Origin of the sequence: Actinophytocola gossypii (genome assembly GCF_025165815.1) — a bacterium.
Taxonomy (GTDB): domain Bacteria; phylum Actinomycetota; class Actinomycetes; order Mycobacteriales; family Pseudonocardiaceae; genus Actinophytocola; species Actinophytocola gossypii.
The window spans coordinates 55,178-257,071 of sequence record NZ_JAFFZE010000022.1 but is presented as its reverse complement, the minus strand read 5'-3'; the positions used below and the strand labels follow the sequence as shown (position 1 = coordinate 257,071).

At 71.3% G+C, this 201,894-nt stretch carries 182 protein-coding genes and 3 tRNA genes (1 of these 185 running past the window's edge); 96 read left to right on the top strand and 89 right to left on the bottom strand.

The features are described 5' to 3' along the window. Positions 1–128: 128 nt before the first annotated feature. A complete protein-coding gene (locus tag JT362_RS28170; protein ID WP_260194841.1) occupies positions 129–824 on the bottom strand; it encodes a histidine phosphatase family protein in 696 nt (231 codons plus the stop codon). Positions 825–890: 66 nt separating this feature from the next. Between JT362_RS28170 and JT362_RS28165 the strand changes: the two genes are divergently transcribed. The 6 genes from JT362_RS28165 (at position 891) to JT362_RS28140 (ending at position 7,420) form a co-directional block, all read left to right on the top strand. Then, positions 891–1,544, top strand: a complete 654-nt coding sequence (locus JT362_RS28165; RefSeq protein ID WP_260194840.1) for a PadR family transcriptional regulator — start codon at positions 891–893, stop codon at positions 1,542–1,544. Between the two features lie 139 nt (positions 1,545–1,683). Continuing rightward, the gene (locus JT362_RS28160; RefSeq protein WP_260194839.1) at positions 1,684–2,637 is read left to right on the top strand and encodes an ABC transporter ATP-binding protein; all 954 of its coding nucleotides are present in this window, start codon (positions 1,684–1,686) and stop codon (positions 2,635–2,637) included. Next, entirely contained in the window at positions 2,637–3,413 is a 777-nt protein-coding gene (locus JT362_RS28155; RefSeq protein WP_260194838.1) for an ABC transporter permease, read from the top strand. The genes JT362_RS28160 and JT362_RS28155 overlap by 1 nt, the downstream gene beginning before the upstream one ends. A gap of 53 nt (positions 3,414–3,466) precedes the next feature. After that, positions 3,467–4,651 (top strand): methyltransferase, FxLD system, encoded by a 1,185-nt coding sequence (gene fxlM, locus JT362_RS28150; protein ID WP_260194837.1) that lies wholly within the window; start codon positions 3,467–3,469, stop codon positions 4,649–4,651. Between the two features lie 43 nt (positions 4,652–4,694). Then, positions 4,695–5,999 carry an MFS transporter gene (locus tag JT362_RS28145; protein WP_260194836.1) on the top strand — a complete coding sequence of 435 codons (1,305 nt, stop codon included), beginning with the start codon at positions 4,695–4,697 and terminating at the stop codon, positions 5,997–5,999. Continuing rightward, complete coding sequence (locus tag JT362_RS28140; protein ID WP_260194835.1) at positions 5,996–7,420, top strand: pyridoxal phosphate-dependent decarboxylase family protein; 1,425 nt, start codon at positions 5,996–5,998, stop codon at positions 7,418–7,420. Before JT362_RS28145 ends, JT362_RS28140 begins: the two co-directional genes overlap by 4 nt. Here JT362_RS28140 and JT362_RS28135 read toward each other — a convergent pair. The 4 genes from JT362_RS28135 to JT362_RS28120 all read right to left on the bottom strand — a co-directional run bounded on the left by JT362_RS28135 (position 7,401) and on the right by JT362_RS28120 (position 10,947). Beyond that, on the bottom strand, positions 7,401–8,081 hold the full coding sequence (locus JT362_RS28135) for a response regulator (protein WP_260194834.1): 681 nt from the start codon (positions 8,079–8,081) through the stop codon (positions 7,401–7,403). The two genes, JT362_RS28140 and JT362_RS28135, sit on opposite strands and share 20 nt — an antisense overlap. Positions 8,082–8,083: 2 nt before the next feature. Next, complete coding sequence (locus JT362_RS28130; protein WP_260194833.1) at positions 8,084–9,226, bottom strand: sensor histidine kinase; 1,143 nt, start codon at positions 9,224–9,226, stop codon at positions 8,084–8,086. Positions 9,227–9,242: 16 nt separating this feature from the next. Next, a complete protein-coding gene (locus JT362_RS28125; RefSeq protein ID WP_260194832.1) occupies positions 9,243–10,091 on the bottom strand; it encodes a CPBP family intramembrane glutamic endopeptidase in 849 nt (282 codons plus the stop codon). Between the two features lie 121 nt (positions 10,092–10,212). Further along, positions 10,213–10,947 carry a DUF899 domain-containing protein gene (locus tag JT362_RS28120; RefSeq protein ID WP_260194831.1) on the bottom strand — a complete coding sequence of 245 codons (735 nt, stop codon included), beginning with the start codon at positions 10,945–10,947 and terminating at the stop codon, positions 10,213–10,215. Positions 10,948–11,030: 83 nt separating this feature from the next. Here JT362_RS28120 and JT362_RS28115 point away from each other — a divergent pair, with 83 nt between their 5' ends. Next, positions 11,031–11,510 (top strand): winged helix-turn-helix transcriptional regulator, encoded by a 480-nt coding sequence (locus JT362_RS28115; protein ID WP_260194830.1) that lies wholly within the window; start codon positions 11,031–11,033, stop codon positions 11,508–11,510. A gap of 43 nt (positions 11,511–11,553) precedes the next feature. On the opposite strand, the gene JT362_RS28110 is transcribed toward JT362_RS28115, so the two are convergent. After that, a complete protein-coding gene (locus JT362_RS28110; protein WP_260194829.1) occupies positions 11,554–12,504 on the bottom strand; it encodes a hypothetical protein in 951 nt (316 codons plus the stop codon). Between the two features lie 138 nt (positions 12,505–12,642). On the opposite strand from JT362_RS28110, the gene JT362_RS28105 reads away from it, so the two are divergent. From JT362_RS28105 to JT362_RS28075, 7 genes are all read left to right on the top strand, one after another. Then, complete coding sequence (locus JT362_RS28105; RefSeq protein ID WP_260194828.1) at positions 12,643–13,677, top strand: NAD(P)-dependent alcohol dehydrogenase; 1,035 nt, start codon at positions 12,643–12,645, stop codon at positions 13,675–13,677. Positions 13,678–13,682: 5 nt separating this feature from the next. Continuing rightward, positions 13,683–14,711: an amidohydrolase family protein gene (locus JT362_RS28100; RefSeq protein ID WP_260194827.1), complete on the top strand. Its 1,029-nt coding sequence runs from the start codon at positions 13,683–13,685 to the stop codon at positions 14,709–14,711. After that, positions 14,708–15,379, top strand: a complete 672-nt coding sequence (locus JT362_RS28095) for an iron-sulfur cluster assembly protein (RefSeq protein WP_260194826.1) — start codon at positions 14,708–14,710, stop codon at positions 15,377–15,379. The genes JT362_RS28100 and JT362_RS28095 overlap by 4 nt, the downstream gene beginning before the upstream one ends. 58 nt (positions 15,380–15,437) lie before the next feature. Continuing rightward, a complete protein-coding gene (locus JT362_RS28090; protein WP_260194825.1) occupies positions 15,438–16,238 on the top strand; it encodes an IclR family transcriptional regulator in 801 nt (266 codons plus the stop codon). 75 nt (positions 16,239–16,313) lie between these two features. Further along, positions 16,314–16,907, top strand: a complete 594-nt coding sequence (locus tag JT362_RS28085) for a winged helix-turn-helix domain-containing protein (RefSeq protein ID WP_260194824.1) — start codon at positions 16,314–16,316, stop codon at positions 16,905–16,907. Further along, positions 16,904–17,599: an SRPBCC family protein gene (locus JT362_RS28080; protein WP_260194823.1), complete on the top strand. Its 696-nt coding sequence runs from the start codon at positions 16,904–16,906 to the stop codon at positions 17,597–17,599. Before JT362_RS28085 ends, JT362_RS28080 begins: the two co-directional genes overlap by 4 nt. Positions 17,600–17,998: 399 nt before the next feature. Continuing rightward, positions 17,999–18,397 (top strand): hypothetical protein, encoded by a 399-nt coding sequence (locus tag JT362_RS28075; protein WP_260194822.1) that lies wholly within the window; start codon positions 17,999–18,001, stop codon positions 18,395–18,397. Between the two features lie 69 nt (positions 18,398–18,466). Here the strand turns inward: JT362_RS28075 and JT362_RS28070 are convergent, their stop codons facing one another. The 5 genes from JT362_RS28070 to JT362_RS28050 all read right to left on the bottom strand — a co-directional run bounded on the left by JT362_RS28070 (position 18,467) and on the right by JT362_RS28050 (position 25,640). Further along, complete coding sequence (locus JT362_RS28070) at positions 18,467–21,070, bottom strand: NPCBM/NEW2 domain-containing protein (RefSeq protein ID WP_260194821.1); 2,604 nt, start codon at positions 21,068–21,070, stop codon at positions 18,467–18,469. Between the two features lie 156 nt (positions 21,071–21,226). Then, positions 21,227–21,877 carry a TetR/AcrR family transcriptional regulator gene (locus JT362_RS28065; protein WP_260194820.1) on the bottom strand — a complete coding sequence of 217 codons (651 nt, stop codon included), beginning with the start codon at positions 21,875–21,877 and terminating at the stop codon, positions 21,227–21,229. 9 nt (positions 21,878–21,886) lie between these two features. Next, the gene (locus JT362_RS28060; protein WP_260194819.1) at positions 21,887–24,169 is read right to left on the bottom strand and encodes a xanthine dehydrogenase family protein molybdopterin-binding subunit; all 2,283 of its coding nucleotides are present in this window, start codon (positions 24,167–24,169) and stop codon (positions 21,887–21,889) included. Next, the gene (locus tag JT362_RS28055; RefSeq protein WP_260194818.1) at positions 24,166–25,158 is read right to left on the bottom strand and encodes an FAD binding domain-containing protein; all 993 of its coding nucleotides are present in this window, start codon (positions 25,156–25,158) and stop codon (positions 24,166–24,168) included. The genes JT362_RS28060 and JT362_RS28055 overlap by 4 nt, the downstream gene beginning before the upstream one ends. Further along, positions 25,155–25,640 carry a 2Fe-2S iron-sulfur cluster-binding protein gene (locus JT362_RS28050; RefSeq protein ID WP_260194817.1) on the bottom strand — a complete coding sequence of 162 codons (486 nt, stop codon included), beginning with the start codon at positions 25,638–25,640 and terminating at the stop codon, positions 25,155–25,157. The genes JT362_RS28055 and JT362_RS28050 overlap by 4 nt, the downstream gene beginning before the upstream one ends. 125 nt (positions 25,641–25,765) lie before the next feature. On the opposite strand from JT362_RS28050, the gene JT362_RS28045 reads away from it, so the two are divergent. Together JT362_RS28045 and JT362_RS28040 are read left to right on the top strand one after the other, a co-directional pair. Next, positions 25,766–26,269: a hypothetical protein gene (locus JT362_RS28045; protein WP_260194816.1), complete on the top strand. Its 504-nt coding sequence runs from the start codon at positions 25,766–25,768 to the stop codon at positions 26,267–26,269. Between the two features lie 277 nt (positions 26,270–26,546). Further along, positions 26,547–27,188: an LAVTG motif-containing sortase-dependent surface protein gene (locus tag JT362_RS28040; RefSeq protein ID WP_260194814.1), complete on the top strand. Its 642-nt coding sequence runs from the start codon at positions 26,547–26,549 to the stop codon at positions 27,186–27,188. A gap of 59 nt (positions 27,189–27,247) precedes the next feature. Here the strand turns inward: JT362_RS28040 and JT362_RS28035 are convergent, their stop codons facing one another. Continuing rightward, positions 27,248–27,868 carry a TetR/AcrR family transcriptional regulator gene (locus JT362_RS28035; RefSeq protein WP_260194813.1) on the bottom strand — a complete coding sequence of 207 codons (621 nt, stop codon included), beginning with the start codon at positions 27,866–27,868 and terminating at the stop codon, positions 27,248–27,250. A gap of 91 nt (positions 27,869–27,959) precedes the next feature. Here JT362_RS28035 and JT362_RS28030 point away from each other — a divergent pair, with 91 nt between their 5' ends. The 4 genes from JT362_RS28030 to JT362_RS28015 are packed head-to-tail and all read left to right on the top strand — an operon-like array spanning position 27,960 to position 30,701. Further along, positions 27,960–29,387 carry a serine hydrolase domain-containing protein gene (locus JT362_RS28030; protein WP_260194812.1) on the top strand — a complete coding sequence of 476 codons (1,428 nt, stop codon included), beginning with the start codon at positions 27,960–27,962 and terminating at the stop codon, positions 29,385–29,387. Between the two features lie 22 nt (positions 29,388–29,409). Beyond that, on the top strand, positions 29,410–29,934 hold the full coding sequence (locus JT362_RS28025; RefSeq protein ID WP_260194811.1) for a hypothetical protein: 525 nt from the start codon (positions 29,410–29,412) through the stop codon (positions 29,932–29,934). Between the two features lie 40 nt (positions 29,935–29,974). Continuing rightward, positions 29,975–30,364: a MerR family transcriptional regulator gene (locus tag JT362_RS28020; protein ID WP_260194810.1), complete on the top strand. Its 390-nt coding sequence runs from the start codon at positions 29,975–29,977 to the stop codon at positions 30,362–30,364. 10 nt (positions 30,365–30,374) lie between these two features. Further along, a complete protein-coding gene (locus JT362_RS28015) occupies positions 30,375–30,701 on the top strand; it encodes a thioredoxin family protein (RefSeq protein WP_260194809.1) in 327 nt (108 codons plus the stop codon). A 73-nt stretch (positions 30,702–30,774) separates the two neighbouring features. On the opposite strand, the gene JT362_RS35475 is transcribed toward JT362_RS28015, so the two are convergent. Next, complete coding sequence (locus JT362_RS35475) at positions 30,775–33,741, bottom strand: protein kinase domain-containing protein (RefSeq protein WP_311202760.1); 2,967 nt, start codon at positions 33,739–33,741, stop codon at positions 30,775–30,777. A gap of 28 nt (positions 33,742–33,769) precedes the next feature. Between JT362_RS35475 and JT362_RS28005 the strand changes: the two genes are divergently transcribed. Further along, entirely contained in the window at positions 33,770–34,720 is a 951-nt protein-coding gene (locus JT362_RS28005) for a pentapeptide repeat-containing protein (RefSeq protein ID WP_260194808.1), read from the top strand. Between the two features lie 250 nt (positions 34,721–34,970). On the opposite strand, the gene JT362_RS28000 is transcribed toward JT362_RS28005, so the two are convergent. The 3 genes from JT362_RS28000 to JT362_RS27990 all read right to left on the bottom strand — a co-directional run bounded on the left by JT362_RS28000 (position 34,971) and on the right by JT362_RS27990 (position 39,491). Continuing rightward, the gene (locus JT362_RS28000) at positions 34,971–35,435 is read right to left on the bottom strand and encodes a hypothetical protein (RefSeq protein ID WP_260194807.1); all 465 of its coding nucleotides are present in this window, start codon (positions 35,433–35,435) and stop codon (positions 34,971–34,973) included. Between the two features lie 35 nt (positions 35,436–35,470). Next, a complete protein-coding gene (locus JT362_RS27995; protein ID WP_260194806.1) occupies positions 35,471–36,316 on the bottom strand; it encodes a PhzF family protein in 846 nt (281 codons plus the stop codon). A gap of 259 nt (positions 36,317–36,575) precedes the next feature. Continuing rightward, positions 36,576–39,491, bottom strand: a complete 2,916-nt coding sequence (locus JT362_RS27990) for an AfsR/SARP family transcriptional regulator (RefSeq protein WP_260194805.1) — start codon at positions 39,489–39,491, stop codon at positions 36,576–36,578. A 222-nt stretch (positions 39,492–39,713) separates the two neighbouring features. Between JT362_RS27990 and JT362_RS27985 the strand changes: the two genes are divergently transcribed. The 3 genes from JT362_RS27985 to JT362_RS27975 are packed head-to-tail and all read left to right on the top strand — an operon-like array spanning position 39,714 to position 42,177. Continuing rightward, positions 39,714–40,916 (top strand): hypothetical protein, encoded by a 1,203-nt coding sequence (locus JT362_RS27985; protein WP_260194804.1) that lies wholly within the window; start codon positions 39,714–39,716, stop codon positions 40,914–40,916. Further along, positions 40,913–41,245: a hypothetical protein gene (locus JT362_RS27980; protein ID WP_260194803.1), complete on the top strand. Its 333-nt coding sequence runs from the start codon at positions 40,913–40,915 to the stop codon at positions 41,243–41,245. Before JT362_RS27985 ends, JT362_RS27980 begins: the two co-directional genes overlap by 4 nt. Beyond that, on the top strand, positions 41,245–42,177 hold the full coding sequence (locus JT362_RS27975) for a carbohydrate kinase family protein (RefSeq protein WP_260194802.1): 933 nt from the start codon (positions 41,245–41,247) through the stop codon (positions 42,175–42,177). The genes JT362_RS27980 and JT362_RS27975 overlap by 1 nt, the downstream gene beginning before the upstream one ends. Here JT362_RS27975 and JT362_RS27970 read toward each other — a convergent pair. Next, entirely contained in the window at positions 42,174–44,216 is a 2,043-nt protein-coding gene (locus JT362_RS27970; RefSeq protein WP_260194801.1) for a tetratricopeptide repeat protein, read from the bottom strand. The genes JT362_RS27975 and JT362_RS27970 overlap by 4 nt on opposite strands. Positions 44,217–44,396: 180 nt before the next feature. Between JT362_RS27970 and JT362_RS27965 the strand changes: the two genes are divergently transcribed. Genes JT362_RS27965 through JT362_RS27950 form a run of 4 tightly spaced genes read left to right on the top strand, consistent with a single transcriptional unit; the run spans position 44,397 to position 48,295 of the window. Continuing rightward, positions 44,397–45,476, top strand: a complete 1,080-nt coding sequence (locus JT362_RS27965) for an alpha/beta hydrolase (RefSeq protein ID WP_260194800.1) — start codon at positions 44,397–44,399, stop codon at positions 45,474–45,476. Positions 45,477–45,506: 30 nt separating this feature from the next. Continuing rightward, complete coding sequence (locus tag JT362_RS27960) at positions 45,507–46,631, top strand: Re/Si-specific NAD(P)(+) transhydrogenase subunit alpha (RefSeq protein ID WP_260194799.1); 1,125 nt, start codon at positions 45,507–45,509, stop codon at positions 46,629–46,631. After that, complete coding sequence (locus JT362_RS27955; RefSeq protein ID WP_260194797.1) at positions 46,632–46,928, top strand: NAD(P) transhydrogenase subunit alpha part 2; 297 nt, start codon at positions 46,632–46,634, stop codon at positions 46,926–46,928. Continuing rightward, positions 46,925–48,295, top strand: coding sequence for an NAD(P)(+) transhydrogenase (Re/Si-specific) subunit beta (locus tag JT362_RS27950; protein ID WP_260194795.1), 1,371 nt, complete (start codon positions 46,925–46,927; stop codon positions 48,293–48,295). The genes JT362_RS27955 and JT362_RS27950 overlap by 4 nt, the downstream gene beginning before the upstream one ends. Before the next feature lie 38 nt (positions 48,296–48,333). Here JT362_RS27950 and JT362_RS27945 read toward each other — a convergent pair whose 3' ends face one another. The 5 genes from JT362_RS27945 to JT362_RS27925 form a co-directional block, all read right to left on the bottom strand. Continuing rightward, a complete protein-coding gene (locus JT362_RS27945) occupies positions 48,334–49,356 on the bottom strand; it encodes an SPFH domain-containing protein (protein WP_260194793.1) in 1,023 nt (340 codons plus the stop codon). 15 nt (positions 49,357–49,371) lie between these two features. Then, positions 49,372–49,806 carry an NfeD family protein gene (locus JT362_RS27940; RefSeq protein WP_260194792.1) on the bottom strand — a complete coding sequence of 145 codons (435 nt, stop codon included), beginning with the start codon at positions 49,804–49,806 and terminating at the stop codon, positions 49,372–49,374. A gap of 111 nt (positions 49,807–49,917) precedes the next feature. Then, on the bottom strand, positions 49,918–50,415 hold the full coding sequence (locus JT362_RS27935; RefSeq protein WP_260194791.1) for an ATP-binding protein: 498 nt from the start codon (positions 50,413–50,415) through the stop codon (positions 49,918–49,920). A gap of 25 nt (positions 50,416–50,440) precedes the next feature. After that, positions 50,441–50,869 carry an STAS domain-containing protein gene (locus JT362_RS27930; RefSeq protein ID WP_260194790.1) on the bottom strand — a complete coding sequence of 143 codons (429 nt, stop codon included), beginning with the start codon at positions 50,867–50,869 and terminating at the stop codon, positions 50,441–50,443. Between the two features lie 21 nt (positions 50,870–50,890). Continuing rightward, entirely contained in the window at positions 50,891–51,760 is an 870-nt protein-coding gene (locus JT362_RS27925; protein ID WP_260194789.1) for an alpha/beta fold hydrolase, read from the bottom strand. Between the two features lie 67 nt (positions 51,761–51,827). On the opposite strand from JT362_RS27925, the gene JT362_RS27920 reads away from it, so the two are divergent. Beyond that, positions 51,828–54,986, top strand: coding sequence for an ATP-binding protein (locus tag JT362_RS27920; protein WP_260194788.1), 3,159 nt, complete (start codon positions 51,828–51,830; stop codon positions 54,984–54,986). A gap of 75 nt (positions 54,987–55,061) precedes the next feature. After that, positions 55,062–56,432: a glycosyl hydrolase family 18 protein gene (locus JT362_RS27915; RefSeq protein WP_260194786.1), complete on the top strand. Its 1,371-nt coding sequence runs from the start codon at positions 55,062–55,064 to the stop codon at positions 56,430–56,432. 53 nt (positions 56,433–56,485) lie between these two features. Here JT362_RS27915 and JT362_RS27910 read toward each other — a convergent pair whose 3' ends face one another. The 5 genes from JT362_RS27910 to JT362_RS27890 form a co-directional block, all read right to left on the bottom strand. Continuing rightward, entirely contained in the window at positions 56,486–57,295 is an 810-nt protein-coding gene (locus JT362_RS27910) for an SAM-dependent methyltransferase (RefSeq protein ID WP_260194785.1), read from the bottom strand. Positions 57,296–57,410: 115 nt separating this feature from the next. Continuing rightward, positions 57,411–58,697: a family 20 glycosylhydrolase gene (locus tag JT362_RS27905; RefSeq protein WP_260194783.1), complete on the bottom strand. Its 1,287-nt coding sequence runs from the start codon at positions 58,695–58,697 to the stop codon at positions 57,411–57,413. Between the two features lie 27 nt (positions 58,698–58,724). Beyond that, entirely contained in the window at positions 58,725–59,957 is a 1,233-nt protein-coding gene (locus JT362_RS27900) for an RNA polymerase sigma factor (protein WP_260194782.1), read from the bottom strand. A 1-nt stretch (position 59,958) separates the two neighbouring features. Beyond that, the gene (locus JT362_RS27895; RefSeq protein ID WP_260194781.1) at positions 59,959–60,309 is read right to left on the bottom strand and encodes a YciI family protein; all 351 of its coding nucleotides are present in this window, start codon (positions 60,307–60,309) and stop codon (positions 59,959–59,961) included. 83 nt (positions 60,310–60,392) lie between these two features. Continuing rightward, positions 60,393–62,723 (bottom strand): OmpL47-type beta-barrel domain-containing protein, encoded by a 2,331-nt coding sequence (locus JT362_RS27890; RefSeq protein ID WP_260194779.1) that lies wholly within the window; start codon positions 62,721–62,723, stop codon positions 60,393–60,395. A 116-nt stretch (positions 62,724–62,839) separates the two neighbouring features. On the opposite strand from JT362_RS27890, the gene JT362_RS27885 reads away from it, so the two are divergent. Beyond that, positions 62,840–64,117, top strand: coding sequence for a sulfatase family protein (locus JT362_RS27885; protein ID WP_260194776.1), 1,278 nt, complete (start codon positions 62,840–62,842; stop codon positions 64,115–64,117). 1 nt (position 64,118) lies between these two features. On the opposite strand, the gene JT362_RS27880 is transcribed toward JT362_RS27885, so the two are convergent. The 3 genes from JT362_RS27880 to JT362_RS27870 form a co-directional block, all read right to left on the bottom strand. Then, positions 64,119–65,465, bottom strand: coding sequence for a DEAD/DEAH box helicase (locus JT362_RS27880; RefSeq protein WP_260194775.1), 1,347 nt, complete (start codon positions 65,463–65,465; stop codon positions 64,119–64,121). A 245-nt stretch (positions 65,466–65,710) separates the two neighbouring features. Then, positions 65,711–67,231, bottom strand: a complete 1,521-nt coding sequence (locus JT362_RS27875; RefSeq protein ID WP_260194774.1) for a non-reducing end alpha-L-arabinofuranosidase family hydrolase — start codon at positions 67,229–67,231, stop codon at positions 65,711–65,713. Positions 67,232–67,589: 358 nt separating this feature from the next. After that, on the bottom strand, positions 67,590–69,500 hold the full coding sequence (locus JT362_RS27870; protein ID WP_260194773.1) for a flavin monoamine oxidase family protein: 1,911 nt from the start codon (positions 69,498–69,500) through the stop codon (positions 67,590–67,592). Positions 69,501–69,857: 357 nt separating this feature from the next. On the opposite strand from JT362_RS27870, the gene JT362_RS27865 reads away from it, so the two are divergent. Beyond that, entirely contained in the window at positions 69,858–71,363 is a 1,506-nt protein-coding gene (locus JT362_RS27865; protein WP_260194772.1) for an alkaline phosphatase D family protein, read from the top strand. A 10-nt stretch (positions 71,364–71,373) separates the two neighbouring features. Further along, positions 71,374–72,576, top strand: a complete 1,203-nt coding sequence (locus JT362_RS27860; protein ID WP_260194771.1) for a hypothetical protein — start codon at positions 71,374–71,376, stop codon at positions 72,574–72,576. A gap of 6 nt (positions 72,577–72,582) precedes the next feature. Here JT362_RS27860 and JT362_RS27855 read toward each other — a convergent pair whose 3' ends face one another. After that, the gene (locus JT362_RS27855; RefSeq protein ID WP_260194770.1) at positions 72,583–73,029 is read right to left on the bottom strand and encodes a hypothetical protein; all 447 of its coding nucleotides are present in this window, start codon (positions 73,027–73,029) and stop codon (positions 72,583–72,585) included. A 79-nt stretch (positions 73,030–73,108) separates the two neighbouring features. Here JT362_RS27855 and JT362_RS27850 point away from each other — a divergent pair, with 79 nt between their 5' ends. Continuing rightward, the gene (locus JT362_RS27850) at positions 73,109–73,723 is read left to right on the top strand and encodes a TetR/AcrR family transcriptional regulator (protein ID WP_260194769.1); all 615 of its coding nucleotides are present in this window, start codon (positions 73,109–73,111) and stop codon (positions 73,721–73,723) included. Between the two features lie 83 nt (positions 73,724–73,806). Here the strand turns inward: JT362_RS27850 and JT362_RS27845 are convergent, their stop codons facing one another. Continuing rightward, positions 73,807–74,322, bottom strand: coding sequence for a hypothetical protein (locus JT362_RS27845; RefSeq protein WP_260194768.1), 516 nt, complete (start codon positions 74,320–74,322; stop codon positions 73,807–73,809). Positions 74,323–74,417: 95 nt separating this feature from the next. Here JT362_RS27845 and JT362_RS27840 point away from each other — a divergent pair, with 95 nt between their 5' ends. After that, positions 74,418–74,834 carry a helix-turn-helix domain-containing protein gene (locus tag JT362_RS27840; protein ID WP_260194767.1) on the top strand — a complete coding sequence of 139 codons (417 nt, stop codon included), beginning with the start codon at positions 74,418–74,420 and terminating at the stop codon, positions 74,832–74,834. Next, positions 74,831–75,664, top strand: a complete 834-nt coding sequence (locus JT362_RS27835) for an alpha/beta fold hydrolase (RefSeq protein WP_260194766.1) — start codon at positions 74,831–74,833, stop codon at positions 75,662–75,664. The genes JT362_RS27840 and JT362_RS27835 overlap by 4 nt, the downstream gene beginning before the upstream one ends. Here the strand turns inward: JT362_RS27835 and JT362_RS27830 are convergent. Continuing rightward, entirely contained in the window at positions 75,661–76,197 is a 537-nt protein-coding gene (locus JT362_RS27830; RefSeq protein ID WP_260194765.1) for a hypothetical protein, read from the bottom strand. The genes JT362_RS27835 and JT362_RS27830 overlap by 4 nt on opposite strands. A 113-nt stretch (positions 76,198–76,310) precedes the next feature. Here JT362_RS27830 and JT362_RS27825 point away from each other — a divergent pair, with 113 nt between their 5' ends. Further along, positions 76,311–76,874 carry a TetR/AcrR family transcriptional regulator gene (locus tag JT362_RS27825; protein WP_260194764.1) on the top strand — a complete coding sequence of 188 codons (564 nt, stop codon included), beginning with the start codon at positions 76,311–76,313 and terminating at the stop codon, positions 76,872–76,874. On the opposite strand, the gene JT362_RS27820 is transcribed toward JT362_RS27825, so the two are convergent. Both JT362_RS27820 and JT362_RS27815 read right to left on the bottom strand, forming a co-directional pair. Beyond that, entirely contained in the window at positions 76,871–78,007 is a 1,137-nt protein-coding gene (locus tag JT362_RS27820; protein ID WP_260194763.1) for an FAD-dependent monooxygenase, read from the bottom strand. The genes JT362_RS27825 and JT362_RS27820 overlap by 4 nt on opposite strands. Further along, the gene (locus JT362_RS27815) at positions 78,004–79,398 is read right to left on the bottom strand and encodes an MFS transporter (RefSeq protein WP_260194762.1); all 1,395 of its coding nucleotides are present in this window, start codon (positions 79,396–79,398) and stop codon (positions 78,004–78,006) included. The genes JT362_RS27820 and JT362_RS27815 overlap by 4 nt, the downstream gene beginning before the upstream one ends. Positions 79,399–79,484: 86 nt before the next feature. On the opposite strand from JT362_RS27815, the gene JT362_RS27810 reads away from it, so the two are divergent. Continuing rightward, a complete protein-coding gene (locus JT362_RS27810; protein ID WP_260194760.1) occupies positions 79,485–80,138 on the top strand; it encodes a TetR/AcrR family transcriptional regulator in 654 nt (217 codons plus the stop codon). 403 nt (positions 80,139–80,541) lie between these two features. On the opposite strand, the gene JT362_RS27800 is transcribed toward JT362_RS27810, so the two are convergent. From JT362_RS27800 to JT362_RS27775, 6 genes are all read right to left on the bottom strand, one after another. Then, a complete protein-coding gene (locus tag JT362_RS27800; protein ID WP_260194759.1) occupies positions 80,542–80,724 on the bottom strand; it encodes a hypothetical protein in 183 nt (60 codons plus the stop codon). A 98-nt stretch (positions 80,725–80,822) separates the two neighbouring features. After that, positions 80,823–81,494: an excalibur calcium-binding domain-containing protein gene (locus JT362_RS35470; protein ID WP_311202759.1), complete on the bottom strand. Its 672-nt coding sequence runs from the start codon at positions 81,492–81,494 to the stop codon at positions 80,823–80,825. Positions 81,495–81,676: 182 nt separating this feature from the next. Further along, positions 81,677–83,110: a hypothetical protein gene (locus JT362_RS27790; protein WP_260194757.1), complete on the bottom strand. Its 1,434-nt coding sequence runs from the start codon at positions 83,108–83,110 to the stop codon at positions 81,677–81,679. Next, a complete protein-coding gene (locus tag JT362_RS27785) occupies positions 83,107–84,117 on the bottom strand; it encodes a hypothetical protein (protein WP_260194756.1) in 1,011 nt (336 codons plus the stop codon). The genes JT362_RS27790 and JT362_RS27785 overlap by 4 nt, the downstream gene beginning before the upstream one ends. Continuing rightward, positions 84,118–84,489, bottom strand: a complete 372-nt coding sequence (locus JT362_RS27780) for a hypothetical protein (RefSeq protein ID WP_260194755.1) — start codon at positions 84,487–84,489, stop codon at positions 84,118–84,120. Between the two features lie 206 nt (positions 84,490–84,695). Then, on the bottom strand, positions 84,696–85,304 hold the full coding sequence (locus JT362_RS27775; protein ID WP_260194754.1) for a TetR/AcrR family transcriptional regulator: 609 nt from the start codon (positions 85,302–85,304) through the stop codon (positions 84,696–84,698). A 94-nt stretch (positions 85,305–85,398) separates the two neighbouring features. Here JT362_RS27775 and JT362_RS27770 point away from each other — a divergent pair, with 94 nt between their 5' ends. The 3 genes from JT362_RS27770 to JT362_RS27760 all read left to right on the top strand — a co-directional run bounded on the left by JT362_RS27770 (position 85,399) and on the right by JT362_RS27760 (position 89,029). Beyond that, positions 85,399–86,136, top strand: coding sequence for an SDR family NAD(P)-dependent oxidoreductase (locus JT362_RS27770; protein WP_260194753.1), 738 nt, complete (start codon positions 85,399–85,401; stop codon positions 86,134–86,136). Positions 86,137–86,236: 100 nt separating this feature from the next. Next, positions 86,237–87,352: an ADP-ribosylglycohydrolase family protein gene (locus tag JT362_RS27765; protein WP_511261448.1), complete on the top strand. Its 1,116-nt coding sequence runs from the start codon at positions 86,237–86,239 to the stop codon at positions 87,350–87,352. Positions 87,353–87,454: 102 nt separating this feature from the next. Then, positions 87,455–89,029, top strand: a complete 1,575-nt coding sequence (locus tag JT362_RS27760; protein WP_260194751.1) for a phosphorothioated DNA-binding restriction endonuclease family protein — start codon at positions 87,455–87,457, stop codon at positions 89,027–89,029. Between the two features lie 24 nt (positions 89,030–89,053). Here the strand turns inward: JT362_RS27760 and JT362_RS27755 are convergent, their stop codons facing one another. The 5 genes from JT362_RS27755 to JT362_RS27735 form a co-directional block, all read right to left on the bottom strand. Beyond that, positions 89,054–90,064 (bottom strand): pirin family protein, encoded by a 1,011-nt coding sequence (locus JT362_RS27755; protein ID WP_375546572.1) that lies wholly within the window; start codon positions 90,062–90,064, stop codon positions 89,054–89,056. After that, positions 90,061–90,534, bottom strand: coding sequence for a carboxymuconolactone decarboxylase family protein (locus JT362_RS27750; protein ID WP_260194750.1), 474 nt, complete (start codon positions 90,532–90,534; stop codon positions 90,061–90,063). The genes JT362_RS27755 and JT362_RS27750 overlap by 4 nt, the downstream gene beginning before the upstream one ends. Before the next feature lie 2 nt (positions 90,535–90,536). Next, positions 90,537–90,995 (bottom strand): carboxymuconolactone decarboxylase family protein, encoded by a 459-nt coding sequence (locus tag JT362_RS27745; RefSeq protein WP_260194749.1) that lies wholly within the window; start codon positions 90,993–90,995, stop codon positions 90,537–90,539. 176 nt (positions 90,996–91,171) lie between these two features. Further along, positions 91,172–91,244, bottom strand: a tRNA-Arg gene (locus tag JT362_RS27740). Positions 91,245–91,355: 111 nt separating this feature from the next. Beyond that, positions 91,356–92,438, bottom strand: coding sequence for a LacI family DNA-binding transcriptional regulator (locus JT362_RS27735; protein WP_260194748.1), 1,083 nt, complete (start codon positions 92,436–92,438; stop codon positions 91,356–91,358). Positions 92,439–92,504: 66 nt separating this feature from the next. On the opposite strand from JT362_RS27735, the gene JT362_RS27730 reads away from it, so the two are divergent. After that, the gene (locus JT362_RS27730; protein WP_260194747.1) at positions 92,505–93,713 is read left to right on the top strand and encodes an MFS transporter; all 1,209 of its coding nucleotides are present in this window, start codon (positions 92,505–92,507) and stop codon (positions 93,711–93,713) included. A gap of 14 nt (positions 93,714–93,727) precedes the next feature. Continuing rightward, positions 93,728–95,788, top strand: a complete 2,061-nt coding sequence (locus tag JT362_RS27725; RefSeq protein ID WP_260194746.1) for a bifunctional copper resistance protein CopD/cytochrome c oxidase assembly protein — start codon at positions 93,728–93,730, stop codon at positions 95,786–95,788. On the opposite strand, the gene JT362_RS27720 is transcribed toward JT362_RS27725, so the two are convergent. Genes JT362_RS27720 through JT362_RS27710 form a run of 3 tightly spaced genes read right to left on the bottom strand, consistent with a single transcriptional unit; the run spans position 95,699 to position 98,163 of the window. Beyond that, on the bottom strand, positions 95,699–96,517 hold the full coding sequence (locus JT362_RS27720; protein ID WP_260194745.1) for an ABC transporter permease: 819 nt from the start codon (positions 96,515–96,517) through the stop codon (positions 95,699–95,701). The genes JT362_RS27725 and JT362_RS27720 overlap by 90 nt on opposite strands. A 9-nt stretch (positions 96,518–96,526) precedes the next feature. After that, a complete protein-coding gene (locus JT362_RS27715; RefSeq protein ID WP_260194744.1) occupies positions 96,527–97,513 on the bottom strand; it encodes an ATP-binding cassette domain-containing protein in 987 nt (328 codons plus the stop codon). Then, complete coding sequence (locus tag JT362_RS27710; protein WP_260194743.1) at positions 97,510–98,163, bottom strand: TetR/AcrR family transcriptional regulator; 654 nt, start codon at positions 98,161–98,163, stop codon at positions 97,510–97,512. The genes JT362_RS27715 and JT362_RS27710 overlap by 4 nt, the downstream gene beginning before the upstream one ends. A 239-nt stretch (positions 98,164–98,402) precedes the next feature. Here JT362_RS27710 and JT362_RS27705 point away from each other — a divergent pair, with 239 nt between their 5' ends. The 7 genes from JT362_RS27705 (at position 98,403) to JT362_RS27675 (ending at position 110,679) form a co-directional block, all read left to right on the top strand. Beyond that, positions 98,403–98,837 (top strand): single-stranded DNA-binding protein, encoded by a 435-nt coding sequence (locus JT362_RS27705; RefSeq protein WP_260194742.1) that lies wholly within the window; start codon positions 98,403–98,405, stop codon positions 98,835–98,837. Between the two features lie 133 nt (positions 98,838–98,970). Next, positions 98,971–100,647 (top strand): energy-dependent translational throttle protein EttA, encoded by a 1,677-nt coding sequence (gene ettA, locus JT362_RS27700; RefSeq protein WP_260194741.1) that lies wholly within the window; start codon positions 98,971–98,973, stop codon positions 100,645–100,647. Positions 100,648–100,659: 12 nt separating this feature from the next. Then, positions 100,660–104,211: a hypothetical protein gene (locus JT362_RS27695; RefSeq protein WP_260194740.1), complete on the top strand. Its 3,552-nt coding sequence runs from the start codon at positions 100,660–100,662 to the stop codon at positions 104,209–104,211. A gap of 95 nt (positions 104,212–104,306) precedes the next feature. Beyond that, on the top strand, positions 104,307–109,265 hold the full coding sequence (locus JT362_RS27690; protein ID WP_260194739.1) for an NAD-glutamate dehydrogenase: 4,959 nt from the start codon (positions 104,307–104,309) through the stop codon (positions 109,263–109,265). Then, positions 109,265–109,699 (top strand): acyl-CoA thioesterase, encoded by a 435-nt coding sequence (locus JT362_RS27685; protein WP_260194738.1) that lies wholly within the window; start codon positions 109,265–109,267, stop codon positions 109,697–109,699. Before JT362_RS27690 ends, JT362_RS27685 begins: the two co-directional genes overlap by 1 nt. Further along, positions 109,692–110,327 carry a DUF8010 domain-containing protein gene (locus JT362_RS27680; RefSeq protein ID WP_260194737.1) on the top strand — a complete coding sequence of 212 codons (636 nt, stop codon included), beginning with the start codon at positions 109,692–109,694 and terminating at the stop codon, positions 110,325–110,327. The genes JT362_RS27685 and JT362_RS27680 overlap by 8 nt, the downstream gene beginning before the upstream one ends. A 49-nt stretch (positions 110,328–110,376) precedes the next feature. Next, positions 110,377–110,679, top strand: a complete 303-nt coding sequence (locus JT362_RS27675) for a hypothetical protein (RefSeq protein ID WP_260194736.1) — start codon at positions 110,377–110,379, stop codon at positions 110,677–110,679. A 6-nt stretch (positions 110,680–110,685) separates the two neighbouring features. Here JT362_RS27675 and JT362_RS27670 read toward each other — a convergent pair whose 3' ends face one another. The 3 genes from JT362_RS27670 to JT362_RS27660 are packed head-to-tail and all read right to left on the bottom strand — an operon-like array spanning position 110,686 to position 113,701. Beyond that, positions 110,686–112,263, bottom strand: coding sequence for a glycoside hydrolase family 13 protein (locus tag JT362_RS27670; RefSeq protein WP_260194735.1), 1,578 nt, complete (start codon positions 112,261–112,263; stop codon positions 110,686–110,688). A 56-nt stretch (positions 112,264–112,319) separates the two neighbouring features. Further along, the gene (locus tag JT362_RS27665) at positions 112,320–112,718 is read right to left on the bottom strand and encodes a globin (RefSeq protein ID WP_260194734.1); all 399 of its coding nucleotides are present in this window, start codon (positions 112,716–112,718) and stop codon (positions 112,320–112,322) included. 14 nt (positions 112,719–112,732) lie between these two features. Beyond that, a complete protein-coding gene (locus tag JT362_RS27660; protein ID WP_260194853.1) occupies positions 112,733–113,701 on the bottom strand; it encodes a mechanosensitive ion channel family protein in 969 nt (322 codons plus the stop codon). A 227-nt stretch (positions 113,702–113,928) separates the two neighbouring features. Between JT362_RS27660 and JT362_RS27655 the strand changes: the two genes are divergently transcribed. The 3 genes from JT362_RS27655 (at position 113,929) to JT362_RS27645 (ending at position 115,667) form a co-directional block, all read left to right on the top strand. After that, entirely contained in the window at positions 113,929–114,489 is a 561-nt protein-coding gene (locus tag JT362_RS27655) for an HNH endonuclease (RefSeq protein WP_260194733.1), read from the top strand. Between the two features lie 448 nt (positions 114,490–114,937). Next, a complete protein-coding gene (ctaJ, locus tag JT362_RS27650) occupies positions 114,938–115,180 on the top strand; it encodes an aa3-type cytochrome oxidase subunit CtaJ (protein WP_260194732.1) in 243 nt (80 codons plus the stop codon). Then, positions 115,167–115,667, top strand: a complete 501-nt coding sequence (locus JT362_RS27645) for a DUF5130 family protein (protein WP_375546571.1) — start codon at positions 115,167–115,169, stop codon at positions 115,665–115,667. Before ctaJ ends, JT362_RS27645 begins: the two co-directional genes overlap by 14 nt. A 476-nt stretch (positions 115,668–116,143) precedes the next feature. Here JT362_RS27645 and pepN read toward each other — a convergent pair whose 3' ends face one another. After that, entirely contained in the window at positions 116,144–118,705 is a 2,562-nt protein-coding gene (gene pepN / locus JT362_RS27640; RefSeq protein ID WP_260194731.1) for an aminopeptidase N, read from the bottom strand. Positions 118,706–118,838: 133 nt separating this feature from the next. On the opposite strand from pepN, the gene JT362_RS27635 reads away from it, so the two are divergent. Together JT362_RS27635 and JT362_RS27630 are read left to right on the top strand one after the other, a co-directional pair. Continuing rightward, positions 118,839–119,453, top strand: a complete 615-nt coding sequence (locus JT362_RS27635) for a mycothiol-dependent nitroreductase Rv2466c family protein (RefSeq protein ID WP_260194730.1) — start codon at positions 118,839–118,841, stop codon at positions 119,451–119,453. Between the two features lie 64 nt (positions 119,454–119,517). Further along, positions 119,518–120,945, top strand: coding sequence for an aldehyde dehydrogenase family protein (locus JT362_RS27630; RefSeq protein ID WP_260194729.1), 1,428 nt, complete (start codon positions 119,518–119,520; stop codon positions 120,943–120,945). Between the two features lie 4 nt (positions 120,946–120,949). On the opposite strand, the gene JT362_RS27625 is transcribed toward JT362_RS27630, so the two are convergent. Together JT362_RS27625 and JT362_RS27620 are read right to left on the bottom strand one after the other, a co-directional pair. Continuing rightward, a complete protein-coding gene (locus JT362_RS27625) occupies positions 120,950–121,756 on the bottom strand; it encodes an Fpg/Nei family DNA glycosylase (protein ID WP_260194728.1) in 807 nt (268 codons plus the stop codon). Position 121,757: 1 nt separating this feature from the next. Then, entirely contained in the window at positions 121,758–122,228 is a 471-nt protein-coding gene (locus JT362_RS27620) for a ribose-5-phosphate isomerase (RefSeq protein WP_260194727.1), read from the bottom strand. Positions 122,229–122,263: 35 nt separating this feature from the next. On the opposite strand from JT362_RS27620, the gene JT362_RS27615 reads away from it, so the two are divergent. Both JT362_RS27615 and JT362_RS27610 read left to right on the top strand, forming a co-directional pair. Then, on the top strand, positions 122,264–123,034 hold the full coding sequence (locus tag JT362_RS27615) for a 2-phosphosulfolactate phosphatase (RefSeq protein ID WP_260194726.1): 771 nt from the start codon (positions 122,264–122,266) through the stop codon (positions 123,032–123,034). After that, positions 123,031–123,711 (top strand): MBL fold metallo-hydrolase, encoded by a 681-nt coding sequence (locus JT362_RS27610; protein WP_260194725.1) that lies wholly within the window; start codon positions 123,031–123,033, stop codon positions 123,709–123,711. The genes JT362_RS27615 and JT362_RS27610 overlap by 4 nt, the downstream gene beginning before the upstream one ends. A gap of 266 nt (positions 123,712–123,977) precedes the next feature. Here the strand turns inward: JT362_RS27610 and JT362_RS27605 are convergent, their stop codons facing one another. Next, entirely contained in the window at positions 123,978–124,763 is a 786-nt protein-coding gene (locus JT362_RS27605) for a hypothetical protein (RefSeq protein ID WP_260194723.1), read from the bottom strand. A gap of 109 nt (positions 124,764–124,872) precedes the next feature. Between JT362_RS27605 and JT362_RS27600 the strand changes: the two genes are divergently transcribed. Then, the gene (locus JT362_RS27600; protein ID WP_260194721.1) at positions 124,873–125,397 is read left to right on the top strand and encodes a GNAT family N-acetyltransferase; all 525 of its coding nucleotides are present in this window, start codon (positions 124,873–124,875) and stop codon (positions 125,395–125,397) included. On the opposite strand, the gene JT362_RS27595 is transcribed toward JT362_RS27600, so the two are convergent. Next, positions 125,394–125,786: an acyl-CoA thioesterase gene (locus tag JT362_RS27595; RefSeq protein WP_260194720.1), complete on the bottom strand. Its 393-nt coding sequence runs from the start codon at positions 125,784–125,786 to the stop codon at positions 125,394–125,396. The genes JT362_RS27600 and JT362_RS27595 overlap by 4 nt on opposite strands. Positions 125,787–125,797: 11 nt before the next feature. Beyond that, positions 125,798–126,151, bottom strand: a complete 354-nt coding sequence (locus JT362_RS27590; RefSeq protein WP_260194719.1) for a hypothetical protein — start codon at positions 126,149–126,151, stop codon at positions 125,798–125,800. Between JT362_RS27590 and JT362_RS27585 the strand changes: the two genes are divergently transcribed. Together JT362_RS27585 and JT362_RS27580 are read left to right on the top strand one after the other, a co-directional pair. Then, on the top strand, positions 126,144–126,647 hold the full coding sequence (locus JT362_RS27585; protein WP_260194718.1) for a VanZ family protein: 504 nt from the start codon (positions 126,144–126,146) through the stop codon (positions 126,645–126,647). The genes JT362_RS27590 and JT362_RS27585 overlap by 8 nt on opposite strands. A 711-nt stretch (positions 126,648–127,358) precedes the next feature. Next, complete coding sequence (locus tag JT362_RS27580; protein ID WP_260194717.1) at positions 127,359–127,961, top strand: hypothetical protein; 603 nt, start codon at positions 127,359–127,361, stop codon at positions 127,959–127,961. Positions 127,962–128,160: 199 nt separating this feature from the next. On the opposite strand, the gene JT362_RS27575 is transcribed toward JT362_RS27580, so the two are convergent. Further along, positions 128,161–128,234 (bottom strand) — tRNA-Gly (locus JT362_RS27575). Positions 128,235–128,318: 84 nt separating this feature from the next. On the opposite strand from JT362_RS27575, the gene JT362_RS27570 reads away from it, so the two are divergent. The 5 genes from JT362_RS27570 to clpX all read left to right on the top strand — a co-directional run bounded on the left by JT362_RS27570 (position 128,319) and on the right by clpX (position 132,827). Further along, a tRNA-Pro gene (locus JT362_RS27570) sits at positions 128,319–128,395 on the top strand. A 116-nt stretch (positions 128,396–128,511) separates the two neighbouring features. Further along, entirely contained in the window at positions 128,512–129,882 is a 1,371-nt protein-coding gene (gene tig / locus JT362_RS27565) for a trigger factor (RefSeq protein WP_260194716.1), read from the top strand. Positions 129,883–130,040: 158 nt separating this feature from the next. Then, complete coding sequence (locus JT362_RS27560; protein ID WP_260194851.1) at positions 130,041–130,631, top strand: ATP-dependent Clp protease proteolytic subunit; 591 nt, start codon at positions 130,041–130,043, stop codon at positions 130,629–130,631. A gap of 14 nt (positions 130,632–130,645) precedes the next feature. Beyond that, positions 130,646–131,278, top strand: a complete 633-nt coding sequence (locus tag JT362_RS27555) for an ATP-dependent Clp protease proteolytic subunit (protein ID WP_260194715.1) — start codon at positions 130,646–130,648, stop codon at positions 131,276–131,278. Positions 131,279–131,525: 247 nt separating this feature from the next. Further along, complete coding sequence (clpX, locus tag JT362_RS27550; RefSeq protein ID WP_260194714.1) at positions 131,526–132,827, top strand: ATP-dependent Clp protease ATP-binding subunit ClpX; 1,302 nt, start codon at positions 131,526–131,528, stop codon at positions 132,825–132,827. Between the two features lie 767 nt (positions 132,828–133,594). Here clpX and JT362_RS27545 read toward each other — a convergent pair. Continuing rightward, entirely contained in the window at positions 133,595–134,413 is an 819-nt protein-coding gene (locus JT362_RS27545; RefSeq protein WP_260194713.1) for an alpha/beta fold hydrolase, read from the bottom strand. Positions 134,414–134,443: 30 nt separating this feature from the next. Here JT362_RS27545 and JT362_RS27540 point away from each other — a divergent pair, with 30 nt between their 5' ends. After that, entirely contained in the window at positions 134,444–135,028 is a 585-nt protein-coding gene (locus JT362_RS27540) for an RBBP9/YdeN family alpha/beta hydrolase (RefSeq protein WP_260194712.1), read from the top strand. Here the strand turns inward: JT362_RS27540 and fdhD are convergent. Beyond that, positions 135,015–135,842 carry a formate dehydrogenase accessory sulfurtransferase FdhD gene (fdhD, locus tag JT362_RS27535; RefSeq protein WP_260194711.1) on the bottom strand — a complete coding sequence of 276 codons (828 nt, stop codon included), beginning with the start codon at positions 135,840–135,842 and terminating at the stop codon, positions 135,015–135,017. The genes JT362_RS27540 and fdhD overlap by 14 nt on opposite strands. Positions 135,843–135,914: 72 nt before the next feature. Here fdhD and JT362_RS27530 point away from each other — a divergent pair, with 72 nt between their 5' ends. The 3 genes from JT362_RS27530 (at position 135,915) to JT362_RS27520 (ending at position 138,284) form a co-directional block, all read left to right on the top strand. Next, positions 135,915–136,487: an ArsR/SmtB family transcription factor gene (locus JT362_RS27530; protein ID WP_260194710.1), complete on the top strand. Its 573-nt coding sequence runs from the start codon at positions 135,915–135,917 to the stop codon at positions 136,485–136,487. A 71-nt stretch (positions 136,488–136,558) separates the two neighbouring features. Then, complete coding sequence (locus tag JT362_RS27525) at positions 136,559–136,732, top strand: hypothetical protein (RefSeq protein WP_260194708.1); 174 nt, start codon at positions 136,559–136,561, stop codon at positions 136,730–136,732. A gap of 10 nt (positions 136,733–136,742) precedes the next feature. After that, positions 136,743–138,284, top strand: coding sequence for a phytoene desaturase family protein (locus tag JT362_RS27520; protein ID WP_260194707.1), 1,542 nt, complete (start codon positions 136,743–136,745; stop codon positions 138,282–138,284). Here JT362_RS27520 and JT362_RS27515 read toward each other — a convergent pair. After that, a complete protein-coding gene (locus tag JT362_RS27515; RefSeq protein WP_260194706.1) occupies positions 138,262–138,513 on the bottom strand; it encodes a mycoredoxin in 252 nt (83 codons plus the stop codon). The genes JT362_RS27520 and JT362_RS27515 overlap by 23 nt on opposite strands. 74 nt (positions 138,514–138,587) lie before the next feature. Beyond that, positions 138,588–139,565 (bottom strand): hypothetical protein, encoded by a 978-nt coding sequence (locus JT362_RS27510; RefSeq protein WP_260194705.1) that lies wholly within the window; start codon positions 139,563–139,565, stop codon positions 138,588–138,590. A 155-nt stretch (positions 139,566–139,720) separates the two neighbouring features. Between JT362_RS27510 and JT362_RS27505 the strand changes: the two genes are divergently transcribed. The 4 genes from JT362_RS27505 to JT362_RS27490 are packed head-to-tail and all read left to right on the top strand — an operon-like array spanning position 139,721 to position 144,467. Then, positions 139,721–142,351: a valine--tRNA ligase gene (locus tag JT362_RS27505; RefSeq protein WP_260194703.1), complete on the top strand. Its 2,631-nt coding sequence runs from the start codon at positions 139,721–139,723 to the stop codon at positions 142,349–142,351. Continuing rightward, positions 142,344–143,699 (top strand): bifunctional tetrahydrofolate synthase/dihydrofolate synthase, encoded by a 1,356-nt coding sequence (folC, locus tag JT362_RS27500; RefSeq protein WP_260194701.1) that lies wholly within the window; start codon positions 142,344–142,346, stop codon positions 143,697–143,699. The genes JT362_RS27505 and folC overlap by 8 nt, the downstream gene beginning before the upstream one ends. Then, a complete protein-coding gene (locus tag JT362_RS27495; RefSeq protein ID WP_260194700.1) occupies positions 143,696–144,076 on the top strand; it encodes a DUF4233 domain-containing protein in 381 nt (126 codons plus the stop codon). The genes folC and JT362_RS27495 overlap by 4 nt, the downstream gene beginning before the upstream one ends. 40 nt (positions 144,077–144,116) lie before the next feature. Beyond that, the gene (locus tag JT362_RS27490; protein WP_260194699.1) at positions 144,117–144,467 is read left to right on the top strand and encodes an RNA-guided endonuclease InsQ/TnpB family protein; all 351 of its coding nucleotides are present in this window, start codon (positions 144,117–144,119) and stop codon (positions 144,465–144,467) included. Positions 144,468–144,510: 43 nt separating this feature from the next. On the opposite strand, the gene JT362_RS27485 is transcribed toward JT362_RS27490, so the two are convergent. Further along, positions 144,511–144,861: a GntR family transcriptional regulator gene (locus JT362_RS27485; RefSeq protein ID WP_260194698.1), complete on the bottom strand. Its 351-nt coding sequence runs from the start codon at positions 144,859–144,861 to the stop codon at positions 144,511–144,513. A 57-nt stretch (positions 144,862–144,918) separates the two neighbouring features. On the opposite strand from JT362_RS27485, the gene ndk reads away from it, so the two are divergent. From ndk to JT362_RS27465, 4 genes are all read left to right on the top strand, one after another. Beyond that, on the top strand, positions 144,919–145,326 hold the full coding sequence (gene ndk / locus JT362_RS27480) for a nucleoside-diphosphate kinase (protein ID WP_260194697.1): 408 nt from the start codon (positions 144,919–144,921) through the stop codon (positions 145,324–145,326). 147 nt (positions 145,327–145,473) lie between these two features. Continuing rightward, the gene (locus JT362_RS27475; RefSeq protein ID WP_260194696.1) at positions 145,474–146,403 is read left to right on the top strand and encodes an ABC transporter ATP-binding protein; all 930 of its coding nucleotides are present in this window, start codon (positions 145,474–145,476) and stop codon (positions 146,401–146,403) included. After that, complete coding sequence (locus tag JT362_RS27470) at positions 146,403–147,221, top strand: ABC transporter permease (protein ID WP_260194695.1); 819 nt, start codon at positions 146,403–146,405, stop codon at positions 147,219–147,221. Before JT362_RS27475 ends, JT362_RS27470 begins: the two co-directional genes overlap by 1 nt. Positions 147,222–147,255: 34 nt before the next feature. Next, positions 147,256–148,098, top strand: a complete 843-nt coding sequence (locus JT362_RS27465) for an ABC transporter permease (RefSeq protein ID WP_260194694.1) — start codon at positions 147,256–147,258, stop codon at positions 148,096–148,098. Positions 148,099–148,100: 2 nt separating this feature from the next. Here the strand turns inward: JT362_RS27465 and JT362_RS27460 are convergent, their stop codons facing one another. Then, entirely contained in the window at positions 148,101–148,871 is a 771-nt protein-coding gene (locus JT362_RS27460; protein ID WP_260194693.1) for a winged helix-turn-helix transcriptional regulator, read from the bottom strand. A gap of 307 nt (positions 148,872–149,178) precedes the next feature. Here JT362_RS27460 and JT362_RS27455 point away from each other — a divergent pair, with 307 nt between their 5' ends. After that, positions 149,179–152,235, top strand: a complete 3,057-nt coding sequence (locus JT362_RS27455) for an AfsR/SARP family transcriptional regulator (RefSeq protein WP_260194692.1) — start codon at positions 149,179–149,181, stop codon at positions 152,233–152,235. Here JT362_RS27455 and JT362_RS27450 read toward each other — a convergent pair. Both JT362_RS27450 and JT362_RS27445 read right to left on the bottom strand, forming a co-directional pair. Further along, positions 152,232–153,569: an FAD-binding oxidoreductase gene (locus JT362_RS27450; RefSeq protein WP_260194691.1), complete on the bottom strand. Its 1,338-nt coding sequence runs from the start codon at positions 153,567–153,569 to the stop codon at positions 152,232–152,234. The two genes, JT362_RS27455 and JT362_RS27450, sit on opposite strands and share 4 nt — an antisense overlap. Positions 153,570–153,606: 37 nt before the next feature. Next, positions 153,607–155,139 (bottom strand): class I SAM-dependent methyltransferase, encoded by a 1,533-nt coding sequence (locus tag JT362_RS27445; protein ID WP_260194690.1) that lies wholly within the window; start codon positions 155,137–155,139, stop codon positions 153,607–153,609. 159 nt (positions 155,140–155,298) lie between these two features. Between JT362_RS27445 and JT362_RS27440 the strand changes: the two genes are divergently transcribed. The 5 genes from JT362_RS27440 to JT362_RS27420 are packed head-to-tail and all read left to right on the top strand — an operon-like array spanning position 155,299 to position 160,269. Continuing rightward, the gene (locus JT362_RS27440; protein ID WP_260194689.1) at positions 155,299–156,465 is read left to right on the top strand and encodes an epoxide hydrolase family protein; all 1,167 of its coding nucleotides are present in this window, start codon (positions 155,299–155,301) and stop codon (positions 156,463–156,465) included. Further along, on the top strand, positions 156,462–156,650 hold the full coding sequence (locus tag JT362_RS27435; RefSeq protein WP_260194688.1) for a hypothetical protein: 189 nt from the start codon (positions 156,462–156,464) through the stop codon (positions 156,648–156,650). The genes JT362_RS27440 and JT362_RS27435 overlap by 4 nt, the downstream gene beginning before the upstream one ends. Next, on the top strand, positions 156,647–158,080 hold the full coding sequence (locus JT362_RS27430) for an extracellular solute-binding protein (protein WP_260194686.1): 1,434 nt from the start codon (positions 156,647–156,649) through the stop codon (positions 158,078–158,080). The genes JT362_RS27435 and JT362_RS27430 overlap by 4 nt, the downstream gene beginning before the upstream one ends. Positions 158,081–158,114: 34 nt before the next feature. Next, positions 158,115–158,651: a dihydrofolate reductase family protein gene (locus JT362_RS27425; protein WP_260194685.1), complete on the top strand. Its 537-nt coding sequence runs from the start codon at positions 158,115–158,117 to the stop codon at positions 158,649–158,651. Positions 158,652–158,685: 34 nt separating this feature from the next. Next, the gene (locus tag JT362_RS27420; protein WP_260194684.1) at positions 158,686–160,269 is read left to right on the top strand and encodes an MFS transporter; all 1,584 of its coding nucleotides are present in this window, start codon (positions 158,686–158,688) and stop codon (positions 160,267–160,269) included. Positions 160,270–160,360: 91 nt separating this feature from the next. Here the strand turns inward: JT362_RS27420 and JT362_RS27415 are convergent, their stop codons facing one another. Genes JT362_RS27415 through JT362_RS27395 form a run of 5 tightly spaced genes read right to left on the bottom strand, consistent with a single transcriptional unit; the run spans position 160,361 to position 166,393 of the window. After that, positions 160,361–161,152, bottom strand: a complete 792-nt coding sequence (locus tag JT362_RS27415) for a helix-turn-helix transcriptional regulator (protein WP_260194683.1) — start codon at positions 161,150–161,152, stop codon at positions 160,361–160,363. A gap of 27 nt (positions 161,153–161,179) precedes the next feature. Beyond that, positions 161,180–162,256, bottom strand: a complete 1,077-nt coding sequence (locus JT362_RS27410; RefSeq protein WP_260194682.1) for an alpha-hydroxy acid oxidase — start codon at positions 162,254–162,256, stop codon at positions 161,180–161,182. Continuing rightward, positions 162,253–163,563 (bottom strand): aminotransferase-like domain-containing protein, encoded by a 1,311-nt coding sequence (locus JT362_RS27405; RefSeq protein ID WP_260194681.1) that lies wholly within the window; start codon positions 163,561–163,563, stop codon positions 162,253–162,255. Before JT362_RS27405 ends, JT362_RS27410 begins: the two co-directional genes overlap by 4 nt. Continuing rightward, a complete protein-coding gene (gene hppD / locus JT362_RS27400) occupies positions 163,560–164,603 on the bottom strand; it encodes a 4-hydroxyphenylpyruvate dioxygenase (protein ID WP_260194680.1) in 1,044 nt (347 codons plus the stop codon). The genes JT362_RS27405 and hppD overlap by 4 nt, the downstream gene beginning before the upstream one ends. 44 nt (positions 164,604–164,647) lie before the next feature. After that, on the bottom strand, positions 164,648–166,393 hold the full coding sequence (locus JT362_RS27395; protein ID WP_260194679.1) for a non-ribosomal peptide synthetase: 1,746 nt from the start codon (positions 166,391–166,393) through the stop codon (positions 164,648–164,650). 147 nt (positions 166,394–166,540) lie between these two features. Between JT362_RS27395 and JT362_RS27390 the strand changes: the two genes are divergently transcribed. Beyond that, a complete protein-coding gene (locus JT362_RS27390) occupies positions 166,541–167,854 on the top strand; it encodes a condensation domain-containing protein (RefSeq protein ID WP_260194678.1) in 1,314 nt (437 codons plus the stop codon). Between the two features lie 18 nt (positions 167,855–167,872). Here the strand turns inward: JT362_RS27390 and JT362_RS27385 are convergent, their stop codons facing one another. Beyond that, a complete protein-coding gene (locus JT362_RS27385; protein WP_260194677.1) occupies positions 167,873–169,450 on the bottom strand; it encodes a 4-hydroxyphenylacetate 3-hydroxylase family protein in 1,578 nt (525 codons plus the stop codon). 236 nt (positions 169,451–169,686) lie between these two features. Here JT362_RS27385 and JT362_RS27380 point away from each other — a divergent pair, with 236 nt between their 5' ends. The 3 genes from JT362_RS27380 to JT362_RS27370 are packed head-to-tail and all read left to right on the top strand — an operon-like array spanning position 169,687 to position 172,696. Further along, on the top strand, positions 169,687–170,868 hold the full coding sequence (locus JT362_RS27380) for an acyl-CoA dehydrogenase family protein (protein ID WP_260194676.1): 1,182 nt from the start codon (positions 169,687–169,689) through the stop codon (positions 170,866–170,868). Positions 170,869–170,897: 29 nt separating this feature from the next. Further along, positions 170,898–171,341: an SgcJ/EcaC family oxidoreductase gene (locus JT362_RS27375; RefSeq protein WP_260194675.1), complete on the top strand. Its 444-nt coding sequence runs from the start codon at positions 170,898–170,900 to the stop codon at positions 171,339–171,341. Next, a complete protein-coding gene (locus tag JT362_RS27370) occupies positions 171,338–172,696 on the top strand; it encodes an FAD-dependent oxidoreductase (protein WP_260194674.1) in 1,359 nt (452 codons plus the stop codon). Before JT362_RS27375 ends, JT362_RS27370 begins: the two co-directional genes overlap by 4 nt. 137 nt (positions 172,697–172,833) lie before the next feature. Here JT362_RS27370 and JT362_RS27365 read toward each other — a convergent pair whose 3' ends face one another. Both JT362_RS27365 and JT362_RS27360 read right to left on the bottom strand, forming a co-directional pair. Further along, on the bottom strand, positions 172,834–174,063 hold the full coding sequence (locus tag JT362_RS27365; RefSeq protein WP_260194673.1) for an acyl-CoA dehydrogenase family protein: 1,230 nt from the start codon (positions 174,061–174,063) through the stop codon (positions 172,834–172,836). Positions 174,064–174,104: 41 nt separating this feature from the next. Next, complete coding sequence (locus tag JT362_RS27360; RefSeq protein ID WP_260194672.1) at positions 174,105–175,445, bottom strand: condensation domain-containing protein; 1,341 nt, start codon at positions 175,443–175,445, stop codon at positions 174,105–174,107. Between the two features lie 299 nt (positions 175,446–175,744). On the opposite strand from JT362_RS27360, the gene JT362_RS27355 reads away from it, so the two are divergent. Next, a complete protein-coding gene (locus tag JT362_RS27355) occupies positions 175,745–176,188 on the top strand; it encodes an enediyne antibiotic chromoprotein (protein ID WP_260194671.1) in 444 nt (147 codons plus the stop codon). A 76-nt stretch (positions 176,189–176,264) separates the two neighbouring features. Here JT362_RS27355 and JT362_RS27350 read toward each other — a convergent pair whose 3' ends face one another. From JT362_RS27350 to JT362_RS27300, 11 genes are all read right to left on the bottom strand, one after another. Further along, entirely contained in the window at positions 176,265–176,636 is a 372-nt protein-coding gene (locus JT362_RS27350; protein ID WP_260194670.1) for a YciI family protein, read from the bottom strand. Positions 176,637–176,786: 150 nt separating this feature from the next. Continuing rightward, positions 176,787–177,233 carry a YdeI/OmpD-associated family protein gene (locus JT362_RS27345; protein WP_260194669.1) on the bottom strand — a complete coding sequence of 149 codons (447 nt, stop codon included), beginning with the start codon at positions 177,231–177,233 and terminating at the stop codon, positions 176,787–176,789. A gap of 97 nt (positions 177,234–177,330) precedes the next feature. Continuing rightward, positions 177,331–178,560: a cytochrome P450 gene (locus tag JT362_RS27340; protein WP_260194667.1), complete on the bottom strand. Its 1,230-nt coding sequence runs from the start codon at positions 178,558–178,560 to the stop codon at positions 177,331–177,333. 46 nt (positions 178,561–178,606) lie between these two features. Continuing rightward, positions 178,607–179,611 carry a methyltransferase gene (locus JT362_RS27335; RefSeq protein WP_260194666.1) on the bottom strand — a complete coding sequence of 335 codons (1,005 nt, stop codon included), beginning with the start codon at positions 179,609–179,611 and terminating at the stop codon, positions 178,607–178,609. A 28-nt stretch (positions 179,612–179,639) separates the two neighbouring features. Continuing rightward, positions 179,640–180,263: an anthranilate synthase component II gene (locus tag JT362_RS27330; protein WP_260194665.1), complete on the bottom strand. Its 624-nt coding sequence runs from the start codon at positions 180,261–180,263 to the stop codon at positions 179,640–179,642. Further along, positions 180,260–181,747 (bottom strand): anthranilate synthase component I family protein, encoded by a 1,488-nt coding sequence (locus JT362_RS27325; RefSeq protein ID WP_260194664.1) that lies wholly within the window; start codon positions 181,745–181,747, stop codon positions 180,260–180,262. Before JT362_RS27325 ends, JT362_RS27330 begins: the two co-directional genes overlap by 4 nt. Positions 181,748–181,780: 33 nt before the next feature. Next, positions 181,781–183,199: a phenylacetate--CoA ligase family protein gene (locus JT362_RS27320; RefSeq protein ID WP_260194663.1), complete on the bottom strand. Its 1,419-nt coding sequence runs from the start codon at positions 183,197–183,199 to the stop codon at positions 181,781–181,783. Then, on the bottom strand, positions 183,196–183,864 hold the full coding sequence (locus JT362_RS27315; protein WP_260194662.1) for a flavodoxin family protein: 669 nt from the start codon (positions 183,862–183,864) through the stop codon (positions 183,196–183,198). Before JT362_RS27315 ends, JT362_RS27320 begins: the two co-directional genes overlap by 4 nt. Before the next feature lie 25 nt (positions 183,865–183,889). Continuing rightward, positions 183,890–184,123, bottom strand: coding sequence for a DUF6052 family protein (locus tag JT362_RS27310; protein WP_260194661.1), 234 nt, complete (start codon positions 184,121–184,123; stop codon positions 183,890–183,892). Further along, positions 184,104–185,429, bottom strand: coding sequence for a phenylacetate--CoA ligase family protein (locus JT362_RS27305; RefSeq protein WP_260194660.1), 1,326 nt, complete (start codon positions 185,427–185,429; stop codon positions 184,104–184,106). Before JT362_RS27305 ends, JT362_RS27310 begins: the two co-directional genes overlap by 20 nt. A gap of 35 nt (positions 185,430–185,464) precedes the next feature. Next, complete coding sequence (locus tag JT362_RS27300; protein WP_260194659.1) at positions 185,465–186,757, bottom strand: acyltransferase family protein; 1,293 nt, start codon at positions 186,755–186,757, stop codon at positions 185,465–185,467. Positions 186,758–187,008: 251 nt separating this feature from the next. Here JT362_RS27300 and JT362_RS27295 point away from each other — a divergent pair, with 251 nt between their 5' ends. The 3 genes from JT362_RS27295 to JT362_RS27285 all read left to right on the top strand — a co-directional run bounded on the left by JT362_RS27295 (position 187,009) and on the right by JT362_RS27285 (position 190,786). Beyond that, positions 187,009–189,063 carry an MMPL family transporter gene (locus tag JT362_RS27295; RefSeq protein WP_260194658.1) on the top strand — a complete coding sequence of 685 codons (2,055 nt, stop codon included), beginning with the start codon at positions 187,009–187,011 and terminating at the stop codon, positions 189,061–189,063. 93 nt (positions 189,064–189,156) lie between these two features. After that, the gene (locus JT362_RS27290) at positions 189,157–189,837 is read left to right on the top strand and encodes a winged helix-turn-helix transcriptional regulator (RefSeq protein ID WP_260194657.1); all 681 of its coding nucleotides are present in this window, start codon (positions 189,157–189,159) and stop codon (positions 189,835–189,837) included. A 130-nt stretch (positions 189,838–189,967) separates the two neighbouring features. Then, entirely contained in the window at positions 189,968–190,786 is an 819-nt protein-coding gene (locus tag JT362_RS27285) for an alpha/beta fold hydrolase (RefSeq protein ID WP_260194656.1), read from the top strand. 76 nt (positions 190,787–190,862) lie between these two features. On the opposite strand, the gene JT362_RS27280 is transcribed toward JT362_RS27285, so the two are convergent. Next, positions 190,863–191,693 carry an SAM-dependent methyltransferase gene (locus JT362_RS27280; protein ID WP_260194654.1) on the bottom strand — a complete coding sequence of 277 codons (831 nt, stop codon included), beginning with the start codon at positions 191,691–191,693 and terminating at the stop codon, positions 190,863–190,865. Positions 191,694–191,695: 2 nt separating this feature from the next. After that, complete coding sequence (locus JT362_RS27275; RefSeq protein WP_260194653.1) at positions 191,696–192,940, bottom strand: cytochrome P450 family protein; 1,245 nt, start codon at positions 192,938–192,940, stop codon at positions 191,696–191,698. Between the two features lie 241 nt (positions 192,941–193,181). Between JT362_RS27275 and JT362_RS27270 the strand changes: the two genes are divergently transcribed. Together JT362_RS27270 and JT362_RS27265 are read left to right on the top strand one after the other, a co-directional pair. After that, a complete protein-coding gene (locus JT362_RS27270) occupies positions 193,182–193,370 on the top strand; it encodes a DUF6222 family protein (RefSeq protein WP_260194652.1) in 189 nt (62 codons plus the stop codon). Between the two features lie 82 nt (positions 193,371–193,452). Further along, a complete protein-coding gene (locus JT362_RS27265) occupies positions 193,453–195,369 on the top strand; it encodes a TIGR03960 family B12-binding radical SAM protein (RefSeq protein ID WP_260194651.1) in 1,917 nt (638 codons plus the stop codon). Here the strand turns inward: JT362_RS27265 and JT362_RS27260 are convergent. After that, entirely contained in the window at positions 195,349–196,905 is a 1,557-nt protein-coding gene (locus JT362_RS27260; RefSeq protein WP_311202758.1) for a S8 family peptidase, read from the bottom strand. The two genes, JT362_RS27265 and JT362_RS27260, sit on opposite strands and share 21 nt — an antisense overlap. A 217-nt stretch (positions 196,906–197,122) precedes the next feature. On the opposite strand from JT362_RS27260, the gene JT362_RS27255 reads away from it, so the two are divergent. The 3 genes from JT362_RS27255 to rplU all read left to right on the top strand — a co-directional run. Continuing rightward, on the top strand, positions 197,123–197,854 hold the full coding sequence (locus tag JT362_RS27255; protein ID WP_260194650.1) for a TIGR03936 family radical SAM-associated protein: 732 nt from the start codon (positions 197,123–197,125) through the stop codon (positions 197,852–197,854). 193 nt (positions 197,855–198,047) lie between these two features. After that, the gene (locus tag JT362_RS27250) at positions 198,048–201,602 is read left to right on the top strand and encodes an Rne/Rng family ribonuclease (protein ID WP_446014139.1); all 3,555 of its coding nucleotides are present in this window, start codon (positions 198,048–198,050) and stop codon (positions 201,600–201,602) included. Positions 201,603–201,775: 173 nt separating this feature from the next. Then, positions 201,776–201,894 carry the beginning of a 50S ribosomal protein L21 gene (gene rplU, locus JT362_RS27245; protein WP_260194649.1) on the top strand. Its footprint extends 193 nt past the window's final position, so only the first 119 of its 312 coding nucleotides appear in the window; the start codon lies at positions 201,776–201,778; the stop codon falls past the right edge of the window.

The following is a 201,894-nucleotide window of genomic DNA, read 5'->3' as shown; positions in this document are numbered from 1 at the left end:
TGGGACACGAAGGCCTCCGGTTCGTGAAGCGGTTCCTCGACAGCTCCACTTCACAACCAGAGGCCTTCACCTGTCTGCACGACAGGCCGTCACACCCTCAACCCGAACAACGTCCCTGAACATCACACCTAGATCAGCGGCTCCGGGCGGATGCTGAACGCCGGGTGCAGGTGCGCGGTGTCGTTGAACCGGCGGACGATCCAGCGTTCCGGGGTGACCACGAGCTGGGTGATCGAGGCGTTGTCGGCGTCGATGAACGCGAACGGCTCCGATCCGGTCGCCATCGCCACGATCTGGCCGATCACGCCGCCGTGGGTGAACGCGGCCACGTGCCCGTCCGGGTGCGCCGCCGCGATCCGGTCGATCGCCGCGCGGACCCGGGCCGCCAGGTCCTCGGTGGACTCCGCGCCGGGGATCGCGTCCCAGCGCTGGGTCTCCCACATCCGCAGCGCGTACTCGTGCCGCTGCGACACCCGGATCCGGAACAGGCCGCCCTCCCACTCGCCGAGCCGCACCTCCCGCAGGTCGGCCTCGACGCGCGGGGTCAGGTCGAGCCGCTTGGCCAGCGGGGCCGCCGTCTGGTGGGTGCGGCGCAGGCTGGTCACGTACAGCGCGTCGATCCGCTCGACGGCGAGCCGGTCCCCGACCAGTTCGGCCTCGCGCTCGCCCTCGGGTGCCAGCGGCGGGTCGCCGTGGCCGTCGACCAGCGGGAACGGGTGGCCATCGCGTGCCGGGGCGGACTCGCCGTGGCGGACCAGGAGGATCTCGGTCGCGCCGGGCGGAAGCGCGAAGCGGTGCTGGCGGTACTCGACAGGCTCACTCATGCCTCCATTTCAACAGTGCTCGATCCCGGGTACTCGAACTCGGATATTTGCGCTACGATCATCCGCATGCGGAAGCGCAAGGTCTCGAACCCGCTGGCCCTCGCGGTGCTCGCGCTGCTCACCGAGAAGCCGATGCACCCCTACGAGATGTCCAGCACGCTGCGGGAACGGGCCAAGGAGGAGAGCATCAAGCTCAACTACGGCTCGCTCTACTCGGTGGTCGAGTCGCTGCGGCGGCACGAGCTGATCGAGGTGCAGGAAACCGTCCGGGAGGGCCGCCGTCCGGAGCGCACGGTCTACGCCATCACCGACGCCGGCCGCGACGAGTTCGTCGACTGGGAGAGCGAGCTGCTCTCCGTGCCGGTCAAGGAGTACACCCGGTTCGAGGCGGCGTTGTCGCTGGTGCCGTCGCTGCCGCCGGACGAGGTGGTCCGGCTGTTGGAGACCCGGCGGGTCCGGTTGTCCACCGAGGTGGTCAGCCTGGCCGCGGTGATGGAGGAGATGACCAAGCAGGGCATGCCGTACCTCTTCGCGATCGAGGCCGACTACGTGAAGGTGCTGCGCGAGGCGGAGCTGCGGTTCGTCGAACAGACCATCGAGCGGATCGAGAACGGCACGCTGGAGGGCGTCGACGTCTGGCGGCACGCCCACGAGCAGGGCGACATGCCCGTCGAGGCCGACTGGGAGCGCGCCGTCGCGCACCTGAGAAGTGTGAAGTAGCGCGCTGGCCGGGTGCGGCAACACCCGGCCAGCGACCAGAAACCCGGGATCGATCCGTGCCGGCTCGCACCCAGGCTCGCAGTTCCACGATAGCGGGCCGCGCACGGACCGACCTGGGACGACCAGGGAGGTTCCATCCATGATCCGTGCCGACGCGCTCGTCAAGCGGTACGGCGAGGTCACCGCGCTCGCCGGGCTGAGCTTCACCGTGCCGGCGGGCACCGTGTTCGGCCTGCTCGGCCCGAACGGTGCCGGCAAGTCGACCACCATCAAGATCCTCACCACGCTGTCCGCCGCGGACGGCGGCACCGCCACCGTCGCCGGCCACGACGTGCGGCGCGAGCCCGACGCCGTCCGCCGCGCGATCGGCGTGGTGACCCAGGGCTCCGGCTGCGACCCGGTGGCCACCGGCCGGGAGAACCTGCTGCTGGCCGGCCGCGTCCACGGCCTGCGCGGGCGGGCGGTCCGGTCCAGGGTGGACGAGCTGCTGGCGCGGTTCGGCCTGACCGGGGCCGCGAACCGCCTGGTGCGCACCTACTCCGGCGGCATGCGGCGGAAGCTGGACGTCGCGATGGGGCTCGTGCACCGGCCGTCGGTGCTGTTCCTCGACGAGCCGACGACCGGCCTGGACCCGCAGGCCCGGGCGGACATGTGGGCGGAGATCGCCCGGCTGGCCGGCCAGGAGCGGCTGACGGTCCTGCTCACCACGCACTACCTGGAGGAGGCCGACCAGCTCGCCGGCGAGCTGCTGATCGTCGACCGCGGCCAGGCGGTCGCGAGCGGCACGCCGGAGCGGCTCAAGAGCGAGCTGCGCGGCGACGCCGTCGTGGTCGAGCTGGCCCCGGACGCCGACCTCGAACTGGCCGGCAAGGCGATCGGCGCGATCCCCGGCACCCGCGAGGTCACCCTGGCCGGCCGGACGATCCGCAGCCGCGTCGACCACGGCGCGAGCGCGGTGCCCTCGGTGCTCGCCGCACTGGAACGGGAGTCGGTGGCGGTGGCCGCGGTGACCGTGGCCCGGCCCGCGCTCGACGACGTCTACCTGCGGCACACCGGGCGCTCGTTCGCGGCCGCCGAGGAGGTGCCGGCCTGATGGCGACCCTCGTTCCGCACTCGGCGTTCCTCACCGGGCGGCTGCTGCGCTTCACCGCACGCCAGCCGGCGTTCGTGGCGATCAACCTGGTGCAGCCGATGATCTGGCTGCTGCTGTTCGGCCAGCTGTTCAAGCGGGTGGTGGAGATCCCCGGCTTCGCCACCGGGTCCTACCTGGAGTTCCTGACCCCTGGCGTGGTCGTGATGACGGTGCTGTTCTCCAGCGGGTGGGCCGGCATGGCGTTCATCGACGACATGGAACGCGGGGTGATGGACCGGATGCTGTCCTCGCCGGTCAACCGGATGGCGCTGATGGTGGCGTCGGTGGCGAACCAGGGCGTCACGGTCGTCGTGCAGGCCGCGATCGTGGTGGTCGTCGCGCTGCTGCTCGGGGCCTCGTTCGGCGGCGGGGTGCTCGGCGTGCTGGTGATGCTGCTGGCCTCGATCCTGCTGACCGCGGCGTTCGCGTCGCTGTCCAACGGGATGGCGCTGATCGTGCGCACCTCGGAGTCGCTGATCGGGTTCTCCACGATGCTGACCCTGCCGCTGTCGTTCCTGTCCTCGGCGATGATCGCCCGCGAGGTCGCGCCGGAGTGGATCCGGACGGTGTCGGCCTACAACCCGGTCGACTGGACCGTGGTCGCCAGCCGGGAGGCGCTGTCGGCGGACCCGGACTGGGGCGCGGTGCTGCTCCGGCTGGGCGGGCTCGCGGCCGTCGCACTGGCCGCGATCTGGCTCGCGACCAGGGCGTTCCGCGCCTACCAACGGTCCATGTAGACCGTCAGCCCCAGCCGTTACGATCTCGCCGAGCATCGGACTTGGAGGCGTCGTTGGGCGGGGAGCTGAACGGTCTGCGCGAGCAGCTGCTCAGGCACGTGCGGGAGCGCGGCGGGGCCACCGACGCGCTGGTGGCCGAGGCCCTGCGCACCGTGCCGAGGCACATCTTCCTGCCGGACCTGCGGCCGGACGCCGCCTACCGCGACGAGGCCATCGTCACCAAGCGGGACCAGCAGGGCCAGCCGACCAGCTCCTCGTCCCAGCCGACGATCATGGCGATCATGCTCGACCAGCTCGGTGCCGGGCGCGGGCACCGGGTGCTCGAGATCGGCGCCGGCACCGGGTTCAACGCCGCGCTGCTCGCCACGATCGTCGGCTCCCGTGGCCGGGTGACCAGCATCGACCTCGACGCCGACGTGGTCGACCGGGCGGAGGAGAACCTGTCGGCGGCGGGCTGCGCCGGTGTCACCGTGCTCAACGCCGACGGCGCCCTCGGTCACCCGGACAAGGCCCCGTACGACCGGATCATCGCGACCGTCGGGGTCTGGGACCTCGCGCCGGCCTGGCTGGAGCAACTCGCGCCGGACGGCCGGATCGTCGTCCCGCTCGACCTGCGCGGGGTGCAGCGTTCGGTGGCGTTCGAGCGCGCGGGCGACCACTGGACCAGCCGGTCCGCCCGCCCGTGCGGGTTCATGCGGATGCGCGGCGCGCTCACCGGCCCGGAACGGGTGTACGTGCTCGAACAGGAGACCGGGCTCGTGCTCACCCTGCCCGAGGCCCGCGAACTGGACACCGACGCGGTGCTCGACGCCCTGGATGACCAGGAGACCCGGGTGCGCACCGGCGTGGTGCCGGACGAGTTCGAGCTGCTCGACGGGCTCTCGCTGTGGCTCGCCGTGCGTGAGCCGCGCTGGTTCGCGCTGTCCGAGTCCGACCGGGGCACCCGGCTGTCCGACGCGCCCCTGCACGCGCCCGAGGGCCGGGCCACCACCGGCCTGCTCGACGACTTCGGGCTCGCCACCGTGCACGTGGACGGCGGCGAGCTGGTGGTCGTCGGCGCCGAGCAGCCCGCCGCCGACCTGGCCGCGCACATCACCGCCTGGCAGGACGCCGGCCGCCCCGGCTCCGCCGGCCTGCGCATCGACGCCCACCCGCCGGGCACCCCGGTCGACGGCGAGTACGTCCTCGACAAGCGCTGCGTGCGGTTGGTGCTCTCCTGGGAGGAGCGCATCGGGTAAGGTCACCACGCAAATGGTGAAACCCGCTCACGTTTCGGTTGGGGTGCGGCTCCCGGTCCGTACCCGGTTCGGCTACGCCCTCGGGTCGCTGTCGACCGGCGCGTTCGGGACGGTGCCGGGGCTGTTGCTGCTGCCGTACCTGACCGACACGCTCGGGGTGTCCGCGTCGGTCGCCGGGCTGCTCGTGCTGCTGCCCAAGGCGTGGGACGTGCTGTTCAACCCGGTCGCCGGGCGGATCAGCGACCGCACCACCGGGCGGCTCGGCCCGCGCCGGCCGTACCTGATCGCCGGCGGGATCGCGCTGGCCGTCACCTTCGCCGCCCTGTTCGCCGGGCCGGACACCGGCTCGGCGACCGTCGACGCGCTGTACGTCGCCGGGGTGTTCCTGCTGTGCGCCACCGCGTTCGCGTTCTTCCAGGTGCCGTACAACGCGCTGCCCGCCGAGCTCACCGACGACCCGGCCGAGCGCACCAGGCTCACCGCGTGGCGGATCGCGGTGCTGGCCGTCGCGATCCTGGTCTGCGGCGCCGGCGCGCCCGCGGTCCGGGACGCGGTCGGCGGCATCGACGGCTACCGGGTCATGGGCGTCGCGGTCGCCGTGCTGATCGTGGTCGGCGCGGTCGGGGTGTTCCTCGGCACCGCCCGGGTGCCGCGGGCGCGGACGCTGCCGTCGGTGTCGAGCTGGCGCGAGGTGCTGGCCGCGATCCGGGACTGCCGGGCGTTCCGCTGGCTGCTCGCCGCGTTCGTGGTGCAGGCGGCCGGCATCGGCGTGCTGCTCGCCGGCGTCGACTACCTGGCGCGGGTCGCGATCGGCGACCGGTCCGTGCAGCCGCTGCTGTTCGTCGCGTTCGTCGGGCCCGCGCTGCTGGTCATGCCCGCCTGGCAGCGGGTCGCCGCCCGGTACGGCAAACGGCTCGGGTACGTGCTGGCCACGCTCGTGTTCGCCGCCGGCACCCTCGGCCTGCTCGGCACCCGGGTGCTGCCGGTCGGCGCGGTGATCGCCTGCGCGGCCGTGGTCGGCGTCGGGTACGCGGGCATCCAGGTGTTCCCGCTGGCCATGCTGCCGGACGTGATCAGCACCGAGGAGCTGCGCACCGGGCAGGTCCGGGCGGGCCTGTTCGCCGGCGTGTGGACCGCGGGGGAGACGCTCGGGCTCGCGCTCGGGCCCGCGCTGTACGGGCTGGTGCTCGCGCTCGGCGGGTACGTGTCGTCGTCGGCGGGGGAGGACGTGACGCAGCCGGCCGGCGCGGTCACCGCCGTGGTCCTCGGCATCGGGCTGGTGCCCGCCCTGTTCGCGCTGGCCGGCCTGCCGCTGCTGCGGCGGACGATCCTGGAGGTACGGCCATGATCCCGGCCGACGAGGTACTCGACGAGCTGCGCGCCATGCGTGCCGGCGACCTGCCGACCCACGGCGGCCGCACGCTCGCGTACGTGTACGACAGCGGACTGTCCGGTGTGGACGAACTGGCGGCCGACGCGCACGCGCTGGCCAGCTCCGCCAACGGTCTGGACCCGACCGCGTTCCCCAGCCTGCTGCGGATGGAGAACGAGGTCGTGGCGACGGCGGCCGCCCTGCTCGGCGGCGGTCCGTCCACTGTGGGCACCGTGACCTCCGGTGGCACGGAGAGCTGCCTGCTGGCCGTGCAGGCCGCCCGCGACGCCCGCCCCGACCTCCCGCGTCCCAGAATGGTCCTGGCGGACACCGCGCACGCCGCGTTCCACAAGGCCGCGCACTACTTCGGCGTCGAGCCGGTCACGGTGCCCGTCGACCCGTCGACCTTCCGCGCCGACCCGGCCGCGATGACCGCCGCGATCGACGACTCGACGGTGCTGGTGGTGGTCAGCGCCCCGTCCTACGCGCACGGCGTCGTCGACCCGGTGCCGCCGATCGCCGCCGCGGCCGCCGAACGCGGCGTCCGGTGCCATGTGGACGCCTGCATCGGCGGCTGGATCCTGCCCCACTTCCGCCGCCTCGGGGTGTCCTTACCGGACTTCGACCTCGCGGTACCCGGCGTGACCAGCCTGTCGGTGGACCTGCACAAGTACGCGTACTGTCCGAAGGGGACGTCGGTCCTGCTGCACGCGTCGGCCGACGTGCGCCGCCCGCAGTTCTTCGCCAGCGCCGCCTGGCCCGGCTACACGATGCTCAACTCGACGCTCCAGTCGACGCGCTCCGGCGGCCCGCTCGCCGCGGCGTGGGCGGTCCTGCGCCACCTCGGCGACGACGGCTACGCGCGCCTCGCCGAGCGCACCCTGGCCGCCGTCCGCACCCTCCGCGCCGGCATCGAGGACATCCCCGGCCTGCGCGTCCTCGGCGACCCGGAGGCCACGCTCCTGGCGGTCACCGCCGCCGACGACGACTTGGACGTGTTCACCGTCGCCGACGAGATGACCGAGCGCGGCTGGTACCTGCAACCCCAGTTCGGCTTCGTCGCGTCCCCGCCGAACCTGCACCTGACCGTCACCGCCGCCAACCACGGCGGCGAACCGGAGCTCCTGGCCGACCTCACCGCCGCGGTCGCCGCCGCCCGCGCCGCCGGCCCGATCCGCCTGGCGCCCGAACTGGTCACCGCGATCACCGCCCTGGACCCGGACACGTTGACCCCGGACCAGTTCGCCGGCCTGCTCACCGCCGCCGGCCTGGACGGCGTGTCCACCCCGAGACGCATGGCCGAGGTGAACGCGATGCTCGCGGTGGCCCCGCCGCGCCTGCGGGAACGCCTGCTGGTCGAGTTCCTCGGCGCGCTGTTCACTCCTGCCCGACGCTGACCAGTCCTACCCGGTAGGCGAGGACAACCGCCTGCACGCGGTCACGCAGGTCGAGCTTGGTCAGGATCCGGGAGACGTAGGTCTTCACGGTTTCCGTGGTGATGTGCAGCTCCTCGGCGATCTCCGCGTTCGACAGGCCCTCGGCGATCTGCTCGAGCACTTCGAGTTCCCGGCGAGCGAGGGTCTGCCGGACGTGGTCCCGGGCCGGGTGGGTGGTGTCGGTGGGTCGCAGGCGCTCGGCGAAGTGGCCGATCAGGGTACGGGTGACGGCCGGGGCCACCAGCGATTCCCCGGCGGCGACGGTACGCACGCCCTTGACCAGTTCCGCCGGGGCCGAGTCCTTGAGCAGAAACCCGCTGGCCCCGGCCTTGAGCGCCTCGTAGACGTACTCGTCGACGTTGAAGGTGGTGACCACCAACACCTTCGCCGGGTTGTCCACGCCTGGCCCGGCCAGCCGGCGAGTGGCCTCGATACCGTCGACGATGGGCATGCGAATGTCCATCACCACGACGTCCGGGCGCAACCGCAGCGCCTCCTCGACGGCCTGCCTGCCGTCCGCGGCCTCGCCGACGACCTCCATGTCCGGTTGCGCCGAGAAGATCGTGGTGTACCCGGCGCGCACCAGTTCCTGGTCCTCGCACACCAGCACCCGGACAGTCATGCCTACCTCCGTGAGGGGATGAGCGCGTGCACCCGGAACCCGCCTTCGGGCCGGGCCGCGGCCACCAGTTCACCATCGAGCATCCGTACCCGCTCCCGCAGCCCACTCAGGCCGCGCCCACCCGACCCGACCGCGGGCGTGCCAGCGGTGGTCCCGTCCGTCGTCACCTCGATCTCGATCCGGTCGTCGTGATCGTCGATCTCGACCCGGGTCAGGTGTCCCGTCGCGTACTTCATCGCGTTGGTCAGCGCCTCCTGCACCACCCGGTACGCCGCCAGCTCGATGTCGACGGCGTGTTCACGCTGGTCGCCCCGCCTGTTCAGCTCGACCGGCTGACCGGACAACCGGGCCTGCTCGACGAGGTCACTGACCCGGCCGAGGGTCGGCGACCGGTCGGCCCTCGCCGAGTCACCCGTCGCCTCGAGCACGCCGAGCAGGTGCCGCAGTTCCGTCAACGCCCGGCGGCCCGTGTCGCTGATGGCGTGGAGCCCCTTCCCCACGTGTTCCGGGGACCCGTCGAGCAGGAACTGCGCCGCGTCCGCCTGGACGACCATCGCGGTCACGTGGTGGGTCACCACATCGTGCAGGTCCCGGGCGATCCGGGCCCGCTCGCCGGCGGTCGCCACCTCGACACTCAGCCGACGGTGCTCCGCCTCCTCGGCCCGCCACCGGCGCATCGCGGTCCCGGCCATCCACATCACCACCAGAGTCAGGTAGAAGACGACGAAGACTTGGAGCTGGCTGGGCGAACCCAGCAGGTGCAACGTGATCGCCAGCCCGGTGTAGCCCGCGGTCGCGGTCACCGCCGTGACCCGGCGGTACCGGACCTGGTGCGCACCGACCGCGAAGAGCGCCAGGTAGAACCCGATGCCGGCGACGGTGTCCGGGTAGCCGAACGACTGGTGCAGGGCGAAGGCGACGCCGGTGACCGCCAGCGCGCCGACCGGCGAGCGTCGCCTGATCGCCAGCGGCGCGGCCTGCGCGACGACCAGCACGAGCGCGAGCGCGTCGACCGGGCGTTTCGGCAGGTCGCCGAGCTGGGGGCCGATGGCCGACACGGTCGGTACGAACGCCAGGGCCGTGAGAACCAGCGCGAGCGCACTGTCCTTGATGGACGGGGACTGTCGCTGCCACCACGAGAGCATCGCGCGAGCGTACTGGTCAGGCCCGGGCTTGGACACGGCGCTGGATCCGTCCGGTGCGGGCGGCGCGGCGCAGCAGGAGGACGGTGGGCACGACGCAGACCAGCAGCGCGAACAGGCTCGCCTCGGGTCCGAAGGTGCCGCCGGTCAGCACGGTCGGACCGGACAACGTCGTCCGCAGCAGCCCGGCCGGCGCGTCGGCCGAGCCGGACAGCGCGACGCCGAAGATGCCGGCGTGGGTGAAGTTCCAGGCGAAGTGCAGGCCGATCGACAGCCACAGCGACCGGGTCGCGACGTAGGCGGCGGTCGTCAGCATCCCGCCCGTCAGCGCGATCGACAGCACGCCCCAGAGCGTCGCCTCGGCGTTGATCGAGTGCGTCAGACCGAAGATCAGCGACGACAGCACGAGCGCGGTCATCGTCCCGGTGCGTTCCTCCATGATCCGGAACAGCACACCGCGGAACAGCACCTCCTCGGTGACCGCGACGCTCGCCACCATCCCGGCGGTGCCGAGGCAGCCCCAGATCGAGCCCCACGACATGTCCTGCCAGCCGCCGAACATCCCGATCAGCAGGATCAGCAGGACGAACAGCCCGGACCCGAGCAACGCCCCCCGCCGCAGCTGGGACCACACCCGCACCCTGGCGAGTTCGGGAATGTCCGCCCGCCGCTCCACGACCCGCGACAACTTGCGGTAACCGGCCAGAACAGCGATGACGGAGCCGATCCCCAACGGCAGGGCGAGCAGCACGACGGGCGACACCAGCTGCATGATGGCCGCGTTCGCCAGCATCACGACGGTGAACGCGACCAGCAGCACGGGGAACCGATACCTGCGCAGCTGCCCGACTTCCTTCGACAGAACCATTGCCCTCGACCTCTCTGTGACGAATTCCTTGTGCGACACAGAGATTAGGAATCCAGGTCAGCCATGGAATCCCGCTGGGAACAACAATCCGGGTAGCTCTCAGGAGGGACAACGGGCCGGGCTAGCCGGTGAAGCCGGGGTCGGCGGAATGCGCACCCCGGCCCTTCGGCTCCTCCCACTCCTCGTGGCGGCCCAGCGCGGTGATGTCGAGCAGCCGGTACGCGTGCATCATCACCTCGACGCCGCGGCCGTAGGTGGCGTAGGTGTGGAAGACCTCGTCGCCGTCCCGGAGGAACGCGCTGACCCCCGGCTGCTCGCCGACGTAGTCCACCAGCCACTCCTCACCGGCCGCGACGAACTCGTCACCGCTGCGGAAGTTGTACGCGTTCGGCGTGACCGCCGGGTCCAGCGAGACGTGGAAGTCGTAGTTGAAGTCGCTGCCGTACGAGGAGTACCAGGGGAAGGTCCAGCCCCTGGCCGCCCGGTAGCCGGCCAGCTTCGGGTACGGCGCGCGGGACACGGCGGCGAACGCGGTGTCGCGGGCGGCCAGGTGGGCGCGGGCACCCTCGCTGAGGTCGTCGGCCATCGCGGTGCAGCTGCCGCAGCCCTCGTCCCAGGACGGGTCGAACATGAAGTGCTGCAGCACCAGCTGGCCGCGTCCGTCGAACAGGTCCAGCAGTCCGACCTCGCCGTCCGGCCCGGTGAACCGGTAGTCCCGCTCGACCCGCACCATCGGCAGCCGCCGACGGTCGGCGTTGAGCGCGTCGATGGCCCTGGTCAGCTCCTTCTCCCTGGTCAGCAGCTCCCGGCGGGCGTCGAGCCACTCGTCCCGGGTGCCGATCCGCGGTCGGTTCATGATTCTCTCCCTGACTTGTGTGATGCAAGTAACCGTAGAACAGGAGCTTGCATCACACAAGTAGAAGAGGGAACATCGTCGTCGTGCTGGGTCGGACGTACGAGAACGAGAACTGCTCGGCGGCGCGGGCGCTGGAACTGGTCGGCGAACGCTGGAGCCTGCTGATCATCCGCAACGCGGTCTTCGCCGGGATGACCCGGTTCTCCGACTTCGAGCGCAGGCTCGGCGTCGCGCCGAACATCCTGGCCAAGCGCCTGGACGGGTTCGTCGCCCACGGCCTGATGGAGCGGCGCGACGGCCGGGAGTACGTGCTCACCCGAAAGGGTCGCGAGCTGTCCACGGTGATCATCGCGCTGACCGAGTGGGGCGACCGGTGGGTCGCGCCGCAGGGCCCGCCGATCCTGTTCGAGCACGAGGACTGCGGCGGCCCGGTCCACGTGCACACCCGCTGCGACGACTGCGGCCACGAGCCGGCCGCGGCCGACGTGGTCGCCGTCGCCGGCCCGGGCGCGGACCCGCACCGCCGCCCACCCCGCGATCCGAGCCGCCCCCGCACGGCCTGAGCCGCGCCGCGCGACCCGAGCCGCCCCCGCACGGCCTGAGGCGCTACCTCCCCGCGAGCGCGAGGCGGACCGCGGCGGCGCCCGCGGCCTGCATCGGTAGGCCGTCGACCGACGCCGGCGTGAACGGGTGCTCGGTGACCGCGCCCTCGTCGTTGTGCGACACCCAGCCGCCCAGCAGGTCCTCGAACACGTCGTCGTCGAAGGTGACCGAGACCAGCAGGTCGGTGGCGAACGTCAACGGGTCGACGCCGAGCCCCAGGCACTCGGCGCGGATCCGCCCCGCGCGCAGCGCGTCGGTCATCGCCACCGCGAACGGCCACGTCCCGTAGTCCACGTCGGATCGTTCCGGCTCGCCGAGCAGCTCCTCGGCGTACTCGCGCACGACGCACCGCCACAGCGAGAAGTCCTGGTCGTCCCGGCCCGGCCCGGTCGCCTGGAACACGCCGACCGGCAGCACCTGGTACAGCCCACCCGCGTGCCCCACCCGCGCCGGGTCGCGCCAGTGCAGGAAGAACCGCCCACCACGGATCGTCACGACGCTGACCGCCAGGTTCGCCGGTCGCCTGGTCAGGTCGCACGGGTCGCCGACCGCGTCCCGCAGGGGAGTCGGGCCACCGGCGGCGTACTCGTGCGCGGCCGCCTCGCCGGTGTCGATGTGGTCGAAGTACGTTCCGGGACCGAACGCCAGCCGCGGCTCGCCGGTCAGCGACGCGGACAGCAGCCGGTACGTCGGCCGGTCCTCGAACACCGCGGGCGGGTCCAGCTCGGCCATCCGCGCGGCGTACCCGCGGCCGGGCAGCTCCGGCAGCGGCGGTGCCGGTCCGAGCGCGATCGCGACGTCGGCCAGCGGAACCGGCTCCTCGGGCACCCACTCCGGCCTGGTCAGCAGCGGAGTCCCGGCGAGCCTACGCACGTCCGGGTACCGCCCGGCGGCCTCGACCGAGAGCCGGAACCTGTTGTCGCGCAACCGCTTGCGGACATCGAGCCAGTCCATGGGCCGGATTCTGCCGTACCCGCCGTTTTCCGGCTCCGTGAAATAACGGCCCGATTTCCGCCTGGGTGGAATCCGGTGCGTTGACCCCTCGACGAGTCTCGGCCAACGATCGGGGAACCGACTCGAAGGAGAGTGGCGATGAAGGCCGTACGGCTGCACGAGTACGACAAGCGCCCGGTCGTGGAGCAGGTGCCCGAGCCCGAGGTCACCGGCCCGTGGGACGTGCTGGTCGAGGTCGGCGGCGCCGGGCTGTGCCGCACCGACCTGCACATCGTGGAGGGGCAGTGGGCGGAGAAGTCCGGCGTCACGCTGCCGTACACGATCGGCCACGAGAACGCGGGCTGGGTGCGCGCGGTCGGCGCCGCGGTGTCGAACGTCGCGCCCGGTGACCCGGTGATCCTGCACCCGCTGGCCACCTGCGGACTGTGCCGGGCCTGCCGCGCCGGCGACGACGTGCACTGCGCGAACTCCCGGTTCCCCGGCATCGACTCCGACGGCGGAATGGCCGAGCTCCTGCTCACCAACGCCCGGTCGGTGGTCAAGCTCGACCCGTCGCTGCGGCCGGCCGACGTCGCCGCGCTCGCCGACGCCGGGCTCACCGCCTACCACGCCGTGCGCAAGGCCGTGCCGTTGCTGTACCCGGGCACCCGGGTCGTGGTGATCGGCGCGGGCGGGCTCGGGCACATCGGCGTGCAGTGCCTGGCCGCGATGGTCCCGGCGGAGACGATCGTGGTCGACCGGTCGCCGGCCGCGCTTGAGCTGGCGAAAGGTCACGGCGCGGCACACACCGTGGTGGCGGACGGGAAGCACGTCGACGCGGTACTCGACCTGACGGGCGGCGATGGCGCGCACGTGGTGCTCGACTTCGTCGGCGAGAACGGCACCGAGGCCGAGGGCGTGGCGATGCTGCGTCGCGCCGGCTCGTACTTCGTCATCGGGTACGGCGGCAGCGTGCGGATCCCGACCATCGACATCATCTCCAGCGAGATCAACGTGATCGGCAACCTGGTCGGCTCCTACAACGACCTCGACGAGCTGATGACCCTCGCCGCGCGGGGGAAGGTCAGCCTGCACACCACCACCTACCCGCTGGACGCCGTCGACGAGGCCATGGACGACCTGGACAACGGTCGCCTGACCGGCCGCGGCATCCTCGTTCCGGAACGGAGCTGAGCACGGTGTACGAAAAGGACGGACAGCGCTACTTCGTCGTCGACAGCCACGTCCACTACTGGGACGGGCGGCCGTCCAACCAGGCCAACCGCTACGGCGAGGGCTTCATCAACTGCTTCTACGACTACCACCGCAACCTCTCCCCGGAGTCGGAGCTGTGGTCGTTGCAGGACTTCTGGCAGCAGAGCGAGGAACGCGTACTGCACGACCTGTTCGAGGTCGGCTACGTCGACAAGGCGATCTTCCAGCCGACCTACCTGACCGACTTCTTCGTCGACGGCTTCAACACCACCGAGCAGGACGGCGCGCTCGCGGAGAAGTACCCGGACCGGTTCATCGTCAACGGCTCGTTCGACCCGCGCGACGGCGAGGCCGGGCTGGACCGGCTGGAGGCGTTGGCGCAGCGGTGGAACCTGCGTGGCGTCAAGCTCTACACCGCCGAGTGGAAGGGCGACTCCAAGGGCTGGAAGCTGTCCGACCCGTGGTCCTACCGGTACCTGGAACGCTGCCAGGAGCTGGGAATCCGCAACATCCACGTCCACAAGGGACCGACGATCTACCCGCTGAACCGGGACGCGTTCGACGTGGCCGACGTGGACGACGTGGCGTCGGCTTTCCCGGGCCTGCGGTTCATCGTCGAGCACGTCGGACTGCCCAGGCTGGAGGACTTCTGCTGGATCGCCACCCAGGAGCCGAACGTCTACGGCGGGCTCGCGGTGGCGCTGCCGTTCATCCACTCCCGGCCGAGGTACTTCGCCCAGATCATCGGCGAGCTGCTGTACTGGCTCGACGAGAACCGGATCACGTTCGCCAGCGACTACGCGATCTGGACGCCGAGGTGGCTGGTCGAGCGGTTCGTCGACTTCCAGATCCCCGAGGACATGACCGAGTACCCGCCGCTCACCACCGAGGTCAAGAAGAAGATCCTCGGCCTGAACGCGGCCCGCCTCTACGACATCGAGGTGCCGCCGGAGCTGGACGCGGCCCCCGCGCCGGACGGCGCGGTCGGCTCCTCGCCGAAGGTCCCGGCATGAGCCTCCGGGAAGCGCTCGGCACCGTACTCGACCCCGAGTTGGACCAGCCCATCACCGAGCTGGGCTTCGTGTCGTCGGCGACGCTGGCCGACGGCCACGCCGAGGTCCGGCTGCGGTTGCCGACGTACTTCTGCGCGCCGAACTTCGCCTACCTCATGGTCGCCGACGCGCACGACGCGGTGCTGGCGCTGCCCTCGGTGTCCTCGGTCGACGTGCGGCTGGAGGACCACTTCGCCGCCGAGGAGATCAACGCGGGCGTGGCGGGCGGTGCGGGCTTCGCCGGTTCGTTCCCCGGCGAGGCGACCGAGGAGCTGGACGCGCTGCGGACGACGTTCCGCCGCAAGGCGTACCTGGCGAGCCTGGACCGGCTGGCGGCCAGGCTGGCCGCCGCCGGCGTCGACCCGGTCGGCCTCCCGTTGGGCGCGGTGCCGGAGTCACCCGAGCTGACCTCGCTGTTGCGCCGGCGGGCGGAGCTGGGCCTGACCCGCGCTCCGGCCTCGCCGTTGTTGCTGGACGACCACGGGGTCCCGATCGACGCCGCCGAGGCCCCGCTGCGCCTGCGGTTCGCCCGCGCGGTCCGGGTCAGCATCGACGGCAACGCCGGCCTCTGCCGGGGCCTGCTGCGCACCCGCTACCCGGAGGCGGTGATGTCGGACCTGTCGTCCTGACGTGCTCTGACGTAGGGTCGGCGGAGGGTCGGCAGAGCGGCGGGCCGTGGAGGTTGTCATGACCGATGCGACGCGGGAGAGCAGCGGGCTGATCGGCTCCGCGCAGCGGGCGCTGCGGGTGCTGGACATCGTCGGCTCGGCGGGCGACGGCATCAGCGCGAAGGCCGTGGCCAGGCGCGCGGGGTACAACCTGTCGACGACCTACCACCTGCTGAACACGCTGGTGTACGAGGGCTACCTGATCCGGCTCGGGCACGGTCGCGGCTTCGGGCTTGGGTACAAGGTCGGCAGCCTGTACCAGCGGCTGTGCGCCGAGCTGGACGTCGGCCAGGAGCTGCAGGACGAGCTGCACCACCTGCACCGGCGTGCGGAGGCGGCCGCGTACTACACGGTGTTCCGGGAGACCGACATCGTCGTCGCCGCGGTGGCGGACTCGGCCGAGTACCCGCGCGCGACCCCGCTCGACTTCGGCTTCCACGAGGCCGCGCACGCCACCGCGTTCGGCAAGGTGCTACTGGCGTCGATGCCCAGGCGGCAGCGCCGGGACTACCTGTCCGGGGCCGGGATGCCCAAGCTGACCGACCGCACCACCGTCCGGGCCGTCGACCTGGACACCGAGTTGGACCACGTCGACCGGGCCGGTATGGCGCTGGAGATCGAGGAGTTCCAGCCGGAGCTGGCGTGCCTGTCGGCGCCGGTGCTGGACACCCGCAACCGGGTGATGGGCGCGGTGGCGTTCTCCGTGCCCGCGGCGACCTTCCAGGCCCGCCGCTGGCACCTGGAACGGGCCGCCCGAGCCGGCGCCGCCCGCTTCTCGCATCTGCTGGCGACCCGTCCCTCCCTGGTCACCGGCGTCTGACCAAGCACTCCCGCTCGCTCGGTGCGCGCTGGCGCGTCTATTGACAAAAAATCCTGTCAATTAGATCCTGGTTCCGTGCCAACCGGGATCACCTACGTCGACGAGCCGGACCGGGTCCGGCTCGCGCTCTCACCGCTGCGCCGTCGGCTGCTCGCCCAGTTGCGCGAACCGGCGTCGGCCACGCAGGTCGCCGCCGCGCTGGAGCTGCCGAGGCAGCGCGTCAACTACCACCTGCGCGCGCTCGAGAACGCCGGCCTGGTCGAACTCGTCGAGGAACGCCCGCGCCGCGGCTGCGTCGAGCGGATCCTGCGCACCCGGCCCGGCGCGTTCGTCGTCGACCCGGCCGTGCTGGGCGCCGAACTCACCCGGATCCACGACCAGTACGCCGCCGAGCACCTGGTCGGGGTGGCGGCCGGCACCGTCCGGGACGTCGCCCGCATGCAGGCCAGGGCGGCCGAGGAGGGCAAGCGGCTGCTCACGTTCACCGTCGAGACCGAGGTCCGCTTCGCCGAGCCGGGCGACGTGCACTCGTTCACCGACGAACTGGCCGACGCGATCCGGCAGGTCGTCGCCCGGTACGACAGCCCGGACGGCCGGCCGTACCGAATGGTCGCCGCGGGCCACCCCGCGCCCGCGGGAACCGTGGAAACTCAGGAAGGCCGGTCATGAACGACACCCCGCGCATCGAGGTCACCGTCGCGGCCCCCGTCGACACCGTCTGGCGGGCGCTGCGCGACAAGGACACCATCCGCCACTGGCACGGGTGGGACTACGACGGCCTCGACGACGAGATCGACCTGATCTACTTCACCGAGGTCGACGAGGACCCGGCGGCCCGCACCCTCAGCGTTCAGGCCGGCGACGTGATCCGGCTCGAACCGGACGGCGACGGCACGCGCGTCACGCTGACCCGGGCGCCGCGCGGCGTGAACCCGGACTGGGACGCCTACTACGGCGAGATCACCGAGGGCTGGATCACCTTCCTGCACCAGCTGCGGTTCGCCGTGGAGCGCGGGCCGGGGGCGGCGCGGCGGACGGTGTTCCTCACCGGCGCCAACCCGTCCGGGCGGTCGCTCGCGCAGGACCTCGGACTGCCGCTGTCCGGTCCGGTCGCGACGGACCTGCTCGGCGAGCACGTGACCGGCGAACACTGGTACCGCTCGGCGAACCAGCTCGGCATCGCCGTCGACGCCTGGGGCGGTGGGCTGCTGGTGCTGTCCAGCCACGGCCCGGTCGACGGCAAGCCGAACGGGGTGGCGATGGCACTGCTATCCACCTACGGCCTCGACGACGCCCGGTTCGCCGAGTTGCGAGACCGGTGGACGGCGTGGTGGGACGAACACGTCGACTCCGGGGAGTAACGGCACCGAGTGTCCCCGAACGTGTGGTGCTCGCCGTGGTCTGCATCACTCCGCGACTCCGGAGCGTGACCAAAACCGTGGTGCCGAACAAACAACTTAATCACCCCAGGTGAGAGGGTACAAGTCACCCGATCGGGTTGTTTAAAGTGTAATCGCAGGTGAACACGCACCGGTCGTATGCATGTGCAGTTGCACGCTTCACCCATCGGCTGCTCAGAGTGAGACGGTCCGCTCATCGACGGATACGCACCGTTTATCGCTTGGACGGAAGGGTCACGTCCGGATAACAAGATCAATCGGTGATGATGAAGTGGCTCCCTGCTGGCACAGGGAGCCACCGACGTCCGATCCCAGCCGACCCGAGTCCACACGCGAACACGATCGAAAGGGCACAGAACGGTGACCACTCTACGGTCGCGCACCGCCTCGACACCAGAAGAGGCAAGATCCACCGACAGCCCGACGAGCGCGCCCGACCGGCGCACCGTGGAGCTGGCCGGCCTGGCGGTACTGACCACCGAGCCGGATCCGCCGGAACCCACGTCGCCGGTGGTCGTCCCCACGCCCCCGGTACGCACGTCGTTCGCGCCCACCCGTCGTGACGACTGGCTTCGCCTGGCCGAGCGCGTGGTCGGCGACTGGGCCGCGACGTTGCGCGCGGCGCTGGGCCTCGCGCTGCTGTTCGCGGCCGCCGTCCTGGTGATCGGGCTGGCGCTGGGCCCGCTCAGCGCCGCCGCGACCGCCGTGGTCGGCCTGGTGGTCTTCCTCATCGGACGCCGCCGGGGCGACTCGAACTGACCGAACGCCCTGAAGGTGGCCTTCGAGACGCTCGGCGTCCCAAGGCCACCTTCAGGGCTTTGTGGTGCCTCAGCAGGTCAGGCGGGCGTCCGCCCAGTCGGCGTGGTCGAAGTTCTTGCCGTCGCCGCCGTCGGTCACCTCGAGGGTGAGCATCCGCGCGCCGGACACGTCCACCGAGACCGGGATCCCCGGGCCGGGGCGAACCAGTCCGCTGTCGTACCGCACCGCACCGTCGGCGAGCACGCGGAACGCGACCGAGCCCGGCTCCGTCGTCTCGTCGTCCAGGCCCACCAGCGCGTCGAACCGCGAGCACTGCCCGCCCAGGTACACCTCGACCCTCGACGGCGCGTGCGTGCCGAGCCCCTTCTCGTACACCACACCGTCGATCGTCAGCGGGTTGCCGTCGCCGGCCGCGGACTCGTTCACCGACCGGTCACGCTCCACCGGTCCCCAGCCGTTGGTCTCCGCCACGAACGGCACGTCGCTCACCCACGGCTCGCCGGCCAGCGGCGGCGGGGGCACGAACGTCCGCACCGCCCGCTCGACATGCACCCGGTCGCTCCACCGCGGCGCGTCGAATTCGGCCACCACGGGCACGTCCACGTAACCGGACGGGCTGTCCTGTCCCACGTGGACGGTCCACCGGGCGGTCAGGTGCTCGCCGGCTGGCAACCGGTGGCGGGTGACGGTCCGACCGGAGACCGACCAGCCGGACGGCGCCACCGCCGACAGGCGCACGTCACGCACGTCCCGGTCGGTGTGGAACGTCGCGGTGACCTCGAACGACTCGCCCTTCGTCACGTCCACCTCACCGGCCGGCGACACGTCCAGAGTGGACGACGGGACGTGCTGGAGCGGTTCGTCGCACGTGGTCCGCCCCGGCCACGCCCGGCAGGCGATCGCGGCGAACCCGCCGTCGGCGGCGACCTCGACCGACAGGGTGTCGCGGGCCGTCAGCACCCGGCTCGACCGGACCACGTCGCCGCGCGGCCCCTCGCCGTCCCGGATCACCTCGACCAGCCAGCGGCCGCCGTCCAGGAAGCGCAGGGGAGCCGACACCGTGCGCGGCTCACCGGCCGAGATCGCGCCGAGGAACCAGCGGTCGTCGCCGCGCCGCGCGAACACCGCGCCGCGGGACGGGTGCCCGGCGACCAGTTCGGTCTCGTCCCAGGTGGTCGGCACCTGGTTGAGGAACCGCAGCGCCTCGGGGTGCCGCTCGTAGGCCTCCGGGCTGTCCGCGAAGTGCTGCCAGCCCGACTCGTACACCACCGGCAGCGCCACCTCGTGCGCGACCGACGCCCGCTGGATCCCGGTGTCCAGCGACACCGGTGTGTAGTCCATCGACCCGACCACGTTCCTGGTGAACGCCTGCACCGGGTTGTTCACCGGTAGCGGGTAGTTCTCCGCGCCGCGCACCGCCTCCATCGTCATGATGTGCGGCCACGTCCGCGCCAGCCCGTGCGGGATCGTCGAGCCGTGGAAGTTGACCATCAGCTCCAGCGACGCGGTCTTCGCGAGCACCGTGTCGTACCACCGGTAGCGCTCCTGGGTGTCCGACTCCATGAAGTCGAGCTTCACCCCGCGCACGCCCCAGCTCTTCACCAGCGGCAGCACGGTGTCCTGCTCCTCGGCGGTGTCCAGCCTGGTCCAGTGGAACCACAGCAGGATCTCCACGCCGCGCGCCCTGGCGTAGCGCACCAGCTCCGGCACCCACTCCGCGCTCCAGCCCTCGTCGACGAGCACCGCGTACCAGTTGTTCCGCGCGGCGAAGTCCACGAACTCCTTCTGCCGCTCGAAGTCGCTTGGGCTCGAGTGGTCCGACAGCCACGACCACGCCACCTTGCCCGGCCGGATCCACGACGTGTCCCGGATCTTCGACGGCGACGCCAGGTCGTCGACCAGGGTGGACTCGGTCACCGTGGCGAGGTCGCCGACGATCGCGGTGCGCCACGGGGTGCGGTCCGCGGTCACCGTCTCGTCGGCCAGCACGACGTGGTACTCGCCGGTGCCCTCGGTGTGCCGCAGCCTGCTCCCGGAGTACCGGCCGTCCACATCGGACTCGGTGAGCAGTGCGAAGTCCTCGCCGACCTCGAACAGCGACGGGTGGCCGAAGTCGCCGGCCTCGGCGCCGCCGGCGGTGGTGGCCACGCGGTTCTGCTCGTACCAGGCGTTGTAGGGGAGCAGCCAGGCCGGCGCGTCCTCGGGCAGCGTGTACGCCGACGCCTCGCCGGTGATCGTGGCCGCCTCGGGCAGCTCGTAGCGGTAGGCGACGCCGTCGGCCGCGACCCGCACGACCAGGTCCATCCTGGCGTCGTCCGCGCCGCGCAGTTCGAGGCGCAGCTCGGACATCGGGGTCGCGCGGTGGCGCTGCTTGCCGGTGGTTGTCTCGTACCGCTCGACCACGGTGCGCCGGTCGTCGTCGACCGCGCGCAGGCCGCTGCTCAGGTCGGCGCCGGTGGTGTGCAGGCCCAGGGCGCCGCTCAGCACGGTCCGGCCGTGCCGTTCGACGTCGAGGTGCAGGGCGCCGTCGGTAAGGCCGACCTCGGCGGAGATCCCGCGTTGCGACACCGTCCAGGTGTCCTGCCGCGGTGCCGCGGTGGCGGGAACGGTGGTGCCGGCGAGGGCCAGCGCGGCGACGGTCACGCCGGCGGCCAGACGGGACAGGGACGGCATTCGGTTACCTCCGCGCACGACGTCGGGCGGCTCACCCTGTGTGAATATGAAGGTTTCTGTGTTCTTCCTGTTCAGACAGATACTGGAGCTGTGTGGCAAAGGCAAGACTTTTGCCGAATATCGGCGAACTTTCGCCCGTTCGCACCAAAAGTAGGGCTAGGTGCGCGCCCGGATGCCCAGGATCAGGGTGGTCGCCAGCCGGACGATCGTCGGCTCGAACTCCAGGGTGGCGTGTTCGAGGCCCGGCTCGTGCTCGTACAGGTCCGCCAGCAGCGGGGGCGGGTGGGTCACCTGCCACAGGCTCGCCGCGACCATGCAGGTGGCCCCGACCAGATCCAGGGCGTCCTCCTCGGACAGCTCGGGCAGCACCCGCCGCGCCGCGGCCATGACCTCGACCGTCGCGGCGTGCGCGGCGCGCTTGTACGCGCGCACCGCGTCCATCGACACGTTCCGCTCCAGGTTCAGCGGGGCGTGGGTCAGCACGTCGCACAGCAGCGGCCGCTCGGCGAGCGTGCGGGCGAGCGCCGCCGACACCTCCGCCACCGAACCAGGCGCCAGCGGGGCCAGCGCGCCGGTCATCGCCGCCGCCCAGTCCTCCCAGTCGGCCTGCGCCACCCGGAGGAAGATCTCCTCACGGGTCTCGAAGTACCGCAGCAGCGCGGACTTGTGCATCCCGACCGCGCCCGCGATGTCCGACAGCGTCACCGCGCGCACCCCCTCGCGCGTGGCGAGCTCGCGCGCGGCGGTGAGGATGGCCTCGTACCGCTGTCGCTTGTGCTCCGGCCGGCGGGCGCGCTGAAACGTCACCCCCCTACGTTAGAGCAGCTTGTCGAGGGTGATCGGCAGGTCGTACACCCGTCGCCCGGTCGCGTGGAACACCGCGTTCGCGACCGCCCCGCCCACGCCCGTGATGCCGACCTCGCCCGCCCCGAGCACGCCCAGCGGCATCGTCGGATCCGGGTCGCCCACGAACGCCACGTCCAGCTCCGGCACGTCGGCGTGCACCGGGACGTGGTAGCCGGACAGGTTCGGGTTCATGATCCGCCCGGTCCTCGGGTCGACCAGCGTCTCCTCGCTCAGCGCGAGCCCGATCCCCATCACGATCCCGCCGCGCAGCTGGCTGGTCGCGGTCTTCGCGTTGACCACGGTGCCGATGTCGAACGCGCCCACCCAGCGGGTCACCCGCACCTCGCCGGTGTCGGGGTCGACCCGAACCTCGCAGAACTGCGCCCCGGTCGACGCCCGCACCCAGCGCATGCCGTCCCGGACCATCCGTGCCGCGAACCGCAGTTGCCCGGTCACCCGCCCGAGCCCGGTGTCCGAGCCCACCTTGGCGTCCACCCGCGACTGGCCGGCACGGGACAGGATCGCCGCGTACGTCTCGCCGCCGTCCGGGCCGAACAGGCCGCCGTCGCGGGCGACCAGGTCGGCCGGCCGCTGCCGGCCGACCACCGAACCCGAGCGCCGCGCCAGGCCGTGCACCGAGCGGCGCAGGTCCGCGCACGCGGCCCGCACGCTCGCCGCCAGGCTCGCGGTCTGCATCGACCCGCCCGCCGGCGGCCCGGTCGGCAGCGCGGTGTCGCCGTGCTCCACCCGCACCGCCTCGAACGGCACCCCCAGCTCGTGCGCGACGATCTGCGCCTGCGTGGTCGGCTGCCCCATGCCCGTCTCGTGGAACGCGCTGCGCAGCAGTACCGTGCCGTCCGCGAACAGCCGCACGGTCACGTTCGCCGGGAACATCTGCGCCGGGTGGTACGCCGAGGCCACGCCCCAGCCCACCAGCCACCGCCCGTCCCGCATCGAGCCCGGCTCCGGGCTCCGCTCGGCCCAGCCGAACCGCTCCGCCCCGAGCGCGTACGCCTCACGCAGCCGCCGGTGGGAGAACCTGGTGCCGCCCAACGGGTTCCGGTCCGGTTCGTTGCGCATCCGCAGCTCGATCGGGTCCATGCCGAGCCGGTGGGCCAGCTCGTCGACCGCCGACTCCAGCGCGTAGGTGCCGATCGACTCGCCCGGCGCGCGCATGGTCGTGGTGCTCAGCGCGTCCAGCTCCACCTGGCGTTGCCGCAGCAGCACGTGCTCGGCGTCGTAGAGGTGCCGGGACTGCGAGGTCACCTGCTCGGGCCAGCCGCCGATCCGGCCCAGCTGGGTGATACTGGTGTGCACCAGCGCGGTCAGCTTCCCGTCCACAGTGGAGCCGAGGGCGACCCGCTGGGTGGACGGGGTGCGGCCGCCGACCGTCCGGTACACCTCCTCGCGGCTCAGCGCCAGGCGGACCGGGCGTTCGGTGACCCGCGCCGCCAGCACCGCGAGCACCGTGCCCGGCCACAGGTAGCCCTTGCCGCCGAACCCGCCGCCGACGAACTCGGCGAGCACCCGCACGTCCGCCACCGGTACCCCGAACACGTGCGCCAGCCGGCGGCGCGTCCAGTCGATGGTCTGCGTGCATTCGTGGACGGTCAGCCGGTCGCCGTGCCAGACGGCCGTGGTGGCGTGCGGTTCGATCGCGTTGTGGTGGTGCATCGGCGTGGTGAAGGTCAGGTCGACCGACACCGGCGCCGTCGCGAGCGCGGCCTCCGCGTCACCCTTGGCACCGCCTGCGGGGCTGAACGGGTTGCGCTTCTGCGGCCGCGCGTCCGGCAACGCCGCCTGGAAGTCCACAGTGGCCGGCAGGGGCTCGTAGGACGGCCGGACCAGCGCGGCGGCCTCCTTCGCCGCGTCCGACGTGGTCGCGACGACGACCGCGACCGGCTGCCCGTTCCAGTGCACCTCGTCGGTGTTCAGGTACGTCACCGAGGTCGCGGTGGCCATCGTGCTGATGTCCGGCAGCCCGGGCGACGGCGACTTCCGCATCGTCGGCGCGTTCTCGTGGGTGAGCACCGTGAGCACGCCCGGGTGGGCGAGCGCGTCGGCGGTGTCGATGCCGACGAGCCTTGCCCTCGGCACGGTCGCGCACACCAGCGCGGCGTGCACCAGGCCGGGATGGTCGAACTCGGCCGCGTAGCGCGCCTGCCCGGTGGTCTTCGCGGTGCCGTCGATCCGGTCGACCGGGGCGCCGAGCACGGGGGCCTCGGTCACCGGAGCCGGTGGTGCCTGGGTCATGCCCGGCTCCCTTCGCGGGCGAGGTCGCGCAGGGTCGCCACGATCGTGCGGCGAGCCAGCTCGACCTTGAACTCGTTGCCGTCCAGCGTGACCGCCGGGGCCAGCTCGGCGTCGGCGGCGGCGCGGAACGACTCCTCGGTCGCCGGGGCGCCGGTCAGCACCCGCTCGGCCTCGACCGCGCGCCACGGCTTCGGCGCGACCCCGCCGAGCGCGAGCCGGACCGCCGCGACCGTGCCGTCGGTCACCTCCAGGGCCGCGGCCACCGACACCAGCGCGAACGCGAACGACGCGCGGTCGCGCACCTTGCGGTACCGGGACGGCGCGGCCGCCGGTGCCGGCAGCTCCACCGAGGTGATCAGCTCGTCCGGCGCCAGGGTGGTCTCCAGGTGCGGGGTGTCGCCGGGCAGCCGGTGCAGGTCGGCGAGCGGGATCCGGCGGGTGCCGCGCACGTCCTCGACCTCGACGACGGCGTCCAGCGCGGCGAGCGCGACGCACATGTCCGACGGGTGGGTGGCCACGCAGCTCGCGGACGTGCCGAGGATCGCGTGGCTCCGGTTGAACCCGCCGACCGCCGCGCAGCCGGTGCCGGGCTCGCGCTTGTGGCACGGCGTCGCGCGGTCGTAGAAGTACGGGCACCTGGTGCGCTGCAACAGGTTCCCGCCGACCGTGGCCATGTTGCGCAGCTGCGCGGACGCACCGGCGAGGAGCGCCTGGGTCAGCATCGGGTACCGGGTGCGGACCAGCGGGTGGGCGGCGAGGTCGCTGTTGCGCATCAGCGCGCCGATCCGCAGCCCGCCGCTTTTGGTCTCCTCGACGGAGGTCAGCGGCAGCCGGCTGATGTCCACGACCGTGTCCGGGCGCTCGACGTGCTGGCGCATCAGGTCGACCAGGTTCGTGCCACCGGCGAGGAACCGCGCACCCGGCGCGTCGGCGGCCGCGCGCACCGCGGTGGCGACGTCCGGGGCGGCGACGTAGGCGAAGTCCTTCATCCCGCCACCTCCGCGATCGCCGCGACGATCCCGTTGTAGGCGCCGCAGCGGCACAGGTTGCCGCTCATCCGCTCGCGGATCTCGGCCTCGGTGAGGGTGGGCCGGGACGTCACCCGCTCGGTGGCCGCGCTCGGCTCGCCCGCCGCGTGTTCGGCGAGCATGCCGACGGCCGAGCAGATCTGGCCCGGGGTGCAGTAACCGCACTGGAGCCCGTCGTTGCGGACGAACGCCCGCTGCACCGGGTGGTCGACGCCCTCGATCGTGGTCACCTCCCGGCCGTCGTACTGCACGGCGAGCCCGAGGCAGGACACCACGCGCCGGCCGTCGACGAGGACCGTGCACGCGCCGCACGCGCCCTGGTCGCATCCCTTCTTGGGGCCGGTGACGCCGAGGTGCTCGCGCAGCGCGTCGAGCAGGCTGACCCGTGGTTCCAGCTCCGCGGACGTTTCCGCGCCGTTGACCCGCATCCGAACAGTTGCCATGCCCCGAAGTTAACAGAACGGTGTTGAACTAACAAGAGACCGTCGTTGTGTTAACTCGGGGGTTGAGCGGAGGCCGCTTCGGGTACACGCGGAGACAGGAGTGCGGACCTTGGAGGTGCAGAGCGATGCTGATCCTCGGCTTGCTGCTGGTGGTGGCTAGTGGTGCCGCGGCAGTCATCCTGATCGCGTACAACACCGGCGGCACGGCGCAGACCGTGTCCGCGTTCGGGCGGGACATCGCCGACGTCACGGTCATGCAGGCGTTCGTCGCCGGACTCGTTCTCTCGCTGGTGTTCCTGCTCGGCCTGTGGATGATCCTGAGGGCCGGCCGGCGTGGCCGGGAGAACCGGGCCCGCTACCGGGAGGCGCGCCGCGAGGCGAAGACCGCGGCCGCGGAGCGGGACGAGCTCGCCGACCGGCTTCGGCGGGACGAGGAGAACCGCGTGACCGAGCCCGCCGCCGACCCGCCGGTCGGGCAGCCGACCCAGCCGGTCGCCACCCAGCCCGGCGCGCCCGCGCCGCCCGCGCCGCCCCCGCCGGGCACGACGGACAGCGGCCGGCACGCCGTGCCGCACGACCAGCGGGGTCCGATCACCAACATCCGTCCCGGCCAGTCGCCTTCCAGGTAGCGAACTGGCCCGCCCACGGCCGGTCACGACCAACGCGCTCACCCCCGGCGCACGGTCGTGACCGGCCGCTTTGTGTCGTTGGTGTCCACCCGGAGGAAACCGAGCGTTGAGCGAATTCACTCGAACGGTCGAGTCCGCCTTTTCGAATGGGTTCGCCGTGTAGGTACCCGGTGAAAAGTCCTCGCGGAGGGTGGCTAGTCTGTCACTCCATCGTGGGTTGTTGATCGTCGCCAGCGATCGACGACTTGGGGCTCACATCTTCCAGCCGGAGGCATAAATGGCACACACCTCGACCGCGCGCCGCCGGTTCGGCGCCGCACTGGGGGCGTTCGGCGTCACCGCCGTCACCGCCGCCGCCGCACTCGTCGGCATGGCCGGCACGGCCAGTGCGCACACGCCGGACTTCTCGGCGGAGTGCTCGGCCGAAGAGGGCGTCACCACGCTGCAGGTTGAGCTGAGGGCGTACAACGCCCGGGAGTCGAACACCGTCAAGGTCACCGACGGCGACACGGTGCTCGCGCAGGAGAAGTTCGGCGAGAACTTCTCCCAGGAGTGGAACGACCTCGACGCCACCGTCGACCACACCTTCGTGATCGAGGTCCAGGCGTGGGACGACCCGAACGGCGACAGGGGCTGGTCGTTCACCCGGGAGCTCGGCGTCGGCGCGTGCGTCGACCAGACCACTCCGCCGGAGGAGCCGCAGCCGTCCGAGCCGCCGGCGACCACCGAGCCCTCGGCTCCGGTCGAGGAGCCGACGTCCTCGGAGGCCGCCCCGCCGGTGGCCGAGACCACCGAGGTCGAGCCGGTCGCCCTGGCCGAGACCGGCGCGAGCGTCGCGCTCCCGATCGGTATCGGCGCCGTGCTGCTGGCCGGCGGTGTCGTGCTGATGGTCGTCGTCAAGCGCCGCAGCCGCGCCTGAGCACAACCGAATAGCTCAAGTACCGACCGAAAGGGCGGGCCCGTGACGGGTCCGCCCTTTCAGTCGTACTGGTGACACTCGCCGGGAAAGACCTCGGCGAGGTGGCGGTCTAGCACGCCGAGTACCACGTCCGCCGGCACCGCCTCGAGGTAGGCGTGCAGGCCGAGCCCCTCGACGACCGCCATCAGCCCCGCCGCACCCTCCTCGGAGTCCGCCCCCTCCGGTACCTCGCCGCACTCCTTGCCGTTCTCGACGACCTGCGCCACCCGCGCCCGGATCGCCGCCTCCGTGCGGTTGCGCACCGCCGCGAGGTCGGGCCGGTCCACCGCACGCGCCGCGAACGCGAACGACACCCGCCATTCCGCGCGCCGCGCGTCGTCCAGCGGCAGCCGCTCGCCGAGCCCCTGGCGGACCACCGCGCGGATCGTGCTCCGGTGCTCCGCGAGGTCCCGCGCCTGCCGTTCCACCCGCTCCATCGCGCGCTCGGTCACGCGCGTGTAGGCGAAGCGCAGCATGTCGTCCTTGCTGGCGAAGTAGTGCTGCACCAGCCCGACCGACACCTCCGCCTCGGCCGCGGTCCGCGCCACGGTCACGCCGTCCAGCCCGTGCGCGGCGACGAGCCGCTCCACCGCGTCCGCGACCTGGTTGCGGCGCTGTGCGTGGTACTCCTCGGTTGCCATCGCCACCCAGTATCCCCGTACGGTTGACAATATGTCCATATTAGAAGCAATATGGCCATATTGAGAGGGGTTGGTGGCGATGCTCGCACGCGTGTTGTCCGTTGTCCTGCTGGTGTTTCCGGCGCCGGTCGGCCAGCCGCCCGGCGATGTGACGGAGTTCCTGGCCGACCGGATGGCGGCCGTCGAGGCACCGGGCATGTCCTACGCGCTGGTGAACCGTGACCGGATCGTGTCCTCGGGGGCCTGGGGCACCGACGGCCACGGTCGACCGATGACCACCCACACGCCCGTCGGGTTCGGGTCGGTCGCCAAGCCGGTCACCGCGGTCGCGGTCATGCGGCTCGTCGACGCCGGCACCGTCGGCCTCGACGACCCGGTGTTCGAGCACCTGCCGTGGTTCCGGCTCGCCGACCGGGGACACGCCGAGCGGATCACCGTGCGGCACCTGCTCGAACAGACCAGCGGGCTGGCCCCGGCGGACGGGTACGCCCGCTCCGACATCGGCGACAACGAGCCCGGCGCCCTGCGCCGCTGGGTGGAGAGCCTCGCGGAGACCGGTCCGAACGCCGCACCGGGCGAGCGGCACCAGTACAACCCGGCGAACGCGCAGATCCTCGGCGCGATGGTCGAGGAGGTGTCCGGGCTGACGTTCGCGGAGTTCCTGCACCGCGAGGTGCTCGGCCCGCTGGACATGGCCGACGCCGTCGCCGACGCGGCCACCGCCGCTGCCAAGCTGCCGCCGGGGCACGAGTTCTACTTCGGCGGCGTGCGGGTCGGCGACGCGGAGTTCGACACGTCCGGCGTGCCCTACGGCTACCTCGCCGGCAGCGTCACCGACCTCGCGCACCTGGCGATGCTGCACACGAACGACGGCCGGTTCGGCGGTCGCGAGGTGCTGTCCGAGCGGGCGGTCCGGGACCTGCGCGGCCCCGGCCCTCGGGCCGGCAACGGGCACTACGGGCTCAGCTGGCGGGTCGACACCCTCCGCACGGTCGACACCACGATCGTCTGGCACGCCGGCGCGTCCCCCGGCTACCACACCGTGCTGGTCACCGCGCCGGACACCGGCTGGGCCGTCGCCGTGCAGCAGAACGTGTGGTCCCCGCTGGCCGACCCGCAGCTCAACGCGGCCGCACTCGGCGCGCTCACGATCGCGCTCGGCGGTACCCCCGACCCGCCGCCCGGCTCGTCGACGAGCACGCTGCTGCTGGCCGGGATGGGCGCGCTGGTCCTGGTGCTCGCCGCCGGCCTCGGCTGGACGGCCCGGCGGGCGTTCCGCCGGTGCTCGCGCCGCCCGTGGCTCGGTGCCGTCGGCTGGGGCGGACTCGGCGCGATCGCCGCGCTCGGCGTCGGAGTGTGGCTGCCCGGCGCGGTCGACCTGACGCTGCGGCACATCCTGCTGTTCCTGCCGGACGTCGGGCAGTTGGCGGTCGCGGCCGTCGTGCTCGGGTCGGCGCTCGTGCTCGCCCGGCTCGTGCTGCTGCCGTTCGAGCTACGCCGCCGGCCGGGAACCGGATGAGCTCAGGTCCCATCGAACCCACATGCGCCTACTGCTCGGACTCGTCGGCCTCCTGCTGGTCGCCGGCTGCTCCCAGGCCGGCGCCGGTACCCCGGTCCCGGCCGCCGCCGGGCGGATGCCGGCCGACTTCGCCGCGACCGTGGTGTACCGCAACGGGAGCGTGCCGCCGGAATACCACTACGAGTGGGTACTGCGGGTGGACGAGACGACCGCCGAGCTGAGCTGGCGCCCCGGCTACGAGCGCGACCAGGAGTCGTGGGTGGAGACCGTCCCGGTCACCGGCGAGCAGCGGGCCGAGTTCCACCGCGCGCTGCGGTCCGCCGGTGCGCTCGACCCCGTGCCGCCCGTCGACTCGGGCATCGCCGGTGGCCCCACCGGCTCGATCGAGCTGACCGCCGGCGGCAGCACCCGGGACCTCGGCACACTGGGCCTGACCCACGAGGCCCAGGACATCCTCGACCGGGTGCACGACGCCGCCGAGAACCTGCTCCCGGCCGAGGTGTGGACCACCATGACCGACCGCCAGCGGTCCTGGGGCGGCCGCTGAGCTTGCCTTGACGTCGGCGTCAATGTCTACGCTCGGCGGCATGCGAATCGGCGAGCTCGCCCGGCGCGCGGGCACCACCACCCGGGCGTTGCGGTTCTACGAGTCGCAGGGCCTGCTCCCCGCGGCGCGGTCGGCCAACGGCTACCGCGACTACGACGAGCACGACCTGCGCCTGGTGACCGAGATCCAGACACTGCGCACGGTCGGACTGTCCCTGGAGGACACCCGCCCGTTCGTCGAGTGCCTGCGCTCCGGACACGAGACCGGTGACTCCTGTGTGGACTCCATCGAGGTCTACCGCCGCAAGCTCGCCGAGGTCGACGCGTGCCTCGACCGGCTCGCCGCCGTTCGCGCCGAACTCGCCGGCAAGCTCGCCGACGCCGTCACCCGCCGCGACGGGTTCGTCGACCCGTGCGTCGTGAACCCCTGAGGAGCCGACCATGCCCACCGCCGTCACCGACGAGACCTTCGACCGCGACGTCGTCCGGCACGACATCCCCGTGCTGGTCGAGTTCTGGGGATCCTGGTGCCCGTCCTGCCGGATGCTCGCCCCGGTGCTCGCCGAGATCGAACAGGAGCGCGCCGGCGAACTCGCCGTCCGCACGATCAACGCCGACGAGAACCCGGCCACCGCCCGCGACCACCACGTGCTCGCCCTGCCCACGATGATCCTCTACCGAGGCGGCGAACCCATCCGCACGATCGTCGGCGCCAAGTCCCGCACCCGCCTGCTCGCCGACCTGGACGACGCGCTAACCCCGCGCTGACCGGGCCCCGACCGCGCCCCCGACCGCGCCCCGACCCCGCTCTGGCCGCGCTCTGGCCGCGCCCCGACCCGCCCTAACCCCGCGCGGACCGCATCTCCGCCACCACCCGCGCGGCGCGTTCCCGCCACTCCGGCACCGCGGCGCCGTCCACGTCGGCCATGATCGCCAGCAGCTCGGCCACCGCGTCCTCGGCGCCACCGTCGTCGCCGAGGACGGTCAGCAGCGACGCGGTGCCCACGTAGGCCCGTGCCCAGTCCTCGACGTACTGGCGCAGCCCGTTGTCGACCAGCGTGCCGAAGCTCTCCGCCGCCACCGCGAACCCGTGCCGCGCCGCCCCGTTGCGGCGCGCGTGCAGTGCCCACATGCCCAGGTGCACCCCGGCCCGCCCGCACAGCGCGTAGCCCTGCTCGGTCGGCAGCGTGCGGGTCAGCCAGCCAAGGCTGCCGAGGATCTCCTCGCCCTGCCGGGACGCCTCCCGCGTCCGCCCCGACCGGGACAACGCCGCCGCCGCCGACAACGCCACCCGCTGCTCGGCGAACCAGCCGTCCAGGTCCTCCGGGCGCAACGCGGCCACCGCGCGCAGCACCGCCAGCTGCGCGTCGAGTCCTCTGGCCACCACCGCGTCCGCGCCCAGCACCGCCCTGGCCTCGCTGATCGCGGCCACCGCGCCGTCCACATCGGACAGCCGGTGGCAGACGTAGCCGTAGGTGGCGCGCAGCCGCGCTGCCGGCACCACCAGGTCGTCCCGCCCGCCGGCGATCAGTCGCCCGTAGTGCGCCAAACCGGCCAACGCGGTCTCCCGCGCCGCCGGGAAGTCACCCAGCTCCAACAGCGCCCCGGCCAGCCGCCGCGTCGAGTCCGCCAGGTCAGCCTCCCCACGCACCCCCGTGGTGACCAGCATCGCCAGCTCCTCCGACGACTGCCGCAGCACCTGCACCGACTCGTCCAGGTGCCCGGCGTCGCCGAGCGCACCGCTCAGGCTCTCCAGCACCAGCACCCGGGTGAACCCCGAATCGTCCGCGTCGGCCAGCAGGTACAGCGCGTGCTGGTAGCGGCCGCACGCCCCAACCGGGTCACCGGCCCGGCGCAGCAGCACCCCGTGCTGGCGGTGTGCCATCGCCGCCAGCGTGCGCCACCGGCTCGACACCTCCGACTCCGGCACCAGCCGCAGCACCGCGTCGAACTGTTCCCGCGCCCCCGCGGTGTCACCGGCCTCCATCAGCGCGGTGCCGTACCGCTCCCGCGCGGTCGCCAGCTCCGCCAGCCGGTCACCCCGCTCGCCGAGGCTCCGCCACAGCTCGACCGCCCGGCCGGCCGCCTCCGCCCCGGCCCGCGCACCGGCCAGCTCTCGCGCCAACGTCGCCTCGTGGTCGAAGACCGTGGCCAGCTCGTCGGCGAGGTCGTCCCGCCCGTCCCGCACCACGGCCGCCGCCAGCATCACCCGCGCCGCCCGGTAGGCGTCCCAGGCCGGTCCCGGCCGGCCAAGGTCCGCGTGCGCCGCGGCGGCCAGCGACCACGCCAGCCCCAGGTCGCCGGCCAACTCGTGCCGGCCGTGCTCGCGCACCAACGGCGCGAACCGGGCGACCGCCGCGAGCGCGTGCGCCAGCACCGCCGCCGGCGGCCGGCGCGCCAGACCCGCGCGGTCCAGCGCGATCCGCCCGGCCAGCACGGGATCGTCCGGCTGGAGACCGGCCAGCAGCCGGTCGGCGAGGTCGGGCGCACCGGCCAGGTCCAACGCCTTGGCCTTGGCCATCACCGACCGCGCCGCGCCCGCCGCGTCACCGGCCCGTTCGTAGGCGGCCAGGGCCTTCGCGTAGAGGTTCGGGTCGCCGAGCGTGCCGGCCTGGGCCAGCAGGGCGGCGCCGAGTACCTCGGGGCGACCGGTCAGCTCCGCGGCCACCGCGACCGCCCGGCCCGGGTCGTCGTGCGGGGCCAGGTCGGTGCGGACGGCGGCCAGCAGGAGCCGGGAGTCCTCGTCGGTGCGGTCGGCGAGCAGGTCGGCGCAGGCCAGCAGGTGCGCCACCCCGGTGCCGGTGTCTCCGTGGCGCAGCGCCGCCCGCCCGGCGTCGGCGCGCAGCCTGGCCCGCGCCCAGACCGTGCCGGCCTGGTCGAGCACCCGCCGGGCGACCGCGAACGCGCGGACCTCCTCCTGCGGGCGTTCGCCCGGCCAGAACACCGTCGCCGTCCTCGGGTCGAGGCCCGCGGTCTCGTAGGCGAACGTCAGCCAGGCCCGCGGATCGCCGGGCTCGCTGTCGAGCACCGACGGGCGCTGCGGTGGCGGCTGGTCGGTGAGCGCGGCCGCGACGTCCCGCAGCGACGCCGGCCGGCGCGTCGGGTCGAACCGCAGGCACTCCCGCAGCACCTCGGCGACCTTCGACGGCATCTCCACCCGCCAGCGCCGCTGCGCCACCAGCTGTTCGAGCACCGCGTCGGCGAGCGCGGCCGACGGCCAGCTCCGCTCCCCGGCGAACATCTCCAGCACGATGACCGCCCAGCTCCACACGTCCGCACCCGGTCCGACCGGCTGGTCCCCGGCCTGCTCCGGCGCCGAGTACGCGCTCTCGGCCGCGGCCGGCGCGATGCCGAACCAGGTGAGGGTGGCCGCGTTCTCCCCGGTGAACAGCACCGCGTCCGGGGTAAGGCCGAGGTGCGGCACGCCCATCGCGTGCGCGGCGTCGAGCCCCCACGCGATCTCGGCCGCGACCCGCGGCACGGTCGCCGTGGGGTCGTCGCCGGCGTAGAGGCTCCCGTCGCCGATCCGGGCGGCGAGCGAGCCACCGGGTGCGTGGTCGGTGAGCACGAACAGCTCGTCGCCGGTGGCCCGGACGAACCGGCAGGCGGTGAGGTGCGGGTGCGCGGGCAGCGCGGCCCAGCGCCGGAGCTCGGTCAGCAGCCGCCGCTGCGCCACCAGGTCACCGGCGGGGATCCGGGTGACGCCGTACCGCTCGCCGTCGCGCACGAGCGTCACCCGGCCGAGGTCCCGCTCGACGGTGAACTCGCCCAGTACGGTCGCTCCCTGTCGCCACCCGATCGCACTCACCTCATGACCGCTACCCTCGGACGGAGGTATGAACAACAAGCGCGCGGACAGACACCAGGTGCTGTCCACCACCACGATCGCGGTCTGGGCGGGCGGCCTGCTCGCCCTCGCCGCGGTCGTCGTCACCGTGTTGTGGACCGTACTCGGCTCCGGGCAGACGCGGGACACCGTGCGGCTGGACGTGATCCGCACGGCCGCGAGCATCGTGGTCGGCACCGGCGGCGCGGCGGCGTTGCTGCTGGCGGCGCGGCGGCAGCGGGTCACCGAGATCGACGTGCGGCAGCGCGACCTGGACGCCACCGAGCGCCGGGTGACCGAGCTGTACGGCAGGGCGGCCGACCAGCTCGGCAGCGACAAGGCCCCGGTCCGGCTGGCCGGCCTGTACGGGCTGGAACGGCTGGCGCAGGAGAACCCTGCGCACCGGCAGACGATCGTCGACCTGTTCTGCGCGTACCTGCGGATGCCGGCCCGACCGCTGCCGCGCCGGGGTGACGAGGAGGCCGAGGTCCGCGGCGCGGCGCAGGACATCCTCGCCCGGCACCTGCGGCCGGGCGACCGGTTCTGGCCGGACACCGACCTCAACCTCACCGGCGCGACCCTGACCGGCCTGGTGCTGACCCACTGCGAACTGCGCTCGATCCGGTGCGCCGGCACCACGTTCATCGGCCCCACGACGTTCCGCGGCACGGCCGTCGCGGAGACCGCGGACTTCCGCGACGCCCGGTTCGTCGGTTTGGCCGACTTCCGCCGCGTCGACTTCGGCGCCGAGCCGAAACCGTTCCGTGGCAGCGTGTTCGAGGGCGAGGTCGACTTCGGCACGACGACGTCGGTGTCGCTGGCCGGAGCCCGCACCCGGACGGCCCGCGGCCTGAGACGGAAGTGGCCGGCCGGCTGGGTGGAACGCGAGGTAGCGGAACGGCAACGATCCTGGGCAACCCTGGAACCGGTGGGGGATCAACGGAATCATACGGGGGATTGAGGAGGTGACCAGCATGTTCGGAACCAGGATCTGTGCAAGCCCCGCCGCCCGCACCGTGTCGGATGCCCGGACCGGTACCGGCGGTCACCGCCCGGCTTGGTGGTCGCGGCGGTGCCGCTGACTTCCAGTTCGGCCGATCGGACCCGGTGTGGACGAGGGGAACCGGGACGGCGGTCGGGCGAGCGCCCGAACGGCTTGGTGGCGGAACGGAAACTCATCTCCCGAACCGCGAACCCGGTGACCGTTTTCCTTACGAGGCACCCCCACCGTGGGTGAGTGCCTCCTCGATGTCGCCGCCCAGCTCCGGGCGGAGGCTCTCCATGTACTCCCGTGACCGACCGGACAGCACCCACCGCTCGCCGACCAGGTAGACCCCGCCGTACAGCAGTCCCGAGTCCAGCCAGTCCCGCTGCCCCTCGACGCTGTCGAAGTCGAGGAACACGATCGTGTCACCATCCTTGACACACGCGGCGTGACGAAAGTCGTCCGCCCGCCCCTGCAGCCGAGCGGTGCACCCGACGGTGTCCGCGAGCTCCCGCCAGGTATGAAACTCCGACGGCATCGAGTTCGTGGTGCGCGGCGCGGCCGCCCCGTGCCCACCCTCCTCGTGCGACCCGTACCCCTCCGCGGCCCGCAGCTCCTCCTCGGTCAGCTCCGCGGCGCACCCCGCGAGCACCATCGACACCACGGCAAGGCACGAGGCGAGTAGTCGCATCACACCAGCAGGTACGGACCCGAGTCGTGCCAGGTTCACCGAGCGGCGAGAAACTCCCCGCGCGCCACGACGACCGCCGACCCCGCCACCTCGATCCGCTCCACCGCGGAGTCCGACCCGACGACCCGCGCGTACATCGTCGACGCCCGCCCGATCTCGACGCCCTGCCCGATCTCCACCCGAGTCCCGTACGGCACGAGCCCGCACCGAGCGAGATGCAACGCGAGCGGCCCCGCCGCCGAGCCCGTAGCCGGATCCTCGGCGACCCCGTAAGCGGGAGCGAACATCCGCAACCGCCAGGAGGCACCGTCCCCCGCGAAACAGTTCGCCCCGATGTCCTCCAGCTCGCCAAGCGCCCCCAGATCCGGCCGCAACGCCGAGAGCGCGTCGACATCCGGCATCCCCACGTAGACATGCCGAGGCCCGTTCCGATAGGCGATCACGGGCGTCGTGGACTTCCCGACCCCGAGCGCCGCCAGCAGCTGTTCGGCGTGCGGGTAAGGCTCCCAGGTCGGGATCGGCTGGCGCATCGTCGCCTCCCGAATGACGCCACCGTGCCCACGCTCGAACCGGACCGGCACCGGCCCCTTCCCGGTCTCCAGGACCATCTCGTCCGAGCCGGAGCCCGCCCCCAGCACGATCGCCGTCCCCAAGGTCGGATGCCCCGCGAACGGCAGCTCGGTCACCGGGGTGAAGATCCGGATCCGAGCATCCCCACCCCGCTCCGCCCGAAGGACGAACGTCGTCTCGGACAAGTTCATCTCCCGCGCGATGCGCTGCATCCGCTCACCGGGGATGTCGTCGGCGTCCAGGAACACCGCGACCGGATTGCCCCGAAGCGCCTCATCGGCGAACACATCGGCGATGACGTAGGAAATCACTCCGGCACACTACCGGCCCACGCGCACTCTCAGTTGGACGCTCCACACGATCGGGTGACCCCTGTGCCCAAACCTGTGGCCCTCGGGCATCATGATCCCCGATCATGTCGCTCGGCGGCAGAACTGGTCGCCAGGATCCCTTATTGGACACGAAAGCAGGTTTACGCGCCGCATGTGGACCGTCGTCTGTGCCAAGGCCGGCATGTACTTCGCGGAGTGGTTTGAGATGACCGGGATCGTCCCGTAGCCCCGGTCGCCACTACTCAGGCTTCATTAGGTGGTTGGATCGGGTGACACGCGATCGGGTCATGGCCGGTTCGGTCGAGCGTGGGGCAGGTACTGACGGGCTGTGCCACCGTAAGCGCTCCCTGGCGTTCGAAGCGCGCTCGTCGTCAATGCCGTCGAGCAACTCCGTGACCTGTGCCCACGTCGTCCGGGCCTGGTCCTCCTCACCGGCCGCAGCTTGGGCCTCGGTGAGCACGGACAGCGCCGTCGCCTGCCCCGAGACGTTGCCCATCTCGGCGTAGGTCCGTGCCGCTTCCGACGCGTGCGCTGTGGCCTCTGCACGCTCGCCGAGCCTCAGCCGGGCTTCGGCGAGCGTGCACAGCACCTCGGCGGCGCTGTCGCGGTCGCCGGTCCGGTCGTGGAGATCCAGCGCGTGTTGCCCGAAGGCGACGGCGTCCCGTGGCTGGTCCCGGTCGAGGTACAGCCGCGCCAAACGGTTCAACACCTCGCCCTGGCGCCGCTGGTCACCGAGCTTCTCGTGGATTCGCCAGGCTCGCTGGTAGTGCGAGTCCGCCTCGTCGAACTGGTCCAGCCGACGAAATGCCTCGCCGAGCCTGCTGTACACGTTCGCGATCGCCCACTCCTGGTCGGCCGCACTGAACAGGTGCAGCGCCCGGCGGTACCACGCGATGGCGTCGGCCGGGTCACCGAGCTCCAGATGCGTCGTGCCGATGTTGTGCAAGCTGACCGCCTCGCCATAGGTCTCACCCACGGCGTGAAATGCGTGGTATGCCTGCTTGAAGTAGCGGCCGGCCCGCACCGCGTCCTGCAGCTTCTGGTGGATGTAACCGACGTTGTTCAGGCAGCCGGCCTCCGCCACCCGCTGACCGACGATCGCCGCCGACTCGGCTCCCCGCTGGTGCACCCCGAGCATCTCGTGCAGGTCGCCCTGGGTGTTGACCAGGTTCAAGCAGGCCGCCAGGCGCCAGACGTGTTCGTGGTGCCCTTGTTCGCCGGCGCGCTGCACCAGTGACACCATGGTCTTCCGTTCGAGAGTGAACCACGCGCGGGCGTCGTCGCGGTCGACGAACTCGCGTGCGGTCACCGGCTCCACCCCGGTCAGTTCCGGGACGTCGTGCGGATCGGAGGTGAGGAACGGCCTCGCGTTCCTGGCGGAACACACGTACCAGGTCAGTAGCCGCAGCATGGAGGCTTCGCGGTCGGCTGCCGGCTCGTCCTCGTCCGCGCTGTCGGCCGCGAACTGGTGCAACAGGTCGTGAATCCGGAACCGTCCCGCACCCTCCTGCTCCACCAGGTGCGCGCTGACCAGCCCGTCCAACAGGTCGTCGACATCGGGTCGCCGCACCGCGCTCACCGCTCCGGCCGCCGCCACCGAGAAACGCGCGGGCAACAGACCGATCAACCTGAACAGCCTGGCCTGCGCGGCGGGGAGTGCTCGGTAGGACAGCGCGTAGGTGGACCGGAGAGTGGTGTCGTCGCCGTGTGAGCCGATGTCGAGCAGCCGTCGGGTCTGGCGCAGTTCGTCGGCCAGGTCGCCGATCGGCACCGCGGGCCGAGACGCCGCGTACTGCCCGGCGATACACACCGCCATCGGCAGCCGGTCGCACAGCGCGACGAACTCGGCCACTGCGGCCGGCTCGTCGGCTGTCCTCGGGCCGACGTGGGCCGCCAGCAGGCCGGCCGCCTCGTTCGTGCTGAGTTCCGGCACGGTGAACCGCTCGGCCCCGTCCCGAACGGCGTTCCCGGTCAGTCGCTGACGACTGGTGATCACGGTAGGGCAGTTCGCGACGGCGGCCAGGACGGGACGGACGTGCGAGCTGTTCCGCACGTTGTCGATGACGACGAGCACACGCCGGCCGACGAGCCGCTGACGCAGCAGCGCCGCTCGGTCCTCGGTGGTGGGTGGCACGTCGGCGGCCGGAACGTCGAGCATGTCGAGGAAGCCCGCGATCGCCGTCCCCGGCTCGACCGGGCCGGTGGTGGAGTAGCCGCCGAGGTCGGCGTGCAGGACCCCGTCCGGAAAGAGGTGCTGCCGGCTGTGGGCCCAGTGCTTGACGAGGGTGGTCTTGCCGACGCCGGGCTGACCGTCGAGTGCCACCAGCGTCGTGGGAGGCTCGGGCCCGGTCAGCAGCGCGTCGAGTTGCCCGATCAGGTGCTCGCGGCCGATGAAGTGCGGCGTCGCCCTGGGCGGTCTCGGAGCAGGCGCGGGGTGCGTCCTGGTCTCGCCTCGCCCGGTGACTTCCTGGTACGTCGCCATGAGATCCGCACCGGGGACAGTGCCGTGCTCGTCCTGTAATCGCTGGCAGTAGTCGCGGAAGAAGGGCCGCACCTCCTGCGCTCGATTCGCGGCCGCCAGCGCGCGCATCAAGAGCATTGCCGGCTGGTCCTCGAGCGGGTAGTCGTCCAGCAACGACGACAGAGCGCCGAGAACGAAGTCATGGTCGGCGAGCCGCAGCTTCGCCTCGAGCAGCGCGCACTGAGCTGGCAGCAGGTTCCGTATCCTGAGCGATTCCTGCTGCCGACGAGCCCAGGTCGTGCTGAGGTCGGCGATCAGCGGACCGCGCCACAGGCGCACCGCGGCATCGAACAGATCGGCCGCCGCGGCGTGATCTCCCCGACCGGCCGCTCGGTGTCCGTCGCGGACCGTGGCCTCGAAGCGGTGGAAGTCCACTGCGGATGGATCGATGCGCAGGCGGTACCCGCCGTGCTCTCTGCTCACCTCGGCGAGCCCGTGCAGCTCGAGCGTCCGGCACAACCGCGACTTGTAGGACTGAAGGGTCGCGATCCGATCCGTCGGTCCGTCGTCATCCCACAGCGCCTCGGCCAGGACGCTCAGCGCGACCGGCTCGTTGCACCGGTACGCCAGTATCCCGAGCAGGCTACGGATCTTCGTGGGACCGACCGTCGCGCGTGCTCCGTGCACGGTCATCTGCACGGACCCCAGAATTTGCAGCTGCACCCTACGCCCCCACACAGTTTCGGCGTATTTCCCCTAGCAGAGTCGGCCCGAAGAAACATCAAATTAAGTGATGTCACGCGCTGATATTCAACTGTTACTCCTTCGTGTGCCGAGTGAAAGTGATCTGAAAGTCGGTTGTCCGTGCGGTGCCGCAAGCTCCCTCCCGTCATGTCGTATGGGAGAGGGAGTGATATGACCGAACAGGAATGGAAGCCGGTGCCCATAGGGCTCGACGCGCCCGGGTACGTCTCCCGCGTCGGGAGCAAGAAGGTGCTCGTTGCCGTGCACTCACTGGTGGCCGGTCAGCGGTTGTTGGACGTGGTCGACCTGATCGAGTCCGACCCGAGAGTGCAACTGGTCTACAGCCAGGCGCCAGCCGTGTTCAGCGGCGGTGTCGGGGACTATCTGAAATCGTTGGGCGCGATGCGGATTCCCTGGGCGCAGGCAACTCGGGAGCGGTTCGATCTGGCGCTCGCGGCGGCACACGCCGACAATGATCGAATTCACGCGCCGCTAATGGTTTTCCCGCACGGCGCGTCCTTCGGAAAGCGGGCGGGCGGGAGCGCCGGCCCGGTTTACGGGCTTGACGCCGGACGACTCACCCGCGACGGCCGGGTGCTGCCGTCCTCGCTGGTGCTGTCCCACGACTCGCAGCTCGAACTGCTCGAACGGCAGTGCCCGCCGGCCCTCGACGTCGCGCTCGTCGCGGGCGACCCCTGCTTCGACCGGATGCTCGCCAGCACCCGCAAGCGTGCCGAGTACCGCGCGGCACTGGGCGTCGGGCCGGAACGGCGGCTCGTGCTGGTCACCTCCACCTGGGGCCCGCACTCGCTGTTCAGCCGGTTCGAGCGCTACCTGCCGACCCTGCTCCGCCAGCTCGACCCGGCGCGCTACCGGGTGGCGATGATGATGCACCCCGGCGTCTGGTTCGGGCACGGGCTGCGGCAGGTGCGGTCCTGGCTCGGCTCGGCGCGTACCGGCGGCATGCTGCTGGTCGAGCCGGACGAGGACTGGCGCGGTTTCGCGATCGCCGCCGACTACGTGATCGGCGACCAGGGCTCGACCACCGTCTACGCGGCCGCGCTCGGCAAGCCGGTGCTGTGCACGGACCTGCCGATCGAGTCGCTCAACCCGGACTCGCCGCAGACACTGCTCGGCACCGCGCCCCGGCTCGTCCGGTCCCAGCCGATCGAGCCGCAGTTGCTCGCCGCGGCGCAGTGGCGGGCGACGGTCGCGCGGGACGCGTTCGCGCGGCTGGTCACGTCGCGGCCGGGGCAGTCGCACCGGCTGCTGCGACAGGAGATGTACCGGCTGCTCGGCATCACCGCGCGCGGCCGGCACCGCGCCGTGGAGCCGGTGCCGGTCCCGGTCGCGGGGGAGAGGCGGTGGCGATGAGACAGCGGGACGTCGCCCGCGCGGCCGTGGTCGCGGTCGTGGACGTCGACGGCCGGGAGTGGGCGCAGGCGGCCGACATTCTGATCGCCCGGCACCGGACCGGCTGGTTCGCGCGGCGCTGGCTCTCGGTCGCGCGCCGGCGCTACCCGGGGTGCGTCGTCGTGGTGAGCAGGCAGCGCGCCGGCCGCTGGTGCCTGGTCGGCCTGCCGGACGGGGTCCGCGTCCGGCTCGTTCGCGGTCGCCCGTGGTCGGCGGAGGACGCCGTCCGCCTCGGCCGGAGCGTCTACGGCGCCTGGCTTGGTCCACAGTGGAACAGGAGGGACCGCTGATGACCGCCGTCGCGGTGGCCGGTGTGGTCAATGTCCGGTTGGCGCACGCGGTGGAGGCCTTCCCGGTGCCGTTCGCCTCCGGGCAGCACCGGCCGAACGGGCTCAGCGTGCGGTTGTCCGGCACGGGCTGGACCGGGGCGACCACGCTGCGCGCGCTGGGGGCCTCGGTCACGTTCGCCACCTACGTCGGCTCCGACCCGCTCGGGATCCTCGCCATGCACGGGCTCCGGGAGCGCGGCTGGTACGGGCCGGCCACGCAGGTGTGCGCCGAGCAGCCGAGGTCGCTGGTGCTCTACGACCGGGACGGCACCCGGGCCGGTACCACCGACCTGCGCTCCCTTCCGGCGCTGCGCTACCCGCCGGAGCTGTTCGGCGCGCTGCTGGACGAGGCCGGGTGCGAGGTGGCGCTGGTGAACAGCACCGCGTTCACCCGGTCCCTGGTGGAGGTCGCCGCCGGCCGCGGCGTGCCGATCGCGACCGACCTGCACCTCAACACCGACGTCGACAACCCGCACAAGCGCGACTGGTTCAGCGCGGCGACGATCCTCGCCTGCTCGCACGAGCGGCTGCCGGACGGCCCACTGGCGTGGGTCGACGGGCTGTGGCGCCGGTTCGCGACGCCGGTGGCCCTGGTCGGGTGCGGTAGCGGCGGGGCGGTGGTCGCGGTGCGTCACGACCGGTCGGTGTGGCAGGTCGACGCGGCCACGCCGCGGGGTGTCCGGTACACCAACGGCGCCGGCGACACGCTGCTGGCGGTGTTCGTGCACCGATACCACGAAATCGGCGACCCCGTGCTCGCCGCGCGGTACGCGGTGCTCGGCGCCGGCTGGAAGGTCGGCGGGCATCCGGACGAGGAGTTCGGCCTCTCCGCGGCCGGGCTCGCCGCGCTGGCGGACACGCACGGGTTGCCTGCCGTGCACCGGTTGCGTTAGTCCTCGCGCTCCGGGCCGGCGACCCGCCCGTGCAGGTCGTCGGCCTGGAGCCGGTGCTCCCGCGCGCGCTCGTGCTCACCTCGCGCGGTGTGCAGTTCGGCGAGCAGCGCGTGGGCGCGGCCGAGATGGTAGGCCGAGCCGAGCGAGGAGAGGACCGGGAGCGCGTCGGTGAGCAGCGCCAGGGCGGCCCCGTGGTCGCCCCGGCGCAGCTGCGCGTCGGCGAGCCCGACCACGGCCTGGACCGCGTTGTACTCGTCGGGCGGGTCCAGCGCCAGCAGCAGGGCCCTGGCCTGGTCGAGGTGGGACACCGCCTCGCCGGGCAGGTCCTGCTCAACGAGCGTCGCGCCCAACTCGATCAGCGCGAGGGCAAGGCTTCGCCGTAGGCCGAGGCCGCGGAGGATCTCCGCCACCTCCTCCAGCGCCGTCGCGGCCAGGTGGTGCTCCCCGCGCCGGCTGTGCAGCCGGGCCAGGCTCTTCATCGCGTGCGCGGTCTCGCGGCGGTCACCGGTCTCCCTGGCCCGCAGGAGGAGGGTGTCGATCTGCGTGCGGGCTCGCGGAAGCTCGTCGAGGTGGACCAGTACCCGGGCGAGGCGGCGGCGCATTCCCGCCTCCGCGCGGGTGTCGCCCATCGCCGCGGCGGCGTCCATGGCCAGCTCGTGAACCTCGGCGGCTACCCGGTAGTGGCGGTGCAGGTAGAACAGCGGCTGCATGGCCTGGCCGAGCGCATGGGTCAGGGCGTGCTGGTCGGTCTCGGCGGACAGGCGTACCGCGGCGGCGAGGTCGTGCCGGTGTCGTTCGAGCCAGTCGAGGGCGCCGGCGTACTGGTCCAGGCCGTCGGGCAGTTCGTACCGACTCGTCGTGTCCGGCAGCGTCATCGGTGGTCGGGCGGGCATCACCGTGCGCCCGGCCGCGTGGGCGGCGTGCAGGTACCACTCCAGCGAGCGTCGGGCGACCGCCAGCCGCTCGTCGAGATCGAGTCGTTCGTCGGCCTCCACCCTGGCGTGTGCGCGCACCAGGTCGTGACAGCGGTAGTGCCCGTCGTCGACCTCGTCGAGCAGGCTCGCGTCGACCAGCTCGTCGAGGGCCTGACGGGCCCGGTGCTGGCCCATCCGGCAGGCGGCGGCGGTCAGCTCGGTGCACACGAGCGACCCCGGCTGCACCCCGATCGCCAGGTAGGCGGCCATGGCGTCCGCCGGCAGCGCGCGGACGGACAGCTCGAAGGTGGCCCGGACGGACAGGTCTTCCTCCACGGACAGGTCCAATCGTCGGCGTTCGCTGCGCAGCTCGTCGACCAGCCGCGCGGTCGACCGGTGCGGCCGCAGCACCAGCTGGGCGGCCACCACGGACAACGCGAGCGGGAAGCCCGCGCAGAGCGAGACGAGCGTGCGGGTCGGCCGGTGCTCGGTCGCCACCCGCTCGGGGCCGACCTGCCGCTCCAGCAGCTCGATGGCGCCCGCCTCGTCGAGCGGGTCGACCGGCACCACGACCGCGCCCTCGGTGAGCAGCCCGGCGAGCGGCCGCCGGGTGGTGACCACGACCAGGCTGTCCGCCGAGGCCGGCAGCAGCACCTTGACCTGAGCCGCGGACACGGCGTCCTCGAGCAGCACGGCCACCGCCCGCCCGTCGGTCACCGACCGGTACAGCGCGGCCCGTTCGTCCAGGCTCGACGGCACCCGGTCCGGCGCGACCCCGAGCGCGCGGAGGAACCCGCCCAACACGTCCTCGACGGCGACCGGTCGCCCCGCCGAGGAGGCCAGACCCGCGTACAGCTCGCCGTCACTGAATCGCCGACGCACCCGTTCCAGCCAGTTCAGGGCGAGGGCGGACTTCCCGATCCCGCCGGGACCACGCAACACGGCGATCCCGGGCGTTCTTCCCCGCCCCGCGTTGACCACGGAGTCCAAACGCGACAGTTCGGGAAGCCGGTTGACGAAATGCACGGGCGGCGCGGGAAGCTGCCGGGGAACGAGTAATCGCTCGCCGCCCGGTCTGGGCCCGGTCTCGTCCACGCGTTCCCCCAATCCCACGGTTCCACGCACCGTGACGCCACCTCCCACGTTAGGTGATCCCTGCAGGTCGTGCCGGTGCCCCGTGGGCACAGGTCGGAAATGTGACGGTTTCGCGGCCTGCGTCGTCCGCGACAGCTACCGACCAAAGTCGAACCCGGCGCCGACCGCCGGCCGATGTCCCCTGTCCGGTGCCGGCGCCATGCTGAGCCCATGCCCATCCCGCTCGGATACCTGGTCACCGTCGGTGTCGTCGCCACGGCCACCTACTGCGCGCTGGTGGCGCCGACCCGGCCGCGGTTCCTCTGGCCGCTGACGTTCCGGCTCGGGCTGCTGGCCGGTGAGCTGCCGTTCCTGGTCGGGTACCTGCTCGCGGCCTCGACCGCGCTCGCGTTCGCCGAGGGCGACATCGCCGGCCCCGCCGGCTGGGCGGGTGCCGCCGTCGCGGTGGTGACGGTGCTCGGGCTCGCCGAGGTGGTTCGCCGGTCGCTCGCGTCCGGCACCCGTGGCCTGCCGTGGGCGCGCATCCTGTTCGCCCCGTTCGCCGTCCGCCGGCGTGGCGTGACCCGCGCGGCGAACCTCCGCTACGGCCCGCACGGTCGCCGCAACCTGCTCGACGTCTACCGCCCGGCGCGCCCGACCGGGCCGACGCTCGTCCACTTCCACGGTGGCGGCTACTTCAGCGGCCGGAAGAACCGCGAGGCCAGGGCGCTGCTGTACCACCTCGCCGCCCAGGGTTGGGTCTGCGTGAGCGCCAACTACCGCCTGCGGCCGGGGACCACGTTCCCCGGTCACCTGGTCGACGCGAAGCAGGCCATCGCCTGGGTCCGGGAGCAGGGGATCGCCAAGGGCCCGGTGGTCGTCGCCGGCAGCTCCGCCGGTGGCCACCTGGCGACCCTGTGCGCCCTGACCGCCGACGATCCGCGCTACCAGCCCGGCTTCGAACGGGCCGACACGTCCGTCGCCGCGGCCGTGTCCCTGTACGGGTACCACGGCCGCTACTACGGGGACGTCGAGGACTCCTCCCCGCTGGACCACCTCCGTCCCGACGCGCCGCCGATCCTCCTGGCGCACGGGGACCGGGACGCCCTCGTGCCGGTGGCCGACGCCCGCGACCTCGCCGCCCGGCTCCGGGCGACCTCGGCGAACCGCGTCGACTACCTGGAGCTTCCCGGCGCGCACCACTGCTTCGACCTGTTCCTCACCTACCACCTCGCCACCCTGATCCCCCGGATCGAGGAATTCCTGCGCGACACCGTCCCGGCGGCCGAGCCGCGAAATGTGAAAGCGTGACATTTCGCCGGCAGCGGTTATGGTGATTCGGTGAAGATCGCCGTGGTCGGCGAGACCCGACCGGGCGAGCGGCGGGTCGCGCTCGTACCCGGTCTGGTGTCCCGCCTCATCGAAGTTGGCCTTCAGGTCGCGGTCGAGCCGGGTGCCGGTGCGGCCGCGGGGATCACCGACGACGACTACCGCGACGCCGGCGCCGAGGTCGACGCCGGCGCGCTCGCCGGGGCCGGGGTGGCGCTGTCCGTCCAGCCGCTGGCCGCCCGGCAGGTGCGGGATCTCGCGCCGAACGCGGTGACCATCTCCTTCCTGCCCGTCGCGCAGGAGCTCGAGCTGGTCCGGGCGCTGCGCGACGCCGGGCACACCGCACTGGCGATGGAACTGGTGCCGCGCATCTCCCGCGCGCAGTCGATGGACGCCCTGTCCTCGCAGGCGTTCGTCGCCGGGTACCGGGCCGTGCTGGTCGCGGCCGAGCGGCTGCCCCGGTTCTTCCCGCTGTCCATGACCGCCTCCGGCACGATCCCGCCGGCCCGGGTGCTGGTGCTCGGCGCGGGTGTCGCGGGACTGCAGGCGATCGCGACCGCGCGGCGGCTCGGCGCGGTCGTGCGGGCCTACGACGTGCGGGCCGCGTCCGCCGAGGAGGTGCGCAGTCTGGGCGCGGAGTTCGTCGAGCTGGAGCTGCCGACGCTGGAGGGCGCCGGCGGCTACGCCAGGGAGATGACCGAGGAACGCTCCCGGATGCAGCGCGAGCTGCTCGCCCCGCACGTCGCCGACGCGGACGTGCTGATCACCACCGCCGCGGTGCCAGGGCGGGCGGCGCCGATGCTGGTCACCTCGGACATGGTGGCGGCGATGCGGCCGGGCTCGGTCGTGGTGGACCTCGCGGCGGAGTCGGGCGGCAACGTCGAGGGCGCCAAGCCGGGCGAGGAGGTCACGATCGGCGAGGTCTCGGTGTGGGGTGGGCAGAACGTGCCGAGCCAGCTCGCCGCGCAGGCCAGCCAGCTCTACGCCACCAACGTGGTGAACCTGTTGCTGCTCATGCACTCCGACGGCACGGTCACGCCGGACTTCGACGACGAGATCGTCGCCGGCGCCTGCGTCACGCACGCCGGTGAGGTCCGGCACGCCCCCACCCGCGAGCTGCTCGGAGAGGAGTCCTAAGTGGACGGAATCGCGCTGCTCACCATCTTCGTGCTGGCCGTGTTCGTCGGCTACGAGGTCATCTCCAAAGTGTCCACGACCCTGCACACGCCGCTGATGTCCGGTTCCAACGCGATCAGCGGCATCGTCCTGGTCGGCACGATCGCGGTCGCCGCGCACACCGAGTCGACCGCGCTGTTCGTACTGGAGCTGATCGCGATCATGCTCGCCACGATCAACCTGGTCGGCGGGTTCGTGGTGACCGACCGGATGCTGCAGATGTTCCGCTCCCGCAAGGAGAAGGAGCCCCGCGCGTGAACGAGGACTGGACCGCGCTGCTGTACCTGGTCGCCGCCGTCTGCTTCATCATCGCCCTCAAGGGCCTGTCCTCGCCGAAGCGGGCCAGGCTGGGCAACGTGATCGGCGCCGCCGGTGCGCTCGTCGCGGTGCTCGTGGTGTTCGCCGCCGAGCGGCCCGACCGGCTGGTGTGGATCCTGCTGGCCATCGCGGTCGGCGGCGGCATCGGACTCATCGCCGCGCGGCGGGTCGCGATGACCGCGATGCCGCAGATGGTGGCCCTGTTCAACGGGGTCGGCGGCGCGGCGGGCGCGCTGGTCGCGCTGCTGGAGCTGGCCGAGGGCACCGGCGGCGGACTCGCGCACCTCGGGGTGCTGGCGTTCACCGTCCTCATCGGATCGGTCACCTTCTCCGGCTCGGTGCTCACCTTCGCCAAACTGCAGGAGATCGTCACCGGCCGGCCGATGATCTTCCCGGGAATGCGCTGGGTGGCGATCGCGGTGGTCGCCGGGTCGCTCGGCACCGGGATCTGGGTGGCCGTCGGCTCGTCGGTGCTCGGCGCCGTCCTGCTGGCAGTGCTGACGCTCGGGCTCGGGCTGCTGCTCGTGCTCCCGGTCGGCGGCGCGGACGTGCCGATCGTGATCTCGCTGCTCAACGCGTTCAGCGGGATCACCGTCGCGGCCAGCGGCTACGTGCTGTCCAACACGCTGCTGATCGTCGCCGGCACGCTGGTCGGCGCGTCCGGCACGCTGCTGACCAAGATGATGGCCGACGCCATGGGCCGGTCGCTGGTGAACATCATGTTCGGCGCGTTCGCCGGTGGGTCGACGCTGGGCAGCACCACCGAGTCCGACCGCCCGGTGCGCTCGGCCGGCGCGGCGGACATCGCGATCCTGCTCGGCTACGCCCGCCGGGTGATCGTGGCGCCCGGCTACGGGCTCGCGGTCGCGCAGGCCCAACACACCCTGCGCGACCTCGCCGACGAGCTGGAGCGCCGAGGGATCGAGGTGTCCTACGCCATCCACCCGGTCGCCGGCCGGATGCCCGGGCACATGAACGTGCTGCTCGCCGAGGCCGACGTGCCCTACGACAAGCTCAAGGAGATGGCGCAGGTCAACCCCGAGTTCCGCACCGCGGACGTGGCGCTCGTGGTGGGCGCCAACGACGTGGTCAACCCGGCCGCCCACGCCTCGCCCGGCTCGCCGATCTACGGCATGCCGATCCTCGACGTCGAGCACGCCGGCCAGGTCGTGTTCCTCAAGCGCTCCATGCGCCCTGGCTTCGCCGGCATCGAGAACGAGCTGCTGTTCGACCCGAAGACGACCCTGCTGTTCGGCGACGCCAAGGACTCCCTCGGCAAGCTCGTCGCCGCGGTCAAAGGGCTCTGAACGACCCTCTTGGGACGTTCAGAGCCCCCAAGGGTCGTTCAGAGCTTTCCCGGACCGGGGCGTTGGGCCTCGGCGGCGTCGGCGACCGCCTCGGCGGCGGCTTCGGCGGCCTTCGCCGCGTCGTCGGCCGCCGGTGAGCTGGTCTCCACGACCGGCTCCGGCTCGCGGGTGGCCGGCGACTGGGGGAGCGCGTCGGTGAAGGCCTTCGAGACGCTGCCGAGGGCCGCGGTCAGCTCGCTCGGCACGACGAAGAACGTGTTGTTCGGCCCGTTCGCGAGCTGCGGGAGCGTCTGCAGGTACTGGTAGGCGAGCAGCTTGGGGTCCGGGTCGTTGCGGTGCACGGCCTGGAACACCGCGTCGATCGCCTTCGCCTCGCCCTCCGCCTTGAGGATCTGCGCGGACCGGTTGCCCTCGGCGCGCAGCACGGCCGACTGCTTGTCGCCCTCGGCGGTGAGGATCTGGGACTGGCGCTGGCCCTCCGCGGCCAGGATCGCGGCACGCTTGTCCCGCTCGGCGCGCATCTGCTTCTCCATCGCGTCCTTGATCGTCTTCGGCGGGTCGATCGCCTTGATCTCGACGCGGTTCACCCGGATGCCCCACTTGCCGGTCGCCTCGTCGAGCACGCCGCGCAGCTGGCTGTTGATCGTGTCGCGGGAGGTGAGCGTGCTCTCCAGGTCCATCGAGCCGACGACGTTGCGCAGCGTGGTCACGGTGAGCTGCTCGACCGCCTGCAGGTAGCTCGCGATCTCGTAGGCGGCCGCGCGCGGGTCGGTGACCTGGAAGTACAGCACCGTGTCGATCTCCACGACCAGGTTGTCCTCGGTGATCACCGGCTGCGGGCGGAACGAGACCACCTGTTCGCGCAGGTCGATCGGCGAGTAGACCCGGTCGATGTACGGGATGACGAAGTTCAGCCCCGGCTGGAGGGTGCGGTTGTACCGGCCGAGCCGCTCCACGTTGCGCGCCCGCGCCTGCGGCACGATCCGGATCGCGCGCACGATCGTGAAGACGACCAGCAGCGCGATCAGCAGGGTCGCGATCAGCAGTGGCGAGATGTCCATGTTCTCTCCCAGGTGTCATTCATGCGGAAAGACGTACGCCGTCGTCCCGCTGATGCGCATGACGTCCACCGCCGCACCGACGGGGATGGCCTCGGCGTCCTCGAACGCCGGTCGTGCCGTCCACTCCTCGCCGTCGATGCGCACCAACCCGTCGCGGTCGGTCACCTCGCGCAGTACGAAGGCCCGCTTGCCGACCAACGCGTCGACGCCGAACTGTTCCACCTGCGGGGTGCGCATGTGCCGCAGCGCGATCGGCCGGACCAGGACCACCCCGGCGGCGGCCGCGACGGTGAACGTGAGCAGTTGGATCGGCAGCGGCAGGCCGAGGGCGGCGAGCGCGGCGGGGATGAGCGCGGCGGCGCCGAGCACCCCGAGCGCGGCGGTCAGCGTGAAGACCTCCACCACGCCGGCGGCGACCGCGATCACGAGCCAGATGAGCCACACTTCCATCGCGGCACCCCCTGGTCAATCGTTCCGGCGCGGCCCGTTCTCTGCCGACCAGACTTCCCGGCGCCCCACGTCAAGGCTACCACGCGGTGTCGTTGAATCCATTGTGGACGATCAGGTCAGTGGTGGTGGGACCGACCGGCTGCGCAGGACGACGGTGGTGCCGTCGTCGGTCCGGTCGACGGTGACCTCCTCGACGCAGGCACGCATGATCGTGACCCCGTGCCCCCGGCTGGAGCCGGCACTGGAGTGGGCGTCGGCCGGGGCCCGCCAGCTGCCCCGGTCCCGCACGGTCAGCTCGACGTGCCGGGCGCCGTCGGACTCCGTCACCACCCGGCCGTGCACCTCGACCGGCTGGGCCGAGTCGTCCCTGGTCGGCGCGGTCAGCCCGTGACCGTGCTCGATGCTGTTGCTGACCGCCTCGTTCAGCGCGAGCACGAGGTCGTCGACGTGCGCGGGGGACCAGCGGTGCGCGGTGAGCCACCGTCGCAGCCGGTCGCGGGCGATCGATGGGGAGACCCAGTCGACGTCGAGCACGAGCTGCAGGGTCGCCTCGGCCGCCCGCGACCGGTCGTGTTCCAGCCGCCTGTCCTGGTCTGAGCTCGGAGGCACTGTCCTATTGTCCCAGTTCTGCCGGCTACCGCAGATCGCCCGCGGCGAGGGCGTCGGAGACGGTGTTGAACAACGCGAGAACCTGGTCCAGCCCGACGATCTCGATCGGCCGGATCACCGGCCTGGTGTGGTCCACCACGATCCGCAGCTGGTCCAGGTCGTGCTCGCGGGCCGCGACCAGCGCGCTCTCGTGCAGCGTGCGGAGCCCGGACGAGCCGAGGAACACCACTCGGCTCAGGTCGACGACGAGCAGCCGCCCGCCGAGCCGGTTGAACGCCGAGGCGAGGGCGGTCCCGAGCCGGGGCGCGGTCAGCCCGTCGACATCGCCCTCGACGGTGAGCACGACCGCGTCGTCCCGGTCGGTCGATCGGACGGAGAGGAGCTGCTCGCGGTCCGGTCTCGCCGCGAGGTACTCGCCGCCGTCCGGGGTCCGCTCGTCACTAGCGGGCTTCACGAGACCGCACAGTACCCCTCGTCACCGCGTGGTCATGCCACGAAGGGCGCGCACCACGTCCGCGGGCGCCTCCTCGGCCATGAAGTGCCCGCACGACACCGTCTCGTGCACCAGGTCGGGAGCCCACGCCCGCCACCGCGCCGCCGCGTCGTAGCCCAGCGCCGCACCCCAGTCCTGCTGGAGCACGGTGACCGGCATCCGCAGTGTCGAGCCCGCGTCCCGGTCGGCGGTGTCGTGCTCGACGTCGACGGTCGCCGACGCGCGATAGTCGGCGACGATCGAGGTGACCGCGTTCCGCGACGCCCGCAGGTACTCGGCGCGCACGTCGCCCGGGATCGCGTCCGGCCGCTGGCTCCAGAGGTCGAGGAAGTGCCCGAAGAACACGTCCGGAGCGGCGTCGATCATCCGCTCCGGCAGCCCGGGCGGCTGCGCCATCAGATAGAGGTGGAACCCCACCGCGGCGCTCGTGCCGTGCAGAACGTCCCACATGTCGAGGGTGGGCAGCACGTCGAGCGCGGCGAGGTGGGTGACGCGCTCGGGATGGTCGAGCCCGGCACGGACGGCGACGAGCGCGCCCCGGTCGTGTCCGGCGAGCGCGAACCGCTCGTGCCCGAGCGCGCGGGCCACCGCAACGACGTCCGCGGCCATCGTCCGCTTGGCGTAGGTGTCGCCCGTGTCAGCGGGCTTGTCACTGGCTCCGTAGCCGCGCAGGTCGGGGCAGATCACGGTGTGGTCGGCGGCGAGGTCGGCGGCGACGTGCCGCCACATCAGGTGGGTCTGCGGAAAGCCGTGCAGGAGCACGATCGGGTCACCCGCGCCGCCGACGGCCACGGACAGTGCGACGTCGTCCGCGACGGGAACCCGCTGGTAGTCGAATCCGGTGAGCTGCATGGCACCAGCGTGCGAGCCGCCGGTCAGCGCCCGGTCAGTACCGGGTCAGCGGGATAGGGTGCGCACGGTGTCCGTTCGGTTCGGGGTGCTCGGCCCGCTGATCGCCGAGAACGAGCACGGGCCGATCGACCTCCGCGGCCCGCGGCACCGCGCGGTGCTGGCGCGCCTGCTGGTCGCCCGCGGCCGGGTGGTGCCGGTGACCCGGCTGGTCGACGACCTGTGGGAGGTGCCGCCGGACGGCGCGGTCGGCGCGCTGCGGACGTTCGTGTCGACGTTGCGCCGGGCACTGGAGCCGCACCGCCCACCACGCGGGCCCGCGCGCGTCCTGGTGACGTCCGGCCCCGGCTACGCCCTGCACGTGCCGGACGTCTCCGACGTGGACGCCTGGCGGTTCGAGACGACGGTGGCCACCCGACCACCCGTGCTGGCGCGCCTAGAGGAGGCCCTGGACCTGTGGCGCGGCCCCGCGTACGGGGAGTTCGGCGACCGGCCGTGGGCCCGCGCGGAGGCCACCCGCCTGGACGAGCTGCGGCTGCTCGCCCTGGAACGCCGAGCCCAGGCGCTACTGGACGACGGCCGCCCGGCGGAGGCGGTACCCGACCTGGAGACACACGTCACGGCACACCCGTGGCGCGAGGACGCCTGGCGCCTGCTCGCGCTGGCCCTGTACCGAGCGGGACGCCAGGGCGACGCGCTCGGCGCGCTCCGCCGGGCCCGCGCGGTACTCGCCACCGACCTGGGCGTCGACCCCGGCCCAGCCCTCCGGCAGCTGGAGTCGGACGTGCTGGCGCAGGCCCCGCACCTGGCGGCGCCAGTGACCGCCGAACCCGAGCGTCCGGCGGAGCCCGCGCACCCGCCGGAACTCGCGCACCCATCGGAGCCCGCGCGTCCGGCCGACCCCGAGCGCTCGCCCGATTCCGCCGACCCGGCACGCTTCGCCCACCAGACGCGGCCGGACAAGCCCGCGCATTCGCCCACACCCCTCGTCGGCCGGGGCGTCGAACTCGCCCGGCTCGACGAGGCCGCGTCCGCCGTCCTCGCCGGAAAGAGGCTGGGGCTCGTGCTCGTCTCGGGGGACGCCGGTGCGGGCAAGACCGCGCTGGCCGAGGCCTTCGCCAAGCGGTCAGCCGCCCACGGCTGGACCGTGGCGTGGGGCGCCAACCCGGAGGACGAGGGCCTGCCCGCCGCCTGGCCGTGGACCCGGATCCTGACCGCCCTCGACGGCCCCGCCGCACCCACCGCCGGCAGCGACCCCGTCGCCGCCCGGTTCGGCTGGCACCGGGCCGTCGTCGCGCACCTCGGCGAGGTCGCGAACCGCGCGCCTCTCCTGCTCGTACTCGACGACCTGCACCACGCGGGTGAGGAGACCCTCGCGCTGCTCGCCTCCGTGGTCACCGAACCCGTCCGGGCCCCCGCCCTCCTGCTGGCGACCCACCGCACCACCGACCCGCCACCCGCCCTGGTCACGTTGCTCGGCCGCGCGGCCCGCGCCGAACCGGTCCGGATCCACCTCGGCGGGTTGCCCCCGAACGCCGTCTCCGACCTCGTCCAGGCCGTCACCGGCCGCCACGTCGACGACGCGACCGCCACCGCGATCCACCGGCGCAGCGGCGGCAACCCGTTCTTCGTCCGGGAACTCGCCCGCCTGGCGGACACCGACCTGGACGCCGTCCCGCCCGGCGTCCGCGACGTCGTCCGCCACCGGATCGCGGCACTGCCCGAACCGGTCCGGGACGCCGTCCGGCAGGCCGCCGTGATCGGCACCGGCGTCGACCTCGACGTGCTCACCGCCCTGCACGGGCCGGACGCCCTCGACGCGCTCGAAACCGCGACCCGCCAGGGCTTCCTGGTCGAGCAGGCCCCCGGCCGGTTCCGGTTCGCGCACGACCTGGTCCGTGACACCGTCTACCACGACCTGTCCCGCTCCCGCCGCGCCCGCTGGCACGCCGCCGTCGCCGAGACCATCGAAGCGCTGCGTCCCGGCGACGTCGACGCCCTGGCCCACCACCACCTCCTCGCCCACAGCCCACACGCCGCCCGGTACGCCCGCGCCGCCGCCGAGCGGGCCGAGCACCGGTACGCCCCGCACGAGGCCGCCCGGCTGTGGCGGGCCGCGCTGGACCACGCCGGACCCGACACCGCCGAACGGCTGGCGATCGTCATGGGCCTCGTCCGCGCGCTGGCCGTGACCGGCGCGCTCGACCAGGCCCGCCGGTACCGCGCCGAGGCCCTCGACCTGGCCGACACCCTGGACGACCCGTCCCGGACGGCCGCGGTGCTCGCCGCGTTCGACGTCCCCGCGATCTGGACCGCCAACGACGACCCCGCGCTGGCCGCCCGGGTCGTCGCGGTCACCGAACGCACCCTGGCCCAGCTCCCGCCCACCGCCGTAGCCGAACGCAGCCGCCTGCTCGCCACCCTCGCGCTGGAGTCGCGCAACACCGGCGGCGCCCGCGCCCGCGCCGCCGCCCGCGAGGCCGAGGCCCTGGCCAGGGAACTCGGCGACCCCGCCGTGCTCGCGTTCGCCCTGAACGCCAGGTTCATCCAGTCGTTCGAGCGCGCCGGCCTCGCACCGCGCCGGGCCGCGATCGGCACCGAGCTGGTCGACCTGGCCCGCCGGCACCACCTGGTGACCTTCGAGGTGTTGGGGCACCTGATCCTCGTCCAGGCACACGCCGCGCTGGCCGATCTTCCAACCGCCGACCACCACGCCCGGGCCGCGGACCGGCTGGGGGAGGACCACGACCTGCCCGTGGTGAGCGTGTTCACCCAGTGGTACCGGGCCATGCGCACGTCCCTGACCGGCGACCCGGCCGAGGCCGAGACCGCCTACCGCGCCGCCGCCGCGCGCCTGGCCGGCACCGGAATGTCCGGTGTGGACGACGGGATCCTCGAGCTTGCCCTGCTCTGCCACCGCCTCCGCCACGACCTGCCCGTCGGCGAACCCGCGAGCTTCGGCGGCTACGAACCGTGGTGCCGCCCGCTGGTGCGACCCGAGGACACCGGACCGATCCCGGACTCGCCCCGCGACCTGCTCTTCGAGGCCCGCACCTGCCTGCACGCGCTGGTCGCCATCCGGCGCGGCGACCGCGCGGCGATGGAACGCTGCCGGGCCGACCTGCTCCCCGCGGCCGGCGAACTGGCCGGAGCCGGCAGCGGGCTGGTCACCCTGCACCCGGTCGCGCACTACCTGGCTGAGCTGGACGCCGCCCTCGAACGAGACTGACCCTTGCGGTCAGATAGGTCTAGACCAAATAATCAGAGGATCTCCACCTTCGCCCCCTGCCCCGGAAGGTGATCCATGAAGAGAACACGCACGGTCCTCGGCAGACTCGCCGCCGCCGCGGTCGCGGTGGTCACCGTCGTCACCGGACTGACCGTGACCAGCACGTCCGCCGCCGCCACGGTGCTGCCCAACGGCTTCCGCAGCGTCGGCTACATGCCGTCCTGGTCCGGCGACGTCAACGCGATCCAGTACGACAAGCTCACCCACATCAACTACGCCTTCGCGCTGCCCAACCCGAACGGCACGCTGCAGGGCATCCCGAACCCCGGCAAGCTGTCGTCCCTGGTGAACCTCGGGCACGGCAACGGGGTCAAGGTCTCGCTGGCCATCGGCGGCTGGAACAACGGCGACGACTCGGCGTTCGAAGCGCTCGCGGCCAACGCCGGCAGCCGAGGCACGTTCGTGAACAGCGTTGTCGGCGTCGTCGAGCAGTACAACCTGGACGGTGTCGACATCGACTGGGAGTACCCGGATCCCGGTGCCTCAGCGGACAACTTCACCGCGCTGATGCGGCAGCTCAGCGACGCCATGCACAGCCGGGGCAAGCTGCTCACCGCGGCCGTGGTCTCCGGCGGCAACACCGCGAACGGCGTGCAGCCGGCGGTGTTCGGCATGGTCGACTTCCTCAACATCATGGCCTACGACGGCGGCAGCCCGCACGCCAACTACGACTGGGCGATCGCGTCGGCGAACTTCTGGAAGTCGCGCGGACTCCCGGCCGACAAGACCGTGCTCGGCGTGCCGTTCTACAGCCGCCCGAACTACTACACCTACGCGCAACTGGTCGCCATGGACCCGGCCAACGCCAACCGCGACTGCGTCAGCGTCGGCGGCGCCCAGCAGTGCTACAACGGCATCCCGACGATCAAGCGCAAGACCGAGTGGGCGATGGCCAACGCCGGCGGCATCATGAACTGGGAGCTGTCCCAGGACACCACCGGCAGCACGTCCCTGGTCAGCGCGATCTACGAGGTCGCGACCGGCGGCAGCACGCCGCCGACCGGCGACACCGGCCCGATCACCGGCATCGGCGGCAAGTGCGTCGACGTGGCGGCCGCGAACACCGCGGACGGCACGCCGATCCAGCTGTGGACGTGCAACGGCACCGACGCGCAGCGCTGGACGGTGGGTTCCGACGGCACCATCCGCGCGCTCGGCAAGTGCATGGACGTCACCAGCGCCGGCACGGCCAACGGTACGAAGATCCAGCTGTGGCACTGCAACGGCACCGGCGCGCAGGTCTGGCAGGCCCAGTCGAACGGCACCCTGCGCAATCCCGCGTCCGGCCGCTGCCTCGACGCCACCGGCCCCAGCTCGGCCGACGGCACCCGGCTGCAGATCTGGGACTGCGCCGTCAGCACCAACCAGGTGTGGCACCTGCCCTGAGTGAAGTGCCCTGAAGGTGACCGTCGAGACGCCCAGCGTCCCGAAGGTCACCTTCATGGCTTTCGGGCCACGCCGGCGTAGAGGGCGTCCAGGGCGGCGTCGTCGGGGAGCTGGCCGCCGCGTTCGGGGCGCCAGGCGGACGTGGTGGTCAGGCCAGGTTCGACGAGTTCGAAGTCGCCGAACAGCTCCAGCACCTCGGACCGGGACCGCAGGCGGATGTTGTTCTGCGTCCGGGTCATCTGCTGCCGCAGCTGCTCGCCCTTGATCGCCTCCAGGTCGTCGGTCAGGTGCGTGATCGCGAGCAGGCTGCCGGACGGCACGGCGTCCCGGTACGCGGCGAACATGCCCAGCGGGTCCTGGTCGTCGAGGATGTAGTGCCCGAGGGTGACCGCGAGCAGCCCGACCGGCTGGTCGAGGTCGAGCAGCTCGTTGATCAGCGGGTCCTGCAGCACCAGACCCGGCAGGGTGACGTCCGCGTGCAGCATGGCCGCGTTCTCGTTGCCCTCGAGGATCAGCTGGCTGTGCGCGACCGCCACGTACTCGTTGTCGACGTACAGCACGCGGGACGACGGGTCGACCGCCTGCGCGATCTCGTGCACGTTGCCGACGGTCGGGATGCCGGAGCCGAGGTCGAGGAACTGCCGGATCCCGTTGTTCAGCATGAACAACACGGCGCGCCGCAGGAACGACCGGTTCAGGATGGCGATCCGCTTGACCTCGGGCTGGAACTCCATGATCCGCTCGACGATCTCGCGGTCGACCTCGAAGTTGTGGTTGCCGCCGAGGAGGTAGTCGTACATCCTCGCCGCGCTCGGCTTCGTGAGGTCGACCGAGGTGGGAATCCAGTTCGTCTGCTGCGACACCGCGACACCATCTCCCTTGTGCACTTGTGCCGCGCAAGCCTAGTCAGCTGAACACCGGTCAAGAAACCCGAGAAATCTCGGCAGCGGCGCGGCGAGCCGGCGCGTGATCACGGGCTTACCAGGTCGCACGCGCGGTCACCCGCAACGGCTCGGCGATGCCCTCGGCGACCTGCTCCTCGGTCTCGGCGTCCGGGGTGTCGCACCACACGTGCAGCTTCGCCCCCAGCAGGGCGTCGTCCAGTTCGGGCGGCAGCACGTGCCCGCCGTCGAAGACCCCGGAGTGCCAGCCGTCCTGGCGGGGCCGCAGGTCGCCGAGGACGTAGTACAGCGCGGTGAAGCTGGAGTTGAACAGCTCGTGCCCGTCGGCGGCGAGCCGTGCCGGCGTCGGCCCCCGGTTGGACCAGTAGTCGATGGTCAGCGACTTGTCGAGCGGAACCGTGCCGTCGTCGGTCTTCACCTCGTCGTTCCAGATCACCGGCTGCCGGCCGCCCTGCCGGACCAGCTCCGCCGCCCAGTTGACGAACCCGTAGAACAGGTCCTTCGGCGTCGCGTCCGGCCCGTACCGCTCGCGGGCGGCCCGCGCCAGCTCCGGGTAGACGCCGTCGATCACGTACTCGTCCGCGCCCAGGTGCCACCACGGCCCGGGGAACAGCGGCAGGTACTCCGCGATCAGCCGCTCGGCCAGGTCCCAGGACTCGGCGTGCGCGAGGTTCGTGGCCGTGACGCCGTGCTTGTTGGTCAGCGCCAGGTGCGGCCGCCCGGCCAGCAACGCCCCCATGTGCCCCGGCATGTCGATCTCCGGCAGCACCGTCACCCGCCTGCGCCGCGCGAACTCGATCAGCTCGCGCACCTCCGCCTTCGAGTAGTGCACCGGGGACACCGCCTCCGGGCAGGTGTCGCTCTCCACCCGGAAGCCCTGGTCGTCGGACAGGTGCAGGTGCAGGTGGTTCAGGTTCAGGTCGGCCAGCTCCCGCACCCGGTCCCGCAGCCACCCGAGGCTGAAGTCCTTGCGCCCCACGTCGACCATCAGCCCCCGCACCGCCCGGCGCGGCCAGTCCCGCGCGGTGCCGGCCGCAAGCTCCCGCTCGCGCAGCATCGGCAGCACGGTCCGCGTCCCCCGGAACACCCCGGTCGCCGTGTCCGCCCGCACGGTGATCCACGAGCCGACGGTCAGCGTGTAGCCCTCGTCCCCGAGGTCCGTCGGCCCCAGCTCCAGCACCACGTCCCCGGGTTCCGGCTCCCCGGCGAGCACCTCGACCGGCCCGCCGACCACGGCCGCCAAGTCCTCGGCGAACAGCTCCGCGACCTCGTCGAGCGCCTCGGCTCCGACCAGCACCCTGGGCCGCTCGGGCCGCGTGTACCGCCCGGCCCCCGGCTCCCATTCCTTGACCTGCCGCACCATGATCCCCTTCCCCGAAAGCCCGGGATGCTACCGATCGAGCGCGTCGAGCCGTCGCCGGAGGTGGGCGCGTTCCGGCTCGGTACCGGCCAGCTCGATGGCCTCCCGGTAGGCCGACGCCGCCTCGCCGGACCGGCCGAGCCGCGCGAGCAGGTCCGCCCGGGCGGCCGGGTACGGGTGGTGGCCGCGCAGCCGGGGCTCGCCGGCCAGCTCGTCGAGCAGCGCGAGGCCGGCCGCCGGGCCGTCCCGCATCGCCACCGCGGCCGCCCGGTTCAGCGCCACGACCGGCGACGGCGCGAGCGCGAGCAGCACGTCGTAGAGCGCCACGACCTGCGGCCAGTCGGTGCTCGCGAGGTCCGCCGCCTCGGCGTGCAGCGCGGCGATCGCGGCCTGCACCCCGTAGGGCCCGGCCGGACCGCCGGTGAGCGCGGCGACCACCAGCTCCCGGCCCTCCTCGATCATCGTCCGGTCCCAGCGGCCGCGGTCCTGGTCCGCCAGCAGCACCAGGTCGCCGTCCGGCCCGGTCCGCGCGTTCCGGCGGGCGTGCGTGAGCAGCATCAGCGCGAGCAGGCCGGTGACCTCGCGTTCGGCCGGCAGCAGCCGGTGCAGGATCCTGGCCAGCCGGACGGCCTCCTCGGCGAGGTCGAGCCGCTGCAGGTCCGGGCCGGAGCTGGCCGCGTAGCCCTCGGTGAAGATCGAGTAGACGGCCTGGAGCACGCCGGGCAGCCGCTCCGGCAGCTCGTCCGGCTCGGGGGCGCGGAACGGGATGCGTGCCTCGCGGATCTTCTTCTTCACCCGCACGATCCGCTTGGCCATCGTCGCGGTCGGCACCAGGAACGCCCGCGCGATCTCCGCCGTGGTCAGTCCGCCCAGACAGCGCAGCATCAGCGCGGCGTGGTCCGCGGCCGGCAGGGCCGGGTGGGCGCAGGTGAAGAACAGCTGCAGCCGCTCGTCCGGCAGTTCGTCGCCGGTGACCGGCTCGGGGTTCGCCCGGTCCGCCTCCACCTGGAGGACGGCGAGCCGGGCCGCGTAGGTCCGGTCCCGCCGTAGCCGGTCGACCGCCCGGCGCCGGGCGGTCGTCATCAGCCAGGCACCCGGCCGCGGCGGGACTCCGTCGACCGGCCAGCGCGCCAGCGCCGCCTCGATCGCCTCGGAGGTGACCTCCTCGGCCAGGTCGAGGTCGCCGAACCGCCGGGCGAGGGCGGCGAGCAGCCGCCCCCGCTCCTCGCGGAACACGGCCGCCACCGACGCCCCCACGTCCACGTCAGGCCCCGAAGTCGGCGACCGGCCGCACCACGATCGACCCGCTGCCGCGCGCCCCCGGGCACCGCGCCGCCCAGTCCAGCGCGACGTCCAGGTCCGGCACGTCGATGACGTAGAACCCGCCGAGCACCTCCCGGGTCTCGGCGAACGGCCCGTCGGTCACCGTCCGCCGCCCGTCCGCGTCGACCCGCACCGTGGTCGCGGTGACCAGGTCGGCGAGTGATTCGCCGGAGACCAGGATGCCGGCGTCGCGCACCTGCTTGTCGTAGACCATCCAGTCCTCCGGCGTGCAGTCCGCGGCCCCACCCTGCTCGTCCACGGCGCCGGCGTTGATCAACAGCATGTACTTCATGTCGGTGTCCTTGTCGTTCGTCGTCCTCGTACAGCATGACTACGAACGGGACCGGCGAGGATGGACACCCACGAGAAGAAAATTCAGCGCCGCGGCCGGGCCAGCACCGGCCGGGCAACCTCGGTCCGGTTGCCGGCCCCGTCGACGGCGACGGCCCGGACGCGGTGCAGGCCCGGCCGGGACAGCGGCACCGGGCCGGTGTAGTCGGTCCACGGGCCCCGGTCGATCCGGTACCGCACCCGCCGCATGCCCGACCCGCCGGTGTCCGCCACCTCGACGGCCACCGACGGCAGCCGCCGGCCCGGGGTGTCGACCAGCTCGATCGACACCGTCGGCCGGGACCGGTCGTAGGCCGGCGGCCGCCAGTGGAACACCTGCTCGTCCCGGGCGAGGGCCAGCGTCCCGTCCGGGAGCACGGTGAACAGCCCGTAGCCGGTCAGGCCAAGGTCCTCGACCGCACCGGTGTCGGTCCAGACCCGCCACAGCCGGTTCGCGGACTTCGCGTAGAGCAGGGGCGCGTCCGGCGCCTCGCGCAGGATCGCCACCGAGTTCGGGAAGGTACGGCCACCGCCGAGCGTGTCGCCGAGCCGGATGGTCCGCAGCGCCGAGCCGTCGACCGGGTCGATCTCGGCGAGCGTGGTGTCGCCGAGAACCCACAGCCGGCCGCCCCGGTCGGCCACGACGGCGACGTACCCGGTGGCGCCGGGCACCGGCCGGGACCGCCACAGCACCCGGTCGGCGACCGGGTCGTAGGCGTACACGTCACCCTCGGTGAGCGGGGGCTCGGGCGCCCCGGACCCGCCCTGGATCCAGGTGCCGCCGTACACCACGTCCCCGATCACGGCGAGGTCGCAGGTGGTCAGCTCGCCGAGGCCGGCACTCCGGACGCTGCTCTCCCCGCTGCCGGTGTGGTGCACCACCAGCGCCCCGCCGAACAGCGGGCCACGCGGACCGGTCGCCGCGACGACGCGGTCGCCGACCCTGGCGATCGCGAAGACGCGGTCCTGCGGGTCCACGGCGTCGTGCAGGTCCCAGACCTTCGCCGGGTTCTCCGCCGCTCCCGGCGGGCCGGGGGAGTACTCCGGGCTGTTCCACGGCAGGTCCGGGTCGTACCGGTACCCGCGGGCGTCGGGGTAGGCGCCGATCCAGACCGACTCGCCGTCGTCGAGCAGGGACTCGGTCTGTGAGAAGCGGTGGAACTCGACGCTCGCGTCCGCGGGATCCACCCTGGCGAGGCCGGCGAGGAAGCCGCCGGCCAGGATCGTGCCGTCCCGCGCGGTGGTCAGCGAGAGCACGTCGGCCGGTTCACCGGGGACGGTCGAGCCCTCGGTGACCGAGTGCCGCCCGGTGCTCGGGTTGTACCGCCACACCTCGCCGCGCCAGAACCAGCCGGTGAGCGTCCGGCCCGGCCACTCCGGGTCGTCCAGCTCGACCCACCCGACGCCTCGGTAGTTCCACACCCGGCCCGGGTACACCAGCCCGGTGCCGGTCACCTGCCCGGTCGCCGGGTTCCAGGCGGTCAGCTCGTTGTCGTGCATGACGTAGACCTCGCCGTCCTGGCCGGGCGGCGGCAGCTGCAGGCCGGCGACGTTCGCCAGCTCGGCGGTCCAGGTCTCGGTGGCCGGGTCGAGGACGTACAGCGTCGAGTGCTTGATGTCCGCGCCGATGCGCGCGTAGAGCCGGTCGCCCGCGACGTTGACCTCCCAGACCGACAGCCCGGGGTCGCCCGGCTCGATGCCCGCCGGCAGCGGCAGCTCCCGAAGGTCCCCGGTGTCCGGGTCCAGCCGCACGAGGTGGACGCCGCGCTCGGTGCCGACGTACAGCGCGTCGCCGAACACCGCGATCGTCCTGGCGTACTTCGTGCCCGTGGCGACCGGGCCGTAGTCGCGCACGTCGCCGGTGCGCACGTCGTACGAGAAGACCCTCGTCCCCGGGTAGGTGCCGCCGTAGAGCCGGGCGTCCGGACCCGAGGCGAGCGCGAACAGGAACGTCTCGCCGGCCAGCGGCGCCCCGAGGTCCTCGACCGTGCCGGCCCACGGATCAACCCGGTACAGGTGGCTGTTGGAGTACGTGCCGACGTACACGAGCCCGTCCTGGCCGACCGCGGTCGCGTAGGAGCCACCGGCGCCCGGCAGCGGTTCGCTGAACAGCAGCTCGCCCGTGCGCGCGTTCACCGTGGACACCTTGGCCGGGGCGCCCGTGGTCACACCGCAGAGCAGCGGTACGCCGTCCGCTCCGGTCAGCACCTGGGCGCCGATCAGGTTGACGTCGGTGATCGGGACGGCGAGCGGTTCCGGCTCGCCAGTGGCGTCGCGGCGAGCCGGGAACGCGTGGGCGACCGGGGCGGCCAGACCGGCCACACCGGCGACCGGAGGCACCAGGGCCGCCGCGAGCAGGGTTCGCCGTCGCATCATCGGTGCCTCCTTTGATTGAATAACGGTCAGTACCGTAATAGGACAGTGACGACGATTACAAGGGTCACCATCCATTACGACCCGATCCGAAACCCGGCGAGCGAAAGGTGCCCGCGGTGCGACCCAACATCGTCCTGCTGCACGGCCACGACTTCGGGCGCTGGCTCCCCGCCTACGGCATGCCGTCGGTCCCGGCCCCCGCGCTGACCCGGTTCGCCCACGACTCGACCGTGTTCGACGCCGCGCACGCCACCGCGCCGCTGTGCACGCCGGCCCGCGGCTCGCTGTTCACCGGGTTGTCCCCGCACCGCCACGGCCTGCTGGGGCTCACCCACCACGGCTGGCGGTACCGGCCGGGCGTCACCACGCTGCCGGAGCTGCTGCGCCCGCTCGGCTACCGCACGGCCCTGGTCGGCCTGCAGCACGAGGACCACGACCCGACCGTCCTCGGCTTCGACGAGGTGCACGGGCTGGGGTTCCTGCCCAGGGCGCTGCCGGTCGCCGACGAGGCCGTGCGCTGGCTGCGCGGCAGGCCCGGCGAGCCGTTCCTGCTGACCGTCGGCATGTGGGAGGCACACCGCCCCTGGCCGGCCGAGGACTACCGGCACGCCGACCCGGAACGCGTCGACGTCCCCGGCTACCTGCCGGACAACGCGCACACCAGGGCCGACATCGCCGCGTTCCACGGCGCCCTCCGCCAACTCGACGAGGCGATGGGCCGCGTACTCGCCGCCGTCGACCGGTACACCGACCCGGCGAACACCATGGTGATCGTCACCACCGACCACGGCGCCGCGTTCCCCGGCGCCAAGGGAACCCTGTACGAGCCGGGCACCGGCGTCGCCCTGATGATCCGACCACCCCGCTCGTGGCGCGGCGCCCCCAGCCGGTACCCGGGCCTGGTCTCCCACCTCGACATCGCGCCGACCCTGCTGGCGGCCGCCGGGGCAGCGCCACCCGACGAACTGGAAGGGGAGTCCCTACTGCCCGCCCTGACCGGCGCGCCGCCCACCGACCGGCTCCTGGTCACCCAGAAGACCTTCCACGACGGCTACGACCCCATCCGCGCCGTCCGGGACGGCCGCCACGCCTACATCCGCAACATCGAACCCGGCCCCCGACTACGCCTGTCCCGCGACCTGGCCGAGAGCCAGACCCGGCTCGGCATGGGCGACGACCACCTCGCTCCCCGGCCGGCCGAGGAGCTCTACGACCTCGCCGCCGACCCGTGGGAGCGGGTGAACCTGGCCGAGGACCCCGGCCACGCGGAGGTGCGCGCCGCGCTGTCGGCCCACCTGGACGAGTGGATGCGAGCCACCGGCGACCCGCTCCGGCACGGCGTCGTGCCGGAGCCGGCCCCAGCGGTCCGCCAGGGCGCCCCCGGAGCCGAGTGACTCAGCGGCGCCGGCCGGCCCGGGTGCCCGCCGAGAACGCGGCCATCCCGGTGCGCTTGGCCGGCTCGGTGCCCTGGTTCGCCTGCTGGCCGCGGGTGCGCGACGACGTCGCCGATTTACCCGCCGATCGACCCGCCGGCTTGCGGCCGTTCTGCTTCTTGCGCGGGTTCGAGCTGGTGCTCGGCGCCGGCCGCGTGGGCGGGGCCACGAAGGTGCGCTCGCCCGGCGCCAGCGTGCTGAGCAGCGGGTGTCCGGGACGCAGGCGGGTGGTGGTGGCGGTGATGCCCGCCTTGCGGGTGAGGTCGCGGACGTCGGTGACCTGGGCGTCGGTCATCAGCGTCACCACGGTGCCGGATGCCCCGGCCCGGGCGGTGCGACCCGAGCGGTGCAGGTAGGCCTTGTGCTCCATCGGCGGGTCGGCGTGGATCACGAGCGCGACGTCGTCGACGTGGATGCCGCGGGCGGCGATGTCGGTGGCCACCAGGGTCGGCGCGGTGCCCTCGGCGAAGGCGGTCAGGTTGCGGGTGCGCGCCGACTGGCCGAGGTTGCCGTGCAGTTCGACGGCGGGCACCCCCTCCGCGACGAGTTGCCGGGTCAGCTTCGTGGCGCCCCGCTTGGTGCGGGTGAACACGAGCGTCCGGCCGGGCGCCGCGGTCAGGTCGACCAGTACCGGGAGCCGGGCCGCCGGCTGGACGTGCAGCACGTGGTGGGCCATCGCCGAGACCGGCGAGGACGGCGGGTCGACGCTGTGCGTGACCGGGTCGCGCAGGAACCGGCGGACCAGCACGTCGACCCCGGCGTCGAGGGTGGCCGAGAAGAGCAGCCGCTGACCGTCGCGCGGGGTCTGGTCGAGCAGCTTGGTGACCGCGGGCAGGAAGCCGAGGTCGGCCATGTGGTCGGCCTCGTCGAGCACGGTGATCTCGACGCCGTCGAGCCGTGCGTGCCCGGAGGCGATGTGGTCGGCGAGCCGGCCGGGGCAGGCGATGAGCACGTCGACACCCGCGCGCAGGCCGGAGACCTGCGGTCCGGGGCGCACCCCGCCGTAGACGGTCATCGTGCGCAGCGACAGGGCCTTGGCCAGCGGCGCCACCGTCGCCTCGATCTGGTCGGCCAGCTCACGGGTGGGCGCCAGGATCAACGCACGCGGCCGTCCCGGTCGCCGCTGCCGCTTGTCGGCGGCCAGCCGGGCGAGCACCGGCAGCGCGAACGCGTAGGTCTTGCCGGAGCCGGTCCGGCCGCGACCGAGCAGGTCGCGACCGGCCAGCGAGTCCGGCAGCGTCGCCGCCTGGATCGGGAACGGGCTGGTGATGCCCTGCGCGGTGAGCGCGGTCACCAACCCGGCGGGCACACCAAGCCCGGCGAAGGTGGGTGCGTGGTCGGATGTGGAAGGAACAGCGTTGAGAGGGCGGCGAGCCGCCATGTGGTACTCCGAAACGTAGGGGGGTCGTCCTGCCCGGCGCGAACCGATCCGGTCGCGGCGCGTGGAGGTCGACGAGAAACGCGGCCCGAGGCAGAACTGAGCGGGCCGCCGTCACCCCCACGGTACACCGACGCGCCGGGAGCGTCCGGTCCACCTGTTCCGGAGGCGGTGGATCAGCAGGTCGAGTTCGTCTGGGTGAGCAGGCCCATGCGCCACGGAAGCTGGGAGTACTCGCCGCCGGCCGAGGGGTCCATGCCCTGGTAGAGGAACCGCAACCGGCAGGGGTCGATCGTGAGGGTCTGGTCGTTGCCCGAGCGGATCAGCTCGCCGTGGCTGATGTCCCGGGTCCAGGCCCCGCTGGGGAAGGTGACGTTGTTGGACCTGGCGAACGGGTTGGACTCGGTCGCGGCCAGCGGGGTCCACTGGCCGTCGATCCGGTCCGAGGTGAACGACCGGTACCAGCGGCGGCCGTCGGACCCGATCGCCTCCTGGAGGAGCAGGTACTCGTCGGTGTTCCCGACCTTGTAGACGGCGCTGCCCTCGAACAGGTTGTTCGGCGTGTCCTGCAGCGCGATCCGGGTGTTGCCGAACCCGTTGGGGAAGTTGGCCGTGCTGGTCTGGCTGCGGTAGATGTGGCCGTTGTCGTCGCTGGAGAACAGGTAGCAGTTGGCCGGGTCGCAGATGATCCAGAAGTCCAGCCAGTGCCCGTTGCCGATGTTGTCCTCGACGATGTCCGGCATCGCGGACATGAAGTTGCGCGGCGTGGACCACGACCTCGGGTCGCTGGGGTCGCTGCTGACCGAGTAGGACGGCAGCCCGGTCTGGTAGACCAGGTACCACAGGTTCTGCGGCGCGAAGTAGAACAGGTGCGGGGCGGCCCGGTAGCCGGTTCCGACGCCCGACGAGGTGTCGAGGAAGGTGTGCTGTGCGTTCGCCGCCTGCGGCCAGTCCGGGAACGCGAAGTGCACCAGGTTCCAGCCACCGGACCGGCTGGCGGTGGTGGCGTAGACCTGCCACTGGTTGTTGTGGCGCACCACGGTGTAGTCCTTGATGGCGACGATGTCGTGGCTCGCGTCCGACCTCGGGCCCGCCAGCACGCCGCTGGAGCTCCACTGGAAGTTCGACGGCAGCGCCGAGTCCGGCGGCTGGGTGTCGCCGCCGACCCGGACGAGTCGCCACTGTTGGTTGGCACCGCCCCAGTCGGTGTACTGGACGACGTCGGCGCCGTCGGTGGTGGCGGCCCCCCGCACTTCGAGTGCCTTGCCGCTGTGCCGGTTGATCAGTCGGACGTGGCCGTTGTCCGAGTCGGCGAGCCGGAACTGTTGGTTCGCCCCGTTCAGGTCCGTCCACTGGACGATGTCGGCGCCGTCGGCGGTGGACCAGTTGTAGACGTCGAGGACCTTGTTCGAGTGCCGGGACCGGAGGCGATAGTAGCCGTCGCCGGAGTCGACGAACCGCCACTGTTGCTGGGCGCCGTCGTTGCGGGCCCACTGGGTGATCCGGGCGCCGTCGTTCGTGGCCAGGTTGTGGACGTCGAGTGCCTTGCCGCTGTTGCGGTTCACCAGCACGTACCAGGCCTCGGTGTCGACGGTGGCGGCCGAACTCGGCGTCGCACCGAGCACGACCATGACTCCGCTCAACAGTGCGGTGACGACGAAGCGCACGAACAGTGGGGAGCCGCCTAGCCCGGACATGGCCTTCTCCTGCCATATGTTAGCGCTAACATTCTCCGTTAAAGGTCCACAATCGACGAAATCATGGGACGTTTCCCGATCTCTACAACACGTGCGAACAATTGCAGAGGGCGTTCTACAGGCGACTGTGAGCGATAACACTCCGGTAGTCAAGATGTGACCCGGTTTTTCGGAGAACTTTCGCCCGCCACCGACGGTGCCGCGCGCTTCCCAGGTCCACGGGCGGTCGGTGACGGCTTCTCGGGGTACGCGTCCAGCCGGGCTCGACGCCGTGTGCCCGGGGTCGTCGGGGACGGCCACCACCGGCTCGTGGCCGCCCCCGCTCAGTCGGAACAGTGGGCTACATAGTCGAGACCGGTCAGTCGGCCGTGTTCACCTCCAGCGCGACCCGGACCGCGGACTCCAGCGCCCCCTCGATCCACGAGTGCTTGAGCGAGGTGTGCTCGCCGGCGAAGTGCACCGGGCCCTCCGCGGTCGTGATCGACGGGTGCAACTCGGTGAACTGCCTCGGCGTGAACACGGCCGCCTCGCCGAGCGCGTACCGGTTGCGCAGCCAGCTCTGGGTGTGTCCCCGGCCGGTGTAGAACGCCTCGATCCGCTTGCCGTACACCGACTGCATGCCGCGCAGGGCGTAGGCGTAGCGCTCGTCGTCGTACAGCGAGTCCCACCGGGAGGCGTCCGCCGCCCAGCTGTAGCTCGCCAGTACGACCCCGCCGTCGCTGCCCGGCACCGGATGCGACGGGAAGTACATGAAGCGGTTCGGGTTGTCGGTGACCGAGCCGCCGCCGACCGTCTCCGCCGCCGGCTTCTTGTCCAGCGCCAGGTAGTGCTGGTAGAGCCCCGGCTTGATCGCCTCCAACTCGCGCCGCCAGTCGTCCTCGTCGAACTCCCACCACCGCTTGGTGAACTCGAGCAGCACCTTGGTCGCGGAGTCGTAGTGCAGCTCGATCACCGCGCGCCGCTTGCCGTAGGAGAACAGCGGGGTGACCTCGACGTGCCGCAGCGCGGTGAACGGCACGGTCACGACCGCGACGTCCGCGGTGAAGATCTCGGTCTCGCCCGGCGTGCCGGACACCGCGTCGGTGCCGCCGGACTCGCTCACCGTCTCGACCCACACCCGGGGACCGTCCCGGCGTACGTGCGGTGACTCGCCGTCCCGTTCCGGCGTCCAGTAGTCGAGGCGGGTCATCCGCCGGTTCATCCGGAGGTCGTCGCCCAGCTCGTCGACCAGCGCGTACGGCAGCCGGGCCGTGCCGCCCTCGATCTCCCAGTAGGTCGCCCGGCTGTCGACCAGGCTGCGGGTGAGGAAGCTGTGGATGAACGACAGCGGCGACCGCGAGGTGAGGTTCTCCAGAGTGCCGATCGCGTCCACGGTCCGCTCGTCCAGTCCGAGGTGACCGGTGAGGAAGCTGCCCATCGAGTGGTGGTCGAAGTCGTAGATGACCCTGGCCCAGCCCTCCAACCACTCCGCCATCGGCTTGTTGACCCGCCCGTCCGGCGTGCTCGTGGAGTAGTAGTCCCGCACCGGGTCGAGCGCCGCGTCGAGCAGCGCGCCGGCCGACGCGAGCGCCTGGTCGCCCGGAATCCCGAAGCCCCGGTTGATCGGCTCCGGGTCGCGCGCGTACTCGGCCCGCCGCACCTGTTGCCCGTTGGTGTCGATCCAGGTCCGCAGCGCCTGCTCCGGCGCCCGGAAGTCCGGCCGGTCCGGACCGTTGCGCCACTCCTCGCCGGTGAAGGACCGGTACACCACCGGCGGCACGCTGCCGGTGCTTCCGGTGCCCGGCTTGACGTCCACGTTGTAGAACAGCCGACGACGCAACCCCAGCCGGTCGATCAGCGCGAGCGTCATCGGGTGGAAGTCCGGCAGCCGCATCGCGCCCGCCTCCGCGTACTGCGCCGGATCCGTGAACGGCGTCGTGCTGTTCCCCGGCCCGCGCCGGAACGTCTTGATCCGCCCGCCGATCCGGTTCCCGTTGGCCTCGACGACGGTGACCCGGTGCCCGGCCCGCTTGAGCAGCAACGCCGACACCAGGCCGGCGATCCCCGCGCCGACCACGAGAACGTCCTTGGGTCGGGACGTCTTCGGCAGTCCGTTGTCGATCAGGATCTTGAGGTACTGGAGTTTGAGGTCCTCCCCGTCCGGCCCGACCAGGAGCAGCTCCCGCGCCAACCGCTGGCACGTCCGCCATCGCTCGTCGTCGCGTTCCGCGGTCCCGGTCCGGCCCGGCAGGCGAACGGGCGCGGCCGCCGCGATCCCCGGCGCCAACACCGACCCGGCCACCGGACTGGCCGCGACGAGACCCGCCGCCGTCAGAAACGACCGTCTACCAAGACCACCGTGTTCCCGTGATACGTCCATACCCTCAGATAGAAGCGATCCGCTCGCGGCGACGCGATACCCGCGCAGTCGAACTACCTGCGAGAACACCTCGTTCACTCCCGAGTGGAGCGGCTGCCCGCGAACACCTCACCCGCGGTACACGCGGCTCCTCCCAAAGAATCATGACCGACACGTCCGACGGGTACGGCGTTCGGAGCAGTCGTCTGCCGCCGTTGAGCTTCAATCTGTCGGTGATTTTCCCAGATGTTTCCGTTCGTGCGCGGAAGTGCCGTACACATCTTTGCTATGCCCCTGCGCAGAAGAACGTTCCTCCTGGGCGGGCTCGCCGGAGCCGGCACGGGGCTGGCGGTGTTCAGCTCCGCGCCCGCGGCGGCCGCGTCCTACCCCTTCACCCTCGGCGTCGCGTCCGGCGAACCCAGCGCGGACGGTTTCGTGCTGTGGACCCGGCTCGCGCCCCGGCCGCTCGACCAGGACGGCTTCGGCGGCATGCCGGACGCCCCGGTCACCGTCGAGTGGCAGGTGGCCGCCGACGAACACTTCCAGAACGTGGTCGCCGACGGATCGGTGTCCGCCGTCCGCGCGGCGGCACACAGCGTCCACGTCGAACTCGACGGTCTTCCGCCGGGACGCGAGTTCTGGTACCGATTCCGCGCCGACGGGCACATCTCCCAGGCCGGCCGCACCCGCACCGCGCCGGCGGTCGGTACCAGTCCAGCGCTGACCATGCTGTTCGCGTCGTGCGCGAACTACCCCTCCGGCTACTACACCGCCTACCGCCGGATGGCCGAGGAACACCCCGACCTGATCCTGCACCTCGGCGACTACATCTACGAGGGCGGCGGCGCCGACGTCCGCGCGCACACGCCCAGCAGGGAGATCACCAGCCTCGCCGACTACCGCGTGCGTCACGCCCAGTACCGCGCCGACGTCGACCTCCAGGCCGCCCACCACGTCGCTCCCTGGGTACTGGTCTGGGACGACCACGAGGTGGAGAACAACTACGCGAACCTGGTGCGCGACAACGACTCCCCGGCCGGCGACTTCCGCGCCAGGCGCGCGGCGGCCTACCGCGCCTACTACGAGCACATGCCGCTGCGCGCGGCGCAGGCCCCGTCCGGCGAGAACCTCCAGCTCTACCGCAGGCTGCGATGGGGGAGCCTGGCCACCTTCCACATGCTCGACACCCGCCAGTACCGCTCCGACCAGGCCTGCGGCGACGGCTGGAAGGACTGCGCCGAGGCCGACGACCCGTCGCGCACGCTCACCGGCAGCGCCCAGGAGTCGTGGTTGCTCGACGGACTCGGTCAGCGCCTGGCCACCTGGGACCTCATCGGCCAGCAGGTGTTCTTCGCCCAGCGCCTGTCCGGGGCGGGCAACCGCAGCATGGACGGCTGGGACGGCTACCGCCCCAACCGCACCCGGATCCAGGACGCCTGGCAGGCGAGCGGGAACACCAGCACCGTCGTGCTGACCGGCGACGTCCACCGGCACTGGGCGGGCAACCTGATGAACGACTACGACGCCCAGGACAAGGTGATCGGCACCGAGTTGGTCACCACGTCCGTGTCCTCCGGCGGCGACGGCAACCCGGCCGACGACGACACGTCGAGCGTCAACCCGCACCTGAAGTACAACAAGAACCTGCGCGGCTACGTCCGCACCGTGACCAGGCCGACGGAGATGGCCGTCGACTTCCGCGTGGTCGACCGGGTCAGCGTGCGCGACGAGCCGGTCCGGACCGAGCGGAGCTACCTGATCCAGGCCGGGGCTCCCGGCCTGCAGAACCCCTGAACGGGATGCCATGAGACGCACACTCGCCATCACCGTGGCACTGGCCGGGTCGCTCTGCCTGTTCGCCGCCCCCGCCGCCGCCGACGGCACCCTCACCTGGGCCACCGTCAACAGCACCACCACCGGTGACCAGGACAACCCGTCCGTCGCCACCTCCCGTGACGGCTACACGGCCGTCGTCTGGGAGGACGACCGCGACACCACGAACCCCACCGACACCGCCCACACCGAGGTCTACCTACGCCTCTACCACGACGGCGCCTCGCTCTTCGAACGCAAGGTCAGCACCGGCGGCTCCGGCGACTGGCGCCACATCCAGCCCGACGTCGCCGTCCGCCCCGGCGGCGACACGGTGGTGGTGTGGTCCGACGACCAGGACGGCAACGGCTACTACCAGGTCCGCGTGCGCACCTTCGACGCCGCCGGCACCCTGACCGGCACCGCCACCGCGAACGCCGACGCCAGCGGCCAGCAGGTCAACCCCGAGGTAGCGGTCGACCCGGACGGTTCCGCGTTCGCGGTCGTCTTCGAGGACGACCAGACCGACACCGCCCCGACGGTACGGTTGTCCGGCTACACCTCGATCACCTCGAAGCGCTACGAACGCCAGGTCCACGCGAACGGCGGCACCAACCGCCACGCCGACGTGGCGATGGGCGCCCCCGGTAACGCGATCGTGGTGTGGGACGAGGACATGGACGGCAACGGCTACTACAACGTCGGCCTGGCGAGCTTCACCCCGAGCGGCGCCGTGAAGCTCGCCAAACGCCTGGCCAACGAGGCCACCGGCGGCCAACAACGCAACGCCACCGTGGCCGCCAACTTCAACGGAGACTTCGTGGCGGGTTGGGTGACCGACCACAGTGGAACCGACCAGGTCGGCGTCCGCTCCTTCACCGCGACCGGTGCGGCCCCCGCGGAAGCCTTCCTCCCCGGCGGCGACCCCCAGGTAGGCCTCGACGACCAGCGCCACGCCGTGGCCTACTGGCACCAGAACGGCGACGTGTACGTCCAGGGCCTCAACCCGGACGGCACCACCTACGACCGCCAGCCGAGAATCCGCGCCAACGAGACGGCCGCCGGCACCCAGACCCACCCCGCGTTGGCCGTGGACCCCTACGGCCGCATCACCATGACCCACAGCGACGACGCGGACGGCGACGGCTTCGAGGAGGTCGTCATCGGCACCGGCCTCACCAACAGCACCTGGTAGCCGCGGTCATGCCCGCCGGGCCGGCCGCCACACCGACACGACGGCGACCAGCCCGGCGAGGCAGGGGAGCAACGTCAGCACCCCGTACCCGTACGGCACGACGACGTCGTAGTGGTCACCGCCGAGGCTCAGATTCGTCAACGCCACGAGAAGTCCGGCCCCACAAGCGGCCGTCATCGCCGCCCGCGCCCACCGCCTGCCGCCCGTGAACGCGCGGATCGTCAGCACCCACAGCACGATCCCCAGCGCTCCGGTGCCGACGAGGTAGATCGCGATCGCGTCCCGGTCCTTCCGCACGTCGTCCGCGCCCCAGTCCGGATAAGCGTCCCGCACGTGCCCGGCAAGCGTGTCGACCGTCGCGATGTCGAGCACCGGCACGAGCGTGGCAAGGATCGTCAACCCCAGCCCGACGTACATCGCCGTCGGCCGAACGCGCTCACTGGTCGTGGTCATGTCCACCCCTCCTGAAACCTACAACGTAGAATGAACGGTAGTTTCTACGGCGTAGATTTGCCACCCGGAAGGAGCGGACGTGGCCAGACGCACACGAGGCACCGCCGCGGGCCTGGACCGCGCCCGCATCACCACCACCGCCGTGACCCTGATCGACCGCGACGGCCTGGACCGCTTCGGCGTCCGGCGGCTGGCCGACGACCTGGGCGTCGACCCGATGTCGATCTACCACCACATCAAGGGCAAGGCGGCGCTCCTCGACGCGGTGTCCGAGTCCGTCCTGGCCGAGGTGACGGTCGACGCCAGCTCGGCCGACTGGGTCGCGATCGCCCGCCACACCGCCCACGGCTACCGCGAGATGGCCTACCGCCACCCCCGCGTGTTCCCGTTGTTGGCCACCCGAGCCCAAACCTCACCCGTGGCCCTCGCCGCCCTGGAACACCTCACCACCGCGATGCGCGAGGCCGGCATCCCCGACCAGGTGGTCGCCGACACCCCCTCGATCCTGTTCGGCTTCCTCAACGGCCACCTCCTGGCCCGCACCAGGGAAGACGCCACCCCCGTACCCGATTTCGACCCCAGAACCCACCCGACGATGACCGCCCTGGCCCCGAACCTCACCGACTTCGGCTCCACCGAGGAGTTCGACAGAATGCTCGACACCGTCCTTAAAGGAATCGCCCAAGCCGGCTGACATCAACGAAATCCGGGTTTCACGCAACGTCTCGGGCCAGTACGGCTAGTCGTCGCGCCTGGCGCAAGCCAGGTCTCCGAGATCTACCGCGGAAGTCCGGCGAGAAACGCCTGGCTCGGGTTCTCGACGAGGACCGTCGCGCCGTCAGGAGACGTTCGCGCGCCGACGATCCGGGCTAGACCGCCGCGAGCGAACGGAAAGGCGGCCAGCGGAAGCAGGACGAACCCGCCCACCGCCACGGCCGCCAGCACCTGCGCGCCGTCGACCACGATCCCCACGATCAACGAGCCGACAAACGCGGTCAGCCCCCCGAAGAACATGATCGCCGCGAGCGTCAACCAGCCGACCCTGGTGCGGTTGCACCTACCGCACAGCGGCCAGCTCCGCACGTGGACGACCCGAACCTTCTTGCCGTGCTGGCCGAGCCGGTCGGCCATGCCGAGGGCCCCGGAACCACCCACCGCACGGAACCGGCTGCCCTCGATCCGAACCGCGGACTGCAGCGCGAAATCCACTCGCCGAACAGCCGGCAGCCCGTGCCGCGAGCAGTACCGCGGCAGGTTGCCCGGTCGCTGGACAACGTCAGCTGGAAGCGTCACGACGCCATGGTGGTGCGACAACCGCGCCCCCTCACTCCCTGTCGTTACCTAAAAATACCTGTACCGACGAACAGCACAGTCGTTAGGGTAACGACATGACCAAGCAGCTCTACTCGGCGGAGGAGGTCGCCGAGCAGCTCGGACTGCACGTACGCACCGTCCGCGGCTACCTCCGCGACGGCCGGCTGCGGGCGGTCCGCATCGGGAAGCAGTACCGGATCTCGCGGGACGACCTCGAGGCCTTCGTCGGCGCCCCGCTGGCGGACCCGCCCGAGGTCGTCCGGCACCGCCATGTCGACATATCGAGCATCGTCGAGATCGGTGCGGTCGATCCCGGGACCGCGCACCGCGTCAGCACCCTGCTCACCGCCGTGCGCACCCACCCCGCCGAGCAGCCGCTGCACGTGAAAACCGTCTACGACGAGGAAAGGGCGCACCTGAAAGTCATCGTCGTCGGCGGGCTCGCCGACACCCGACAGCTCCTCGAACTCATGCAGGCGGTACTGGAATGATCTACAAGACCGAGGCGGGCGCCAACGAGATCCGGCACCGCTACGAGCAGACCCTCGCGAGCTGGCCCGTCCCCGCCGAGCACCTCCGGATACCCACCCGCGAGGGCGAGACCTTCGTCCTCGCGTCCGGCCCCGAGGACGCACCACCCCTCGTGCTCCTCCACGGCGCGGGTTCCAACGCCATCATGTGGATGGGCGACATCGCCACCTGGTCGAAGCACTTCCGCGTGCACGCCGTCGACGTGATCGGCGAACCAGGACTCTCCGCCCCGTCCCGCCCTCCGCTGGACTCCGCCGCCTACGCCCACTGGCTCGACGACGTCCTGGACCACCTCGACCTCGACCGTGTCGCGATCACCGGCGTCTCCCTCGGCGGCTGGCTCGCGCTCGACTACACCACCCGACGCCCCGACCGCGTCGAGCGGCTCGCCCTGCTGTGCCCGGGTGGCGTCGGCCGCCAGAAGGTCGGGTTCCTCCTCAAGGCCCTGCTGTACAAGCCGTTCGGCCAGTGGGGCGTCCGCCGCTCGATCCAGGCGGTCGCCGGCGTGGACTCCACCGCGACACCGGACGTCATGGAGTACCTCGCGCTGATCTTCACGCACTTCCAGCCCCGTCAGGACCGCCTGCCCGTCTTCCCCGACGACGCCCTCCGGAAGCTGACCATGCCGGTCCTGGTGATCGTCGGCGGACGGGACGCCATGTTCGACTCCTTCGGCACGGTCCGGCGCATGAACCACGCCGTCCCGCACGCGACCGTCACCCTGCTGCCCGACGTGGCGCACTCCATCCTGGGCCAGACCCAGCCGATCCTGGACTTCCTCCGCTCCTAACCCTGCCGCAGCGCCGAGACGAGGAAGAACACGCCGCCGACCGCCGCGTAGCCGGCCACGTTCGTCAGTGACGGACCGGCCGCGGCGGCCTGCGCGATGAACGTCCCCCCGACCACCGCGGAGAGCCCGCCACTGGCGATCATCGGCCACTGCCCGCCGAGACCGCGGCGGACGACACCGACGCCGAGCTGGACGAGACCCGACACGATCGCCCAGGCGCCCCACACCCGCAGGACAGCGGGGATCCCGGACGACGCGGCGACGGCCAGACCGGCGGCGGCGAGCAGGCTGATCGCGACGTTCACGTACAGCAGCGAGACCGGCCTGGTCCCGCTCGACGACCGGGCATCCACGATCGCCGCGCCCAGATCGAACACCGGATACAGCACCAGCAGCGTGACGCCGACCGGCCCGAGGCTCGACGCGGTCGCGAACAGCAACCCCGCCCAGACGAGCGCGAACGCGAACCGCACGAAGTACAACCGCCGCAGGGGTGACGAGACGCCGGCGGCCGGAACGGTGGTGGTGCTCATGGTTCCTCCTTCAGGGACAACCGTGTAGACAGAACGATCGTTCTAGCCCGACGAGCATCTGTCAAGACCGAACGTTCTATCTGCTACCGTGGTCACAACGAAGGGAGGCGAAGGTGTCCGAAGCACGCACCCGCCTGCTCGGCACGGCGAGCAAACTGTTCTACACCGAGGGACTCCACTCCGTCGGCATCGACCGGATCGTCTCCGAGGCGGCCGTCACCCGCGCGACCCTGTACCGGCACTTCCCGAGCAAGGACGACCTCGTCGTCGCCTACCTGACCGCGGCGGACGACATGATCCGCGCCAAGGTGGAGGCCGCCCGCGCGGCCGGTCTCTCCCCGACCGACACCGTCCGGGCGGTCGCCGAGACGATCGCCCAGGACATCCAGTCGCCCGGGTTCCGCGGCTGCGCGTTCCTCAACGCCGCCGCCGAGTACCCCGACCCCGCACACCCCGTGCACCAGGCCGTCCTCGCCCACCGCCAGTGGTTCCTGGACACCGTCACCGAACTGCTGGCCGAGACCGGGGAGACCGCGCCCGAGCCCGCCGCGCGGCACTTCGTCATGCTCCGGGACGGCGCCATGGCGGCGGGCTGCCTCACCGACCCGGCCCCGGTCCGCGAAACCTTCCTCCTCGGCGTCGAGGGCATCCTCCGCTACCGGAACAGAGCCGACTAGGACACCGGCAGCGTCAGCGCGGTGTGCGCCGGTTGCGTCGCCGCCGGCATGGCGACCAGGTCCCGCAATCGCGCGTTGCGTTGCTCCAGGGCGTGCGCCGTCGTGGGAAAGAGCGCGGCCGCTCCGTTGTCGACCAACGCCTGGTTCACGGCGACGAAGTCCCGCGTGTCCCGTTCGTAGGCCGCGAACGCCTCGACATGGCTCCGGTTCCTGGCCAGGGCGTCGGCGAGCATGAAGGCGCCGACGAGCGCGAGGCTGGTGCCCTGCCCGGTCAGGAACGAGGGCGCGTACGCCGCGTCCCCGACGAGCGCGACCCGACCGCTCGACCACGCCGGCATCCGGATCTGGCCCGCCGTGTCGTGGAACAGGTCATCGGCCCCGTGCATCGCCTTGACGATGCCGGGAACCTCCCAACCCGCGTCGGCGAACACCGCGGCCACCAGGTCCAGCACATCCACCGGCGGTTCCGGCCGGTGGAAGTTCAGGAACGCGTGCAGCTCGTCGTCCACCCCGCCCGTCGCGTACAGCGCCGCCGCTCGGCCCGGCGTGTTCCAGATCATGGCCTCGTGCGCGAGCCCGAACGTGTTCGGCACGGTGGACACCGCGAAGCAGTAGCCGAGATAGCGGTGGAACCGCTCCTCCGGACCGAAGACGAGCCTCCTGGTCCTGGAGTGCATCCCGTCCGCACCCACCACCAGGTCGAACGTGCGCTGAGTGCCGCCGCGGAAGGTGACGTCCACCCCGTGCGCGGACTGGTCGAGCGTGTCGACGGAGTCGCCGAACAGGAACTCCACGTCGTCGCGGACCGTCGCGTACAGGGCCCCCGTCAGGTCCCCGCGACCCACCTCGAGATCCTGCCCGTCGCCCGCTCGCGGCCGCGCCGAGGCCACCTCACCACCGGCGGCGTCGAGGAAGGTGAACCGCCGCACGTCGATGTGCGAGTGCCGCAGCCGAGGCAGGATTCCCATCCGCCGCACCACGTCCACCGCCGGCCCGCGCACGTCGATCGGATAGCCACCGGCCCGCGGCGCGTCCGCCTTCTCCACCACCGTGACCGTGAACCCGTGCCGGTGCAGCCAGTACGCCAGCGTGGGTCCGGCGACACTGGCCCCGGAGATCAGAATCGTTGTCATGCCTTGGTTCCTTCCTTCATGAAGCGGACGACGACCAGCGCCAGCGCGGCGACCACCCCGGCGACACCGAACGCGGTGGCGAAGGCGAGTTCGCTCGCCCGACCCGACACCGGATCGGTCCCGGCCGCGAGGATCGCGCCGGCGACCTGCGTGCCCAGGGCGATGCCGACCACCCGGGTCACCACGAGCAGACCGGTGGCGATGCCGGTGTCGCCGGAGTCGACGGCGGTGGCGGTACTGGCGAGCAACGCCGTGGTGGTGACGCCCGCGACGAACGCGATCAGCACCTTCGCGACGACGAGCTGCCAGACCGCGTCATGCCGCGACGCCAGGGCGATCAGCGTGACCGCCGCGACCACGGCACCCACGACGACCACCGCACGCGGACCGAACCGCCGCGCCGCGATCCCGCCGACGGTCCCGCTCACCAGCCCCGCGACGGCCGCGGGCACCAGGAACAGTCCGATGTCGGTCGTGCTCGCGCCGAACCCGTACCCGTCACCCGAGACCGCGAACAGCTGGGGGACAAGGAAGAGCGCCATCCCCGCACTGGCGTTCAGGAGCAGGGTGAGCACGCACGAACTCCACATCGCCGGCGCGGCGAGCATGCGCAGATCGACCATGGGCGAGGTCGCCCGGCGCTCGACGGCGACCCAGCCGGCCGCGAGGGCGGCCACCACCACGGTGATGGCGGCGACCGCGAGCGGCGGCAGGCCGGCACTGGTCACCGTCATGATCCCGAGCATGAGCGCGAGCAACGTGCAGCTCAGCAGAACCGCGCCCGGCCAGTCGATCCTGACGTCCGACCGGGTCGGCGGGTCGTCCGGCAGCACCCGGGACACGAGCACCGTCGTCGCGATGACCGCGATCGTCGGCAGCGCGAACATCCAGTGCCGGGACAGTCCCTCCGCGACCGGTCCGGCGATCAGCGTGCCGACCAGGCTGCTGCCCGTGAACAGCCCGCTGACGATGCCGACGGCCACCTGCGTCTGGCCTGGCGGAAGGTGTTTGCGCACCAGGATGAAGGAGAGGGGCAGCGCGCCGACCATCGCGCCCTGCAGTACCTGGCCGAGCAACAGCACCGGCAGGCTCGGCGCCAGGCTGGAGAGCAGGCCTCCGGCGGAGACCACGGTCATCAGCACGAGCAGGACCCGCTTCCCGCCGTACCGGTCGCCGAGGGTGCCCGCGATCGGCGCGACGACCGCGCCGGTGATGAGCAGGGTGATGGTGATCGCCGCGCCTTCGGCCGGACCGATCCCCAGCTCGCGTTGCAGCAGGGGAAGCGCGGGCTCCACCACGGACTGCAGGGTGCCGAGGGCGAGCCCCAGGAACCCGAGAACACCGATGGCCCGCCTCCCGGTGCGGACCGGCGAAACAAGAACTTCGGACATGGAGGTCCTTCTCATCGTTGGGTGAGTGGAACCGCCGCACGCGAACTACACTACACGGTGCAGTGTAGTTCCGTTAGAATCCGCCAATGTCCACCGCCAAGACGCGCGCAGGGTCCGCCGAGAAGCGGTCCGCCATCCTCACGGCGGCCCGGGAGCTGTTCCTGACCGACGGTTTCGACCGGTCCAGCGTCGACGCGGTCGCCGCCCGAGCCGGCGTGTCCAAGCGGACCGTCTACGACTACTTCGGTGACAAGCAGACCCTGCTGGAGGCGGTGTTCGACGCCGTAGGCCAGTCCGTGCTCGGCACGATCCGGCGCACCATCGACGACACGCTGCACGACGTCACCGACCCAGCCGAGCTGGAGTCGGCTCTGGTCACGTTCTCCATGCGGATCGCGACCGACATGCTCGACTCGACCGAGTACGCCACCCTGCAACGGCTGGACCGCACCGGCTCCGGCCACCTGCCCCACCACGACGACCGCCCGCTGACCGACGCACCGGAGGAGGCCATCGGCGAACGCCTCGCCGCCTTCGCCCGCGCCGGACTGCTCGACGTCCCCGACGCGCGCCTGGCCGCCGACCACTTCATCGCGCTGACGTTCGGGGTCACGATCAGCAGACTCGGCTCCGCGAACGCCGCCGAGGACCCGCGCGTCCGGCCACTCGTCGTCGAGGGAGTGCGGGCGTTCCTCCGCGCGTACCGGTCTACTCGGTCATCCCGGCCTCGTAGGCGGTGATCGCGGCCTGTACCCGGTTCCGCACGTCCAGCCCCCGCAGGATCGCCGACAGGTGGGCCTTCCCCGTCCCTCCGCCGCGATCTCCTGGTTGGACGGTCCCCGCACGACAACGCCAGCACGTCCCGCTCCCGAGGAGTCAACCCGTCGACCTTCCGCCGCCGGCCCGCTCAACCCTGACGTCCGCAACCCCGCCAGCACCCGCGGCGACAGATACGCCGCCCCGTCGGCCGCCGCCCGAACCGCGATCAGCAGCTCCCGTGCGCGGCCAGCCGTCCAGCACTGGGATCCGGATGTCCATCAGCGCGACGTCCGGCTGGTGCGCGTGGACCGTTGCCCGCCTCGGCGACCACCGTGATCTCCTGGTCCGCCGGTCATCGCCTCATCGTCGCCAGCAGCACCCGGATCACGACAGCGGCACCCGCGCGACCAGCGTGAACCGGCCGGCACCGGTGTCCACGTCGAGCATGCTCCCCAACAGCCGCAACCGTTCCCCGAGACCCGCCAGCCCGCGTCCCGTGCCGACCGAGCCCCTCGCCGGATTGCCGACCGTCAACATTCCGACCGTGACCGCCAAGGACAGGCGCACCGGCTCACCTGCTGGGCTTCCCGCGTCACCCGCCTGGCAGTCCACACCCACCCCCGACGATCGTCAGGGGTGGGTGTGGACGCGGGTTGGGTGTTCGCCTAGGCGCCGGCGCGCCTACGAGCGACCACGAACAGCCCACCACCGGCGATCAGCAGCAGTGCGCCCCCACCGACCAGCCACGGCAGGGAGGACCCGCCGACCCCGGTCGCGGCCAGCGCGTCGTCGCTGCCTCCGGTGGTGCTGTCATCGGTACCGCCGCCGACGCCGTCGTCCGAGACGTTCTCCGCGCCGTCGTCCCCGGCGCCGCCCGAACCGTCGTCCGAGCCGTCATCGGAGCCATCGCCCGAGCCATCGCCCGAGCCGTTGCCCGAGCCGTTGCCCGAGCCGTTGCCCGAGCCGTCACCCGAACCGCCGGTCTCGCAGGCCACACCGTCATTGTCACGGTCCAGCCCCGGACGGTATCCCGGCTGGCCCCTGAGGAGGGGCGCCTTGCCGGCGGCCCGCACCGCGTCGCAGTTCTCGTAGTGCACCTGCTCGGCCCGCAGCTGCGGAGCCTCCTCCGCCGAGAGCTCGGCATCGCACTCGGTGCCTTCGAGTACGTCGCCGTGCTGGTCGACAGCGGGCTCGGCGCCGCGCGCCGCACCCTCCGTCGCCTCCACCGCGGTGGTCGGCGTGGTGCAGTCGTTCGGCGTCTCGGCGCTGGCACTGCCAGCCCCCAGACCCGCGAGAACGAGCACGACGCCCGCCGCGGTGATCGCGATCTTCTTCACGTGGTTCCTTCCTGACTTCGTTCTGATCCCCCGGTGAGGCGTCCCAGCAGGCGAGGACGTAGTCCGATCGATCGCCTTCCAGGGATGCTGTGGGAGTCGCTGTTGATCAACGATCCGTATCATCACGTTTTGGTAACGCAGGGTGGCGCTCCGCGACATGACGCGGATTCCACCCGCTCAATTCAGGAGAAGTAGCTGTCCAGGACATCGGCGAGCACGGAATCCGCCTTCAAGGCCATTGCCCGTGCCAGGGGATCGGCGTCGGCCGGGCCGGTCGACACCCGCAGCGTCAGAGTTCCTTCGCCGTCGAGTATGGTCGCCGTCGAAAGCTCGTACGCAATCGATGTACCGTCGGTCGTGACATATCCTGGATGGCCGGAGATGGTCACCGGCTCACCGCCAAAGCTGTTGACGACCTTGCCGTGCGAGAGCGAGAACGTGATTTGGAGCCGTCGTTCCGGCTCCACGAAGAAGCATCGGGTGCCCGCTCCCGAGTCCGCCACCGGAACCAGTTCCGAGCCGAAGCGTGCGCCGACAGACCGAACCGCCATCGCACATTGAACGTCGGCATCGTCCGCGGCGGCGGACAATATTTCCGCCGGATCGTCAGGCACCGCCACCGCCACATAGGGCGCACAACCATCCGGGTCCAACTCGTCCACATACGCACACGCGCCCGGGTAGGGGCTATCCGGTTCGTCCGGTCGATACAGCAACGGTCGCTGCGGCGCCACGTCGTCCGGCGGCGCCTCCCCGAGCACGGCCATCAGCGACTCGGCAAGGTCCGTAGCGCCGCCGCATTCCGAGGTACGAGCGACGACCTGGAAATCAGCCGCCGCGCCATACCGGACGTCGAACGGCCCCTGACGCCAGTAGACCGCACAGTTCTCCGCCTCCTCGTAAACCAGTGCCCGCGTACCCCCGATGCTCGTCGTCCGAGACGGCTTCCGCTCACCCGACGGCGGAAGGTCGTCCGCGAACGAGATCGACGCCGCCGGCTCACGAGACGTGCAGTCGGCCGGCCCGTTCCCCGACAGCGCCGCATCGTCCGCGTCGAGCACGCCGGCCAGCGCGGTGCAGGCGTCCCACACCGGCTTCGCCCGGAACGTGTCCGGATTCGCCAACGCCGCAACGGCCGCGTCCGCGAGACCCGTCAAGGACGCACAGTTCGATGCCGGAGCCTGCGAGAACCGGAGGGCGGTCGTGAAACTGACCGGCAGGTGGACATAACAGCCACCGCCCTGCTCCACATATGCCTTGGCACCGCCGACGCTCCGAGTGACCGACTCGACGCGAGTCCCGTGACCGATCCCGGTGACGCTCACCGCGACAAGGTCAGCCGCTCCGCTCAGCACGCATTCGAACGGCCGCCGCGCGACGGGCCGCGCGCCCGCGAAAGGCCCGCCCGCCTTCGCCCTGTCCAACAGCGCACACAGGTCGAGCTGCCGCACCGCCGCCAGCACAGCGTCCTCGTCCCGATCTCCCGGCCGCGCCGAGTCCCGCGTCGACGGCGTGGTCGACGGCGTGGTCGATGGCGACCCCCCGGTGTCACCCGTCGTGCAACCGACCAACCCGAGCACCGCGACAAAGGCCAACGCGATCGCCCGTGTGGTCATGATGGTTGCCCGTAGTCCGCCAGGAACCGCTGGATGTCCGGGTCGTTGTCGAAGTACTTGATCAGCCCGTCGACCCTACGGTTCAACTGGTCGATCTCGTCCTTGCCCGCCGCCATGATGTCGGCCTGCTCGCGCAGGTACGACTGCGCCAGATCACGCCACCAGAACCCACTGACCGTCCCACCGGTCGACTTCAACAGGTCACCGGCGGCGTCCGAGAACGCCGTCGACCACGCACTCGCCATCGCGGCCTCCACGACAAGAGCGGTGCCCGCGGTCAGATACGTGACCGCCGCCGCCGCGATGCCGGCCAGAACAACCGCACCCCAGTCGACGGACATCGCGCTCCCCGGCTTCTCGGCGAACTTCTTCTCGAACGCCCGAACGCACCCCGCCGCCGCCTCATCGAGGTTCCGCCGGACACCCTTGACGACCACGGCGTACTTCGGCACCACGTCGTGAAGCTGCTCAGCCAGCTTGTGCACCTGACCGGTGACGGTCTGGAGACGAAGCAGGAACTCGAACGTGACCGACGACGCGTCGCCAGTCCAACCAAGCTCCTGAAACCGGTCGACGAGCGACGGAACCCGCTTGTCACCCATCCACCAGACGTTGCTCAGCGCCGCCGCGCCGGGTGCGAGAGCGTTGTTCGAACTCTCGACGACCGGGCTGGCGACGGCCGACATGCCATGAATGAACTGTGCGATCTCGTACCCCTCGAGCACCGACTCGAACGGCAACTGCGCGTCGCTCGGCACCGTGCCCGGCTGGTCCGACACGGAGGGCGCGACCGGTCCAGGTTCCTCCTTCCGGTGCCCCTCACCGCCGAACTCCGTGCCGTAGATGACCGTCCGGTCGTACTCGTGCTCCTCGGGATGCAGCAGGAACTCGAGCCAGGAAGCCAGCCGCTCGGCGTTGTCCCGCATGTTCGAGTCGGGCGGAATTCCCGCTTCCTCGAGTACGCCGGTGTCGCGAGGCGTGTCGCTCCGGTCCGGAGGCGCCATCACTCAGCCCTCCTTCTTCGGTGAACTGTCACCAAGCAGCCCCTCGAACGCGAACGCGTGGTCCTCGTCGATCTTCGAGTACAGGGAACGCGACTCCCCGATGGCGTGCTGTGCGTGCACGAACTGGCTCCGGACGGCGAGGTGCAGCCGCCGAAGCGTGTCGATCAACGTGGCGTAGTTGCCGATCAACGTGCGGCACGACTCGGCGAACTCCACGGCACCCCCGGCGGAGATGAGTTTCTCCGGAGTGCCCACCAACGAGGCCTTCTTGGCGTCGTCCAGAGCAGCCAGGTCGAGCCCCCCGATGATCGTGTCGTACTCGGCGACCAGCCGCCCGATCTCCTCCTCATATGACCCGAGCGCGTCGAGCCGCACCGTGAAACCATCAGATGCCGACACAGGCCCCCCTCTGTCCACTGATCGTGTTCGTCACAATACGAACCGGCACGAGCCTAACAACGCCGATCGGATTTTCCGAGGCAAAACGAAAAACCGTCCGAACACGCCGTGAAATTCCTGCTCAGGATTCAGGGCCGAGATCCGCGGCATCCCACCCGAATCGGGCCGTGGTGACCGATGAGTCAGTGAATCGGCCAGTGGCGCAGGGCGACGTCGGCGATCTCCTGGAGTTCGTCGGAGCCGACGCCGCTCGCCGCCTGCACGGCGATGCCGGCCGACACCGTCGTGACGTAACGGGCCAGGAAGGCCGGATCGGTGTCCGCCGGCAGGTCACCGTCGTCGACGGCCCGCTGGAACCGCTCCCGGACACGGGAGTAGACGTCGTTGCGCCAGGCGGCGAGCCGGTCGCGGGCTCCGCGCGCGGTGTCGCCCGTGGCCAGGGCGCCCTGGACCCCCAGGCACCCGTGGGGTCGCGCCGCACGGGTGGTGGTCCGGACGGTGCCGGCCAGGATCGCGGTGGCGACGCCGAGTGCGGTCGGCTCGTCCAGGGCGCGGGTCACGTAGGCGCCCGGACCTTCGCTGTAGCGCTCCAGCGCCTTGCGGAACAGCTCCTCCTTGTTGCCGAAGGTGGCGTACATGCTGGTGGTGGAGATGCCCATCGCCTCGGTCAGGTTGACCAGGCTGGCCCCCTCGTAGCCGTGCTCCCAGAAGACCAGCATGGCGCGCTCGAGCGCGTCGTCGACGTCGAATCCCCGCGGCCGGCCGACCGGGCGGCCCTGTCTGGTCCCCACGTCAGAGCAGCCTACCTCTTCTGAAGCGATCGATGCAGAATGTGCTAGCGTCGTTTCTGCATCGATCGATGCAAAATAAGAAGGAGGGTTCACCGTGGGGCTACTCGAGGGCAGGACCGCCCTGGTCACCGGCGGCAGCACCGGGATCGGCCTGGCCAGCGCCGTACGGCTGGCCGCCGAGGGCGCGCACGTGTTCATCACCGGCCGGCGCCAGGCGGAGCTCGACGCCGCCGTCGACGTGATCGGCTCGGCGACCGGCGTGACCGGCGACATCTCGAACCCGGCCGACCTGGACCGGCTCTACGAGGCGATCCGCGACCGGGGACGGGGCCTGGACGTGCTGTTCGCGAACGCGTCGGTTGCCTCGTTCGCGACGCTCGAGCAGATCACCGAGGAGCACTTCGACACGATCTTCGACATCAACGTCCGAGGCACCGTGTTCACCGTGCGGAAGGCGCTGCCCCTGCTCAACGACGGCGCCTCGGTGATCCTGAACGGCTCCACCAACGCGGACGTCGGCGACGAAGCCTTCGGCGTGTACGCGGCGACCAAGGCCGCCGTCCGATCCTTCTCCCGAACCTGGGCCAACGAGCTCAGAGGACGCGGCATCCGCGTCAACACCATCTCGCCCGGCCCGACCGACACCCCCGGCCTGTCCGGATTGGCTCCCGACCCGGTCGCCTTCAAACGGCAACTGGCCGAAGGGGTGCCGCTGGGCCGGCTCGGGCGCCCGGAGGAGATCGCCGCCGCCGTGGCGTTCCTGGCCAGCGACCAGAGCAGCTTCGTCACCGGCTCGAACCTGTACGCCGACGGCGGTCTGGTCCAGGTCTGACAGGTCACCAGCGAGTACTCGCCTTCTCCGCGAAACCCACGCAAGCGATTGGCTACGCTGTCGCGGTCACTGCGACGGAAGCGCGCGTGGGGGTGCGGCGGTGGAGCTGTCCCGGGAAGCGGCGGACCGATACCGATCCCAGGTGCGTGGCTGCCTGATCGGCGGCGCGATCGGGGACGCACTCGGCGCGCCCGTGGAGTTCTGGCCGGCGGACCGCATCCTCGCCGAGTGCGGAGCGCAGGGCGTGCGGGACTACCTACAGGCCGGAACCGCACCCATCACCGACGACACCCAGATGACGTTGTTCACCGTCGCCGGCCTGATCCGCGCCGGGATCCGCCGCGACCGTGGGCTTGGTCTCACCGTCGCCGTCGTGCACGCCGCGTACGACCAGTGGCTGGACACCCAGCGGCTTCCCGAGCCCCCACCGACCGCGCGCGACTGGCTGGCCACCCAGCCGTGGCTGTACGCGCAACGCGCCCCGGGCAACACCTGCCTGTCCGCACTGGGATCGGCCCGTCGTGGCGGTGACCGCATCCCCCAGTACGGTGGCCTGGCGAACAACGACTCGAAGGGCTGCGGCGGCGTGATGCGCTCCGCGCCCTTCGGACTCCTCCCGCCGAACGGCGCCCCGGACACGTGGTTCTTCGACGCCGCCGCCGAGGCCGCCGGCTACACCCACGGACACCCGACCGGCCGGCTGGCGTCCGGCGCGCTCGCCTCGATCGTCCACGAGTTGGTCGCCGGAGCCGACCTCGCCCAAGCCGTCGACACGACCCTCGCTCTCCTGACCCGGTACGACGACCACGAGGAGACCAGCACGGCGTTGCGCACCGCGTGCGACCTCGCCAAGGAGACCACGACCCCCGACCACACGGTCGTCGAACAACTCGGCGGCGGGTGGGTGGCCGAGGAAGCGCTGGCCATCGCCGTGTACGCGGCACTGGTTCGCCCCGGCCCCAACGAGATCCTCGACGCCCTGTCCATCGCCGTCACCCACTCCGGCGACAGCGACTCCACCGGCGCGATCTGCGGCAACATCCTCGGCACCTTGCACGGCGATGCGGCCCTGCCCGCAGAACTGGTGTTCCGCGTGGAGGGCCGAGGCACCATCCTGGAACTGGCCGACGACCTCGTGTTCGAGTTCACCCAGTCCTCCCGCCTGCACGGCGACTACGGCCCCATGACGGGCTGGACCGACCGCTACTCCGGCTAGCGCTCAACCTGCGCACATTCGTGAACTCCTAGCTACGCAACGCGCACTTCTGCACGTCCGCGTGACCCCCTATCGTGTGGCGCGAGAGGTGGGGGAAAGCGTATGGCGTCGATGTCCGAGCTGGTGGCCGCTGTCGAGGCGATGCGGGTGGGTGGGACGAAGTCCCAGCCACATCGCCATCAGGCGATCGCTCTCCTATGGGCTATTGGGCGTGCTCGGTCAGGTCTGGGCCGTCTGGTGCGGTGGTCCGAAGCACGTACGGAGCTGGCCGCCGGTCTCGAAGCGCTCGGTCGACCCGGAAGCCGGCCGAGCGCCGAGTATCCGTTCATCGCTTTGCGCAATTCCGGCCTCTGGGAGCTGATCGTCGAATCGGACGAGAGCGTTGTCGCGGCACATGGTTCGGCGACCAGGTCATGGCTGGATCGGGTGAATCCGGAAGGCGGACTGCGTCCCGACGTGTGGATGTTGGTGCGCTCGGACGAGTCCGCCGCTCAGGCAGTGGTGGACGCACTGGCCACCAGGTTCTTCGAGGAGTCGGATCGTGCGACCTTGTACGAATTCGCACGAACCGATCTTCCGTCCGGCCCAATTGAGCCTTCCTCGCGGAGCGCCATCAACGATTGGTGGGCAGGAGATCCGTCCGAGAGGTTCTGGATGGAGATCACTGACCGGCAGGACGGTCTTGGTGACGACCTCAACGCGCCGACACTGAACGGTGCTCGCAAGCCCGAGTGGGGATACTCCCTCGTCACGGAGACACGCCCCGGTGACATCGTGCTCCACTGGCACAGGGACTTCACCGGCAGGCCGGCAATCGTTGGTTGGTCCGAGATCACAGGGCCGCTTTCGGTCGAGAACGGGTATACGTGGCAGGCCCATGGCACGCGTGGGAGGGCGCGCGGTACGGCCACCGTCGGTCAGGGCTGGCGCATGCCGTGCGGGGGCCTCAACCGCCTGTCTCAGCCCCTCTCGCACGAGCGACTCGCGGAACTGGAGCCGGTGTTGCGTCAGGTGCACCGCGACCTGCGGCGGACAGTGCGAGGTGCGCTGTACTTCCCGTTCACCTTGTATCGGTCGCGTCCGCCTCGGGCGGCGCAGTCGTACCTGACCAAGTTCCCCGTGGCGCTGCTTCAGGCCGTTCCCGAGCTCGCCGCACTCGTCGATCGCGGCGACGGCGCAGGATCGGCGGCGGCCGGTGGCGCGTCGATACGGCGCGCGGTCGGGAGCGGGTACCTACGAGACAGCAAGCTCAAGGACGCGATCGAGAAATACGCTGTGGAAAAGGCGAGGAAGTACTACCTCGACCACGGTGCGGCTGAAGTAGTCGAATTGGGCAAGCCCTATGACTTGCAGGTGAAAGGCCTTGGTCCTGAACGTCATGTCGAGGTCAAGGGAAGCTCGGGGCCAGCTGCCGCAGTCGAGTTGACGGTCGGCGAAGTGCGACATGCACACAACCACGAGCCAACGGACCTGGTTGTTGTCGACGAGATCGACTACCACCTGAACGGAAGCGACTATGAGCTTTCTGGTGGGAACCTGAGAATCTGGACCGACTGGAGACCCATGGAGCGATCCCTTGCCCCTACTCGATTTCGTTACGACCTGACGGACCTGAACGACGGCGCCGGCATCCCACCCTGGAGCCGTGGCAATCACACGTCGTCGACCACGGTGTGAAACGGTCGTCGGTCACGCTCGTTTCTACGGTCGCTTGTCCCGGGGCTGACGGCGCGGAACCAGGCGAGTGGCCGGTATCGCCGGAGCGGGCAGTGCCGGCGGCTGCGCCGGCGGGAACCGCCCGAACAGGGGTGGTTTGCCCGCATCGGCCTGGTCGGCGGGTTCGAAGCCGAGCTCGGCCTGGTAGCGCCGTCGGAACTCCACAATCTCCTCGTGGCTGCGGCCCACGAAGTTCCACCACATGACGATCCGCTCCTCCAGCGGTACGCCGCCGAGCACGAGCACCCGCGCGCGCTCCGGCCCGGCTGTGAGCACGAGCGTGTCCGCGCCCGGCGGCACGTACGCCAGACACCGGTGCTCGACGGCCGTGGCGTTCACCGTGACCGTGCCGGCGTCGGCGAGGACGGCGTGTTCGAAGTCCGGCCGAACGTCGAGGGCTACCGTCGCGTCGGGTTCCAGCACGAGTTCGGCGCCGAGGATGTCGGGGGTGCGGGTCTGGACCGGCGAGGCCGAGCCGAGCAACTCGCCGAGGAACACCCGTGCGGTCACCCCCGGTTCCGTCACCGGTTCGGGGACGTAGTGCTCGAAGTGGTTCGGGCAGAAGCGGGTCGCGTCGGGCAGGGCGTACCAGAGCTGGACGCCGTGCAGGGTGTCGGAGCGGCTGGTCTCGGAGTGGGTGATGCCCTGCCCGGCGATCATGAGGTTCAGCTCACCCGGCCGCACCGGTGCGGCGTTCCCTGCGGAATCGAGGTGGTCGATATGCCCGGTGAACAGCCAGGACACGGTGGCCAGCCCGGTGTGGGGATGCCGGGGGACGCGCATGCCTCCGGTGGTCGCGACGTCGTCGGGACCGTAGTGGTCCAGGAAGCACCACGCGCCCACCAGGGACCGGGCGCGCTGCGGCAGCGTCCGGTACACGGTCATGGCCCGCGGCCCGCCCATCGGCACGAGCCGCGGCGGAAGGACCTCCACCGAACCACACGGCTCACCCGGAGCCAGAACGGTCAGGTCGGGACGTCGATCCAGATTGCTCACCGGAGCATCTTTCCGTCCGCTCCACGTGGGCGCACCGGATGCTTACTGAGGATGGAGATCCGGTTGAACGCGTTGATCGTGACCGTGACCCATTCGGCCGCCACGAATCCCTCCTCGCCCAGGATCGCGCGCGCCGCGTCGAGGTCGGCCTGGCCGTCGTCGGTTACCGGCAGCAGCGTGCCCGCCTCCGCGACCGCGAGGACCGCGGTCTCCCGGTCGGTGTAGAGGTCGCACTCACGCCAGGCCGGCAGCAGATCCAGCTTCTGCTGCACGATCCCGGCCTGCCGGGCCTGTCGCGAGTGCAGGTCCAGACAGAACACGCACCTGTTGAGCTGGGAGGCGCGCACCTTGATGAACTCGACCTCCTGCGCACCCAGCCCCCGCGCCAACGCCGCATCGCGGATCGCCGCCGAATACGCTTGCGCGGCCTGCCACGCCTCCGGCATGACCTCGTCCAGGAACTGTCGCATGCTCAGTGGCCGACGTGGTAGCGGCTCGTGATCGCGACCCGGTTGAAGGCGTTCATCACCGTGGTCAGCCAGGTGACGGCTGAGATCTGCTCCGACGTCAGCACGTCGGCGGCGGCGTCGTAGTCCTCGTCGCTGACATGCCCGTCCGACACCAGCGTGACCGCCTCAGTCAGTCGAAGCGCGGCGCGTTCGGTCTCGGAGAAGTAGTCGGCTTCGGCCCATGCCGGCAGAACCGCGATCCGGTCCGGGTCCTCGCCCTTCTTGAGCGCGTCGCGGGTATGCATGCGCAGGCAGAACGCACACCCGTTGAGCTGCGAGGTGCGGATCCGGATCAACTCGACCAGTAGCGGATCGAGTCCGGCGGCCGCGGCGTTCTTGTCCGCCTCCATCGACAACGCGATGAGGGCCTTGTAGGCAGTCGGGTGCTCCTCACCGATGTTGACCCGGGACCCGCGCGTCATGCTTCCTCCCACTCCTGCCCAGTCGCCAATCTCCGCACGGTACCCATGGGCGGCTCGTGGTCCGTCTCGCGGCCGGTTCCGATCACCCGGGCGCATGCCACGGCTCTCCGACCGTCGTCAAAGACACCTGCCGCGCGGTGAGCCCGGAATGGGGGACAGGGGTCACCGAGAGTGAGCGCCCCCGGCAGGACTCGAACCTGCGACCCAGAGCTTAGAAGGCTCCTGCTCTGTCCGCTGAGCTACGAGGGCGTGGCGGGCCGCTCATGCCGGTCGGCACGAAGCTGCCCCTGAATCTGATCGTTCCGGAGGGCTCTGGCGTTTCCGGATTCGCTCAGATCGGTGATGTGATCTGGTCCGCGCCTACGCGGGCGCCGGGGCCGTCGAGCCCCTGACCTGGAGTTTCACCCCGATGGTGACCGGTCTGCCCGGTCTCGCCCCGTCGAGCATCCGTAGCGCCAGTGCGCCCGCCTGTCTGCCCTTCTCGACCAGGTCCTGCCGCACGGTGGTCAGCGACGGCACGCCCCAGCTCGCCGCGGGGGTGTCATCGAAGCCCACGATCGACACCTCCCCGGGCACCGCCAGTCCCAACTCGTCCGCCGCCCGTACCGCGCCGAGTGCCAGTTCGTCGGACATGCACAGGACCGCGGTCGGCCTCGGCCGTAGCCCGAACAGCCACCTGGCGCCCTCCCTGCCCAACTCCCGGACACTGCCCGGCGCCTCCCAGAACGGCACCTCGCCTGCGACAATACCCTGTTCAGCCAGCCCATCGAGGTAGCCGGCGTACCGGTCAAGGGTCACTCGAAAGTGTGCTTTTTCCACCCTTTCGGGCGTGGCCGGACCGCGGTGGCCGTCGGCGCTTAAGCCGAAGCCGAGGACGGCCACCCTCCGGTGGCCTAGATCCAATACATGCCGCGCGGCCAGGCGCGCGCCGCCGAAGTCGTCGACCCGGACGATCGCCGAGCCGGGCACGATCGGCTGGTCGACCACCACCAGCGGCAGGGCGCGCTCGCGCACGGCCCGCAGCGCCGGCGCGTCGTCGGGCAGTGAGTACGCCACCACGACATCCGTCTGCGCGCGGATCACGCTCTGTGCCCGGGGTCCACCTTCCGACACGCCTGGTAGCAGGAGCAGCGCGCGATCACCGCTGTCGACCGTCGCCGCCAGGGCGTCGAGCACGATGCTCAGCGCTGGATCCGAGAACGCCGACGACAACCCGTCGCACAGCATGAACGCCACCGACCCCGCCCGTTGCGTCGCCAGTGACCTGGCCACCGGGTCCGGGCCGGCGTACCCCAGCTGCTTGGCCGTCTCGATGATCCGCTCCCGCAACCGCGCGGACAGCTGGTCGGGCCGGTTGTACGCGTTCGACACCGTCGCCCTGGACACCCCCACCTGCCGGGCGACGGTGTCCAGGGTGGGGCGGCGCACCCGGTCCTGGTTCACGGGCAAACACTATAGCGAGAACTGAAGCGCTTCAGTTACGCTGCGGCCGACAGGGAGGAGAACGGGGTGCGCGCGGAACGCTGGTCGGTGTTCGTCATCTTCGCCATCAACGGCATCGTGGTCGGCTCCTGGGCACCCCGGATGCCGACGTTCGCCGCCCAGATCGGCGCCAACGAGGGCCAACTCGGCCTGGCCCTGCTCGGCGGCAGCATCGGCATGATCGCCGCCGCCTCGACGACCGGACGCTGGTGCGCCCGCTCCGGCGCCCGGCTGGTCATCCTCGTCTCCGCGCTCGCGACCGTCGTCGCGCTGCCCGTCCTGGCCACGGTCGGCTCACCGCTGCAGCTCGGCGCCGCACTGGTGCTGCTCGGCGCCACCGTCGGCATGCTCGACGTCGCCATGAACGTCGCCGCGGTCACCGTCGTGCGGCGCACCGGCCGGCCGATCATGCCGGTGTTCCACGCGGGCTTCAGCTTCGGCGCGCTGGGCGGCTCGATGGGCGCGGCCTTCGCCGCCGGGCACGACATCGGACTGCTCGACCACTTCCTCGTCGTCTCCGCGCTGGTGCTGGTCGTGAACCTCGCCGTGATCCGGTTCGTTCCGCGCGAGGAACCCGCCACCGGCGAGGCACAGCGCCCGGCCGACCGGCGGATGCTGCGCCGACCCGTGCTCTGGCTGCTCGGCACCATCGCCCTCTGCTCGGCGATCGTCGAGGGCGCGAGCGGCGACTGGTCGGCCCTGTTCGCGGTCCGCGAGCGTGGCCTGGACGAGGCCGCCGCCGCGGTCACCTTCTCGGTCTTCTGCGTGGCCATGGCGCTCGTCCGGCTGGTCGGCGAGCAGGCGGAACGCCGCTGGAGCCAGGAGCGCCTGCTGATCGCCGGCTCGCTGACCGCCGCGTTCGGGCTCCTGCTCACCGCGATCGTGCCGGTCGCCGCGCTGGCCTACGTCGGGTTCGCGCTCGCCGGCGGCGGCCTGGCCTTCGCGTTCCCGATCGCGCTGAACCTGGCCGGCGCGGTCGGCAGGCGCGCGGACGGCACGGGCGGCGAGCACGAGATCGGCTTCGTCACCACCATCGCCTACAGCGGGTTCCTGATCGGCCCGCCGATCATGGGCGGCGTCGCCCACCTGACCAACCTCGAGGTCGCGGTCGCCTTCAGCGGTGTCGTCGCCGCGTTGATCGCCCCGGTCGCGCTGGCCGCCGCCGCGGCCCGGCGCCGGGAGGAGGCGATACGGGAAAAGCAGCTGAGCGGGCGGTCCGTAGCCGGGCGGCGGTGACTACGCTCGATAGGGTGTCCGTCGACAGTTCGCCGGAGAAGGCGCCCGCCCGAGCAGGGACGACAGCCGGTGTGCTGCCGCTGATCGTCATCGGCGGTCTGTTCGCCGTGCTGGCCGCCGTGGCCCTGCTCTCCCTGACCGCCGACGAGTTCGCGCCGGTCAACATCTACGGCCTGACCGTGGTGCGCGTACTCGCCGAGATCGGCATGGTGCTGACCATCGGGTCGCTGCTGTTCGCCACGTTCATGGTTGCGCCGCAGCGCTCCGGGGTACTCGACGTCGGCGGTTACGCGGCGTTGCGAACGGCCTGCTGGGCCGCCACCCTTTGGTGTCTCGCCTCGCTGGCGGCGCTCGTCTACACCGAGGCCGACGCGCTGGACAAACCCGTCTCCGAGGTGCTCAACCCCGACACGCTGATCACCCTCCTCGGCCTCATCGAGCAGGCCAAGGCCTGGCTGATCACGGCACTGGTCGCGTTGGTCGTCGCGGTCGGCACCCGGTTCGTGCTGTCCTGGAGGTCCACCGCGGTCCTGTTCGGCGTCGCGGTGTTCGGGGTCACGCCGGTCGCGGTCACCGGGCACTCCAGTAGCGGCGGCCAGCACGATCTCGCCACCAACAGCCTGCTGTTCCACCTGGTCGCGGCGTCGCTCTGGGTCGGCGGCCTGGTGGCGTTGCTGATCTTCGGCCGACGGGTGACCAGCGGCCCGGCGCTGCGGCTGGCCGCGACGCGGTTCTCCGCGACCGCGCTGGTCTGCTGGATCATCATGGCCGTCTCCGGCGTGCTCAACGCGTGGGTGCGGCTGCCGGTCAGCGACCTGTTCACCACCGAGTACGGCCTGCTCGTGGTGGCCAAGATCGCCGCCTTGGTGGTGCTCGGGGCCTTCGGTTTCGTCCACCGGCAGAAGACGATCGCCACCATCGAGGCCGGCGGGTCGAGCCACCCGCTGGTACGGCTGGCGGCGGTCGAGGTGCTGGTGATGTGCCTGACCATCGGCATCGCCGCCGCCCTGGCCAGAACGCCGCCACCGGCGCTGGACTACCAGCCGGACCGGGTCGAACTGGTGCTCGGCTTCCCGCTCGACGGGCCGCCGACGTTCTGGACGCTGCTCACCGACTGGCGCTTCGACCTCATCTTCGGCACCGCCGCGATCGTGCTCGCCGTGCTCTACGTGCTCGGCGTGCGCCGGCTGCGGGCGCGTGGGGACGCGTGGCCGGTCGGGCGGACGGTCGCCTGGCTGCTCGGCTGCCTGGTGCTGTTGATCGCGACCTCGTCCGGGTTCGGCCGCTACTCGCCGGCGATGTTCAGCGTGCACATGGAAACGCACATGATGCTGTCCATGCTGGCGCCGGTGCTGCTGGTGCTCGGCGGTCCGGTGACGCTGGCCCTGCGGGCGCTTCCGGTGGCCGGCAAGGACGGCGCGCCCGGGCCACGGGAGTGGCTGCTGGCCGCCGTTCGCTCACCGGTGTCGAAGCTGCTCACCCATCCGGTGGTCGCGCTGGTGCTGTTCGTCGGTTCGTTCTACGTTCTGTACTTCTCCGGGCTGTTCGAGGTGGCCGTGGAGAAGCACTGGGCACACCTTCTGATGAACCTGCACTTCCTGGTGGTCGGCTACCTGTTCTACTGGCCGGTGATCGGCATCGACCCGTCGCCGCGGCGCCTGCCGCACGTGGCCCGGCTGGGCATGGTGTTCGCGTCGCTGCCGTTCCACGCGTTCTTCGGCGTGATCCTGATGGGGATGCAGACGGTCATCGCCGAGCCCTTCTACCGGTCGCTCAACCTGCCGTGGGCCGCCGATCTGCTCGGTGACCAGCGGCTCGGCGGCGGCATCGCGTGGGCCACGGGCGAGGTTCCGCTGCTGATCGTGCTGGGTGCGCTGCTCGTGCAGTGGGCCCGCCTCGACGACCGCGAGGCCCGCCGCTCCGACCGCCGGGCCGACGACGACGGTGACGCCGACCGGACGGCCTACAACGCGATGCTGCGGAAGCTAGCCCGCGGCGAGCGGACGGCGGAACCCGCGGACGGCGGCGACGAACCCGACCAGGAGCAGGCCGGCACTCGCGGCGAGCGCACCTGACACGGCGCCACCCACCGGCATGGCCAGCGCCAGGTCGCGGGAGGCGTCCACGGCGTAGGTCATCGGGTTGACGGTGGCGATCACCCGCAGCCACGTCGGCAGCCCTTCGACCGGCACGAACGCGCTGGACGCGAACATCAGCGGGAACATCGCCAGGAAGCCGACGGTCTGCATGGTCTCCGCGTTGCGCAGCCACGCGCCGACGGCCAGGAACACCCAGCTCAGCGACCAGCTGACGGCCAGGGCCAGCAGGAACGCCGGGGCCACCCCGAGTAGCCCGCCCGCGGGGGAGAAGCCGAACAGCGCGACCGCCGCGACCAGCAGGATCACCAGTTGGAGCGCGGTCCGGATGAGGTCGGACAGGCTGCGCGCGACAAGCACGGAGCTGGGGTTGATCGGCAGTGACCGCAGCCGGCCGAGGACGCCGTTCTTCATGTCGGTGACCAGCCCGATGCCGGACTGCAGGGCGGCGCCGACCCCGCTGGTCACGAGGATCGCCGGCAGCAGGTAGTCGATGTAGGAGACGCCGCTGGGGAAGCCGGCGGTGCCCGCGATGCCGCTGAACACCTGGCTGAACAGCAGCAGCATGATCAGCGGCTGGAGGACGGAGAAGACCACCAGCTTCGGGTCGCCGAGCAGGGCACGCAGCGATCTTCCGGTCAGGATGCCGATCTGCGCGCTGACGCTGGTGCCCTGCCAGCGAGGTGCGGTCGAGGTGAGTGTGGTCATGGTGTCCCCTCAGGCTGCGGTCTTGTTCTTGGCCAGGGCGAGGTAGACGTCGTCCAGGCTCGGTTCGGTCAGCGCGAGCTCGGCCACCTCGACCCCGACGTCGTCCAGCGCGCGGACGACGACGGCGAGGTCGGTCGAGGCCTGCACCGGGGTGCTGACGACGGAGGGCCGGGCGCGTCGTGCCGGCGCTCGGTCGGCTTCGACCGCGGCGGCCGGCTCGTCGTGCACCGGCTCCAGCCCGGCGCGCTCCAACGAGCCGAGCGCGACCGGGACGTCGTCTGCCGAGGTCAGCGTCACGTGCACGGCGCGGCGGCCGACCCGGGCCTTGAGCTCGCTCGCGGTGCCAGCGGCGACCACCCGGCCGTCGGCGAGCACGGTGATCGAGTCCGCCAGCCGGTCGGCCTCGTCCAGGTACTGGGTGGTCAGCAGCACCGTGGTGCCGGTGCAGACCAGGTCCTCGACGATCTCCCACAGCCCGATCCGGCTCGCCGGGTCCAGCCCGGTGGTCGGCTCGTCGAGGAAGATCACGTCGGGGCGACCGACCAGGCTCGCGGCCAGGTCAAGGCGGCGCCGCATCCCGCCGGAGTAGGTGCGGGCCGGCCGGTCGGCGGCCTCGGTGAGGTCGAACAGGTCGAGCAGTTCGGCGGAGCGTGCCCTCGCCTCCCGCCGGCTGGCGCCGAGCAGGCGGGCGATCAGTATCAGGTTGTCGGTGCCGGACAGGTTCTCGTCGACGGAGGCGAACTGGCCGGTCAGGCCGATCCGCGCGCGGACCTCGTGGGCCTGCGCGACGACGTCGAAGCCCGCCACCCGCGCGCTGCCAGTGGTCGGCGGCAGCATCGTGGTGAGCACGTTGACCAGCGTCGTCTTGCCGGCGCCGTTGTGTCCGAGCAGTCCCAGGACGCTACCGCGCGGCACCGACAGGCTGACCTCGTCGAGCGCGGTCACGTCGTCGAAGGTGCGGCCGACTCCGTCGACCTCGATCATCACGTCGTTCATGCGTGGTTCCCCTCGTTGGTTCGGATGACGCCGTGCAGGAACAGGTCGACCAGTTCGGTGGGTTCGATCACCTGGCTGCCGAAACCCGTCTCCATCCGGCGGTTGGTGAGGACCAGGCCGAGCAGCAGGCGTGCGGCGTGCTCCTGGTCGAGTCGGAGCTGGTCGGGGTCGAACAGCGCGGCGACGGCTCGGGAGACCCGGACCATCTCGCGGGGTGGGCCGGGATTCTTGTCGTCGCTCTCCTCGGACCCCGCACGGCCGTGGACGCGTTGGTGCACGGCGTCCCGGTCGATGCCGGCCGCCTGCATCGCCTGGCCGAGTTGCACGATGCGGCCCAGGTAGTCGACGAGCGTGCGGACGCCCTCGGTCAGGCGGTCGGACATCGGCAGGGTGGGATCGATGCGCTCGATGCGGCCGACCTCGTCGGTGGCGTCCAGGCCGGCGAACATGCACTCGACCAGCAGTTCGCGCTTGTCCTTGAACGCGCGGAACACCGTGCCCTCGGCGATCCCGGCGGCGGCGGCGATCTGGCTGGTGGACACGGCGCCGCCGTGCTCGACGAGCAGCGGCAGGGTGCTGGCCACGATCGCCGCTCGCCGCTCCTCCAGCGTCATCGCGGGAGCGCGTCGCTTCTTCTCGTCCTCGACCATGTCACCCAGCGTATGAGTGAGTTCTCACTCACGTCAATGAGTGAGAACTCACTCACTCGCTCATATCACACGGCCCCGACATTTCCCCTCGTCAAGGACCAGCCTCGGCCAAGTTGTCCACAGGCGATCCAGTTGTCCACAGCTCGGCGACTCCGTCCCCCGCATCCCCCTCCCGCCCGGCACTCTGGGGTCAGGTCAGCGGCGCACCCCCGCCGCGACGGAGGAGAAGGAGAAAGTCGATGTTCGAGACGTTCATGACGATGGTGGGCAAGGTGGTCAGCGAGCCGGTCCGGCACACCTTCGCCAGCGGCGACCAGAAGACGAGCTTCCGGCTGATGTCCGTGGAGCGCCGGCTCAACCGGGAAACCCAGGAGTGGGGCGACGGCGACCGCCTGTTCCTCACGGTCAACTGTCGGCGCCGGCTCGCCGAGAACGCCGCCCTGTCCCTGGTCAAGGGCGACAACGTCCTGGTCTCCGGCCGGCTCTACACCCGCTCGTACACCACCGAGGCTGGCGAGCGACGGGAGACCTACGAGATCGACGCCCGCGCGCTCGGAGCCGACCTCGCGTGGTGCACGGTCGTGGTGGAGCGCCCGTCTCGACCGGAGCGAGCACTGGTCGGCGTGAGTACCGGCACCCCGGGAGAGGGGGTGGTCGCCCAGCGGGTCGCCTGATGCGGTGACGGTGCTGGGTGCCGCGCTGAACGGCAGGTGTACGCCTGCGGCGCGGCGTCACCCGGAAGATCCTTCGCGTTGTTGCGCCACACCGCGGTCATGGCCGAGTACGCGCGGCTCTACGATCGCGGCCATGGCCGAGTTCATCTACACCATGAAAAAGGTGCGCAAGGCGCACGGGGACAAGGTCATCCTCGATGACGTGACCATCGCGTTCTATCCCGGAGCGAAGATCGGGGTGGTTGGTCCCAACGGTGCCGGTAAGTCCAGCGTGCTCAAGATCATGGCCGGATTGGACCAGCCCAACAACGGCGAGGCGTTCCTGTCCCCCGGGTACACCGTCGGCATCCTGCAGCAGGAGCCGCCCCTCAACGAAGACAAGACCGTCCTCGGCAACGTCCAGGAAGGGGTCGGCGAGATCAAGCAGAAGCTCGACCGCTTCAACGAGATCGCCGAGAAGATGGCGACCGACTACTCCGACGAGCTCATGGAGGAGATGGGCAAACTTCAGGAGGACCTCGACCACGCCGACGCCTGGGACCTGGACTCCCAGCTGGAGCAGGCGATGGACGCGCTGCGGTGCCCGCCGCCGGACGCGGACGTGAAGGTGCTCTCCGGTGGTGAACGCCGCCGGGTGGCGCTGTGCAAGCTCCTGCTGTCCAAGCCCGACCTGTTGCTGCTGGACGAGCCGACCAACCACCTGGACGCCGAGAGCGTGCTGTGGCTGGAACAGCACCTCGCGCAGTACGCGGGTGCGGTCCTGGCCGTCACCCACGACCGGTACTTCCTGGACAACCTCTCGCAGTGGATCATGGAGCTCGACCGCGGGCGAGCCCACCCCTACGAGGGCAACTACTCGACCTACCTCGAGAAGAAGGCCGAGCGGTTGGCGGTCCAGGGCAAGAAGGACCAGAAGCTGCAGAAGCGGCTGAAGGACGAGCTGGCGTGGGTGCGGTCCAACGCCAAGGCGCGGCAGACCAAGTCCCGGTCCCGGCTCGAGCGCTACGAGGAGATGGCGGCGGAGGCCGAGCGCACCCGCAAGCTCGACTTCGAGGAGATCCAGATCCCGCCGGGGCCCCGGCTGGGCAACGTGGTCGTCGAGGTCGACAACCTCAAGAAGGGGTTCGGCGACCGGGTGCTGATCGACGGCCTGTCGTTCGACCTGCCGCGCAACGGGATCATCGGCGTGATCGGGCCGAACGGCGTCGGCAAGACGACGCTGTTCAAGACCATCGTCGGCCTCGAGGAGCCGGACAGCGGCTCGGTCAAGATCGGCGACACGGTCAAGCTGTCGTACGTGGACCAGGAGCGGGGCGGTATCGACCCGAAGAAGAACGTGTGGGAGGTGGTGTCGGAAGGGCTGGACTACATTCACGTCGGGCAGGTCGAGATGCCGTCCCGCGCGTACGTCAGCGCCTTCGGGTTCAAGGGTGCCGACCAGCAGAAGCCGGCCGGCGTGCTGTCCGGTGGCGAGCGCAACCGGCTGAACCTGGCGATGACTCTCAAGCAGGGCGGCAACCTGATCCTGCTGGACGAGCCGACCAACGACCTGGACGTGGAGACGCTCGGTTCGCTCGAGAACGCGTTGGAGCAGTTCCCGGGCTGTGCCGTGGTCATTTCCCACGACCGGTGGTTCCTCGACCGGGTCGCGACGCATATCCTCGCGTGGGAAGGCACCGACGAGAACCCCGCCAAGTGGTTCTGGTTCGAAGGAAACTTCGAAGGCTACGAGAAGAACAAGATCGAGCGTCTTGGCGAGGAAGCCGCGCGTCCGCACCGGGTCACCTACCGCAAGCTGACCCGGGACTAGGTTGGGGGTTCCGTGGCGGCCTGGGACGAACTGCCCGCGGCCGGAGGGCTAGGCGAGTGCGCGGCACTCGTTCGCTCCGCCGAGGCTCTGCGTTTCAGCGCACCGGAACTGGCTGTCCAGCTGGCCCGGCGGGCGCTCTCGCTCGGCGCCGTCGGGCCGGTGCCCGGTGCCGCCGGGTCGATGTCCGATGCGGCGGGGGCGACGTCCGGCGCCGCCGGGTCGATGTCTGGCGCCACCGGCCGCGCGGGCGCGTCGGCGACCGACCACGCCGTCGGCCAGGACACCGGTGAGAGCGTCCGGCTGTCCATGCGGGCGCACGCGGTGCTGGCCGCGGGCCTCGTCCGACTGAGCCACTACGTCGACGCGGTCGAGCCGGCCTTCGTGGCGCTCTCCCTCGCGGAGAGCGGCGGCGCGACCGAACTCGCCGCGTCGGTGCGGCTCGACCTGGCCGCGTGCGCGCGCGAGGTGGGTGAACCGCTGCTGGGCTGCGCGGTGCTGCGACCGGTCCTGGAGGCCGCGTGGCTCGAGCCGTCGGTGCGCGCGATCGCGCTCGGCCGGTTGGTCGGCTGCACGGCACACGTCGGCCGCCGGGACGACGTGGAGGACGCGCTGGCCGAGGCCGAGCGCCTGCTCGCCACGGACGACGCCCTGAGCCAGGACGCGAGCCGGATGGAGCGCGCGCGGCTGTTGGTGCGCGGTGCCGCCTACCACCGCTGGTACGGCGACACCGAGGACGCGGTCGAGGCCGCCAGGGAAGGTCTCGGTCAGCTGAACCGGCTGCACGGCAGGCGACCGGAGACCGACCGGCTGCGTGCGCAGCTGGTGCTCGAACTCGTCTGCGCGTTGCTCGACGAGGGCGAGCCGGGCGAGGCCGAGGCGGCGTCGGTGGCGCTGCTGGCCGATCCGGTACGCGCGACCTCGGCGGCCGCGGTCGGGCAGCTGATGCTCGCCGTGTCCACGCGGGTCCATCTGCCGTCGGGCCGGGTGGAGCGTGGCCGGGGCCTGCTCGACCAGGCGGTGTGGGTCGCCGACCGGTACGGCCTGGACGGCCTGCTGGTCGACGCGCTCGCCGCGGTGTCCGACCTCGACGAACGCGCGGGCCGCACAAGCGACGCGCTCGAGGCCCTGCGCACCGCCCGGGCGGCCGAGCAGCGCCGGCTCCGCGCCACCGCGAGGGCCGCCCGCCAGATCCTGGCCGTCGTCGGCGCGGCGGAGGACTGGGACGCGGCGGCGGCCACGGCCCTGCTCCGCGCGACCGCGACTTCCCTCGCGCGCCCGCAACTCTCCTCGGTCCGGGCCATGCCCCAACCCGCCGCACCCGAGCCCAAGACCGAGACCGACACCGCCACCGGCCTGCTGAACCAGGAGGGCCTGTTCCGCCGCCTGCGCGCGGTCCGCAACGGCGAGCGCCCCGTCGCGCTCACCCTGGTACGCCTCGGCGAGACCGGCACCCGGACGAACTTCGACCTGGCCGCCCTGGCCGGCCGCGTCCGAGACCTGGCCCCGGACGACGCCGAACTGGCCCGCTCCGACGGCAGCGAACTCGCGGTCCTCCTCCCGCACACCACACGCGACCAAGCCGAGGAGTTCGCCGAGACGGTCCGCAAGACCGCCCTCGAGTCCAACTGGCTCCCCCAGGCGAACGCGAGGAGCATCAGCACCGGTGTCGGCCAGTCCAACCCGGACGCCCCGGCCGTGGACGCGAACGCCCTGCTGACCGCGGCACGCCACGCACTCGAACCAGTCGACGAGCTCGAGTCCCCGCGCCGACGGCCCGGCGAACGCACCCAACCAGTCCACGCCACCGCCATGACAGCCGAAGCCCTGTCGGAACTGGAGGACGTGGGCGACACCCTGCGCATCGGCCGCTCGATCATCAGCTCCCTGAGCATCCCCGCCGGCAGCGGCGGCAAACGCCGGGCACCGACCGGCACCCACCCCACGGCGCCCCCGGACCACACCGCACACCCCGACCCCGCGCCCGACCGCACCCCGGATGCCCCAGCGGCGAGGGCACCCGCCGCTCACCGAGCCCCGGACCAGAATTCGGCCGCACCGGGGGCCGGCGAGCATGCCGTCGACCAGGTTCCTGGCTCGTCGGGGAAGAGGTCCGGTGCTCATCACGCCGCCGGTCGATCAGGGGCTGGCACGTCTGCCGCGGAAGGGCTTGCGGCGAACCAGCCCGGTGCTCATCGCGCTGCCGGTTGGTCGACGGCGGACACGTCGGCGGAAGGGCTTGCTGCGAACCACATGTCTGGTTCGACCGGGGATGCAGGCGGCCCGCGTTCCGGCTCCGGATGGGACGTCGGGCAAGGGGCCGAGGAGGCAGCGGCGAACCGACTCACGGCTCATCAGAGCACTGGCGCGGCCACCGTGGAAGGACACGTCGCTCAGCGGACGGGGGAGTCGACGGCGGCATGGTCGGGGAGCCATCAGGCGCCACGCGGGGACGGCGCCGAACGAACCGGGGCGGGCGCAGCCGCTGGTGGACCGGCTGATGCCGCGGGCGGCACCGCGCCTTCGCCGACTGAGCAGCAGGGCTCGACTTCCGCTCGGCACGCCGCGCCCGTCGCGCGCCCCGACTCCTTACCCGGCGCGCCGCCCGCTGCGGCGCACTCGTCGGCCATCGGCGAAACCTCGGCCTCGTCGGCCACTGGCGAGAACCCGGCCTTGTCGGTCACTGGCGAGCACTCGGTCTTGTCGGCTATCGGCGAGAACTCGGCCTCGTCGGTCACCGGCGAGAATTTGGCTTCGTCGGCGGGCGAGGCGACGACCGAACCCCGGGCCGTCGGTGAGACCGGCGGCTATCGGCCCCTGATCTCCTTCGACACCGAGCCGGAACAGGAGCGCGCCGAGCCGGGCGGCACTTCCGCCTCCAGCGGCTACCGCTCCTCCTACGAGGAGACCCGTGCCGAGTTGGCTCGGTTGATGTCCGTGCTCGAGTCGGGCTCCGTGCCGGACATTCCTGCGCAGACGGCGGGCGGCGGTGCTGCGGAGGCGGCGAGCGACACCGGCGACAACCGCGACACGGGCGACACGGGCGGCAACCGTGGCATCAGCGACAACCGGGACACCGGGGAGGACGCGGGGTCTCCGTGGGCGGGAGGGCGTTGGTCCTTCTCACCGGTCGGAGAGGGTGCGTCGGCCGGTTCCGATGACGAGCTTGGTACTCCGCGGACGGAGGCGGACGAGGTTCCGGCGCCGCGGCGCCACGGGAGCCCCGGGGATCGACCTGAGGCCGTGGGCTTGGCCGGGGATCGACCTGAGGTCGTGGGCTTGGCCGGGGATCACACGGGGGCGGTGACGTCCGGTGGCACCGGCGGGCGGGACATCGGTGCGGGCGAGAACGCTGGGGATGCCCCGGGCCGCCGGGAGCGGCGAGCGGAGCGGTCCGCTGGCTCCTCGACCATCTCCGGGTTGTTCGCCGAGGCGCTCGCCGCCTACCAGGAGCCGGGGGACGAACCGGCACCGGCGGGTGGTGACGCCGAGGGCTCGTCCTTCGACCGGTTGTTTGACTGGCGGTACCAGTCGCCGGAGTCGGGGCGGCATCGGTCGCCCGAGTGATTCAGGACTCCCGGGCGACGGGGCGATCAGAAGATCCGTTTATCGTGTGCTTGCATGTGGCACACCGACGTGCCGCCAATAGTGGAGCCGCGTAGATGATCTCGACCGGAATGGCCACCGCCGGCCGCCGAACCAGTGCCGCGGTGGGACCGGACTCCCCCGAACAGACCCGGGACGATCTCATCGAGCGGGCCGCCGACGCGGCGCCGGACATGGCCGACCTGATCCGGCTCTACTACCGGTACATTCCGCCGGAAGAGGTCATCGACCACGATCCGGTGGATCTGGTGGGCACTGTGCGTACGCACCGGCGGCTGGCGGAGCAGCGGGTGCCGGGCCGCCCGGCGGTCCGGGTGTTCAATCCGGACAGCACCGCCGACGGGTGGTCCTCGAGCGGCACCGTCGTGCAGATCGTCACCGACGACATGCCCTACCTGGTCGGGTCGGTCGCCGCCGAATTGGTGCGCGGCGGGTTGCAGGTGCTCCGGGTCGTACATCCGATCGTCGTGGTCAGCCGGGACGTCGCGGGCGGGCTGCGGGACGTCCTGCCCAGCGCGGAGGCCGACGACCCGCCCCAGGACGCGCTGGTCGAGAGCTGGATGTCGATCGAGGTCGACCTCATCACCGACGGCGACCGCAGCCGGGAGATCGAGGCCGGCCTGCTCGCCGTCCTCAACGACGTCCGCGAGGTCGTCGAGGACACCGCCAAGATGGCCAGCACCGCCCTCGCCCTCGCCGACCAGCTCGAACAGCACCCGCCGGTCGACCGCGGCCAGTGCGACGAGGGCGCCGCCCTCCTGCGCTGGCTCGTCGACGGGCACTTCACCTTCCTCGGCTACCGCAACTACGAGCTCGTGGGCGACGGCGATCGCGGCCGGCCCGCCCTGCGTGCCTCGCTGGCCAGCGGCCTCGGCGTGCTCCGCCAGGACAGCCTCGCCGAGCGCACCCTGCCCGCCGGCGTCGGCGACCAGGCGCTCTCCGCGCAACTCCTCGTCCTGACCGAGGCCAGCGAGCCGTCCAGCGTCCACCGGTCGACGTACCCGTACTACATCGGCGTGAAGACCTTCGACACGGACGGCAACGTCACCGGAGAGCACCGGTTCCTCGGCGTCTTCACCATCAACGCCCTGCACGAGGACGTCCTCGACATCCCGGTCGTCGGCCGCCGCGTCCGCGAGGTCATCCACCGCGCCGGGTTCCCGCTCGAGTCCTACACCGGGCAGAAGATGCTCGAGGTCATCCAGAACTGGCCCCGGTCGGAGCTGTTCTCCACCAGCACCGACTCCCTCTACCAGACCACCACCGGCGTCATCGCCCTCGCCGACCGCCGCCGGCTGCGCCTGTTCCTGCGCCGCGACCCCTACGGCCGCTTCTACTCCTGCCTGGTCTTCCTGCCGCGCGACCGGTACACCACCACCTCGCGGCTGGCCATGCAGCAGGTCCTCATCGACGAGCTCGGCGGCAAGGACCTCGAGTTCTCCACGCGCATCGGGGAGACCTCGCTGGCCCAGGTGCACTTCACCGTGCACGCCGCCGACCCCGAGCACGCCGTCGAACCCGACGTCGCCCGCATCCAGGCCCTGATGACCGAGGCCGTGCGGACCTGGGACGACCGGCTCGTCGAGGCCGTCTTCACCGAGCAGCGCGAACTGCTGGCCGAGGGCACCGACGACCGGACCGTGACCGTCGGCGCCGAGTCCGCCACCGAGCAGGGCCAGCGCTTCGCCGGCATGTTCCCGGAGGCCTACAAGGAGGACTTCGACGCCACCGCCGCCCTCGCCGACCTGCGCCGCCTCGAGCGGCTGCGCGAGGACGGCGACATGGACCTCGCCTTCTACGAGCCGCCGCACGCCGAGCCGGGGGAGCGGCGGTTCAAGCTCTACCTCGCCGGCGCCGGCGTCACCCTCTCCCAGGTCCTGCCCGTCCTGCAGCAGATGGGCGTCGAGGTCGTCGACGAGCGGCCGTACGACCTGCGCTACGAGGACGGCCCCCGGCGGTGGATCTACGACTTCGGTCTGCGGATCGACCCGGCCGTCGTGGAGGGCCTGTCCCAGGAGGAGCGCGAGGAGCAGCGGGTCGAGTTCGAGGAGGCGTTCGCCGCCACCTGGCGCGGTGCCGCCGAGGCCGACCGGTTCAACTCGCTGATCCTGAGCGGCGGCCTGAGCTGGCGCCAGGCCACCGTGCTGCGCACCTACGCCCGCTACCTGCGCCAGGCCGGCACCCAGTTCAGCACCGAGTTCATCGAGGACGCGCTGCTCAGCCACACCCACGTGGCCACCGCGCTGGTCGAGCTGTTCGAGACCCGCTTCGACCTCGACCTCGCCGACACGCAGCGGAAAGAGGCCGTCGACGACCACGTCAAGCGGCTCACCGCGATGATCGACGAGGTCACCAGCCTCGACGCCGACCGCATCCTGCGCAGCTTCCTCAACCTCATCTGCGCGACCCTGCGCACCAACTACCGGGTCCGCGACGCCGACGGCCGCCACCGGCCCTACCTCGCGGTCAAGCTCGACCCCGGCCTCGTGCCCGACCTGCCGGAGCCCCGCCCGAAGTTCGAGATCTTCGTCTACTCCCCTCGGGTCGAGGGCGTGCACCTGCGCTTCGGCCCGGTCGCCCGCGGCGGACTGCGCTGGTCGGACCGCCGGGAGGACTTCCGGACCGAGATCCTCGGCCTGGTCAAGGCGCAGGCGGTGAAGAACGCGGTCATCGTCCCGGTGGGCGCCAAGGGCGGTTTCGTGGTCAAGCGGCCGCCCGCGCCGACCGGGGATCCCGGCCGCGACCGGGACGCCTCGCTCGCCGAGGGCAAGGCCTGCTACCGGATGTTCATCTCCGGCCTGCTCGACCTGACCGACAACCTGCGCGACGGTGACGTGCTGCCCGCGCCGCAGGTCGTCCGGTACGACGCCGACGACACCTACCTGGTCGTCGCCGCCGACAAGGGCACCGCGAAGTTCTCCGACCTCGCCAACGAGGTCGCCGCCGGCTACGGCTTCTGGCTTGGCGACGCGTTCGCCTCCGGCGGTTCGGTCGGCTACGACCACAAGGCCATGGGCATCACCGCCCGCGGCGGCTGGGAGAGCGTCAAGCGGCACTTCCGCGAGCTGGGCAAGGACACCCAGACCGAGGACTTCACCGTCGTCGGCATCGGCGACATGGCCGGGGACGTCTTCGGCAACGGCATGCTGCTCTCCGAGCACATCCGGCTGGTCGCCGCGTTCAACCACATGCACGTGTTCGTCGACCCGAACCCGGACCCGGCGACATCCTTCGCCGAGCGGCGGCGGTTGTTCGACCTGCCCCGCTCCAGCTGGGACGACTACGACCGCTCGCTGATCAGCGAGGGCGGCGGCGTGTGGCCGCGCACGCTCAAGTCCATCCCGGTCAGCGAGCAGGTCCGGGTCGCGCTCGGCCTCCCCGAGGGCACCCGCAAGCTCTCCCCGCCCGAGCTGATGAAGGCGATCCTGCTGGCCGAGGTCGACCTGCTGTGGAACGGCGGCATCGGCACCTACGTCAAGGCCGGCACCGAGAGCAACGCCGACGTCGGCGACAAGGCCAACGACGCGGTCCGGGTGAACGGCGCCGACCTGCGGGTCAAGGTCGTCGGCGAGGGGGGCAACCTCGGCCTCACCCAGCGCGGCCGGGTCGAGTTCGCCCGCAACGGCGGCAAGGTCAACACCGACGCGCTGGACAACTCGGCCGGCGTGGACTGCTCCGACCACGAGGTCAACATCAAGATCCTGCTCGACCAGCTCGTCACCCACGGCGGGCTGGCCGAGGAGCAGCGCAACGAGCTGCTGGAGTCGATGACCGAGGAGGTCGCCGACCTGGTGCTCGCGGACAACTACAGCCAGAACGCCGTACTCGGGGTGAGCCGCGCGCACGCGGTGCCGATGCTGACCGTGCTGGCCCGGTTGGTGAGCCACCTCGAGGAGCACGCCGGCCTCGACCGCGACCTGGAGGCGCTGCCGACCAAGCAGCGGTTCCGCGAGCTGGACAAGGCCGAGCAGGGCCTCACCTCGCCCGAGCTGGCGACCCTGCTCGCGCACGTCAAGCTGGCGCTCAAGGAGGAGGTGCTGGCCAGCGAGCTGCCGGACGCCGACGTGTTCGCCCGCCGCCTGCCGGAGTACTTCCCGACCAAGCTGCGCGAGACGTTCCCCGAGGCGATCGCCCGGCACCCGCTGCGCCGGCAGATCACCACCACGCTCATCGTCAACGAGGTCGTCGACGGCGGCGGCGTGTCCTACGCGTTCCGCCTGGCCGAGGAGATGAACGCGACCGCCACCGACGCGGTCCGCGCGTTCACCGCGGTCACCACGATCTACGACCTGCAGGGCCTGTGGCGCGACATCCGCGCGCTGGACAACGTGGTGCCGACGCACGTCGCCGACGCCATGGTGCTGGAGAGCCGCCGGCTGCTGGACCGCGCGTCGCGGTGGCTGCTGTCCAACCGCCCGCAGCCGCTCGCCGTCGGCGCGGAGATCAACCGGTTCCGCAAGGTCGTCGCCGAGCTCGCGCCCGACGTCGGCACGCTGCTGCGCGGCGCGGAACGGGAGAACGTCGCCGAGCACGCCGAGTCACTGGTCGAGCAGGGCGTGCCGGCGGCCCTGGCCCGGCGGGCCGCGTCGCTGCTCAACGGCTACTCGCTGCTGGACATCACCGAGGTCGCCGAGCTGGCCGAGCGTGAGGTCGGCGACGTCGAGCGCAGCCCGAGGGAGACCGCCGAGCTGTACTACGCGCTGTCCGAGCACCTGTCCATCGACTCGATGCTGACCTCGATCAGCGGGCTGGAACGCGGCAACCGCTGGCACGCGCTGGCCCGGCTCGCGCTGCGCGACGACCTGTACTCGTCGCTGCGGGCGATCACGCTGGACGTGCTGTCGCAGAGCGATCCCGACACGTCGGCGGACGAGAAGATCGCGAACTGGGAGCACACCAACGCCTCGCGGCTGGCGCGTTCGCGGATGTCGCTGGAGGAGATCCGCCGGGTGGCGCGGCTGGATCTGGCCACACTGTCGGTCGCCGCCCGGCAGGTGCGCAGTATGGTCCGTTAGTGGGTTTGTTCATGGCGCAGGTCCGGCCGCGCTGGTCGGACATGGACGTGTACGGGCATGTGAACCATGCCAACACGGTGACCCTGCTCGAGGAGGCCCGGATCGCCCTGCTGTTCGGCGAGGCGGCCCGGCACGCCGGGGCGGAGGGCATCGCCAGGGGCGTGGTGGTGGCGCGGATCGTGGTCGACTACCACGCGCCGCTGGTCGCCGACGGCGGGTCGGTGCGGATCGCGCTGTCGGTGCGGGAGATGCGGCACGCGTCGTTCACCATGGACTACGAGGTCCACAGTGGACCTTCCGAGGACGATCCGGTGGCGGTCACCGCGGAGACGATGCTCGTGCCGTACGACCTGGCGAACGGACGGCCGAGGCGGATGTCGGACGCGGAGAAGGACTTCCTCGCCGCCTGGCGCAGTGGGAGCAACTGTGCCTGAGCTGGAGTTCACCGACCGGTCCGAACGCGACGACCTTGGCGCGTTCGTCGCCCGTGCGGTCCGCCTGGACGGCCAGACCGTCGTGCGGCTGCGCAACCGGGACGGCGACCGGATCGACTCGTGGGTGGCGACCCCGTTCGACGTGCTGGCCACCAGGACCGTGCTCGGCCGGGTGGAGCCGGGCGACGTGACGGTGTCCGGCAACGAGCTGCTGGCCGCGCTCGCGGTGTCCCGGGGCGACCGGATCGACCCGGGCCCGGTGCTGGACCTGCAGTGGCGCTCCGCGCTGCCGCCGCAGGCGCACTGGCAGGTGGTGGAGTCGCTGCCGGCGAAGGTGGTGACCGAGCTGGCCGACCGGGGGCTGGAGCTGGCCCGCGAGAACGTCGGCCCGAACGGCACCCCGCCGGCGTCGCTGCTGGACCAGAACGTGCTGACCGTCTCGGGTGACGGGCTGGAGGTCAAGATCCCGCTGCGGTGCCTGTTCGCGATGTCCGGCATGGGTTTCCTTGGCACCGGCGGGGCCGACGAGCAGGTCCGGGTCACCGCCACCGACGCCTGGTTGCGGATCGACGCGCGGTTCGGCGCGGTGGTGCGCCGTCGGCACGCCCTCTTGCCACTGCTCGTGTGACGTTGCGACACTCGTGGCACCGTTCCGCGGCGCGAGGAGTCCCAGAACCATGAGCGACGACGACCCGACCAGGGCCTTCCTCGACCAGACCGTGCCGCGTGACGACGCGTGGGAGGGCCGCGAACCCGACGACGGCCCGGCCCGTCCCCGGCACACCCAGCAGGCCTCGGACAACGTCCACGACGCGCGGGAACGCCGCAAGCAGACGATCCGGAACGCCGCGTGGACGTTCGGCCCTGGCGTCGCCTACCTGGCCGGCTCGGCGGCCTTCGCGAGCAGCGCGCGGGCCGAACCCGAGCCGCCGGACGTCAGCGACGTCAGCGGCTTCGGCGAGATCGGCGCCGGCCTGTAGGTCGCCTCAGACCAGCCAGGCGGCCGTGTCCGGCGGCAGGTACCCGTCCGCCAGCGGCCCGCTGGACAGCAGCACCTCGCCGGGCGGCAGCGGCACCGGCGCGGCCGAGGTGTTCAGCGCGCAGATCAGCCCGCCGCCCTTGCGCCGGTACGCGAAACACCCGTCCGGGGCGCCGTACCACTCCAGCGCGTCCCCCGCGAACGCCTCGTGGGTCTTGCGCAGCTCCAGCGCCTGCCGGTACAGCGACAGCGTCGAGTCCGCGTCCTCCAGCTGCCGCTCCACGGTCAGCTCCGACCACTCCGCCGGCATCGGCAGCCACGTCCGCTCCGCCGTGGAGAACCCGAACGGCGGCTCGTCGCCCTCCCACGGCAGCGGCACCCGGCACAGGTCCCGCCCCCGGTCGGTGTGCCCGGACCGGGTCCACTTCGGATCCTGCAGCGCCCAGTCCGGCAGGTCGACGTTCGGCAGCCCCAGCTCCTCGCCGTTGTAGACGAACACCACCCCGGGCAGCGCCAGCTCCACCAGCGCCATCGCGCGCGCCCGCGCCGTGCCCACCGGGCCGTCGCCGTAGCGGCTGACCTCGCGCCACACGTCGTGGTTGGACAGCGTCCACGTCGGCGGCGCGCCGGCGGCTGCGGCCGTGGTCAGCGACTCCTCGATCGCGGTGCGCACCTGCGCCGCGTCGAAGCCGGTCAGCACCAGGCGGAAGTTGAAGCCGAGGTGCAGCTCGTCCGGTCGCAGGTACTTCGCCAGGCGCTCGTTGTCGGTGACCCAGATCTCGCCGACGGTCATCGCGTTCGGGTAGCCGTCCAGCACCTTGCGGATCATCCGGTGGATGTCGTGCACACCGTCGTCGTCGAAGCGCGGGTCGAAGTACTCGTGGTGGCCGATGACACTGGCCGCGCGCTGGTCCATGTCCGGCAGCCCGTCCGGCTTGGCCATCCCGTGCGCGACGTCGATCCGGAACCCGTCCACGCCCCGGTCCAGCCAGAACCGCAGCGTGCGCTCCAGGTCCTCGTGCACCTCGCCGTTGGCCCAGTTCAGGTCCGGCTGCTTCGGGTCGAACAGGTGCAGGTACCACTGCCCGTCCGGCACCCGCGTCCACGCCGGCCCGCCGAACACGCTCAGCCAGTTGTTCGGCGGCTCGTCCCCGTGCCCGTCCCGGAAGACGTAGCGGTCGCGCTCGGGCGAGTACGGCGCCGCGCGCAGCGCCTCGCCGAACCAGGCGTGCTGGTCGCTGGTGTGGTTGGGCACCAGGTCGATGGTGACCCGGATGCCGTGCTGGTGCGCGTCGGCGACCAGCCGGTCGAACGCCTCCAGGTCGCCGAACAGCGGATCGACGTCCCGCGGGTCGGCGACGTCGTAGCCGTGGTCGGCCATCGGCGAGCGGAAGAACGGGGTCAGCCACAGCGCGTCGACGCCGAGCAGTTCCAGGTAGCCGAGCCGGGCCCGGATCCCTTCCAGGTCACCGACGCCGTCGCCGTTCGAGTCCGCGAACGAGCGCACGTACACCTGGTAGAAGACCGCCCCGTGCCACCACTCGGTGTCCGGGTCCCCCTGCTCGCTCTCTCCTGTTCTACGCACGATCGGTCATCCTGCCATTCCTCGGGGAGCTGGAGACCGGGTTCGGGAGGCCCGAGCTACGTCCAGCTGTTCATCAGGCTGTTGGCGGCCATCTCCAGATAGGCCCACAGCTGCCGCCGATGGTGTTCGGCCAATCCTGCCTCGTCTACCGCCGTTCGCATGCATCGCAGCCACGCGTCCCGCTCGATGGGACCGATCGAGAACGGTACGTGCCGCATTCGCAGCCGAGGGTGCCCGCGCCGCTCGGAGTAGGTGTGCGGGCCGCCCCAGTACTGCATCAGGAACAGCCGCAGCCGCTCCTCGGCCGGCCCGAGGTCCTCCTCCGGGTAGAGCGGACGGAGCACCTCGTCGCGGGAGACCTCCTCGTAGAACCTGGCGACCACGCGGCGGAAGGTCTCCTCGCCGCCGACGGCCTGGTAGAAGTTCTCGGTATCCGGTGACGCCACGGGTTCCATCCTCGCATCCGGTCTCACTGCTCGGACTGGGGGAAGGCCCTCGGCACCGGGGCGCGGATGCCCGCGTCCTCGAACGCGTCCACCACGGTCCCGCGCAGCGAGCGCTGCACCGCCCACTGCCGGCCGGGCCGGACCTTGACGGTCAGCCGCATCGTGATGCCCTCCACGGCGGTCACCCGCTCCACCCCGAGCACCTCCGGCGGCTCCAGCACGTCGTCGGCCAGTGGCCCGCTCTCCGTGGCCTCGGTGGCCACCCGGCCGAGGATCTCGATGGCCTGCGCGACGTCGGCGCCGTACCCGATCGGCACGTCCACCACGGCGACGGCGAAGCCCTGGCTGGAGTTGCCGACCCGCAGGATCTCGCCGTTGCGGACGTACCAGACGGTGCCGTTGAGGTCGCGCAACGTGGTGATCCGCAGCCCGACGGCCTCGACGGTGCCGATGGCCTCGCCGACGTCGACGACGTCGCCGACGCCGTACTGGTCCTCGAGCATCATGAACACGCCGGACAGGAAGTCCCGGACCAGGTTCTGGGCGCCGAACCCGATCGCGACGCCCAGGATGCCGGCGGAGGCGAGCACCGGCGCGAGGTCCACGCCCAGCTCGCCGAGGATCATCATGAACGCGAGCCCGTAGACGAGCACCGAGACGATCGACTTGAACACCGAACCGAGGGTCTTCGCGCGCTGTGCCCGTCGCTCGGACAGCAGCGGTCCCAGGGCCTGGGGTGCGCGCTCACGCAGCGGGCGCAGCAGCTTCGGCAGCTTGCTGTCCTCGTTGGTACGGGTCAACCGGTCGATCAGACGGCGGAGGAACAGCCGGATCGCGAACGCGACGATCAGGATCAGCAGGATCGTGATCGGGGTCGCGACCAGCCAGTCGGCCGAGGACGCCAGCCACTGGCTGCCGGTGACGTTGAGGACGGTTCGGCACCAACCGTCGCTCTCCGCGCAGGCCGGTGCTTCCAGTGCGAGCGGTTCCAGATCGGTCACGGCGCCGACGATAGCGACGCCCACGGCTCAACTGTTCACCAGATCTTTGTGGGGTGAAGCCGGACACGTTACGCAACACACGTGCGTTCCGGGGGTGATCTGTGGTCTGCTATGGCTGCCGCACTGGTGGAGGTGGTCGCGTGCCCGGCCGACATCCGACCTCGATCGGCGCAGCCAGAGGGCTGGCGCCGCGGACCAAGGCGTGCCCGGAGTCCGCAGTGTCGGATATCGGTGCCCCCGACCAGTCGCACGGCCCACCCGTCTGGGGCCGCCGCCGGGTGCTCCTGCTCAACACCACCTTCGAGCCGCTGACCGCGCTCCCGCTGCGGCGCGCGGTGGTGCTCCTGGTGTGCGGCAAGGCCGAGGTCGTGCACGGCGATCCGAGTGGCCTGGTGCTGCACTCGGCGACCGACGCGGTCGTGGTGCCGTCGGTGATCCGGCTGAGCAGCTTCGTGCGGGTGCCCTACCGGGCGCGTGTGCCGCTGACCAGGGCCGGGTTGATGCACCGAGACCGGTACCGGTGCGCGTACTGCGGCTCCCGGGCGGAGACGATCGACCACGTGGTCCCACGCAGCCGCGGCGGCGAGCACAGCTGGGCGAACTGCGTGGCGTGCTGTGTGAAGTGCAACCACCGCAAGGCCGACAAGCTGCTGTCCGAGCTGGGCTGGCGGCTGCGGGTGGTGCCGAGGGCGCCGCGCGGGGTGCACTGGCGGCTGCTGGCCGGCGTCGGGGACGCCGACCCGCAGTGGCTGCCCTACCTGGGTGAGCCGGCGGCCTAGCCCCTACGCGGTGACCCGCGTGCCCCTGGTGACTCGCGTGCCCCGGGTGACCCGCGTGCCGGCCGTGACCCGGGTGCCCCTGGTGACTCGCGTGCCCCGGGTGACCCGCGTGCCGGCTGTGACCCGGGTGCCGCGGGCGACCAACTCATCCGAACGGGTGAAGGTCAAGACAGTGGCGGTCGTGCTCATGGCGGGGTACTCCTCGGCGTGGGCGCACGGAGAGTGCGGGGACGGGATGCGCAAGGGCCGTACAGGTGAAAGCTAGAAGCTGGGACTGTAACGGACAAGACCTGCTGGGTGACGATGCCCGTACGGCGCGTACATGGGTCCGTTCGCACCGTGAGGTTGGGCCCATTGCCCGACCCGGGTCGCCGTCGCGCGGGCGAGCACGGTCGGCTGAATCTCCCCGCTGGGTGGGTTGTCAGGGGAGATCGGTAGGCTGTCGCGCGTGAACGTCGTGCAGACCATCCTCGTCTTCGCGGTGATCCCGCTGGCCATCTACGGCGTGATCGCCCTCCTGACGATGCGCGACAAGCGTGCGCGCAGTCCGAGGTACCGACCGGGCCAGCCGTGGGACTACCCACCGGTGTGGTGGACCGCCAATCCGGCGGGCGCGCAGGAATCGGCGGTGCCGTCCGGTGGCGGCAAGGCGAAGCGCACGGCCAAGGGAGGCGCTCGTGGCAGCTGGTGAGGTCGTCCGGGCAGGCGAGCCGGGAGAGATCATCGCCGAGGACCCGGAGCACGGTTACGGCGCGGTGGTGACGGCCAGTGGCCGGGTGTCCGTCGCGCGGGAGTACTCGCCCGCGGTGTCGGAGGTCCCGTTCAACACGGTGCAGCTGTCCCGCCTGGACGAGGCGCTGACGTTGTCGGCGCGGTCCACGGGTCTGGGTTTCAGCGTCTACCTGGGCGACCTGGGCGAGGACACCCGATCGAGGGCCGAGGAGCTGCACGCGTCGTCCGGCGAGAACGCCGCCAGCGCGGTGCTGCTCGCGGTGTCGCCCGGCCAGCGCAAGGTGGAGATCGTCACGGGCGCGGAGTCGACCCGCCGGCTCCCCGACCGAGCCTGCAACCTGGCGGTGATGAGCATGGTCGCGTCCTTCAAGGAAGGCGACCTGGTCGGCGGCCTGGTGAGCGGCCTGCGGATGCTCAGCGACCAGGCGGGCACCGCCAAGAACTGACCCCGAACCAACCAACCGACGCCGCGAGCCCCCGCGCTCGCGGCGTTCGCCATAGTTCGGCCTCTACCCCGCCAAGCGCCACCAGCCCAGCCCTCCGAACCCCCGTACCGACACCCCCACACCCGCTCCGGCGCGGTTCCGGCAAAGTGCTGGTCAGGCGGTGATTCCGAGTAGTCGGAGTGGTCGGTGGCAGCCCCGGGCCAAGTGTCGTAGGACTTGGGCGATGCTGGCCATCGCTCGGAAGGTGTCTTCGCTGTAGGTGACGCGGTCGCCGATGCGGGCGGGACTTTGCCGAAACCCCCGTACCGATACCCCCACCCGATCCCGGGGGCCGGCCCCGAGCCCAGTCTACTAGGGGTGTGGCCTGGTCAGGAGGGGTGCGGCGGGCCTGTGGACAACCCGGGCCGCGACTGTACCCACCCACCGACCGCGCGGCCGGCTCACCACCCAGCGAGCCGGCCGCTCCGCGAGATCCGTCAGCTCCGGTCGAACTTCCGCGCCCGCAGCGCCCGCAGCACCCCAGCCCGGCCCTCCGACACCAGCCGACGCAGGGCGGGCGGGTGCGTCTCGTCCGCGAGCCACGCGTCGGCCGCCTCGGTCGTCTCCTCGCTGACCGCCCACGACGGGAACAGCCCCGTCGCCGTCGGCTGGGCGCGTTCGCTGGACCGGCGGGCCCACACTTCCGCCACGTCGGCGAAGTACCGGGACACGTACGGCACCAGCAGCTCCCGCTGCGCCGGGTGCGCGAACCCCGCGATGATCGACTCGTTGACCGCGTTCGGCAGCTCGTCGTCGTGTACCGCGCGGCGCCAGGCCTCGGCCTTCGCCTCCGGGGTCGGTCGTAGCGCGCGCGCCCGCTCCGCCTGCCGGTTGCCGGTCGCCGTCGAGTCCGCGGTCAGCGCCTCGTCGACCTCCTGCTCGGTCGCCGCGTCGTGCGCCACCAGAGCCTGCAGCAGCCGCCACCGCAGGTCGGTGTCCACCACGAGGCCCTCCAGGGGCGCCGAACCGTCGAGCCAGCCGCGTACGACGGTCACCTGCTGATCCGTCAGCACCGAGCCGGCCAGCGCGTTCACCATCGCCAGCTGGTGGTCCGAGCCGGGCGCCACCGACGCCAGCTCCAGCAGCCGCGACGTGAACACCCGCCAACCCTCGGGCGCCCACTCCGGGTCCGCGTACGACGCCAGCGCGGCCTGGGTCTGCAGCAGCAGCCGCTGCACCACCCCGACCTCGGTCTCCGCCGGCAACCCGTGGCACACCAGTGTCACGAAGTCCCGCGCCCGCAGCTCCGCCTCGCGGGTCATCTCCCACGCCGCCGACCAGCACAGCGTCCTCGGCAGCGGCTCGGTGATGTCGCCGATCCGGTCCACCAGCGTCGCCAGCGAGTCCGGGTCCAGCCGCATCGTGCAGTAGCTCAGGTCGTCGTCGTTGACCAGCACGAGCTTGCCGCGCGGCACGCCGATCAGGTCCGGCACCTCGGTGCGCTCCCCGTCGACGTCGACCTCCGACCGGTGCGTGCGGACCAGGCGACCGTCCACGTCGTCGTACACGCCGATCGCGACCCGGTGCGTGCGCAGCTCGCCGGCGCCCGGCTTGGCGCCGTCCTGTTCGATCGCGAACGACCTGAACGCGCCGGACGCGTCCACCTCGAACCTCGGTCGCAGCGCGTTCAGGCCCGTGGTCTCCAACCACTGCGCGCTCCACCAGGACAGGTCCCGGCCGGACGCCTCCTCCAGCGCGGACAGCAGGTCCCCGAGGGTCGCGTTGCCCCAGGCGTGCTTGGCGAAGTACACCCGCAGCCCGGACAGGAAGTTCTGCTCACCCACATAGGCGACCAGCTGCTTGAGCACGCTGGCGCCCTTGGCGTAGGTGATGCCGTCGAAGTTGACCTCGACCGCCTGCAGGTCCGGGATGTCCGCCGCGACCGGGTGCGTCGACGGCAGCTGGTCCTGCCGGTAGGCCCACGACTTCTCGATGTTGGCGAAGCTGGTCCACGCGTGCTCGTACTCGGTCGCCGACGCCTGCGCCAGCACGCTCGCGAACGTCGCGAACGACTCGTTCAGCCACAGGTCGTCCCACCAGCGCATGGTGACCAGGTCGCCGAACCACATGTGCGCCATCTCGTGCAGCACGGTCTCGCAGCGCCGCTCGTAGGCGTAGCGGGTGACCCGGCTGCGGAACACGTAGTCCTCGAGGAACGTCACACAGCCCGCGTTCTCCATCGCGCCCGCGTTGAACTCCGGCACGAAGCACTGGTCGTACTTGGCGAACGGGTACGCCACACCGAAGCTGCGGTGGTAGAAGTCGAAGCCCTGCTTGGTCTCGGTGAACAGCCGGTCCGCGTCCATGTGCTCGGCGAGCGAGGCACGGCAGTACAGCCCCAGCGGGATCGTCTTGTGCTCGTCACGGTACTCGTCGCGCCACTCCGCGTAGGGGCCGGCGACGAGCGCCACCACATATGTCGACATCCGTTCGGTGGCCTCGAACACGTGCCGTACGGCGCCGTCCGAGCCGACCGGTTCGCTCGACGCGATCGGCGCGCAGGAGATGACCTTCCACGACTCCGGCGCGGTCACCGTCAGCCGGTAGGTGGCCTTCAGGTCGGGCTGGTCGAAGCAGGTGAACATCCGCTTCGCGTCCGCGGTCTCGAACTGGGTGTAGAGGTACACGCCCTTGTCGACCGGGTCGACGAACCGGTGCAGGCCCTCGCCGGTGTTCATGTACCGGCAGGTCGCGGCGACGGTCAGGGTGTTCGCCTCGGCGAGCGAGGGGAGCGCGATCCCGGTGTCCTCGCGGTACCCGGACAGGTCGAGCGCCTCGCCGTTCAGCTCCGCCGAGCGCACCGAATCGGCCACCAGGTCGACCCAGGAGTCCGCGCCGGCGTCCCGGCTGCGGAACGAGACCGTGGTGACCGACGAGAACGTGCTCTCGCCGGGTTGGCCGTGACCGTCGGTGAGGTCCAGCTCGATGTCGTAGGACTGCACCTCGAGCAGGGCCGCGCGCCGTTGTGCATCGTCACGGGTCAGGTTGGGCGGAGCCACAGGTCACCTCAAAGCCTCTGGTCGGTACCGATAATCGGGTTCGTTGGCATCCAAGCACCTCGCCGCCGGCTGTCGCCCGCCAGACGGGTGAGTCGCGGGAAGAAAGTTCACGGTCGGCATGGTTGTTCCCGGTATGACCGCACAGACCAAGACCCGGGTGGACTTCTACTTCGACCCGTTGTGCCCGTACGCGTGGATCACGTCCCGATGGATTCTCGAGGTCGAACAGCAGCGGGACGTCGACCTCCGGTTCCGCGTGATGAGTCTCTCAGTCCTCAACGAGGGCCGTGACCTCCCGGAGAACTACCGGGAGCTGATGACCAAGGGCTGGGGTCCGGTTCGGGTGGCGATCGCGGCCGCGGAGCAGCACGGCGAACACGTGCTGCGCGACCTGTACACCGCGATGGGTACCCGCATCCACAACCAGGGCAACAAGGACTTCGACGTGGTGGTCAAGGAGTCGCTCGCCGAGGTCGGCCTGCCCGCTGAGCTGGCCGAAGCCGCGCACACCACCGAGTGGGACGAGGCGCTGCGCCGGAGCCACCACGAGGGCATGGACCCGGTCGGCATGGACGTCGGCACCCCCACGATCCACGTCGACGGGGTGGCGTTCTTCGGGCCGGTGCTGACCTCGATCCCGCGCGGCGAGGACGCCCTGAAGGTGTTCGACGGCGCGGTCGCGCTGGCGGGCTTCCCGAACTTCTTCGAGCTGAAGCGCACGCGCACCGAGGAACTGTCCTTCGACTGACGTCCACGGATGTGACAGGCTGGGGGCCGATAAGGCTTCCAGCGTCACAGTCGATGGAGGATCCATGGCCGCGCCGACCCAGGTCCGCACCGCGCACTACATCGGCGGCACGTTCGCCGAACCCGATGGTGCCGAGCGGATCGACGTGGTGAACCCCGCGACGGAGGAGGTGCTGGCCGCGGTGCCCGCCGGCACCGCCGCCGACGCCGACCACGCGGTGCGCGCGGCCGCCGAGGCGTTCCCGGCCTGGTCGGCGACCCCGCTCGCCGACCGCGTCGCCGCCGTCGAACGGATCAACGAAGGCCTGCGCGCCCGGGCCGCCGAGCTGGCGTCGACGATCACCGCCGAGGTCGGCACGCCGATCACGTTCGCCACCAAGGTGCAGGTGACCAACCCGGTCGGCATCACCGCCGGCGTGCTCGACGAGGTCGACCAGGGCGCGCTCGACCCGGTGACGGTCGGCAACTCGACGATCGTGCGCGATCCGATCGGCGTGGTCGCGGCGATCACCCCGTGGAACTTCCCGCTGCAGCAGATGGTCGCCAAGGTGACGCCGGCGCTGGTGGCGGGCTGCACGGTCGTACTCAAGCCCAGTGAGGTCGCGCCGCTGACCGCCGCCCTGCTGGCCTCGATCATCGACGAGGCCGGCCTGCCCGCGGGCGTGTTCAACCTGGTGCACGGCACGGGTCCGGTCGTCGGCGAGGCGCTGGCCGCGCACCCGCTGGTGGACATGGTGTCCTTCACCGGCTCGACCAGGGCCGGCCGCCGAGTGGCCGCGGTCGGCGCCGAGACCGTGAAGCGGGTGGCCCTGGAACTGGGCGGCAAGTCCGCGAGCGTGGTCCTCGACGACGCCGACCTGACGCGCGCGGTGAAGATCACGGTGGCGAACTGCTACATGAACAACGGCCAGGCGTGCAGCGCCCTGACCAGGTTGCTGGTCCCCGCCGACCGGCACGACGAGGCGGTCGAGGTCGCCGTCGCGGCTGCGGCCAAGTACCAGCCAGGCGACCCGACGCTGGAGACGACCCGCATCGGCCCGTCGGTGTCCTCGGCGCAGCGCGACCGGGTGGTCGACTACATCCGCACCGGTGTCGCCGAGGGCGCGACGCTCGCCCACGGCGGCCCCGAACCGGTGGAGGGCAAGGGCTTCTTCGTGCGCCCCACGGTCTTCGGCAACGTCCGCGAGGACATGACGATCGCGCAGGAGGAGATCTTCGGTCCCGTCCTGTGCGTGCTCCCCTACACCGACGAGGACGACGCCATCCGGATCGCGAACGGCACCCAGTACGGCCTGGCCGCAGGCGTCTTCGGCGCCGACGCCGACCGCGCGTACGCGGTGGCCGGCCGGCTGCGCGCCGGTCAGGTGGACGTGAACGGCGGCCTGTTCAACACGAAGGCACCGTTCGGCGGCTACAAGCAGTCCGGCAACGGCCGCGAGTTCGGCCGCTACGGCCTGGAGGAGTTCACCGAACTGAAGTCCATCCAGCGCTGACCGGTCAGGCCTGGCAGTCCGGGCACCAGAACAGGTTGCGGCCGGCCAGTTCCTTCGTCTCCACCGGTGCCCCGCACACCAGACACGGCAGACCCGCCCGCCGGTACACGTACACCTCGCCGCCGTGCCGGTCGCGGCGGGGTGCGCGGCCCATCGCGCGCGGCAGGTGTTCGTCGCGGACCGTGTCGATGCGGTTGCGGCGAACGCCCGTGCGCATCAGGGCCACCAGGTCGGTCCACATGTCCGTCCACAGTGCACGGTCGAGCGCTCGGCCCGGCGTCATCGGGTCGAGCCCGTGCCGGAACAGCAGCTCGGCGCGGTACACGTTCCCCACTCCGGCCAGCACCTTCTGGTCGAGCAGCAGCACCGCCACCGGCAGCGACGACCGGGACAGCCGCGCGAACGCCCGCTCCGGGTCGGCGTCGCGCCGCAGCGGGTCCGGGCCGAGCCGGGCCAGCAGCGCGCTCATCCTCGGGGCGTCGATCAGCTCGCACGCCGTCGGTCCACGCAGGTCGGCGAGGTGCGTCTCGCCGACCATCCGCATGCGCACCTGACCGACCGGGTCGGTGAGCGGCAGCGGCTGCTCGCTGAACGTGCCGATCAACCCGAGGTGCACGTGCACGATCGCGTCCGGGCCGTACACGTGGAACAGGTGCTTGCCGTACGCGTCGACCTTCCGCAGCTCCCGGCCGTCCACAGCGGACGCCGCTCCGGCGAACCGGCCCTGCGGGCTGGACACCGCCACCGGGCGACGGCCGAACAGCGTGCGGTGCCGCCGCGCCAGCCGGTGCAGCGTGTGACCCTCCGGCACGTCAGCTCGGCACCGCTGGCGGCTCGCCGGTGCGCTCGTAGTCGACCATCATCCGGATCCGGCGGGCATGCCGCTCGGCGCCGGAGAACGGCGTGTCGACGAACGCGGTGACGATCTCGGCGGCCTCGTCGGCGTCGTGCATGCGCGCGCCGAGCGCCACGACCTGGGCGTCGTTGTGCTGCCGGGCCAGGGTCGCGATCTCGGTGTTGTACGCGAGCGCGGCGCGGCACCCGGCGACCTTGTTGGCCGCCATCTGCTCGCCGTTGCCGGACCCGCCGATCACCACGCCGAGGCTCCCGGGGTCGGCGACCACCCGGCGCGCGGCCTCGATGCAGTACGGCGGATAGTCGTCCTCCGCGTCGTAGTCGGCCGGCCCGACGTCGACGACCTCGTGTCCGGCCGCCGTCAGCCGGTCGGCGAGCTGGGCCTTCAGCTCGAAGCCCGCGTGGTCCGATCCCAGGTAAACTCGCACGACAGCATTGTGCCAGGGCTGGCAGGATCGTCCCGGTGACGGTCTACGAGCAGGACGGCCACGACCTGCGGCTCGAGTGGGGCTATGACGGCGTTCGGGCGCTCGGCCCGCACTGCGCGGTGCTGGTCGTGGTCGACGTTCTGGTGTTCACCACGACGGTCGACGTCGCGCTCGGCCGCGGCGGGCGGGTGCTGCCGCTGCCCTGGCACGACGAGCGCGCCGCCCGCGCCGCCGAGGCGGCCGGGGCGACGCTCACCCCGTCCGGCCTGACCGTCGACGGCACCCGGGTCGGCGCGGACCGGCGTCCTGGCTGGTCGCTGCGCCCGTCGTCGCTGGTCGACCTGCAGACGGGCACGTTCCTGGCCATCACCTCGCCCAACGGCGCCACCCTCTGCGCGGCCGGCGCGGAGACCGGCGCGACGGTGCTCGCCGGCTGCCTGCGCAACGCGTCGGCGGTGGCCGAGGCCGCGGTCGAGCTCGCCGGCGGCCGGCCGGTCGGCATCGTGCCGGCGGGGGAGCGGTGGCGGGACACCGAGGACAGGCGGCTCCGCCCGTCCACGGAGGACTGGCTGGGTGCCGCGGCCGTGGCGGCCGCCATCCGGGCCACCTCGCCGTCCGCCGAGGTGGTCCTGGCGGCGACGACGTTCCGCGCCGCGGGCGACCGGGTCCCGGACCTGGTGGCCGGCTCGGTGTCGGGCCGGGAGCTCACCGAGGCGGGCCTCGCGGACGACGTGGCGCTGGCGTCCGACGTGGACTCGAGCACGGTGGTCCCGATGCTCGCCGACGGGGTGCTGGTCGCCGCGTGAGCTGGATCGCGGTGGCGGACGGCGTGTTCGCCCGCCGGTACGAGCACCTGGACCAGACCCTGGGCGTGGTCGTCGGCTCGTCCGGGTGCCTGGTGATCGACTCGGGTCCCGACGAGACCCACGGCGCCGAACTGGCCGCCGAGGTCCGCCAGATCACGCCGCTGCCGTGGACGCTGGTGATCACGCACGCGCACTTCGACCACTTCTTCGGCACGGCGCCGTTCCTTCCGTGCCCCGTCTGGGCACACACCCGCTGCCGGGACGCGATCGCGAACTCCGACCCCGACCGCCGCGCCTGGATCGCCCGCTACGAAGCCGACGGCGACCCCGACCGAGCCCGCCGCCTGGCCGACGCGCGCCTGGTCCTCCCGACCCACGTGTTCACCGACCACACCCGCGTCGACCTGGGCGACCGTCACGCGGACCTGATCCACCCCGGCCGCGCCCACACCGACCACGACGTCCTGGTCCACGTCCCCGACGCCGCCGTCGTCTTCGCCGGTGACCTGGTGGAACAGGGCGCCCCGCCCTCGGTAGGCCCCGACGCTCACCCGATCGAGTGGCGCACGGCCCTCGACCGCCTCCTGGCCCTGGGTCCGACCGTCATCGTCCCCGGCCACGGCGACCCGGTGGACTCAGCGTTCGTCCGCACCCAACAAGCCACCCTGGCCCGGTAGATCCCAGCCCCCGCCGACCCGCGAGTCCCCGTCCCGGAACATACGACTCACCGCCCCGGAACATACGACTCACCGGCCCGGAACGTACGACTCACCGGCCCGGAACGTACGACTCACCGGCCCGGAACGTACGACTCACCGGCCCGGAACGTACGACTCACCGGCCCGGAACGTACGACTCACCGGCCCGGAACGTACGACTCGCGAAGCCCGCGAGTCGTATGTTCCGGTTGCGCGAGTCGTACGTTCCCGATGCGCGCCGGGGGCTAGAACCCGAAGTCCCCGCCGAAGTCCCCGCCGCCGAAGTCGCCACCGCCGCCGAAGTCTCCGCCGCCCATGTCGCCGCCGCCGTCACCCATGTCGCCGCCGTCACCGCCGTCGCCGGACTCCATGGCGTCCTGCTGGCCCGCGTCGTAGCCCTGCTCCCACGCGGCCGCGTCCGGGATCCCGTACATGCCGGAGAACATCGCGCTGAACAGCATCATCGAACCGAGCCCCCACGCGCCCGCGACCAGCGCCGGCTTCCACCACGGCTCGCTGTACCAGCCCTGCGGCACCGGCCGTCCGGCCACCCGCCCGCCCGGGTAGTAGTGCGGCGTACCGCTACCGGGGGAAGGGGAGGCCTCGTAGTCGTGTCCCTCGACCGTGACCCGGCGGCTCTCGGTGACCTTGCCCGCGCGCTCCTGCTCGGGGTCGACCGGCAGCTCGGGCCCGGGGTCGAGCCCCATGGCCGTGCGCGCGGCACGCACGTAGTACAGACCTTCCATCGCGGTCTTGGTGACCAGGCGACACTGTTCCTCGGTGGTCGCCTGCTCCATCTGCGAGCCGGCCGCGGTGTACCGCTCGGACGCGTCGGCCAGCGCCTGGCTGGATGCCTCGTCGGTGCCGGTCAGGTTCATCACCTGCCCGCCGAGCCGTTCCACCCAGCGGCGGGCCTCGGCCTTGGCGTTGTCCAGCCTGGCCTGCTTGGCGTTGGCCTGGTTCCTGGCGAACGTCATGCCGACCGCGACCACGACCAGCAGCAACGCGACGATCACGATCAGCTCGACCATGGCGCGCTCCCCTCCGATGTCCTGTGCCTGGTCAACGAGCGGGTGGTGAGGGGAGTTCCGACGGCCACGGGTGGTGACCGAGCGGTTGTGGGACGTAAGGTGGGCGCCCATGAGGGTCGGAGCGCCCGTGTTGGTGCGGGAGGCCACCGTGGCGGACGCCGACGCCGTCGGTGAGGTGCACGCGGAGGCGTGGCGGGCCGGTCACCGCGACGTGTTCGAGGGCGACTGGTTGCGCAGGCTGGCCGAGCAGCGCCGCACGCTGTGGTCGTCGGTGATGACGTCGCGGGAGTTCGCCAGGAACACCATGCTCGTCGCGGAGCGTGGACACCGGGTGGCCGCGTTCGCGTACTGCGGCCCGCACTCCGACCGTGGACCGGGCGGCGAGGTGTTCGACCTGTACGCCCACCCCACGGTCTGGGGCCACGGCGTCGCCTGGACCCTGCTCGACGCCGCCTGTGAGTCCCTGCGCGACACCGGCTTCCGCCGGGTGCGCCTGTGGACCATGGCGGGCGCGAACCGCGCGAGGCACTTCTACACCTCCTACGGCTTCACCGAGACCCCCCGCCGCCGAGAACACGACTTCGGCGACGGTCGTCCGGTACTCGAGGTCGAGTACGAGCGCCGCCTGCGCTAACCCGACAGGGCCGCTCGAACGTCATCCGGCATGCCCTTCTTCGTGAGCGTCGTCGCGTCCACGAACACGTGCCGAATTTCCCCGTCCGCGACGAGCCGCTCGCCGACCCGAAACACCGGCCGAATGATCAGACTGGTCGTCCCCAGATGCTCGATCTCCATGGTGATGTCGAGTTCGTCGTCGAATCGAGCCCCCTCGACGAACCGAATCCGAGCCTCCGCGACGACGACGTCGAACCCGCGCTCCACCATTTCCGAATAGGGCCCGATCCGTTCCCGCCACAGTTCGGTGAACGCGACGTCGTAGAAGAAGAGGTAATGCCCGTTGAACACCACCCCCTGCTGGTCACACTCGCTGTAGCGAACTCGAAGCCGGTGCGTGAACGACACGGTGCCCCTCCTCAGATCGTGAGCCGGTACCCCAGCATCCGGTACGTCCCGATCCGAGGATCACCGGGCCGGCAGTGCCCGTCGGCCACCCAGCCGAACCGCCGGTGGACGTGCCGAGCGCGCTCGTTGAACTCCCACACCCACGACCGGGCCGCACCGACCTCCGCGCACCGCACGACCCGGTCCGGCGACCGGATCATCCGCTCGTAGTCACCGACCTCACGCCGGTTCTGCGCCGCCAGCTCGTCGTCGGCGAGAAAACCTCGGTAGTAGGCCGACCGCGCCCGAACCGTCACCTCGGCCACGCCACGAAGGACGCGCACCGGCGACCCCGCGTTGCGTACCATCAGCTCTCCGATGATCACGAACTTCCTGCTGGAGCACTCGGCACTGGTGCCGGTGGCGCTGGTCCTGGTCGCTTTGGCGTGCGTGGGGGTGGGCCTGGCTGTCCGCCGGTCGGGAGGTCGGGTCCGGTGGCTGCTCGCAGGCGTGTCGCTGCTCCCGGTCGTCGCGCTGACGCTCGTCCCGACCCCGGGCCGGGTCTTCTCCGTCTGCGCGGTCCAGTTCTCGGTGCCCACGCTGGGCTCGGTGGAACTCCTGGCCAACGTTGCCCTGTTCGTTCCGCCGGTGTACTTCACCACCCTGGCCACCGCCCGACCACTCCTGACGTTGGCCCTCGCCACAACCCTGTCCGCCGCGATCGAGGCGCTCCAGGCCCTGCTCCCCACCATCGGCCGCGCCTGCGACACCAACGACTGGGCGATGAACACCGCCGGCTCCGTCATCGCGGTCCTGCTGGCCAGGGCAACCCTCGCACTCACCAGACGCAGGTCCCGAGATCCGCGATCAGACACGGTGTGACGTTCGTGGCGCGGCAGCACCGCGGTGCGCCCATTGTGGTACTTCACTGTGTGATAAGCGCGAGAAACCCTGGTGGTGTCTCTCGTTTGTCTCGAATGTCGTGCTGCTCAGCGCCGTCGATGAACGATCGGTGCCGAAGGTGCAGAAGCGGGACAAGAAGACCGGGCAGCCCGTGAACGAGGAGGCATCGCGGGTCGGGGACCGAGTCCAAGGTCCAGATCGCCGCCGACCACCAGCCAGTGTCGCTGCCAGGAGCGCGGAGGTGGAGCCTGTTCAGGCGCATGTGCAGGTGACGGTGGCTGATCGGAACCGTCGGAGCGGCCGGTGTTCGGGCTGGTGCATCCGTTGCGGCAGCGTCGGGCCATGCGGCGGAGTACGGCGAACCGGCCGACCAGACCGATGCGGGCGTGTTGTGGCTGATGCGGGACTACCTGGAGGACCGGGCGGGCTTGCCGGAGCGGATGGCGGTGACCGAATCTGCGCGCCGTGCTCGGGGCGCACAGGGGTCGGTAATGAGGCGACGTCGGCTGGCGGCTTTGGGACCATCGGTGGATGCTCCGGATCACGACCGCTGCGGCCCTGGATGCCTGGTTGGACGACCGGCGGGGGTTCGCGGACGGTCATGTGGCTGGTGTCGAGAGGTCGCCGACGCGGGTTTCGTTGCGCCTGGAGGCGTATGTCGAGCGTGGATGGCGCCCAGGTGATGTGGCGATGGTCGAGGTGTGGGAGTTGGCTGCGGAGGAGCCGGTCGAGTTCGGGGCCCCACCGGACGTGACACCGGGTCATGTGATCGAGGGCGTGGAAGCTGGTGAGGCAGGCGGACGGCTCGTGGTCGAGGCGTGGGTGCCCGAGTCACTCCGTCTGGTTGCCGCCGCCATGACGATCACGCCACTGGGGCAGGAGCAACGAGTGGTCGAGCCATGGGTGTCGGCCACGGAGTTCGTGGCGACAACCCGGACACCGCCGGCGGCTGAATTCTGGACCGACCAGGTGGGAGCCTCGTTGGGCACCCCGGTGGTGTGGCGCGCCCTGGGCGGAACCACCCCGAGGCAGGAGGGCCAGGACTACGACGGCTGCTTCCTCCAGAGGCCGGACAAGCTGCCGACGACGCGTGGTGGCGTGCTGTGTCTGCTGGGTCCGGCGTCGGTGTCGTTCCGCTGGGACGGAGCAGATCGGGCGTTGTGGGCCGCGGTACGCCGAAGCGCGAGCGCACTGGACGGGGTCAGGACCGGAAACTGCGCCATGAGCCCGGAGGACTGGACGACCTTCCTGGACACAGGACGGCTCCCAGCAATAGACAGGCTGCGACCGTGAAGCCGGCCGGCACATCGGCTACCTCACCAAGTCGCTCGGCGAGATCGTCGGCGCCGGCTGGCGGCAAGGGCACGAACTGGCACGCGGCGCGGCAAGGGCCGGAAATGACGTCCTTCTGGGATGGCCGGCTAATGGCCCGCGAACCGGAGGGGTGCTGCCCGCGACAGGGTGGCACCCCTTCTGACCTGCGGTAGAAGACTGGAGCGGGTGACGGGAATCGAACCCGCATGACCAGCTTGGAAGGCTGGGGCTCTGCCATTGAGCTACACCCGCGTGGGCGCCCGGGGGCGCCTGCGCGGAACAGCCTAGCGTGCCGCGATACTCTGTGGTGGCGTCCCCCGCGTGGGGACCGGTCGGCGGGCTGTGGCGCAGCTTGGTAGCGCATTCGCTTTGGGAGCGAAGGGTCGCAGGTTCAAATCCTGTCAGCCCGACCATGTGGTGGGGCAACCCCGGCGCGCCCGCTACCTCTCGACTTCCATACACTCGGGCGGACCCCCGCGCCATCAGGTCGGCCCGGGTGTGCACACGAAACCAGCCCGAGGAGATCACGTTGAAGAGCACCGTCGAGCACCTGAGCCCGACTCGGGTCCGGATCAACGTCGAGGTGCCGTTCGACGAGCTCAAGCCCAACTTCGATCGCGCCTACAAGAAGATCGCCGGCCAGGTCCGTATCCCTGGCTTCCGTCCCGGCAAGGCACCGGCCCGCGTGATCGAGCAGCGGATCGGGCGCGCGCCGATCCTGGACGAGGTCGTCAACGAGGCCATCCCCGCCAAGTACATGGAGGTCCTCTCCGCCGAGGAGGTCCGCGCGCTCGGCCGCCCGGAGTTCGAGGTCACCAAGATCGAGGACGGGGACCACCTCGCGTTCACCGCCGAGGTCGACGTCCGGCCCGAGATCACCGTGCCGGCGTTCGGGGAGCTCAGTGTGAGCGTGGACGACCTGGAGCTGTCCGACGACGAGGTGGACGAGCAGCTCGACGAGCTGCGGGCTCGGTTCGGCACTCTCACCGGGGTCGACCGGCCCGCCGAGAACGGGGACTTCGTCTCCATCGACCTCTCCGCGTCCGTCGACGGCGAGGAGGTCGAGGACGCCAAGACCAGCGGCCTCTCCTACGAGGTCGGCTCCGGCGAGATGATCGAGGGCATCGACGAGGCCATCACGGGCACCTCCGCGGGCGACTCGAAGACCTTCACCACCAAGCTCGTCGCCGGGGAGCACGCCGGCCGCGACGCCGAGGTCACCGTCACCGTCAACTCCGTCAAGGTGCGCGAGCTCCCGGAGCCGGACGACGAGTTCGCCTCCCTCGCCTCCGAGTTCGACACCATCGACGAGCTCCGCAACGACCTGCGGGAGCGGCTCACCCGCGTCAAGCGGATGCAGCAGGGCGTCCAGGCCCGCGACAAGGTCCTCGAGGCCCTGCTCGAGGTCACCGAGGTGCCCCTGCCCTCGGCCGTCGTCGACTCCGAGATCGAGGTCCGGCAGCACGACGCCGTGCACACCTTCGACCACGACGAGGACCGCTTCAACGAGTTCCTCACCTCCCAGGGCAAGACCCGCGAGGAGTTCGACGCCGACATCCGCGAGGAAGCCGAGAAGGCCGTCAAGACCCAGCTCGTCCTCGACCAGATCGCCGACGCCGAGCAGATCACCGTCGAGGACAACGAGCTCACCGAGCGGATCATCTACCAGGCCCAGCGCTTCGGCGTCTCCCCGGACGAGTACGTCCAGCGCGCGCAGCAGTCCGGCCAGCTCGGCGCCATCTTCGCCGACGTCCGGCGCGGCAAGGCGCTCGCCTCGGTGGTCCGCCTGGCGACCGTCACCGACGCCTCGGGCAACACCGTCGACCTCGAAGAGCTCTTCGGGCCCCGCGAGCAGCCGGCCCCGGCCACCGCCGAGGAGCCCGCCACCGCCGACCAGTGACGCTCTGAGCGAACTTGAGCATTCCCGGGCATGCTCGGTCGCTCGGCTTCGTTAGGGTCGGACATGGGACAGATCAAGGTCATATCCAGCACCCGGCGCGGTGCTGTCGTGAGCGGAGAAAGCAGGCAGACGTGACGCAACCACTGCGGACGCCCGACATGCGGTCGACGACCGCAGGTCTCACCCTGAACGACTCGGTCTACGAGCGGCTGCTCCGGGAGCGCATCGTCTTCCTCGGATCCGAGGTCGACGACGAGATCGCCAACCGGATCACCGCGCAGCTCCTCCTGCTGGCCGCCGAGGACCCCGACAAGGACATCACCTTCTACATCAACTCCCCGGGCGGCTCGGTCACCGCGGGCATGGCGATCTACGACACCATGCAGCTGATCGAGCCCGACGTCGCCACCTGGGCGATGGGCCTGGCCGCCTCGATGGGCCAGTTCCTGCTCTCGTCCGGCGCCCCGGGCAAGCGCTACGCCCTGCCGCACGCGCGGATCATGATGCACCAGCCGTCCGCCGGCGTCGGCGGCACCGCCTCCGACATCGCGATCCGGGCCGAGGTCTTCGCGAAGTGGAAGCTCGAGATGGCCCGCATCACCGCCGAGCAGACCGGCCGGTCCGTCGAGACGATCACCGAGGACGCCGACCGCGACCGCTGGTTCACCGCGGCCGAGGCACGCGACTACGGCTTCGTCGACCAGGTGGTCACCCGGGCGAGCCAGACCCCCAACGGCAGCGGCAGCTGAGGAGTGCGGACACCATGAGCGACCTTCACCTCCCCCAGTCCCGGTACGTGCTGCCCTCCTTCGTGGAGCGGACCAGCTACGGGGTCAAGGAGTCCAACCCGTACAACAAGCTGTTCGAAGAGCGCATCATCTTCGTCGGTGTGCAGATCGACGACGCGTCGGCCAACGACGTGATGGCGCAGCTGCTGTACCTGGAGTCCGTCGACCCGGACCGCGACATCATCATGTACATCAACTCGCCGGGCGGCTCCTTCACCTCGCTGATGGCGATCTACGACACCATGCAGTTCGCCCGGCCCGACGTGCAGACCTACTGCCTCGGCCAGGCGGCGTCGGCGGCGGCCGTGCTGCTCGCGGCCGGCACCCCGGGCAAGCGTTTCGCCCTGCCCAACGCCCGCATCCTGATCCACCAGCCGGCGATGGAGGGCGTGTACGGCCAGGTCTCCGACCTGGAGATCCAGGCCAACGAGATCCAGCGCGTTCGGCGGCTGATGGAGTCGACGCTGGCCCGGCACACCAGCCGGTCGGCGGAGCAGATCCGCAAGGACATCGAGCGCGACAAGATCCTCACGGCCGACGAGGCCAAGGACTACGGCATCGTCGACGAGGTGTTGCCGTACCGGAAGCTCTCCGCTACCAAGCCGTGAGGCATTCCGCCAACCCTGTCGGCAGGTGGCCCGGCGCCCGGTGCGGCCGGGCCACCTGATCGGCCGAATCCGACATCTCGGTGGGTAGGTTCTCCCATTGGATGGGGGTTGGCAGGTACCGTCGAAGGCAACAGGCGCTCGACCGGGCCTGGAGCGCAGTGCGCCACACTGCACTCGAGGGCCGGTCCAGAAGCCAAACATCCAGGCGTGCTCCCGGGTACGCCGGAGGGGACAGAGGTCAGCGGTCATGGCGCGTATCGGCGACGGCGGAGACCTGCTGAAGTGCTCTTTCTGTGGAAAGAGTCAGAAGCAGGTGAAGAAACTCATCGCCGGCCCAGGCGTGTACATCTGCGATGAGTGCATCGACCTCTGTAACGAGATCATCGAAGAGGAGCTGGCCGAGGCCGGCGACGTCAAGCTCGACGAGCTGCCCAAGCCGGCCGAGATCGACGACTTCCTCGACCAGTACGTGATCGGCCAGGACGAGGCCAAGCGCACCCTCGCGGTAGCGGTCTACAACCACTACAAGCGCATCCAGGCCGGCGACCGGGCCCGGCCGGAGGGGCGTGAGGGCCGCGAGTCCCGCGACGAGGCCGTCGAGCTTGCCAAATCCAACATCCTGCTGCTCGGCCCCACCGGCTGCGGCAAGACCTACCTCGCCCAGACCCTCGCCAAGCTGCTCAACGTGCCGTTCGCGATCGCCGACGCGACCGCGCTCACCGAGGCCGGCTACGTCGGCGAGGATGTCGAGAACATCCTGCTCAAGCTGATCCAGGCGGCCGACTACGACGTGAAGCGGGCCGAGACCGGCATCATCTACATCGACGAGGTCGACAAGATCGCCCGCAAGTCGGAGAACCCGTCGATCACCCGCGACGTGTCCGGCGAGGGTGTGCAGCAGGCGCTGCTGAAGATCCTCGAGGGCACCACGGCCTCGGTGCCGCCGCAGGGCGGGCGCAAGCACCCCCACCAGGAGTTCATCCAGATCGACACGACGAACGTGCTGTTCATCGTGGCCGGCGCGTTCGCGGGTCTGGAGCGGATCATCCAGGACCGGGTCGGCAAGCGCGGCCTCGGCTTCGGCGCCGAGATCCGCTCCAAGGCGGAGACCGACGAGGCCGACTTCTTCGCCGACACGATGCCCGAGGACCTGATCAAGTTCGGCCTGATCCCGGAGTTCATCGGCCGCCTGCCGGTCGTGGCGAGCGTGACCAACCTCGACAAGCCTTCGCTGGTGCAGATCCTCACCGCGCCGCGCAACGCCCTGGTCAAGCAGTACCAGAAGCTGTTCGAGATGGACGGCGTCGAGCTGGAGTTCACCGAGACCGCCCTCGAGGCCGTCGCCGACCAGGCCATCCTGCGCGGCACCGGCGCCCGCGGCCTCCGCGCGATCATGGAGGAGGTCCTGCAGCCGGTGATGTACGACATCCCGAGCCGCAGCGACGTCGCCAAGGTCGTCATCACCGAGCAGACCGTCCGCGAGAACGTGAACCCGACGATCGTCGCGCGCCAGCCGTCCCGCCGCGAGCGCCGCGAGAAGTCCGCGTAGCCCACCTGCTCCCGGCCCGAGCTGGGAGACTTCCCGGCGAGGGAACACTCGCCCGGCGCGGGCCGAGACCGAGTTGCGCCGGCGGGGGCGCCGGTACGCCGTCATCACCCGAGCGGTCGTTCTGACCTGCGCGAGCGCCGTTGCCGTCTACCAGGCACCGCTCGGACACGGCCCGCTCCTGCTGGCCGCCGTCTCGATCACCGCCATCGCCCACCAGTGGTACACCGGCACGGCCGCCGGACTGGCGCTGACCACGACGGTCGTGGCCGCCCATCTCGCCGGCAACGCCCTGGCCGACCCGGCCGCGGTGTGGTCCACGATCCCGGGTCGCGCTGTGGACCTTCGCCGAGGTCCGCCGCGCGGTGGTGGCCGTCGCGGCGTCCGAGGCCAGGGTGACCGTCCTGGGCTCGCCCGCCGGCGTCACGGCCAGCGTCGTGGCCGATGCCGAGACGTTCGACGAACGACCTCCCGGACGACGCCGACGTCGCGGTGACCCACCTCGTGGACGGGTCACGGGTCTGGGTCGAGGCGACCTGGCGGGCGCCCGCCTGACACCGATTGTGGGTCGAACGACCGTCACGAGCAGCTCGCGAACGGCGTTACGTTACCCACGCACGAGTGGCATCGGGGAGGTGCGGGGTGCTGATCCGGCCGAGACCAAGGGGGTCGAGGCGTCGCGGGCGGCGGTCGAAGGACCGCCGGTCGTCGCCGCCTCGCTCGACGGATCGGTGCACCTCGACCGGGCTCCTTGCGCTGACCACGCGCGCTCAGACCCGGTACAGGAACTCCTCGGCGACCTCGCGGAACAGCTCGGGCTGCTCCACCCACGGGTAGTGCCCGCACTCCTCCAGCACGACCACCTCGCCCGCCGGGAACAGGTCCGCCAGTGCCGCCACCGGCGCCACCCCCGTCGTGCAGTCCTGGGCGCCGCCGACGATCCGGACCGGCGCCCGCACGGCCGACAGCCGCTCGGCCAGGTCCGCCGGCGGCTCGCCGTCGAAGAACGCCCGCGCCGCCGCCAGGTGCTGCCGCCCGACCCGCGCGTGCTCCTGCTCCACCGCCGTCCACGCCGCGTAGGTGACCGGCGCGCTCGCCAGGTGCCAGGCGGTGAACGCCTCGTCGTCGGTCAGGTCCGGCCCGGCCACCATGGCCGCGAGGGCGTCGTCGAACACCGGATCGCCGCGCCGGGCCGCCCGGAGCTCCTCGATGTCGGACTCGGCGTCGACCAGGTGGGCCGAGGGCGGGGTGATCAGCAGCATCGCCGAGATCTGGTCGGGGTAGCGGGCGGCGTAGGCCATCGCCAGCCGGGTGCCGGCCGAGTGCGCCACGATCGTCAGGTGCGACAGGCCGAGGTGCGTGCGCAGCGCCTCCACGTCGGATGCCAGGTCCCAGTACGGCAGGCCGGGGCCGGGGGAGTGCCCGACGCCGCGCTGGTGCGGGATCACGTGGTGCCCGCTCAGCCCGGCCAGGTCGCCGAGGTACTCCGGGTGCCGGGCGGCGCCGCCGGCGAGCAGCACCCTGGTGCGGCCCGCGCCCCGCGTGTCGTAGTGCAGCGTGACCTGGTCGGGGGCGAGGAAAGTGGGCACGCCGCAGCCTAACCGTGCCAGGATCGGGGCATGCTGCCGTACGTCCTGCTGTTGCACGGTCACACCGGCTCCGGGCCGGAGCACTGGCAGAGCTGGCTCGCCGGGGAGCTGGCCGAGGCCGGCGGCGCCGTCGACATCCCCCAGCTCACCGACCCGGGCCGGCCCGACCTCGACGTCTGGCTCGCCGAGCTGCGCCACCACCTGGACGCGGCGCCCCCGGACGGCGAACGGGTCCTGCTCGCGCACTCCTGCGGCGCCGCGCTGTGGCTGCACCACGCCGCCCGGCTGGCCGGGCCCGAGCCCCGGTTCGACCGCGTGCTGCTGGTGTCCCCGCCCGGGCCACGCTGGACCCACCCCGACGTGCACCGGTTCACCCCGGCTCCGCTGGACGCCGCCGGGGTGCGGCGCGCCGCGGGCTGGACGCAGCTGGTGGTGGCCGACGACGACCCGGCGTGCCCGGTGGCCGACGCCGTGGACATGGCCGCGAGTCTCAAGGTCGACCTCGACGTGATCCCCGGCGGCGCGCACCTGAACACCGACGCCGGCTACGGTCCGTGGCCAGCGGTCCGCGAGTGGGTGACCGACCGGCACGCCCGGATGGTCAGGAACCGGTGATCCGTTCCGCGCCGGTATAGACGTTCATGCTCGACCCGCGCAGGAAGCCGACCAGCGTGATGCCCTGCTCCTCGGCCAGCTCCGCCGCGAGCGACGAGGGCGCCGACACCGCCGCGAGCACCGGGATGCCGGCCATCGCGGCCTTCTGCACCAGCTCGAACGAGGCCCGGCCGGACACCATCAGCACCGTCCCGGACAGCGGCACCTTCCCGTCGAGCAGCGCCCACCCGGTGACCTTGTCGACCGCGTTGTGCCGGCCGACGTCCTCGCGCACCACCAGCGGCTCCCCGGTCGAGGTGAACAGGCCCGAGGCGTGCAGCCCACCGGTCGAGGCGAACACCCGCTGCCGTTCGCGCAGCAGGTCGGGCAGGGTCGCCAGGGTCTCCGGCGCCACCCGGACGCCGTCGCCCGCGGGGGAGAACCGGGTCTTGAGCCGGACCGCGTCGAGCGCCGCCTTGCCGCACACCCCGCACGACGAGGTGGTGTAGAAGTTGCGCTCGACCCCGGTGTCCGGCGGCTCCACACCGGGGGCCAGGGCCAGGTCGAGCACGTTGTAGGTGTTGCGGCCCTGGTCGTCGACGCTGTCGCAGTAGCGCGCGGTCGACACGTCGGCAGCGGAGCCGATCACGCCCTCGGTGAGCAGGAACCCGTGGGCCAGCTCGACGTCGTGGCCCGGGGTGCGCATGGTGACCGCGAGGGCCTTGCCGTCGACCCGGATCTCCAGCGGCTCCTCCGCGGCGAGGGCGTCCTGCCGCCGCTTGCTCCCGTCCTCGGAGAGCCGCAGAACCGGTCGGCGAACCGTCACTCGTCCCATGCATACAGCCTACAGCCGCGCTATAACAAGAACTCTTGCTAAAGGATTGTTTAGCAAGGTATCTTGTTATACATGGAGAACCGCACCCCGAGGATCACCGACCCGAAGGCACTGCGCGCGCTCGCGCACCCGCTGCGCTGGCAGCTGCTCGAGATCGTCGATCGGGCGGGCACGGCGACCGCCACGCAGTGCGCGAGGGAGACCGGCGAGAGCGTCGCCAACTGCTCCTACCACCTCAACCTGCTCGCCAAGTACCACTACGTCGAGCAGGCCGAGGGTGCTCACGGGCGGGAGAAGCCCTGGCGTGCCGTCAACGCGAGCATCAGCGTCGAAGCGGAGGGGATGGACGCGGACGGCGCCCTCGCCGCACGCGCCGCCACCGGGGCCTTCCTCGACTACGAGCTGAACCAGATCAGGGAGCGGCACCAGACGCTGCACCTCGAGCCCGCCGAGTGGCGGACCGCGGTCGGCGTGGACAACGCCCACGAGTTCCTCACCGCCGAGGAGGTCGAGGAGCTGCGAGCCGAGGTGCGGGTACTGCTCGACCGGTTCCGGGACCGCAAGACCAACCCCGACCTGCGGCCGGCGGACGCCCGATCGGTGACCATGTTCTTCTCCACCACGGTCGCCCCTCAACCCGACTGACCGACCGAGACATCCGATCAGGCCGCCGGCCGGTGGCCGTCTTCAGCCTGCCCGGAAAAGGGGAGACCGTCATGGATCCGTACGCCGCCCACGCCGTCGCCACCACCCGCGCCGACCAGTTCGCCCGCGAGGCTGACGAGCACCGGCTCGCCAAGGCCGCCCGGGAGAGTCGGGAGGACGAGCGGCCCGCAGCCGAGCCGGTTCGCCGCCCGGCACCGGCCCGCCGGTTGGGGGTCGCCCGGTAGCGTGCTGCGGATGACGGAACGCTACGACGTGGTGGTGGTCGGCGGCGGGCACAACGGCCTGGTCGCCGCCGCGTACCTGGCCCGTGCCGGCCGCTCGGTGCTGGTGCTCGAACGCCTCGACCACGTGGGCGGCGCGGCCGTGAGCGCGGCGCCGTTCCCCGGCGTCGCCGCCCGGCTCTCCCGGTACTCCTACCTGGTCAGCCTGCTGCCCGGCGCGATCGTCGCAGACCTCGGACTGCGGATCGACCTGCGCGCACGCCCGGTGTCCTCCTACACCCCCACCCTGCGCGACGGCGAGCCGGCCGGGCTGCTGGTGGAGCGCGAACCGGGCCCGGCGACCACTGCCTCGTTCCGTTCGCTCACCGGCTCGGACGCCGAGTTCGACGCCTGGACCCGCTGGAACGACGGGCTCGCCGCGATGGCTCGCGCGGTCGCGCCGACGATGCTCGGGCCGTTGCCCACCCGCGACGGGCTGCGCGCGCTGGTCGTCGACGCGGCCGGTGAGCGGGTGTGGCACCAGGTCTTCGAGCGGCCGATCGGCGAGGCGATCGAGGAGACGTTCGCCGACGACCTGGTGCGCGGCGTCGTCGCCACCGACGCGCTGATCGGCACGCACACCTCACTGCGGGACGAGTCGCTGCTGGCCAACCGGTGCTTCCTGTACCACCTGGTCGGCGACGGCACCGGCGAGTGGCGGGTGCCGGTCGGCGGCATGGACGCGGTCACCGCCGAGCTGGCCAGGGTGGCCACCGAGGCCGGCGCGACCCTGCTGACCGGCGCGACCGCGACGGCGGTGGCCGCGGACGGCGTCGACGCCGAAATCCGTTACGTGGCCGGGGACGCCGAGCACACCGTCGCCGCCGGCGCGGTGCTCGCCGGAGTGGCGCCGGCCGTGCTCGACCGCCTGCGCGGCCGCGACGCCGAGTCGCCCGCCGGCGCGCAGCTGAAGATCAACGTACTGCTGTCCAGGCTGCCCCGGCTGCGCTCGGGCATCGATCCCCGGCTGGCGTTCGCCGGGACGTTCCACCTCGACGAGTCCTATGTGGAGTTGGAGAACGCCTATCACGCAAGCGCTTCCGGCGCGGTCCCCGACCCGCTGCCGGGTGAGACGTACTGCCACACGCTCACCGACGAGTCCATCGTGGACGGTGAGCTGCACACGCTGACCCTGTTCGGCCTGCACCTGCCCGCCGGGCTGTTCACCCCCGGCGACGACACGCTCCGCGACACCCTGGTCGCCCGGTACCTCGCCGCGATGAACCGCCACCTGCTCGACCCGATCGAGGACTGCGTGGCCACCGACGCCGACGGCCGCCCGTGCGTCGAGGCCAAGACTCCGCTCGACGTGGAACGGGACCTGGCGATGCCGGGCGGCCACATCTTCCACGGCGACCTCGCCTGGCCCTACGCGGAAGGCGGCGGCTGGGGCGTCGAGACCGACGTGCCGAACCTGCTGCTGTGCGGCAGCGGTGCCCGCCGGGGCGGCGGTGTCAGCGGCATCGGCGGGCACAACGCGGCGATGGCCCTGCTCACGCGGCCAGCTGGTCCTTGACCTGCGCCAGCGTCGGGTTGGTCAGGGCGGAGCCGTTCGGGAAGTGCACCGTCGGCACCGTCTGGTTGCCGCCGTTCACGCTCATCACGAACTCGGCCGCGCCGGGCGTGCGCTCGATGTCCACCTCGCGGTACTCGATGCCCTCCCGGTCCAGCTGCGACTTCAACCGCCGGCAGTAACCGCACCACGTGGTCGAGTACATCGTCAGCGTCTCGGGCGCCTGGCTCATTTCACCCTCCTGAGGGAACGTGCTCACGCCACGTGCAACGCATGCGGGGCGGGAAACATGCCCTCCGAGGATGCTCAGGCGGGGCAGTTGGGCGCCGGTGCCGGGCTCGCCGGGTCGAAGTAGGTCGCCTGCGCGCGCTCGGTGCCCGGCGTCACCGCGCGTTCCGTCGCGGCCGGAGCCAGGAAGCCCCTGCGGTACGCGTCACACCCGATCGAGTACGCGGAACCGGTGGCGTCGTCGTACCAGAGGCCCTGGCTGCCCGGCGCCCACCGGTCGCCGTCCCGCAGCACGTAGTCGACGTCCGCGCGCACCACCACGATCACGTTCATCGCGTCCACCAGGCGCAGCGGCTCGGCCGGCTCGAAGGCGTAGACGAACACGTAGTTCGTGCTCACCACCAGCTCACCCGCCTCGCCCTCGGCCACGGTCATCTCGCCGCGCACCTTGGGCTCGACGGCCGCCAGGGCCGTGTCCGCCGCCACCAGGCTGACCAGCGACTGCACCTGCGGCTCCTGGCCGCCGAACAGCGGCTCGAGCTGCCCCCGCGCGTCCGGGGCGAGCAGGGACAGGAACCGGCTCGGGTCGTGCCGGACCAGCAGCGCGCGGTCGAGGCGGCTGGCCACCAGGACCTCCCGCACCAGCGCTGTGGCCGCCGCCACCTCCGAGGCGGTGAAGTCGCCGACCGGCTTGGCGGTCGGCAGCACGATGCCGTCCGCGCCGTCGGCCCAGCCGGCGGCCGGCGTGGACGCGAACGGGTCGGCCGGGTCGAGCATCGGCGCCGGGGGCAGCGGTTCCGGCGCGACCGGCCTGGCCACCGGGGGCGCCACCGGATCGTCGCCGAGCAGCGACTCGAGGGTGCCGGCCCGGACCAGCACGGCCAGCATCGCGCCGACGGCGACCACCACCAGCCCGCCGGCCAGCCAGTGCGCGTGCCGGCGGCGGCGCGCGGCGCGCAGCAGCTGCCGCACGTCGGCGCTGGCCGCGTCGTGCACGCGCCCCGCCCACTCGGCGTCGTCGGCCGCCGGGTCGGCGGCCGGCTGGCGTGGGTTCACCGGCTCCCCAAGACATACATGGTTGATCGATCAACCAGCTGAAACACGAACTCTCTGGTGCTCAGCTCATCGATCCGACCATTCGCCGTGTTAACAATCGGGGTCGGAGGGAACTCGAATGCGCGCCGGTCAACACGGTTCGTAAACTCTTCGAGGTGACTGACACCTCATCGCCGCAGACCACCGACCTCCCGCCGGCGTGGGAGCCGGCGACGGTAGAGGCGGAGCTGTACCAGCGGTGGGTGGACGCCGGCTACTTCACCTCCGACGCCAGCAGCGACAAGCCGCCGTTCTGCATCGTCCTGCCGCCACCCAACGTGACCGGCAGCCTCCACATGGGACACGCGCTCGACCACACCCTGATGGACGCGCTGACCCGCCGCCGCCGCATGCAGGGCCACGAGGCGCTGTGGCAGCCCGGGATGGACCACGCCGGCATCGCCACCCAGAACGTCGTCGAACGCGAGCTGGTCAAGGAGGGCCTGACCAGGCACGACCTCGGCCGCGAGGCGTTCGTCGAGCGGGTCTGGGAGTGGAAGGGCGAGTACGGCGGCCGGATCCTCGGCCAGATGCGCCGGCTCGGGGACGGTGTCGACTGGAGCCGCGACCGGTTCACCATGGACGAGGGCCTGTCCAGGGCCGTCCAGACGATCTTCAAGCGGCTCTACGAGGACGGTCTGATCTACCGGGCCGAGCGGATCATCAACTGGTGTCCGCGCTGTCTCACCGCGCTGTCGGACATCGAGGTCGAGCACTCCGAGGACGAAGGCGAGCTGGTCTCGATCCGCTACGGGGACGGCGACCGGTCGATCGTGGTGGCCACCACCCGCGCGGAGACCATGCTCGGCGACACCGCGGTCGCCGTCCACCCCGACGACGAGCGCTACGCCCACCTGGTCGGCACCGAGGTCGAACTGCCGCTGACCGGCCGGATGATCCCGATCGTCGCCGACCCGCACGTCGACCCCGAGTTCGGCACGGGTGCGGTGAAGGTCACCCCCGCGCACGACCCGAACGACTTCGAGATCGGCCAGCGCGCGCAGGTGCCGGCGATCACGATCATGGACGAGCGCGGCGTGATCACCGCGAAGGGGCCGTTCGAGGGCCTGGACCGGTTCGAGGCACGCCCCGCGGTGGTCGCGGCGCTGCGCGAGCAGGGCCGGATCGTCGCGGAGAAGCGGCCCTACCTGCACTCGGTCGGGCACTGCTCGCGCTGCGGCACCGTGGTCGAGCCGCGCCTGTCGCTGCAGTGGTTCGTCAAGGTCGGCCCGCTGGCGAAGGCCGCTGGCGACGCCGTCCGGGACGGCCGGACCACGATCCACCCGCCGGAGCTGGCCAAGCGGTACTTCGACTGGGTCGACAACATGCACGACTGGTGCATCTCGCGCCAGCTGTGGTGGGGGCACCGGATCCCGGTCTGGTACGGGCCGAACGACAAGGTCGTGTGCGTCGGCCCGGACGAGGAGCCGCCGTCCGGCGAGGGCTGGACCCAGGACCCGGACGTGCTGGACACCTGGTTCTCCTCGGCGCTGTGGCCGTTCTCCACGCTCGGCTGGCCGGAGCGGACCGCGCACCTGGACAAGTTCTACCCGAACAGTGTCCTGGTCACCGGCTACGACATCCTGTTCTTCTGGGTCGTCCGGATGATGATGTTCGGCGTCTACGCGATGGACGGCGTGCAGCCCTTCGACCACGTCTTCCTGCACGGGCTGATCCGCGACGAGTTCGGCAAGAAGATGTCCAAGTCGCGCGGCAACGTCATCGACCCGTTGGACTGGCTGGACCGCTTCGGCGCCGACGCCACCCGGTTCACCCTGGCCCGCGGCGCGAACCCCGGCAGCGACATGGCCATCGCCGAGGACTGGGCGGCCGGCTCGCGCAACTTCGGCAACAAGCTGTGGAACGCCACCCGGTTCGCGCTGCTGAACGGCGCCACCACGGCCAACGCGGTGCCGGCCAGGGAGACGCTGACCGAGGCCGACCGCTGGATCCTCGACCTCGCCGACACGCTCGTGTCCGATGTGGACGCGTTCTACGAGGACTACCAGTTCGCCAAGCTGTGCGACGCGCTCTACCACTTCACCTGGGACGAGCTGTGCGACTGGTACCTGGAGCTGGCGAAGGTCCAGCTGGCCGAGGGCGGCGACCGGGCCGAGTCGACCCGCGCCGTCCTGGGCCACGTGTTCGACGTCGTGTTGCGGCTGCTGCACCCGCTGCTGCCGTTCGTCACCGAGCGCCTGTGGACCACGCTCACCGGCGGGGAGTCGGTCGTGGTCGCCGCGTGGCCGACGACCGAGGGCGGGGTGCGGGACGAGGCGGCCGCGCGGCACGTGGTCGCCGTGCAGAAGCTGGTCACCGAGATCCGCCGGTTCCGGTCCGACCAGGGTGTCAAGCCCAACCAGCGTGTCCCGGCCAGACTGTCCGGTGTGGACGGAGCAGGGCTGTCGGCGCTGACCCCCGCGGTCACCTCGCTGGCCAAGCTGGAGGCACCGGCCGAGACGTTCGCGCCGAGCGCGTCGCTCGAGGTCGCGCTCGCCGACGGCACGGTGACCGTCGAGCTGGACCTGTCCGGCACGGTCGACCTGGCCGCCGAGCGCAAGCGGCTCGCCAAGGACCTCGCCGCCGCCGAGAAGGAGCTGACCAGCTGCGACGCGAAGCTGGGCAACCCCAACTTCGCCGGCAAGGCTCCCGCCGAGGTGGTCGCCAAGATCAAGGCCCGCCGCGAAACCGCTGCCGCCGACATCGAACGGATCACCGCACGACTCGCGGCGATGCCGAATGTCTGAGGCACCCGACTGGGACGACCTGCTCCAGGTCGAGGCGGAGCTCAACACGCGCTGGCCGGAGACGAGGATCGAGCCGTCGCTGAAGCGGATCGGCGCGCTGGTCGACCTGCTCGGCGACCCGCACCGGTCGTACCCGGTGCTGCACGTCGCCGGCACCAACGGCAAGACGTCGGTGGCGCGGATGATCGACGCGCTGCTCACCCGGATCGGCCTGCGGGTGGGTAGGTTCTCCAGCCCGCACCTGCAGCTGGTGACCGAACGGATCGCCGTCGACGGCGCGCCGATCAGCCCGGAGCGCTACGTCGAGGTGTACCGGGACATCGAGCCGTACATCGCGATGGTCGACCGAGGCGCCGAGGTGCAGCTGTCGAAGTTCGAGGTGCTCACCGCGATGGCGTTCGCCGCGTTCGCCGACGCCCCGGTGGAGGCGGCGGTGCTCGAGGTCGGCCTCGGCGGCACCTGGGACTCGACCAACGTGGCCGACGCCCGGGTGGCGGCGGTCACCCCGGTCGGCATCGACCACGTCGAGTACCTCGGCAGCGACCTCGCCGGCATCGCGCGGGAGAAGGCCGGCGTGATCAAGCCCGGCGCGATCGCCCTGCTGGCCGAGCAGGACCCCGACGCCGCGCAGGTCCTGCTGGCCCGCTGCGCCGAGGTGGACGCCACGGTCGCCCGCGCCGGCCTGGAGTTCGGCGTGCTGCGCCGGGACGTGGCCGTCGGTGGGCAGCAGCTGAAGCTGCAGGGCCTCGGCGGTGCCTACGACGAGGTGTTCCTGCCACTGCACGGCCCGCACCAGGCGGCCAACGCGGCGCTGGCCCTGGCCGCGGTGGAGGCGTTCTTCGGCGCCGGTGCGCAACGGTCCCTGGACGTCGAAGCGGTGCGCGAGGGCTTCGCGTCGGTCGTGGTGCCGGGCAGGCTGGAGCGGGTCCGGTCCGCGCCGAGCGTGTTCGTCGACGCCGCGCACAACCCGCACGGCGCGCGGGCGCTCGCCGAGGCGTTGGACGCCGACTTCGGCTTCACCAAGCTCGTCGGCGTGGTGGGCCTGATGGGCGACAAGGACGCGATGGGCATCCTGACCGCGCTGGAGCCCGCCCTGGCCGAGGTGGTGATCACCACGAACTCGTCGGAACGCGCCATGGCCGCCGAGGAACTGGGCGACCTGGCGACGGACGTGTTCGGCGTCGACCGCGTGACCGTCCGCCCTCGCCTCGACGACGCGGTGGAGACGGCGATCGAGCTGGCCGAGTCGGACGCCGACGGGCAGCTGTCCGGGGTGGGCGTGGTGGTCACCGGTTCGGTGGTCACCGCCGGCGAGGCGCGGGCCCTGTTCGGCAAGGAGCCGGCGTGAGCAAGCCGTCGGACCCGATGAAGTCCTTCGCCGGTGTGGCCGCGGCGACGCTGTTGCTTGAGGCCATCGTGGTGCTGCTGTCGATGCCGGTGGTGGCGAACCTCGGCAGTGGCCTGGCGACCTGGCAGGGCGTGCTGGTCGGCGTGCTGGCGCTGGCGCTACTGGTGAACTGCGCCTTCGTACGCAAGCCGTGGGGTTTGTGGCTGGCCGCGGGCCTGCAGGCCGTGCTGGTGGTGTGCTGGGTGGCGCTGCCCGCGCTCGGCGTGCTGGGCCTGGTGTTCGGCCTGGTGTGGGCCATCCTGCTCTGGATGCGCTGGGACGTCGCCAAACGCATGGCCGAGGGCCGCCTCCCCAGCCAACGGTCCACAGAAGACTGACCAACCCCGATCTGGGGTTGACCCATTTCGCGGTGGCGGTATGGCCCGCACCCGGCTGGCCAAATCCGTGCATGACGCCGGTTGGTCACAGTTCACGGCGATGCTGGGGTACAAGGCCGCCCGGCACGGCCGCGTGTTCGGGCGGGTGGACCGGTGGCTTCCCTCCACCCGCCTGTGCTCGACCTGCGGGGCGGTCGGCGAGAAGCTGTCGTTGAACGTCCGGACGTGGACCTGCCCGTGTGGGGTCGTTCACGACCGGGACATCAACGCGGCGGTGAACATCCTGGCGGCCGGACGGGCCGACAGACCAACGCCTGTGGAGCCGGTGTCAGTCTTGGGCCCGCCCGAGCAGTCGGCAACGATGCAGGAACCCACCGGAAGCGCGGCCTAGACCGCACAGACCGGAATCTCCCGCGTTCACACGGGGGAGGACGTCAACCGAGCGCCGCCCGGACCGCCGCCACCGCCTCGTCCGCGCCGATCCCCAGCGCCCGCGCCGTCGCCGCGTACTCGGCCGCCGCCCGGCGCAGGGTGTCCCGGCTGCTGTCGCCGAGGGAGCTGACGAAGGTGCCCGCCCGGCCGCGGGTCTCGACCATGCCGGCCTCCTCCAGCTCCCGGTACGCGCGCGCCACGGTGTTGACCGCCAGCCCCAGTTCGGCGGCGAGCGCACGGACCGTCGGCAGCCGGGTGCCGACCGTGAGCGTCCGGTCGCTGATCCGGCGCGCCAGCTGTGCACGCACCTGTTCGTACGGCGGCAGGTCCGACTCGGCGTCGATGGTGAGCACGGCCGGACGATACGCTGCGCCGGCACCATCTTCCCCGTTTCCTCGAAAAGGAGTGTCGTGAGCGAGCGCAGTTTGGTCCTGGTCAAGCCGGACGGTGTCAGCCGTGGGCTGGTCGGCGAGGTCATCTCCCGGGTCGAGCGCAAGGGCCTGACGCTGGCCGCGCTGGAGCTGCGGAACGTGGAGCGCTCGGTCGCCGAGCAGCACTACGCCGAGCACGCGGGCAAGCCCTTCTACGAGTCCCTGCTCGAGTTCATCACCGGCGGCCCGCTGGTCGCCATGGTCGTCGAGGGCGAGAACGCGATCGCGGCGTTCCGTCAGCTGGCCGGCGCCACCAACCCGGTGCAGGCCGCGACCGGCAGCATCCGCGGCGACTACGCGGTCGAGGTGCAGTACAACATCGTGCACGGCTCGGACTCCCCGGAGTCGGCCAAGCGCGAGATCGACCTCTGGTTCCCCGGCGTCTGACCTTCCCCGTCAACCTGTCACCGACCTGCCACCGGTCGGTGGCAGGCCAGCCCGGATGACCGGACGGTGACGGTGGTCATACACAGCGGTGAGAATGCGTCCGCATAACGGCTCGTGATTGTCGGTGCCGCGATCTAGTCTGCGGTCGTGGGCGAGAACGGCGCGTTGGTGCACGCGCGGGACCTGGTGAAGCAGTTCGGCGATTTCGCCGCCGTGCGGGGCATCGACGTCGAGGTTCGGCGGGGCGAGGCGTTCGGCTTCCTCGGCCCGAACGGCGCCGGCAAGTCGTCGACCATGCGGATGGTGGCCTGCGTGTCCCCACGCACCGGCGGCGACCTTCGGGTGCTCGGCATGGATCCCGAGCGCGACGGGCCCCGCATCCGCGCCCGGCTCGGTGTCGTGCCGCAGCAGGACAACCTCGACAGCGAGCTGACCGTCCGGCAGAACCTGCACGTCTACGGCCGCTTCTTCGGCCTGTCGAAGGCGCACGTCCGGGCCAAGGCCACCGAACTGCTCGACTTCGCCCAGCTCACCGACCGGGCCGAGGACGAGGTCGAGCCCCTGTCCGGCGGCATGAAGCGCAGGCTGACGATCGCCCGGTCGCTGATCAACGACCCCGAACTGCTCCTGCTCGACGAGCCGACCACCGGCCTCGACCCGCAGGCCAGGCACCTGCTGTGGGACCGGCTGTTCCGGCTCAAGCAGAACGGCGTCACGCTGATCATCACCACCCACTACATGGACGAGGCGGAGCAGCTGTGTGATCGCCTGGTCGTGATGGACGGCGGCCGGATCGTCGCCGAGGGCAGCCCGAGCGAGCTCATCGGCCGCTACTCCACCCGCGAGGTGCTCGAGCTGCGGTTCCCGCCCGGCGAGCCCGCGCCCGAGGCCGACCTCGACGGCCTCTGCGACCGGCTCGAGGTGCTGCCCGACCGCCTGCTCCTCTACACCGCCGACGGCGAGGCCGTGCTCGCGGCCGCGCACGCCAGGGGAGTGCGTCCGGTGTCGAGCCTGGTTCGCCGCAGCACGCTGGAGGACGTGTTCCTCCACCTCACCGGTCGGACGCTGGTCGACTGATGACCACCGACGTGACCACGCCGGCCAGCACGGGCCGGGTGCTCGGCCCCGTCCGCGCCTCGCTGATCTTCGTCGAGGCCCTGTGGACCTGGTACCGGCGCAACTGGCGGGCGACCGTCGTGTCCAGCGTCGTGCAGCCGGTGCTGTTCCTGCTGGCGCTCGGGTTCGGGCTCGGGTCGCAGGTGCGGCCGACCGAGGCGACCGGCGGCCTGGAGTACGTCGTGTACCTGGCGCCCGCGCTGCTGGTGGCCACGGCCGCGCAGATCGGCGCGTTCGAGTCGACCTACCCGGTGCTGTCGTCGTTCAAGTGGCAGCAGACGTACCTGGCGATCGCCGCGACGCCGGTCTCGCCCGGGCAGATCCTCGCCGGCCACCTGACCTGGATCGGTGTCCGGCTCGGTGGTTCGGGGGCGGTGTACCTGCTGGTGGCGGCCGTGCTCGGGGTGCTGACCGGGCCGGGGGTGCTGGTCACGCTGCTGGTGGCGGTGCTGACCGGGCTCGCGGTGGCGGCGCCGATCACCGCCTACGCGGCCACCATCGAGTCCGAGGGCCAGCAGTTCAACGCGATCTTCCGGTTCGTGGTGATGCCGATGACCCTGTTCGCCGGAGCGTTCTTCCCGATCGAGCAGCTGCCGGCGTGGATCCGCCCGGTCGCCTGGATCACGCCGGTCTGGCACGGCACCGAGCTGGGTCGCGGCGTGGTGTTCGGCGGGCTGGAGTGGTTGCCGGCGCTCGGACACCTCGCGTTCCTGCTCGCCCTGTTCGCCGCGGGTGCCGCGCTCGCGACCCGCAACTACCGAAGGCGACTGAGCGCATGACCGCCGACGCACTCTTCGCCGCGGAGGCGGAATCATGACCGACACTCTCGAGCGGCGCGAGACACCCCCACCCGCAGGCGGACTGCTGCTGCGCGTCCTGCCCACGGGCATGTACGCCGGCCGGGCGCGGGTGCTCGTGGAGCGGTCGATGCTGGTGAACCGCCGGGCGTGGCTCGCGGTGGTGTCCGGCTTCTGCGAACCGCTGTTCTACCTGCTCGCCATGGGGGTCGGCTTCGGTCGGCTGGTCGGCGAGGTCACCGGCCCCACCGGGGAGCCGATGAGCTACGTCGCCTACGTCGCGCCCGCGCTGCTGGCGGCGTCCGCGATGAACGGCGCCGTGTACGACGCGACGTTCAACATCTTCTTCAAGTTCAAGTACGCCAAGCTCTACGACGCGATGTTGGCCACCCCACTCGGTCCGGTCGACGTCGCCATCGGCGAGATCGCCTGGGCCCTGCTGCGCGGCGGGATGTACGCGACCGGCTTCCTGGCCGTGATGCTGGGCATGGGCCTGATCTCCTCACCGTGGGCGCTGCTCGCGCTCCCCGCCGCCCTGTTCGTGGCCTTCGCGTTCGCCGCGGTGGGGATGGCGTGCACGACGTTCATGCGCTCCTGGCAGGACTTCGACCTCGTCCAGCTCGCATTGATGCCGATGTTCCTGTTCTCCACCACGTTCTTCCCGCTGACCGTCTACCCGGCCGCGATCCAGGTGGGCGTCCAGTGCCTCCCGCTGTACCACGCGATCGAGATCATGCGTGCCCTGTCCACCGGCTTCGTCGACGCGTCCCTGCTCGGGCACCTCGCCTACTTCGCCGTCATGGCGGTCATCGGCGTCGTCGTCTCCGCCCGCCGGCTCGGCACCCTGCTCCTGCGTTGACCTCAGGCGTGCACCGGCGCCTTCAGCCGCGGCAGCTCGAACATGTCGACGAACGCGAGGAAGGCGGCCGGATCGCCGTCGACGGTGACCTGCCCGGTCGCGAGCGCCTGCTCGGCGTCGAGGTCCCGGGTCATCAGGTCCTTGAGCAGCATGCCCGGGTTGATCACCGCGTCCGCGCCGGCCAGCGGGCCGGAGCCGACGGTCAGCTCGCCGTCGTCGACCTTGACGTGCAACACGATCGCACCCAGCTGCAGCTCGACCTTGAGGTGGACGCCGTGCGCCTGTCGCGGTTTGAACGTCGCCTTGATCGCCACCATCAGCGAGTCCGGCGTGACGATGTCCTCCGGTCGCGGGCTGGCGAGCGACATCGCACCCCAGCGGCCGAGTGCCAGCAGGGCGTCCTCGGCGGCACGGCCGTACTCGGTCAGCTCGTAGCGCGTCGACCCGTCGGTCGCCCGCTCGTCCAACTCCCGGATCACGCCGCTGTAGACCATCTCCCGCAGCCGCATGGTCAGTGCCTTCTCCGAGATCCGGGGCAGGCCGGAGTGCAGCTGCGCGACGGTCTTCGGTCTGGTGATGAGGTCTCGGATGATCAGCATGCCCCAGCGCTCCCCGAGCATCTCGGCCGCCCGGGACAGGCCGCAGTACTGCCCGTAGGTGGCCCGGGAGACGCCCTGCAGCTCGGCGACGACCGCCTCGAGCTGGGTCGGCTCGGCACCGGTCGTGGTGAGCGAGAACTGGTCCCCGGAGATCGTCAGGCCGTCTTCATCCATGACAACTTTCCAGTTGGATTCGGTCATCGCACACCGCCCAATCTGTCCGTCCCCGTTGTCTGGTCGTTCCATGATCCGGCCCCACCGGTTCGGGACGCATCTCCTGCCGTGCGCGCACGAGGCGATCATCGTTCAGGTCGGTTTTCGCTCATGATCGGTCACACACCGTGAGGTTCCTGGTCCAACAGTCCCTGATGAAGCTGGGGCAGACGGCCTACTCACCAGGCCAGATGGCGCCAATCTGCTCGAGACGTATCCCGCATATGCGAAACTGACGATTACCCAATGTTTTCGAGGGGGAGGCATCGTGCGATTACGACTGCTGGGTCCCCTCGAGCTGTCGGTCGATGGCGGCGAACTCGACCTCGGCGGGGCCCGGCAGCGCATCGTGCTGGCGATGTTGGCGCTCAACGCGAACCGCGTGACGCCGGTGGACCAGCTGATCGACGCGGTATGGAACACGTCGCCGCCGACGACGGCGCGACTGCAGGTCCAGATCTGCGTCTCGGGACTGCGCAAGATCTTCGATGACAGCCGGGTCACCGCGTCGATCCGGACCAGGTCGCCGGGTTACGTGCTGGAGATCCCGCTCGAGAGCCTCGACACCGAGCAGTTCGCCGCGCTGGTCGGCGCGGCACGCTCGCACGTCAGCGCCGGGCGGGAGTCCGAGGCGGTCGCCACGCTGCGTAGCGCGCTGTCACTGTGGCAGGGTCCCGCGCTCGCCGGGGTGCACAGCGACCTGGTCCAGCGCGGCGCCGCCCAGCTCGAGAGCGCCCGACTGTCCGCGCTGACGGAACGGATTCGGCTGGACATCGCGCTCAGCCGGCACGAGGAGGTGATCGGCGAGCTGACCGCGTTGGTCGAGGAGCACCCGCTGCGGGAGCGGCTCTACGAGTTCCTCATCCTCGCGCTCTACCGGTCCGGCCGGCAGGCCGAGTCGCTGGAGGTGTGCCGGCGAGCCAGGTCGATGTTGGTCGAGCAGCTGGGGATCGAACCAGGCCAGAGTCTGCTGCGGCTCGAGAACGCGATCCTCAACCGGGACCCGGAACTGGAGATCGCGGCGTCCTCCAGGAGTACCGGCGCGGAGACGCCGGTCGAGGCGCACGTCGTGCCCCGCCGCCTGCCCGCGAGCATCGCCGACTTCACCGGCCGGCAGGACCAGCTCGCCGAGATCAAGCGGGTGCTCGGTGACGACCCCGACGCCGCGAGTCGATACGGGGTGCGCATCGTCGCGATCTCCGGCAAGGGCGGGGTCGGCAAGTCGACGCTGGCCGTGCGGGCCGCCCACGAGCTGCGCGACATCTACTCCGACGGTCATCTGTACGGCGACCTGGACGCGCCGGGCAGTGAGCCGCGGGTGGAGGCGGTGCTCGGCCGGTTCCTGCGGGCGTTGGGGATCGAGGGCTCGGCGATCCCGGACGACTTGGAGGAGCGCGCGGACATGTACCGCGGCCGGCTCGCCAACAAGCGGGTGCTGGTGGTGCTGGACGGCGCGACGAGTGAGGACCAGGTGCTGCCGCTGCTGCCCGCCGGTCCGTGTTGCGCGGTGATCGTCAGCAGCCGCGCGCGGCTGTCCGGGCTGCCTGGCGCCCACTTCATCGACGTCGGCGTGTTCGACGTCGAACCGTCACTGGAGATGCTGGGCAAGATCGTCGGCCCGGACCGGATGATCGCCGAGCGGGACGCCGCCGTCGAGTTGGTCAACTTCTGCGGCGGACTGCCGTTGGCGGTGCGGATCGCGGGGGCGCGGCTGGCGTCGCGGCCGCACTGGCGGCTCGACATCCTGGTCGCCCGGCTGCGCAACACCGTGCGCCGGCTCGACGAGCTCGCCTACCGCGGCCTCGAGCTGCGGTCCAACCTCGGCCTGAGCTACCGCGGCCTGCCGGCCGACGCCAAGCGGCTGTTGCGGTTGTTCGCACTGACCACCACGTCGGACTTCCCGGGCTGGACCGCGGCCGCGCTGCTCGACACCAACGTCTTCGACGCCGACGAGGTGTTGGAGAGCCTGGTCGAGGCGCAGCTGCTGGACACCGTCAAATATCCCGGCGAGCGGCTTCGCTTCCGGTTCCACGACCTGATCAGGGTGTACGCCACCGAACGGCTGATGGCCGAGGAGTCGCTCGAGGAGCGCACCGCCGCGGTGCAACGGCTGCTCGGCGCGTGGCTCGCCCGGGCCGAGCGGGCCCACCGCAAGGAGTACGGCGGCGACTTCGCGATCATCCACGGCACCGCGCCACGCTGGGTGCCGGCCGAGGACGAACTGGTCGAGGACGACGACCCGATGGAGTGGCTGGACCGGGAGCGGCGCTCACTGGTCGACGCGGTGGCGATGGCCGCCGAGCACCAGATGGACGAGATGTGTTGGGACCTCGCGCTCACCGGGGTGACGCTGTTCGAGGTGCGCGGCTACTTCGACGACTGGCGCACCGCCACCGAGCTCGCGCTCGCGGTCACCGAGCGGGCCGGCAACAACCGGGGACAGGCGGCGATGCTGTACTCGCTCGGCACGATGTACATGGCGCAGCGGCGGCTCACCGACGCCGAGCGCAGCTTCGTCGCCGCGCTCGAGAAGTTCCAGGTGGAGGGGGACGACCACGGCTGCGCGCTGGTGCTGCGCAACGCCGCCACCATCGACCGGCTGCGAAACCGCCCGACGGCGATGCGGTCGAAGTACCACGAGGCGCTGGCCAGGATGCGGCTGGCCGGGGACACCGTCGGCGAGGCGCACGTCTTGCAGAACCTCGCGAAGATCGCCATGGACGAGGGCGACTTCGAGGCGGCGCATGAGCTGTTGACGACCGCGCTCGCCCGCTGCCGGCAGGTGGAGTACGTCCGGGGCGAGGCCCAGGTGCTCGACCGGTTCGCCGAGTTGAAGCTGCACACCAACGACGTCGACGAGGCGCACCAGGCGCTCAATCGGATGTTGCTCATCGTGCGCGACATCGGCGACCGGGCCGGCGAGGCGCACGCGTTGTACCGGCTCGGGGTGGTCCGCCAGCGGACCGGCCGGCTGGACAACGCCGCGACCACCCTGCAGCACGCGTTGTCGGTGGCCAGGCAGGTCGGCGACCGGCAGATCGAGGGCCAGGCGCTCTACGCGCTCGGCGAGATCGCGTTGGCACGGGGCGACTACCCGGCCGGGGAACGGCACGTCGACCTGTCCCGGCAGGCGTTCGACGAGCTCGGCTCGGTCGTCTGGCACGCGAAGGCGCTGATCCTGCTGTCGGACGTGCACCAGGGTCGCGGCGAGCGGCGGGAGGCCGACGTCCACACCGAGCGGGCCCTCGAGCTGCTCGGCACGGTGAATTCGGCGGAGGCCACCCGGCTGCTCGCCGAACTGGAGTCCCCCCGCAGTCGCTGCTAGGCCACGTCGCCCGAGAACCGGCCGGTCGGGTCGACCCTGGCCCGCACCCGGTCGACGGCTTGGATGTCCACGTCGGACAGATGGCCCTGTGGCTGCTCGAACCGCTCGACGAAGCACGGAACGGTCCTGCCGGTGTCCCATGGCGTGAGTGCCGTGCGGACCACGTCGCAGTGCGCCCGCAGCCGGTGCGCCTGCTCCGGTGTGGCCGCGAGGCCGGAGCCGGCGTAGGCGTACGACGCGGTCAGGTGGTTCAACACCCCGCCCGCCGGGTCGGGCTCGGCGTAGCGGCCACCGAGCTGGCGCAGCCCGGCGACGACGAACGGCGAGCCGGAACCGGCGCCGACCACGCGGAGGAACTCGGCGGCGCCCTCGTCGCCGAGGTCGCCGAGCAGCATGTGCTCGCCGACGACGGGCAACGGCTCGTCGGGGTCCATGTGCACCTCCAGCACCGCCGAGGTGGGCGCCGGCCGCCAGCTGTCCGACACCGGCGCGGCGATCGCCCGCAGCGGCTCGAGCAACTCCGCGGCGATCAGCTCCCCGGCGGCGACGTCGCCGTCCGCGCAGCGCACCGCGCCGTCCACCCCGAACACCGGGCCGGCGGTCAGCTCGGGCGGAAGGTCCGGCAGCGGCGGCAGGTTCATCACCCGGATCGACGTCGTCGCCGCGGCCGGCGCGTCGGCGCACCAGCGCAGCCACGTCGACAGCAGCTCCGGCGCGTACGCCGCCGGCCAGAACGTCACTCCGGTCACCACCTGGCTGGCCGGGAACAGCGCCACCTCGATCGCGGTGACCACCCCGAAACCACCGCCGCCACCACGCAACGCCCAGAACAGCTCCTGGTCCTGGTCGGCGGACACCCGGCGGAGCTCGCCGTCCGCGGTCACCAGCTCGATCGCGCGCACGCTGTTCACCGCGAGCCCGACATCCCGGCCGTAGAAGCTCATCCCGCCGCGCAACAGGTACCCGACGACGCCCACGGTGCCGGCCGATCCGTGTGGCGCGGCCAGGCCGTGCCGTGCGGCGGCCGTGACCACCGCGCCCCACGTCGTGCCAGCCGGGACCCGGGCGATCCGGCGCTCGGTGTCGATCTGGACCTCGCCCTCGATGCGGGTGCGGACCAGCAGCGAGCCGTCCACCGGCCGCACCGCCGCCGACGCGTGCCCGGTGGTGTGCACCCGCACCGGCAGCGACTCCTCGGCCGCGTGCCGCAGCGCCGCCCGGACCTCGTCGACGGTTCGCGCGGTCACCGCCGCCGCCGGTTTGGCCGGGGCGATCAGATTGAAGACCTGGGTCGCCTCGTCGTAGCCGGGGTCGCCGGGGTAGCTGACGGTCATGGCGTCGCCGCCTCCTTCTCCGGTGTCGGTGGTCGGCTCAGCCGTTGCGCGTCGCGGTCATGATCACGAACGTGCCGGGGCCGGACTCGTCGACCACGGTCAGTCCGGCCGCGGCGACCCAGCTCCGCAGCTCGTCCAGGTCGAACAGCCGCAGCCCGTCGTTGTGCTGCGGGAACCGATGGCAGCGCTGGAAGTAGTCGTAGACCGGGTCGGGGGAGCGGTGGAAGGTCAGGAAGGTGAAGCTGCCGCCCGGCTTGAGGCAGCGGCCGACCTCGGCGATCGCGGCCGGCGCGTCGTCCGGGAAGGCCTGCAGCGCGTTCCAGCACAGCACCGCGCCCAGGCTCGCGTCGTCGAACGGCAACGTGCTGGCGCTCGCCAGCACCGACGGGATCCACGGCAACCGGCCGCGCAGCACGTTGAGCATCGCCGGGTTCACGTCGAGCGCCACCACGCGCTCGTGGCCCACGGTGTCGGCGAGCACCTCGGTCCAGCGGCCGGCGCCGGCGGCGAGGTCGAGCACCGGTCCGTCGACCGGAAGAACGTGGCGCGCGATGTAGTCGTCCTCGTCGGCGGGCGAGACGTCGAAACCCCAGTTGGCGCCGGACACCCGCAGGAACGCGGGCCGGGCGAGCGCTTCGTAGAACAGGCCCATGGTCGGGATCTCGGACAGTTTGCGAAGGAAGTCGTCACCGTCGCCACTGTTCGGGAGCAGGTTCAGTACGCCGTTGGCGAGCGGGTAGCTCGCCGCGCAGCCGCCGCAGGTCGCGGCGCCGCCGGCGAAGTCGAGGCCGCCGCCGCACGCCGGGCACCGCATCGCCGCCGCGTGCGGAGCGAACAGGTCCTCGCCGGTGCCGGGTGGCGGGGTGGGGATCACGTCGCGGGCCGGCACCGAGCCCTGCACCACCGCGGCGGGCGTGCCGTGGCAGACGGCCCAGTACGCCTTCGCGCCGATACTGCCGAACACGGTCCTGGTGTCGTTGTGCCAGTTCGCGACGATCTGCTCCGGCGTCAGCGCCGAGATCCAGCTCTGGTCGAAGTCCTGCTCACCCTCGTCCAGCGTCCACTCGGCCGGCGACGGGAACACCCGGCCCAGCACCGGGTGGGCCGGATCCAGTTCCTGGCCGGCGCGGTCGATGCGGCTCAGGTCGGCGGCGGACAGCGCGTGCCGCTCGCCGATCGCCACGAGCCGCGGACGCACCTCCGGGAAGTGGGCCAGCAGGTAGAACAGGGCGAGCGCCGGCGGCTCGCCCGGGGTGGCGGCCCGCAGCAGGTCCAGGTAGGTGCCGGTGCGGGCCGCGATGGTGTCGAACACCTCGCCGGCGTGGTCGGGGTACTCCGCCTCGGCGAGCAGCCCGAGCAGCACCGCGATCCGGCCGGTGCGCTCGTCGTCGACCCGGTCGATCAACTCCACCAGCTCGGTCGCGGCGGCGAGGGAGAGGCCGGTGCGGCGGCCGTCCTTCCACACCGCGTCGACCAGCTCGTGGAACCGCTGGCCGAGGTCGCCGGGCGTCGCGCTGGTGAAGGCGTCGACCAGCTCCGCGACGGTCGAATCGGGCCGGGAAGCACTCATCAGCGCATCTCCTTCGCGACTTTTCCGGATACACCCTGAATGGTCACACCGATCCTGGTTTCGGGTCTTCTCCGACGCTGCGCACAGCGCGCGGCAATTCGGGAGATGCGGCTACCGGCAGCCAACGGTGACGATCCAACCAGACGATCGGAGAGCCCCATGCGACCGTTTCTGGTGGACATTCCCCAAACTGATCTCGACGACCTCGGCCAGCGACTGGCCGCGACCCGGTGGCCCGACGAGTTGACCGGGGTCGGCTGGGATCGCGGTGTTCCGCCAGCCTACCTCCGGGAACTCGCCGATTACTGGCGAACCGGTTTCGACTGGCGCGCCGCGGAGTCCCGGATCAATTCATTCCCGCAGTTCGTCACCGAAATCGACGGCGCGACGGTGCATTTCATCCACCAGCGCTCACCGGAGCCGGACGCGACGCCGCTGATTCTCACCCACGGCTGGCCGGGTTCGGTCGTGGAGTTCCTGGACGTCATCGGCCCGCTGACCGACCCCCGTGCGCACGGGGGCGACCCGGCCGACGCCTTCCACGTCGTGATCCCGTCGATCCCCGGGTACGGCTTCTCGACCCCGCTGACCGAGACCGGTTGGGACGTGCCGCGCATCGCGAACGCCTGGGCGGAGTTGATGACGCGGCTCGGCTACGAGCGGTTCGGCGCGCAGGGCGGTGACGCGGGCTCGCCGATCTCCCTGGCGCTCGGCACGATCCACCCGGACCGGGTGCTCGGCGTGCACGTCAACATGCTGATGACCTTCCCGTCCGGCGACCCGGCCGAGCTCGAGGCGCTGGCTCCGGCCGACCTCGAGCTGCTGGGCCGGCTCGGCCGGTTCGACGAGGACCAGTCCGGCTACATGAAGATCATGGCCACCCGCCCGCAGACGCTGGCCTATGGTCTGACCGACTCGCCGGCCGGGCAACTCGCCTGGATCGTGGAGAAGTACCGCGAGTGGAGCGACTCGGCGAAGGTCCCCGAAGACGCCGTCGACCGGGACATGTTGCTCACCATCGTGTCGATCTACTGGTTCACCGCCACCGCCGGCTCGTCGGCGCAGTTCTACTACGAGGGCGCGGCGGCCGTGCGGGCCGCGGCCGCGGGCAACCCGCCGCCGCCGATCGGCGTGCCGGTGGCGGTCGCGGTGTTCCCGCAGGACCTGTTCGTGCCGATCCGCGCGTTCGCCGAGCGGGACATCCCGACGATCGTCCGGTGGACCGAGTTCGAGCGCGGTGGCCACTTCGCCGCGCTCGAGCAGCCCGAGCAGCTGACCGGCGACGTCCGGGCGTTCTTCCGCGGGCTGCGGGAGGGGACGACATGACCACCGGAACGACCACCGAACGAACCGTGATCGAGCACGCACGGAGATGTGTCGAGACAGTGCGGACCACCATCGTGGGACTCGGTGTGTTCGCGTTCCTCGCCGGCCTGCCGCTGCTTGTTTCGACCAGCGAACGCCGCACCGCCGAGCACCGGCCAACCCCGACCAGGCAGGAGTTGACATGAGCAGCAAGGTCGTCGAGGTATGGGTCGCCGACCTGACCTTCCCCGGGTACATGGACCGGCTGCACCGGCTGGCCGCCGAGTTCGGGGAGGCCCACCCGGAGTACGAGATCAGGATCGTCGGCAACGACTTCCGCACGCTGCCCCAGAAGATCGCGGCCGCCGCCGCGCAGGGCAGGGCTCCGGCCATCGCCGAGTGCTACTTCTACATCACCCAGGCCGCCCGGGACCTGCTTAACGTCGACGGCGCCCCGCTGTTCACCTCCGTGGAGGCCGCGATCGGCGGCCGCGACGAGATCCTCGGGGAGCCGGTCGTCATCGACGACATCATCCCGGCGGTCCGTGACTACTACACCTACGACGGCGACCTGACCTCGATGCCGTCGGTGGGCACCACCAGCCTGCTGTTCGCCAACGGCGACCTGGCCGACGCCGCCGGCATCGACGAGCTGCCGCGCACCTGGTTCGAGGTCGGCCAGGCCTGCGACCGGTTGCGCGGCGTTGCCGGGCTCGACCACACGATCACCTGGGCGAACCACGGCATGTTCTTCCAGCAGGCGCTCGCGGCACAGGGTGGGCTGCTCGCCGACAACGACAACGGCCGCAGCGGCCGCGCCACCCGTCTCGACCTGGCCTCGCCGCAGATGCTGGCCTGGGTCAGCTGGTGGCAGCGGCTGCACAAGGACGGCCACTACCTCTACACCGGTGGGATCCCCGACTGGCAGGGCACCTTCCAGGCGTTCGCCGACCAGCGGGTCGGCCTGCGGATCACCTCCTCCAACGACGTGAACTACATGGTGCACGCCGCCCGGCAGAGCGATTTCGATCTGCGGGTCACCCGGTTCCCCGACAACGCCGACTCCGCCTACGAGGGCAACGGCATCGCCGGCACCTCGCTGTGGCTCGCCAACGGTCTCGACGAGGTCACCCAGGAGGGCGCGCTCGCGTTCCTGCAGTTCCTGCACAACCCGGTCAACGCCGCCGACCAGCACGTGACCAACAGTTTCCTGCCGATCACCAACGCGTCGTTCGACCTGCTCGAGGAGTCGGAGTGGTTCGTCGACAACCCACACCACCGGGCCGCGAGCGACCAGCTCAAGACGTATCCGGACACGCCGGGCCTGACGCTGGACAAGATCACCCCGCACGGCCACCCGGCCTCGCGTGGCGCCCTGTTCGGTGACTTCGCCGGCGTCCAGGACGTGATGACCAGGGCGATGGGTGAGGTGCTGAGCACCGGGGTCGACCCGGCCGCGCGGTTCATCGCCGCGACCGCCGAGGCCCAGGCGCTGCTCGACGCCTACGAGGCCGACCGGGCCGACGGCGGCCCGAGCGCGGAGACGAGCCTGCGCGTCGAGTACTTCGCCGACGCGAAGCCCTACTCGGGTGCCGACCTGGAGAACGTCGTCGCGCTGAAGAGGCCGACCAGGTAAGTCCGCTATCCATCCACATTGGAGTCAGGTGCACATGCGCAAGGTTGTTCTGATGATGTCGGTCTCGCTCGACGGGTTCGTCGCGCGGACGAACGGCGAGCTCGACTGGTTGTTCCCCAACATGAGCGCCGACGTGGTCGACTGGAGCTCCGAAACGTTGTCCGAGGCCGACACCCACGTGCTCGGCAAGGAGAACTACCTCGAGCAGGCCGCGCACTGGCCGACCGCGACCGACGACCTCGCGCCGCTGATCAACCGCGCCACCAAGGTCGTGTTCTCCTCGACGCTCACCACGGCCGACTGGGCCAACTCGCGGATCGCGACGGGTGACCTCGCCAAGGAGATCGACGCGCTGAAGCAGGAGCCCGGCGGAATGATCTTCGTGCCGGGCGGGGCGCGGTTCGCTCAGTCGATGTCGCGTGCCGGCCTGATCGACGAGTACCGGCTACTGGTGCACCCGGTGGCGCTCGGTGCGGGGCAGCCGCTGTTCGCGGAGGAGATCGCACTCGAGCTGATCGGCACCCGCTCCTTCGAGACCGGGGTCACGGCGCTGACCTATCGACGCGCCTGACCCGCGCACGTACGCCAAGCGAAAGGACGAGAACGTGACCGGTGGGCAAGCACCGCCCAGAGCGGGACGGCGGGAGTGGGTCGGGCTTGCGGTGCTCGCCCTGCCGACCTTCGTGGTGGCGATCGACCTGTTCGTGCTGATGACCGCGCTGCCGAGCGTGGCGACCGACCTCGGCGCGAGCAGCACCCAACAGTTGTGGATCATGGACATCTACGGCTTCATGCTCGCCGGGTTCCTGGTGACCATGGGCACCCTCGGCGACCGCATCGGCCGGCGCAAGCTGCTGCTGACCGGCGCGGTCGCGTTCGCCGCGGCGTCACTGCTGGCCGCGTACTCGACGACGCCGGAGATGCTGATCGCGGCCAGGGCGCTGCTCGGCGTCGCCGGCGCCACGCTGGGCCCGTCGACCCTGTCGCTCATCCCGGCCCTGTTCGCCGACCCCAGGCAGCAGGCCACCGCGTTCGGCGTGTGGGGTGGCACGTTCACCCTCGGCGCGCTGTTCGGTCCCGTCATCGGCGGCGCCATGCTGACCGGCTGGTGGTGGGGTTCGGTGTTCCTGCTCGGTGTGCCGGTCATGCTGCTGGCGGCGATCGTCGGTCCGAAGGTCCTGCCGGAGGTGCGCAACGCCGAGGCCGGCAAGCTGGACCCACTGTCCATCGTGCTGTCGCTGGCCGCGCTGCTGCCGATCGTCTACGGCATCAAGGAGATCACCAACGGGGTCTCCGTCCCCGCCATCGCCGGGCTGGTCGTGGGCCTGGTGTTCGGCGTGGTGTTCGCGCGCCGGCAGGGCCGGCTCGCGAGCCCGCTGCTGGACCTGAGCCTGTTCCGGCACAAGGTGATCCGCACCTGCCTGACCGGCCAGCTCGCCTACGCGCTCGTCGGCGGCGGGCTGATGCTGTTCATGATGCTGTACTTCCAGCTCTCGGCGGGGCTGTCCACCCTGGAGGCCGGACTCGCGATGGTGCCGGGCATGGCCGCGGCCACCATCGGCATGCAGGTCGGGCCGAAGCTCGCGGCGCGGGTGCGGCCCGGGTACGTGATCGCCACCGGTCTGGTGGGCATGGCCGCGGTACTGCTCGTGCTCACCGGGATCGGCCCGACCGGCAGCACCGCCACGATCATCGTCGGGTTCGCGGTGTTCTCCTTCTGCGGTGCTCCGCTGGTCGCCCTCGGCACCGGGATGATCGTCGGCAACGCGCCGCCGGAGAAGATGGGCATGGCCGGCTCGATGGCCCAGATGAGCAACGAGTTCGGCGGGATGCTCGGCATCGCGGTACTCGGCAGCGTCGGCACCGGGGTGTACCGCGCCACGGTGGAGGACTCGGTGCCGGCCGGGCTGTCCGGGGCCTCGGCGGACGCGGTGCGCGACAGCATCGCCGGCGCGCCGACGGCGGCCGGCGAACTGCCGGAGCAGGCCGGCGCGCAGTTGTTCTCCTCGGCGCAGTCGGCGTTCGTGGACGGCTTCCAGGTGCTGGTGGTCACCGGCTCGGTGATCATCGCCGCGGCCGCGGTGTCGGTGTACTTCGGGCTGCGTCACCTGCCGCCCATCGGCAGGACCGACGAGGCGTCCGCCGACTCCACTCCCGAGTCGGACCCCGAGCTCGCGGAAGCCCGCTAGGCCCACTCGATCCGACGAATCCATCCGATGGCGGGGCGCACCCAGCGCCCCGCCATCGCTCATGGAAGTCGTGTGGAGTGCCGAAATGGGCTCAGGCCACGCGGAGGTGGCGGTCGGCCGCGGCGCTCGGCGAGGACAGGGTGATCGCGATCGGTGGGTCCGTCGGCCGGAGGCTACGCAGTTCGACGTGGACGGTGGTGTTCGCGCCGGGCGCGGTGGTGACCTGGTCGGTGGGGGCGGCGATGTGCGGCGGTGCCGTCCGGTCGTGCCGTTCGGCCACCGCGAGCAGCGTCCAGCGCCCCGGCGGCACGTGGGAGATCTCGAACCGGCTGCCGTCGGTGGCGCGCAGCGCCTGGAACGCGACCGGGCCACGCTGCGGAATCCGGTCGTCGAACACGCCGACCAGGACGTTCGCCGGTGCGAGCCGCGCCGGCATGGCGAGTGTGCCGGTGATCGTCGCCGCGACCCGGCTGGTGGCGGTCCGCACCGGCCGGGCCGGCACCCGCAGCGCGCGCAGGGGTGGCAGCCGGGCGAACCCGGGGGCCACCGCGAGCAGCAGCTCGCCCACCCTCGGGTCCCGGTACTGCGTCGGGGTCATGCCGACGGCCCGGGTGAACCGGCTGGTGAACGTGCCGAGACTGTTGTACCCGACCCGTCCGACGATGTCCGACACGGTGCGGCTCGTGGTCAGCAGCAGCCGCTTCGCCTCGAACAGGCGCACCGCGGTCAGGTACCGCCCCGGCGTCACCCCGGTCGCCCGCTTGAAGATCCGGGTCAGGTGGAACCGGCTGACGAAGACCTCGGCGGACAGGTCGTCGAGGGTGATCGGATCGGCGTAGCGATCGCGAATCAGCGTGATCGCCCGTTCGACGGCCGGTTGCACCGACGTCCCTCCCCAGTCACAGGTAGGTCAGACCGGCGGCCCGACCGTGGCGAGCCGGCCGGCGGAGGCGACGTCCCCGCAGCCGGCGAGCAGCATCTCCGCGGCCAGCTCGGCGCGCAGGATCTCCAGCACGGCGGCGACACCGCCGGTTCCGCCCGCGGCCAGCCCGTGCAGCACCGGCCGGCCGACCAGCACTCCGCTCGCGCCGAGCGCCACCGCCCGCAGGATGTCGGTCCCGCTCCGGATCCCGCTGTCCAACAACACCTCGCACTGCCCGTCGACCGCGTCCACCACCCACGGCAGTGCGGTCACGCTGGGCACCGCGCCGGCGAGTTGGCGCCCGCCGTGGTTGGACACCACGACGCCGGCCGCACCGGCGCGGACCGCCAGCTCGGCGTCGGTCGCGTCGAGGATTCCCTTGAGCACCAGGGGAAGCTCGGTACGCTCGCGCAGCCAGGCCAGGTCGGACCAGCTCAACGCCGGGGCGAACGCGAGCCGGGTGTGCTCGGCGACGGTGACCATCGGGTTCGCGGTCCTGGCCGGGTCGCCGGCCAGGTTGGCGGCGGTCACGTGTGGCGGCAGCGAGAACCCGGCGCGCAGGTCGCGCAGCCGCCGGCCCATGATCGGCACGTCGACGGTGACCACCAACGCCGACACACCCGCCTGCTCGGCTCGGCGCACGAGGTCCAGCACCGCGCCGCGGTCGCGCAGCCAGTACAGCTGGAACCAGAGCGCGGCACCGGTCCCCGCTATGTCCTCTATGGACACACTGCTCAACGTGCTGATGGTGAACGGAACCCCGAGGTCGCGGGCAGCGCGCGCCGCGGCCAGCTCACCGTCGTCGTGCAGCAGCCGCTGGTAGGCCATCGGCGCGACAGCGACCGGGAACGTCGCGGCGGTGCCGAGCAGGCGCGTCGACGGGTCGGCCTCGGTCAGGCCGGTGAGCATCCGCGGCACCAGCGACACGGCGTCGAGCGCGGCCCGGTTCGCCGCCAGGCCCCGCTCGTCGCCGCTGGCGCCCTCGACGAAGTCCCACACCTCCGTGGACAGCCGGTCGTGCGCGGCGCGAGCCACGTCGGCGAGGCAGACCGGCACACCGGTCATGTGGCGCACCTGGCGTGCACGAACGCCGCCAACCGGTCGAGGCCCACCTCGATCTGCTCGGAGGTCAGCGAGCTGAACGACAGCCGGATCCTGGACAACGGCTCGGCCTGCCCGTGGAAGTGGTGCATCGGCGTCCACAACACCCCGTGGGTGCGTGCGCAGTCCCGCAGCAGCTCGTCGCCGGCCGGGAACGGCAGGTCCAGGACGACGAAGAATCCGCCGGCCGGCACGTTCCAGCCGACGCGGGGTTCGCTCCCGGCCGGGAACCGGGCCGCGAGACCGTCCAGCACCTGGCGCAGGTTTCGCTGGTACACCCGCCGTTCCCGCTCGTTGGCCGCGCGCAGGCTGTAGTCGTTGGCGAGCAGCTTCCCGCCGATGACGGCCTGGGCGAGCGGTGACGTGTTGACCGTGAGCATGCTCTTGATCTTGGCCAGCTGGTCGGCGAGCAGCGCGGTGCCACCGGCACCGTCGGACACCCGCTGGTCGGCGACGACGTAGCCGACCCGCGCGCCGGCGACACCGGTCTTGGCGAACGAGCCGAGATAGACCACCCGGCGGTCGCGGTCGAGCGCCTTGAACGTCGGCGGTCGTTCGGTCCCGTCGTGGAACACCCCGTACGGGTTGTCCTCCAGGATCAGGAAGTCGTGTTCGGCGGCCAGGTCGAGCAGCCGTTCCCTGGCTTCCCGGTCGAGGCTGGCGCCGGTCGGGTTCGCGAAGTCGGCGACCACGTACAGCGCGCGCGGCCGCCGGCCGGCCGCCTTCGCGGCGAGCACGACCCGCGCCACCTCGTCCGGGTCGATGCCGGCCGAGGTCTCGGTGACCGGCACCAGCGGCATCTCCACCAGGCCGGCGGCGCCGGTCACCCCGACGTAGCACGGCCGTGGGACGACGAGCACGTCCCGCTCGTCCCGGCGCAGCGCCCGCAGGGTCACGTACAGCGCCTCCTGGCAGCCGACGGTGACCACGACGGCCTCGGGGTCGACGTCGATCTTCTCGTCCACGGCGAGTGAGCGGGCGACCAGGTCGTGGATGATCCCCTTGGTGCGCCCGTACTGCAGCAGGGTCCGGCGGACCAGGGTCTCGTCGCCGCCGAACCGTCGCCGCAGGTGGTCGCGGAACCGCTCGACGTGGCCGGCCACCTCGTCGAGGTCGAAGAAGCCCTCGTGCGGCCGGCCGGCCGCGAACGAGATCGCGTCCGGGAAGTCCGCGGACACCTCGTTGAGCAGGTTCATCGACTCGAACGCCGGGTCGTCGAGCGAGCCGTGCAGGCGGTCGATCGTCAGGTCCGCCGCCGGCCCGCCGGTCATGCCGCCCGCTCCTGGGCGCGCTGCGCCTCCACCGCCTCGTAGAGCGCCTTGATGTTGCCACTGCCGAAGGTGCGCGCGCCGAGGCGCTCGATCAGCTCGACGAAGAACGTGTTCCTCGGGTGCACCGAGCGGGCGAAGATCTGGAACAGCTGCCCGTCGTGGTCCTCGTCGACGAGGATGCTGAGCGCGCCGAGCTCCTCGACCGTGTGCCGGGACGGGGTGAGCCGCTCGGCCAGCAGCCGGTAGTACGCCGCCGGTGTGGACAGGAACTCCACGCCGGTGCCGGCGGACCGGCTCACCGTGTGGACGATGTCGGGCACGCTGAACGCGACGTGCTGCACACCCGCGCCGCCGTGCGCGGCGAGGAAGTCGTCGATCTGGCCCGGCTCGCGGTCCGGGTCGGGTTGGATCAGGGTCAGGGTGACCGCACCGGACCTGCTCTGCACGACCTTCGAGTCCATCCCCTGCGCGCCGACCAGGATCTTCTCGGTGAAGATCGTCTCGAAGTCGAGCACCCGCTCGTAGAACTCCACCGTGCCGTCGAGCGTGCCGGTCTCCAGGCACACCGCGAAGTGGTCCACTTCGGACAGACCGAACTCGCCGGCCGGGGCGTCCCCGACCGGTCCGGTGGGCGCCAGGTGCTGGACGAACGTGTGCACGACGTCGCCGAAACCGAGGATCGACGCGGTCAGCACCGAGCCGTGCCGGCGCGGCTGGGCCACCGGTCGCGCGCCGCGGCGCACCGCCTCGGCGAAGGCACCCTCCGCGTCGGCGACCCGCAGGGCGATGTCGGCCACGCCGTCGCCGTGCCGCCGCAGGTAAGTGGCTCCCGCGTGGTCCTCGGCGACCGGCTGGGTCAGCAGGAGCCGGATGTCGCCGCTCGAGACCGTCGTCGTGTTGGCGCCCGCGTCCCGCACCGGTTCCGGACCCGCCAGCAGACCGTAGCCGCCGGTCAGCCACTCGGTGGTGCCCGCGAGGTCGGCCACGTAGAACTCGATGTGCTCGACTGTGAGGTCGTCGAAGGGCCTCGGCGCTACCATTCCAGGCTCCGTTCTCGATTCGGTGTCGCGTGCGGTCACGGGGGTCAGGAGGCGAGTTGCTCGGTCTCGCGCAGCTCGGCGGCGAGGTCGAGCGGCGTCGGCGAGTCGAACACCGCGGTGATGGACGGCTCGACGCCCAGTACGGCCCTGGTACGCCGGATCAGCCGCATCGCCAGCAGGGACTGGCCACCCAGCTCGAAGAAGTCGTCGTCGATACCCACCCGAGGCACGCCGAGCACCTCGGCGAACACCTCGCACAGCGCCCGCTCGATCTCGTCGCGGGGCGCGCGGTACGCCGTCCCCTCGGCCGGCGGCTCGGGCAGCCGGTCGCGGTCGAGCTTGCCGTTCGCCGTCAGCGGCAGCGCGTCGAGCGTGATCACCGCGGCCGGCACCATGTAGTCCGGCAGCGCGGCCACCAGGTGCGTGCGCAGCGCACCGGTGTCCACGTCGGGCCCCACCACGTAGGCGACGAGCCGGTTGCCCGCCTCGTCGGTGCGTGCCACCACCGCGACGTCGTGCACGCCGTCGTGGGTCGCGGCGACGGCGGCGATCTCGGCCGGCTCGACGCGGTAGCCGCGGATCTTCACCTGGTCGTCGACCCGGCCGGCGAAGTCCAGCTGCCCGTCGTCGGTCCACCGGGCCAGGTCGCCGGTGCGGTACATCCGGCCGCCGTCGAACGGGTCGTCGACGAACCGCTCCTCGGTCAGGTCGGGGCGGCCGAGGTAGCCGCGGGCCAGCTGCTCGCCGGCCAGGTACAGCTCCCCGGTCGCGCCGGGCTCGACCGGGTGCAGGTCCGCGTCCAGCACGCGCGCGGTGACCCGGTCCAGCGGACGGCCGATCGGAACCGTGGCGGCGGGGGTGTAGGGCGCGGTGATCGTCGCCCGGGTGGCGAACAGTGTCGACTCGGTCGGTCCGTACATGGCGTGGACGGTCAGGTCGGGGCAGGCCGCGAGCACCCGGGCCACGGCCTGCGGCGACACCACGTCGCCGCCGGTCAGCACCTCCCGCACGTCCGCGAGACAGTGCGGCGCCTCGTCGGCGACCACCCGGAACAGGCCGGCGGTCAGGTGCACGGCGGTGGCGCCGCAGCCGGTGATGACGCGCTCGATGGTGGCCACGTCGAGGTCTCCGGGGGGCGGGACGACGACGCATCCTCCGTGCAGCAACGGAACCCACACCTCGAAGGTGGAGACGTCGAAGGCGTAGGGGGCGAGCATCGGCACCCGCTCGTGCGCGCCGCCGGCCAGGACCGGATCGCCGATCAGCGCGAGTACGTTGCGGTGCGTGACCGCGACGCCCTTCGGCTGACCCGTCGAGCCGGAGGTGAAGATGACGTAGGCGAGCCCGTCCGGGTGTGCCTCGACCGTCATCGGTTCGGCCTCGACCGGCTCGTCGACGAGGACGACGTGCTGGTGCTCTGGCACGCCCTTGGCCTGTGTGGACCGGTCGGCCAGCAGTACGGAGGCACCCGCGGTCTCGACGATCCGCCGCATCCGCTCGATCGGGTAGGCGCTGTGCAGCGGGAGGTAACAGGCGCCGGCCTTGAGGATCCCCAGTAGTGCCACGATGAGGTCGGCCGACCGTTCCATCAGGACGGACACCCGGTCCTCCCAGGTGACGCCGAGCTCGTGCAACCGGCCGGCCAGCCGGCTCGCCCGATCGTCCAGCTCCCGGTAGGTCAACCGGGTCTCGCCGGCGGCCACCGCGACCGCGTCCGGAGTCCTGGCAAGCTGCTCGGCAAACCGCTGGTGAATGGTCAGCGCTACGGAAACCGACTCCGCGGAACTCATGTCGTGAGTCCTCCCATCTCCAGACGTGCGTGCCTCCACCAAGGCTGACAGTCGCGCCCCGCGGGGACATCCTCCGAATTGCTGGCCGAAACCCCCTGCGCACAACGGGATAACCGGTCGGATCCCGGCCACGGATACCGTCGGACCATGGAAATACCTCTGTCGGAGAACCAGGAGTGGCTGTGCGCGTTCGACAAGGGGTATGCCGAGGGCGCGTTCGGTCACCGGCACCTGCTCGTCTACGGCTGGCGGCTGCTCGGCGAGATCGACCTCGAGGCGCTGCGGGCGGCGCTGCGCGATGTGGTCGTCCGGCACGAGATCCTGCGCACCGCGCTGGAACCGGGCGTCGGCGGCCGGCACCCGGTGATCCATCCGCCGGTCGACGTTCCGCTCACGGTGCGGGAGTTGCCGGGCGACGGCTCGCGCGACGAGACCACCGAGGATCTGCTCACCGACATCGAGGCCGGCACCTACGACGTCCGTGAGCTGCCGCACCTGCGCGCGGTGCTCGGCCGGTTCGACTCCCGGGACGCGGTGCTGGTGCTGGTCGCGCACCACATCGCGACCGACGCGCTGTCGATGCAGGTGATCGTCCGCGACCTGGCCGCCTGCTACGCCGCCCGCACCGGGCGCGGCGACGCGCCGCCGGCGCCCGCCACCCAGTACCAGGACTTCGCGCGCTGGCAACGGAACGAGGCGGCCGACCCCGACGTGCTCGCCTACTGGCGGGACCAGCTCGGCGGCCGCTCGTTCACCGCGATCCGCACGGACCGGGCCGGTGACGGCGGCGACGTCACCTACGCCGCCCACCGGTTCGTCCTCGACGCCGAGCTGACCGGTCGTGCCCTGGCGCTGGCCCGCGCGCGGCGGTGCACCCCGTTCATCGTGTCACTGGCCGCGTACTACCTGCTGCTGCGCCGGGTGACCGGAGAGACGGACCTGGTCGCCGCGACCACGTCCGCCGGGCGTCACGACGACCGGTTCACCGACACCGTCGGGCCGTTCTACTACCTCCTGCCGCTGCGCGCCGACCTCACCGGGGCCCGCTGCCTGGGCGACGTGGTGACCGCGGCGCGGGCGACCTGCCTCGGGGCGTACATGCACGACCTGACCTACCGGCGGATCGAGCGGGAGGTTCCCGCGCTCGGCAAGCCGTTCGCCGACCCCTCGCGCGCGGTCGTCAACTTCGAGAACCTGCAGCCGCCGGAGCCGATGGAGGGCGAGTCGGTCGGCGGCCTCCGCTACCAGGAGCTGCGCCGGCGGGTACGGTCCCAGGAGATCACCGTGGACGTGCCGGACGGCGTGCTGTGGGCGATGGAGCTGCTGCCGTCGGGGGAGCTGGCCGGCACGATCAAGTACAGCACCGGCCACTTCGACCGGACGACCATCACCGCCCTCGTCGAGACCTACCGGGAGCTCCTGCACGAGCTGGCCACCAACCCCGACGCGCCGCTGGACTGACGCGCCGGAGTCGCGGGGTCAGCCGAGGGCGTTCTTCCGAATCTCGCGGAGTTCCTCGAACGAGGAGAGGTCCGGGACGGTCCAGCCGTCGAGGTCGTACTCGGCGAGGCACTCGTCGACGAACCCTCGGTGGTCGTCCAGCTCGCCGTTGGTCATCTGCGCGAACAGCAGCTCGACCCTGGTGTTCTCGTGGTTGCCCGCGTAGTTGCGCTCGTAGAGCTCGTGCCGGCCGCCGAACTCGCTGCCCACCGCGTCCCAGAGCAGCTTCATCACCTTCATCCTGGTCGTCGCGTCGGCGCCGCCCGAGCCGCGAACGTACTTGTCCAGGTACGGCCGGATCTCCGGATTCGCGAAGTCGTCCGCGCTGGAGTTCACGTAGATCAGCCCGCTCGCGACGTCCTGGAGCACGATCTCCCGGATCCGCGGGTAGCCGATCTGCATGAACCAGCGATAGGCCATGCCGTACCGGGGGTTGGGCAGTAGCGAGCCGTTGCGCCACTCGATCGGGTTGCGCGCCGACGCGTCGGACAGCCCCCAGAACAGGTTGCGCCACGCCAACACCTCGCCCAGCCGGCTCTGCACGCCGCGGAACTCGTCGGTGCCGGTCAGCTCCAGCGCCTTGGCCAGCAGCCCCGCGATGAACTCCAGCTTCACCGCCAGCCGGGTGCAGCCGTGGAAGGTGAACCGCTCGATGAAGCCCGATTCGGCCGTGAACAGCCGGACCCGCCCGAGGTCCCCGTAGATGAACACGTTCTCCCACGGCACGAGGACCTTGTCCAGCACCAGGATCGTGTCGTTCTCGTCCAACCTGGACGACAGCGGGTAGTCGAACGGGCTGCCCATCATCGCGGCGTTCGCCGTGTAGGACGGGCGGCAGATCAGCTTCACCCCGGGCGCGTCCATCGGCACCGTCGCGACGAGGGCGAACTCCTTGCGCTTGATCGGCAGGCCGTAGTGGGCGATGAAGTTGTAGTGGGTCAGCGCCGAACCGGTCGCCACCACCTTGGCGCCGCTGACCACCAGACCGGCGTCGGTCTCCTTCTCGACGTGGATGAACACGTCGGACACCTCGTCCGGCGGGCGGTTGCGGTCAACCGGCGGGTGCACGATCGCGTGGTTCCAGTACAGCACCTTCTCCTGCGACTCCCGGTACCAGCGGCGCGCGTTGTCCTCGAACGGCTTGTAGAACTCCGCGTTCGCGCCGAGCGTGCCCAGGAACGACGCCTTGTAGTCGGGGCTGCGGCCCATCCAGCCGTAGCTCATCCGTGCCCACGCCGCGATCGCCTTCTGGTCGGCGACGAGGTCCTCGACGGAAGTCGGGGTGGTGAAGAACCGGTGCGTGTAGCCGGTCCCGCCGGCGTCGACCGGCGCGGTCAGGACGTCGCGCTTCGCCGGGTCGTGCAGCGCGTCGTAGAGGCGCGCGGTCATCCGGACGGGGTTGTGGAACGCCGGATGCGTGGTCACGTCCTTGACCTGCTCGCCGTTGAGGAAGATCTGCCGGCCGTCGCGCAGGCTCTCCACGTACTCCGCGCCGGTCAGCGGTCGGGTCGGCTGGGTGCTGGGGCCGTCTTGCTGGTTCGGTCGATCGTCGGTCATGCCGATCTTCCCTCTTTCAGTGCGAAGTAGACGGTACGTGACCGTGCCGGGCACGCGCGTGGCGTACACCCGATCGTCGCCTACCCGCGCGGCGGTTCCTTCCTGCGGATTGCCCACTTGCCCAGCCGAGGTCCCCACGGCGGCGTACCGCGCAATCGTGAGGATGCGTCCCGAGCCGCTCCGATGTGACGTTATGGGCAATCCGCGCCCGATTTCCCATGCCAGTAGGAGGAAATGTGTCGACCCCCGAGGTGGCCACACGGGAGGAGCTGGTTCGGCGTGCCGCGGAACTGGTGCCGATCCTGGCCGACAACGCCGTCTGGACCGAACAGAACCGCCGGCTCAAGGACGAGACCGTCGAGGCCATGGCCGACGCCGGCATCTTCCGCCTGCGGGTGCCCACCCGCTACGGCGGCCACGAGGCCGACTTCCGCACGCTGGTGGAGGTCGCCGCGCAGCTCGCCCGGGGCGACGGGTCACCGGCGTGGGTCGCGTCGGTCTCCTGGATCACCTCGTGGATGATCGGCCTGTTCCCGGACGAGGTGCAGGACGAGGTGTTCAGCACCGGTCAGGGCCGTACCTGCGGGACGCTGAGCCCGTCCGCGATCGCCAACCCGACCGACGGTGGCATCGTGGTCAACGGCAAGTGGGGCTTCATCTCCGGCGCGCTGCACAGCGACTGGCAGGTCGTCATCGCGGTCCTGGTTCCCGCCGAGGGCGAGCCGTACCCGGTCATGGCGCCGGTACCGCTGTCGGACCTGCGCGTCGTGGACGACTGGCACGCTTCGGGTCTCAAGGGGTCCGGCAGCGTCAGCACCGTCGCCCAGGACGTCTTCATCCCCACCGAGCGGGTCCTGCCGCTGCCGGCGGTGCTCCAGGAGCAGTACGCGTCGAAGGCCAACGCGGGCTCGCCGGTGTGGCGGGCGCCGCTGCTGCCGGTCGCGTCCGCGTCGTCGGTCGGCACCGTGCTCGGGCTCGCCCGCGCGGCCAGGGAGAACTTCCTCAAGCGGCTGCCGAATCGCAAGATCACGTACACCAGCTACGAGAGCCAGCGCGAGGCCCCGCTGACCCACCTGCAGGTCGCCGAGGCCACGATGGTCATCGACCGCATCGAGTTCCACGCGCACCGGCTGGCGTCCCAGGTGGACACCAAGGGCGGCGACGGCACGCCGTGGAAGCTGGAGGAGCGCGCCCGTGCCAGGGCCGACCTCGGCGCCGTGGTCGAGCTGGGCAAGGCGTCCATCGACCTGTTGGCCTCCGCGAGCGGCGGCACGTCGATCTACACCGACATTCCCATCCAGCGGATCGTCCGCGACGTGCACGCCATCAACCAGCACGCGCTGATGCACCCGAACACGAACGCCGAGCTGTACGGCCGGGTGCTGTGCGGCCTCGAGCCCAACACCCTCTACATCTGATCCGGCGCACCGAAAGCAGGTAGCACACCATGACCACCACCGAGACGGACTCCGCCGGCACCCAGGCCGACCAGGCCGCCGTCGCCGCGCTGACCCAGCGCGTCGTCGCCGCGTGGGCCTACAACGACGCCGACGCGTTCGCCGCGCTGTTCACCGAGGACGGCACGATGATCCTGCCCGGCGTCTACAAGAAGGGCCGGGCCGCGATCAACGAGTTCCTCACCGAGGCCTACGCCAACCAGTACAAGGGCACCCAGGTCACCGGCCGCCCGCTGGACCTGCGCTTCGTGACCCCGGACGTCGCGCTGCTGATCACCTACGGCGGTGTGCTGGCCGCAGGCGAGTCGACCATGTCCGACGAGCAGACCATCCGGGCCACCTGGACCGCGGTCCGCCAGGACGGCCAGTGGAAGCTGGCCGCCTACCAGAACAGCCCGGCGCTGCGTCAGCTGCCGGTGCCCGGGACCAAGTGAGCGCAAACAGCGCCGGGGAACGCGCTGTCGTTCTCGGCGCCAGTATGGCCGGCCTGCTCGCGGCCAGGGTCCTCGCCGACTCCTTCGCCGAGGTGGTGGTCGTCGATCGGGACGAGCTGTCCGGGGTGACCACCGCGCGGCGCGGAGTACCGCAGGGCCGGCACGTGCACGGTCTGCTGGCCCGCGGCCAGCAGATCCTCGACGAGCTGTTCCCCGGGTTCACCCAGCGCTGCGTCGACGACGGCATCCCCACCGGGGACCTCGGCACGCTGCGCTGGTTCTTCAACGGCCGGCGGCTGGCCCCGGCGCCGACCGGGCTGATCTGCGTGTCGGCGGCCCGGCCGCTGTTGGAGAGCCATGTCCGTACCGCGGTCGAGGCGCTGGGAACCGTGCGGTTCCTGGAGGGGCACGACATCATCGGCCCGGTCGTCTCGGCCGGCGGGACGCGCGTGACCGGCGCGCGGGTGCAGTCGCGCGCGGCCGGCAGCTCCGCGGTGGAGCTTGCCGCGGACCTGGTCGTCGACGCCACCGGGCGTGGCTCGCGCACGCCGGTGTGGCTTGGCGAGTGGGGCTACGCCCGGCCGGCCGAGGACCGCATCAAGATCGACCTGAGCTACACGACCCGGACCTTCCGGCTGCCCGACGAGAGCATCCTGAACGGCGACCTGTCGATCAACCCGGTCGCCTCGCCGGAGTTCCCGCGCGGAGCGTTCTTCTCCCGGATCGAGAACGGGCTGTGCAAGCTGTCGCTCACCGGGATGCTCGGCGACAGCGCGCCGACCGACTCGGACGGCTTCCTCGAGTGGACGAAGACGCTGCCGGTGCCGGACGTGTACGAGGTCGTGCGGGACGCCGAGCCACAGGACGACGCGACGACGTTCCACTACCCGGCGAGCGTTCGGCGCCGGTACGAGCGCCTGAAGCGGTTCCCGGCGGGGTTCCTGGTGCTCGGCGACGCGGCGTGCAGCTTCAACCCGGTGTACGGCCAGGGCATGACGGTCGCGGCGTTGGAGTCGTTGGTGCTCCGTGATCACCTGCGCGAAGGTGTGCCGGACCCGTTGCGGTTCTTCAAGGACATCGCCGGCGTGATCGACGCGCCGTGGGAGATCTCCACCGGCGGCGACCTCGGGTTCCCCGAGGTGGACGGCAAACGCGGCGCGAAGGTGAAGATGGCCAACGCGTACATGGCGAAGATGCAGGCGGCGGCGACCGTGGACGGCCGGATCACCCGGACGTTCATGCGCGTGGCCGGCCTGGTCGACCCGCCGCAGGCGCTGATGAGCCCGCGGATGATCGCCCGCGTGCTCCGCAACGCCAGGATCGCCGACACCGGTGAGGTCCGGAAAGCGGCCTGATCGGCACCCCCGCACGAGAACGCCGCCGGGTTCCCGCGACCCGGCGGCGTTCTCGTGCGCGGCGACCCGCGATGGTCGACGCGCGAAACCCCCCGAGCCCGACACTTGGGGCGGACTCGGGGGGTGGCTCCCGCGGGTCAGGCGGCTGTCACGTCCGGTACGTCGAAGCGGGCCTTGGTCAGTTCGCGGTTGGCGATGGTGGCGAGGAACGTCCCGAGCCCGGCGTGACTGTGCATCATGGACATGTCCCGCCACACCCGCTCGATCCGCTCGCCATGGCGCACCGAGCTCGAGCCGGCGGTGGGGAAGAGCTTGCCCTCCACCGCCTGCCAGCACAGCCGTGAGACCTCTCTGCTGATCGTGGCCAGCCGCAGCTCCTGCTCGCGGGTGAACGCCGAGGCGCCCCGCTCGCAGGTGTCGCGCCACTGCTCGACCGCGTTGTCGATGGCCGCCTCGGCCGTCGCGATCAGCCCGGCCGCCTCGCCGTAGCGCAGCTGGAAGTCCGGGTCGTGGGTGCGCGGGACGATCGGGAAGAACGTCGTGGTCCGGTTGCGGAGCAGGTCCTCGTAGGCGTCGAGCGCGCCCTGTGCCATGCCGACCGCGAGCACCCCCAGCTCCAGCAGCATGAAGCTCAGCGGCCCGCCGCCGTACTGCGGGCCGTGCAGGATCCGGCCCGGCGTCTCGTCGGTGACGGTGAGCTGGCTCAGGTGTGCACTGATCGTGTAGCGGTCGGGCAGGGTGGCGTGGTCGATGCGGATCGCGTGCGAGCCGCTGCCGCGGAGTCCGAGCTGTCCTCCCCAGTCGTCGAGCCGGGTCCACTGCGCACGGGGGGCGATGAACATCATCGGCTGGGGGGCCGCGTCCTCGGCGGCCGCCACCAGGGTGTGGCCGATGAAGTGCGTCGCGTACGGCGCGCCCGAGCAGTACGGCCAGGTCCCGTCGACGACCCAGCCGCCGTGCTCGCCGCGCTCGGCGGTGCCGCCGGGGGAGACCGTGGCCGGGCAGATGCACTCCCCGCCGGCGAACAACTCCTCCTGGGCCCGCTCGTCGAACAGGGTCGCGATCGCCAGCGCGTGTGCGTGACCGAACAGGTACATCCAGCCGGTCGACGGGCAGCCGCGGGCGAGGATCCGTGCCACCCGCATGAAGGTGTCGACCCCGAACTCGTAGCCGCCGTAGCGGCGGGGGACCAGCAGCCGGTAGAAGCCGGCCCTGCTGAACGCCTCGTGCGTGTCCTCGGCGTAGTAGGTTCGCTGCTCGGTCTCGGCCTGGCGCGGCACCAGCGTCGGCGCGATGGCCTCCGCCCTCGCGATGACCTCGGCCTCGGTGAGCCCCGGCTCAGGCGGCTCGGGACGAGTGTGGCTCATGGGTTCGGGGGCGAGTGTCATCGCCAGCGCACCTCCACCTTTCAGATGTCCTGCAACCGTGAGTCCGGATCGGCGACCGCGCGGGTCAGCACCTCGCCGAACTCGTTGACCAGCTTGACGATCGTCGCCTCGTCGAACAGGTTGACGTTGTACTTCACGCTGCCGCACAGCTCACCGGTCGGCAGCACCTCGTTCGCCCAGAGCACGCCGTCGGGAATGTCGGAGCTCAGCGCCTGCGACCGGACCCGCCTGCGGATCTCCGAGTACCTGACCTCGTCCATCGTTCCGTCGGTGATCTCCCGTTCGACCTGGAGCACCTCGAACGCGACGACCGAGCCCGCCGGGTCGGCGAACCCCGCCAACAGGTCGGGGTTCTGGCCGGCGATCAGTCCGAACGGGATGTCGTTGAGGTAGGACTCGAAGCAGGTGTTCCTGGTGCGCTTGACGATCTCGCGGAACGTCGGCTCGCCGGACAGGTCGGTGCGCAGCAGCAGGTAGTTGAACATCGGCCCGACGGTGTCGAGGAACCGGTCCTCCGATCGGCCGGAGGTGAAGCTCGGCACCACGGCGTCGGTCGTCCCCAGGCGCCGGTGCAACAGCACGTTGTAGGCCGCGACCAGCACGATGAACGCCGAGGAGCGGACCGACGCGGCGAACTTGAGCATCGCGCTCGTCGACTCGCGGTCGAACACGAACCGGTGGACCGCGTACTGGTTCACCAGCTCGTCGGACTTCGCCCGATCGGTCGGCAGCGCCTGGATCCGCGCCCCGTCCAGTTTGCCGCGCCAGTACTCGAGGGACTGGGCGACCTTCTCGCCGCGGATGTGCTCGGTCTGCCAGGTGGCGAACTCCCGGTACGGCACGACGGGGGGCAGCGCGGGCTCGGTGTCCCGGCTGCGGGCGGTGTAGAGCGCGGCGAGGTCGCGGATGAGCAGCTGCATCGACGACAGGTCGGTGGACACGTGGTGCACGGCGAGCACGAGCACGGAGTCGCGCTCGTCGAAGCGGCCGAGGAAGGCGTGCACCAGTGGCAGGTCCCACGCGCTGTACTCGCCGGCGTCCAGGGTGTTGAGGAACTCCTCGGCCTGGTCGTCGCGAGATCCTGAGCCGGACAGCTCGGTCACGGTCAGGTTCGGCACGCTCGGCTCGTGTACGAACTGCCGGTAGCCGTCCGGGCCCTGCTCGATCGACGTGCGCAGCGGCTCGTGCCGGACGACGAGATCGGCGAGCGCGTCACGCAGGTTCGACAGGTTGACCACCCCGGTCAGGCGCCAGCCGAAGACCAGGGTGTGCCGGCGGCTGAACGCGCCTTCGGCCTCTCCCTTGTCGAAACCGCAGAGGAACTCCTGGTTGAACGAGAGGGGGTACTCGGTTGCGGTCACGGCGCCGGAACCTTCCTTGCCGGGGAATCTGAGTCTCGGTCAAGGATATTGGTGCGTCGTTGGTATGAGTTCTTTCAAGGTGTCACGTTGTCCGGAACCCGCGGAAGGATACCAGGAATCAAGGAGAAGCGGTGACCGGTGGTTAATCTTTCTCTTCGATTGCGCCCTGCTGGTTTGTTGATGGCGGCTCATCCGGTCCGCGAGGTAACGTCGTTTGCGAAGGGATTCGAAGTCCAGAGAACGGTAATTCGAAATCTACTTCGGTCCGTGAAAGCGAACAGGTGAGGGAGATACTCTTCATGGCTATCAACAACGCGCGTCGGTTCGCCGCGAAGCTCGGGGCCGCGGCGGCGATCGCGGTCGGTGTCGGCCTCGGCGCTCCCGCGCTCGCCTCGGCGGAGCCGGCCGCTCCGCAGATCTCGGCGAGCCCGTCGAGCGGGCTGGCCGCGACGCAGACGATCACGGTCACGGGCAGCGGCCTGCCCGGTTCCGACACGTTCAACGTCGGTCAGTGCGTCAGCCTGTCCCCGACGGATCTCGCGTGCGACTTCTCCACGAGCCTCCAGGTCGACAGCAGCGCGTCGGGCACGCTGAGCACCCCGCTCACGGTGAACCGCGCCTTCACCGCCACCTCCGGCTCCGGTGCCACGGTCGCGGTCGACTGCACGGTCGACGACTGCGTCGTGGGCGTGTACAACGCGAGCTTCGTGGGTGGCTCGGTCGCGATCTCCTTCGCGGGCTGAGGCGCACGAACCGGAACATGCTGATCGCCGCCGTGACCCAGGTCGCGGCGGCGATCATGCACGTCGGTCGGCGGACTCAACCCCCGAAGTTGGCCATCTCCTCGGGGCCGAAGATCTGGCGCACCTCGGTCTCGCCGGTCCACTCCGGCCAGTGCTTGGCGTGCAGGTCCATGAAGCGGGTGGCCCACTCCAGGGCCTCCTCCTTCGACTGCACGTCGAAGATCGAGTAGGCGCTGACCAGTTGCTCACCCTCGAACGGCCCGTCGACGGGCGTGACCGCACCGTCCGCCACCTTGATCTTCGTGCTCGCGACGTCCGGGGCGAGGCCGCCGGTCTCGACGAAGACCCCGGCCTCGGCGGCCTCGGCACCGAACTGTCCGATCGCCGCCATCAGCTCGGGCGGCGGGGCCGATGTCGTCGGGGTCTTGACGAACGTGATGAACCGCATGCGTAACTCCTCCTGGGGTCCGGAACTTGGGGCACGGCGGGCGGCACGGCGGGAAACGCCTTCCTGAACAGCCTGCCCGCCATGCAGTCTTGCCGACCCGCGCGACGGGTAGCTACTTCGTGCGTGCGCTGTCGCCGGGCGCACGAGGCGTCAGGACTTTCCGGCCTTCAGGGTCTCGACGGACTTCTCGATCCGGCGAAGCCGGGTCTCCGGCTTCTTCGCGGACGTGATGGGATCGACGTGCTGGCGCTTCTTGCTGTACGTGAGACTCTCGAAGAACTTCTTGGCGGCCGGCTCCTTGGCGAGCGCCGCGGCGAAGTCCTCCGGCACCTCGACCTCGAGCGGGGCGTCGTCCACGACGATGTCGACTTCGAGTTCGTCCCCGGCGGAGACGCCGGCCTTCTTTCGGTGATCGGCGCTCAACGGGATCATGTGGTCGTCGCCCATTTTGCCGACCAGATTCCGGTAGGTGTAACCTTCCAGGGTCACCTGTACCCGAGGTCGTTTGCCGGCGCCCAGTTCGTCCAGCACGTCGTCCGGAACTAGGATGCCGGTTGTCGACCCCCCGGCCGTGACAATGGTTGTACGAATCTTCATGAGCCGATGATGGGGCCGCCGGTACGGCCCTGGCAACAACAATGCCGGCTTTCCATCGAGATTGCGCAATCTGGGAGACGCGCTCACCCGATAGGTGTCACCCGATGGTGATGGGGAGGGCGTCCAGCCCACGCACCACCAGCCGGTGGCGGTACTGGATCGGGCCACCGATCGCGAGCCGGGGGAAGCGGCGCAGCAGCGTCGGCAGCGCGATCCGCGCCTCCAGGCGGGCGAGCGGGGCGCCGAGGCAGAAGTGCCCACCCGCGCCGAAGCTCAGTGGCTGGCTGTTCCGTCGGTCCGGGTCGAACGTGTCCGGCTCGACGTAGCGGCGCGGGTCACGGTTGCCGGCCGCGAGCACCAGGACGAGCTTGGTGCCCGCCGGCACCGGCGTGCCGACCAGGTCGACGTCCGTCGCCGCCCAGCGGCTGGTGATGTGTACCGGCGGTTCGAACCGCAGGATCTCCTCGACGTAGCCGGCGGCGAAGTCCGGCTCGGTCCGCAACCGGTGTGCGTGCCGCTGGTCGTCCAGCGCGAGCAGCACGCCGTGCCCGATGAGGAAGCTGGTGGTCTCGAAGCCAGCGGTGAGCAGCACCATCAGGTTGCCCATCAGCTCGTCGTGGCTCAGCCGGCCGTCGCCGGCGTCGTGCACCTGGGCGAGCATCGTGACCAGGTCGTCGGCTGGGGCGCGGCGACGCTGGTCGAGCAGGTCGGCGAAGTACGCGCTGAGCTCGTCCATCGCCGCGTCGGCCCGGGCGAGCGCGGCCGGGTCGGTGAACCCGTCGGTCGACTCGGCCACGGTCGACGCGATGTCGCGGAACCACACCTGGTCCCGTTCGGGGAAGCCGAGCATGGTGCTGATCACCGCGATCGGCAGGCGCGCGGCGAACTCGGCGATGAGGTCCACCGGAGAGCCACCAGCGCCGGCGTCGGCCACATGGTCGACCAGCCGGTCGACCATGTCCTCGATGACCGACCGCAGCTGCGCCACTTTCGGCGGGGTGAACGCCCCGTTCACCAGGCCGCGCAGCCGGTGGTGCGCCGGCGGGTTGCTGTAGAGCATGGAGCTGGTGAACGCACGCAGGGACGAGTGCGTACGCCAGCTCGGGAAGGTGATGTCGTAGCTGTCGCCGTCCTGGACCAGCAGCTTGGGCTCGCGTAGCGCGCGTGCGCACTCGGCGTGGCCCACCGCGACCAGCCGCCCCGGCTTGAGCCGCACGAGGTTCCCGTGCGCGCGGATCGCCTCGTAGCCCGGGTACGGGTCTCGGCGGCCCGCCGAGGTCGCCAGGGCCTCGAACGCCTCGAGTGGTGAGGTGACCGGCGCGGACATGCGGCAGCTCCTTTCGACGGCCGGCGGTCGGCAGACTGCCGGCCGCTCAGGCGGCGGTGAACTCGATGATCGCCGAGGGACCGGCGGGGTGGACCGCGACGAACCGGAGCCCCGAACGGGCCGCGAGCTCGGTGAAGTCGGCGACGTCGCGTTCCTTGGCGCCGTAGACGCACAACATCCGCAGGTCCATTCCGGTGTGCGGGGTGTCGCCCGAGGAACCGATCGACTCGATGACGAACACCGAACCGGTGTCGCCCGCGGCCTCCGCGCAGCGCCGCAGGATCGCGACCGTCGACGAGTCGTCCCAGTCGTGCAGGATGAGCGAGAGCAGGTAGCCGCCCGCCCCCGGCGGCAGCGGATCGAAGAAGCTGCCGGCGATCGCGTCGGCCCGGTCGTCCAGACCTGCCTCGGCGAAGGTTTCCTTCGCGGTCTGCGCGGCCTCCGGCAGATCGACGACGGTGCCGCGAAGGTCGGGGTTCGCCGTCAGCAGCGCGGTCAGCAGCGCGCCGTTGCCACCGCCGACGTCGACGAGGTGGCCGGTCGATGCCCAGTCGTAGCCGGCGACGATGCCAGGGGCCCGCGCGGCGACGTCGGCGCCGAGCAGCTTGTTGAACGACTCGGTGCGCCCGGGGTCAGCGGCCAGATCGTCCCAGAACGGTCGGCCGTACCGCACCGGAAACGCGGCCTCGCCGGTGCGGACGCTGTGCAGCAACTCCACGAACGACAGTTCGCCTCGGCCGGAGCCCTCGATGTCGAACCAGGCTCGGACGCCGGCCGGGTGGTCCTCGCGCAGTGGTTCGGCGAGCGGGGTGAGCGTGTACCGCCCCTGCTCGTCACGGGAGAACACCCCGCGCACCGCGAGATAGCGCAGGAGCCGCTCCAGCGCGTCGGGATCGGCGCGGACCACCGGCGCGAGCTCCGCCGCCGTGCGTGCGCCGGACGCGAGGTGGTCGGCGATCCGCAGCGTGGCCGCGACCCGCACCGCCATCGGCGTTCCGAGGTTCGCCATCGACCACAGCTTGGCGGCCGTTCCGTCCTTGTCTCCCAACATGACCTTCTTCTCCTCACCTCGTGGCCGGCTACGCGGCGCGGATCTCCTCGGCCGGTTCCTGCTGCCACGACGGGAAGTCGCCGTGGGCCTCGACGAAGTTGGTGATCATTCGCATGCCGTCCTCGGTGCACACGCTTTCCGGGTGGAACTGCACCGACTCGATCGGCAGCCGCCGGTGTCGCATGCCCATCACGTACCCGTCGTCGTGCGATCGCGCGCTGATCTCCAGGGGCTCCGGCACGGTGTGTTCGGTGATGATCAGCGAGTGGTACCGGGTCGCCTGGAACCGAGGGCGCATGCCGGTGAAGATGCCGCGGCCGTCGTGTTCGACCCGGCTGGTCTTGCCGTGCATCAGGTGCTGCGCCGGCACGACGGTCGCGCCGAAGGCGAGCCCGATGGCCTGGTGGCCGAGGCACACACCGAGGATCGGTACCCGGCCGGCATAGGCGCGCACGATCTCGACATGCCCGGACTCCGACGGGTGTCCAGGACCGGGACCGAGGAGGATCGCGTCCGGCTGGGTCCTGGACACGTCGTCGAGGTCCAGCTCGTTGGAGCGGACGATGACCGGTGTCGCGTCCGCGGACCTCAGGTACTGCCCGAGGATGTGGACGAAGCTGTCGAACGCGTCGACGACGAGGATCCTCATCATTGCGGCTCTTCTCCGGTGACCGCCCAGTAGCCCGCGGCGAGCTTCGCGAGCGTCTCGCGCCACTCACGCCCTGGCACCGAGTCGGCGACGATGCCGGCCGAGGCTCTGGTTCGGTACGCACCGTCGTGGTGGATCAGGGTGCGGATGCACAGTGCGAGGTTGACGTAGCCGCCGACGTCGACGAGACCGAGCGCGCCGGCGTACAGGCCGCGACGGCTGTGCTCCGTCTCCTCGATGATCTCCATGGCGCGGATCTTCGGCGCGCCGGTCATCGTGCCGGCCGGGAACAGCGCGGCGATGATGTCGTAGGCGTCCCGGTCCGGCTGTGCTCGTCCGGTGACCGTCGAGACCAGGTGCAGCACGTGCGAGTAGCGCTCGATGACCAGCTTGTCCGGCACGTCGAGCGTGTCGCGCTCGCAGATCCGACCGATGTCGTTGCGGCACAGGTCGACCAGCATCGTGTGCTCGGCCCGCTCCTTCGGGTCGGTGCGCAGTCGGCGTGCGCGTGCGTCGTCGTCCGGTCCGCGCGGCGCGGTGCCGGCGATCGGTCGCATGGTCACCTGGCGGTCCTCGACCCGCACGAACAGCTCCGGGCTGGCGCCGATCACCGTCTGGTCGCCGAACGGGGCGAGGTACATGTACGGCGACGGGTTGCGCTCGAGCAGCCGCCGATACACCGTCACCGGGTCGGCCGTGCTCCGGATCGTCAGCTCCTGGCCGATCTGCACCTGGTAGATGTCGCCGACCGCGATGTGCTTCAGGCACTTGTCCACGATGGCCAGATAGCTGGACTCGTCGACGTCACTGTCCACCGTGGACACCGGCGGGAGCCCGTCCGCCGGCGCCGGCTGCGTGCGGTTCGCGGCGGTGAGCAGCGTGGTGAGCTCGGCCGGATCGACGCTCGGCCACGCCGGTGATTCGTGCAGTCGCAGCTCGGCGCCCTCCCGGCTGGTGTCGGAGACCAGGAACCCTCGGTACAGCACCATGCGCACGTCCGGCTGATCGCGGTCCGGCTCGATCAGGTAGGGCAGCTCCTCGACGTAGCGGGCGGTGTCGTAACCGAAGTACGCGAGGAAGCCGAACCGGAACTCGGTGGCCGAGCCGGTCACGGCGAAGCACGAGCCCAGCTCCCGCAGCAGTTGCCACAGATCGTGCGGATCGGCCAGGCGCCAGGTCTCGCCGGAGGTGTCGAGCACCGGCTCGACCCGCGCGCGCACGGTCTCCAGCAGCTCCGGCACGCCGTCGATACGCACGTCGTCACGGGTGACGGTGAGCGAGAGCAGCTCGCCGAACCCGATGAACCGGTACCGGCAGTCGCCGGCCGGGCCGCCCGCGGAGTCCAACAGGTAGACCTGGTCGGAGCCGAAACGTTCGGCGAGCGCGAGATAACTCGGCAGCGCCTCGGTCTCCGGCAACGGCACCCGGACCGTGCGCACGGGTATCCGCCCCGCGTCCCCGGGCTCGCCAGTGCGGTTGTTGGTCATCGATCGTCCTCGGCTCGTCGGCTGATCGGGGCACTAGTTGTCGATCGCGTAACGGTGTGCCACCTGACGGGCGACCAGCGCCGCCTGGTCCGGCTCCCGCCGGTCGTCGCGGACCCTGGCCGCCTTCCAACTGACGAACGCGCCGGTGTTGGTCACCGGATCGAGGTTGGTGTCCACGACGATCGCCGCACCGAGCCCGGTCCGCTCCCGGAGCCGTGCGGAGACGCCGGCGCCGACCTCGGCCGGGTCGCCCGCGAGGTCGGCCAGCAGGTCCATCCGGACCGACACCGTGTCCGCGCCATCGGCGTCGTGACCGATCACCACCTGGTAGCCGAGGCAGCCACGCACGCCATCCAGCACCGCCGCCTCCAGCTCGGCGGGCTGCAGCGTGGCCGCGCCGAGGTGGATCCGGTCGGCGGCGCGGCCGACGACCTCGACCCGCCGCCCGGGAAGTGGGCCGTCCGGCTCGGCCGGCCCGATCCGCACGAGGTCGGCGGTGCGGTACCGGATCAGCGGCTTGATCCCGTCGGTCAGCATCGTCAGCACCAACTCGCCCTCACCGGTGTCGCCGAGGTGCGCACCGGTGTCCGGGTCGATCAGCTCGACGACGTAGTTCAGCTCGGACAGGTGCAGTTCGCCGGTCACCGCGCCGGTGGCGATGCACAGCGCCTCCTGCGATCCGTACAGCGTCGGATACACGGTGGCGCTCGGCCACAGCGAGCTGACGTTGGACCGGAACTGGGGAGTGCAGATCTCGCCGAGCACCAGGAACATCTTGATCGGCAACCCGGCCGGGTCGTAGCCGTGGTGCAGGGCCGCCTTCGCCAGGCTGAGGCACAGCGCGGGGGCACAGACGACGACCTCGACGCCCAACTCCTCGATGAGGCGCAACGCCTTGGCGAACCCGACCCGGGGGGACTCCGGCCAGATCTTGACGTGGCACGCGCCGAGCGACGCGGTGACCGAGGAGAACACGTCGCCGAACGCGTACAACTCCGACGGACCCATCAGGCCGACCACCGGCATCCGGTCGCCGAACCGCTCGCGGAACAGCCGGCGCCACGACTCCTCGACCGCCGAGTTGCTGGTGAGGATGTCCCGAACGCCACGCGGGCACGGAGTCGACGCGCCCGTGGTCCCGGTCGTCTCGTAGAAGATGCTCGCCTCGGCCGGCGATCCGGACAGCACGTCGTACATCTCCCGGCGCAGGTCGGCCTTCGTGGTGAACGGGAGCGTGTGCAGCGTGTCCGGCGTGACCCGGTCGATGTCGATGCCGGCGAGATGGCGGCGGTAGAACGGGGACCGGTCGGTGACGTGCCGCAACACGGTGGTGAGCCGGTCCGCGCGCCACCGCTCCCAGTCCAGTTCGGACAGACCGCCGGTGTGAAACCGGTGCAGCGTCTTCTGGTAGTCGGCCCAGAACTGCTCGTGGCCGGCGATCGCCGGGTTCACAGGATCTCCAGCTCGTTCGCGGAGAGGCCGATCCGCTCGTTGCGGTCGCCGATCGGAAGCACGTCGTCCTTTCCGGACAGCCGCTGGTAGTCCTTGAGCAGCAGGATCATGTCGATCATCCGGTCCACCATGCGGGTGACGTTGGTGAGGCCCTCCTCGTCCTCGGCCGCGTCGCCGCGGTGCAGCGCGTGCACCTCGGCCGGGAAGCCGGCGCCGACCAGGATCATCCGGTTCAGCAGGACGTTGGCGATCAGCTGCGCGGTGATCGTTCCCGCGCTGTAGCGCCGGGCGACCGCGACGATGCCGGCCACCTTGTTGCTCAGCGGCCGGTCGAAGCGCAGGTAGCCGACTCCGGCGCGCTCGATGAAGGTCTGCATCAGGCTGGACGTGCCGAAGCCGTGGACCGGTGCGGCGTAGATCAGCCCGTCCGCCTCGATCATCTTGTCCACGACGACCGGCACGTCGTCGGTCTGCGCACACCGCACCAGTCGATCGTTGCAGTCACCGCACGGGCCGCAGCGCGTCATGCTGATGGCACGCAGGTCGACGGCTTCGAACTCGACGTCACGGGCTTCCGCCGTCTTCGCCGCGTGCCGCAACACGTCGGCGGTGTTCCCGTCCCGCTCGGAACCGTTTATCGCGACGATCTTCGCCACCGCGGTCACGTTGACACCTCCGGGGCCGAATTGGTCAGCTGGCCAATGTGTGGTCGTGGGCGGACGATTCCTCGTCCCATCGGTGGGTGTAGAGGTCGAACTCCAGCGCCTGTCCCTCGAGAGCGGCGTGCAGGTCGGCCACGGCGATCCGCACGGCCGCCCGGACACCGGGGGCGCCGACGCTCTCGGCGAGCCCGCGCAGGGTGCGGTAGCAGTCACGCAGCTGCCGCACCTGGAGCTCGGTCAGCTCAACCCTCGCGTTCGTCATGGAACCTCGCCGCCTTCAGCTCGAATCTGGGGAGCGTGCCCGGTTCGGCGAACTCGACGTCCGGGCGGATACCGATCTCGTTCTTGATGGCCGTGCCGATCCGCGCGCCGAGCACCTCGTTGTCCACCTGGGACGACGCGGGTTCGACGCGGACCACGATCGTGTCGAGGCCGCGTACCCGGCGCAGGATCGTCTGGTACTCGGCCACGTCGTCGAACTTGCGCACGACCTCCTCGACCATCGTGGGCGTGACCGAGACGCCGCGGATCTTGCGCAGGTCGTCGGTGCGGCCGAGGATGCCGCGGTCGAGGTAGTCCCACGTGCGCCCGCAGCCGCACTCGTGCCACGGACGTTTGACGACCAGGTCCTCGGTCCAGTGCCGGAACAGTTGCAGGCCCTCGCGACCGATCCCGGTGGACACCCGCACACCCTGCTCGCCGTAGCCGACCGGCTGCTTGGTGACCGGGTCGAGGACCTCCTCGATGACGATCGACTCGATGATGTGGCAGGCGTTGCGTTTCTCCGGGCACTCGAACATGTTCACCGTGCCGAGCTCGGTGGTGCCCGCGGCGTTGTGCACGCGGGCGCCGAACGCCTCCGCGATGATGTCGGTCGTCAGGTCGGTCCTCGGCTCACCCCCGGCCATGATGATCTTGACGTTCGCGTCGCGTTTCAGGTCGACACCCATCTCACGGGCGGTCTCGATGAGCCGCAGCGCGTAGCTGGGGGTGAGGCCGAGCACCTCGACCCGCAGGTCGACGAGCAGTCGGATGCGGGCCCGGGAGTCCATCCCGCCGGACGGCACCGGGGTGGCCCCGATCCGCTCCAGCGCGTAGTGCATGAGCCAGAACCCGGCGAACAGGCCGTAGCCGAAGGCCACCATGCCGCGGTGGTGCTCGCGTACCCCCATGCCGTACAGAGCGGTGGCGTAGGCGTCGACGCACCACGTCCAGTCGCGCGTCGTGTCGAACGACCGCACCGGCGGGTGCCCGCTGGTGCCGCTGGTCTGGTGGTGGTGCGACCCGAGGCCGGGGTTCGTCGACGGCATCGTCCCGTACGGCGGGGCGACGCCCTGCGCGGCCATGATGTCCTTGCGGTACAGCAGCGGCACTCTGGCGAAGTAGTCCTCGAGCGAGGAGATGTCGGCCGGCAGGCGTTCCCGCCAGAACGGCGAGTTCCTGGCGAGCGCCAGGGACCGGCGCAGCTTCTCCCACTGCCACGCGGCCAGCTCGTCCCGCGGCATGGTCTCGGTTCTCGGATGCCAGTACGGCACGTCGACCGTCGAGATCGGCTCGAGCGACACCATCGAAGACCCTCCTTTGTGGTCCGGGGTGACGAGGCTCATACGCTGGTGAGCGCGGGCTGGCTGGGCGGGATGAAGTTGTCGTCGACCCGCTTCCTGGTGGCGGTCTTCCGCTGGACCCAGTTGACGATCGGGCGCTCGACGAGCCAGTAGCTGACCGAGGCGACGGCGAGGGTGCCCAGGAAGGTCAGGACGAACAGCTCCCAGAACCCGAACTTGCCGAGCAGCGTCTGCACCGGCAGGTAGGTCTCCTCGAACAGGGAGCCGCTGCCGAACACCACGTACATGACCGGGAAGTGCCACAGGTAGAGGCCGTAGGAGATGCGTCCGAGGTATCGCGAGACCGGGTTGGCCAGCACGACCTTCATCAACTTGGAGGCCGCGCCCGGAACGACCAGCGGCAGCATCACGAGGTAGGAGAACAGCAGGAACAGGATCGAGTGGGTGACCGCCGCCTCGGCGGAGACCCAGTCGGCGGTGCCCGGGGTGGCGAACGGCTTGAGGCAGTTGATCGCGAAGACCACGAGCAGGCCGGCCCAGAGCAGGTTCGGGTGCCGGCGGGCGAAACCGAACGAGCGGGGCGTGTCCTGCGGCGACAGCTCGGCGAGCACGTTCCACACGGCGAACGCCATGCCGATCGTCAGCACGCCGGTCATGCCCAGCGGGTAGAAGTACTGCGGCGGCCACGGGTCGAAGGCGATGTGCACATAGGCCACCCAGGCGAGCTGGATCGGGATCAGCGCCAGGAGCGGCGCGATCATCCTGCGGGCCTTCTTCCTGGGCGTGTCAGCGCCTTTGGCGAACAGGTGACCGATCCACGCGAGCAGCGGCAGTGCGAGGTAGAACTGCGCCTCGGTCGGCACGGTCCAGGCCACGTCCATGCCGGCGTAGTAGGTGTAGTCGTAGACCTGCATCAGCAGGAACGGCCGCACCACGTACCAGAAGCCCTGGATGCTCGACCAGTTCAGCGCGACGAGGCTCACCGCCGCCAGCAGCCAGACCGCCGGTAACAGCCGGGCGGCGCGGCGGGCGAAGAACTTGCCGAGGTGCGGGTACTTGTCGCCGGCCATCGTGTACCGCACGAACGGCCGGTACAGGAAGAGCCCCGACATGACGAAGAACGGACCGATCGCGAGGTCGTTCCCCGCGGCGATGATGGACCAGAATCCTTCTCTCGGTGGTCCCGCCGCCGACGACAGGACAATTGTCGCGAACGCGACGTGAGCCACGATCACCAGAGACGCGCTTAGCCCGCGTATCCCGTCGAAAACAGGGATCCGTTCTTTGTTGGACCGCTCAGCACGGGCATTGTTGGTCGAGAGAGCCGTCATGTGCGTTCCTTCCTCGGGCTCAAGTTCTCGATCAGTGTTTACGCGGGTGTAGCCCCAGGCATCTCCCAAGGTGCTGACGCCGCCTGTTCCCGTGGTGGATGCCGCACCTCAGGAGAAGTGTGGCCGTCCGGTCGCTGGGAGTATGTGGGCGACGTCGAGTCGAATTTGCGCTATTGCTGAGCCAGGAGATCTCTATGGAACGGGTAACGGGAATAGGTCGGCTCGTCTGTGGACGATGGACCAAGTGGGTCGTGGTCGGGGCGTGGCTGGTCCTGTTGATGCTGGCTGGTCCACTGGCCGGAAAGCTCACCGGCGTGCAGAAGAACGACACCGCGGAGTGGCTGCCTTCCGACGCGGAGTCCACGCAGGTGTACGAGCTGCAGGAGAGGTTCCAGACGACCGAGACCGCGCCCGCGATCATCGTGTTCGAGCGGTCGGCCGGGATCACCTCGGCGGACGAGGCCACGGTCGCCGCGTTCGCGGACCGGTTGGCCGGCGTCGACGGCGTGACCGGCGAGGTCGTCGGGCCGATCCCGGCCGAGGACGGCGAAGCACTTCAGCTCGTGGTGCCGGTCGAGATGGGCGACGACGGCTGGGCGAAGACGGCCACCCGCGTGGACGAGATGCGCGGGATCGTCGGTGAGGGCGGCGACGGGCTCGCCACGCACATCACCGGCCCCGTTGGCATCTCGGCCGATCAGTCCTCCGTGTTCGAGGGCGCGGACTTCTCGCTGATGTTCATCACCGTTCTGATCATCGTGGGGATCTTGCTGTTCGCCTACCGCAGCCCGGTGCTGTGGCTGCTGCCGGTGCTGTCCGCCGGCGCGGCGCTGACGATCGCGCAGGCGGTCATCTACGGCCTGGCCCGGGGCGACGGACTGACGGTCACCGGCCAGGGCGCGTCCATCCTCATGGTGCTGGTGCTCGGTGCCGGAACCGACTACGCGCTCCTGCTGATCGCCCGGTACCGCGAGGAGTTGACCCGCACCGCCGACCGACACGTGGCGATGGGTGTCGCGCTGCGTCGGGCGACCCCCGCCATCGTCGCGAGCGCCGCGACCGTCGTGATCGCCATGTTGTGCCTGACGTTCGCGGACATGAGCTCCACCGCGAGCCTCGGTCCGGTGGTCGCGATCGGCATCGCCGTCGGACTCCTCGCGATGCTGACCCTGCTGCCCGCGCTGCTGGTGATCGTCGGGCGGTGGGTGTTCTGGCCCAAGAAGCCCAAGATCGGCGTGCCAGAGGCGGCGGCCAACAACCGCTGGGCGCGCCTCGGCGCCAGCATCGCTCGGCGGCCCCGCACGGTCTGGATCGGCACCGCCGGCGTGCTCGCGGTGCTGACGATCGGTGTGACCTCGCTGAACGCCGGCGGTCTCTCCGCCGCGGACGGGTTCGTCGGCAAGCCGGACTCGATCGTCGGCCAGGAGGTACTCGGCCGGCACTTCGACGGCGGCAACGGCCAGCCGGTCGTGGTGGTCGCCGACGAGGCGAGCGCCGCGCGGGTCGAGCAGACGCTGACCGGCACGGAGGGCATCGCCGAGGTCTCGGACCCGGTGGTGGCCGACGGACTGGTCCAGTTGACGGGCTCGCTCACCGAGCACCCGGACAGCGACAGTGCGAAGGCCGCGGTGGAGACGCTGCGCGCCGAGCTGGACTCGATCGAGGGCGCGGACGCCAGGGTCGGCGGGTACACCGCGACCCAGATCGATCTCACCAACGCGAACCAGCACGACAACCGGCTGATCATCCCACTGGTGCTCGTCGTGGTGCTGCTCGTGCTCGGGTTCCTGCTGCGGGCGATCGTGGCGCCGCTGGTGCTCGTGGCGACCGTGGTGTTGTCCTTCGGCGCGGCGCTCGGCATCAGCGCGGTGGTGTTCGAGAACGTGTTCGGCTTCGCCGGTGTCGACTCGTCGTTCCCGCTGCTGGCCTTCATCTGGCTGGTCGCGCTCGGGATCGACTACAACATCTTCCTGATGCACCGGGTGCGCGAGGAGACCCAGCTCGGCGGGCCGACGTCCGGGGCGCTCACCGGCCTCGCCACCACCGGCCGGGTGATCACCTCGGCCGGTCTGGTGATGGCCGGCACGTTCGCCGCGCTCGCGTCCATGCCGCTGGTGTTCTTCGCCGAACTCGGCTTCGCGGTGGCACTCGGCGTGCTGATCGACACGTTCGTCGTGCGGTCGATCCTGGTGACCGGATTGAGCCTGGATCTCGGCCGGTGGATGTGGTGGCCGAGCGAGTTGGCGCGCAAGAAGGACGTCTCCGGGTCCGAGCACGCCGGTCGTGAGCCAGCGTTGACCCGGTGAGTGATCCCGCGGATACCAGGCATGGATGGAGAAGACGAACCATCCACCCCTTGCCACGCTGGAACCGTTCGGACGTGGAAGCGAGGAGCGACGATGGTTACCCCCATGAGGTACGGGCAGTTCTGTGGTCTCGCCCGCGCGATGGAACTCGTCGGCGAGCCGTGGGCCATGCTCGTCGTGCGTGACCTGTTGCTCGGGCCGAAAAGTGTCGACCAGCTGCACCGGACACTGCCACGCGTGCCGGCGGAGACCTTGTCGGCGCGCTTGCGTGAGCTGGCGACCGGCGGCGTCGTGCGGCCGGCGCGGGGCCTCGCCGGTGAGGACACCGCCGGCGAGGTCTACGAGCTGACCGAGTACGGCAAGGAGCTCGACGAGATCGTGGTGCGGTTCGGGCTGTGGGGGGCCCGGTCGCTCGGCGAGCCGGCCGAGGGAGACACGTTCTCGCTCGACATCGCGATCCTGTCGCTGTACACGATGTTCCGCCAGGAGGCGGCGCACTGGCTGCGGGTGACCTACGAGATCCACTTCGGTGCGACGGTCGTGCACGCGATCGTCGACGACGGCGAGCTGACGGTCGCCGAGGGCCCCTGTCCGGACGCGGACCTGGTGATCGAGGCGCTCGGCAACATCAAGCCGATGTACGCCGGGGAGATCACGGCGGAAGAGGCCCTGGCGAGCGGGCTCGTGCGGGTGCGGGGCGACTCCGCACTGCTGGCCAGGTTCACCGAGTTGTTCGTCATCCCGACCGCGCCGGTGGTACCGCACACCGTATAGCGCACGTTGGGAGATGACGCGGACGGCATCGTGCTGGACCCTTGGCGCGATGATCGGCCGGAAGGAGGAACGCCATCCACCGATTACCCCCGACTCGATACGCTCTGACCGACCGACAGAAAGAACTGACATGGAAAAGGCAATCTCCGCAGACGGAACTCCCATCGCTTATTCCCGTACCGGCTCCGGCCCGGCCATCGTCCTCGTCGACGGCGCGTTCGGGCACCGTAGCTTCGGTCCGAACGAGTCGCTGGTGCCGCTGCTCGCCCCGCACTTCACCGTCTACACCTATGACCGCCGTGGTCGAGGCGACAGCGGCGACACCCAGCCCTATGCGGTGCAGCGGGAGATCGAGGACGTGCGGGCGGTCATCGAGGCCGCCGGCGGGTCGGCGTTCCTGTACGGCATCTCCTCCGGCGCGGTGCTGGCGATCGAGGCGGCCGCGGCCGGACTGCCGGTGACGAGGCTGGCGGTGTTCGAACCGCCGTTCGTCGTCGACGACAACCGTGCGCCGCTCTCGGCCGACTACGCGGAGCAGGTCGCCGCGCTGACGGCCGCGGACGACCGGGGCGCGCTGGTGAAGCTGTTCATGACCAAGGCCGCGGGCGTGCCGGCGTTCGGCGTGTTCATGATGCGGTTGATGCCGGTGTGGAAGGCGCTCAAGGGCCTCGCGCACACCGTGCAGTACGAGACCGCGGTGCTCGGCGACGGCCAGTCCGGCCGGCCGCTGGCTCCTGGCCGGTGGGACGTGGCGGCGCCGACGCTGGTCGTCGGCGGTACCAAGAGCCCGCTGTGGATGAAGAACTCGGTCGAGTCCGTCGCGACGGTGTTGCCGAACGCGCGTCTGCACATGCTCCCGGGACAGAACCACATCGTGAAGGCGGCTGCCCTGGCCCCGGTGCTGATCGACTTCTTCGCCGACGCGAAGGTCGACAAGAAGGCGGCATGACTCGTGGGCTCGCCGAACGGGCCAGATCAGTGGCTGTGCCGCTGATCTGGCCCGTTCGACGTGCGGTGGTTCCTGGTCAACGGTACGGCCGGCGGGCCGCGGCGATCACGTAGCCGATCTGGTTCCGGCGCGGCTTGAAGAACCCGTTGTGCACCTGCGAGAACTCGGTGACCGTCGTCTCGCCGACCTTGTTGGCGACTTCTTCCCATTTGGCCATCGCGGCCATCGTGTAGTTCCCGTTCCTGCCGTACGTGCGCGGCCCGCACTGGGTGTACTCCTCGATCTCGAAGCCCGCGGCGCGGAGGTGTCCCAACCATTCGCTGGTGGTCGGCAGGGTGTGCAGTCGGAGCGCGGACATGAAGGCCGCGACTCGACCCTGCTCGTCCGGCTCCTCGAGGCTGAAGTCGGAGAAGGCTATCCGGCCGCCCGGTCGCAGGACGCGGAACAGCTCCCGAAGGACCTGTGCGAGGTCGGGAGCGTTCTGCAGCGACTCGATGGCGAGCACCGCGTCGAACGCGCGGTCCGGGAAGTCCAGCGCCATGAAGTCGCCGTACTGGAAACGGGTCAGGTCCGCGGTGCCACGCGCTTCCGCACGTCGTGTCGCCCGCTCGACCTCGACATTGCTGACGGTGATTCCGGTGACGTCGGCGCCGAAGTTCTCGGCGACGTACAGCGCCGGAGTACCGGGTCCGCAGCCGGCGTCCAGCACCTTCTCTCCGGCCCGTAGACCGAGTGCCTCGACGACCTTGCGGGTTATGCGGTTGGTCGCCACTTCCGGCGCGGCCTCGTCATCGCGATCGTAGTAGTACCACATGTGCAGCTGGCCGTCGCGAAACTCGTCACCGACAGGTGATGACTTGTCGTAATGCCGGCCGATCTCGGCCGCGTCAGGAACTACCTCGGTCATGGTCAGGCCGCCTTGGCGGTGGCGGCGGCGCCCGGCCGGACCGGCAGGCTGCGGTGTCCGTTCATGATGAATGTCGGCAGCGGAACCAACTCCGTGCGGTCCACGGCCAGCGCGATGTTCGGGAAGCGGGTGAACAGCCGGGACAGGCCGGTCTTCGCGACGAGCCGGGCGATGCCGGCCCCGAGGCAGAAGTGCGGCCCGACGCCGAAGGACAGGTGCCCCTTGTCCTCGCGGGTCAGGTCGAAGGTGCACGCGGTGTCGCCGTGGCGGGCCGGGTCGCGGCCGACCGCGCTGTAGTTGACCAGGATCGGGTCACCCTGGGGAATCGTCACCCCGTCGAGTTCGATGTCGGTCACCGCGTAGCGCAGCGGCAGGTGGGCGAGCGGTGACTCGACGCGCAGTGTCTCGTCGATCACGTCGTCCCAGCTCGCGACGCCGGACAGCACGAGCTCTCGCTGGGTCGGGTCGGACAGCAGCGCGGTGATCGCGTTGTCGAAGAAGTTGATCGTCGTCTCCGAGCCGGCGCCGAGGATCGCGAAGATCGTGTCGGTCAGCTCGTTCTCGCTCAGCCGCGAGCCGTCCTCGTCCCGCGCGGCGATCAGGTCGCTGGTGATGTCCTCGCCCGGTTCGCGGCGCTTGTCCGCGATCAGCTCGCCCATCGCGCCGCGCCAGCCGGCCAGGACCTGCTGGGCCTGTTCCGGGGTGACCGTCGTGTCGACCATCATGTCGATGACCTTGGCCGTCGCCGCCCTGGCCGGCTCGGACATGCCGATCATGTCGGCGACCAGCATGGCTGGCAGCGGATAGGCGAACCGCTCCCGCAGGTCGACGACCTCGTCCGGGCCCGCGGTGGACAGTCCGTCGAGCAGCTCCTCGGTCAGCCGCTCGATGCGCGGGCGGAACGCTTCGGTGCGCCGCGGGGTGAAGGCCTTGCCGACCAGCCGGCGCAACCGGACGTGGTCCTTGCCGTACGCGGTCACCATGTTGTCCATGGCGACCCAGCTGATCATCTCCCAGTTCGGTGGGATCTCACCGTTGATGAACGCAGGCCAGTGGTTGCGGGCGCTCTTGGTGACGCGGGGGTCGGTGAGCAGCTGTTTGATCACGTCGTGACTGTTGACCGACCAGGCCACGACGTTGCCGGGCAGCAACACCTGGGTAGCCGGACCGAGCTTGCGCAGCTCGCTGGCCTCGGCGTGGATGTCGCGGCCGGTGGGATCCAGTGCGACGGGGCAGCGCTTTTCCATTGGCGTCTCCAAAATATGTTCAAGGCTGGGAAGCTGTAAAAGCCCGTAGCCGGTACTGGCGAGTGCGATGTTACGGGCCGCGGACCGGCCTGCCCGCGTGAATTCGTGCTCTCTTCGGGTAGGTCGGGCATTTTGGAAGAATTGCGGGCGGTGTTTTCCGGCTACGCATTTCGGGAGAAGATTTGTCGCGCGACGGGTGCCAGTCTGGGGAGCCAGAACCGATCACCCGTGGGAGGGGCAGATGACGAACCACCCGGACCCCAACCGGCCGCGAGACGTCCGTCGACCGGTGTGGCCGGTGGCCGACGACGAGACCGGGGTGCTGTTCAGCGAGCGGCCGGAGGGGGCGCCGCAGTTGGCGCGCGGCCTGGTGTGGAGCGACCTGCTGGCCGAGATCGCCGCCGAGGAGGCGGTGCGGCGCGCCGCGTGACCCGGATCGGTCCCCTGCTCCGCGCGCTGCCCCGCCACCGCACCAGCCCCGGCCACCCGGGCGGGTTAGGCTCGACGACATTATGGAGTCCGTCTTTCCCAGGCTCGAGCCGTTGTTGCCGAGGGTGTCCAAGCCGGTCCAGTACGTAGGCGGGGAGCTCAACTCGACCGTCAAGGACTGGGACGCCACGACCGTCCGCTGGGCGCTGATGTACCCCGACGCGTACGAGGTCGGGCTGCCCAACCAGGGCGTCATGATCCTCTACGAGGTGCTCAACGAGCGCCCCGACGTCCTCGCCGAGCGCACCTACGCGGTCTGGCCGGACCTCGAGGCGCTGATGCGCGAGCACGACGTCCCCCAGTTCACCGTCGACGGGCACCGCCCGGTCGGCGCGTTCGACCTGCTCGGCGTCAGCTTCGCCACCGAGCTGGGCTACACGAACCTGCTGAACGCGCTCGACCTCGCCGGCATCCCGCTGCACGCCGCCGACCGCACCGACGATCACCCGATCGTGGTCGCTGGTGGTCACGCCGCGTTCAACCCGGAGCCGATCGCCGACTTCCTCGACGCCGCCGTCCTCGGTGACGGCGAGGAGGCCGTGCTGGAGATCACCGACCTGGTCCGCGCCTGGAAGGACGAGGGCCGCCCGGGTGGCCGCGACGAGATCCTCACCCGCCTCGCCGAGACCGGCAGCGTCTACGTGCCCCGCTTCTACGACGTCGGCTACCTCGACGACGGCGGCCTCGCGCACGTCACGCCCAACCGCGACCGGATCCCCGAGCGGGTCGCCAAGCGCACCACCATGGACCTCGACGCCTGGCCCTACCCGAAGCAGCCGCTGGTCCCGCTCGCGGAGAGCGTGCACGAGCGGATGAGCGTCGAGATCTTCCGCGGCTGCACCCGCGGCTGCCGGTTCTGCCAGGCCGGCATGATCACCCGTCCGGTGCGCGAACGCTCGATCGAGGGAATCGGCGAGATGGTCCGGCGCGGCCTCGACGCCAGTGGCTTCGAAGAGGTCGGCCTGCTGTCGCTGTCCAGCGCGGACCACTCCGAGATCGCCGAGGTCACCAAGGGCCTCGCCGACCGCTACGAGGGCACCAACACCGGCCTGTCGCTGCCGTCCACCCGGGTGGACGCGTTCAACATCGACCTGGCCAACGAGCTGTCCCGCAACGGCCGCCGCTCCGGCCTCACCTTCGCCCCGGAGGGCGGCAGCGAGCGGATCCGGCGCGTGATCAACAAGATGGTGTCCGAGGAGGACCTGATCCGCACGGTCAGCGCCGCCTACGCCAACGGCTGGCGCCAGGTCAAGCTGTACTTCATGTGCGGCCTGCCCACCGAGACCGACGACGACGTCCTGCAGATCGCCGCGATGGCCAAGGAGGTCATCCGCGCCGGCCGGGAGGCCAGCGGCCGCAAGGACATCCGCTGCACGGTCTCCATCGGCGGGTTCGTGCCCAAGCCGCACACCCCGTTCCAGTGGGCCGCCCAGTGCGACCCGGACACCGTCGACGACCGGCTGCGCAAGCTCCGCGAGGCGGTCAACTCCGACCGGAGCGTCGGCCGCAACATCGGCATGCGCTACCACGACGGCAAGCCCAGCCTGATCGAGGGCCTGCTGTCCCGGGGCGACCGCCGCGTCGGCCGGGTCATCGAGCGCGTGTGGCGCGAGGGCGGCCGGTTCGACGGCTGGAGCGAGCACTTCTCCTACGAGCGCTGGACCGGCGCCGCGGCCGCCGAGCTGGAGCCCCTCGGTGTCAGCCTCGCCTGGTTCACCACGCGGGAGCGCACCGAGGAGGAGGTCCTGCCCTGGGACCACCTGGACTCCGGCCTGGACAAGACCTGGCTCTGGGACGACTGGCAGGACGCCCTCGACGAGCGGGAGCTGGAGGACTGCCGCTGGACCCCGTGCTTCGACTGCGGCGTCTGCCCCGCCATGGGCACCGACATCGAGATCGGGCCCACCGGCCGCAAGCTCCTACCGCTCACCCCGGTCTGAGCCGGCGCCCGCACCGGAGTCCTGGTCGCCGGAGCCCGAGACCTCGGGCTCCGGCGAGACCCCGGCGTCCGAGGTCAGCGCGGCCTCGGCGTCGACCACCCCGTGCCCGTAGAACCCGTTGTACTGCTCGTACCCCTCGCAGTAGGCGTCCTGCGCCCCGGTTCCGTCCAGGTCGTAGTCGGCCGGGCAGGCCACCTCGTCGGCCTGTTCGGTCAGCATCCGGGTCAGCGCCTTCGGGGACGCCTCCGGGTGCTCCCCGGCCAGCAGCGCCGCCACCCCGCTCACGTGCGGGGCCGCCATCGACGTTCCGCACAGCCGGTCGTACCCGTCCGGGACCGTCGACAGCACGCAGCCGTCCTCGCGCTCGGTGGCCGTCTCCGAGTCGGACGGCACCACGTCCTTCGGCTCCCCGCCGGGGGCCGCCACGTCGATCACGCCGAGCCCGTAGGAGCTGTAGCCGGACTTCAGCTCGTCCTCGCCGACCGCCGACACCGCGACCACGCCCCGCAGCCCGGCCGGCAGCACCTTGCAGCTCGCGTCCAGCGTGCGGGACTCGTCCGTGCGGCCCTCGGGGTCGGCGAGGTCGACGCCCTCGTTGGTGGCCGCGGCCACGGTCAGCACGCCCTCCCGGGTGGCGTGGTCCACCGCCCGGCGGACCGCCTCGAACACGACGTGCTCGCTGTCCCGGTTGCAGGTCATCAGCCACGGGTCGACGAAGTAGCTGTTGTTGGTCACCGCCATCTTGTTCGCGCTGGCCCACATCAGCCCGCACACCGCGTACTCAGGGAAGATGAACCCCTCGTCGTCGACGACCTTCACCGAGGCGACCCGCACGCCGGGCGCGACCCCGGCGGTGCCCCGGCCGTCGTCCGCGGCCGCGATCGTGCCCGCCACGTGCGTGCCGTGCGGTGACACTGTCGGCACCCAGGCCGCGCGGGACGTGTCGGCCACCCCGGACAGGCAGCCCGCGGACAGCGACGGCGCCAGCGCGTTCCGCAGGTCCGGATGGTTCGGGTCGACCCCGGAGTCCAGTACGCCGACCACGACGTCCCTGCTGCCCTGGTCGATCCGCCGCGCCCGGTCCGCGCCGATGAGCGTCATGTCCCACTGTTCGCCGGTGCGGTCCACCGTCGACACGGCCTCCGGCTTCGCGGTGACCAACGACTTGGTGGACTCGGCCCCGTCGTCGTGCTGGTCCGGGCCCTGCTGCGACTCCACCACCCGCTGCGCGCTGAACGCCCGGTCGGTGCCGAGCCGCTCGTCGAACCGGGGGTCGGCGGAGGTGGCGACCGCGACCGCGATCTGCGGGTAGTACCCGGTCAGCCGGCCACACGCCGCGTCGACCTCCGCGGACGCCGCGGGCCGGGTCGTCCCGTCGTCGAACAGCACCAGATAGCGCAACTCGGGACGGGAGTCCGAACAGGCCGGGCGCTCGTCGAGTGGTTGCGCTGTCGCGGCCATCCCGGTGGTGACCAGGTTGGTCGCGAGCATCATGGCGCTGACCGCTGCCACCGGCAGGCGGCGCAGCAGAGGCACGGGGACCTCCAGTCGTTGGGGCGGCCGGCTCGGGGACACCGGCTGTCCAATGTCCGGACGGTAACCACAGGTGTCACGACCAGACAAGCTCGGCGGCCGGATTCGGCCTGGGGGTACCGTGCCACCGTGCGCGCGTGAGCACCACCGGAGTAGCCGGATCCCACCAGAAGGAGTAACGCTGAGCAGGCAGGACCGTCCCAACCCATCGGCCCCAGCGGTGCGGAAGCTGCGGTTGCGCTACGCCAAGCGTGGCCGGCTGCGCTTCACCTCACACCGGGACATCGCCCGCGCCTTCGAGCGGGCGTTGCGCCGGGCCCACGTGCCCATGGCGTACTCGCAGGGGTTCAACCCGCATCCGAAGATCTCCTGGATCGGCGCCGCGCCGACCGGAGTCGCCAGTGAGGCGGAGTACGTCGAGATCCAGCTGGTCGAACCGGTGGAGCCGGACGAGCTGGTGGCCATGCTGGACCGCGCCACGCCGCCCGGGCTGGACGTGCTGGAGGCGGTGGTCGCGGACGGTGGCGGCCTCGCCGACCGGGTGGAGGCGAGTCGCTGGCGGATCGAGCTCGAAGGTGTGACTCCGGACACGCTGCGCGACGCGGTGGCCAGGACGATGGCCCAGCCGGTCGTCGAGGTCGAGCGCCTGACCAAGCACGGTATGCGCACGATCGACGCCCGCGCGGCCATGGTCAGCGCCACAGTCGTGTCCGGCCCGCCCCCCGGTGGCGTGACGTGTGGGATACTCGAAGTGGTCGTCCGGCAGACAACGCCTGCCGTTCGACCGGACGACGTGTTGAGCGCGCTTCGTGTCGTCGCTGACCTGGAACCGCCGGTGCCCGCGAAGGCGACCCGGATGGCCCAGGGCCGGCTCGACGACGCGGGAGCCCTGGCCGACCCGTTGGCCCCAGACAGGGCCTTCGGCCGCACGTCGTTGACTGACCTGCCGTGACCGGCCGGCGAGCACGCTCGGCGGCCCCACGGCGAGAGGCGAGGATTCCCGCCGCCCCGCGGCGGAACTGACCAACGCCTCACCGTTGGAGCACGGTGAGGCCGACGACGAGGTCCCTGTGCGGCCGCGTCCGTAGAGCGCCGGTGTTCTGGCACCGACGCCTCACGGACGCGCCCGGGGGCGAAGGAGCTACATGTCGGATACGACGACACCTGCCGGAAACCCCGGCGGGGACAACGCCACATCCATCACCGCCGTGCTCGCGGACCTGCCGCCGCGGATCCGGATCCACGCGCTGGCCAAGCTGCTCGGCCGCAGCAGCCGCGAGGTGCTGACCGCGGTCACCGACCTCGGCGCCGACGGCCGCAGCGTGCAGTCGAGCATCGACCGGGAGACCGCGCTGCGGGTCGCCGAGTCGTTCGGCCTCACCGAGCAGCCGGAGCCGGAGCCCGCCCCGGCTCCCGCCGAGGAACCGGCCGAGGAGCCGGCGCAGGAAACCACTCGGCGCGTGCCACCGACCCCGGTGTTCGCGTCGGCGTCGCCGCTGTTCCTGCCGCCGGAGCCGAAGGCCGCCCCGCCGGTCCGCAAGCCCGAGCCCCGCGACGAGGACGAGGCCGACACCACCGACCAGACCGAGGGCGCCGACGGTGCCGACGACGGCACCGACGACGATTCCGACGACTCCCGTCCGCGCCGCCGCCGCGGCCGCCGGGGCAGGGGCCGAGGCAAGGGCGGCCAGGACGAGAACGGCGACGAGTCGACCGACGAGGAGCAGGCCAAGCCGGCCGAGAAGCAGGAGAAGGTCGAGGGCAAGCGCCGCAAGTCCGGCAAGTCCGCTTCGTCCGCTTCCGCTTCCACTTCCTCCTCGTCCTCGGACGACCCGGAGGCCGAGTCGACCGAGGACGAGCAGCCGGAGGCCGAGGAGAGCGACGCCGCGAGCCGCCGTCGCCGCCGGCGCAGGCGCCGCAAGGGCGGCACGGACGACGACGGCGGCCCCACCGAAGACGATCCGCCGAACACGGTCGTGCACGTCCGCGAGGCACGTGACGACAAGGACAAGGACAAGGACAAGGGCGAGTCCGACGGCCGCGACGAGGTGCGCAGCGTGCGCGGCTCGACCAGGCTGGAGGCCAAGCGCCAGCGCCGCCGCGACGGCCGGGAGGCCGGTCGCAGGCGGGCGCCGATCCTGTCCGAGGCGGAGTTCCTGGCCAGGCGCGAGTCGGTCGACCGCGCGATGGTGGTCCGCGAGCGCGGCGACCGGGTGCAGATCGGCGTGCTGGAGGACGGGGTGCTGGTCGAGCACTTCGTGACCTCGGCCGGCACCGGTTCGCTGGTCGGCAACGTGTACCTGGGGCGGGTGCAGAACGTGCTGCCGTCGATGGAGGCGGCGTTCGTCGACATCGGGCGCGGTCGCAACGCCGTGCTGTACGCGGGCGAGGTCGACTGGGACGCGGCCGGGCTCGAGGGCAAGGCACGCAAGATCGAGCAGGCGCTGTCGACCGGGGACAGCGTGCTGGTGCAGGTCACCAAGGACCCGGTGGGGCACAAGGGCGCCCGGCTGACCACCCAGATCTCCCTGCCCGGCCGGTTCCTGGTCTACGTGCCGGGCGGCGGCGCGACGGGGATCTCGCGCAAGCTCCCGGAGAACGAGCGCCGGCGGCTCAAGGACGTGCTCAAGCGGGTGGTGCCGGAGGACGCCGGGGTGATCATCCGCACCGCGTCGGAGGGCATCAGCGAGGACGAACTTGGCCGGGACGTGCGGCGGCTGCAGGCGCAGTGGCAGGTCATCCAGGAGAAGACCAAGGGTGGCAACGGGGTCAAGAAGGTCAACGCCCCCGCGCTCGTCTACGAGGAGCCGGATCTCCTGGTGAAGGTCGTGCGTGACCTGTTCACCGAGGACTTCTCCGCGCTGGTGGTGCAGGGCGACACGGCGTGGGAGACCGTCGACGCGTACGTCAGCCACGTGGCGCCGGAGCTCGCCGAGCGGGTGCGCAAGCACGTGGCGAAGACCGACGTGTTCGCCGAATACCGGATCGAGGAGCAGCTGCTCAAGGCCCTGGACCGGAAGGTCTGGCTGCCCTCCGGCGGCTACCTGGTCATCGACCGCACCGAGGCGATGACCGTCATCGACGTGAACACCGGCAAGTTCACCGGATCGGGTGGAAACCTGGAGGAGACGGTCACCAGGAACAACCTGGAGTCGGCGGAGGAGATCGTGCGCCAGCTGAGGCTGCGCGACATCGGCGGCATCATCGTGATCGACTTCATCGACATGGTGCTGGAGTCGAACCGGGACCTGGTGCTCCGCCGCCTGACCGAGTGTCTGGGCCGGGACCGCACCAGGCACCAGGTGGCCGAGGTCACGTCGCTCGGGCTGGTGCAGATGACCCGCAAGCGTGTCGGCACGGGCCTCCTGGAGGCGTTCGGCACCACGTGCGAGCACTGCAAGGGCCGGGGCGTCCTGGTCACCACCGAGCCGGCCGGCAAGGCCACCAACGGCCACTCTGGCCACCAGCACGGCAACCGCCGCTCCCGCTCCCGAGGCGATGACGGCGGTGGCGGCAAGGACACGGGCAAGGAGACGAGCAAGGACAAGGAGTCGGCCAAGGAAGCCGCCAAGGAAGCGGCGGCCAAGGACGCCGCCGCCAAGGAGGCCGCGAAGGCGGTGCGTGACATCGCCGCCGCCACCACCAAGGCCAACGGCACCGACGCCCAACCCGCCGAGAGCGGATCACCGGCGGACCAGGCGACCTCAGACTCCTCCCGCACAGGCTCCGACACGGCCCGCGCGGGCGCCGGTTCCCACACTGCTGCCGCTCCGGCCGCCAGGGGCTCCGGCTCGCCGGTGACCACCCCAGAAGGTTCTGACCGCGGCGCTTCGCCCGACACCCGGTCCCGTCCGGCCGAAACGGAGCCCACCGGCTCCGCATCCGCTGGTGGCGACGTTCGGTCCGGGTCCCCGAGCACCGGCACTCGGGCCGGTACCTCCGTCGAGTCGGATGCCTCCACCTCCGGTTCGGCGCCCGTCGCCGAACCAACCGCCGGCACCGACACCGGCACCGACGCACCCGTCGACGCGAACGCCGAACCGGGTGGCGCACCAGCCAGCGGGGTGGACCGGAGCACCGGGACCGCCTCGGCCATCGGAACGGCTTCACCCGGCACGCCTGCCACCGGCTCCGGCGCTCTCACCGGCACCGGACCCGACACGGGTGCTGGCTCCGGCGCCGACCTCTCGGGCTCGTCCCCGGCCCCCGTGGCCGAGCAGCCACCGACCCGTGCCCGTCGCCGTTCGCGCCGCAGTGCCGGCCAGCCGAGCGTCACCGCCGCCCACGCGGGGGTCACCGTCAACGCGACCACGACACCCGCGGGCGAGCCGAGCGCGTCCACGGTCATCGATCCGGCGACCCCGGCCGACACCGGCCCCGCTGGGACGGGGTTCACCGGCACCGACGAGTCCAACGGCAGGCCCGAGCAGGCCAACGGCCGCCCGCACGGCGCCGACCGTGCCGCCGACCACGGCGCCGACCATGCCGCCGACCACGGCGCCGACCGTGCCGCCGAACACGGCGTCGAACACAGCGCCGACCAGGGAGCCGACCAGGGAGCCGGGCAGGGCGACCCGGCAGGTGAGCTCGTCGGCAACGAGTCGGACGTGCCAGCGGTGACCCCGCCCACCCGGCGTCCCACCCGCCGCGGCGCGTCGCGGCCCGCGGGCCCTCCGGTGACGGCGGCGCACGATGGCTGACCCCGGTTTGCCCCCGATTCCGGCGGCCGCGTAACCTGTAGGTCGGCCCGCCGATCGGTGGGCCGACTCGTGCGCGGGATCCGGCACTGGCTCGACGGGAGCCATCGCGAGAGTCCGGCCGCCGCGTAGCCCTAGTCGAGAGAAACATCGAGCAGCAGGAGAGTTCCGTCCCGATGTACGCGATCGTCAAGACCGGCGGCAAGCAGTACAAGGTCGCCGTCGGCGACATCGTCGAGGTCGAGAAGCTCGACGGTGAGCCCGGAGCCGAGCTCACGTTCCCCGCGCTGCTCGT

Excerpts from the sequence above, each read along its gene's own strand:
- JT362_RS28120 (WP_260194831.1), bottom strand. The coding sequence starts at position 10,947 with ATGAACCGACCGCGGATCGGCACCCGGGACGAGTGGCTCGACGCCCGC.
- JT362_RS27385 (WP_260194677.1), bottom strand. The coding sequence starts at position 169,450 with ATGACCGACGATCGACCGAACCAGCAAGACGGCCCCAGCACCCAGCCG.
- JT362_RS28170 (WP_260194841.1), bottom strand. The coding sequence starts at position 824 with ATGAGTGAGCCTGTCGAGTACCGCCAGCACCGCTTCGCGCTTCCGCCC.
- JT362_RS27430 (WP_260194686.1), top strand. The coding sequence starts at position 156,647 with ATGAGCAGCAAGGTCGTCGAGGTATGGGTCGCCGACCTGACCTTCCCC.
- JT362_RS28105 (WP_260194828.1), top strand. The coding sequence starts at position 12,643 with ATGAAGGCCGTACGGCTGCACGAGTACGACAAGCGCCCGGTCGTGGAG.
- JT362_RS27905 (WP_260194783.1), bottom strand. The coding sequence starts at position 58,697 with ATGGTGCGGCAGGTCAAGGAATGGGAGCCGGGGGCCGGGCGGTACACG.
- JT362_RS27275 (WP_260194653.1), bottom strand. The coding sequence starts at position 192,940 with ATGGAAAAGCGCTGCCCCGTCGCACTGGATCCCACCGGCCGCGACATC.
- JT362_RS27540 (WP_260194712.1), top strand. The coding sequence starts at position 134,444 with ATGCTGCCGTACGTCCTGCTGTTGCACGGTCACACCGGCTCCGGGCCG.
- JT362_RS27635 (WP_260194730.1), top strand. The coding sequence starts at position 118,839 with ATGACCGCACAGACCAAGACCCGGGTGGACTTCTACTTCGACCCGTTG.
- JT362_RS27760 (WP_260194751.1), top strand. The coding sequence starts at position 87,455 with ATGGCGTCGATGTCCGAGCTGGTGGCCGCTGTCGAGGCGATGCGGGTG.
- JT362_RS28035 (WP_260194813.1), bottom strand. The coding sequence starts at position 27,868 with ATGGCAACCGAGGAGTACCACGCACAGCGCCGCAACCAGGTCGCGGAC.
- JT362_RS27690 (WP_260194739.1), top strand. The coding sequence starts at position 104,307 with ATGATCTCGACCGGAATGGCCACCGCCGGCCGCCGAACCAGTGCCGCG.
- JT362_RS28140 (WP_260194835.1), top strand. The coding sequence starts at position 5,996 with ATGATCCCGGCCGACGAGGTACTCGACGAGCTGCGCGCCATGCGTGCC.
- JT362_RS27515 (WP_260194706.1), bottom strand. The coding sequence starts at position 138,513 with ATGAGCCAGGCGCCCGAGACGCTGACGATGTACTCGACCACGTGGTGC.
- JT362_RS27820 (WP_260194763.1), bottom strand. The coding sequence starts at position 78,007 with ATGACAACGATTCTGATCTCCGGGGCCAGTGTCGCCGGACCCACGCTG.
- JT362_RS27265 (WP_260194651.1), top strand. The coding sequence starts at position 193,453 with ATGGAGTCCGTCTTTCCCAGGCTCGAGCCGTTGTTGCCGAGGGTGTCC.
- JT362_RS27925 (WP_260194789.1), bottom strand. The coding sequence starts at position 51,760 with ATGCAGCTCACCGGATTCGACTACCAGCGGGTTCCCGTCGCGGACGAC.
- JT362_RS27405 (WP_260194681.1), bottom strand. The coding sequence starts at position 163,563 with ATGACCGGCGGGCCGGCGGCGGACCTGACGATCGACCGCCTGCACGGC.
- JT362_RS27395 (WP_260194679.1), bottom strand. The coding sequence starts at position 166,393 with ATGAGTTCCGCGGAGTCGGTTTCCGTAGCGCTGACCATTCACCAGCGG.
- JT362_RS27750 (WP_260194750.1), bottom strand. The coding sequence starts at position 90,534 with ATGCGACAGTTCCTGGACGAGGTCATGCCGGAGGCGTGGCAGGCCGCG.
- JT362_RS28000 (WP_260194807.1), bottom strand. The coding sequence starts at position 35,435 with ATGCGACTACTCGCCTCGTGCCTTGCCGTGGTGTCGATGGTGCTCGCG.
- JT362_RS27345 (WP_260194669.1), bottom strand. The coding sequence starts at position 177,233 with ATGAAGATTCGTACAACCATTGTCACGGCCGGGGGGTCGACAACCGGC.
- JT362_RS27915 (WP_260194786.1), top strand. The coding sequence starts at position 55,062 with ATGAAGAGAACACGCACGGTCCTCGGCAGACTCGCCGCCGCCGCGGTC.
- JT362_RS27520 (WP_260194707.1), top strand. The coding sequence starts at position 136,743 with ATGACGGAACGCTACGACGTGGTGGTGGTCGGCGGCGGGCACAACGGC.
- JT362_RS27350 (WP_260194670.1), bottom strand. The coding sequence starts at position 176,636 with ATGCGGTTCATCACGTTCGTCAAGACCCCGACGACATCGGCCCCGCCG.
- JT362_RS27830 (WP_260194765.1), bottom strand. The coding sequence starts at position 76,197 with ATGAGCACCACCACCGTTCCGGCCGCCGGCGTCTCGTCACCCCTGCGG.
- JT362_RS27965 (WP_260194800.1), top strand. The coding sequence starts at position 44,397 with ATGCCCATCCCGCTCGGATACCTGGTCACCGTCGGTGTCGTCGCCACG.
- JT362_RS27630 (WP_260194729.1), top strand. The coding sequence starts at position 119,518 with ATGGCCGCGCCGACCCAGGTCCGCACCGCGCACTACATCGGCGGCACG.
- JT362_RS27745 (WP_260194749.1), bottom strand. The coding sequence starts at position 90,995 with ATGACGCGCGGGTCCCGGGTCAACATCGGTGAGGAGCACCCGACTGCC.
- JT362_RS27810 (WP_260194760.1), top strand. The coding sequence starts at position 79,485 with ATGTCCACCGCCAAGACGCGCGCAGGGTCCGCCGAGAAGCGGTCCGCC.
- JT362_RS28110 (WP_260194829.1), bottom strand. The coding sequence starts at position 12,504 with ATGGACTGGCTCGATGTCCGCAAGCGGTTGCGCGACAACAGGTTCCGG.
- JT362_RS27985 (WP_260194804.1), top strand. The coding sequence starts at position 39,714 with ATGACCGAACAGGAATGGAAGCCGGTGCCCATAGGGCTCGACGCGCCC.
- JT362_RS28050 (WP_260194817.1), bottom strand. The coding sequence starts at position 25,640 with ATGGCAACTGTTCGGATGCGGGTCAACGGCGCGGAAACGTCCGCGGAG.
- JT362_RS27815 (WP_260194762.1), bottom strand. The coding sequence starts at position 79,398 with ATGTCCGAAGTTCTTGTTTCGCCGGTCCGCACCGGGAGGCGGGCCATC.
- JT362_RS27710 (WP_260194743.1), bottom strand. The coding sequence starts at position 98,163 with ATGGTCGAGGACGAGAAGAAGCGACGCGCTCCCGCGATGACGCTGGAG.
- JT362_RS27280 (WP_260194654.1), bottom strand. The coding sequence starts at position 191,693 with ATGACCGAGGTAGTTCCTGACGCGGCCGAGATCGGCCGGCATTACGAC.
- JT362_RS27835 (WP_260194766.1), top strand. The coding sequence starts at position 74,831 with ATGATCTACAAGACCGAGGCGGGCGCCAACGAGATCCGGCACCGCTAC.
- JT362_RS28095 (WP_260194826.1), top strand. The coding sequence starts at position 14,708 with ATGAGCCTCCGGGAAGCGCTCGGCACCGTACTCGACCCCGAGTTGGAC.
- JT362_RS27720 (WP_260194745.1), bottom strand. The coding sequence starts at position 96,517 with ATGACCACACTCACCTCGACCGCACCTCGCTGGCAGGGCACCAGCGTC.
- JT362_RS27975 (WP_260194802.1), top strand. The coding sequence starts at position 41,245 with ATGACCGCCGTCGCGGTGGCCGGTGTGGTCAATGTCCGGTTGGCGCAC.
- JT362_RS27585 (WP_260194718.1), top strand. The coding sequence starts at position 126,144 with ATGATCACGAACTTCCTGCTGGAGCACTCGGCACTGGTGCCGGTGGCG.
- JT362_RS27340 (WP_260194667.1), bottom strand. The coding sequence starts at position 178,560 with ATGTCCGCGCCGGTCACCTCACCACTCGAGGCGTTCGAGGCCCTGGCG.
- JT362_RS27875 (WP_260194774.1), bottom strand. The coding sequence starts at position 67,231 with ATGTCCGGGCTAGGCGGCTCCCCACTGTTCGTGCGCTTCGTCGTCACC.
- JT362_RS27715 (WP_260194744.1), bottom strand. The coding sequence starts at position 97,513 with ATGAACGACGTGATGATCGAGGTCGACGGAGTCGGCCGCACCTTCGAC.
- JT362_RS27290 (WP_260194657.1), top strand. The coding sequence starts at position 189,157 with ATGGTTACCCCCATGAGGTACGGGCAGTTCTGTGGTCTCGCCCGCGCG.
- JT362_RS27270 (WP_260194652.1), top strand. The coding sequence starts at position 193,182 with ATGACGAACCACCCGGACCCCAACCGGCCGCGAGACGTCCGTCGACCG.
- JT362_RS27330 (WP_260194665.1), bottom strand. The coding sequence starts at position 180,263 with ATGATGAGGATCCTCGTCGTCGACGCGTTCGACAGCTTCGTCCACATC.
- JT362_RS28125 (WP_260194832.1), bottom strand. The coding sequence starts at position 10,091 with ATGGTTCTGTCGAAGGAAGTCGGGCAGCTGCGCAGGTATCGGTTCCCC.
- JT362_RS28155 (WP_260194838.1), top strand. The coding sequence starts at position 2,637 with ATGGCGACCCTCGTTCCGCACTCGGCGTTCCTCACCGGGCGGCTGCTG.
- JT362_RS28020 (WP_260194810.1), top strand. The coding sequence starts at position 29,975 with ATGCGAATCGGCGAGCTCGCCCGGCGCGCGGGCACCACCACCCGGGCG.
- JT362_RS27605 (WP_260194723.1), bottom strand. The coding sequence starts at position 124,763 with ATGGTCGAGCTGATCGTGATCGTCGCGTTGCTGCTGGTCGTGGTCGCG.
- JT362_RS28015 (WP_260194809.1), top strand. The coding sequence starts at position 30,375 with ATGCCCACCGCCGTCACCGACGAGACCTTCGACCGCGACGTCGTCCGG.
- JT362_RS27310 (WP_260194661.1), bottom strand. The coding sequence starts at position 184,123 with ATGACGAACGCGAGGGTTGAGCTGACCGAGCTCCAGGTGCGGCAGCTG.
- JT362_RS28135 (WP_260194834.1), bottom strand. The coding sequence starts at position 8,081 with ATGACTGTCCGGGTGCTGGTGTGCGAGGACCAGGAACTGGTGCGCGCC.
- JT362_RS27335 (WP_260194666.1), bottom strand. The coding sequence starts at position 179,611 with ATGTTGGGAGACAAGGACGGAACGGCCGCCAAGCTGTGGTCGATGGCG.
- JT362_RS27425 (WP_260194685.1), top strand. The coding sequence starts at position 158,115 with ATGCGCAAGGTTGTTCTGATGATGTCGGTCTCGCTCGACGGGTTCGTC.
- JT362_RS27490 (WP_260194699.1), top strand. The coding sequence starts at position 144,117 with ATGGCCCGCACCCGGCTGGCCAAATCCGTGCATGACGCCGGTTGGTCA.
- JT362_RS28040 (WP_260194814.1), top strand. The coding sequence starts at position 26,547 with ATGGCACACACCTCGACCGCGCGCCGCCGGTTCGGCGCCGCACTGGGG.
- JT362_RS27990 (WP_260194805.1), bottom strand. The coding sequence starts at position 39,491 with ATGACCGTGCACGGAGCACGCGCGACGGTCGGTCCCACGAAGATCCGT.
- JT362_RS27790 (WP_260194757.1), bottom strand. The coding sequence starts at position 83,110 with ATGACCACACGGGCGATCGCGTTGGCCTTTGTCGCGGTGCTCGGGTTG.
- clpX (WP_260194714.1), top strand. The coding sequence starts at position 131,526 with ATGGCGCGTATCGGCGACGGCGGAGACCTGCTGAAGTGCTCTTTCTGT.
- ettA (WP_260194741.1), top strand. The coding sequence starts at position 98,971 with ATGGCCGAGTTCATCTACACCATGAAAAAGGTGCGCAAGGCGCACGGG.
- JT362_RS27390 (WP_260194678.1), top strand. The coding sequence starts at position 166,541 with ATGGAAATACCTCTGTCGGAGAACCAGGAGTGGCTGTGCGCGTTCGAC.
- JT362_RS28165 (WP_260194840.1), top strand. The coding sequence starts at position 891 with ATGCGGAAGCGCAAGGTCTCGAACCCGCTGGCCCTCGCGGTGCTCGCG.
- JT362_RS27285 (WP_260194656.1), top strand. The coding sequence starts at position 189,968 with ATGGAAAAGGCAATCTCCGCAGACGGAACTCCCATCGCTTATTCCCGT.
- JT362_RS27300 (WP_260194659.1), bottom strand. The coding sequence starts at position 186,757 with ATGACGGCTCTCTCGACCAACAATGCCCGTGCTGAGCGGTCCAACAAA.
- JT362_RS27860 (WP_260194771.1), top strand. The coding sequence starts at position 71,374 with ATGAGACGCACACTCGCCATCACCGTGGCACTGGCCGGGTCGCTCTGC.
- JT362_RS28080 (WP_260194823.1), top strand. The coding sequence starts at position 16,904 with ATGAACGACACCCCGCGCATCGAGGTCACCGTCGCGGCCCCCGTCGAC.
- JT362_RS27445 (WP_260194690.1), bottom strand. The coding sequence starts at position 155,139 with ATGAGTGCTTCCCGGCCCGATTCGACCGTCGCGGAGCTGGTCGACGCC.
- JT362_RS27940 (WP_260194792.1), bottom strand. The coding sequence starts at position 49,806 with ATGGAAGTGTGGCTCATCTGGCTCGTGATCGCGGTCGCCGCCGGCGTG.
- JT362_RS27945 (WP_260194793.1), bottom strand. The coding sequence starts at position 49,356 with ATGGACATCTCGCCACTGCTGATCGCGACCCTGCTGATCGCGCTGCTG.
- JT362_RS27705 (WP_260194742.1), top strand. The coding sequence starts at position 98,403 with ATGTTCGAGACGTTCATGACGATGGTGGGCAAGGTGGTCAGCGAGCCG.
- JT362_RS27250 (WP_446014139.1), top strand. The coding sequence starts at position 198,048 with ATGTCGGATACGACGACACCTGCCGGAAACCCCGGCGGGGACAACGCC.
- JT362_RS28055 (WP_260194818.1), bottom strand. The coding sequence starts at position 25,158 with ATGAAGGACTTCGCCTACGTCGCCGCCCCGGACGTCGCCACCGCGGTG.
- JT362_RS27890 (WP_260194779.1), bottom strand. The coding sequence starts at position 62,723 with ATGATGCGACGGCGAACCCTGCTCGCGGCGGCCCTGGTGCCTCCGGTC.
- JT362_RS27355 (WP_260194671.1), top strand. The coding sequence starts at position 175,745 with ATGGCTATCAACAACGCGCGTCGGTTCGCCGCGAAGCTCGGGGCCGCG.
- JT362_RS27665 (WP_260194734.1), bottom strand. The coding sequence starts at position 112,718 with ATGGAACCCGTGGCGTCACCGGATACCGAGAACTTCTACCAGGCCGTC.
- JT362_RS28070 (WP_260194821.1), bottom strand. The coding sequence starts at position 21,070 with ATGCCGTCCCTGTCCCGTCTGGCCGCCGGCGTGACCGTCGCCGCGCTG.
- JT362_RS27470 (WP_260194695.1), top strand. The coding sequence starts at position 146,403 with ATGACCACCGACGTGACCACGCCGGCCAGCACGGGCCGGGTGCTCGGC.
- JT362_RS27325 (WP_260194664.1), bottom strand. The coding sequence starts at position 181,747 with ATGACCAACAACCGCACTGGCGAGCCCGGGGACGCGGGGCGGATACCC.
- folC (WP_260194701.1), top strand. The coding sequence starts at position 142,344 with ATGTCTGAGGCACCCGACTGGGACGACCTGCTCCAGGTCGAGGCGGAG.
- JT362_RS27865 (WP_260194772.1), top strand. The coding sequence starts at position 69,858 with ATGCCCCTGCGCAGAAGAACGTTCCTCCTGGGCGGGCTCGCCGGAGCC.
- hppD (WP_260194680.1), bottom strand. The coding sequence starts at position 164,603 with ATGGTAGCGCCGAGGCCCTTCGACGACCTCACAGTCGAGCACATCGAG.
- JT362_RS28005 (WP_260194808.1), top strand. The coding sequence starts at position 33,770 with ATGAACAACAAGCGCGCGGACAGACACCAGGTGCTGTCCACCACCACG.
- JT362_RS27305 (WP_260194660.1), bottom strand. The coding sequence starts at position 185,429 with ATGGTGTCGCTCGAGCCGATCTCGACGGTCGACGTGCCGTACTGGCAT.
- fdhD (WP_260194711.1), bottom strand. The coding sequence starts at position 135,842 with ATGGGACGAGTGACGGTTCGCCGACCGGTTCTGCGGCTCTCCGAGGAC.
- JT362_RS27460 (WP_260194693.1), bottom strand. The coding sequence starts at position 148,871 with ATGGATGAAGACGGCCTGACGATCTCCGGGGACCAGTTCTCGCTCACC.
- JT362_RS27530 (WP_260194710.1), top strand. The coding sequence starts at position 135,915 with ATGGAGAACCGCACCCCGAGGATCACCGACCCGAAGGCACTGCGCGCG.
- JT362_RS28025 (WP_260194811.1), top strand. The coding sequence starts at position 29,410 with ATGCGCCTACTGCTCGGACTCGTCGGCCTCCTGCTGGTCGCCGGCTGC.
- JT362_RS28160 (WP_260194839.1), top strand. The coding sequence starts at position 1,684 with ATGATCCGTGCCGACGCGCTCGTCAAGCGGTACGGCGAGGTCACCGCG.
- JT362_RS27375 (WP_260194675.1), top strand. The coding sequence starts at position 170,898 with ATGACCACCACCGAGACGGACTCCGCCGGCACCCAGGCCGACCAGGCC.
- JT362_RS27675 (WP_260194736.1), top strand. The coding sequence starts at position 110,377 with ATGAGCGACGACGACCCGACCAGGGCCTTCCTCGACCAGACCGTGCCG.
- JT362_RS27365 (WP_260194673.1), bottom strand. The coding sequence starts at position 174,063 with ATGAGCCACACTCGTCCCGAGCCGCCTGAGCCGGGGCTCACCGAGGCC.
- JT362_RS28045 (WP_260194816.1), top strand. The coding sequence starts at position 25,766 with ATGCTGATCCTCGGCTTGCTGCTGGTGGTGGCTAGTGGTGCCGCGGCA.
- JT362_RS27440 (WP_260194689.1), top strand. The coding sequence starts at position 155,299 with ATGCGACCGTTTCTGGTGGACATTCCCCAAACTGATCTCGACGACCTC.
- JT362_RS27465 (WP_260194694.1), top strand. The coding sequence starts at position 147,256 with ATGACCGACACTCTCGAGCGGCGCGAGACACCCCCACCCGCAGGCGGA.
- JT362_RS27840 (WP_260194767.1), top strand. The coding sequence starts at position 74,418 with ATGACCAAGCAGCTCTACTCGGCGGAGGAGGTCGCCGAGCAGCTCGGA.
- JT362_RS28090 (WP_260194825.1), top strand. The coding sequence starts at position 15,438 with ATGACCGATGCGACGCGGGAGAGCAGCGGGCTGATCGGCTCCGCGCAG.
- JT362_RS28130 (WP_260194833.1), bottom strand. The coding sequence starts at position 9,226 with ATGCTCTCGTGGTGGCAGCGACAGTCCCCGTCCATCAAGGACAGTGCG.
- JT362_RS27555 (WP_260194715.1), top strand. The coding sequence starts at position 130,646 with ATGAGCGACCTTCACCTCCCCCAGTCCCGGTACGTGCTGCCCTCCTTC.
- JT362_RS27450 (WP_260194691.1), bottom strand. The coding sequence starts at position 153,569 with ATGACCGTCAGCTACCCCGGCGACCCCGGCTACGACGAGGCGACCCAG.
- JT362_RS27580 (WP_260194717.1), top strand. The coding sequence starts at position 127,359 with ATGGTCGAGGTGTGGGAGTTGGCTGCGGAGGAGCCGGTCGAGTTCGGG.
- JT362_RS27525 (WP_260194708.1), top strand. The coding sequence starts at position 136,559 with ATGGATCCGTACGCCGCCCACGCCGTCGCCACCACCCGCGCCGACCAG.
- JT362_RS27855 (WP_260194770.1), bottom strand. The coding sequence starts at position 73,029 with ATGACCACGACCAGTGAGCGCGTTCGGCCGACGGCGATGTACGTCGGG.
- JT362_RS27435 (WP_260194688.1), top strand. The coding sequence starts at position 156,462 with ATGACCACCGGAACGACCACCGAACGAACCGTGATCGAGCACGCACGG.
- JT362_RS27410 (WP_260194682.1), bottom strand. The coding sequence starts at position 162,256 with ATGACCGGTGTGCCGGTCTGCCTCGCCGACGTGGCTCGCGCCGCGCAC.
- JT362_RS27600 (WP_260194721.1), top strand. The coding sequence starts at position 124,873 with ATGAGGGTCGGAGCGCCCGTGTTGGTGCGGGAGGCCACCGTGGCGGAC.
- JT362_RS27980 (WP_260194803.1), top strand. The coding sequence starts at position 40,913 with ATGAGACAGCGGGACGTCGCCCGCGCGGCCGTGGTCGCGGTCGTGGAC.
- JT362_RS27560 (WP_260194851.1), top strand. The coding sequence starts at position 130,041 with ATGCGGTCGACGACCGCAGGTCTCACCCTGAACGACTCGGTCTACGAG.
- JT362_RS27895 (WP_260194781.1), bottom strand. The coding sequence starts at position 60,309 with ATGAAGTACATGCTGTTGATCAACGCCGGCGCCGTGGACGAGCAGGGT.
- JT362_RS28060 (WP_260194819.1), bottom strand. The coding sequence starts at position 24,169 with ATGACCCAGGCACCACCGGCTCCGGTGACCGAGGCCCCCGTGCTCGGC.